Origin of the sequence: Dongia sp., assembly GCF_041906375.1 — a bacterium.
Lineage (GTDB): Bacteria > Pseudomonadota > Alphaproteobacteria > Dongiales > Dongiaceae > Dongia.
Genome location: NZ_JAYRJJ010000001.1, coordinates 630,925 through 861,610, shown reverse-complemented (window position 1 = coordinate 861,610; position 230,686 = coordinate 630,925). Strand labels below are relative to the sequence as shown.

General features: G+C 62.5%; 205 protein-coding genes, 1 tRNA gene and 1 pseudogene (2 of these 207 running past the window's edge). 96 read left to right on the top strand and 111 right to left on the bottom strand.

Annotation, left to right across the window (positions count from 1 at the left end):
* From ACE3OA_RS03910 to ACE3OA_RS03880, 7 genes are all read right to left on the bottom strand, one after another.
* Nucleotides 1-494, bottom strand: the 5' portion of a protein-coding gene (locus tag ACE3OA_RS03910; protein WP_374308100.1) for an SDR family oxidoreductase. It extends 337 nt beyond the left edge of the window; the window shows 494 of its 831 coding nt (coding positions 1-494); its start codon is at nt 492-494; the stop codon falls past the left edge of the window.
* Nucleotides 491-1,144, bottom strand: a complete 654-nt coding sequence (locus tag ACE3OA_RS03905) for a TenA family transcriptional regulator (RefSeq protein WP_374308097.1) — start codon at nt 1,142-1,144, stop codon at nt 491-493. The genes ACE3OA_RS03910 and ACE3OA_RS03905 overlap by 4 nt, the downstream gene beginning before the upstream one ends.
* The gene (locus ACE3OA_RS03900) at nt 1,134-2,705 is read right to left on the bottom strand and encodes an AMP-binding protein (protein ID WP_374308095.1); all 1,572 of its coding nucleotides are present in this window, start codon (nt 2,703-2,705) and stop codon (nt 1,134-1,136) included. Before ACE3OA_RS03900 ends, ACE3OA_RS03905 begins: the two co-directional genes overlap by 11 nt.
* Nucleotides 2,687-3,238: a thermostable hemolysin gene (locus ACE3OA_RS03895; RefSeq protein ID WP_374308093.1), complete on the bottom strand. Its 552-nt coding sequence runs from the start codon at nt 3,236-3,238 to the stop codon at nt 2,687-2,689. The genes ACE3OA_RS03900 and ACE3OA_RS03895 overlap by 19 nt, the downstream gene beginning before the upstream one ends.
* Before the next feature lie 368 nt (nt 3,239-3,606).
* Entirely contained in the window at nt 3,607-4,749 is a 1,143-nt protein-coding gene (locus ACE3OA_RS03890; RefSeq protein ID WP_374308091.1) for an NAD(P)/FAD-dependent oxidoreductase, read from the bottom strand.
* On the bottom strand, nt 4,746-5,456 hold the full coding sequence (locus ACE3OA_RS03885; RefSeq protein ID WP_374308089.1) for a methyltransferase domain-containing protein: 711 nt from the start codon (nt 5,454-5,456) through the stop codon (nt 4,746-4,748). Before ACE3OA_RS03885 ends, ACE3OA_RS03890 begins: the two co-directional genes overlap by 4 nt.
* A 5-nt stretch (nt 5,457-5,461) precedes the next feature.
* Nucleotides 5,462-6,544: a type III polyketide synthase gene (locus ACE3OA_RS03880; RefSeq protein ID WP_374309210.1), complete on the bottom strand. Its 1,083-nt coding sequence runs from the start codon at nt 6,542-6,544 to the stop codon at nt 5,462-5,464.
* 228 nt (nt 6,545-6,772) lie between these two features.
* On the opposite strand from ACE3OA_RS03880, the gene ACE3OA_RS03875 reads away from it, so the two are divergent.
* Entirely contained in the window at nt 6,773-7,060 is a 288-nt protein-coding gene (locus ACE3OA_RS03875) for a DUF1330 domain-containing protein (protein ID WP_374308087.1), read from the top strand.
* Here ACE3OA_RS03875 and ACE3OA_RS03870 read toward each other — a convergent pair.
* On the bottom strand, nt 7,033-8,220 hold the full coding sequence (locus tag ACE3OA_RS03870) for an MFS transporter (RefSeq protein WP_374308085.1): 1,188 nt from the start codon (nt 8,218-8,220) through the stop codon (nt 7,033-7,035). The two genes, ACE3OA_RS03875 and ACE3OA_RS03870, sit on opposite strands and share 28 nt — an antisense overlap.
* Before the next feature lie 116 nt (nt 8,221-8,336).
* Here ACE3OA_RS03870 and ACE3OA_RS03865 point away from each other — a divergent pair, with 116 nt between their 5' ends.
* On the top strand, nt 8,337-8,792 hold the full coding sequence (locus ACE3OA_RS03865) for an Lrp/AsnC family transcriptional regulator (RefSeq protein WP_374308082.1): 456 nt from the start codon (nt 8,337-8,339) through the stop codon (nt 8,790-8,792).
* On the opposite strand, the gene ACE3OA_RS03860 is transcribed toward ACE3OA_RS03865, so the two are convergent.
* A complete protein-coding gene (locus ACE3OA_RS03860) occupies nt 8,786-9,562 on the bottom strand; it encodes an SDR family NAD(P)-dependent oxidoreductase (RefSeq protein WP_374308080.1) in 777 nt (258 codons plus the stop codon). The genes ACE3OA_RS03865 and ACE3OA_RS03860 overlap by 7 nt on opposite strands.
* Before the next feature lie 304 nt (nt 9,563-9,866).
* Between ACE3OA_RS03860 and ACE3OA_RS03855 the strand changes: the two genes are divergently transcribed.
* The 5 genes from ACE3OA_RS03855 to ACE3OA_RS03835 all read left to right on the top strand — a co-directional run bounded on the left by ACE3OA_RS03855 (nt 9,867) and on the right by ACE3OA_RS03835 (nt 14,979).
* Nucleotides 9,867-10,949 carry a magnesium transporter CorA family protein gene (locus tag ACE3OA_RS03855; RefSeq protein WP_374308078.1) on the top strand — a complete coding sequence of 361 codons (1,083 nt, stop codon included), beginning with the start codon at nt 9,867-9,869 and terminating at the stop codon, nt 10,947-10,949.
* 147 nt (nt 10,950-11,096) lie between these two features.
* Entirely contained in the window at nt 11,097-12,461 is a 1,365-nt protein-coding gene (locus ACE3OA_RS03850; RefSeq protein ID WP_374308076.1) for an aspartate aminotransferase family protein, read from the top strand.
* A gap of 31 nt (nt 12,462-12,492) precedes the next feature.
* Nucleotides 12,493-13,875 carry a glutamine synthetase family protein gene (locus tag ACE3OA_RS03845; RefSeq protein WP_374308074.1) on the top strand — a complete coding sequence of 461 codons (1,383 nt, stop codon included), beginning with the start codon at nt 12,493-12,495 and terminating at the stop codon, nt 13,873-13,875.
* Nucleotides 13,876-14,080: 205 nt separating this feature from the next.
* Nucleotides 14,081-14,311, top strand: a complete 231-nt coding sequence (locus ACE3OA_RS03840; RefSeq protein ID WP_374308072.1) for a hypothetical protein — start codon at nt 14,081-14,083, stop codon at nt 14,309-14,311.
* An 8-nt stretch (nt 14,312-14,319) separates the two neighbouring features.
* Nucleotides 14,320-14,979, top strand: a complete 660-nt coding sequence (locus ACE3OA_RS03835; protein ID WP_374308069.1) for an O-methyltransferase — start codon at nt 14,320-14,322, stop codon at nt 14,977-14,979.
* A 1-nt stretch (nt 14,980) separates the two neighbouring features.
* On the opposite strand, the gene ACE3OA_RS03830 is transcribed toward ACE3OA_RS03835, so the two are convergent.
* Nucleotides 14,981-15,442 carry a DUF192 domain-containing protein gene (locus tag ACE3OA_RS03830; RefSeq protein WP_374308067.1) on the bottom strand — a complete coding sequence of 154 codons (462 nt, stop codon included), beginning with the start codon at nt 15,440-15,442 and terminating at the stop codon, nt 14,981-14,983.
* A gap of 138 nt (nt 15,443-15,580) precedes the next feature.
* Here ACE3OA_RS03830 and ACE3OA_RS03825 point away from each other — a divergent pair, with 138 nt between their 5' ends.
* From ACE3OA_RS03825 to ACE3OA_RS03810, 4 genes are all read left to right on the top strand, one after another.
* Nucleotides 15,581-16,207, top strand: coding sequence for a carbon monoxide dehydrogenase subunit G (locus ACE3OA_RS03825; RefSeq protein WP_374308065.1), 627 nt, complete (start codon nt 15,581-15,583; stop codon nt 16,205-16,207).
* Nucleotides 16,208-16,515: 308 nt separating this feature from the next.
* The gene (locus ACE3OA_RS03820; RefSeq protein WP_374308063.1) at nt 16,516-16,995 is read left to right on the top strand and encodes a (2Fe-2S)-binding protein; all 480 of its coding nucleotides are present in this window, start codon (nt 16,516-16,518) and stop codon (nt 16,993-16,995) included.
* A gap of 3 nt (nt 16,996-16,998) precedes the next feature.
* On the top strand, nt 16,999-19,386 hold the full coding sequence (locus tag ACE3OA_RS03815; RefSeq protein WP_374308061.1) for a xanthine dehydrogenase family protein molybdopterin-binding subunit: 2,388 nt from the start codon (nt 16,999-17,001) through the stop codon (nt 19,384-19,386).
* 12 nt (nt 19,387-19,398) lie between these two features.
* Nucleotides 19,399-20,196, top strand: coding sequence for a xanthine dehydrogenase family protein subunit M (locus tag ACE3OA_RS03810; protein WP_374308059.1), 798 nt, complete (start codon nt 19,399-19,401; stop codon nt 20,194-20,196).
* Nucleotides 20,197-20,274: 78 nt separating this feature from the next.
* Here the strand turns inward: ACE3OA_RS03810 and ACE3OA_RS03805 are convergent, their stop codons facing one another.
* The 3 genes from ACE3OA_RS03805 to ACE3OA_RS03795 form a co-directional block, all read right to left on the bottom strand.
* Nucleotides 20,275-22,359 carry a methyl-accepting chemotaxis protein gene (locus tag ACE3OA_RS03805; RefSeq protein WP_374308056.1) on the bottom strand — a complete coding sequence of 695 codons (2,085 nt, stop codon included), beginning with the start codon at nt 22,357-22,359 and terminating at the stop codon, nt 20,275-20,277.
* A 76-nt stretch (nt 22,360-22,435) separates the two neighbouring features.
* Entirely contained in the window at nt 22,436-24,100 is a 1,665-nt protein-coding gene (locus tag ACE3OA_RS03800) for a bifunctional UDP-sugar hydrolase/5'-nucleotidase (protein WP_374308054.1), read from the bottom strand.
* Nucleotides 24,101-24,129: 29 nt separating this feature from the next.
* Nucleotides 24,130-27,372: an AsmA-like C-terminal domain-containing protein gene (locus ACE3OA_RS03795; RefSeq protein ID WP_374308052.1), complete on the bottom strand. Its 3,243-nt coding sequence runs from the start codon at nt 27,370-27,372 to the stop codon at nt 24,130-24,132.
* Between the two features lie 234 nt (nt 27,373-27,606).
* Between ACE3OA_RS03795 and ACE3OA_RS03790 the strand changes: the two genes are divergently transcribed.
* The 3 genes from ACE3OA_RS03790 to ACE3OA_RS03780 are packed head-to-tail and all read left to right on the top strand — an operon-like array spanning nt 27,607 to nt 31,849.
* A complete protein-coding gene (locus ACE3OA_RS03790) occupies nt 27,607-30,573 on the top strand; it encodes a bifunctional [glutamine synthetase] adenylyltransferase/[glutamine synthetase]-adenylyl-L-tyrosine phosphorylase (protein WP_374308050.1) in 2,967 nt (988 codons plus the stop codon).
* A gap of 11 nt (nt 30,574-30,584) precedes the next feature.
* Nucleotides 30,585-31,052, top strand: a complete 468-nt coding sequence (bcp, locus tag ACE3OA_RS03785) for a thioredoxin-dependent thiol peroxidase (RefSeq protein WP_374308047.1) — start codon at nt 30,585-30,587, stop codon at nt 31,050-31,052.
* Nucleotides 31,052-31,849: a ferritin-like domain-containing protein gene (locus tag ACE3OA_RS03780; protein ID WP_374308045.1), complete on the top strand. Its 798-nt coding sequence runs from the start codon at nt 31,052-31,054 to the stop codon at nt 31,847-31,849. Before bcp ends, ACE3OA_RS03780 begins: the two co-directional genes overlap by 1 nt.
* A gap of 12 nt (nt 31,850-31,861) precedes the next feature.
* On the opposite strand, the gene dapB is transcribed toward ACE3OA_RS03780, so the two are convergent.
* A complete protein-coding gene (gene dapB, locus ACE3OA_RS03775) occupies nt 31,862-32,677 on the bottom strand; it encodes a 4-hydroxy-tetrahydrodipicolinate reductase (RefSeq protein WP_374308043.1) in 816 nt (271 codons plus the stop codon).
* Between the two features lie 179 nt (nt 32,678-32,856).
* Between dapB and ACE3OA_RS03770 the strand changes: the two genes are divergently transcribed.
* The 8 genes from ACE3OA_RS03770 to ACE3OA_RS03735 all read left to right on the top strand — a co-directional run bounded on the left by ACE3OA_RS03770 (nt 32,857) and on the right by ACE3OA_RS03735 (nt 43,196).
* Nucleotides 32,857-34,260, top strand: a complete 1,404-nt coding sequence (locus ACE3OA_RS03770; RefSeq protein WP_374308041.1) for an aspartate aminotransferase family protein — start codon at nt 32,857-32,859, stop codon at nt 34,258-34,260.
* A gap of 14 nt (nt 34,261-34,274) precedes the next feature.
* Complete coding sequence (hemA, locus tag ACE3OA_RS03765) at nt 34,275-35,498, top strand: 5-aminolevulinate synthase (protein ID WP_374308039.1); 1,224 nt, start codon at nt 34,275-34,277, stop codon at nt 35,496-35,498.
* A 200-nt stretch (nt 35,499-35,698) separates the two neighbouring features.
* Nucleotides 35,699-36,793 (top strand): ABC transporter ATP-binding protein, encoded by a 1,095-nt coding sequence (locus ACE3OA_RS03760; protein WP_374308036.1) that lies wholly within the window; start codon nt 35,699-35,701, stop codon nt 36,791-36,793.
* 165 nt (nt 36,794-36,958) lie between these two features.
* A complete protein-coding gene (locus ACE3OA_RS03755; RefSeq protein ID WP_374308034.1) occupies nt 36,959-38,008 on the top strand; it encodes an ABC transporter substrate-binding protein in 1,050 nt (349 codons plus the stop codon).
* Nucleotides 38,009-38,105: 97 nt separating this feature from the next.
* The gene (locus ACE3OA_RS03750) at nt 38,106-39,341 is read left to right on the top strand and encodes an ABC transporter permease (protein WP_374308032.1); all 1,236 of its coding nucleotides are present in this window, start codon (nt 38,106-38,108) and stop codon (nt 39,339-39,341) included.
* Between the two features lie 5 nt (nt 39,342-39,346).
* A complete protein-coding gene (locus tag ACE3OA_RS03745; RefSeq protein ID WP_374308030.1) occupies nt 39,347-40,177 on the top strand; it encodes an ABC transporter permease in 831 nt (276 codons plus the stop codon).
* A 164-nt stretch (nt 40,178-40,341) separates the two neighbouring features.
* Complete coding sequence (gene ggt / locus ACE3OA_RS03740; protein WP_374308028.1) at nt 40,342-41,958, top strand: gamma-glutamyltransferase; 1,617 nt, start codon at nt 40,342-40,344, stop codon at nt 41,956-41,958.
* A 50-nt stretch (nt 41,959-42,008) separates the two neighbouring features.
* Nucleotides 42,009-43,196 carry a class I SAM-dependent rRNA methyltransferase gene (locus ACE3OA_RS03735; protein WP_374308025.1) on the top strand — a complete coding sequence of 396 codons (1,188 nt, stop codon included), beginning with the start codon at nt 42,009-42,011 and terminating at the stop codon, nt 43,194-43,196.
* Here ACE3OA_RS03735 and ACE3OA_RS03730 read toward each other — a convergent pair.
* From ACE3OA_RS03730 to ACE3OA_RS03705, 6 genes are read right to left on the bottom strand one after another with little or no spacing between them, the layout of a single operon-like run.
* Complete coding sequence (locus ACE3OA_RS03730; protein ID WP_374308023.1) at nt 43,163-43,342, bottom strand: hypothetical protein; 180 nt, start codon at nt 43,340-43,342, stop codon at nt 43,163-43,165. The two genes, ACE3OA_RS03735 and ACE3OA_RS03730, sit on opposite strands and share 34 nt — an antisense overlap.
* 59 nt (nt 43,343-43,401) lie before the next feature.
* Nucleotides 43,402-44,811 carry a sensor histidine kinase gene (locus ACE3OA_RS03725; RefSeq protein WP_374308021.1) on the bottom strand — a complete coding sequence of 470 codons (1,410 nt, stop codon included), beginning with the start codon at nt 44,809-44,811 and terminating at the stop codon, nt 43,402-43,404.
* Nucleotides 44,808-46,241 (bottom strand): NAD(P)/FAD-dependent oxidoreductase, encoded by a 1,434-nt coding sequence (locus ACE3OA_RS03720; RefSeq protein WP_374308019.1) that lies wholly within the window; start codon nt 46,239-46,241, stop codon nt 44,808-44,810. The genes ACE3OA_RS03725 and ACE3OA_RS03720 overlap by 4 nt, the downstream gene beginning before the upstream one ends.
* A complete protein-coding gene (locus ACE3OA_RS03715; protein WP_374308017.1) occupies nt 46,234-46,962 on the bottom strand; it encodes a TVP38/TMEM64 family protein in 729 nt (242 codons plus the stop codon). Before ACE3OA_RS03715 ends, ACE3OA_RS03720 begins: the two co-directional genes overlap by 8 nt.
* A 7-nt stretch (nt 46,963-46,969) precedes the next feature.
* The gene (locus ACE3OA_RS03710) at nt 46,970-48,898 is read right to left on the bottom strand and encodes a CHASE2 domain-containing protein (protein ID WP_374308014.1); all 1,929 of its coding nucleotides are present in this window, start codon (nt 48,896-48,898) and stop codon (nt 46,970-46,972) included.
* 18 nt (nt 48,899-48,916) lie between these two features.
* On the bottom strand, nt 48,917-49,558 hold the full coding sequence (locus tag ACE3OA_RS03705; RefSeq protein WP_374308012.1) for a FecR domain-containing protein: 642 nt from the start codon (nt 49,556-49,558) through the stop codon (nt 48,917-48,919).
* A 354-nt stretch (nt 49,559-49,912) separates the two neighbouring features.
* On the opposite strand from ACE3OA_RS03705, the gene ACE3OA_RS03700 reads away from it, so the two are divergent.
* Nucleotides 49,913-50,518: a hypothetical protein gene (locus tag ACE3OA_RS03700; RefSeq protein WP_374308009.1), complete on the top strand. Its 606-nt coding sequence runs from the start codon at nt 49,913-49,915 to the stop codon at nt 50,516-50,518.
* Between the two features lie 69 nt (nt 50,519-50,587).
* Here the strand turns inward: ACE3OA_RS03700 and ACE3OA_RS03695 are convergent, their stop codons facing one another.
* Entirely contained in the window at nt 50,588-51,340 is a 753-nt protein-coding gene (locus ACE3OA_RS03695; RefSeq protein WP_374309208.1) for a hemerythrin domain-containing protein, read from the bottom strand.
* 25 nt (nt 51,341-51,365) lie between these two features.
* Nucleotides 51,366-52,127, bottom strand: coding sequence for an SDR family NAD(P)-dependent oxidoreductase (locus ACE3OA_RS03690; RefSeq protein WP_374308007.1), 762 nt, complete (start codon nt 52,125-52,127; stop codon nt 51,366-51,368).
* A 117-nt stretch (nt 52,128-52,244) separates the two neighbouring features.
* On the opposite strand from ACE3OA_RS03690, the gene ACE3OA_RS03685 reads away from it, so the two are divergent.
* Both ACE3OA_RS03685 and gmk read left to right on the top strand, forming a co-directional pair.
* Nucleotides 52,245-53,132 carry a YicC/YloC family endoribonuclease gene (locus tag ACE3OA_RS03685; RefSeq protein WP_374308005.1) on the top strand — a complete coding sequence of 296 codons (888 nt, stop codon included), beginning with the start codon at nt 52,245-52,247 and terminating at the stop codon, nt 53,130-53,132.
* Nucleotides 53,133-53,143: 11 nt separating this feature from the next.
* The gene (gene gmk, locus ACE3OA_RS03680) at nt 53,144-53,806 is read left to right on the top strand and encodes a guanylate kinase (protein ID WP_374308002.1); all 663 of its coding nucleotides are present in this window, start codon (nt 53,144-53,146) and stop codon (nt 53,804-53,806) included.
* Here the strand turns inward: gmk and rsmA are convergent.
* The 3 genes from rsmA to ACE3OA_RS03665 are packed head-to-tail and all read right to left on the bottom strand — an operon-like array spanning nt 53,781 to nt 58,200.
* Entirely contained in the window at nt 53,781-54,680 is a 900-nt protein-coding gene (gene rsmA, locus ACE3OA_RS03675) for a 16S rRNA (adenine(1518)-N(6)/adenine(1519)-N(6))-dimethyltransferase RsmA (protein ID WP_374308000.1), read from the bottom strand. The two genes, gmk and rsmA, sit on opposite strands and share 26 nt — an antisense overlap.
* On the bottom strand, nt 54,677-55,960 hold the full coding sequence (locus ACE3OA_RS03670; RefSeq protein WP_374307997.1) for a peptidylprolyl isomerase: 1,284 nt from the start codon (nt 55,958-55,960) through the stop codon (nt 54,677-54,679). The genes rsmA and ACE3OA_RS03670 overlap by 4 nt, the downstream gene beginning before the upstream one ends.
* A gap of 44 nt (nt 55,961-56,004) precedes the next feature.
* Nucleotides 56,005-58,200: an LPS-assembly protein LptD gene (locus ACE3OA_RS03665; protein ID WP_374307995.1), complete on the bottom strand. Its 2,196-nt coding sequence runs from the start codon at nt 58,198-58,200 to the stop codon at nt 56,005-56,007.
* 323 nt (nt 58,201-58,523) lie between these two features.
* Between ACE3OA_RS03665 and ACE3OA_RS03660 the strand changes: the two genes are divergently transcribed.
* The 4 genes from ACE3OA_RS03660 to ACE3OA_RS03645 all read left to right on the top strand — a co-directional run bounded on the left by ACE3OA_RS03660 (nt 58,524) and on the right by ACE3OA_RS03645 (nt 61,915).
* Nucleotides 58,524-60,023 carry a leucyl aminopeptidase gene (locus ACE3OA_RS03660; RefSeq protein ID WP_374307993.1) on the top strand — a complete coding sequence of 500 codons (1,500 nt, stop codon included), beginning with the start codon at nt 58,524-58,526 and terminating at the stop codon, nt 60,021-60,023.
* A gap of 8 nt (nt 60,024-60,031) precedes the next feature.
* Nucleotides 60,032-60,502 carry a DNA polymerase III subunit chi gene (locus ACE3OA_RS03655; protein ID WP_374307991.1) on the top strand — a complete coding sequence of 157 codons (471 nt, stop codon included), beginning with the start codon at nt 60,032-60,034 and terminating at the stop codon, nt 60,500-60,502.
* A gap of 190 nt (nt 60,503-60,692) precedes the next feature.
* Nucleotides 60,693-61,334, top strand: coding sequence for a TadE/TadG family type IV pilus assembly protein (locus ACE3OA_RS03650; RefSeq protein ID WP_374307989.1), 642 nt, complete (start codon nt 60,693-60,695; stop codon nt 61,332-61,334).
* A gap of 2 nt (nt 61,335-61,336) precedes the next feature.
* Nucleotides 61,337-61,915 carry a hypothetical protein gene (locus ACE3OA_RS03645; protein ID WP_374307986.1) on the top strand — a complete coding sequence of 193 codons (579 nt, stop codon included), beginning with the start codon at nt 61,337-61,339 and terminating at the stop codon, nt 61,913-61,915.
* A gap of 113 nt (nt 61,916-62,028) precedes the next feature.
* Here the strand turns inward: ACE3OA_RS03645 and ACE3OA_RS03640 are convergent, their stop codons facing one another.
* Together ACE3OA_RS03640 and ACE3OA_RS03635 are read right to left on the bottom strand one after the other, a co-directional pair.
* Nucleotides 62,029-63,729, bottom strand: a complete 1,701-nt coding sequence (locus ACE3OA_RS03640) for a pilus assembly protein TadG-related protein (RefSeq protein ID WP_374307984.1) — start codon at nt 63,727-63,729, stop codon at nt 62,029-62,031.
* A gap of 168 nt (nt 63,730-63,897) precedes the next feature.
* Nucleotides 63,898-64,488: a pilus assembly protein N-terminal domain-containing protein gene (locus ACE3OA_RS03635; RefSeq protein WP_374307982.1), complete on the bottom strand. Its 591-nt coding sequence runs from the start codon at nt 64,486-64,488 to the stop codon at nt 63,898-63,900.
* A 196-nt stretch (nt 64,489-64,684) separates the two neighbouring features.
* Here ACE3OA_RS03635 and ACE3OA_RS03630 point away from each other — a divergent pair, with 196 nt between their 5' ends.
* Nucleotides 64,685-65,467: a tetratricopeptide repeat protein gene (locus ACE3OA_RS03630; RefSeq protein WP_374307980.1), complete on the top strand. Its 783-nt coding sequence runs from the start codon at nt 64,685-64,687 to the stop codon at nt 65,465-65,467.
* 24 nt (nt 65,468-65,491) lie between these two features.
* On the opposite strand, the gene ACE3OA_RS03625 is transcribed toward ACE3OA_RS03630, so the two are convergent.
* From ACE3OA_RS03625 to ACE3OA_RS03585, 9 genes are all read right to left on the bottom strand, one after another.
* Complete coding sequence (locus ACE3OA_RS03625; protein WP_374307978.1) at nt 65,492-66,457, bottom strand: type II secretion system F family protein; 966 nt, start codon at nt 66,455-66,457, stop codon at nt 65,492-65,494.
* Nucleotides 66,458-66,464: 7 nt separating this feature from the next.
* Complete coding sequence (locus tag ACE3OA_RS03620; protein WP_374307976.1) at nt 66,465-67,478, bottom strand: type II secretion system F family protein; 1,014 nt, start codon at nt 67,476-67,478, stop codon at nt 66,465-66,467.
* Nucleotides 67,471-68,898, bottom strand: a complete 1,428-nt coding sequence (locus ACE3OA_RS03615; RefSeq protein ID WP_374307972.1) for a CpaF family protein — start codon at nt 68,896-68,898, stop codon at nt 67,471-67,473. The genes ACE3OA_RS03620 and ACE3OA_RS03615 overlap by 8 nt, the downstream gene beginning before the upstream one ends.
* Before the next feature lie 44 nt (nt 68,899-68,942).
* Nucleotides 68,943-70,145 (bottom strand): AAA family ATPase, encoded by a 1,203-nt coding sequence (locus tag ACE3OA_RS03610; protein ID WP_374307970.1) that lies wholly within the window; start codon nt 70,143-70,145, stop codon nt 68,943-68,945.
* Nucleotides 70,146-70,826: a CpaD family pilus assembly lipoprotein gene (locus ACE3OA_RS03605; protein WP_374307968.1), complete on the bottom strand. Its 681-nt coding sequence runs from the start codon at nt 70,824-70,826 to the stop codon at nt 70,146-70,148.
* Nucleotides 70,827-70,840: 14 nt separating this feature from the next.
* Complete coding sequence (locus tag ACE3OA_RS03600) at nt 70,841-72,232, bottom strand: type II and III secretion system protein family protein (protein ID WP_374307966.1); 1,392 nt, start codon at nt 72,230-72,232, stop codon at nt 70,841-70,843.
* Between the two features lie 114 nt (nt 72,233-72,346).
* Nucleotides 72,347-73,297, bottom strand: coding sequence for a Flp pilus assembly protein CpaB (cpaB, locus tag ACE3OA_RS03595; RefSeq protein WP_374307963.1), 951 nt, complete (start codon nt 73,295-73,297; stop codon nt 72,347-72,349).
* 259 nt (nt 73,298-73,556) lie between these two features.
* The gene (locus ACE3OA_RS03590) at nt 73,557-74,060 is read right to left on the bottom strand and encodes a prepilin peptidase (protein ID WP_374307961.1); all 504 of its coding nucleotides are present in this window, start codon (nt 74,058-74,060) and stop codon (nt 73,557-73,559) included.
* A 131-nt stretch (nt 74,061-74,191) separates the two neighbouring features.
* Nucleotides 74,192-74,389, bottom strand: coding sequence for a Flp family type IVb pilin (locus ACE3OA_RS03585; protein WP_374307959.1), 198 nt, complete (start codon nt 74,387-74,389; stop codon nt 74,192-74,194).
* A 300-nt stretch (nt 74,390-74,689) separates the two neighbouring features.
* Between ACE3OA_RS03585 and ACE3OA_RS03580 the strand changes: the two genes are divergently transcribed.
* Together ACE3OA_RS03580 and ACE3OA_RS03575 are read left to right on the top strand one after the other, a co-directional pair.
* Nucleotides 74,690-76,534: a hypothetical protein gene (locus ACE3OA_RS03580; protein ID WP_374307957.1), complete on the top strand. Its 1,845-nt coding sequence runs from the start codon at nt 74,690-74,692 to the stop codon at nt 76,532-76,534.
* A 140-nt stretch (nt 76,535-76,674) separates the two neighbouring features.
* Nucleotides 76,675-77,604, top strand: coding sequence for a diguanylate cyclase domain-containing protein (locus ACE3OA_RS03575; RefSeq protein ID WP_374307955.1), 930 nt, complete (start codon nt 76,675-76,677; stop codon nt 77,602-77,604).
* 10 nt (nt 77,605-77,614) lie between these two features.
* On the opposite strand, the gene ACE3OA_RS03570 is transcribed toward ACE3OA_RS03575, so the two are convergent.
* Nucleotides 77,615-78,556 (bottom strand): LysR substrate-binding domain-containing protein, encoded by a 942-nt coding sequence (locus ACE3OA_RS03570; RefSeq protein ID WP_374307953.1) that lies wholly within the window; start codon nt 78,554-78,556, stop codon nt 77,615-77,617.
* A gap of 101 nt (nt 78,557-78,657) precedes the next feature.
* Between ACE3OA_RS03570 and ACE3OA_RS03565 the strand changes: the two genes are divergently transcribed.
* The 3 genes from ACE3OA_RS03565 to ACE3OA_RS03555 are packed head-to-tail and all read left to right on the top strand — an operon-like array spanning nt 78,658 to nt 84,706.
* Nucleotides 78,658-80,196, top strand: coding sequence for a trimethylamine methyltransferase family protein (locus ACE3OA_RS03565; RefSeq protein ID WP_374307951.1), 1,539 nt, complete (start codon nt 78,658-78,660; stop codon nt 80,194-80,196).
* Between the two features lie 14 nt (nt 80,197-80,210).
* On the top strand, nt 80,211-82,625 hold the full coding sequence (locus ACE3OA_RS03560) for an FAD-dependent oxidoreductase (protein WP_374307949.1): 2,415 nt from the start codon (nt 80,211-80,213) through the stop codon (nt 82,623-82,625).
* Nucleotides 82,626-82,666: 41 nt separating this feature from the next.
* The gene (locus ACE3OA_RS03555; RefSeq protein WP_374307947.1) at nt 82,667-84,706 is read left to right on the top strand and encodes an FAD-dependent oxidoreductase; all 2,040 of its coding nucleotides are present in this window, start codon (nt 82,667-82,669) and stop codon (nt 84,704-84,706) included.
* Nucleotides 84,707-84,823: 117 nt separating this feature from the next.
* On the opposite strand, the gene ACE3OA_RS03550 is transcribed toward ACE3OA_RS03555, so the two are convergent.
* The 4 genes from ACE3OA_RS03550 to ACE3OA_RS03535 all read right to left on the bottom strand — a co-directional run bounded on the left by ACE3OA_RS03550 (nt 84,824) and on the right by ACE3OA_RS03535 (nt 89,592).
* Nucleotides 84,824-85,093 carry a hypothetical protein gene (locus ACE3OA_RS03550; protein ID WP_374307944.1) on the bottom strand — a complete coding sequence of 90 codons (270 nt, stop codon included), beginning with the start codon at nt 85,091-85,093 and terminating at the stop codon, nt 84,824-84,826.
* A gap of 187 nt (nt 85,094-85,280) precedes the next feature.
* A complete protein-coding gene (locus ACE3OA_RS03545) occupies nt 85,281-87,683 on the bottom strand; it encodes an FAD-dependent oxidoreductase (RefSeq protein WP_374307942.1) in 2,403 nt (800 codons plus the stop codon).
* A gap of 194 nt (nt 87,684-87,877) precedes the next feature.
* Complete coding sequence (locus tag ACE3OA_RS03540; RefSeq protein WP_374307940.1) at nt 87,878-88,942, bottom strand: alkene reductase; 1,065 nt, start codon at nt 88,940-88,942, stop codon at nt 87,878-87,880.
* A gap of 194 nt (nt 88,943-89,136) precedes the next feature.
* Nucleotides 89,137-89,592, bottom strand: a complete 456-nt coding sequence (locus tag ACE3OA_RS03535) for a hypothetical protein (RefSeq protein WP_374307938.1) — start codon at nt 89,590-89,592, stop codon at nt 89,137-89,139.
* 91 nt (nt 89,593-89,683) lie between these two features.
* Between ACE3OA_RS03535 and ACE3OA_RS03530 the strand changes: the two genes are divergently transcribed.
* From ACE3OA_RS03530 to ACE3OA_RS03485, 10 genes are all read left to right on the top strand, one after another.
* Nucleotides 89,684-90,181 (top strand): TspO/MBR family protein, encoded by a 498-nt coding sequence (locus tag ACE3OA_RS03530; protein ID WP_374307935.1) that lies wholly within the window; start codon nt 89,684-89,686, stop codon nt 90,179-90,181.
* 42 nt (nt 90,182-90,223) lie between these two features.
* On the top strand, nt 90,224-90,577 hold the full coding sequence (locus ACE3OA_RS03525; protein ID WP_374307933.1) for a DMT family protein: 354 nt from the start codon (nt 90,224-90,226) through the stop codon (nt 90,575-90,577).
* A gap of 34 nt (nt 90,578-90,611) precedes the next feature.
* Nucleotides 90,612-91,064 carry a cytidine deaminase gene (locus ACE3OA_RS03520; protein WP_374307931.1) on the top strand — a complete coding sequence of 151 codons (453 nt, stop codon included), beginning with the start codon at nt 90,612-90,614 and terminating at the stop codon, nt 91,062-91,064.
* An 86-nt stretch (nt 91,065-91,150) separates the two neighbouring features.
* On the top strand, nt 91,151-92,233 hold the full coding sequence (locus tag ACE3OA_RS03515) for a COX15/CtaA family protein (protein WP_374307929.1): 1,083 nt from the start codon (nt 91,151-91,153) through the stop codon (nt 92,231-92,233).
* Nucleotides 92,234-92,237: 4 nt separating this feature from the next.
* Entirely contained in the window at nt 92,238-93,341 is a 1,104-nt protein-coding gene (locus ACE3OA_RS03510; RefSeq protein WP_374307927.1) for a GTP-binding protein, read from the top strand.
* Nucleotides 93,342-93,530: 189 nt separating this feature from the next.
* Entirely contained in the window at nt 93,531-94,694 is a 1,164-nt protein-coding gene (locus ACE3OA_RS03505; protein WP_374307925.1) for an ABC transporter substrate-binding protein, read from the top strand.
* A 73-nt stretch (nt 94,695-94,767) separates the two neighbouring features.
* Entirely contained in the window at nt 94,768-95,793 is a 1,026-nt protein-coding gene (locus ACE3OA_RS03500) for an ABC transporter ATP-binding protein (RefSeq protein ID WP_374307922.1), read from the top strand.
* Between the two features lie 13 nt (nt 95,794-95,806).
* Nucleotides 95,807-96,739 carry an ABC transporter permease gene (locus ACE3OA_RS03495; protein ID WP_374307920.1) on the top strand — a complete coding sequence of 311 codons (933 nt, stop codon included), beginning with the start codon at nt 95,807-95,809 and terminating at the stop codon, nt 96,737-96,739.
* The gene (locus tag ACE3OA_RS03490; RefSeq protein WP_374307918.1) at nt 96,729-97,565 is read left to right on the top strand and encodes an ABC transporter permease; all 837 of its coding nucleotides are present in this window, start codon (nt 96,729-96,731) and stop codon (nt 97,563-97,565) included. Before ACE3OA_RS03495 ends, ACE3OA_RS03490 begins: the two co-directional genes overlap by 11 nt.
* A complete protein-coding gene (locus ACE3OA_RS03485; protein WP_374307915.1) occupies nt 97,540-97,779 on the top strand; it encodes a cold-shock protein in 240 nt (79 codons plus the stop codon). Before ACE3OA_RS03490 ends, ACE3OA_RS03485 begins: the two co-directional genes overlap by 26 nt.
* Nucleotides 97,780-97,992: 213 nt before the next feature.
* On the opposite strand, the gene ACE3OA_RS03480 is transcribed toward ACE3OA_RS03485, so the two are convergent.
* Nucleotides 97,993-99,687, bottom strand: coding sequence for an ABC transporter substrate-binding protein (locus ACE3OA_RS03480; protein ID WP_374307913.1), 1,695 nt, complete (start codon nt 99,685-99,687; stop codon nt 97,993-97,995).
* A 339-nt stretch (nt 99,688-100,026) separates the two neighbouring features.
* Here ACE3OA_RS03480 and ribB point away from each other — a divergent pair, with 339 nt between their 5' ends.
* The 10 genes from ribB to ACE3OA_RS03430 all read left to right on the top strand — a co-directional run bounded on the left by ribB (nt 100,027) and on the right by ACE3OA_RS03430 (nt 109,492).
* Entirely contained in the window at nt 100,027-101,106 is a 1,080-nt protein-coding gene (ribB, locus tag ACE3OA_RS03475; RefSeq protein ID WP_374307911.1) for a 3,4-dihydroxy-2-butanone-4-phosphate synthase, read from the top strand.
* Nucleotides 101,103-101,867, top strand: coding sequence for an SDR family oxidoreductase (locus ACE3OA_RS03470; RefSeq protein WP_374307908.1), 765 nt, complete (start codon nt 101,103-101,105; stop codon nt 101,865-101,867). Before ribB ends, ACE3OA_RS03470 begins: the two co-directional genes overlap by 4 nt.
* A gap of 151 nt (nt 101,868-102,018) precedes the next feature.
* Nucleotides 102,019-102,426 carry a dihydroneopterin aldolase gene (locus ACE3OA_RS03465; protein ID WP_374307906.1) on the top strand — a complete coding sequence of 136 codons (408 nt, stop codon included), beginning with the start codon at nt 102,019-102,021 and terminating at the stop codon, nt 102,424-102,426.
* Nucleotides 102,427-102,901: 475 nt separating this feature from the next.
* A complete protein-coding gene (gene uvrC / locus ACE3OA_RS03460) occupies nt 102,902-104,863 on the top strand; it encodes an excinuclease ABC subunit UvrC (protein ID WP_374307903.1) in 1,962 nt (653 codons plus the stop codon).
* 139 nt (nt 104,864-105,002) lie between these two features.
* Entirely contained in the window at nt 105,003-105,566 is a 564-nt protein-coding gene (pgsA, locus tag ACE3OA_RS03455; RefSeq protein ID WP_374307900.1) for a CDP-diacylglycerol--glycerol-3-phosphate 3-phosphatidyltransferase, read from the top strand.
* Nucleotides 105,567-106,079, top strand: a complete 513-nt coding sequence (gene mobB / locus ACE3OA_RS03450; RefSeq protein ID WP_374307898.1) for a molybdopterin-guanine dinucleotide biosynthesis protein B — start codon at nt 105,567-105,569, stop codon at nt 106,077-106,079. It abuts the gene before it with no gap.
* Nucleotide 106,080: 1 nt separating this feature from the next.
* Nucleotides 106,081-106,482 (top strand): TfoX/Sxy family protein, encoded by a 402-nt coding sequence (locus ACE3OA_RS03445; RefSeq protein WP_374307896.1) that lies wholly within the window; start codon nt 106,081-106,083, stop codon nt 106,480-106,482.
* On the top strand, nt 106,479-107,672 hold the full coding sequence (locus ACE3OA_RS03440) for an MFS transporter (RefSeq protein ID WP_374307893.1): 1,194 nt from the start codon (nt 106,479-106,481) through the stop codon (nt 107,670-107,672). Before ACE3OA_RS03445 ends, ACE3OA_RS03440 begins: the two co-directional genes overlap by 4 nt.
* Nucleotides 107,673-107,730: 58 nt before the next feature.
* Nucleotides 107,731-109,131: a class II fumarate hydratase gene (gene fumC / locus ACE3OA_RS03435; RefSeq protein ID WP_374307890.1), complete on the top strand. Its 1,401-nt coding sequence runs from the start codon at nt 107,731-107,733 to the stop codon at nt 109,129-109,131.
* Between the two features lie 127 nt (nt 109,132-109,258).
* Nucleotides 109,259-109,492, top strand: a complete 234-nt coding sequence (locus tag ACE3OA_RS03430; RefSeq protein WP_374307888.1) for a ribbon-helix-helix domain-containing protein — start codon at nt 109,259-109,261, stop codon at nt 109,490-109,492.
* Nucleotides 109,493-109,498: 6 nt separating this feature from the next.
* Here ACE3OA_RS03430 and ACE3OA_RS03425 read toward each other — a convergent pair whose 3' ends face one another.
* Complete coding sequence (locus ACE3OA_RS03425) at nt 109,499-113,731, bottom strand: AsmA family protein (RefSeq protein WP_374307886.1); 4,233 nt, start codon at nt 113,729-113,731, stop codon at nt 109,499-109,501.
* A gap of 125 nt (nt 113,732-113,856) precedes the next feature.
* On the opposite strand from ACE3OA_RS03425, the gene ACE3OA_RS03420 reads away from it, so the two are divergent.
* On the top strand, nt 113,857-114,087 hold the full coding sequence (locus ACE3OA_RS03420) for a DUF4169 family protein (RefSeq protein WP_374307884.1): 231 nt from the start codon (nt 113,857-113,859) through the stop codon (nt 114,085-114,087).
* On the opposite strand, the gene ACE3OA_RS03415 is transcribed toward ACE3OA_RS03420, so the two are convergent.
* Nucleotides 114,078-115,406, bottom strand: a complete 1,329-nt coding sequence (locus tag ACE3OA_RS03415; RefSeq protein ID WP_374307882.1) for an MgtC/SapB family protein — start codon at nt 115,404-115,406, stop codon at nt 114,078-114,080. The genes ACE3OA_RS03420 and ACE3OA_RS03415 overlap by 10 nt on opposite strands.
* Before the next feature lie 11 nt (nt 115,407-115,417).
* Nucleotides 115,418-116,137 (bottom strand): COQ9 family protein, encoded by a 720-nt coding sequence (locus ACE3OA_RS03410; protein ID WP_374307880.1) that lies wholly within the window; start codon nt 116,135-116,137, stop codon nt 115,418-115,420.
* Nucleotides 116,138-116,340: 203 nt separating this feature from the next.
* On the opposite strand from ACE3OA_RS03410, the gene ACE3OA_RS03405 reads away from it, so the two are divergent.
* The gene (locus ACE3OA_RS03405) at nt 116,341-116,661 is read left to right on the top strand and encodes a hypothetical protein (RefSeq protein ID WP_374307878.1); all 321 of its coding nucleotides are present in this window, start codon (nt 116,341-116,343) and stop codon (nt 116,659-116,661) included.
* Between the two features lie 40 nt (nt 116,662-116,701).
* Here the strand turns inward: ACE3OA_RS03405 and ACE3OA_RS03400 are convergent, their stop codons facing one another.
* On the bottom strand, nt 116,702-117,259 hold the full coding sequence (locus ACE3OA_RS03400) for a peptide deformylase (RefSeq protein WP_374307876.1): 558 nt from the start codon (nt 117,257-117,259) through the stop codon (nt 116,702-116,704).
* A 208-nt stretch (nt 117,260-117,467) separates the two neighbouring features.
* Here ACE3OA_RS03400 and rpsU point away from each other — a divergent pair, with 208 nt between their 5' ends.
* Both rpsU and ACE3OA_RS03390 read left to right on the top strand, forming a co-directional pair.
* Complete coding sequence (gene rpsU / locus ACE3OA_RS03395) at nt 117,468-117,671, top strand: 30S ribosomal protein S21 (protein WP_320499157.1); 204 nt, start codon at nt 117,468-117,470, stop codon at nt 117,669-117,671.
* A 291-nt stretch (nt 117,672-117,962) separates the two neighbouring features.
* The gene (locus ACE3OA_RS03390) at nt 117,963-118,445 is read left to right on the top strand and encodes a PAS domain-containing protein (protein ID WP_374307874.1); all 483 of its coding nucleotides are present in this window, start codon (nt 117,963-117,965) and stop codon (nt 118,443-118,445) included.
* 37 nt (nt 118,446-118,482) lie between these two features.
* Here ACE3OA_RS03390 and ACE3OA_RS03385 read toward each other — a convergent pair whose 3' ends face one another.
* The 6 genes from ACE3OA_RS03385 to ACE3OA_RS03360 all read right to left on the bottom strand — a co-directional run bounded on the left by ACE3OA_RS03385 (nt 118,483) and on the right by ACE3OA_RS03360 (nt 124,305).
* Nucleotides 118,483-119,517 carry a S66 peptidase family protein gene (locus tag ACE3OA_RS03385; RefSeq protein ID WP_374307872.1) on the bottom strand — a complete coding sequence of 345 codons (1,035 nt, stop codon included), beginning with the start codon at nt 119,515-119,517 and terminating at the stop codon, nt 118,483-118,485.
* The gene (locus ACE3OA_RS03380) at nt 119,505-119,726 is read right to left on the bottom strand and encodes a hypothetical protein (RefSeq protein ID WP_374307869.1); all 222 of its coding nucleotides are present in this window, start codon (nt 119,724-119,726) and stop codon (nt 119,505-119,507) included. Before ACE3OA_RS03380 ends, ACE3OA_RS03385 begins: the two co-directional genes overlap by 13 nt.
* A 143-nt stretch (nt 119,727-119,869) precedes the next feature.
* The gene (locus tag ACE3OA_RS03375; protein WP_374309206.1) at nt 119,870-121,225 is read right to left on the bottom strand and encodes an NAD(P)(+) transhydrogenase (Re/Si-specific) subunit beta; all 1,356 of its coding nucleotides are present in this window, start codon (nt 121,223-121,225) and stop codon (nt 119,870-119,872) included.
* Between the two features lie 55 nt (nt 121,226-121,280).
* On the bottom strand, nt 121,281-121,628 hold the full coding sequence (locus ACE3OA_RS03370; protein ID WP_374307867.1) for an NAD(P) transhydrogenase subunit alpha: 348 nt from the start codon (nt 121,626-121,628) through the stop codon (nt 121,281-121,283).
* A gap of 11 nt (nt 121,629-121,639) precedes the next feature.
* On the bottom strand, nt 121,640-122,785 hold the full coding sequence (locus ACE3OA_RS03365) for a Re/Si-specific NAD(P)(+) transhydrogenase subunit alpha (RefSeq protein ID WP_374307865.1): 1,146 nt from the start codon (nt 122,783-122,785) through the stop codon (nt 121,640-121,642).
* A gap of 161 nt (nt 122,786-122,946) precedes the next feature.
* Nucleotides 122,947-124,305: an ABC1 kinase family protein gene (locus ACE3OA_RS03360; protein WP_374307863.1), complete on the bottom strand. Its 1,359-nt coding sequence runs from the start codon at nt 124,303-124,305 to the stop codon at nt 122,947-122,949.
* A gap of 191 nt (nt 124,306-124,496) precedes the next feature.
* Between ACE3OA_RS03360 and ACE3OA_RS03355 the strand changes: the two genes are divergently transcribed.
* Nucleotides 124,497-126,473: a methyl-accepting chemotaxis protein gene (locus tag ACE3OA_RS03355; RefSeq protein WP_374307860.1), complete on the top strand. Its 1,977-nt coding sequence runs from the start codon at nt 124,497-124,499 to the stop codon at nt 126,471-126,473.
* Nucleotides 126,474-126,479: 6 nt separating this feature from the next.
* Here the strand turns inward: ACE3OA_RS03355 and ACE3OA_RS03350 are convergent, their stop codons facing one another.
* The 5 genes from ACE3OA_RS03350 to ACE3OA_RS03330 form a co-directional block, all read right to left on the bottom strand.
* Nucleotides 126,480-128,009 carry a trimethylamine methyltransferase family protein gene (locus ACE3OA_RS03350; RefSeq protein WP_374307858.1) on the bottom strand — a complete coding sequence of 510 codons (1,530 nt, stop codon included), beginning with the start codon at nt 128,007-128,009 and terminating at the stop codon, nt 126,480-126,482.
* Between the two features lie 10 nt (nt 128,010-128,019).
* Nucleotides 128,020-130,086: an FAD-dependent oxidoreductase gene (locus ACE3OA_RS03345; protein WP_374307855.1), complete on the bottom strand. Its 2,067-nt coding sequence runs from the start codon at nt 130,084-130,086 to the stop codon at nt 128,020-128,022.
* Between the two features lie 84 nt (nt 130,087-130,170).
* Nucleotides 130,171-130,998: a serine protease gene (locus ACE3OA_RS03340; RefSeq protein ID WP_374307853.1), complete on the bottom strand. Its 828-nt coding sequence runs from the start codon at nt 130,996-130,998 to the stop codon at nt 130,171-130,173.
* A gap of 3 nt (nt 130,999-131,001) precedes the next feature.
* The gene (locus ACE3OA_RS03335; protein WP_374307851.1) at nt 131,002-131,814 is read right to left on the bottom strand and encodes a serine protease; all 813 of its coding nucleotides are present in this window, start codon (nt 131,812-131,814) and stop codon (nt 131,002-131,004) included.
* 50 nt (nt 131,815-131,864) lie between these two features.
* Nucleotides 131,865-132,338, bottom strand: coding sequence for an Rrf2 family transcriptional regulator (locus ACE3OA_RS03330; protein WP_374307849.1), 474 nt, complete (start codon nt 132,336-132,338; stop codon nt 131,865-131,867).
* A gap of 207 nt (nt 132,339-132,545) precedes the next feature.
* Here ACE3OA_RS03330 and pyrF point away from each other — a divergent pair, with 207 nt between their 5' ends.
* The 7 genes from pyrF (at nt 132,546) to ACE3OA_RS03295 (ending at nt 139,119) form a co-directional block, all read left to right on the top strand.
* Entirely contained in the window at nt 132,546-133,280 is a 735-nt protein-coding gene (pyrF, locus tag ACE3OA_RS03325; protein ID WP_374307847.1) for an orotidine-5'-phosphate decarboxylase, read from the top strand.
* 28 nt (nt 133,281-133,308) lie between these two features.
* Nucleotides 133,309-134,103, top strand: a complete 795-nt coding sequence (locus ACE3OA_RS03320) for a hypothetical protein (RefSeq protein ID WP_374307845.1) — start codon at nt 133,309-133,311, stop codon at nt 134,101-134,103.
* Nucleotides 134,103-134,750 carry a phosphoribosylanthranilate isomerase gene (locus tag ACE3OA_RS03315; RefSeq protein ID WP_374307843.1) on the top strand — a complete coding sequence of 216 codons (648 nt, stop codon included), beginning with the start codon at nt 134,103-134,105 and terminating at the stop codon, nt 134,748-134,750. The genes ACE3OA_RS03320 and ACE3OA_RS03315 overlap by 1 nt, the downstream gene beginning before the upstream one ends.
* A gap of 117 nt (nt 134,751-134,867) precedes the next feature.
* On the top strand, nt 134,868-136,094 hold the full coding sequence (gene trpB, locus ACE3OA_RS03310; protein WP_374307841.1) for a tryptophan synthase subunit beta: 1,227 nt from the start codon (nt 134,868-134,870) through the stop codon (nt 136,092-136,094).
* On the top strand, nt 136,091-136,918 hold the full coding sequence (gene trpA / locus ACE3OA_RS03305; protein WP_374307839.1) for a tryptophan synthase subunit alpha: 828 nt from the start codon (nt 136,091-136,093) through the stop codon (nt 136,916-136,918). Before trpB ends, trpA begins: the two co-directional genes overlap by 4 nt.
* A 15-nt stretch (nt 136,919-136,933) precedes the next feature.
* Nucleotides 136,934-137,794 (top strand): acetyl-CoA carboxylase, carboxyltransferase subunit beta, encoded by an 861-nt coding sequence (accD, locus tag ACE3OA_RS03300; protein WP_374307837.1) that lies wholly within the window; start codon nt 136,934-136,936, stop codon nt 137,792-137,794.
* Nucleotides 137,795-137,799: 5 nt separating this feature from the next.
* A complete protein-coding gene (locus ACE3OA_RS03295) occupies nt 137,800-139,119 on the top strand; it encodes a folylpolyglutamate synthase/dihydrofolate synthase family protein (protein WP_374307835.1) in 1,320 nt (439 codons plus the stop codon).
* Here the strand turns inward: ACE3OA_RS03295 and ACE3OA_RS03290 are convergent, their stop codons facing one another.
* The 7 genes from ACE3OA_RS03290 to tsaE all read right to left on the bottom strand — a co-directional run bounded on the left by ACE3OA_RS03290 (nt 139,120) and on the right by tsaE (nt 151,827).
* Nucleotides 139,120-142,284, bottom strand: coding sequence for an adenylate/guanylate cyclase domain-containing protein (locus ACE3OA_RS03290; protein WP_374307833.1), 3,165 nt, complete (start codon nt 142,282-142,284; stop codon nt 139,120-139,122).
* Nucleotides 142,285-142,412: 128 nt separating this feature from the next.
* Complete coding sequence (gene trxA, locus ACE3OA_RS03285) at nt 142,413-142,733, bottom strand: thioredoxin TrxA (RefSeq protein ID WP_374307831.1); 321 nt, start codon at nt 142,731-142,733, stop codon at nt 142,413-142,415.
* Between the two features lie 157 nt (nt 142,734-142,890).
* The gene (gene addA, locus ACE3OA_RS03280) at nt 142,891-146,457 is read right to left on the bottom strand and encodes a double-strand break repair helicase AddA (RefSeq protein WP_374307829.1); all 3,567 of its coding nucleotides are present in this window, start codon (nt 146,455-146,457) and stop codon (nt 142,891-142,893) included.
* A complete protein-coding gene (gene addB, locus ACE3OA_RS03275) occupies nt 146,454-149,504 on the bottom strand; it encodes a double-strand break repair protein AddB (protein WP_374307826.1) in 3,051 nt (1,016 codons plus the stop codon). The genes addA and addB overlap by 4 nt, the downstream gene beginning before the upstream one ends.
* A 32-nt stretch (nt 149,505-149,536) precedes the next feature.
* On the bottom strand, nt 149,537-150,274 hold the full coding sequence (locus ACE3OA_RS03270; protein ID WP_374307824.1) for a nucleotidyltransferase family protein: 738 nt from the start codon (nt 150,272-150,274) through the stop codon (nt 149,537-149,539).
* A 13-nt stretch (nt 150,275-150,287) separates the two neighbouring features.
* A complete protein-coding gene (locus ACE3OA_RS03265; RefSeq protein WP_374307822.1) occupies nt 150,288-151,310 on the bottom strand; it encodes an aminoglycoside phosphotransferase family protein in 1,023 nt (340 codons plus the stop codon).
* Nucleotides 151,311-151,317: 7 nt separating this feature from the next.
* The gene (tsaE, locus tag ACE3OA_RS03260) at nt 151,318-151,827 is read right to left on the bottom strand and encodes a tRNA (adenosine(37)-N6)-threonylcarbamoyltransferase complex ATPase subunit type 1 TsaE (RefSeq protein ID WP_374307818.1); all 510 of its coding nucleotides are present in this window, start codon (nt 151,825-151,827) and stop codon (nt 151,318-151,320) included.
* Nucleotides 151,828-151,939: 112 nt separating this feature from the next.
* Here tsaE and ACE3OA_RS03255 point away from each other — a divergent pair, with 112 nt between their 5' ends.
* The 4 genes from ACE3OA_RS03255 to ACE3OA_RS03240 all read left to right on the top strand — a co-directional run bounded on the left by ACE3OA_RS03255 (nt 151,940) and on the right by ACE3OA_RS03240 (nt 157,939).
* Complete coding sequence (locus ACE3OA_RS03255; protein ID WP_374307816.1) at nt 151,940-152,953, top strand: NAD(P)/FAD-dependent oxidoreductase; 1,014 nt, start codon at nt 151,940-151,942, stop codon at nt 152,951-152,953.
* A gap of 155 nt (nt 152,954-153,108) precedes the next feature.
* Nucleotides 153,109-154,374, top strand: a complete 1,266-nt coding sequence (locus tag ACE3OA_RS03250; protein WP_374309204.1) for an ATP-binding protein — start codon at nt 153,109-153,111, stop codon at nt 154,372-154,374.
* Nucleotides 154,375-154,382: 8 nt separating this feature from the next.
* A complete protein-coding gene (locus ACE3OA_RS03245) occupies nt 154,383-157,385 on the top strand; it encodes a PAS domain S-box protein (protein WP_374307814.1) in 3,003 nt (1,000 codons plus the stop codon).
* Nucleotides 157,382-157,939 carry a response regulator gene (locus ACE3OA_RS03240; protein WP_374307812.1) on the top strand — a complete coding sequence of 186 codons (558 nt, stop codon included), beginning with the start codon at nt 157,382-157,384 and terminating at the stop codon, nt 157,937-157,939. The genes ACE3OA_RS03245 and ACE3OA_RS03240 overlap by 4 nt, the downstream gene beginning before the upstream one ends.
* On the opposite strand, the gene ACE3OA_RS03235 is transcribed toward ACE3OA_RS03240, so the two are convergent.
* From ACE3OA_RS03235 to ACE3OA_RS03190, 10 genes are all read right to left on the bottom strand, one after another.
* On the bottom strand, nt 157,936-160,197 hold the full coding sequence (locus tag ACE3OA_RS03235) for a PAS-domain containing protein (protein ID WP_374307810.1): 2,262 nt from the start codon (nt 160,195-160,197) through the stop codon (nt 157,936-157,938). The genes ACE3OA_RS03240 and ACE3OA_RS03235 overlap by 4 nt on opposite strands.
* 175 nt (nt 160,198-160,372) lie before the next feature.
* Nucleotides 160,373-161,668: an adenosylhomocysteinase gene (gene ahcY / locus ACE3OA_RS03230; protein ID WP_374307808.1), complete on the bottom strand. Its 1,296-nt coding sequence runs from the start codon at nt 161,666-161,668 to the stop codon at nt 160,373-160,375.
* 129 nt (nt 161,669-161,797) lie between these two features.
* Entirely contained in the window at nt 161,798-162,457 is a 660-nt protein-coding gene (locus tag ACE3OA_RS03225) for a TIGR02117 family protein (RefSeq protein WP_374307806.1), read from the bottom strand.
* 12 nt (nt 162,458-162,469) lie between these two features.
* Nucleotides 162,470-164,209 (bottom strand): phosphoenolpyruvate--protein phosphotransferase, encoded by a 1,740-nt coding sequence (ptsP, locus tag ACE3OA_RS03220; RefSeq protein WP_374307804.1) that lies wholly within the window; start codon nt 164,207-164,209, stop codon nt 162,470-162,472.
* Between the two features lie 67 nt (nt 164,210-164,276).
* Nucleotides 164,277-164,558, bottom strand: a complete 282-nt coding sequence (locus ACE3OA_RS03215; protein ID WP_374307802.1) for an HPr family phosphocarrier protein — start codon at nt 164,556-164,558, stop codon at nt 164,277-164,279.
* Nucleotides 164,559-164,571: 13 nt separating this feature from the next.
* On the bottom strand, nt 164,572-164,979 hold the full coding sequence (locus ACE3OA_RS03210) for a PTS sugar transporter subunit IIA (RefSeq protein WP_374309202.1): 408 nt from the start codon (nt 164,977-164,979) through the stop codon (nt 164,572-164,574).
* Nucleotides 164,980-165,100: 121 nt separating this feature from the next.
* The gene (gene rapZ, locus ACE3OA_RS03205; protein ID WP_374307800.1) at nt 165,101-166,039 is read right to left on the bottom strand and encodes an RNase adapter RapZ; all 939 of its coding nucleotides are present in this window, start codon (nt 166,037-166,039) and stop codon (nt 165,101-165,103) included.
* Between the two features lie 15 nt (nt 166,040-166,054).
* The gene (locus tag ACE3OA_RS03200) at nt 166,055-166,516 is read right to left on the bottom strand and encodes an HPr kinase/phosphorylase (RefSeq protein WP_374307798.1); all 462 of its coding nucleotides are present in this window, start codon (nt 166,514-166,516) and stop codon (nt 166,055-166,057) included.
* Nucleotides 166,517-166,523: 7 nt separating this feature from the next.
* A complete protein-coding gene (locus ACE3OA_RS03195) occupies nt 166,524-168,332 on the bottom strand; it encodes a stimulus-sensing domain-containing protein (RefSeq protein ID WP_374307796.1) in 1,809 nt (602 codons plus the stop codon).
* A gap of 24 nt (nt 168,333-168,356) precedes the next feature.
* Nucleotides 168,357-169,052 (bottom strand): response regulator transcription factor, encoded by a 696-nt coding sequence (locus ACE3OA_RS03190; RefSeq protein ID WP_374307794.1) that lies wholly within the window; start codon nt 169,050-169,052, stop codon nt 168,357-168,359.
* Between the two features lie 181 nt (nt 169,053-169,233).
* Between ACE3OA_RS03190 and ACE3OA_RS03185 the strand changes: the two genes are divergently transcribed.
* Nucleotides 169,234-169,695: a pyridoxamine 5'-phosphate oxidase family protein gene (locus ACE3OA_RS03185; RefSeq protein WP_374307792.1), complete on the top strand. Its 462-nt coding sequence runs from the start codon at nt 169,234-169,236 to the stop codon at nt 169,693-169,695.
* Nucleotides 169,696-169,761: 66 nt separating this feature from the next.
* On the opposite strand, the gene ACE3OA_RS03180 is transcribed toward ACE3OA_RS03185, so the two are convergent.
* On the bottom strand, nt 169,762-170,502 hold the full coding sequence (locus tag ACE3OA_RS03180) for a corrinoid protein (RefSeq protein ID WP_374307789.1): 741 nt from the start codon (nt 170,500-170,502) through the stop codon (nt 169,762-169,764).
* A gap of 338 nt (nt 170,503-170,840) precedes the next feature.
* On the opposite strand from ACE3OA_RS03180, the gene hutH reads away from it, so the two are divergent.
* On the top strand, nt 170,841-172,367 hold the full coding sequence (gene hutH / locus ACE3OA_RS03175) for a histidine ammonia-lyase (protein WP_374307787.1): 1,527 nt from the start codon (nt 170,841-170,843) through the stop codon (nt 172,365-172,367).
* Between the two features lie 4 nt (nt 172,368-172,371).
* Here hutH and ACE3OA_RS03170 read toward each other — a convergent pair whose 3' ends face one another.
* The 4 genes from ACE3OA_RS03170 to ACE3OA_RS03155 form a co-directional block, all read right to left on the bottom strand.
* Nucleotides 172,372-172,869, bottom strand: coding sequence for a PAS domain-containing protein (locus ACE3OA_RS03170; protein WP_374307785.1), 498 nt, complete (start codon nt 172,867-172,869; stop codon nt 172,372-172,374).
* Nucleotides 172,870-172,955: 86 nt separating this feature from the next.
* Nucleotides 172,956-173,564, bottom strand: a complete 609-nt coding sequence (locus ACE3OA_RS03165; protein WP_374307783.1) for a 2-hydroxychromene-2-carboxylate isomerase — start codon at nt 173,562-173,564, stop codon at nt 172,956-172,958.
* 121 nt (nt 173,565-173,685) lie between these two features.
* Entirely contained in the window at nt 173,686-174,483 is a 798-nt protein-coding gene (locus ACE3OA_RS03160; RefSeq protein ID WP_374307781.1) for a 2-keto-4-pentenoate hydratase, read from the bottom strand.
* Between the two features lie 68 nt (nt 174,484-174,551).
* Nucleotides 174,552-175,145: a hypothetical protein gene (locus tag ACE3OA_RS03155; RefSeq protein ID WP_374307779.1), complete on the bottom strand. Its 594-nt coding sequence runs from the start codon at nt 175,143-175,145 to the stop codon at nt 174,552-174,554.
* 178 nt (nt 175,146-175,323) lie between these two features.
* Between ACE3OA_RS03155 and ACE3OA_RS03150 the strand changes: the two genes are divergently transcribed.
* Entirely contained in the window at nt 175,324-175,617 is a 294-nt protein-coding gene (locus ACE3OA_RS03150) for a helix-turn-helix domain-containing protein (RefSeq protein WP_374307777.1), read from the top strand.
* On the opposite strand, the gene ACE3OA_RS03145 is transcribed toward ACE3OA_RS03150, so the two are convergent.
* The 5 genes from ACE3OA_RS03145 to ACE3OA_RS03125 form a co-directional block, all read right to left on the bottom strand.
* The gene (locus ACE3OA_RS03145; RefSeq protein ID WP_374307775.1) at nt 175,602-175,811 is read right to left on the bottom strand and encodes a hypothetical protein; all 210 of its coding nucleotides are present in this window, start codon (nt 175,809-175,811) and stop codon (nt 175,602-175,604) included. The genes ACE3OA_RS03150 and ACE3OA_RS03145 overlap by 16 nt on opposite strands.
* Complete coding sequence (locus ACE3OA_RS03140) at nt 175,796-176,746, bottom strand: hypothetical protein (protein ID WP_374307773.1); 951 nt, start codon at nt 176,744-176,746, stop codon at nt 175,796-175,798. Before ACE3OA_RS03140 ends, ACE3OA_RS03145 begins: the two co-directional genes overlap by 16 nt.
* A 106-nt stretch (nt 176,747-176,852) precedes the next feature.
* Complete coding sequence (locus ACE3OA_RS03135) at nt 176,853-177,116, bottom strand: hypothetical protein (RefSeq protein ID WP_374307770.1); 264 nt, start codon at nt 177,114-177,116, stop codon at nt 176,853-176,855.
* On the bottom strand, nt 177,097-178,530 hold the full coding sequence (locus ACE3OA_RS03130) for a hypothetical protein (protein ID WP_374307768.1): 1,434 nt from the start codon (nt 178,528-178,530) through the stop codon (nt 177,097-177,099). Before ACE3OA_RS03130 ends, ACE3OA_RS03135 begins: the two co-directional genes overlap by 20 nt.
* A gap of 210 nt (nt 178,531-178,740) precedes the next feature.
* On the bottom strand, nt 178,741-179,025 hold the full coding sequence (locus ACE3OA_RS03125) for a hypothetical protein (RefSeq protein ID WP_374307765.1): 285 nt from the start codon (nt 179,023-179,025) through the stop codon (nt 178,741-178,743).
* Nucleotides 179,026-179,146: 121 nt separating this feature from the next.
* Here ACE3OA_RS03125 and ACE3OA_RS03120 point away from each other — a divergent pair, with 121 nt between their 5' ends.
* From ACE3OA_RS03120 to msrA, 4 genes are all read left to right on the top strand, one after another.
* Nucleotides 179,147-180,019 (top strand): ImuA family protein, encoded by an 873-nt coding sequence (locus tag ACE3OA_RS03120; RefSeq protein WP_374307763.1) that lies wholly within the window; start codon nt 179,147-179,149, stop codon nt 180,017-180,019.
* Nucleotides 179,907-181,487 carry a DNA polymerase Y family protein gene (locus tag ACE3OA_RS03115; protein WP_374307761.1) on the top strand — a complete coding sequence of 527 codons (1,581 nt, stop codon included), beginning with the start codon at nt 179,907-179,909 and terminating at the stop codon, nt 181,485-181,487. Before ACE3OA_RS03120 ends, ACE3OA_RS03115 begins: the two co-directional genes overlap by 113 nt.
* The gene (locus tag ACE3OA_RS03110) at nt 181,487-184,930 is read left to right on the top strand and encodes an error-prone DNA polymerase (protein ID WP_374307758.1); all 3,444 of its coding nucleotides are present in this window, start codon (nt 181,487-181,489) and stop codon (nt 184,928-184,930) included. Before ACE3OA_RS03115 ends, ACE3OA_RS03110 begins: the two co-directional genes overlap by 1 nt.
* Nucleotides 184,931-185,034: 104 nt before the next feature.
* Nucleotides 185,035-185,694 (top strand): peptide-methionine (S)-S-oxide reductase MsrA, encoded by a 660-nt coding sequence (gene msrA / locus ACE3OA_RS03105; RefSeq protein WP_374307756.1) that lies wholly within the window; start codon nt 185,035-185,037, stop codon nt 185,692-185,694.
* Here the strand turns inward: msrA and ACE3OA_RS03100 are convergent.
* The 4 genes and pseudogenes from ACE3OA_RS03100 to otsB form a co-directional block, all read right to left on the bottom strand.
* On the bottom strand, nt 185,691-187,055 hold the full coding sequence (locus ACE3OA_RS03100) for a trehalose-6-phosphate synthase (protein ID WP_374307754.1): 1,365 nt from the start codon (nt 187,053-187,055) through the stop codon (nt 185,691-185,693). The two genes, msrA and ACE3OA_RS03100, sit on opposite strands and share 4 nt — an antisense overlap.
* On the bottom strand, nt 187,040-188,407 hold the full coding sequence (locus tag ACE3OA_RS03095; RefSeq protein WP_374309200.1) for a glycoside hydrolase family 15 protein: 1,368 nt from the start codon (nt 188,405-188,407) through the stop codon (nt 187,040-187,042). The genes ACE3OA_RS03100 and ACE3OA_RS03095 overlap by 16 nt, the downstream gene beginning before the upstream one ends.
* A gap of 42 nt (nt 188,408-188,449) precedes the next feature.
* A pseudogene (locus tag ACE3OA_RS03090) lies at nt 188,450-188,833 on the bottom strand (trehalase-like domain-containing protein); the annotation flags it as partial.
* A gap of 17 nt (nt 188,834-188,850) precedes the next feature.
* Nucleotides 188,851-189,624, bottom strand: coding sequence for a trehalose-phosphatase (otsB, locus tag ACE3OA_RS03085; protein WP_374307752.1), 774 nt, complete (start codon nt 189,622-189,624; stop codon nt 188,851-188,853).
* Between the two features lie 180 nt (nt 189,625-189,804).
* Here otsB and ACE3OA_RS03080 point away from each other — a divergent pair, with 180 nt between their 5' ends.
* Complete coding sequence (locus ACE3OA_RS03080) at nt 189,805-190,293, top strand: PAS domain-containing protein (RefSeq protein WP_374307750.1); 489 nt, start codon at nt 189,805-189,807, stop codon at nt 190,291-190,293.
* Here ACE3OA_RS03080 and gloB read toward each other — a convergent pair.
* On the bottom strand, nt 190,290-191,078 hold the full coding sequence (gene gloB, locus ACE3OA_RS03075) for a hydroxyacylglutathione hydrolase (protein WP_374307748.1): 789 nt from the start codon (nt 191,076-191,078) through the stop codon (nt 190,290-190,292). The genes ACE3OA_RS03080 and gloB overlap by 4 nt on opposite strands.
* A gap of 88 nt (nt 191,079-191,166) precedes the next feature.
* Here gloB and ACE3OA_RS03070 point away from each other — a divergent pair, with 88 nt between their 5' ends.
* The gene (locus ACE3OA_RS03070; RefSeq protein WP_374307746.1) at nt 191,167-191,919 is read left to right on the top strand and encodes a class I SAM-dependent methyltransferase; all 753 of its coding nucleotides are present in this window, start codon (nt 191,167-191,169) and stop codon (nt 191,917-191,919) included.
* A gap of 15 nt (nt 191,920-191,934) precedes the next feature.
* Here ACE3OA_RS03070 and ACE3OA_RS03065 read toward each other — a convergent pair whose 3' ends face one another.
* Entirely contained in the window at nt 191,935-192,861 is a 927-nt protein-coding gene (locus ACE3OA_RS03065) for a LysR substrate-binding domain-containing protein (protein WP_374307744.1), read from the bottom strand.
* 108 nt (nt 192,862-192,969) lie between these two features.
* Between ACE3OA_RS03065 and ACE3OA_RS03060 the strand changes: the two genes are divergently transcribed.
* The gene (locus ACE3OA_RS03060) at nt 192,970-193,161 is read left to right on the top strand and encodes a hypothetical protein (RefSeq protein WP_374307741.1); all 192 of its coding nucleotides are present in this window, start codon (nt 192,970-192,972) and stop codon (nt 193,159-193,161) included.
* Here ACE3OA_RS03060 and ACE3OA_RS03055 read toward each other — a convergent pair.
* A complete protein-coding gene (locus ACE3OA_RS03055; protein ID WP_374307739.1) occupies nt 193,151-194,056 on the bottom strand; it encodes a diacylglycerol kinase family protein in 906 nt (301 codons plus the stop codon). The two genes, ACE3OA_RS03060 and ACE3OA_RS03055, sit on opposite strands and share 11 nt — an antisense overlap.
* A gap of 306 nt (nt 194,057-194,362) precedes the next feature.
* On the opposite strand from ACE3OA_RS03055, the gene rpmH reads away from it, so the two are divergent.
* From rpmH to yihA, 5 genes are read left to right on the top strand one after another with little or no spacing between them, the layout of a single operon-like run.
* Nucleotides 194,363-194,497, top strand: a complete 135-nt coding sequence (gene rpmH, locus ACE3OA_RS03050) for a 50S ribosomal protein L34 (RefSeq protein WP_374307736.1) — start codon at nt 194,363-194,365, stop codon at nt 194,495-194,497.
* Nucleotides 194,498-194,551: 54 nt separating this feature from the next.
* Nucleotides 194,552-194,929, top strand: coding sequence for a ribonuclease P protein component (rnpA, locus tag ACE3OA_RS03045; protein WP_374307734.1), 378 nt, complete (start codon nt 194,552-194,554; stop codon nt 194,927-194,929).
* Entirely contained in the window at nt 194,926-195,234 is a 309-nt protein-coding gene (gene yidD / locus ACE3OA_RS03040; RefSeq protein WP_374307732.1) for a membrane protein insertion efficiency factor YidD, read from the top strand. Before rnpA ends, yidD begins: the two co-directional genes overlap by 4 nt.
* A 43-nt stretch (nt 195,235-195,277) precedes the next feature.
* Nucleotides 195,278-197,119, top strand: a complete 1,842-nt coding sequence (gene yidC, locus ACE3OA_RS03035) for a membrane protein insertase YidC (RefSeq protein ID WP_374307729.1) — start codon at nt 195,278-195,280, stop codon at nt 197,117-197,119.
* 7 nt (nt 197,120-197,126) lie between these two features.
* Nucleotides 197,127-197,768 (top strand): ribosome biogenesis GTP-binding protein YihA/YsxC, encoded by a 642-nt coding sequence (gene yihA / locus ACE3OA_RS03030; RefSeq protein ID WP_374307727.1) that lies wholly within the window; start codon nt 197,127-197,129, stop codon nt 197,766-197,768.
* Between the two features lie 846 nt (nt 197,769-198,614).
* On the opposite strand, the gene ACE3OA_RS03025 is transcribed toward yihA, so the two are convergent.
* Nucleotides 198,615-198,848, bottom strand: a complete 234-nt coding sequence (locus tag ACE3OA_RS03025) for a hypothetical protein (protein WP_374307725.1) — start codon at nt 198,846-198,848, stop codon at nt 198,615-198,617.
* Nucleotides 198,849-198,976: 128 nt separating this feature from the next.
* On the opposite strand from ACE3OA_RS03025, the gene ACE3OA_RS03020 reads away from it, so the two are divergent.
* Nucleotides 198,977-199,849 (top strand): hypothetical protein, encoded by an 873-nt coding sequence (locus tag ACE3OA_RS03020; protein ID WP_374307722.1) that lies wholly within the window; start codon nt 198,977-198,979, stop codon nt 199,847-199,849.
* A 484-nt stretch (nt 199,850-200,333) separates the two neighbouring features.
* A complete protein-coding gene (argB, locus tag ACE3OA_RS03015; protein WP_374307720.1) occupies nt 200,334-201,215 on the top strand; it encodes an acetylglutamate kinase in 882 nt (293 codons plus the stop codon).
* Here the strand turns inward: argB and ACE3OA_RS03010 are convergent.
* The gene (locus ACE3OA_RS03010; RefSeq protein ID WP_374307718.1) at nt 201,212-201,991 is read right to left on the bottom strand and encodes a substrate-binding periplasmic protein; all 780 of its coding nucleotides are present in this window, start codon (nt 201,989-201,991) and stop codon (nt 201,212-201,214) included. The genes argB and ACE3OA_RS03010 overlap by 4 nt on opposite strands.
* A 185-nt stretch (nt 201,992-202,176) precedes the next feature.
* Between ACE3OA_RS03010 and ACE3OA_RS03005 the strand changes: the two genes are divergently transcribed.
* Nucleotides 202,177-203,982 (top strand): potassium/proton antiporter, encoded by a 1,806-nt coding sequence (locus ACE3OA_RS03005; protein ID WP_374307716.1) that lies wholly within the window; start codon nt 202,177-202,179, stop codon nt 203,980-203,982.
* Here the strand turns inward: ACE3OA_RS03005 and ACE3OA_RS03000 are convergent.
* Complete coding sequence (locus tag ACE3OA_RS03000) at nt 203,969-204,856, bottom strand: LysR substrate-binding domain-containing protein (RefSeq protein ID WP_374307714.1); 888 nt, start codon at nt 204,854-204,856, stop codon at nt 203,969-203,971. The genes ACE3OA_RS03005 and ACE3OA_RS03000 overlap by 14 nt on opposite strands.
* 120 nt (nt 204,857-204,976) lie before the next feature.
* Here ACE3OA_RS03000 and ACE3OA_RS02995 point away from each other — a divergent pair, with 120 nt between their 5' ends.
* Nucleotides 204,977-205,171, top strand: coding sequence for a hypothetical protein (locus tag ACE3OA_RS02995; protein ID WP_374307712.1), 195 nt, complete (start codon nt 204,977-204,979; stop codon nt 205,169-205,171).
* Here ACE3OA_RS02995 and ACE3OA_RS02990 read toward each other — a convergent pair whose 3' ends face one another.
* Nucleotides 205,172-206,218 (bottom strand): P1 family peptidase, encoded by a 1,047-nt coding sequence (locus ACE3OA_RS02990; RefSeq protein ID WP_374307710.1) that lies wholly within the window; start codon nt 206,216-206,218, stop codon nt 205,172-205,174. It lies immediately after the preceding gene.
* Between the two features lie 194 nt (nt 206,219-206,412).
* Here ACE3OA_RS02990 and ACE3OA_RS02985 point away from each other — a divergent pair, with 194 nt between their 5' ends.
* Nucleotides 206,413-207,585: an LL-diaminopimelate aminotransferase gene (locus ACE3OA_RS02985; protein WP_374307708.1), complete on the top strand. Its 1,173-nt coding sequence runs from the start codon at nt 206,413-206,415 to the stop codon at nt 207,583-207,585.
* Here ACE3OA_RS02985 and ACE3OA_RS02980 read toward each other — a convergent pair.
* The 8 genes from ACE3OA_RS02980 to ACE3OA_RS02945 all read right to left on the bottom strand — a co-directional run bounded on the left by ACE3OA_RS02980 (nt 207,582) and on the right by ACE3OA_RS02945 (nt 216,501).
* The gene (locus tag ACE3OA_RS02980) at nt 207,582-208,475 is read right to left on the bottom strand and encodes a ribose-phosphate diphosphokinase (RefSeq protein ID WP_374307706.1); all 894 of its coding nucleotides are present in this window, start codon (nt 208,473-208,475) and stop codon (nt 207,582-207,584) included. The two genes, ACE3OA_RS02985 and ACE3OA_RS02980, sit on opposite strands and share 4 nt — an antisense overlap.
* Entirely contained in the window at nt 208,472-209,959 is a 1,488-nt protein-coding gene (locus ACE3OA_RS02975) for a thymidine phosphorylase family protein (RefSeq protein WP_374307704.1), read from the bottom strand. The genes ACE3OA_RS02980 and ACE3OA_RS02975 overlap by 4 nt, the downstream gene beginning before the upstream one ends.
* Before the next feature lie 97 nt (nt 209,960-210,056).
* Nucleotides 210,057-210,764 (bottom strand): glutathione S-transferase N-terminal domain-containing protein, encoded by a 708-nt coding sequence (locus ACE3OA_RS02970; RefSeq protein ID WP_374307702.1) that lies wholly within the window; start codon nt 210,762-210,764, stop codon nt 210,057-210,059.
* A gap of 150 nt (nt 210,765-210,914) precedes the next feature.
* Nucleotides 210,915-211,706, bottom strand: coding sequence for a hypothetical protein (locus tag ACE3OA_RS02965; protein ID WP_374307700.1), 792 nt, complete (start codon nt 211,704-211,706; stop codon nt 210,915-210,917).
* Between the two features lie 148 nt (nt 211,707-211,854).
* Nucleotides 211,855-211,930 (bottom strand) — tRNA-Met (locus ACE3OA_RS02960).
* Between the two features lie 133 nt (nt 211,931-212,063).
* Nucleotides 212,064-214,052 carry an RNA polymerase sigma factor RpoD gene (rpoD, locus tag ACE3OA_RS02955; protein WP_374307698.1) on the bottom strand — a complete coding sequence of 663 codons (1,989 nt, stop codon included), beginning with the start codon at nt 214,050-214,052 and terminating at the stop codon, nt 212,064-212,066.
* A 57-nt stretch (nt 214,053-214,109) separates the two neighbouring features.
* Nucleotides 214,110-216,038, bottom strand: a complete 1,929-nt coding sequence (dnaG, locus tag ACE3OA_RS02950; protein ID WP_374307696.1) for a DNA primase — start codon at nt 216,036-216,038, stop codon at nt 214,110-214,112.
* Nucleotides 216,039-216,051: 13 nt separating this feature from the next.
* Nucleotides 216,052-216,501 carry a GatB/YqeY domain-containing protein gene (locus ACE3OA_RS02945; RefSeq protein WP_374307694.1) on the bottom strand — a complete coding sequence of 150 codons (450 nt, stop codon included), beginning with the start codon at nt 216,499-216,501 and terminating at the stop codon, nt 216,052-216,054.
* Nucleotides 216,502-216,756: 255 nt separating this feature from the next.
* Between ACE3OA_RS02945 and carA the strand changes: the two genes are divergently transcribed.
* From carA to ACE3OA_RS02925, 4 genes are all read left to right on the top strand, one after another.
* A complete protein-coding gene (gene carA / locus ACE3OA_RS02940) occupies nt 216,757-217,941 on the top strand; it encodes a glutamine-hydrolyzing carbamoyl-phosphate synthase small subunit (RefSeq protein ID WP_374307692.1) in 1,185 nt (394 codons plus the stop codon).
* A gap of 6 nt (nt 217,942-217,947) precedes the next feature.
* On the top strand, nt 217,948-221,181 hold the full coding sequence (gene carB, locus ACE3OA_RS02935) for a carbamoyl-phosphate synthase large subunit (protein ID WP_374307690.1): 3,234 nt from the start codon (nt 217,948-217,950) through the stop codon (nt 221,179-221,181).
* A 173-nt stretch (nt 221,182-221,354) separates the two neighbouring features.
* A complete protein-coding gene (gene greA, locus ACE3OA_RS02930; RefSeq protein ID WP_374307688.1) occupies nt 221,355-221,828 on the top strand; it encodes a transcription elongation factor GreA in 474 nt (157 codons plus the stop codon).
* Nucleotides 221,829-221,899: 71 nt separating this feature from the next.
* On the top strand, nt 221,900-222,601 hold the full coding sequence (locus ACE3OA_RS02925; protein WP_374307686.1) for a hypothetical protein: 702 nt from the start codon (nt 221,900-221,902) through the stop codon (nt 222,599-222,601).
* A gap of 114 nt (nt 222,602-222,715) precedes the next feature.
* On the opposite strand, the gene ACE3OA_RS02920 is transcribed toward ACE3OA_RS02925, so the two are convergent.
* On the bottom strand, nt 222,716-223,075 hold the full coding sequence (locus tag ACE3OA_RS02920; RefSeq protein WP_374307684.1) for a hypothetical protein: 360 nt from the start codon (nt 223,073-223,075) through the stop codon (nt 222,716-222,718).
* 216 nt (nt 223,076-223,291) lie between these two features.
* On the opposite strand from ACE3OA_RS02920, the gene ACE3OA_RS02915 reads away from it, so the two are divergent.
* Nucleotides 223,292-224,200 carry an oxaloacetate decarboxylase gene (locus ACE3OA_RS02915; RefSeq protein WP_374307682.1) on the top strand — a complete coding sequence of 303 codons (909 nt, stop codon included), beginning with the start codon at nt 223,292-223,294 and terminating at the stop codon, nt 224,198-224,200.
* A gap of 7 nt (nt 224,201-224,207) precedes the next feature.
* On the opposite strand, the gene ACE3OA_RS02910 is transcribed toward ACE3OA_RS02915, so the two are convergent.
* The 7 genes from ACE3OA_RS02910 to ACE3OA_RS02880 all read right to left on the bottom strand — a co-directional run.
* Nucleotides 224,208-224,771 (bottom strand): PAS domain-containing protein, encoded by a 564-nt coding sequence (locus tag ACE3OA_RS02910; RefSeq protein WP_374307679.1) that lies wholly within the window; start codon nt 224,769-224,771, stop codon nt 224,208-224,210.
* Entirely contained in the window at nt 224,729-225,226 is a 498-nt protein-coding gene (locus ACE3OA_RS02905) for a DUF1499 domain-containing protein (RefSeq protein WP_374307677.1), read from the bottom strand. Before ACE3OA_RS02905 ends, ACE3OA_RS02910 begins: the two co-directional genes overlap by 43 nt.
* Nucleotides 225,227-225,302: 76 nt before the next feature.
* Nucleotides 225,303-226,628: an HlyD family type I secretion periplasmic adaptor subunit gene (locus ACE3OA_RS02900; protein WP_374307675.1), complete on the bottom strand. Its 1,326-nt coding sequence runs from the start codon at nt 226,626-226,628 to the stop codon at nt 225,303-225,305.
* On the bottom strand, nt 226,625-228,388 hold the full coding sequence (locus tag ACE3OA_RS02895; protein ID WP_374307673.1) for a type I secretion system permease/ATPase: 1,764 nt from the start codon (nt 228,386-228,388) through the stop codon (nt 226,625-226,627). The genes ACE3OA_RS02900 and ACE3OA_RS02895 overlap by 4 nt, the downstream gene beginning before the upstream one ends.
* A 3-nt stretch (nt 228,389-228,391) precedes the next feature.
* Nucleotides 228,392-229,135, bottom strand: a complete 744-nt coding sequence (locus ACE3OA_RS02890; protein WP_374307671.1) for a hypothetical protein — start codon at nt 229,133-229,135, stop codon at nt 228,392-228,394.
* Entirely contained in the window at nt 229,125-230,477 is a 1,353-nt protein-coding gene (locus ACE3OA_RS02885) for a glycosyltransferase family 4 protein (RefSeq protein ID WP_374307669.1), read from the bottom strand. The genes ACE3OA_RS02890 and ACE3OA_RS02885 overlap by 11 nt, the downstream gene beginning before the upstream one ends.
* Nucleotides 230,478-230,479: 2 nt before the next feature.
* Nucleotides 230,480-230,686, bottom strand: partial view of a class I SAM-dependent methyltransferase gene (locus tag ACE3OA_RS02880; RefSeq protein ID WP_374307667.1) — the 3' portion only. 624 nt of this gene lie beyond the right edge of the window; only the last 207 of its 831 coding nucleotides appear in the window; its start codon lies beyond the right edge, outside the window; its stop codon occupies nt 230,480-230,482.

Below are 230,686 nucleotides of genomic sequence, written 5' to 3'. Positions count from 1 at the left end.
TCCGAGAAGCCGCGCAGGGCGAATTTGCAGGCGCTGTAGACTGGAAAGCCGGCAAAGCCAATGCTGCCGAAGACGGAGCCGATATTGACGATGGATCCGCGGCCACTCTTCTGCATGCCGGCTAAGACCGCGCGCGACAGGCGGATCGGCACCCCGATGTTTGTATCGACCAGCGCATCGATATCGCTATCCGGCATGCTGGCGAAGTGGCCGAACCAGTTCACCGCCGCGTTGTTGACGAGGATATCAATCGGCCCACTGGCATCGATCACATGCCGCACCAGGGCGTCATAATCCGTATCCCGCCCGAGCGGCATGGCGACCTCGACCACCGCCGCCCCCTGGTAGCGCAGGGTGTCGGCCAAACTGGCCAGACGCACCGGATCGCGGGCAATGAGAGTCAGCTTGCACTGCAGGCCAGCAAATTGTTGCGCCAGCGCACTGCCGATGCCACCGGTGGCACCCGTGATGAGGACGTGACTGGGCCCGCTCATGCTGTCACCTCATCCACGCCACGGAATATGTCGGCATAGAGCCGATAGAACATCTTGGCGGCGTGAATGATCGCAGCGCGATCCTCCGTGTTCTCCAAGCGGTTGACCAGAGTCTCAAACGTCTTGGTGTGTTCGACGTCCAGCGACCCGTGCGAGGTTAGATAGGTGAACGCCTTGACCGGTAGGTCCAAAGACTTGCGCAGGATTTCCGCCGCATGGCTTGCCAACTGGACACTTGTCCCTTCCAGCACATGGGCCATGCCGAAAAAGACCACCGGATTGCGCCGGCTGACACCGTCATAGGCGTAGGCGACCATCAATTCGGTCGCTTGACTGGGCTGGCCATTGCGGACCGCGTCGGCGTCACCGCCGGCCGCGCGAATGTCGGCAAGGATCCATTCGTCATGCCCCGTCTCCTCGTCGATATATTCGACGATGGCATCGCGCAACCAGCTGAGCCGGTCCGGCATGCGGGCGCCGCAGGTCATGAGCAGGGGCACGGTGTGCCGCACATGATGATAGGCCTGGGTCAGGAATTCGACATAGGCTTGGCGATTGACCTTGCCCTGCAATGCATTCTGGATGAGCGGCACACCGAGCAGAGCGTTTCGTTCGCCCGCCGTCTGCACCACCAGTTCATCAAAAAACATGAACCATTTCCTCTTTGTATAAGTTGTCGAGACGATCTTGATAGCGGGTCGCGATTTCCTCCCGCCGCAGCCGGCCATTCCAAGTCAGCTGGCCATTGCGCGGCTGAAAGGGTTGATCTGCCAGAAGCCAGCGACGCACCTGCGCATAGTCCGGCAAGCGCAGATTTACGGTCTCGATCGCTGCCGAAATGCGGCGTGAGAGGTCGGACGGATCGGCGGCCAGAGCGGCTGGCCCCGGCACGATGATCGCCACATTCCACGGCCGGGCTTCACCCGACACGAATGCCTGAGCGATCACCGGCGTGGTTGTGAGTTCGGACTCAACCCAGTCAGGAGCCACGTTGCGCCCGAAGGCCGTGATGAACATGTTCTTCTTGCGGCCGAGCAGATGAAGAAATCCATCTTCATCGAAGCGACCGATGTCGCCGGTGGCGATGGCGCCGTCTGCCGATTGCGCCGGCGCCGCTTCGGTCCCGAGATAGCCCACAGCGCCGATGCCGTGCACCATGACTTCACCGTCCGCAGCCAGGCTCACCCGGCAATGCGGCAAGGGGCGCCCGACACTATCGGGCCGATCGGCCCGCACCGTGTTCAGCGTGACGACCGAGCAACATTCGGACAACCCATAGCCTTCAAATACCGGCAGCCCCAGTTCCCGCGCCCGCCCTACCGCTCCTTTGGCAAGCACGGCACCGCCCACGGCAACATGACGCAGATAGCTTGGCCGCCAGCCGGCGCGCTCCGCCATCGCCATCAATACGTTGAGAATTTGCGGTACCGTCACAATGCTGGTCGGGCGATAGCGATCCATTGCCGCGATCAATTGCTGCGGCTGCAGGCCGGACGAGCCCGAAAAGCCAAGCGTACCCAGGGGCAAGGCGCAGAACTCGGCGCCGGCAAGAAGAGGAATATCGATGCCGGCGATGTTCTCGAGCAAAGCGGCAAACGGCATGAGGCTGAGATGCTTGTCACCAACGCTGCCGTCCGACGCCTCACAGAGAGACGAAGCGACGGTATCGATCGCCACTTCCGATAGGCAAACGCCTTTCGGCCTGCCGGTCGTGCCCGAGGTAAACGTCACCTTGTGGGTGCCGATCGGCAACGTCCGGGGACCGGCATCGCCGAGGACGGCACCACAGAGCATGACACCGTTGAGCTGCACAGCGTTGCCGATTGGCTCACCCGTTCCCAACCAACCGGCCGGCAACAAGGCCTGCAGCTGAGCAGGTGCATCCGTGATCACGGCGTCGACGCCGGCCTCGAGAAAGGCGTGCTTGATCTGCTCCGCGGAGAAAAAGACCGGTACCGGCACGATCACGCATCCAGCACGGCGCAACGCCAGATCCGCTACGACCCAACCGGGCCCGTTGTCCAGAAAGAGGACGCAACGCTGAATGCCGGCCATCGCGAGCCTTCCGGCGAGCGCCTCTACCATGGACTCCAATGTGCGATAGGTCATCTCGCCGTCGGCGGTATGCAGTGCGACTGCATCCGCCCGCGTTTCCGCCCAGTGTTTCAGTGCCGCATTGGCATTGCGCAAGGTCATGACGCGGACTGCCAAGAAATATGACTGCCTTCGTCCTTAAGCGACAGCATGCGATAGCCATTCCGGATGTCGCCAGCCATCACCTGCGGGAGCGATGCGAAATAGTTGCCCCACTTCGCGAGATCATCGGGGGCAAGACGGGCCGGGTCAGCCTTGGCAAGAACCTGCGGCTTCAACCCCAGGCGGGTGAATGCTGCCCGCAAGCTTGCAACGCCGGTGAAGACGACCCAATGGTAGCCCGCGTCATGCAGATAGCGCGTGACGGTCACGATCATCGTGCGCGCATTCCCGGGCATTGCCGCGAGATTGCCGACTTCGATCACGCGCGCCCGCTCGACCGGCTTGCCGGCAAGGTCGGAGATCGCTGCCTCGACTGGCTGATCGAGATACTGTTCCATATAGAGTCGGTGTTGTGCTGCTTCACGCAGGCCGAAGGCGCACAACAATTCGCCCACATCGCTGTTGAGGGTAAACAGACGTGGCATCAGCGCATGGAGATCGGCGCCGAAAGATTGCCGGAACCTTTCCTTGATCAGCGTTTCCGTCATCTTCCTTTCAGACGGTAAGCATTCGTGTAGATGTGCATGACGCACTGCTTCTGGCCATCTGGTCAAAACAGTCATTCCTCGCCTTCCTGTCAGCGGAGCTTTGGGCGCAGCGAACGGCGACAACATTGAGAGTCGATGTCGCTCGGCTGGTGTTGGCTACACTAGCGGCGCATTCTGACCGGTGGCTTTCCTGTTAAATGCAATGCAGCAAAGATCGCGGCGAAAAGCACTGAAACTGTGCTCTTCACTATTTTGTGAAGAACGCAAAAGCTTACAAATTCATGACACGATGATGCGTGAGTAATCACCACTTGGCAGTGGCGACGGATCGTCATGATGGACTTCTGTTTATTGCGCCAAGACTCGCTCTAGCGAAGAGCTCGCGACAGGAGATGCGAGGGAACCTCGCTTGTAGCCGGCAACCGCGTCAGACTGGCAATGCCCGGCAGCAAAGGCGGCAACATTGCAGCAGCGGTCAACACCATATGCTGCCCCACGCGTGACTTGATCAAACCCGAGAGAAATTGCCCCCACCGGAATTGCCGCGCCAGATCCCGACGCATGCATCGGTGGTACAGTTCGACCGACCTATTTGAGAGATACGACTGCGTGCTCAGAAAGGCGCTGTGCAAGGCGATCGACATGCCGTCGCCCGAGAAAGAAGGCATGCAGGCCATCTGATCGCCAAGACGATAGATATCTGCGACATCAGGGCCGCTGTGAAGATAACCGAACGGCAGGCGGAAGATGGCCATTGGCCGTTCCAATTCGGGAACTGCATTGGCCAAGCGCATGCCAAGCAGCTCATTTTCAGCGCTGAATCCTCGCAGTAGTTCGCGCCAATCGTGATTTGCCAGGGCAAAGCGACGTTGCGTCACAAGCAGCGACAAATTCGCCCTGCCGGCCCCGACCAGTTGCAGCCCCGCATAGCCGCCTTTGAACATGGCAAGCTCGATATACCCGGATAACTGCTGAGACTGAGCGGCAGGCAAATTGAAGTAGCCCTTCAGGCCAATATAGTCATGACGATCAGTTGCGACAGGCCTTTCGCAGCCACGTACATCATGCTTGCCGCTCGCCAGGAACAAGGCGTCCGCTTCGATCCGGCCCATTCCGTCAACAAGCAATGACACACCAGCGCCAGCTTTTATCTCCCGCACGGCATGGCTGCGCCAAATCTCAGCGCCAAGTTGGGCGGCGCGCGCCAGCAAGGCTCCATCCAGCACTTGGCGTGGGAGACTGAGGCCCTCAAATGGCAGCGATGCTTCTGCGATACGCTTCCCCGCACCCAGCCTGACCCGACCGATCGGCAAGGCACCTAATGCTCTCAAATCGACACCAAGGTCCTGGATGTAGGATTGCGCAGCGCAGCTCAGGAATTCGCCGCAAACCTTCGGCTTGGCGGTCCGCTCACGCTCTATCAGCAGGACCTGCCGGCCGGCGGTCGCCAGCAGGCAAGCCGCGGCAGCGCCTGCGACGCCACCGCCGACAATGACGGCCTGGCGCGTCATGCAGCCGCCTTCTTCAGCCGACTGACGCCATAGCGAAAGGGCATATACCATTTGATATCCGCAGCGACACCAGCCGCGGCCAGATAGCCTTGCCAATCGTCACGGCGGAAGCTGCGAGCGATGGAAACGGGCCCATCATGGCGGACAAAGCGATGCCAACCAGCAGCCCCGGCCCAGATCCGAAAGGCATGATAGGACAGTGCATGCCGATGCAGGTCGTTAATACACCAGCCGTGGCGAGTCTGGCGTTCCATAAAGCCAATGAAAGCAACAATCTGAGCATCAGTCATGTGATGGGTCACCAGCGACGAAATGATCGCGTCGAATTGCCGCTCGGGCTCCAAGGCAAAAACATCTCCCGTGTGGAAATCAATGGCCATGCTTGCCGGCGTCACCGTTCGCGCTGCCAACGCGCTTAACGGGTTGAGGTCTATCCCCTGCAATCGGACATTCAGCCCGCGTCGATCTGCCCATCGCCAGATCGCACGCAGCATATCGCCCTGGCCGAAGCCGACGTCCAGGATGGAAAGCGGCTGCCTCCTCGGCCAGTCGATGGTCAACTGTCTCAGCCAGTCGAATGTCGGCCGCATGGCAAGAGTGAGTCGGTTGACGGTGGCAAGATCGCGCAGGCAAGCGGCAAAATCCTCCGCCGTGACGGATTCTGTGTCCATCAACTCGCTCTGCCGGCTGCGTTGAGCGAAGTTCATGGAGACTACGCTGCCATGGAGAAGCGCGCCGTTTCGGCAACCATGCCCGGCCCGAATGCCATTGCCATGCCGCGCTCCTTCGGTTGGGCCACGCGCATCATCCGTTCCAAGACAAACATGATCGTGGCCGAGGACATGTTGCCGAAATCGTCGAGGACGGCGCGTGAATGGCGAAGTGCCGATGCCGGCAAGGCGAGCCCCGTTTCAACCGCATCGAGCACACTGCGCCCACCGGCATGCACAGCCCACAGATCGACAGACTGCGTGCCCTCACCGCGCAGAATTCCTGCAGCATCCGGGCGCCCCAGCTCCTGGCGCAGGGCCTGAGAGATTCGCCCAGGGACCTTGCCGGACAAATACATATCGAAACCCTGGTCGCCGATTTCCCAGGTGATCAGGCCCTCCGTGTCCGGAATGATCGCAGCCCGAAAATCTTCCAAAGCGATGCCGCGAGGTTCTGCCGAGACCAATGCTGCCGTGCAGCCATCGCCAAATATCAGGAATGACAACATCGCTTCCAGATCCTCGGTCTCTTGAAGATGCAATGTGCAGATCTCAACATTGACGACGAGCACGCGCGCAGACGGTGTGGAGCGGACAATGTGATGCGCGGCACGGAGGGCCGGGATCGCCGCGGAACATCCCATGAAGCCGAGCATTTGCCGCTCCACGTCGACCGGCAGACGCAGTCTGGCTGCCAGTTGCAGATCCAGTCCGGGGGCACTGAAGCCGGTGCAGGACGCGACAATCAAATGCGTGATACCGGCAATCGCCTCGCGCTGCGCCAAATTCTCGATGGCCCGTTCGGCAAGCGCCAACGCCTGCGGCGCGTAGAGCGTCATACGTCGCGCGGTACTCGGAAAGTTGCCGAAGGTATAAAACCCGGTAGCATCGACGGCGCCGGCACCCATGGCTGCAATTGGCAGGGCGGAATAGCGGTGCCTTATGCCGCTGCGCCGGACGGCGCGATCGAACAGCCGGGCACGATCAGGGCTTTTGAGCATCTGCCGCGCATGCGCCAGAAAGCCATCGTGAACGTCGTGCGATGGCACGGCAACACCAATGCTGTTGATATGGGCTTTGTTCATGACCGTCACTGTCTTCTCTCATATTCGGCCCGCGCACCGATTTCGTTACGGTCATCTGACGGCATTGGACCTTGCGCCAGTAAGATGACGCCGTGCTTGCACTGGCATTGGCTGATTTTCGGGCTAGACTTAGCAAACAATCAACGCCGAACCGGTGAACTGGTTCACAGCTTCGTGATCGACCGGCAGGTAACGTTTGGCCGCCACCCCCAACCCAGAGAGGAAGCGATGGTTGCCTATTGCATTGTTTATGAACATATCGACGACCCAGCCACCTTCGAGACCTATCGGTCCCAGGTCATGCCGACGATTGACGCCTATGGCGGTAAGTTCCTGGTAAGGGGTGGGCAGTTCACGGCGCTGGAGGGCGAAATGCCCTTCGAGCGCATCGCCATGCTGGAGTTCCCCAGCCGAAAGGCGGCTGAGGACTGGTATCATTCCCCGGAATACCAGCGCATCCTGCCCTATCGGCTGAAATCGACCCGCTGTCAGTTCATCGTTGTCGATGGCATCTGAGCGGGAGCGACTTGCCGTCTGAGGAACAGAGCCACCGCCAGCGCCGCGCACCAAAGCATGGCGGTGGCTGCGAACGAGACCGCGGCAAATCCGGCATGTGTGTAGACGCTGCCGAAAACAGCACCGCCAAGGCCAACCGCCACATAGGTGATGAACGAAAACAGCCCCATCGCGGTGCTGCGGGCACTTGCCGGCGCTGAACCGATGAAACTGACCAGCACATTCATGCAGATATGATTGGCGAGGCCCCAGACGAAGGGAAAAGCCAAGGTCGACCAAAGAGTCAGGACGGCATAGGGCAAGATCAGATAGTTGATCCCGACCAGGAAAAGCGACAAGGCCATCAATCGCACCGGCCCCATGCGGTCCAGCCAGGCATTGCCGAGCACCGCGGCACCAAAGCCGACACCGTAGGAACAGGCCAGCGCACCTCCCAGCCAGGCGCCGGCATGATGCAGGTGCCGGACGTGATCGCCGACGAAGGTGTAGGTCTGGTAGAAGGCGATCATGTAGGCGAAAGTGGCCAAGAAACAAAGCTTCATACCCGGCAGCTCGAACACGCGCGCATAGGAGATCCGATCCGCCGCGATGGTGCCGCTGCCGCGTGGGACGATGCCGATCAACAGCACCATCGCCGTGCAGATGGCCGTCATCAGCGCAAAGGTGCTGCGCCAGTCGATAAGATCGGACAGGAATGCTGCCAGCGGAATGCCACCAACCATGGCCACCGACCAGCCGAGGATCACCTTGCCGATCGCGCGGGAGCGCCGGTCGGGCGACGCCAGTTCCGCGGCCAATCCATAGGTCGCAGGCAGGATGATCCCTGCTGCCAGACCCGTCACAGCCTGACCGACCACCAGCAAACGCCAATCCCAGGCGAGGCCGCAAAGCGCAAGACCGGCCCCCATCACCATGAACGCCGTGCGGATGGCGCGCGCCTTTTGCCATTGGCCGAGTTTGGGCGCCGCAAGCAAGGCCGCCAGCGCCACGCCAGCACCATAGGCGCCGGTGGCAAAACCGATCTCGCGCGGGCTCGCCTGCAGCGCCGCAGCGATGTCCGGCAACAAAGGCGAAAGCATCAACGCCTGGATGCCGACGGCGGCGATCCCCACCATCAAAATGGTCAGCGAGGCGGCTTCGGAGATGGGCTGACGACTCATGATGACTAATTTTCTCTCTACGATTCCTTCCAAACACGTACCAAGTTAGTTATAATGTGACAATCACGAAATACTATATGTCGTTTTGACGAATGGGATTAGAAAGATACCGCCTCATGGATGCTATCGACCGAAAGCTGTTAGGCCTGTTGGCCGAAGACGCTGCCGCCCCTTACCGCGATCTGGGGGCGAAGCTGGGTCTTTCCGCGCCATCGGTCTTCGAACGCGTCAAGAAATTGAAGACGCAAGGAATCATCAAGCAGACCACGGTGACCATTGACGGCGACGCGATCGGCCGACCGCTGCTGGCTTTTGTCCATGTGAACACCGATGGCTGGGGCAAGACCCCGGAACTGATGGCCTTGCAGGATGATCCGCGGGTTGAAGAGATCCACGCTGTTGCCGGGGACACCTGCATGATCCTCAAGGTACGTTGCGAGAGCACGCGTGCCTTGGAGGAGTTGTTGAAGCGCATCTATGACGTGCCCGGGATCAAGGGGACGCGTTCTTATATCGCGCTCAATACCTATCTGGAACGCAATGCACGGACCGAGTTGGTGGACAGTCAATAATAGTCGGCGCTGCGACCCTTATATTCCTGGATGGTGTTGCCGCCATCGACGACCAGCATCTGGCCGGTCACGTAGGACGACGCCTCGCTGGCCAGGAACATTGCTGCGGCAGCCACTTCTTCCGGACGTCCCGGGCGCTTCGCAGGCGAGTTGCGCCCGGCGATCACTTCAGCCTTCGATGACGAGCCGGTCTCGATCCACCCGGGCGCCACCGCATTCACCGTCACATTCCTGTCAGCCACCTCGATGGCCAGCGCCCGCGTGAGGCCCACCATCGCCGCCTTTGCGGCAGAATAGCCGGCGCTGCGCGGATTGGTGACCAGCGGGCCGGTAACCGAGGCGATGTTGACGATGCGGCCGTATTTCCGCTTGAGCATCGGCGGCAGCACGGCGCGGGTCACGTGGAAGCAGGTATTGAGGTTGATATCCATGGTTCGCAGCCATTCTTCAGCCTCTATCTGATGGAATAGGCGCGCCCGCTCCTTCCTGCCGGTCTGCACCATGCCGGCATTGTTGACCAGGATATCGATTTTGCCGAGCTTGGCATTGATCTCGGCAACCAGCCCGGCCACCGCTTCCGGATCGGTCAGGTCGGCTGTGAGGGCGATATGTCCGCCCCTGGCGCCCAGTTCCCGCAACCTTTCCTTGATGCGGCCGGTGGTCGAGGTAATCGCAACGCGCGCCCCTGCATCAGCCAGCGCACGGGCGGTCGCAAAGCCAATCCCGTCGGCACTGCCGGCACCTGTCACCAGCGCAATTCGTCCTTTCACCGCAGCCTCCCCGCCAATTGCAATGGGCGCAGTCTAATGCGACGCCTTTTCATTTGACAGGTCGGCCTGCCGGTCCTACCAAACGGCAGAAGCGGGCGGCAGAACCAGCGCCGTCCATACCGAGGAACCGTAACATGAACCGGGCACAATCCACCGCCGCAGAGCCTCCCAGTACGAGCGTGCGCGCGGCCAAGACCGTCGCTGACCCGGTCTCATCCGCAAACACAGGCCGTTCCTAAGACCCGCCTGTTTTTGCCGATGCCTTCGGGTCGAACGTTACTTTCGTTTACCCCAGGAGGCCGGCATGATCACCGCCTACGTTCACCAGGAAGGTTCTCTCAGCAAGCTCATTGTGAGCGGGCTGGAGACGCGCGCTGTCGTCGCCGATGTTCCGGCAGCCGATATTCTGCCGAGCCGCCTGCAGGAGGCCGCCGATCACGCTGCCGAAAGATTGCCCCGCGAAGCCGTCTGGGTGGATCTGCTGGAACCGACTTCCGCCGAAATTCAAGCGGTTGAGTCTGCTTTCGCCATCGAAGTACCCACACGCGAAGAGATGCAGGAAATCGAGGTCAGCAGCCGCCTCTACAGCGAGGGCGACAGTCTGGTCATGACCGTGCCAGTCCTTCACAAGGCGGCGACCGAGCACCCTGAAAGCGGTGCCGTCACCTTCATCCTGACCGCAACGGCCCTGGTAACCGTTCGTTTTGTCGATCCGCTGCCCTTCGCGATATTCGCGCGCCGCGCCTTGCGGCATCCCCACCTGGCTGCCGGACCGCAGCAGGTATTGCTGGGCCTTCTCGAAGGCATTGCCGACCGTCTTGCCGACGTTCTCGAATTGGCTGCGGCGGATATGGAGCAGGTTTCGCGCGATATCTTTGCCAAGCAGGCCGCCGGCAGCAGTTCGAAGCGCCCGCGCAAGGGGGTGGCCGGACAGAAAGGCGGCAGCCTGCAGGATGTCTTGCGCCGCATCGGCCGCAACGGGGACCTTGCCACCAAGGCACGTGACAGCTTGCTGGGCCTCAGCCGCGTCGTGCTCTTTCTGAATGCGCAAAGCAGCATGAAGAAGGATGCCAAGCAGCGCATCAAGACGCTGTCGCGCGATATTGCCTCGATCGCCGATCACGCCACCTTCCTCGCCGGCAAGATCAACTTCCTGCTCGACGCCACCTTGGGCCTCATCAATATCGAGCAGAACGCCATCATCAAGATCTTCACCGTGGCGGCGGTAGCCTTCCTGCCCCCGACCCTGATTGCCAGTATCTACGGCATGAATTTCGCCCACATGCCGGAGCTGCAGTGGGACTACGGATACCTGCTCGCCATCGGCCTGATGGTGGTGTCCGCCGTGCTGCCCTTCTGGTATTTCCGCAAGCGCGGCTGGCTCTAAGCGTTTCGCGGCACTGCAGCAGGGCTTTCGCCTCAAGGACTTACGTCCGTTTCCGGCCGCCCTCTTGCTATTCCCCCGCGGCAGTCGCTATCAATGGCGCCTTCCTGGCCCGTCGCGGCCGCAGCAGAAGGACAGAGTGCACGCATCATGGAATTATCGGAAGCCGGCTTGCCCAAGGCGCAAGTCGAGGCGATGACAAAGCGAGAAACCGACCGCTACATCCAATCCAACCCGATCTCGCAGCAGCTGGGCATTGATGCCCGCGCCAACTGGATCAAGGGCGTTCCGCATCATTGGATGCTGGATTGGTCGACCCCCTTCCCTCTCTTTGTTGCCGATGCCACGGGCGCCACACTCACCGATGTCGACGGGCATTCTTACGACGATTTTTGCCTCGGCGACACCGGCTCCATGTTCGGCCATTCGCCTGAACCGGTCGCCAAGGCGATCGCCGCACAATCGTCCCACGGCCTCACCTACATGCTTCCCACCGAGGATATCATTGCGGTCGGTAAGCTGCTTGAGCAGATGTTCGGCCTGCCCTTCTGGCAGGTGACGACGACGGCCACGGATTCAAACCGTTTCGTCATCCGCTGGTGCCGGGCCATCACCAAGCGCACCAAGGTTCTCGTGTTCCACGGCGCCTATCACGGTGCCGTCGATGATACGTTCGTGCGGCTGAAGAACGGCAAGGCAATCCACCGTCCCGGCCTCATCGGGCAGGTCTACGATCTCACAAGCCACACCAAGGTCGTCGAATTCAACGATGTGGCGGCGCTTGAGGCAGCCCTCAAGGAACGCGATGTCGCCTGCGTCATCACCGAGCCGGCACTGACGAATATCGGCATGGTGCTGCCACAGCCGGGCTTCCTCGATGCACTGCAGGATCTCTGCCGCAAGACCGAGACCCTGCTGGTGATCGACGAGACTCATACGATTTCGACCGGATACGGTGGCTATACCCGCACCCACAATCTGAAGCCGGACTTCCTCACCCTCGGCAAGCCCGTGGCGGGTGGCCTGCCCACTGCCGTCTTCGGCTGCACGGCCGAAATCGCAGAGCGTATGCGTAAGGCGGAAAAAGAAGCCGGACCGGGTTATAGCGGCATGGGCACGACGCTTTCGGCCAATGCATTGCAGTTCAAGGCCATGCGCGCCAATCTTGAACATGTCATGACCCCGGCTGCCTATCAGCACATGCTGCCGCTGTCGGAAAAGCTTGCACGCGGGATCGAAGGCGAGATCAGACAACGCAATATCCCATGGCACGTATCGAATGTAGGTGCCCGCGCTGAATTCGTCTGTGCGCCGAACCGGCCGCGCAACGGCACGGAAGCACAGGCGGCCATGCATGGCCCGGTCGAGCTTGCCGTCCATCTCTATTTGCTCAACCGCGGCCTATTGATCGCACCATTCCACAACATGACGTTGGTCAGCCCGGTCACGACGCCAGCCCAAGTCGATCGGCTGGTCACGACCATCGGCCAATGCCTGGATGAACTGGCTGCCTGAAGGGCGCCGCACATATATATCGGGGGTTAAAATGAGTTCCAAAGTTGCCAGCATCGCCGAATGCGATGCCTTCCTCGCCGCGCATCCGGAAGTGAAGTTCGTTCAGATCTTCTTCACCAATCAATCCGGCGTGCCGCGCGGCAAGAATCTGCTGCGCCACGACATCAAGCCGATCTACGAATATGCCCGCTTCCTGCCCGGCACGATGCTGGCGCTCGACATCACCGGCGAGGATGTTGAGGAATCCGGCCTGGTCTGGGCCGATGGCGATGCCGACCGCCTCGGCAAGCCGGCACCGGGCGGGATTACCCTGGCGCCCTGGCTCGGCGCTGATTTCGCACAGCTGCTGCTGTCCGTCTATGAAATTGACCACAGCCCCTGCGATGTCGATCCGCGCCATGTGCTGCAATCGGTTATCGACCGCTTCAAGGAGTTCAACCTGACACCGGTCGTCGCCTGCGAAATGGAATTCTACCTGGTCGACCGCGAAGGTCGCCCCGGCGGCGGTAAGCAACCGCCGGTCTCGGCCGTCACCGGCAACCGGCCCTGGGACATCCAGGTTTACGGCTTGCGTGAACTCGACGATTTCGAGCCCTTCTTTCGCGACGTCTACGCGATGGGCGAGCAGATCGGTTTGCCGCTCGAATCCGCCATCTCGGAATATGCGCCGGGCCAGTTGGAATTGGGCCTGCGTCACCGCGCCGATGCGCTGCAGGCCTGCGACGAGGCGGTCAAATACAAGCGCCTGGTCAAAGGTGTCGCCATTCGCCACGGCTTTGAGGCCACTTTCATGGCCAAGCCGCATAGCGATATCGCCGGGTCCGGCATGCATCTCCATGTGAGCCTCGCCAACCCGGACGGCACCAACGCCTTCGCCAGCGACGACCCGGCCGGCAGCCCGCTTCTGCGCCAGGCGATCGGCGGAATGCAGGCATTGCTCAACGAATCCATGGCCGTTTTCGCCCCGAATGCAAATTCCTATCGCCGTTTCCGGGCCAACTCTTACGCCCCGGTAGCCCCCACCTGGGGTATCAATAATAGAACAGTAAGCTTCCGCGTGCCCGCCGGCCCGGCCAAGTCTCGCCATATCGAGCACCGGATCTGCGGCGCCGACGCCAATCCCTATCTGGCGGTCGCCGCCATGCTGGCCGCCATTCATTGGGGCCTGAAGCAGAAGCTCGATCCCGGTGCGCCGATCGAGGGCAATGGCTACGCCAAGGCCCAGGAAATGGGCCTGACACTGCCCACCAATTGGCAGGCGGCGATCGACCTCTTCGCCCAATCGGCACGCATGAAGGATTATTTCGGCACCCGCTTCCACCATGTCTACCGGTCGGTCAAACAGGCCGAATATGACCGTTTCAATGCCCGTGTGACCGAGTTGGACTACGCGTGGTATTTGCGCAACGCCTGATGCGGCTGTTTTCGGACGAGCAAGCGGGTGGTCACAGGCAGGGCCACCTCGCGCGCTTGTTCGGGTCAGGCCTAGATGCTACGTTCTCGTCCCGAATCAAGGTCATAGCCGTCAGAGACTCGGAGCTGCCGCTTTTGGCGAACCGGGTAGCCCTTTGGGCCGGTAGAGGACCGTTTTTGATCGCTGCCAAACGAGCATTTTAGACATGGGCCTATTCAGTTCGAAGAAAGACAATCGGGTCACGGTGGGCGCCCGCTATCGTTCGGCAGATACCAACCTGATCACCTGGGAAGTGGCCTCGATCTTCAATGGTATCGACGGCACCCCTTACGCTCACATTTTCTGCGTCCAGGACCAATCCCGACGGAAGACGGTAGCGCAAAGCTCCCTGGAAGGCGGCGTGCAGTATATCCGCCTCCCCAACAAGGGCGCCTGAGCGCCGCGATGGGCAAGGAACCGCTGCAGGTTACCCAGCGGCTCTATGACTACATCCTTGAATTCGGCTATCGCGACGATCCGCTGCTGAAGGCATTGCGGGAAGAAACCGCCAAATTGCCGGCGGCCGTGATGCAGATCTCGCCCGAACAGGGCCAATTCATGGCCCTTCTCGCCCAATTGATGGGCGCCCGCTATGCCATCGAAATCGGCACGTTCACCGGCTATTCGAGCCTTTCCATGGCCCGCGCCCTGCCTGCGGACGGCAAGCTCATCTGCTGCGACGTGAGTGAGGAATATACCTCCATCGCGCGTCGCTATTGGGCCAAGGCCGGTATCGCGGAGAAAATCGATCTGCGCCTGGCGCCTGCCCTGGAAACGCTTGCCGCCTTGGCGCGGACGCAGGCCGGTAGTTTCGACCTCGCCTTCATCGATGCGGACAAGACCAATTACCGGAACTATTACGAGGCGGTGCTGACCTTGCTGCGGCCGGGCGGGGCCGTGCTGATCGACAATGTGTTATGGAGCGGCGATGTGGCCGACCCATCCGCCAAGGATGAAGAGACGGTCGTCCTGCGCGATCTCAACCGCTTTATTGCGTCTGACGGCCGGGTCGATTTCTGTCTGCTGCCGATCGCGGACGGACTGACCATCGCCCGCAAGCGCTAGATCAGGGTGTCGCCGGAGTCGCTTGTGGCGGCCATTCCACCTTGTCACCGGCAGAAATACCGAGCTGTCCGGCTGAGCCTCCCAAGATTTCAAAGACAGCGATCGCCGGCGCGGTCGAGCTGATCGGACTGGTATCGAAGGGCTTGGCCATCGCCGCCACATTGATGATCTGTCCCGTGGCATCGATGAACAGCATATCCAGCGGCAAAGGCGTATTCTTCATCCAAAAGGATACCGGCTTGGCGGCAGGATAGAGGAACAGCATACCTTCATTGGCGGCGAGCTTTTCACGGAACATCAGCCCTTGGGCGCGTTCCTCGGCCGTATCGGCAATCTCGGCGCTGAATTTATAGGTGCTGCCACCGGCATGAATGAGAACCGGCACCTTTTCCTGGGCAATGGCTGGGCCGCCGAGAATGACCAGACAGGCCAGAAGCGCTACTTGCAACAAGCGTGACAGCAACAAATATTCCTCGCCGGCTGATGTGCATTTGTTCAGGAACAGATTGGCCGTTCCGGCAGCTCAGCGTCAAGAACCCGCCGTTGACAAGCCGCGCCGCTGCACATCTATTTTACCGAAGACCAGGGAGGAGACCCCGTCATGGAAATATCTGGCGAATACGCCATCAAGGCGCCGCGATCAGCCGTTTGGACAGCGCTCAACGATCCCGAGGTGCTGAAAAGCGCAATTGCCGGATGCGAGGAGCTGGTTAAGGACGGCGACGGGTTTACCGCGACCGTGGTTGCCAAAGTTGGTCCCGTTAAGGCCAAATTCGGCGGCCGCATCACACTTTCCGATATCGATCCGCCGAACGGCTACACCATCACTGGCGAGGGCCAGGGCGGAGCCGCAGGCTTCGCCAAGGGTGGGGCGAAGGTGACATTGGTCGATGATGGCAGCGGCGGGACCATTCTGAAATACACGGCCGGCGCACAGATCGGCGGCAAGCTGGCCCAGATCGGCTCACGTCTGATCGAAGGCACGGCAAAGAAGATGGCCGACGACTTCTTCAACGCCTTTGCGGCGGCGGTCGTTGCGCAATCCGGTGGTGCGGTTGCGACTGAAGCCGTCGCCGGCGCCACAACGGAGACGGTGACGGCCACGGCAGCAAGCGGCCCTTCGTCCACGGCGACCGAACAGGCACAAAAGGGGCTGCACCCGGCGGTTTGGATCGCCGGCCTCGTCGCCGTCGTAGGCGGCGTGCTCTATTACTTCGTCAAGCGCTAGCGACACCCTCGGCACCTAGACAAAAGTCTTAAGCGATGTGCCGAATACCTTACGGCGCGCATGACATACATGTGACGCATCGCAACATTGTTCAATTAATAGGCAGGTTTCTCGCCGAACAAGGCTGCACGTTTGTGCGACATGCTTGCAGCCCCTGCCGCCTCGCATTCTGACCTTGACATTCAATTGATCGGGCAAGCTTAATTCTGCCATCGATCTCAACAGGCCGAACTTGATTCAGGGCAAGCACGGCTGGAATTCAAAGGCAGCTAGTGGCGGCAAGCCACGGCAACTCAGGGAGGATCGTTATGCCCACCGTTAAGATGACGGTGAACGGCAAGGCTGTTTCGGCGGATGTCGAAGCGCGGACATTGCTCGTTCATTTCCTACGCGACACCTTGGCCCTCACCGGCACCCATGTCGGCTGCGACACGGCGCAATGCGGCGCCTGCACCGTGCACGTGAATGGCAAGGCGGTTAAATCCTGCAATGTGCTGGCGGTCCAATTGGATGGCGCGCAGGTCACGACAATCGAAGGCCTCGCTACCGGCGACACGCTGCATCCGATGCAGGAAGCCTTCCGCGACAATCACGGGCTGCAATGCGGCTTCTGTACCCCCGGCATGGTGATGAGCGCCATCGACCTGGTGCAGGGCAAGCCGGCTCTCAGCGAAAGCGAAATCCGCGCCGGTCTCGAAGGCAATATCTGTCGCTGCACCGGCTACCACAACATCGTCAAGGCGGTGAAAGCCGGCGCTGACGCGATGCAATCCGGGAAAGGGAGGTAAGCCATGGCTGACTCAGCACCGGCAACCGGCATCGGCGCTTCGCCCAAGCGCAAGGAAGACTTCCGCTTCCTCACCGGCCGCGGCACCTATACCGACGACATCAACCGCCCGGGCCAGACCTACGCCTATATTTTGCGTTCGCCCCATGCCCATGCCGAGATCGTCAAGATCGACACGGCCAAGGCCAAGGGCATGCCTGGTGTGGTCGCCGTCTTCACGGGCGCCGATTATGACAAGGGCGGCGTTCCCTGCGGCTGGCAGATTCACAGCAAGGACGGCAGCCCGATGATCGAGCCGCCGCATTTCCCGCTGTGCAAGGACCGTGTTCGCCATGTCGGCGACCAAGTGGCACTGGTTATCGCTGAAAGCCTTGCCCAGGCGCGCGATGCCGCCGAAGCGATCGACGTCACCTACAAGGAACTGAAGGCCATCGTCTCCACCGCCGATGCCGACAAGCCGGGTGCCGCCCAGGTCTGGCCGGATGCCAAGAACAATACCTGCTTCGACTGGCACATTGGCGACAAGGCCGCAGTCGATGCAGCCTTTGCCAAGGCGCATCACGTCACCAAGCTCGACCTCATCAACCAGCGCCTGGCACCCAATGCCATGGAGCCGCGCGCTGCGGTCGGCGATTATGACCGGGCGACCGGCGAATACACGCTCTACACCACCAGCCAGAACCCGCATGTCATTCGCCTGTTGATGGGCGCCTTCGTGCTGCAGATTCCGGAACACAAGCTCCGCGTCGTGGCACCGGATGTTGGCGGCGGCTTCGGCTCCAAGATCTTCCATTATTCGGAGGAAGCCCTGGTGACCTGGGCCTCGGAGAAGGTGCGCCGTCCGATCAAATGGACGTCGGACCGTTCTGAAGCCTTCATTTCCGACGCCCAAGGCCGCGATCATTCGAGCCATGCCGAGCTTGCGCTCGACAAGGATGGCAAGTTCATCGGCCTGCGTGTCGCCACCAAGGCCAATATGGGCGCCTATCTTTCGACCTTCGCGCCCTGCGTGCCGACCTATCTGTCGGCGACGTTGCTGGCAGGCGTTTACACCACGCCGGCAATCTATGCCGAGGTGAAGGCCGTCTTCACCAACACCGTTGCCGTCGATGCCTATCGCGGCGCCGGCCGGCCGGAGACGACCTATCTGCTCGAGCGTCTGGTCGAAAAGGCGGCGCGGGAAACCGGCATCGACCGGGTCGAATTGCGTCGCCGCAACTTCATTCCCAAGAATGCCTTCCCCTACCAGACCCCGGTCGCCCTGCAATATGACAGCGGCGACTATGACTCGACCCTCGACATTGCGCTGAAGCTCGGCGACTGGGCTGGCTTTGAAGCACGTCGTGCCGAGGCCAAGAAGCGCGGCAAGCTGCGCGGCATCGGCATCTCAACCTATATCGAAGCCTGCGGCATCGCACCGTCGGCTGTCGTCGGTTCCTTGGGCGCCCGCGCCGGTCTCTATGAATGCGGTCAGGTCCGCGTCCATCCGACCGGTTCCGTCACCGTCTTTACCGGTACCCACAGCCACGGCCAGGGTCATGAGACGACCTTTGCCCAGCTGGTCTCGGATACGCTCGGCGTGCCGTTCGAAAGCGTCGAGGTAAGCCATGGCGATACCAATAAGATCCCCTTTGGCATGGGGACCTATGGCTCGCGCTCCTTGGCCGTCGGCGGTTCCGCGATCGTCAAGGCGATGGATAAGATCATCGCCAAGGCGAAGCGTATCGCTGCCCATCTGATGGAGGCTTCGGTTGCCGACATCGACTTCAAGAACGGCGAGTTCACGGTGAAGGGCACCGACAAGAAGGTGAGCTTCGGCCAGGTGGCGCTGACGGCCTATGTGCCACACAATTATCCGATCACCGAACTTGAACCGGGTCTCGAAGAAACGGCCTTTTACGACCCGCTCAACTTCACCTATCCCGGCGGTACGCATATCTGCGAGGTCGAAATCGACCCCGACACCGGCGTCACCCAGGTGCTGAACTTCACTGCGGTCGACGATATCGGCCGGGTCATCAACCCGATGATCGTTGAAGGCCAGGTGCATGGCGGCGTCGTCCAGGGGATCGGTCAGGCCTTGCTGGAGAATTGTGCATATGACCAGGAAACCGGCCAGCTTCTGACCGGCTCCTACATGGATTACACCATGCCGCGTGCCGACGACGTGCCCAGCATCACCGTCGCCAACCACGCCACCATGTGCACGCATAACCCGCTGGGATCGAAAGGCGTCGGCGAAGTGGGTGCCATCGGCTCGCCGCCGGCGGTCATCAATGCCGTGCTCGACGCGCTGCTACCGGTTGGCGTTACCGACATCTCGATGCCGGCGACACCGCATAAGGTGTGGCAGGCGATCCAATCGGCCGGCAAAGCCAAAGCAGCGGAATAAGGGAGAGAGTCCATGCATAATTTCGCATTCCATCGCCCCGCTTCCGTCGCCGATGCCGTTAAGGCGCTCGGCTCGGCCGGTGACGGCAAGATCATCGCCGGCGGCCAGACCTTGCTGCCGACCCTGCGTCAACGCCTGGCGGAGCCAAGCGACCTGGTCGATCTCGGCGCCATCGCCGATCTAAAAGGCATCAAGGCCGAAGGTGACGGCATCACCATCGGCGCAATGACGACCCATGCCGAAGTGGCAGCATCGTCGGTCGTGCAAAGCGCCATTCCGGCCCTTGCCCACCTTGCCAGCCATATCGGCGACCGGCAGGTGCGCCATCGCGGCACGCTCGGCGGATCGCTTGCCAATAATGACCCGGCAGCCGACTACCCGGCTGCCGTGCTCGGGCTCGGCGCCACGATCCGCACCAACAAGCGCGAGATCAAGGCCGACGACTACTTCCAGGGCATGTTCTCCACCGCCCTTGAAGACGGCGAGATCATCACGGCGGTCCACTTCCCGAAGCCGGAAAAAGCCGGCTACGAGAAGTTTGTGCAGCCAGCATCGCGCTTTGCCCTGGTCGGCGTCTTCGTTGCCAAGACCAAGGGCGGCGTCCGCGTCGCCGTGACCGGTGCGGGCCAGGAAGGTGTCTTCCGGGCCAAGGAAATCGAAGCGGCCCTCGGCGCCAATTTCAGCGCCGATGCCGCCAAGGGCGCCAAGGTCGCCGCTGGCCACCTCAACAGCGATCTCCACGGATCGGCCGAGTATCGCGCCCATCTGGTGAGCGTCATGGCCGGCCGCGCGGTGGCGGCTGCCAAATAAGGGATTACCTCCGACCGAATGGAGAAAGGGCGGGACCTCGGTCCCGCCCTTTTTCTTTGTCCTCTACTCTACGTCCGCTCAGCCGGCGCGGATCTTGGCGATGAAGGAATCGACTTCGCGACGCAAAGATTCGGACTGACGCGACAATTCGGAGGAAGCGCCCAGCACCTCGCCGGCTGCCCCGCCCACTTCATTGGCGGCCTGGTTGACGCCGCCAATATTGCGCGCGACTTCGTCGACACCCGATGCCGCCTGCTGCGCGTTGTTGGAGATTTCCTGCGTCGCCGCCGATTGCTCCTCAACTGCCGCGGCGATACCCGAGGCGATCTCGTTGATGCGGGCGATCGTCGACCGGATATGCCCCATCGCCTCGGCCGCACTCCGCGTCACCTGCTGCATGCCGCCGATCTGGACCGAGATATCCTCGGTCGCCTTGGCTGTTTGGGAGGCAAGGTTCTTGACCTCACTGGCAACGACCGCGAAGCCCTTGCCCGCTTCACCGGCACGGGCTGCCTCGATCGTGGCGTTCAGCGCCAGCAGATTGGTCTGGCTGGCAATATCGTTGATCAATTGCACAATGCCACCAATGCGCTCGGCCGCCTGAGCCAGGCTTTCGACCGTCTCGCCCGTCTTGGCCGCTTCGTCAACCGCGGTGCGGGCGACGTTTGAGCTGTCAGCCACCTGCCGGCTGATCTCAGTAATAGACGACGAAAGCTCCTCGGCCGCCGCCGCGACGGTTGTGACGTTGGCAGATGCCTGGGTGGTCGCTGCAGCGACGGTCGTCGACTGGCGCGTGGCTTCCTCCGCCGTGCCCGACAGCGAGCTCGCATTGGATTGCAGTTCGGTTGCCGCCGACGAGACACCTTCGACGACGCCTTTGATCGCGGCCTCGAAGCTGTCGGCAAGATCGAGCATGGCCTTGCGACGATCCGCAGCAGCTCGCTCCTCCGATGCCTTCTGCTCGTCGCGCAGACGGTCGACTTCGATCAGCTTCTCCTTGAAGAAATCGATGGCCCGGGCCATCACGCCCAACTCGTCCCGGCGCTTCGTCAACGGCACATCGAGGGCCGTGTTGCCGCCAGCGAGGCCTTCGACCGCGCCGGTCAGTGCCTGAATTGGCTTGGCCGCCAGATAGCGCACAAGCACAGCGATGATGATGGCGAGCGCCACGACAATGATGCCCGATACGATCAGCACCGTTCGGGTCAGCTTGTCGACCGGCGCCTGCATCTTGTCCTGCGGCAGATTCACCATCACCGACCAACGGGTGGAGGAGAGTCCGGTCGCCACCGGCATGAAAATGCGCGTCACGTCAGTCTGCAGCGACGCAGAAAAATCCACCTGATCAAACTTCTCGCCGGCTTTGATGGCCGGCAGTGCATCATTCAATGCCGCCGACGTATCCTGGATCGGTTTGCCGAGAGCTTCGGCATTGCTATAGGCCGCCCACAGACCGGCATTGGAAATGAGAGATACGGACCCAGTTTCGAAGGGCCGAATTTCCCCGAGCAAGGCGTTGAGACCTTCGAGCAGCAGGTCAATGCCGGCTACGCCGATCACCTTGCCGTCGACAATGATCGGGACGGCAGCGCTGGTGATCAGCACTTCCTTGCCATTGACGACATAAGGATAGGGTTCAAGAAACTGCTCCTGGCCGCTGTCGCGGGCCAGAAGATAATAGTCGCCCGCACCGGGCTTTTCGTAATCCGTGAGTGGCGTCAGCGCAGCACCGCGCGCAAGGTAGGGAATGAAGCGCCCGGTCGCGTCATGCCCCTCGGCATTGACGAAGTCGGCATCCTTGCCGTCGAACACATTCGGTTCGAAGGCAACCCATGTCGCCAACAGGTTCGGATTGTCGTCCAGCAACTTCTGCAGTGATGCAAGCACGCTGGCACGGCTGGCCGACTTGCCTTGAATTTGTCCGATCGTGTTTGCTGCCGTCGCTCGCGCCGAGGCGAACGCGCCCGATATCACATTTTCAACCTTGTCGGCAGCAGTGCTTGCCACTTCAGCGCCCAGGTCGTTGCTGAGCTTGCCTACCGTCGCGCCGCTGTTCGATACGGTCATCCAGGTCGACAGAGCCAGCCCGGCAACCAGAGCTGCCAAGATGGGCAACAGGATCTTAATGGCCAGCGAACCGCCAGCACGCCCTTTGCTAAACACGGTGCTTTACTCCCCTGAAACAATCTTCACTTCAGGGAATTTCTACCGAAAGCCTTAACAAGTCGTGAAAATAGACCTAGCGCTGGCGACAGATTCGACCCATGGTTGCCACCGTCAGGTTCCTGCCGGCCGTCGTCACATGGTTGCGCAGCGCCTCGAGATCGCCGCCGCCCTGGACCAAATGACGGCCCTCCCTCAAAACCTCAAAGCGATCACCCCCTCCGGCCAGGAAGTTGTTGACAACAATCCGATAAATGCTCGCGCCTTCAATAACTTCACCGTTGAGGTGCATTGTGCCCGCCAAGATTCTGTCGCCCTCGGCGCGGCGGTCGTCATAGCAATAGGTGAACCCATCGGAGATCTGCAGCATGCGTGGCTTACGGTCTTCCGGCTGCCCCAACCATTGCTGCTCCAAAAGCAACTTCAGCTGCGCGCCGGTGACATCCATCGCCACGAGATTGTTGTTGAAGGGTTGCACGGCGAACAGATCACCCAAGGTCACGGCCAGTCCCTTGCCGGGATCGCTTGGCAAATCCTGTCGGATACCGCCGGGATTGGTGAGGGCGATAACCGCGCCCAGATTCCGGGCTGCCGCCAGCTGCCCGTCGGCGATCACGTCGCCAAGCACGGATTCGCCTGCTGCATCCTGTTGCCGCGATAGGGCGGCCGGCACGGTTGTGACCACCTGGCTGCGGATCGGGGCCGTTGCCGCTTCGGCGCGACTAAGGTCGCCGACGACGGCCGCATCGGCGGGGAGGTCGCGCGTCACGGGGAGATTGCGGGCCGTTGCATCGGCAACATCGCCGCTCACAGGATCCAGGGTGAGATCGATGACGCTCAGCATCCGGCCATAGTTTCCGGCCTGAGTCACCAGCCGACCATTGAGGCGGCAGGCATAGCTCTGATGTGTATGCCCTGAAATGAAGAGATCGATGGCCGGACTGGCTTTGGCGACGATGTCGTTGAGCGCGCCCTCAAGACCAGTGCAGGCGCCGCCGTCGACGGACGTATCCGGGGTAGCGCTGGAACCTTCATGGAGCACGCCCACGATCGCCTCGACACCCTGCTTGGACAACTGATCCGCATAGCGATTGAGAGTTGTAACTTCATCCAGGAATGTCAGTCCGGCGATCCCATCCTTGGAAACGATATGCGGTGTCTCCGTGGTGACGATGCCGATGAACGCTACGTCGATGCCGCCGAATTCCTTCACCACATAGGGCGCAAAAAGTGGCTCGCCACGCGCCGTATCGATCACGTTGGCGGCCAGGTAATCGAAAGCTGCTCCTTCAAATCCCGCCCCGGCGCAAGGCGCGGATTCTTTGCAGCCGCCCTCGGCTTTGCGCAGAATCTCTTGGCGGCCGGCATCGAATTCATGGTTGCCGACGGTATTCAGATCGAGCCCGATCCGGTTCATGATTTGAATAGTCGGCTCGTCGCGCAGCAGGGCCGATAGCATTGGGCTGGCGCCGGTCAGGTCGCCAGCACTGATGAGCATATTGTTGTCGTGACCGGCGCGCTGCTCGGCAATCAGAGCCGCAAGATAGGCGGCGCCGCCGGCATCGACCATTTCCGCCTTGCCATCCTTGACGATCTGCACGCGCCCCGGCGTCGGATCCTCGGACTGTATGTTGCCATGAAAATCGTTGAACGCCAGCAGGCGTAGTTCTATTGGCGCCGGCTCTTTCATGGCGCAACCGGTGACGAAAAGAGGGAGCGCGATCGACAGGAAATATCGCATAGCCATCTCCTTCCGGCCTCAAACGCCTGCTATTTGCTCTGATGCGGTTCGGGTGGTGATTTTGATCCGGGTGCCTGCGCGCCACTGGGTGCCGGCGACGCGCCTTCATCTTCGTCCGGCAACTCGGTCCCGTCATCGGTGAAAAGGTCCCGGATGAAACCTGGGGCCAATGCCGACCATTCATTGACATCGATCTTCGGCTCATTGAGATTGCCGTTGACGGCATAAGTCGCAGAAAACAGCCCTTCCCCCTCGCCACCCTGAATGATGGCGCCGATCAGCGGGATGTTCCCCAGCACGCTGTTGATCGCGTAGGCCGGCACCAGCGTCCCCTTGACGTTCACCAGATTGCGGTCGAGATCAATCTGCCCTTGCGCCGTCATGCCGACCGATGGGCCGGCGCTCCGGAACCGCTTCAACTCGATGAGTCCGCGCGTCTTGGTGAAGCGCCCCTCGGCGCCACCAAACAGGAAACCTTCGCCCGTCACGGCATCGACCACGCCGGTGATGGTCGCGACGGTCAGGAAGCGCGCGACGAAAGGCGTGTTGATGACGCGGAAGGACGACATCGCGATCTTGCCGCGCAGGGGCCGCCAGGGCTGGTCGTCCTTGACGGTCCCGGTGATCGACAAGGTCCCGCCCTTGATCGAGTCATAGAGATCGAGCACTCGCAAGGCGCCACCACCGTCCTTGGTGCTGATATTGAGCGCGTGTTGCCCCGGCTGGCTCGGACGATAATCGAAGGTAATCGGCTGGCCGCTCGGCAGCGTCGCCTGGAAGGAGATAACATCCCACCAATAGGGGTCGTGCACCGCTTCGACCGTGGCGTTGGTCAGTTCACGCCCCTCGCTGAGGCGAAGATAAGAGAGCTGCCCTTTGACCGTAAAGGGGCGCTGTTGTTCGGGCCCGGCGCGCGCCAGTTCCTCCGGGGTCATGGCCGTTTTGTCGCCACCGAGCCAGGGTTCGGCATCGAGCGTGCCACCTGCCACCGTGACCAGCGTCCAGCCTTCCTTCAATTCGGCGTCGAAACCGGTCAGGTGCGAGGCGCCGATCTTCACATCCGGCAATGTTACCCTTGAGATTGTCCCATCGCCGGCGAATTGCAGGGCGCCGCCCGTCACCAGGTCGCCCGCCGACACCCGGAACTGCGGGATGGAAACAGGCTTGTCATTGCGCATTTCCAGCGTCAGCTCGGCACGACCCGGCACGGCCGCATCCTTGTGCCACTTGGCCGCCGGCACATCGAGAACCGCATTGGTCAGATCGAACGCTCCCTGCAAGGTGGCGCGCCCACCCGGCAGCTTGGTGTAGGTCACGTCGCATTGACAGGTGCCTTCGACCCAGGGCCGGTAATCGAAACCAAGGGATGCCAATTGGGCCGCACTCGCCTCGCCATTGACATGGAGCTTCTCGTCGAAGGCGGCGTCGTCGGCGAAGCTCTGGCTCCAGTCAAGAATGATCGGCATGTCGGCGAACACGATCGGACCGGAGATATTCATCCCCTTCTCGTCAAGATTGAGCTTGAGCACACCCTGACTCACGTCCTTGTCAAAGCGGATCTTCGCTATCTTGACGTCATTCATCTCCGCCGCGACCTTGACCTTCACCTCGGCGAAAGTCAGCTTCTTCGCGGCAGGGAAATCGAACAGGATGTTGGCTGTTGCCGTCCCGCCGGCCGTCTTCGGATCGATACCGAGCTTCTTGGCATAGCCAAGGCGCGGATGGTCAAGGAGTTCCAACGCATCCTTCATCGGCGCAGCGACATCGCCGCCCACCTTGATGAACTGGTCTTCGACATCCAGGCCGGTGATGACGAGATCGCCTTTCGTCACCTTGATATTGCCGACTTCGCCACCCGTGATCTTCGCCGTGAAGGTCTTGGCGTCGAATTCCGCCGTTGCCACGCCCTTGGTAATCGGCGGCATCGGCCGCAGATAGTGGACCGTGAGATCGCTGGTCTTGAGCACGCCCTTGACCGCCTCGACCTTGATTTTCTCTTCTCCCGGCGGCAGTCGCAGGGAGATATCGGCACCGGCCTCCTCGACCATACCGTGGGGGATGTTGGGAACGACCCAATTGCGCGTGTCGCTCGCTACCGTTTCCGGCCAATAGGGGTCAAGAAGCTCGGCCGGCAGCTTGGTAACCTTCAAGCTGGCCACGAGCAGCGGCACGCCGCCATCCTTGGCCTTGCCGCTGAATGCCCCCTGCCAGTCGGCCTTTGCCGTGATCCGCGGCCCGCCGATATCAAGGTCGAAGGATGAAATCGACATCAGGTCGCTGTCGCGATCCAATCGTCCCTCAACATTGAGAGTGGTCACCGGAATCGGTTGCTTGGTGACATTGGGGAGATCGAGTGCGCCCGCCCCGCTCGCCAGGGCGAAATTCACTTCGCCGATATCGCCCAGATGCTCGCTGGCAATCTCGATCGAGGTCTGCACCTTAGCCGTGACGGCGAGATCGGCGGTCGACAGATCGGAAAGGGCGGGCTCGATCAGGCCAAGCGAGGAGAGCTGCAGAGCCGCCACCGAGGCGTCGACGGCGAGCTTGCGCGTGTCGCGACGGTAATCGAGCTTTGCACTGAGGATGGCCGGGTCGCCGAACTGCGGGAGCGCCGCGAAGAGATCGCCGGCCAGCCCGCCCACCTCGCGCCGCGCTTCGGCGCCGAAATTGTCGGCCTGCCAGGTCAGGCCGGTCACATAGTCAATGACCTGAACGCTGCCATTCAGGATGGCGGCCGAGGTCAGGTAGCCGGTCGGCTTGCTGCGGTCCGGCGATTCCAGCATGTCGCTGGCCAGCAGCATCAAGGCCTCGAAGCTGCCATCTGTATCCTTGGTGGTCGGTTCACTGGTCACCCCGCCCGGACCGAAGGCCAAGGAACCGTCCTTGTTGCGAATGAGCGTGAGCCTGGGGCCGATGATCTCAATCTTGCTCGGCGCCACCAGCCCCTTGAACAGCGCGCGCGCACTGAACGTGATGGAGACTTCAGGCAGGTTGGCAAGTTCACGCCCCTCCAGATCGCGGACGCGCAAATTGATCGCCCGCACATCGAGCGCGCGGTCCCATCCGGCCCAGGTCAACACCGTATCGTCGATGCCGATACGGTAGGGCTGGTCGCTGCGGATGAGCGCCTGCTCGACATAGGAGGACAGAAAGCGCAGATGGATCGGCCCTTCCTGGGTCAGCCGCCAGGTGAGAAAGGCCAGGATGATCGCAGCGCCGGCAAGGGCAGCGCCAAGGACCTCCAGGGTAATAATTGTGGTCCGACGAATCACGCGCGGTCAGCTCCGATCAGCAAGCGGCTTAGCCAGAAACGAGTACCCGCGGACCCAACACCTGCCGATACCAAGGGTTTCCCTTCTCGAACTCAATATTGGACCGAACGAAGCCATTGGCCAGAACGAAACCACTGGCCAGAATAAAACCACCGGCCAAACTGAAACCATTGGCTTGACCGGAACCTTGTGCTTCAGCAGTCTCTCGGTTTCCCCGCCGCCGACAGCCAAACAATGTCACCAGCCAACATCGCCGTCATCGACCCCGCCTCACTACCGCGCCCGAGCGACCCGCGGCAGGTTGAACTTCACTTCGAGCAACTATCGGAAACCCTGCCGCCGGGCGTCATGGCCAAAATCGCTACACCATCGGCACAGGCGCTGCTCAAGGCGCTGTTCGGTAATTCTCCCTTTCTCAGCCGGTGCCTGCTCGCAGAAACCGACGCTTTTCTTGAACTTTTAACGCAGGATATCGATTCTGTCTTTAACAATGTCGTGACCGCCGTCACACCCAAGGCTTTGGAAAATCTGGACGAAGCGGGTCTTATGGCAGCCTTGCGGCGCGCGCGGCGACAGGTAGCCCTGATCGTCGCCACGGCCGATATCGGCGGTCTCTGGCCGCTGGAAAAGATCACCGCGGCGCTAAGCCGCTTCGCCGAAGCGGCGCTGCACGCGGCGATCTCGCACCTTCTGCGCCAGTTGCACGCGGGCGGCGACATTTCCTTACCTTTTCCTGACGAACCGGAGCGGGATTGCGGCCTGATTGTCCTGGGTCTGGGCAAACTCGGCGCCGGCGAACTCAACTATTCCAGCGACATCGATCTCATCCTCCTCTTCGAGCGGGACAAGGTCCGTTACCAGGGCCGCAAGACGGCGCAGGAATGCTTCGTTCGTCTGGCCCGGAATTTGGTGAGAATTCTTCAGGATGCAACGGCCGATGGCTATGTTTTCCGGATCGATCTTCGGCTGCGGCCAGATCCGGCCTCGACCCCGCTCGTCATCTCGACCCTCGCCGCCGAGACCTATTACGAAGGCATGGGGCAGAATTGGGAACGCGCCGCCATGATCAAGGCGCGGGTCGTCGCCGGCGACGAAGCGGCTGGCGAGATGTTCCTTAAGAATCTTCGCCCCTTCATCTGGCGCAAGCATCTCGATTTCGCCGCCATCCAGGACATCCATTCGATCAAACGCCAGATCTACGCCGTCAAGGGGCACCGGCAGGTGGCGGTTGCCGGTCACAACATCAAACTGGGACGCGGCGGCATCCGCGAGATCGAATTTTTCGCCCAGACACAGCAATTGATCTGGGGTGGGCGGGTCATGGACCTGCGGCAGCGGGCAACCTGCGCCGCCATTCCCGCCTTGGTTCGGCTCGGCAAGTGCAAACCCGAGGTCGCAGAAGAGCTCATCGCCGCCTATCGCTATCTGCGCATGGTCGAGCATCGCCTGCAGATGATCGAGGATCAGCAGACACAGACCCTCCCCGATTATGGCCCGGCGCTCGACCGCGTCGCCATCTTCAGCGGTCACGCCGATACCGGCGCCTTTGAAACGACCTTGCGCTATCACCTCGGCCGCGTCGAGGATCACTACGCCGAACTCTTCGAGGAAGCGCCGACCTTGGGTGCTGCCGAAGCCGGCATCGCCGGCAGCCTGGTCTTTACCGGGACGGACGATGATCCGGAAACCGTGCAAACGCTGGAACGGATGGGTTTCCCCAATGGCAGCGCCGTTTCGGCCCAGATCCGCGCCTGGCATCATGGCCGCTATCGCGCCACGCGGAGTGCCCGGGCACGCGAATTGCTGACCGAGTTGATGCCGCGCCTTCTGACCACGCTTGGGCAAACGGCTGATCCCGACACGGCCTTCCGCCGCTTTGACGACTTCCTGCGCGCGCTGCCGGCCGGCGTGCAATTTTTCGCCCTGCTCTATTCAAACCCGGCACTGCTAGACCTCATCGCCGAAGTGATGGGCATGGCGCCGCTGCTGGCCGAGCAATTGGCGCGCCGGCCGGCCTTGCTGGACGGTGTACTGGCGGCCGGCCTTTACGATGCCAATGCCGATCGCGACATGTTGGCGGCCGACCTCGACCGCCAATTGGGATTGGCGACCGACTTCCAGGATGCGCTCGACGTGCTGCGGCGCTGGACCAAGGACCAGCAGTTTCAAATCGGCGTGCGCATTTTGCGCGGAGCGCTCGACGGCGATGCCGCGGGCCCTCTGCTCTCCGATGTGACTGATTGCGCCCTATCGGCACTTTTCCCGCGGGTCAGTGCGGAATTCGAGTTGCAGCATGGCAAGCTGCCGGGTCACGGCATGGTCTTTCTGGCGCTGGGCAAGCTCGGTAGCCGCGAGATGACCATCACGTCGGATCTCGACCTCGTCTTCATCTACGACGTCCCGACGGATGTGCCGGATTGGGACACGACGCTGTCCGACGGCCCCAAGCCGCTGGCGCCGATCCAATATTACGCCCGGCTGGCCCAGCGCCTGATCAACGCGATCACCGCCCAGACCGGGGAAGGTCGCCTGTTCGAGGTCGATATGCGTTTGCGGCCGAGCGGCAATTCGGGTCCGATCGCCAGTGGCCTCAGCCCCTTTGAGAAGTATCAGCTGACCGAAGCCTGGACCTGGGAGCATATGGCGCTGACCCGCGCCCGTGTGATTGCCGGCGACAGCGGCCTCGGCGCCGATACGCTCGCCATGCTGGGCCGTGTCCTTCGCCAGAAGCGCGACCCCGAGAAGCTGCGCACGGATATTCTCGACATGCGCCGTCGAATGGCACAGCAATACCGTACCGACGATCTGTGGGATCTGAAGCATGTCCGCGGCGGTCAGGTCGATATCGATTTCATCTCGCAATATCTGATCCTCAAGCACGCAGCGGATTTCCCCGACCTCATTGCCGGCGATCCGGTCATTGCTTTGGGTCACGCCCATCTTCTGGGTCTGATCGATCCCACGACGGGCGACCGGCTCATCGCCGCCGCGCGGTTGTGGCACAGATTGCAGCAGATCATCCGCCTCATCGTCGGCGGCAAGCTGGAAGAAGAGAAGTTGGGCGCGCCAGCCAAGAAGCATCTCGCCCAAATCGCGGCGGAGCCGGATTTCAGCGCGCTCAAGGCGCTGGTCATGGAGCAGGAAGCTGTCGTCTTCGCCTGCTTCGAGACTATATTCGAGGTTGAACCGACGACCGAATGAAGGAGATCAGAATGTCACTCGAAAGCGGCAGCAAGGCGCCTGCCTTTTCCATGAAGACCGATGGCGGCGGCAAGATTTCCCTGAGCGAGCTCAAGGGCAAGAATGTCGTGCTCTATTTCTACCCCAAGGACGATACCAGCGGCTGCACCGCCGAAGCCTGCGGTTTCCGTGACAAGCTGCCGGCCTTCAAGAAGCTGGATGCTGTCGTGATCGGGGTATCGCGCGATTCCGTCGAAAGCCACGACAAGTTCAAGAAGAAATACGACATCAACTTCACCCTGGGCTCGGACGATACCGGCAAGGTGACCGAAAGTTATGGCGTCTGGGTCGAGAAGAACATGTATGGCAAGAAATATATGGGCATCGAGCGCGCCACCTTCCTCATCGACGGCAAGGGTATCATCCGCAATGTCTGGCGCAAGGTGAAGGTGCCCGGCCATGTCGAAGAGGTGGCCAAGGCCATCAAGCAGCTCGATTGATGCTGGATCTGGCCGAAGAAGCGATCCGCGTTCTTGGCACCGCGGACGCCAATGCAAAGGCAGCGGCGGCACGAAAGCTGGCGGCGGCCTGGCGCGCTGGCGAGGTTTCTTTTGGCCAGCCGGGGAATCCACCCCTGCGCCCGGCGCGCCCCGCCCGGCCGGAACTTCGCCGCCCCGGCGACATGCCCAAGCGCAAGGCCGGGGGCGCGTTGGAAAAGCGCGTCGCCCTGATGCACGCTTTGGCCCATATCGAGCTCAACGCCATCGACCTCGCCTGGGATCTCATCGCCCGCTTCGGCACCCAGGATCTGCCCCGCGCCTTCTTCGACGATTGGGTCCGCGTAGGCGACGAGGAGGCACTGCATTTTTCCATGCTGGCGGACCGCTTGAAAGAAATGGGCGCCGCCTATGGCGACCTCCCTGCGCATGACGGGCTATGGCAGGCGGCCGAGGAAACAGCCCACGATCTCCTCGCCCGGCTTGCGATCGTGCCATTGGTTCTTGAGGCGCGCGGCCTCGACGTCACACCTGCCACCGTGGCCGATCTGCGGCGGTCCGGCGACGAGGCCTCCGCTGCGGCGCTGGAAATCATCTATCGCGACGAAATCGGCCATGTGGCGGCTGGCAAGCGCTGGTTTGACCACGTCGCCCTCAAGCAGGGCCATGATCCCGCCTCGATCTGGCAGGAACTCGTCCGCAAGCATTTTCGCGGCCGCTTGAAGCCGCCATTCAACCGCGCCGCCCGGGATGCCGCCGGATTTGCCGCCGTCTTCTACGAGCCGATTGCCGAGGATTAGGAAGATCGGGGGTTAGGCCGGCATGGGTCCGAAAAGCAGGTTGTCGAGGCCCCGGATGAGCCCCTTCAGGGCCACGACCCGGCGCGCGGCCAGAAGAGTGCCGGCGACATAGGGTCCGGCCGAGGTGCCGGCATCATGGCGAATGGTCAGGCGTTCGCCGTCCTTGCCGAAAATGGTTTCCACCGCCAGCACATAGCTCGGCAGGCGCACCGCATGGACCCGGCCGCCGCCGACATCGGCACCACGCGCTTCCTGTGGGCCGATAATGTCCTTGATCGGATAGCCAGGGACGCTTTTCTGAATGGCACCCATGCGCTCGGCCAGCTCCCGCGCCGTGCCGGAGGGGACGTCGGGCTTGGTCGATTTGGCATAGTCGATGATCTCGTAGTCGGCGACCTGCTGTGCGGCAAGCAGCGAGAAGCGCGTGAGCAGGCTGGCGGTAATGGAGAAATTGCCGCTTGCAACCACGCCCAGCCCCTGTTTGTCGGCTGCCTTGGCAATCTCGTCATACTCCGCCGCACTCAGTCCCGACGTGCCCACCACGACCGGGACGCCAAGCTCCAAGGCCTTCAAGACATTGGCCTTCACCGCGGATGGGTGCGTGTAATCGACATAGACGTCGGTCGGCTCCGCCTTCAGTGCTTCCTCGACACTGCCGGAAACGAGCACGCCCATATGGCCGACGCCGGCCACGGTGCCGGCATCTTGCCCGGCGGCCTTGCGGGCCACCGCACCGGACAGCGAGAGATCGGCGGCATCATTGATTCCGGCGACCAGCGCCTTCCCCGTCCAGCCCGTGGCACCCCCAACGCAGATCCGCAGCGACATAATTAACCCCTTAAAAATAGTATGATTTTCGAAACCATGCGACGGCGTGACCCATGCTTGTCACAACGCCTGGCCTTTGACTTAGGATTGATGAGAGAGGATATTGGTACAAGCGTCAATGAACCAGCCGCCAAGCTTGGCCAAGGCTGGTCTTTTTATGTTTGGGAACCAGAAACACCATGAATGCCAGCACCATGGCCGCACGGCCGAACTCGCTTGCCGCTCGTGACGGCGCCTATCACTTCCATGGCTATACCAACGCGCTGAAGAACGAGCAGGAGGGCGGCTTCGTCGTCGTCCGTGGCGACGGCCCCTTCGTCTACACGGAGGAAGGCAAGGAATATTTCGACGGGCTTTCGGGCCTGTGGTGCTGCTCGCTTGGCTTCGGCCCGCAGCCGCGCCTGGTCGAGGCAGCCAAGAAGCAGATGGAAACCCTGCCCTTCTACCACACCTTCACCCAGAAGGTGGCAGCGCCGGTCGTCGAACTGGCCGAGAAGCTGGTGCAACTGGCCCCGGTGCCGATGTCGAAGGCCTATTTCTGCAATTCCGGCTCGGAAGCCAACGATACCGCGGTCAAGATGATCTGGTATCTCAACAACGCGCTCGGCCGGCCGCAGAAGAAGAAGATCATCGCTCGTGTGAAGGCCTATCACGGTGTCACCGTGGCGGCGGCTTCGCTCACCGGCCTTCCGGCACTCCACAATGATTTCGACCTGCCCATCGCCGGAATCCTGCGCACGGATTGCCCGCATTACTACCGCTTTGGCGAGGCAGGCGAGAGCGAGGAGGCTTTTGCCACACGCTGTGCCGACAATCTGGAACGTTTGATCCTGGCCGAAGGGCCGGAGACGATCGCTGCCTTCTTTGCCGAACCGGTGCAGGGCGCCGGCGGCGTGGTCATCCCGGCTAAAACCTATTGGGAGAAGATCACAGCCATTCTCAAGAAGTATGACGTGCTGCTGGTCGCCGACGAGGTTATCTGCGGTTTCGGCCGGACCGGCAATTGGTGGGGCACGCAGACTTTCGGCCTGCAGCCGGACATCATCACCACGGCCAAGCAGCTTTCAGCCGGGCAATTGCCCATCGCAGCGATCCTCATCAACCAGCGCGTCTTCGAGGCGCTGCGCGACAATTCCAACAAACATGGCGGCTTTGCCCATGGCCTGACCTATTCCGGCCATCCGGTCGCCTCGGCCGTCGCCCTGGAAACACTGAAGATCTATGAGGACCTGCGCATCGTCGACCATGTTCGATCGATTGCGCCGCATTTTGCGCGCGAAATGGACGCCTTTTCCGATCACCCTCTGGTCGGCGAGGTGCGCAAGGTCGGCCTGGTCGGCGCCATCGAGCTGGTCAAGGACAAGAAGACCCATGCCAGCTTCGACCCAAAACTCGCTGTCGGTCCGACGCTGGTTAAGTTCGCGCATGAGCACGGCCTCATCGTGCGGCCGGTGATAGATTCGCTCTGCTTCTGCCCGCCGATGGTTTCGACCGAGGCACAGCTCACCGACATGTTCGGGCGCTTTGGCCGTGCCCTCAAGGACACGCATGATTGGCTCAAGCGCGAAGGTCATGTTGCGTAAGGGAGAATGTTGACGTGACGACTGATTTTGCCGCGATCTTTGCTGCCCGGCTCGATGCGCTGAAAAGCGAGGGCCGCTATCGGGTGTTTGCCGATATCGAACGGATCGCTGGCCGCTTCCCCCAGGCACTCTATCGCGAGACACCGGACGGCGCCCCGACCGAGGTGACCATCTGGTGCAGCAACGACTATCTGGGTCAAGGGCAGGATCAGTCGGTCATGGCCGCCATGCAGGATGTCATTGCCCGCACCGGCGCCGGTGCGGGCGGCACCCGCAATATCTCCGGCAACAGCCATGAACTCGTCGCGCTTGAGCATGAGTTGGCGGCTTGGCATGAGAAGGAAGCAGCCCTCACCTTCACCTCCGGCTTCGTCGCCAATGAGGCCGCACTCAGCGTCCTTGCGCGGCAGCTACCGGGCTGCATCGTCTTCTCCGACGCCGCCAACCACGCCTCGATGATCGCCGGCATCCGCAACAGCCGCGCCGAATATCATGTCTTCCGCCACAATGACGTCGCGCACCTGCGCGAGTTGCTGGCGGCGGCGCCTGTCGATAGGCCGAAATTGATCGCCTTCGAGAGTGTCTATTCGATGGATGGGGATATCGCCCCCATTTCAGCGATCTGCGAAGCCGCGGCGGCGTTCGGCGCCCTCACCTATCTCGACGAAGTTCACGCCGTAGGCCTCTATGGTGCGACCGGCGCCGGCGTGGCCGCGCGCGAAGGCCTGTCGCATCGGCTCGATGTCATTCAAGGAACGCTCGGCAAGGCCTTTGGCTTGATGGGCGGCTATATCGCCGGCTCCGCGCTGCTGGTCGATTTCGTGCGCAGCTTCGCTCCCGGCTTCATCTTTACGACGGCCTTGCCGCCGGTCATCGCCGCCGGCGCCCGCGCCAGCCTGAAGCGCCTCATCGTCGCCCAGGAACTGCGCGCGCGCCATCAGGCCAATGCCGCACGCCTGAAGGAGCTACTGGCGGCTGCGGGCCTGCCGGTTCTGCCGAGCGAGAGCCATATCGTCCCCTTGATGATCGGCAATGCCGATAGCTGTCGGGATGCGGCACGGCTCCTGCTGACGCGGCACAAAATATATGTCCAACCGATCAACTTTCCGACCGTGCCGCGCGGCACCGAGCGCCTGCGCTTCACCCCGACGCCCTATCATGACGAGACCTTGATGCTGGCGCTTGTTGCGGCACTAAAGGACGTCTGGCGCGAACTATTCTTGCCGCTTGCCGCCTGAGGTTGTCTCAAGGCCATAGTTACCCACTGATATGTGACAATCAGTGTTTTACATTTGACTCGCTAAGCTCGGTTGCTTTAAACGCGAATGGCGGAAAAAAAGCCGCTACCGCAGACGTACATAGGGATGGCGTCGGCGGATAAAAAAGCAGGATGTAGTGACCTGTCAGGGTTACGCATAGGGGGCTAGGCTAAGGGACGATGGGAACGACCAACGATCCGTTTGTCACATTCACCGATGTTCAGAAAACCTATGACGGCGAGACCCTCGTCGTCAAAAATCTCAATCTGACGATTGAGCAGGGTGAATTTCTGACTCTCCTGGGGCCGTCCGGCTCCGGCAAGACGACCACCTTGATGATGCTGGCCGGGTTCGAGGTACCGACCCATGGGCGCATTACCATGGGCGGTGTCGAGATCAACAATATGGCGCCGCATAAGCGCAACATCGGCATGGTGTTCCAGAACTATGCCCTGTTTCCGCATATGACGGTCGAAGAAAACCTCGCCTTTCCGCTGCAGGTCCGCAAGGTTGCCAAGGACGAGATCGCCAAGAAGGTGCAGCGCGCGCTCGAAATGGTGCAGCTGCCGCAGATGAGTAAACGTCGGCCCGCCCAGCTTTCGGGCGGCCAGCAGCAGCGCGTCGCCCTTGCCCGTGCCCTCGTTTTCGACCCCAAGCTGGTCTTGATGGACGAGCCGCTGGGCGCACTCGACAAGCAGCTGCGCGAGCATATGCAGATCGAGATCAAGCACATCCACGAGCGCCTGGGCGTCACGGTCGTCTACGTCACGCATGATCAATCGGAAGCGTTGACCATGTCCGACCGGGTGGCCGTCTTCAATGACGGCATCATCCAGCAATTGGCCAAGCCAAGCGATCTCTACGAACGCCCGGAAAATTCCTTCGTGGCGCAGTTCATCGGCGAGAACAACCGCTTAAGCGGCAAGATCGCCTCCTTGAACGGCAAGTCCTGCGGCGTCGAGATCGCCAATTTCGGCACGGTCAACGCGATGCCGATCAGCGTTCAAAGTGTCGGCAGCCCGACAACCTTGTCCTTGCGGCCAGAGCGGATCCGCATCAACCCGGAAGCCGGCTCGTATGCCAACCTGTTCGATGCCGAGGTTCAGGAATTGATCTATCTGGGCGACCACACGCGCTGCCGCGTCTCGGTCCTCGGCAATTCCAACTTCATTATCAAGGTTGCGAACGCCGAAGGGGTTCCAAGCCTCAGTCCGGGCCAGAAGGTGCGGGTCGGCTGGAAGCCGGAGGACTGCCGCGCTCTCGACGCTTACTAACACGAATGTGTTTGGACGGCCGCCACGTGCGGCCGTCATTGTTTCAGCTACCGGGCCCGGGCTCTCACCGCTCCGGCCGGGATCCGGATAAAGTGAGCGGTAGGCTCAAGCAATGCCATGCCGAGCCATAGGTTCGGCGGGCAACAGGGAAGGGGTTCAACAATCATGAAGAAGAAGCTTCTATCAACGGGCTTCGTCGCCGCGGTCGCCGCGGCCGGCGTGCTCGCCTCCGTCGCCTACGCGGCCGACGGCCTCACCATCGTCTCCTGGGGCGGCGCCTATCAGGAAGCGCAGCGGGAAACGATCTTCAAGCCGTTCAATGCCAAGTCCGGCACTGTGGTGAAGGAAGAAGAGTATAACGGCGAAGTCGCCAAGATCCGCGCCATGGTGGAAAGCGGCACGGTGAGCTGGGACGTGATCAGTGTCGACACGCAGACGGCACTCCAGGGCTGTGACGAAGGTGTGCTTGAAACGCTCGACTATTCGAAGATCCTCGACAAGTCGAAGGTCCTTCCCGGTGCTGCCCTTGATTGCGCCATCGGCAGCGACGTCTATGCGACCATCTTTGCCTATGACACCAGCAAGCTGAAGGACGGCCCGACCAGCATTAAGGACCTCTTCGACCTCGAAAAGTTCCCGGGCAAGCGCGCGCTGCAGAAGAACCCGTTCGTGAACCTGGAATGGGCGCTGATCGCTGACGGCGTCGAGGCGGGCGAAGTCTATAACGTGCTGGGCACCCCGGAAGGCGTCGATCGCGCCTTCAAGAAGCTCGACACCATCAAGTCGCAGGTCGTCTGGTGGGAAGCCGGCGCCCAGCCGCCGCAGCTCCTGGCCGATGGCGAAGTCGTCATGACCTCGGCTTGGAACGGCCGCATCGCCAACGCGATCAAGGAAGGCAAGACCTTCAAGATCGTCTGGGACGGCGAAGCCCCCGACCTCGACATGTGGGCGATTCCGAAAGGCACGCCGAACCTCGACAAGGCCTATGAATACCTCGCTTTCGCAAGCTCCGCGGAAGTGCAGTCGGCCCTGGCGCCGCACATCCCCTATGGCCCGACCAACCTCGATGCGGTCGCCCTGGTGGATCCGGAATTGGCCAAGAGCCTGCCGACCTATCCGGACAACCTCACGGCCGCCATTCCGCTCAACCCGCAATTCTGGGGTGACAATGGCGAAGAATTGCGCGCGCGCTTCAATACCTGGCTCGCGCAGTAACACGGCTTAAGGCGCAAACTGGCGGGAAGCATGCTTCCCGCCAGTCGCTTTTCGGCCTGTCCCTCTCAAACAACGAATGACGGCGGCATCCGGCAAGATGAGTGTCAGTTTCTCCGACGATCGATCAACATTGAAATCCAAGCTGCGCCGTGCCGAGCGCATGCAGCGCCTGCGGGCGCTGGGCCTGGTCGTTCCCCTCTTCTTTTTCATCCTGATCGTCTTCGTGACGCCGATCGTCATCCTGCTGACGCGCGCCGTCGACAATCCGGAGATTGCCGAGAATCTGCCGCGCACCACCAGCGCCCTCAGCGGGTGGGATGCCAGCGACCTGCCCGGCGAGCCGGTATACGCAGCCTTTGCCGAGGACCTGCGCGAAGCCCAGAAATCCAAGGCGACCGGCCTTCTCGGCAAGCGCCTCAACTACGAATTGCCCGGCACCCGCAGTAAGATGCTGCAAGCCGGCCGCGCTGCCGAGAAAATGACCGAGGGCCCCTACAAGGAGGCTTTCCTTAAGCTGGACCCGCTGTGGGGCAAGGTCGAAACCTGGAAGGTGATAGAGCGAGCGGGCCACCGGGCGACCACCTTCTATTTGCTCAAGGCGATCGACCTGCAATGGAGCCCGACGGACGACATCGTCCAGGTCCCGTCCGATCAACGCCTGTTCGTCGACGTCTTCGTGCGTACGCTGGGAATCAGCGTCGGCGTGACCCTGGCGACGCTCATCCTCGGTTTTCCGCTGGCCTATCTGCTGGCGACCCTGCCGGCGCGGCACAGCAATTTGCTGATGATCCTGGTCCTGCTGCCCTTCTGGACCTCCCTGCTGGTGCGCACCACCGCCTGGGTGGTGGTGCTGCAGACCGAAGGACCGGTGAATGATCTGCTGCTCTGGCTGGGCATCACCAACGAACCGCTGCAGCTGATCTTCAGCCGCTTCGGCACCATCGTGGCCATGACCCATATCCAGCTGCCCTTCACCCTGCTGCCGATCTACAGTGTGATGAAGACGATCTCACCCAATTACGTGCGCGCTGCCCGGTCGCTCGGCGCTGGACCTTTCAGCGCCTTCTGGCAGATTTATTTTCCGCAGACGATGCCGGGCATCGCCGCTGGGTGTCTCCTCACTTTCATCCTGTGTCTTGGCTATTACATCACGCCGGCCCTGGTCGGCGGACCCACGGACCAGATGATCAGCTATTTCGTGGCGCTCTATACCAACCGCGAACTCAACTGGGGCCAGGCCTCGGCCCTTGGCGCCATCCTGCTCGCCGCGACCCTGATTCTTTATGCCCTCTATAACAAGCTGGTCGGCATCGACAAGATGAAGCTCGGATAACGCCCATGTTCAGACTGCCTCCCTACGCCTCTCCGATCGAACGCGCCTGGCGCGCGGCGTTCATCGTCATCTGCGGATTGGTGCTGCTGTTCCTGATCGCACCAATCCTCGTGATCATGCCGCTCTCCTTCAATTCGGAGCCTTATTTCACCTACCCGATGCCTGGCCTGTCGATGAAATGGTATGCCGATTTCTTCCAGGACCCGCGCTGGCTCAATGCCTTGAAGGCCAGCGTCTTCATCGGCCTTGCCTCGACAACCCTGTCGATGATCCTCGGCACACTGGCGGCTCTCGGCCTGTCACGTGCCAATTTCCCTTACCGGGCCCTGGTGATGGCCTTCCTGATTTCGCCGATGATCGTGCCGGTTGTCATTACCGCTGTCGGCATGTATTTCTTCTTTGCCAATCTCGGCCTCAACAACACCTATTCCGGCATTATCCTGGCGCATACGGCGCTCGCCACACCGTTTGTGGTCATCACCGTGACGGCGACCCTCACCGGCTTCGATCAATCCCTGATCCGCGCCGGCGCCAGCCTCGGCGCCTCGCCGATGACGGTGTTCCGCAAGGTGACCTTCCCGCTCATCCTGCCCGGCATGATCTCCGGCGCCCTCTTCGCCTTCGTCACCTCGTTTGACGAGGTCGTCGTGGTGCTGTTCATCGCCAGCCCGGATCAGCGCACGTTGCCCAAGCAGATGTTCAGCGGCATCCGCGAGCAGATCAGCCCGACCATCACGGCCGCCGCCACCATGCTGGTCATCGCCGCAGCCGTGATGCTGGTGACGGTCGAACTACTGCGTCGTCGCTCGGAACGCCTCCGCGGCATCAGTTCCTGATGCCACAGAGGCCGCGCGCTGGCTGGCCGGCAGAGATGCGGGTTCTGCCAAGATCGCTGGCCGCTGTCGCGTTTGTCCTCCTGGCCGGGTGCGCAGCACCCGCATCCAAGACGAGCGTTGATCCGGCGCCTGAGCCGCCCCGGCTCGTTTACGCCGAACATGCCATGGTCGCAGTTGCCCATCCGGCAGCGGCACATGTCGGCCTCGACATCCTCAGGCGTGGCGGCTCAGCGGTCGATGCAGCCATCGCCATGCAAATGGTGCTCACGCTGGTCGAGCCGGAATCATCCGGGATCGGCGGCGGGGGTTTCCTGCTGCACTACGCCGCTGCCGACCATCGAACCGAAAGCTATGACGGCCGGGAAAAGGCGCCCGCGGCCGCGTCCAGCGACATGTTCCTCGGCGCCGATGGCCAGCCCCGCGCCTATTCCGATGTGATGCCCGGCGGCTTGTCGGTGGGCGTGCCGGGCGTTCTCCGCATGCTGGAACTCGCCCATCACGAACATGGTCGCCTGCCCTGGAAGGAGCTTTTCCAGCCGGCCATCCGGCTGGCAGAGGAGGGCTTCCCCATCTCGCCGCGTCTGGCGGAGAAGATCGCCGGGGACGAGATCCTGGCGACCCAGCCCAGCACGCGGGCCTATTTCTTCGACCAAGCGGGCACACCCCTGGCGGCCGGAGAATTGCTGCGCAATCCGGCTTTGGCAAAGACATTGCGGGCCATTGCCGAAGGCGGTCCAGACGCCTTCTACAAAGGCGCCATAGCCGGTGACATCGTTCGGGCCGTCAACGAGGCACGGCCGACAAGGGGGACGATGACCGAGGCAGATCTTGCCGATTACACGGCCGAGAAGCGCCCCGTCCCCTGCCTGAACTATCGCGAGACGCGCGTCTGCAGCATGGGCCCACCTTCTTCCGGCGGTGTTGCCGTGCTGCAGATACTGGGGCTGTTGGAGCGCTTCGACCTTCCATCCCTGCCGCCGGACGGCATAGAGGCCACGCATCTCATCGCCGAGGCAAGCCGGCTGGCCTTTGCCGATCGCGAACGCTATGTCGGCGATCCCGATTTTGCACCAGTGCCGGTCGAGCGCCTGTTGGCGCCGGAATACCTGGCGAGCCGATCGGCCGAAATCAACCCCACAAAATCCATGGGCGAAGCCCGGCCGGGTCGGCCGGCGGATTCCGCTCTGCTCGGTCAACTGCCTGCTGCCGGCATGTTGCCCGAACCCCTGTCGACCAGCCACATGGCCATTGTCGACCGCGACGGCAATGCCGTCAGCTTTACCACGACCATCGAGGGCGCCTTCGGTGCCCACGTCATGGTCGACGGCTTTCTGCTCAACAATGAACTGACCGACTTTGCCTTTGCTCCCGCAAGCCGTGGCCGCCCGGCCGCCAATCGGGTCGAGGGCTCAAAGCGGCCCCGCTCTTCCATGGCGCCGACACTGGTCTTTGAGCGCGGCAGCGGGAATCTCAGAGCGGTGCTGGGATCGCCGGGCGGCGCCAACATTATCGGCTATGTGACCCAGGCCCTCATCGGCCTGATCGACTGGCGGCGCGACCCTTACGCCGCCATCGCGGCCCCGCATACCCTCAACCGGAACGGTCCCACCATTCTCGAGGAAGCGCGCGGTTTGGAGGGGTTGGCGGCCCAACTCAAGGCACGTGGGCATAAGGTCAAGGTGCAGGAATTGGACAGCGGTGCTAATGTCATCCTGCTGCGCGACGGGCAACTCATCGGCGCCAGCGATCCGCGGCGCCAGGGCATCGCCCTCGGCAACTGAGCCTGCTCTGGCACGGCTCACCTACCAGATTGAAAAGACAGGATTTTTTAATGACGAAGCGGCCCACGATCCATTTGAAATCGGGCGAAGAACGACGCGTGCTCGGTGGTCATCCCTGGGTCTATTCGAACGAATTGCAGGCCAGCCCCGAACTGAAGGCCATCAAGCCGGGCAGCACGGTCACGCTGCGCCAGGCTGACGGAAAGCCGATCGGGCTGGCCTTCTTCAATCCCAAATCGCTCATCAGCGGCCGCGTCATCACGCGCGACCATGCCGCCGTTATCGACGCCCAGTTCTGGCAGCGGCGCCTGGAACGGGCGTTGAAGCTGCGCGACCGCCTGATCGGCGTCCCCTATTACCGCCTGGCCCATGCCGAGGCGGACGGACTGCCCGGCTGCGTCATCGATCGCTACGGCGATGTCATCGTCATCGATGTTTCGAGTGCCGGTATGGATGCCGAAATCGAGCATCTGGCCGCCGCCGTCGATGCCCTGTTGAAGCCGCGTGTGATCCTGGTGCGCGGCGATGGTCCCGCGCGGGAACTCGAAGGGCTGGAACCGATCAGCAATGTCCTTAAAGGTACGCTCGACGGGCCGGTGGATATCATCGAGAACGGCGTCAAATTCCAATGCGACCCGCGCGCCGGGCAGAAGACCGGCTGGTTCTTCGACCAGCGCGACAATCGCGCCCTCATCGCGCGGCTTGCCAAGGGCGCCAAGATGCTCGACGCCTATTGCTATATGAGCGGGTTCGGCAACCAGTCGCTCACGGCCGGCGCCGAGCATGTGCTGGCACTTGACCGCAGTGCCCCGGCACTTGAGTTCGCCAAACAGGCAGCGACGCTCAATGGTGTCGCCGATCGCTTCGAGACGCGCATGGGCGATGCCTTCGACATTCTGCCGGAGATCGCGCAAAGCGACCGGCGCTTCGACATCGTCGTCGCCGACCCACCTGCCTTCGTCAAATCACGCAAGGATTTCCACCAAGGTGCGCGCGCCTACCGGAAGCTTGCGCGGCTGGCGGCCTCATGCGTCGGCAAGGACGGCATCCTGATGCTATGTTCGTGCTCGCACAACATGCCCGCCGACGAACTGATCAAGCAGGCCGCGCGCGGCATCCAGGAAGCGGGCCGCACGGCGCGGATGCTCTATCACACGGGTGCGGCGCCGGATCATCCGGTCCATCCTGGCCTGCCGGAAAGCGCTTATTTGAAGGCTTTGACCTTCGCGATCGAATAGAACAGCAAGCCCACGCAGAACGCGCTGAAGCCGAGGCCGCCCCAATAGGGCGTGCCATGGCCGGCGCGCGATGCAATGAAAAGAGCGGCGACGGCAAACAAGGCGAGAACGGCCATGAATATGCTGCGCTCGATTTCCGCTTTCACTTTGGATCCCCTTCTGATTCTGAGAGCTGTGCGAATTATCGCCGGGTAGGCCGTCGTTTTCAACGCGCTTGGTCGGTTTCCATCGGCAAAGTGAGGGCGAAAACGGCGCCTTTGGCGTCGCTGCGCAGCAGTTTGAGATCGCCGCCCTGCCCGCGCATCAATTCCCGCGCGATAGCAAGGCCCAACCCCGTGCCCCCGGCCCTTGCCGATCCCTTGAAGGGCACGAACAGGTTTTCCATCGCCTTGGGCGAAAGGCCGGGACCATCGTCCGCGACCAGAATCTCCAGCCCGTCGGCACCTTCTTCGGCGCTCACCGTTACATGCTGGGCGCCCATCTGCAGCGCGTTTTCACCAAGATTGCGCAGGATGCGATAGACCTGACCACGATCGGCGCGGATGGTGAGCGTAAGCGGGACCGTGTTCGACCAGGCCTTGCCGGCAACCAGCAGCTTGCCGAGGCCCTCGCCCACTTCATCGACCAGTTCACCCAGTTTGAACGTCTCGAACTCGGGCTTGGGCGGCCCTTCGCGTGTGAAGTTCAACGTATCGGAACAAAGATCGACAGCGCGGTCGAGCGAGCGCAGCAGAGCCGGCGCCGCCTTCCGCACCTCCGGATTGTCGCTTTCTGCCAGGCGGTCGGTGATCAGGCGCGCGGTGGCGAGGATGCCGCGCAGATCGTGATTGATTTTGCTCACAGCCGTGCCCAGGGCGGCCAATCTGGCCCGCTGCTGCAGCGACTGGCGCACCTTGTCCTGCATCTCGCCAAACTCACGCTCGGCGAGGCCGATTTCGTCGCCGCGACTGGTCGTGCCGAAATCGCCGCGCTGGGCCTCTGGGTCCTGCCGGAACATGACCATGCCCCGTGTCAGATGCCGCATCGGGCGGATGATGAGCCATTGCAAAGCGCCGAAGACCAACGCGGCGGTGATGAGCGAGATGACCACCGAGAATCCCAGGACGCGCCAGGAATAGGCGATCATGGCCTGGCGGAGCGGCCATTCATCCAACACCACGTCGACCACGACATCGGCGGCCCGCGGCGAGTAGCCCTTTACCCGCAGCACCCGGTTTCGGGTCTGCAACAGGGTATCTATGCCGTCATCGAGCAAGGGCAGGATGCCGCGCTCGCTGAGGTCGACCGTCACATCGACCAGAAGCGGCGGCGACGAGCCGCGCAGGATCAGGTTCTTGCCGTCGCTGGCCCTGAGACCGATCACACGCGCGCCCACATGCGACAGCAGCCGGACCTCAAGTTCGGGATCGATCATGTAATCCGGCGTCGCCTCGAGAGCCAGGATGGCGAGGTGAGCAGTATTGAGCTTCTCTTCCAGCCAGTCGAGGCGGAAGCGCGCTATTGACGGAGCATAGATCAGCACCTCGCTGACCAGGACGAACAAGATGGTCAGCAGCAGGACCCGGGCCGATAGGCCACGCCCGAAACTCGGCAGCTTGACGTCCGTTTCACTCATGGCAACTTCAGCAACCCACGCACCAGCGCCTTCACCCCGACACTGAACAAACGAGGCGCATAGTAATTCCCCGCCACCCGCTTGGAAATTTCCGAGAGCGTCGGATAGGGCAGCAGCAGGCCGGCAATGGCCGACAATTTCAGGCCGCGGGCGATCGCGAGGCACCAGGGCGCCAGCAATTCACCGGCCTGGGGCCCGACGATGCCGACACCTAGGATCTGCCCATTTGCCCGCAGGACGAGTTTGATGCGGCCTTCGGCGCGCCGCTCGGTTCGCGCGCGGTCGTTGGCGTCGAAATCCAGCTGCTCGATCCGCACATCCTTGAAACGCGCCCGCGCGGCACTTTCGGCCAGACCGACATAGGCCAGTTCCGGCTCGCTGAAGGTCACCCACGGAATGATGTCGGGGTTCACTTTGGCCGGCAGGCGAAAAAGGATGTTCCGCAGCACAATGCCGCCATGATAGCCGGCAACATGGGTGAAGGCCGGCCCGCCTACGCAATCGCCGATCGCAAAAACCCGCGGGTTGCTGGTGCGCAGGCGCCGGTCGACCTTGATCGCCGCGCCGGACAATTGGACACCGGCATTGTCGAGCGCCAGCCCGTCGCTGTTCGGACGACGGCCAACCGCCACCAGGACATGGCTGACCGAAATCGTTTCGGTCGCACCATCGTTGCGGGCGAGGTGAACGACGATGCCGTCAGTCCCTTTCTCTACCCGCACGACGCCGGTGCCTTCGCGGAGATCGATGCCGTCTGCGCCGAGCGCCTTGCGGACAAAATCCACCAGGTCCGGGTCATCCTTGGGCATCAGGCGCGCCATTTCGACCAAGGTCACCTTGGCGCCGAGGCGCGCCTGGGCCTGGGCAAGCTCGACACCGATCGGACCACCGCCAATCACCAGCAAATGCGCAATCGGATCGGTACAGGCAAAGATGGTTTCGTTGGTGAGATAGGGAATCTGGTCTAGGCCAGCCAGCGGCGGCACGACCGGTTTCGAACCGGTCGCAATGACGAAGCGCTTGGCAACGATACGCCTGCCGCCGGCAATGACGGAATCAGCTGCCGCGAAGACGGCTCGATCGCGGATGACGGTGACGCCCAATCCTTCGAAGCGCGCCACGGAATCGTGCGGCGCGATACCGCCGATGACGCCGGCGATATGCTTGGCAACCTCAAGCCGATCGATTGCCGGCGGCTGAAAGGTGATTCCAAATCTTCCGGCCGATTTCGCCGACGCGGCAGCATGGGCTGCGGCCAGCAATGCCTTTGAGGGGACGCAGCCATAGTTGAGGCAGTCCCCGCCCATTTCCTCAGCCTCCACCAGGACCACATTGGCGCCAAGCTGGGCCGCGCCAGCGGCGACGGTCAGTCCACCCGAACCGCCGCCGATGACGCAGATGTCGGGTGTCAGTGTGTCCATGTCACTCATTTGGTAGGTCCGATCGGCGACGCAGGCGGTTGTAGAGAATGGGCAACGCAGCGAGGGCCGCCAATCCCAACAGTGCCGCCAAGACGCCCGGCGACAAAGCGACAGATAGATCGCCGCCGCTGCGCAAGGCATCGCCAAGCCCGGCACCGAGGGCCGCGTATATGAAGGTCGCCGGAATAATGCCGATGAAGGTGGTGACGGCAAAGCAGCGCAGCGAGACTCCCAGGAAGGCCGGCACCAGATTGACGACAAAGAATGGGAAAAGCGGCACGAGGCGCAGGATCAGCATGTAACTCCAGACATCGCGTTGGAAACCTGCGGCGAGCTTTGCCAGCCACGGGCCGGCGCGCGTGCGCAATGGCTCATCAAGAGCCGAGCGCGCCGCCAGAAAGATGATGACGGCACCACAGGTCGCCGCCACGACGATGTAACATGTGGCCGCGAGCGCGCCAAACAGGAAGCCGCCGGCCAAAGTCAGTACGGCACCACCGGGCAGCGACAACGCCACCACCAAAGTGTAGAGCAGCATATAGGCAAGCACAGCCTGCAGATAGTGCATTGCCACGAAGGATTCGAGTTTGGCATGCTCCTGCTGCAACTTGCCGAGCGTGAGCAGGTCCGCCCCGCCCAGCAGGAAAAACAGTCCCACGCCGGCGCCGATGAGCGCCAGCGGCCACAGGCGCCACAGGGATGATTTCCGGGAGACTGGCACGCGTGTCATTGCCCCTTCATACCAGATCGGCACAACTGGGGGCCGACCAATATGTAATCGGCTTGTCGCGCCCGCGCACCGGCTGGTCCTGGCGTGCGGTGAGGCCGGCGATGAGGTCGCCGCGGCCGAGGGCAAGCACCGCCGCCACCATATCGTCCGAAATCACCAGAACCATGCCGGTTGCCTTGGCCGCAGCTTCGAGGCGGCTCGCTACATTGACCGTATCGCCCGCGGCGGCAAATTGCGCCTGATGGCGGCCACCGAGCTGTGCCATGGCAACCGGCCCGAAATGTAGTCCAATGCGCGCCGGATTGTCCGGCCTCCAGCGCTTGAGGCGCAAAAGCATATCGCGCGCACAAGCTAGCGCCTGCGCCGGATCGTCGTCACGCGGCTGCGGCAGGCCCCAGAGGATGAGTGCTCCATCGCCCAGGAACTGCGCGACAATGCCGCGATAGGCAGCAACGACGTCTTCCAGCTGGCTATGGAATTCCTTCAGGAAATGGGCCGTGTCGGCCGGCGAACGCGTTTCGCTGGCATGAGTGAAGCCCTGCAGGTCAACGAACAGAACCGCCGCCAATTGTTCCCGTTCATCAAAACTGGGTGTGGCCCGTTCCGCCAGCGTCTCCACCAAGCTCGGCGGCACATAGCGTGCAAGATTGCCGCGATGACGCTCCGCTTCGCTGCGCAGGCGGCGTTCGAAGACCATGCGGCCGAGCATGCCCAGCACCGCACCGGCGATGATGGCAAGGCTGGGTCCTGCCATGGCAATGAGACGATATTGGAACACAAAGAACATCTGGCAAAGAAGAAACCAGCCGGCCAGCAGAAGGAGATTCGCCAACATGCCCCAGCGCGGCCCAGGACCGACGATACCGAGATACCAGGAAAGGATCGACAGGCCGACGATAACGATGGCTTCGACGAACCGCTGCTCCGGCGTGCGGATGAGGCTTTCGCCATGCATGAGATTAACCGCCGCGGTCGCCAATACTTCGACGCCCGGCAGATCCAAGGCAAAGGGGGTGGTGAAATTGTCGCCCAGCGACGTCGCGGTGGCACCGACAAAGACCGCCCGCCCCTGCAAAAGCGGCGGTGGGATCAGACCGCCGAGCAGATCGATGGCCGAATAGGTCCTGAAGGTCCCGGTTGGGCCCAGATAATTGAGGGCAAGCCCCAGCCGGTCATCCAAGGGGATCTTCTTCTCGCCAAGAATAAGCTTGCCGCCAAGGTCGAAACCGATGGCGCCACGCTGCAGATCGTCCTGCAGCGCCGCCACCAGCAACGGAAAGGACGGGATCAGCCAGTCCCCATACCCGATCGCCGGATACTGGGCGCGTGTCTGGCCGATATCGTCGGATTGCTGATTGACGTGACCCACGGCGGCCACTCCTTCGAGTTCCGCCAGCGGTCGCAGCATGCCGTCGGCGGACAATAACCGGTTCGGCTCGGAAGCCGCTGTCTTGACCACGCTCAACGCTATCTTGCTGGCATCCTGGATGGGGGCCGTGGCCGGCGATCCGTTGTTGAGCAGCATTGCGGTTGCGAGGACGACGCGGCCATGTCGCTGCAACGAACGAGCCAAGGCAGCATCGCCGGCTCCATTGGCATCCGGCTCATGTTCCGACAGCAGGATGTCGAGCCCGATCGATTTGACGCCGGCGTCCTGCAGTCGATCGATGATCTCGGCCAGGGTTGCCCGTGGCAGCGGCCACTGGCCCAATTTCGCGAGCGACCTGTCATCGATCACCACGATCGCCGCATCATTGGGCGGCGCCATCGGACCGCGCAGCTTGAAGCGCCAATCCAGCGTCTCGCCCTGTTCAAGCGATTCAAGCCACCGGTCATTCGAGAGATGCAGCCAGCCAATCAGCAGGCCGAGGGCAAGCGCAAGAACGGGGCCAAGCCAGCCCCGTTTTGCCCTCCGTGTCTTACCCTCGGTGGCCACCGGTTTTTCCCGACGGACTTAAGGGAAGGTCACGCGCGCCAGCGCCTCTTTGCGTCGCTTTTCTCCCCAGGTCTTTATATTGAGCGGACCGCGCTCCGCCGGAACATCGACGCCTTGGCCCTGGCGCAGGATGACGGTGCCCGATCCGGCCCGGCTGGAAACGGCGACGCGCCCCTCGGCGACGAAAACGGCGCTTTTGCCCGGCACCGCTTCAACCAGATAGTCAGTACCGCGCACCGAAGCCACCGCCGTCGCCGTGCGGACCTCGAAGCGGCCCCAGGAGGTCGCCTTGTTGACGGTCATGCGGGCGATTCCGGAGACGAGATCGAGGAGTGCTGTCGATTCGCTCGCTTCGGGGGCGAAGAAGGCGATTTCGACCTCGCTTTCCGGACCAATGGTCAGGACGGAGCCATCGCTGAAAGTGACCTCCACCCGGCTCCCGGTACCGCAGCGGATGCTGTCTTCGACCCTGACCTCGTCGCCTACCGCGGTGGTGATTTCTCCGCCGTCGCGCAAGATCGTTACTGTCCCGGAAAGACGCGAGACTTGGCCGGCAGTACCGGCGGCCGCCTCGGCAGGCCGGGTCAGGCCCGGAACGAGCCAGGCGCCGATCGCCGCCAGGGGCACAGCGAGCAGAAATTCACGTTTCGAAAGCGCCATCTTCATCTCCTTACGCGGTCCGCCAGCCTCGGCGAGGCCTGGCCCTGCAGGCTAGGTAGGTTGCCGCAAAGCCTCAAGCGGGTTGATGGAAAGGATGTTGGATCGGCGACCCTGTCTGCTGTGAACCGGATCACGATCCGGGAAATTTCAGGAAATCCGCCGGGGATTTGGCCTTCCGGAACGGCCGGCAAGCCGGAAATTACGCCTGTTTGCGCCTTTTTTCGACGCCGCCGGCATAATACCGGGCCGGGCAAGGGCGAATCGGTCGCTCGACGCTTCTCAGTCAGGATTTGGGCCGCTAAACTGCGCCCTGACCGGGCCCGATTGGCGGGCTGCGATCGGGGGAGATTGACCATGAATGTACGCGGCCTGCTCGTCACTGTTCTGATGAGCGCCACACTTCTTGCAGGCTGCGCGCCCTGGGATGGCGGCGCGAGCGAGCCGATCCAACCCGTTACCCCCGTTGCGGCGCCGGTACCTCAAAGCCCTGCCATGATGAACGTGGCCCAACCCAATGAACTCATTGGGTCCTGGCAAATGGTGCAATTGCCACCGAGCTTCATCCAGCCGACGCGCCCGACCGCCCCGTTCAGCAATCCCTGGCAGTGGTACATCATCAGCCCGATGAACGAGACCGGCGTGGGCCGGATCGGCCTCGTCACCCGGGCTGATCCGCCCCAGGTCCCCGTCAACGACCAGATCCTGGCCGACGCCTGGGCAGCAGCACCGATGTACGACACCTACCGCATGGCGGGCGGCGTCATGTCCATTACGCCGGTGGCCGTGACCGGCTGGTCGGCCCAGGGGACGCAGACCTGGCGCCTTTACACCGTCACCAATCCCGGACTGATGTTGGGCATGCAGGCGATGCCGGGCGATCTGCTGATGACCCTGACCACGCCGGACAACAAGCCGCTCTATTACCGGATGCTGCGCCGCGTGCCGCGGGTACAGCCTTGATTAAATTGGGATATTTATCCCATACCTAGACAAGAATGGGCGCCCCGCGAGAGGCGCCCATTTTCGTTCTTACTCTGCCGCGCGGGCGGCCTCCAACGGAGCGCCCTGCTTGAGCTTTGAACCGGTGAAGCTCCGCGTCTCCGGCATCGGCAGGCCGCTTTTCTTGAACTCCGTCATCAGCGCTTGCTTGCGTTGAGCCAGCTTTTCGCCCAAAGCGGCAACATCCAGGCCCGCTGCGCGCGCCTGCGCGAACAAACCTTCTGCCCGCTTCTCCTCCTCGTGGACGTGATGCTTGATCTGCTCGGAGAGCACTTTCACTTTGGCGTCGAAGAACTCTTCATCGGGGGAACCGGCGAGGATCTCGGCTATGAGAACCTTGGCGCCGTCATGTTCGACATAGGCTTCGTTGAGCAAATCCTCTTCCACCGCATCCTTGCAGGCGGGGTAGAAAATCTCTTCCTCGATCATCGTGTGAACGGTGAGTTCGGTACAGATCTCCTGCGCCAAGGCTGACTTGCGGTCCGCCTTGCGGGCTTTCTCGAATGCCTCGAACAGGCCTTCGACCTTGCGATGATCTTCCTTGAGCAGCGCGATCGCATCCGATTTTGCGTGGGGCACGTCTCTCTCCATCTGGCTAAGCGCGTCATGCGCGCGGGCTGGACCGGGCAACCGCCGGCCGACGACACGCAGAGGGAATTCCGCTTTGCCAAATCTGTTCCTTAGGCCGATGCAATAGGCCGATGCAATTTCGCGCACGCTCCGGCCGATACTGAATGAGTCGGATATATCCCCGACTATCCCCCGCCCAATAAACGGAACCATGGCGCGCAACGCTGCAATCGCCCCCTCACTTGCGCGGTGCCGCAAGCAGGAGGCGATCTGTCAACGCCGGCGGCAGCGCCCCCAGCAGCCATGCGATGAACGACGTCGGCAGGGGGAAGGCGATGCGCGCCTTGTTACGCGCCAGACCATCGCGGATGATGCTCGCGGCCTTTTCGACGGGCATCAGGAACGGCATGGCAAAATCATTCACCGCCGTCATCGGAGTCACCACAAATCCCGGCATGATGACGCTGACGCCGATGCCCTGCCCAGCCAGTTCGCCGCGCAATCCTTCGCCCCAAACCTTAACCGCCGCCTTGGACCCGCAATATGCCGGTGCCCCCGGGAAACCGCGATGACCGGCCAGCGAGGCCATGATGCCGATCTGGCCATGGCCTTGGGCCGACAGCAGCTTGATTGCCGGCAGGACGGTGTTGAAGACACCGTCGACATTGACGGCAAAGATCGCCCGCACCTGTTCATCGCTTTCCGGGCCGTCATGAGTACCGCCGGAAATGCCCGCATTGGCGATGACGAGATCCAGAGCGTGCTGCTGATGCGCGCGTCCGACCCATGCCGCCATGTCCGTGTCCGAGGTGACGTTGATCGCCGTCGCCGTCACGTCGGCGCCGCTGGCGCGGCATGCCTCGGCAACGATTTCCAGCAGGCCGACGCGGCGGGCGCCCAGATGCAGATGGACGCCAGGCGCCGCATAGGCCCGCGCCAGGGCCTCGCCCAGCCCTGAACTGGCGCCCGTAATCAGGATCGACCTGAAATCCTTGCCCATGCGCCGCTCTATCCTTCCCAATATCCCAACTAGGTTCCGCCACGGGCTGAATCTGCACCCGACTTGCCAGCCGGCGCAGCTTCCAGGATGATAGCGGCGCTTTGCAAGGGGGATAGAGTGTCGATTGCCAGTATGACCGGATTCGCGCGCACCAGTGGCGCGGTCGGAGATTTTCTGTGGACCTGGGAGTTGAAGACCGTGAACGGTCGCTCTCTCGATGTGCGGTGCCGCGTCCCCCAGGGCTTTGAAGCGATGGATGGCATCGTCCGTCAGACGGCGACCGAGCATCTCAAGCGTGGCAACCTCTCTGCCAATCTGACGGTCGACGAGGTCGCCAGCCGCGGGCGACTTACGGTTAACCGCGCCGCCCTTGACCAGGTTTTGGCATTGGTCGGCGAAATGCAGGGAAAGCTCGACGCACGCGCCCCCAGCCTCGATGGCTTGCTTGGCCTCAAAGGTGTCCTCGAGGTGGAAACACCGCCGGTCGATGCAGGGATCATGAACCAGCGGCAACAAGCGATCGAAGGCGGGCTGCGTCAGGCGATGGCGGAGCTTGGCGCCATGCGCCGTGTCGAGGGCGCAAGGCTTGCCGGAATGGTGCTTGGGCATCTGGATGAGGTCGAGCGGCTGCGCGTCGCAGCCGTCGCCACGGCGGGCGCCCAGCCCATCAACATCCGCCAGCGGCTCGAAGAGCAACTGAAGCAATTGATGCCGGATGGTGTGCCAGTAGACCCCGAGCGCCTGGTCCAGGAACTGGCCATCATCGCCGGCCGCGCCGATGTGCGTGAGGAGATCGACCGCCTTGCCGCCCATGTCGAGGCGGCGCGCGATCTGATCGGCAAGGGGGGTGCCGTCGGACGCAAGCTCGATTTCCTGTGCCAGGAATTCAACCGCGAAGCCAATACCCTCTGCTCGAAGGCTGCCGATCTCGCCTTGACCAATCTGGGCATCGAGCTTAAGGCAGCGATCGAACAGCTGCGCGAGCAGATCCAGAATATCGAGTGAGAAGCACAGCCGTGTCCGATACCGCACCCAATAATTCAGGCTTCGTTGAAATTCGCCGTCGTGGCTTGATGCTGGTGCTGTCGTCACCGTCCGGTGCCGGCAAGACAACCATTTCCCGTCGCCTGCTAGAACTTGAACCGCAGATCGCCCTTTCGGTCTCGGCGACGACCCGCGCCAAGCGGCCCGGCGAAACCGCCGGCACCGACTATCATTTCGTCGATGCGACCGAATTCAACCTGATGATCAACCGCGGCGAATTCCTGGAATATGCCAAGGTATTCGACAATTACTACGGCACACCCAAGGCCCAGGTCGCCAAGGAGATTGCCCAGGGCCGCGATATCCTCTTCGACATCGACTGGCAAGGTACGCAGCAGCTGGCCCACAATGCGCGCGAAGATCTGGTCAGCGTCTTCGTGCTGCCGCCGTCAACCCGCGAACTGGAACGGCGCCTTCACACCCGGGCCCAGGACAGCGCAGAAGTTGTCGCCAAGCGCATGGGCAAGGCTTCCGACGAAATGAGCCATTGGGCCGAATATGACTATATCATCGTCAATCATGATATCGATTCGAGTGTCGAGAACGTGCGCGCCATCCTGCGTGCGGAGCGCCTGCGCCGTCAGCGCCAGATCGGCCTGACCGATTTCGTCAAAGGCCTGCGTGAGGGCCAATAGGCGGCCCCTTTTTCTTGAAAGCACGCGCCAGCGCGCAGAACTGCTCGACCGACAATTCCTCGCCGCGCGCGGTGGGCGCGATACCGGTGGCCAGCAGGACCTCTTCCGCCTGCGGCGAGACTTGACGTAGCGACTGGCGCAGCATCTTGCGGCGCTGGCCGAAGGCGGCGGCGGCCACTTTCTCCAACATTGCCGCATCTGCCGGATAGAGCGGTTCGGATCGTGGAATGAGTTGTACCACGGTCGAGGTCACCTTAGGCGGCGGCGTAAAGGCACGCGGTGGAATGTCGAAGAGCCGTTTTACGTCAGCACGCCATTGCGCGGCGATGCTGAGACGCCCGTAATCTTTGGTTCGCGGCTTGGCGACCAGCCGATCGGCCACTTCCTTCTGGAACATCAGCGTCAAGCTGGCAAAGGCTGTTCCGGCTTCCAGCCACGCCATGAGCAGGGGCGTCGCCACATTGTAAGGAAGATTGGCAACGATCCGCCGCGGCGCGCTGCCGAGCTTGGCGGCATCGACCTTGAGCGCATCGCCATCGATGATCTGAAGACGACCAGGATAGGCAGCAGATATCTCCGCCAGAACCGGCTGAAAGCGGCGATCACGCTCAATGACAATGACCTCTCGGGCACCAAGATCGAGTAAGGCGCGCGTCAACCCGCCGGGTCCTGGGCCGATTTCTATGACAGTGCCCTGGTCCAAAGGCGCCGCCGCGCGCGCAATGCGCCCGGTGAGGTTGAGGTCAAAGAGAAAATTCTGTCCGAGGGCCCGGTTGGCGCTCAGCCCATGTCGGGCAATGACCTCACGCAAAGGCGGCAAGGGCAATGTCCTGCTGGAATCACGCCTATCCCCTTCCCGGTCACTGCCGGTCATAGGCGGATATCGATCACCGCAGCGCGCCGCAGGTCCGAGAGATATCCGCGCGCCAACGTATCGAGGCGCTGACGCCCCAGGCGGTCGGCGACGCTGACCCGCGACAAGGCGGCATCATCACCGCCGCCGCGGTTGCAGACGACATAGATGCCGACGCCGCGATCTGTTCTAACGGGCGGGCTCGGCTCTCCGATCGGCTGATTGAGTGCGTAGCTCTGCACTTCGACCGGCAGATCGTTCACCAGCACGTTGCCCAGATTGCGATGCACGCCGGGCTTGGCATCGGCTGCCACCTTGTTCATGTCAGCGCAGGATTGGACTCGCGGGATCAGGGTATTTGCCTGCGAAACCGCTTTGTCGACCTCGGATTCCGCAGCGTTGATCGGCAACGCCCACAGAATCTGCTCCATTTCCACAGTGCCGGCCGCCACGTTGCGCGCATCGATCACGCGCGTGGCCTTCACCTGGAACACATAATATCCACCCGCGCCGCGCACCGGGCCGCCGATCTCGCCGGGCGGCAAGGTCTGCACGACCTGGGCTACCGGCGGGTCCAGCATGTCGAGACGCACCCAGCCCCAATCGCCGCCGCGGATGGCGGCCTGGTCCTGGGAGAATTCGGTCGCCAAGGCCGCAAAATCGGCACCCTGGGCGAGTTGTTCCTTAAGGCGTTGCGCCGATTGCTGGACGCTCGCCTCGTCGCCGCTGCCGGACGACAGGAATATCTGCGACATGCGATATTCGATCTGGCCTTGCGCCGCCTGCATCGCGGCCAACGCCTGATCGATCTCTTCATCCGTAATCTTGACCTGTGAGCGCAGGCGGCGTTGCACCAACCGAGCCCAGCTCAGCTCGGTCTTGATCTGGTCAGCCAGGATGTCGATAGAGATCCCATTCTGCTGCAATGTCTCGGCAAATTGATCGGCCGAGATACCATTGCGTTTGGCAAGCCCGTCGATGCGCTGCTGCACTTCGGTCGGCGCCACCGGAATGTTCTGACGCTTGGCTTCCTGCACCTTCAGTCTTTCGTCGATCATCGTGCGCAGGAGTGTGGGCAACAGGCGTTGCCTCGTCTCCGGCGTGTCATTCAGCTTGGCCGAGACCATCGCCAGGCGCATGCGCATGAACAAATCGAGCTCGGTGATCACGTCCTCGTTGACCACGGCAACGATCTTAAGCGCGTCCTGCGCCGAGGCTGGTGACGTTGGCAAAGAAAGCGCGCCGCAAATGCACAGGGCACCCAGCAGGAAGGCACGGAATCTGATCAATGTGGTCGTCATGAAGTCACTTGTCCCAAGCACGCGGCGACGGACGCCGCCTGCTGCTAGAAATTCGAACCGATATTGCCGAGGTTGGTGAAGCGGAACTGCAACATCGCGGTAAAGTCGCCGCTTGTATCCTCATCGTCGCTCTCTGGCGCATACGATGCCTGGAGCTGCATGCCGAAGCACTCGTCCTGATATTCGAGCAACGAGCCGACCGAGAGCAATTCCGAGTCGTGAATGTCATAGGTGCCATTCGTACCGATGGTCCAGTATTCGCCAAGCTTGGCGCGAACACCGGCACTCACCTGCTGTTCCTTGCCGCCATCCACATCATCCTCAATCTGGATGTAGTGGAGATCTACCCTGAATTCTTCCGGTCCGGCGGAAATGCCAAGATCCTGCCGGTTCATGTCGAGTTCATCGAGATCCAGGCGGAAACGGTAGGACAAGTCCAGCCAATCAGCCGGAACCAGGGCGATACGTCCGACCAGGTCGGAAAGGTCGTCGTCAATCCCGCTGCCATCGCGAACTTCATGGTCGTCGTTCCAGAAGCGCAGGCTCTGCCCTAGGAAGACGTCGGCATAACCACCTTCTGGCAGATAGCCGGTCCACTCAAAACCGTAATTGAACCGCGAACCGGAATCCACGCGGTCGAGCCCGGAGAAACGATCGGGGTCGAACACCTTGGTATCATCCCATTCGAAGGTCCGGCTGTCGTCATTGGGAATCTTGCCGACATTGCAGCAATCCGGCGCCAGCACCAGCTGGGCGATCGGTTGGAACACCTGTGTCAGATTCTCGCCCGGATGGACAAAAGGATAGCGCCACTTCAGGCTGGCTTCGGGGAAGAACCGTCCGGCGACGCCATCGAAGTCACCGTTCTTGCCGGTGACGTCATCGGAATTCCTGTCGACATCATCGACGATGTAGAGGTCGCTCTGGAACGAGACCTTCAATTCATAGATATCGCCGATCGAACTCGTATAAGGCAGGGTCCAGCTCGGGCTGACTGAAAAGCGCAGCGAATCCCGCTCTTCTTCGCGCACGATGTTGCGCGTATTGACGTTCAGACCCCAATAGGCGCCATAGTCGCCCGGCTCACCGACAAAATTGTAGTTGATCGACGGCAGCACCATCGGCGCGGTGTCGGAATCGAAATCCTTGTCGGTCGACTGGAAGCCCATCGCGCGCGCATCGAAATAGGAGCGACCGAAGAACCCTTCGGCCCAGAGCTGGTTTTCGAGCCAATCGGGCGATCCGAAGTGATATTGGCGCAGATAGGACTTATCCATCGCCACCTTGTTGTTGAACCCCCAGCGCCAGTCACGATTGATCTGAAACAGGCCATCCGCCTCCAAATGGCCGCGGAATTCGTTGTTCTTCACAACCGACCGGTCCTCGTTGCCGAAGCGGTCTTCCTGCGTTCCGGAAACCTCGAGACGGAAGGCGCCATTGCGCAGACGCTGGCGATATTCGACGTCGCCCACCGCACCGGCTGGATCCGGATCACCCCCGATCCGGACGATCGGGGTCAGCGTCAGATCCTTGTCCGGCCCCAGCGTAATGAAGTAGGGCTGGGCGTATTGGTAGCCGGCGCGCCCAGAGGATGCCGAAATGCGCGGTTCCAACAGGCCCGACATGCGTTCGACACCGGGCGCCGGATGTTGGAAATAGGGCGTCCAGAAGATCGGCACCCCCCACATTTCCATCCAGGCATTGTGGTAGGTGATCGTCTGTTCAGTCTCGTCCTGAACGACGTCGCGCGCCTTGACCTGCCAGACCGGCTGGCGGGTCGGGTCCGTCCTGCAGGGCAGGCAGGGGGTGTAGACCGCATTCTTGAGGACCAATTTGTTGCCATCAACCCGCTGCGCAGTCTGGGCGGCGAGCCGCGACTTGTCCTTGAAGAGCCCCTTGAACCCCTGAACGATACCGTCATTGAAGTCATCGCTGACGTCGGCATAGTTACCGAACAGCGTGTCGCCATTGGGCATCAGCATGGCGACATTGCCGTTGGCGGTGACGGTCTTGGTCCGCTCGTTGTAGGTCAGGGTGTCAGCCATGATGATCTTGTCGCCGCGCTGGGCTTCGACATGGCCACGGGCGACATAGACACCGAAATCCTCGTCATAGCCGACCTCGTCGGCGACCAGATGAACGGTATCGTCGGCTTTGGCGACGCCTGCAGTCCCCATGGCAACAATCAGGCCATAGAGGGCAGCGCCGAAGGCTGAACCCAACAAATCAAACCGCGCCAAAGCTACTACCCCCAAACCGCCCTGATACATATTTTTTCAACCGGCTTTGGCTAGCCGGGAAATCAGGGGCTAAAGTAGCACGCCACGACCATTCGTCCACAGATTTCAGTAGGTTGGCTGATGCCACGGATGACGCAGCGGCATTGGCGAGGCAAATCCCTTTGTGCTAAGGCTTGACGTCATATCGACAGTCGACTCGCTTGGTGCCCTACCCGCTTCGGGCGGGCAGCGTGTCGTATTCAGGCCATTCCCGGAACCAACCGCGAGCCTCATGCGCCAGCGGCGACCTGGAACAAAATTGCGAAAAAGCAGGAGAAATCAAGATGAAGGTCACCTTTGCCAAGCCGGAAGTGCCCAGTCAGGGTGCCTTTGCCGTCGGCGTCATGGAAGGTCGCAAGCTGACCCATGCGGCGGCACAAGCGGAAAAGGCCACCAAGGGCGCCGTCTCGCGCGCCCTCAATGCCAGCCGATTCAAGGGCGGCCATGATGAACAGCTGATCCTGCTCGCCCCGCAGGGGCTGGACGCGACCCGCCTCATTTTGACGGGTCTCGGCAACCCGGCCAAGCTTGACGCCGCCGCGCTCGAAGCCATCGGCGGTCGGCTGGTGGCCGCCCTCAATGGGGCCGGCGAACGCGAAGCGACGGTTGCCGTGGAAGCCCTCCCCGGCGGCAATCTGAGCGAGGCCGAAATGGCCGCCCGGATCGCGGCCGGCGCCCGACTTCGCTCCTACCGCTTCGACAAGTACCGTACCAAGGAGAAGCCGGAGCACAAACCGACCCTGAAGAAGCTCACCATCACGCTTGGCGATCCCAATGCCGCCAAAAAAGCCTTCGATCCACTCGACAAGATCGTCGATTCCGTCTTCGTCACGCGCAATCTGGTTTCCGAACCGGCCAACATCATCTACCCGGCTACTCTTGCCAAGGAAGCCAGCCAGCTGGCTGATCTGGGCGTCAAGATCGAGGTCCTGGGCGAAAAGGAGATGAAGAAACTCGGCATGGGCGCCCTGCTCGGCGTCGGCCAGGGTTCGGAACGGGAAAGCCAGCTCGTCACCATGCAGTGGAACGGTGCCGCAGATTCCAAGGCGAAGCCGATCTGCTTCGTCGGCAAGGGCGTCACCTTCGACACTGGCGGCATCTCGATCAAGCCGGCGGCCGGCATGGAAGACATGAAGTGGGATATGGGCGGTTCCGGCGTCGTCATCGGCGTGATGCGTGCTCTCGCCGCGCGCAAGGCCAAGGTGAACGCCGTCGGCGTCATTGGCCTGGTCGAGAACATGCCCTCCGGCACCGCACAGCGTCCGGGCGACATCGTGACATCAATGTCGGGCCAGACCATCGAAGTGCTCAACACGGATGCTGAAGGCCGTCTGGTCCTCGCCGATGCCCTCTGGTACGCGCAGGAAAACTTCAAGCCGCGCGCGATTGTCGATCTCGCCACCCTCACCGGTGCGATCATGGTGGCGCTCGGGACGGAACATGCCGGCCTCTTCGCCAATGACGACGAGCTTGCCGACAAGCTGGTCGCCGCCGGCAAGTCGACCGGAGAATTGCTGTGGCGGATGCCGCTGGCCCCCGCCTACGACCGGCTGATCGATTCCCCGGCAGCCGATATGAAAAATATCGGCGGCCGCTATGGCGGCTCGATCACGGCTGCGCAGTTCCTGCAGCGCTTCATCCATAAGGGCACGCCCTGGGCACATCTCGATATCGCCGGCGTGACCTGGAGCGAGAAGGACAGGCCGACGACGCCCAAGGGCGCCACGGCCTTCGGTGTCCGACTGCTCGAGCAGCTGGTGGCGCGGGAGTACGAAGACAAATAGCCCGGCCCATGGCGGAAATCCGCTTCTATCACTTGACGCGATCGCGGTTGGAGGAGGCCTTGATACGCCTCCTCCGCCGCATCATCGACCGGCAGGACCGCGCCGTTGTCATGGTCGGCTCCGCCGAGCGGGTCGAAGCACTCAATGCGCATCTGTGGACCTTTGATCCGGCGAGTTTCCTGCCCCATGGCTCGGCACGTGACGGTAATGCTGCGGATCAGCCGATCTACCTGACGGCGGCCTACGAAAATCCAAATCATGCCAAGCTGTTGTTGCTCTGTGACGGTGCTCCGGCGCCGGCAGCAGCCGATCTTGCAGCGCAGGGCTTTGACCTCGTTTGCGCACTTTTCAGTGGTCAGGACGAGGAAGCCGTTGCGGCGGCGCGCGCAAGTTGGCGCGACTACAAAGCAGCCCAGCAACAGCTGGTTTACTATCAGCAGGACGAAGAAGGCGGCTGGGTCGAAAAAGCACGCCAATAAGCGCGAAGGTACCGCCACTTTTCTTACACTATCGTGCAGGCAGCCCCATTCTTCTCGCGCCTCCCCTGGACTTCCTCTGCTGAACGCCTATCCTCTTTAAGACGTTGGAAATGCGCTTGAGATAGGCTGTTCGCCATTGGCATTTCGACTGGAGCTCGGCTCCCTCGACAGTGGGACGACTGCACGCAAAATGAGACAAATTGAATCTATTCGCCGGCTCCTGCGCGGTCGTCGTCCATTTGACGATAGCGGCGTCGCCATTGTTGAATTTGCGCTGGTGATGCCCATCCTGCTGCTGATGACTTTCGGCGCCATCGAGATCGGCCTGATGATGGCGACCCTTACGACACTCGAAGGCGGCCTCAAGGAGGCCTCGCGCTATGGCATCACCGGCCAGAGCCCCAATGACGCGACACGCATCGAAAAGATCCGGGCGATCCTCGAAGATCATACGATCGATCTGGTCGATATGTCTGAAGCAACCTTCACCGTGAAGACCTATCCGAGCTTTTCCGGTGTCGGCCAGCCGGAACCCTTTGTCGACAGCGCCCCCGGCGACCCGGACGATCCGAATCCTTGCTACAACGGCAAATATGACGATCCCAGCACCGGCTGCTTCGAGACCTTTACAGATCTCGATGGTGACGGGTCGTGGGACGAAGATATCGGCCAGGATGGTGCCGGCATGGGCGGCGAGGTCGTTTCCTACAGCGTCGAGGTTCCCTGGCACGTAATGACGCCGTTCGTCGGCCCCCTCATGGCGCCCAACGGCACGCTCCCCTTGCGCGCGACGATTGTGGTGCGCAACGAACCGAACCTTTATCAGGAGTGATCATGCCGACGCCCCGGAAGACGCATGATGTCAGCCAGCGCGGCAAATGCGACCGCGGCTCGATGGCGGTCGAAATGGCTTTGTTCCTGTTCTTCTTCTCGACATTGTTCCTGGGTACCTTCGAGGTGCCCCGCTACCTGCTGATCGGTCAGAAGATGGAACGGGCGTCGGCTTCGATGGCGGATCTTGTCGCCCAGATCGACCCGGCCCTCGGCCACGAGAAGGCTAAGATCGACGATCTGTTCGAAGCAGCAAATGGCCTGATGGAGCCCTACGATTTTGCGACCCAGGGCCGCGTCATCATCTCCTCCATCGCCAATCCGACAGGTGATAGCGAGAAGATCGTCTGGCAGATAGCCAGTCCGGGGCCATTCCCCGGCAACAGCCAGATCGGCACCGAGGGAAATGCTCCGACGCTGCCCGGCGGCCTAGTCGTGCGCGAAGGCGAAAACATCATCGCTGCAGAGATCATCTTCAACTACGAACCCTTGTTCGGGTCGATGATCTACCAGGAGCGCGCCCTCTATACCCGTTCGTTCACGCGGCCACGCTTCACCAACCTCACCGACGTGCCCGATTGAGGCATCGGCCAGGGCGATGCCCCGGCAAACACGACGCGTCGATCTGGTTCATTCCGAGTAAAGCAAAAGTGGAGGCTTGAACCTCCGCTTTTCGTGCCGCCCGTGCCTCGCCTTCACTTGGCGAGGCGCAGGACCGACAGGCTGGCCGCAATTTTCTTGAATGCCGTCTGCAGCGCAGCGGCGTCAGTGGCCTGATAATAATAGGGCGCATTGGGCTCCGTCGCGACAGATTGGAGCAATGCCTTCAGGGACGTGCTCGGCTCGTCATACTGCACGACATAGATCTTCACGCCCTTGGCCGGATCGACGCCCTTGATGTTCGCCGCCAGTTGCTTCAGGCGATTGTTGAGATTGTTGTTCTGCGTGCCGCTGATCTTCCCATGCTTGCTGGTCGTGCCTGCGCCGGTACCTGGGCCGAAGACTCCCTTATAGGCGTCACCATTTTCGCCGGTGATCTCGCCGTCCGTCAGGAAGACGATCGCCTGAGTCCGGGTAAATGGCACCGACGCCTTCGCCTCATTGAACGGTTCGCCGGACATCAGGACTTCCCAAGCCCAATAGAGGCCCTGCGGCGCATTCGTGTTGCCGTCCGGCTTTGAGCCCGACGCATAAAGCCCGTCAATCGCATTGAGAACCAATTGCTTGCTGGCGACGTCGCGCACCCCTTGCAGCGGCAAGATTCCGTGGGTAATCAGCTTGGTGCATTCATTGCTGGTGGCGTTGCCCTGATCGGGGTTGGCCTGCACCCAGTAAGACGGAGCCGGGCCGACCGAGGTTGGCGGTGTCGGGTCTGTCGCCGGATCGTTCCAATAGGCTTGGTAGCAATTTTTGCTCTTGCCGTCCCAGAAAGCACCTTCACTGCTGGACCAATTGCCGCCGACCGGTTCTCCCTCAAGCGGCGGGATCGCCTCGAAGGCCAGCCAGTCCTTGCCGCCAAACTTGCCATAACCAAGCTTCAAGTCGCCATCGTTGGCTTCATTGTTCGGCACGGCCGGCGTAGAACCCTGGGCGGCGCGATAGTCGTCGATGTATCGAGCGTAGACGCCGCCCGTCCATCCGGCCGGCGGCGGATCCAGAAAGCGGACGCTGGAGACGTTCGTCAGCCAGACATGATCCTGCGGGAGATTCGTGCGCGGATGAATGAAGGGCGGGCTGATCATCAGCTTCTGGTTCAATGCCGGATTGTAGGTAGCGGTGTTGATCGCCGCGTTGTAGCGAACATTCACCTTGGCGCTCCACGGCACCATGCCGATGTTGAGCAGCGAGTAATCGATGCCGTTGAGAACGACCGATTTGGGATTCGGATCCGCATAAAGCGTCTCAATCAAGGTCTTGGCGGCCGTTTCGGCAGCCTCGATCTTTGTACAGGGCATGCACATCGAGCTGGACATATCGATGGAGATCACGACATCAAGGCCGTTCAGGCCACGCACGGCGGTTGCAGCGGCGCCCACCGTTATGGTCTTGAAGCCAAGCACCGTCATCAAGGTCGAATCGATGGTCGCATTGGCAGTGACGCTGACGGTATTGGTATCCGAATTCTGTACGATGTGCGGCCCATCGAGAACAGCATCGAGTTCAGCCGCCGGAAAGTTGGAATTGAAGAACATGGTGATATCGGCTTCGACATTGTCGGTGCCGAGAGACTTTGCGCCGGCCAAGGCTGCGGCATCGAGCGCCTGCGAAAGGCGAGATTTGAGCATATAGCCGCGGGCAGTATCGACAGCCATGCCGGCACAACCGATGAAGATGGTCAGTGCAACGCCGACCCAAACCGCGACCGAGCCGCGTTGATCGCCGGCCAAGCGACGCAATGTCGATTTGCTTGATGCGATGCTTGATAGATCAAATGATCGACGCATCATTGCTTCCTCTCGCTTCACGCAATTCCACCTTTGCTGCGCGCCAGCGCGCAGCATCTCACTTGCCCGAACTGAACCTGATCGGTCCGCCTAGGCTGAATCTGGATCTGGCCACGGCCCTCAATAGGGCGCGATAATCGTACCCGACTGCCCGGCAATGCCGGACGCACCCTGTGCCGTGCCCCGATTGGCATCGGCAACACCTTGCGCCGTCTGCCCTGCTGCCGCGGCGGCCTCGCCATTCCCGCCGCCTCCAGCAGCCGGCGCGCCACTGCTGCCGCCCCCAACCGGAGTCACCGAGGAATAGCTGGTGCCACCCGGCCCAAGCACTTGGACGCACCGGGTCAGGCAGGTCCAACTGCGCTCACTGATGGTGCCGGCGCCGGCATTGATGATCGACACCTGGCGATTATCTTCCGGCATCACGACCACGGCCGCGTCGAACAGGACCGAGTTGTCCGCCCCAAGGATCAGCATGTTCGTCTCGCCGGGAACTTTGCCGAAGACCACGATCTGCCCAGACCCTTCCAGGGTGACATCGATCACGCTGGGATCGCCGATGACGATGCTGCTGACACCGGAGCCGAAGGACATGATCTGGGCCTTACGCCAGGTCACCTGGACGACGTCGTTGGCATTCGCGGTCGTTACCGGCGCGCCAAGCGATGCCAACGTCAAAGCGGCGAATGTGGCCAATGCGATCGCACGCATGAAAATCCCCAATCAATGTCCGGACAGGCGCTGATCAAGATTGCATCCTACTGCCAATCGTCTTAATGCTCAATTAAATTTCCTATGTAATAGTAGGATTTAGCTTGGATTTGTGCGAAACTGCTTGAGAGCGAAGAGGTCACGGAGAGAGGTCATGATGCCAACCTTGCCTATCCTTGGGGAGCGGGGCCACCGCTTGGCCAGACTTCTCGCCACAGCCGGGATACTGAGCAGCCTCGCGGCCTGCGGTGCGTTGCCGGAGGGCGCCAAAGCGACGGCGGAGAATGCCGATGGCACAAAGGCCACCTCCAAACCCTCGGAACTGGACCCGCAGATCAAGCTTGCAGCCCTTCAGGCCGAGGCACAGAACAACTACCTTGAGGCTGCGCAGCACTATCAGTCCCTGCTGACCCGCGATCCGGAAAACCTCGATCTGGCAGTCGCTCTGGTGCGCAATCTGCGCTTCGCCGGCAGTACGCCGCAAGATATCGATATCCTCAACCAGCTCATTGCGAAATACGGTCGTACAAGCCGGCTGCTGACCGAGTTGGGGAAGTCCTATGTCTCGGGCGACAAGATGAACCTCGGCATTCCCATATTGCAGGAAGCAGCAGCACTGCCGGACGCTACCTGGGACACGTTTTCGGCATTGGGCGTCGCCTTCGACTATGAAGGCGACTATCCGCACGCACGGGAGGCCTATACGCAGGCCCTGCTGCTGTCGCCGCGAAACCCTGAAATTCTCAACAACCTCGCCCTTTCACAGGCACAGTCCGGCGACCTCGACGGCGCCATTCAAACACTCGGCCAGGCGGTCGATCAGGCCAGCGCATCGCCGCAGGTATGGCAGAATCTCGCTTTGATGCTGGCGCTGCGCGGCGATAGCGCTGGAGCGGAGCGCCTCGCCCGCAAGGACCTGCCGCGGGAACTCGCTGATCAGAACACTGAATATTATCGTTACCTGGCAAGCGGCAACTGAGCGTCCGGTCTGGGCTTGTCGCCGCTATTTGAAGGTCGACGTCACTTTGATGACGATCGGCACGATGATGACGATGAACAACACCGGCAGAAAGAACATGATCATCGGCACGGTCAGTTTCGCCGGCAGTGCAGCCGCCTTCTTTTCTGCCGCCATCATGCGCTCTTCACGGTTCTCCTGCGCGATCGTCCGCAGGCCGACGGCGATCGGCGTGCCGTACTTCTCCGCCTGAACCAACGTCGTCGACAGGGACTTGAAATTGCGCATGCCCGTGCGGACGGCAAGATTTTCAAATGCCTGCCGGCGATCGCCGAGGAAGGCTAGCTCCGCCGCCGTGATCCCGATTTCTTCAGCCAGTTCGGGTGCCGATTCCGCCATTTCCTCAGTCACCTTCTGAAAGGCGGCTTCGATTGACATGCCGGCCTCGACACAGATGACCATCAGATCGAGCGTATCGGGAAAGGCGCGGCGCAAGGCAGCTTGGCGCTTTTGTATGGCATTGCGCAGCCACAGATTGGGAAAGAAGTATCCGAAGGCCGCCGCAGCGATGGCGATGGCCATGTGCAGTTCTGTGGACTTGTTGGGCAGCGCGAACGACACGTAGATATAGCCGCCGACCAACAGGATGATCGGTCCGGCGATGCGGGCGAAGATAAACCGCACCGGTGTCGATGGATGCCGCCAGCCCGCCTGCTGGAGCTTGACCCGCAGATCCTTGGCCTGGAGCAGGTTTTCCATCTTGAACAGATTGATGATGGCCCGCATCGCGCCCTCGTGGCGCGCCGGCATCAGGCGTTTGCGCTGCTGGAACTGCTCCTGCTGCTTGGCGCGCAGTTCCTCGCGCTTGGCGGCCACAGTCTTCAGTCGGTCTGCAAAGCTGTCACGCGTGATGAAGGGCAGCGCGACCGCCATTACCGAAGCAAAAGCGGCGACGAATGAAATGAGGATAATCAGAGAAGGAAGATTGACGCCCCATTCGATCTCTTGCATGGCTGCCTCAGATATCGAAATGGATCATCTGACGCATCACCAGCGAGCCGATGATCATCATGACGATGCCAATGCCGATCCAAAGATTGCCGGTCGAGGTCGTGAAAAGCAGGCTGATGATGTGCGGCTGCAGCACCGCCAATGCGCCACTGAGAATGAAGGGCAGCGAGCCGATGATCGCGGCCGATGCCTTGGCCTCACTGGACATCGCCGTCACCTTGTCACGCATGCGCTTACGTGAGCGTAGCACGTCCGACAATTTGGCCAGCGTTTCGGCAAGATTGCCGCCGGTGGTCTGCTGCGTGATGAGAACGATCGTGAAAAACCTGACTTCCGGCGTCGGTACCCGGTCCGACATGCGTTGCAGCACCTCGCCCATGGTCATGCCGAGCTTGATGCCTTCGTTCACCAGAGTGAACTCCGGGCCGATTGGCACAGGCATTTCTCGCGCCACGATGTTGAGACATTCGCCAACGGTGAGGCCGGACCGCACACCGCGCACGATGATGTCGATGGCATCGGCAAAATAAGCCGTGAACTTGTGTTTGCGGCGCTTGATGAGAAAATTCAGCACCAGCTTTGGCACACCGAAAAGGCCGATCGGCAACGCCACCAGGCAGAGGATCGGCGGTGCGCCAAACGCCCAGGTGAGAAAGGCAAAGGTCAATCCGCACGCCGCCGACAACAGCATGAAGCGTTGCGGCGACATCTTGAGACCGGCATGCACGAGCACCTCGCGCATACGCGCACCCCGGCGCTTCTGGCTCAGTTCCTCGGCTTCCTTGAGCTTGGCCGCCACCTGCTTCTTGCGCCCGGCCAATTGGCCGTCCTTGCCGCCGCTCTTGCTCTCACCAGCCAAATGCGCGCCCGTTCCGACCACTGCGGCAATGCGCTTCTTCATGCGCGCACGAGGCGCCCCCAGGACGGCAACGACGGCGACGACGATCAGGGTTACTGCGATGCCGGCAGTCAAGGCGAGCAGGATGATCTGCGGCATCATGCCAGCAATTTGGCTAGACACTGCTTTCCTCCATGACGTCCGCCAATTCGCGCTCCTTGCCGAAATAGCGTACCCGCTCATAGAAGGCGGGGCGCAACCCGGTCGAGCGGTGCCGCCCGACGATGCGCCCTTGCGCGTCCTCGCCCTGGATCTCGTAGATAAAGAGGTCCTGCAACGTCACCACGTCGCCTTCCATGCCGACGACCTCGCTGACATGGGTAATCTTGCGCGAACCGTCGCGCAGGCGCGACGCCTGCACGATGACATTGACGGCACCGGCGATCTGTTCCCGCACCGTCTTTGCCGGCAGCGTATAGCCACCCATCGCGATCATGTTCTCAATACGGGAGATGCATTCTCGCGGGTTGTTGGCGTGGATGGTACCCATCGACCCGTCATGGCCGGTATTCATGGCCTGCAACAGATCGAATGCCTCGGGTCCACGGACTTCGCCCACGATGATGCGCTCGGGGCGCATACGCAGGCAGTTGCGTACGAGATCGCGCATGGTGACCTGTCCGACACCCTCCAAATTGGGCGGTCGCGTTTCGAGGCGCACGACATGCGGCTGCTGCAGCTGCAACTCGGCGGCGTCCTCACAGGTGATCACGCGTTCGTTGCGGTCGATATAGTTCGTCAAACAGTTCAGCAACGTCGTCTTGCCGGAGCCGGTACCACCGGAAATGATAACGTTGAGGCGACAATGCCCGATGATTTCGAGCAGTCGGCCACCGGCTGGTGTGATGGTGCCAAACTTGACCAGCTTGTCGAGGGTGAGGCGATCGCGTTTGAATTTACGAATGGTCAGTGCGGGACCGTCGATGGCCAGTGGCGGTGCAATGACGTTGACGCGCGACCCGTCCTGCAGGCGCGCGTCGCAGATCGGGCTGGATTCGTCGACGCGCCGGCCGACAGCCTGGACGATGCGTTGGCAGATATTCATCAGCTGCTGGTTGTCGCGGAATTTGACGTCGGTCAGCTGGATGATGCCATTGGTCTCGATATAGACCTTGTCGTAGCCGTTCACCATGATATCGGCGATATCGTCGCGCGCCAGCAACGGCTCCAGCGGGCCCAGCCCCAGGATATCGTTGCAGATGTCGGTGATGAGCGTCTGCTGCTCTATCGCCGACAACATCAGATTGCGCATGTTGATGATTTCGCCGACGATCTCGCTGATCGCCTCGCGCACCGATTTATGGTCGAGTTTGGCGAATTCACCCAGATCGACTGTCGCCATCAGGTCGTTGAAGACACTGACCTTGACCTCGCTCAGCCGGTTGTCCATCTCGGCCGAACGCGTGACGGGCGCCATGTTGACTGCACCGGCGGCCGCGGTCGTCGTGGCAACCGGGAGTGCCGCCGGCTTTTCGGCAAGATCGGTCCGTGGCGATGACTTATCGCTCGATGCTCCGATAGGCGTATTGCGCTTGCCGAACATGCCAGCTTCCCGGCTCGAAGGTTAAATCCAGAAATACCGCGGGGTCACTTGGTTTTTGCCGGCCGCTTCAGCCAGTTCAAGAGCTTCGGCGTCGAGCTTGGGCGCACGGTACCACCCTTGCGCCCGCCAAGCTGCTGCGCCAGTTGACGCAATTGCTCGTTCAACCGGTGCGACTTGGCACCCTCCCCGACCATCTGGCCGTTGTTCGCCAGTTGCGCGAACAGCGTCGGGTCGAAGCCGACGGTCAGGCTCGGCGCGAGACCCAGCGTATCCTGGAAGTCCTTGGCCGACAATTGGTTCCTCTTGGCGACATCGGCCTTGTTCAGGATCAGGCGATTGACGGCGCTGCCGCGGTGCCCTTTCAGCCAATCGAACAGCATCTTGGCGTCGCGCAGATTGGCGAGATCGGGGTTGGCGGTGACCACGATCTCGTCCGACAGGAGCAGGACGCCGCTCAACCAGACACTCCAATGGCGGGGCAGATCAACGATCACATATTGCGCCATTGTCCGGCAGATATCGATAAGCCGCTCGATGGCCTCGACCGAGGGCTCGGCCGTGTCCTTGAGGGAACCGGTGGTCGAAAGTACTGAAAAGTGCGAACCATGCTCGGTCATGAAACGCTCGACCAGGACAGGATCGATACGCTCTGCGTCGGTCAGCGCCTCGTGGACGGCCTGCTTCGGATCCAAATTGAGTGCCAGCGCCATGGTGCCGAAATTAAAATCGAGGTCGATGCCGATGACTTCTTCCTGCGTCGCATTGGCCAAAGTCCAGCCCGTATTGACAGCAAGCGTCGAACTCCCCACCCCGCCCCTGCTGCCGATGAAGGAAATAACGCGCCCCTTCGGCCCAGCACCTGCATCCTTGACGCAGCTGGATATGGCTGCCGCAATGTCTGCCGTGGTGACCGGCCCAACCAGATATTCGCTGACGCCCTGATTGATCAATTGGCGATAGGCCTGCACATCGTTCACGGTCCCGATGACGATGACCTTGCGGCCCGGCTCGACAACTTCCGCCAGGGCTTCGAGACCTTTGCGGATATCGTCCGAGGTGCCGTTCTCCTCGACGATGATGAATTGCGGGCTCGGATTGTCGACATAGTGCTTCGCCGCCCGCGGCATGCCGCCGAAATGGACGGTCATCTTGGTCTTAGCGAATTCGCGTTCGCCGGTGAGCGCCGCCAATGCCGCCTCAGTATCTTTCGATTGCGGAAACGCCTCGATGCTAAAGCGATGAATCACTTACTGAGCTCCGGTGGTTAGTGGCACAACCGCCGGATTTTCACCTGGCCCAGCACCGATTCTCGCGCCGATGATGTATTTGCCAACCACATTGTCGGCACGGGCCGCAAGGCGACCGCTCGGTTCCGCGGCATCAACCAAGTCTCGCGGATTGACGATCATGGCCGCAATGTTGCGCTGCACGGAACAACCGTAATTGTAGGTGTTCTCGTTGACCGGAGTGAATTCGACGCGATCCTTCCAGGTGCCGCATTCGTCCGCCAGGGCGACATAGATCGGGAACTCCATGACGGCGCGGCCATACTTGGCCGTTTCCGGATCGGTCGCATAGGAAAGCTGGATCGCTTCGGTCGGGATGCCGCGTGAGGTGAGAATCTGCGTCACGTCGTTCGCGAAGGCCTGCGCCAACGGGTCCGCCGGCGATGCTGCTCCCACCTTGATCGTAATGCCGCCTGCCGCCTTGTTGACAAAATCCCGAGAGAACTCCCCGATCGCCGGCATGTCGGCAGCGTTTACCTGCCCACCTGGTCCGGGCTCGAGGATCAGGAGCGCCGTCCGCGTCTCGACTTTGACGGGATGCTGTAGGCCATACTCATAGTCCGGCATGTTCGCTTCGCAAGCAGCGAGCGCTGCACCTGCAAAGCCCAGACTTAGAATAGCAGCGACGAGACGGCATGTCATAGGACAGCCCTTTCCTAACGGATTATGTAGCCGATGGGGCCTTGCAACTGCGGAACCTGTTCCTTGGCGGCACCATGACGATTGGTATAGATGTTCTGGAGACGGCCGAGCAGATACATATCGAGATCGCCCGCCGGCGCGAATCCATCGGTAGGCAATGACAGCACGTTGGGATCCGTCGGCTGCACGAGAAATGCCCGCGCCACAATGACCAGTTCAGACTCGCGCTGCTGGAATGACGTCGAGCGGAAGAGCGTGCCGAGGATCGGGATGTTCATCAGGCCAGGGACACCGCGCAGCGCGTCGGTGATTTCATTGTTGAGCAGACCCGCCATCATGATGCTGCCGCCACTCGGCAGTTCCACGGTCGAAGTCGCGCGACGGGTAATGAAGCTGGGCAGGACGATATCGCCAATAGCGACGGAATCGGTAAAGTTGGCGGCACTGACTTCGGTCGCAATCTTCAAGCTGATGCGGCCGCGGTCCAGCACGATCGGCAGGAAGGTAAGGGAAACACCGAACGGTTTGAAGGTGACGGTGATGACACCATCATCGGTCGCTGTCGGAATGGGGACTTCACCACCGGCCAGCATTGTTGCGTACTCGCCCGAAACGGCGACCAGATTCGGTTCCGCCAACTTGTTGGCAAGGCCGTGCTGCTCGAGAATTCGCACTGTTGAGTCGATCGCGCCGGGCCCATCGATGAAAAGGGCGCCAGCGGGGGCCGCGGTGAGCGCACTTGCCGTGACCAATGGCGTCAACCCGCCGCCGATGATTGCCGAGGCACCACCCGTCACGCCGGAAACCACAAGATCGCCAACGGTGGTCGGGCTGATCAGGTTTTCAAGGCCCAGTTCCTTCAGTGCCGACTTCTGCACTTCGGCCACGGACACCTTGATGAGGACCTGCTGCTCGGCCCCCAGGCGCATCATGTTGATGACCTGCTGGTCGCTCACCACAAAGCGACGAGCTATGCTAGTTGCCTGGCGCGAATTCAGGTCTGAACTGGCTGTACCGTTCAGCACGAGCGAGTCACCAGCCCCCGATACCGTTATTCTTTCCGTCGGCATCGCGGCCAGAATGGCCGATTGCGCTGCCTCGGCATCCGGGTGGATCGAAATCTGGAAATTGTCGATCATCTTGCCGGCCGCATCGAGCAGGAACAGATTGGTCGAGCCGACAGACTTGCCGGCAATGAACAGCCGCGTCGGGGACCGGATGATGACATCGGCGATATCCGGATTGCCGACGATGATATCGCGCACAGGCTGCGACAGCGTCATCTCGCGCGTGTTGTTGACAGAGAGCTCAATGCGTTTGTCAGCAGGTGCGACGGCCGGCGCCGAGTTTTGCGCGCCGGTAAGCTGCGGCGCCGCGGGCAGGGTTTGATCTTGGGCAGTCGCCACTCCGGCACAGCCCAGCAGAATGCAAAGAGCCACCCCGGCGAGCGGAAGCCTCGCGGCCATGGACCGTAACGAACATCCCTGTTTCATTTTCGCCCGATCATCACTGCCTTGCCGTCACTGGCCAAGGCTCTCCACAGTTACGGCACCGCCGCGATTGATTCTGATTGTTTGCGCTATCGCCTTCACCGCCGGCGTCGACGGTTCCTCGGCCACCGGCATTTCGAACATGTCGCCTTCGAGACCACCGCGCATCAGGTCGTCGAGAACCTTGCTGGTGCTGCGGTCGGTTACGAAGATCGGCGCCTTGGCATCGGCCGCGGCGGCCTCGTCGTTCCTGGCCCAGCTGCGCAGAGCCAGAACCAATTGACCCATTTGCGACGCCACCAGAATTTTCTGAGCCTGCTCCGACGTCACTTCCATCGTCACGGTCTGGGCGTTAATGCCGGGGCCGCCGCCCTCGGGGCGCGCCAGGCTCTGGTTGACCGCAATGACCTTGATATCACGCATGATCGCTTCGACAGCGACTTGGCTCAGCAGGTCGCGCCCCACATCTTCAGGAACCCCTGCAGCGTCGCGCACGTTGCTGACCATGAAAACATCAACATGATCGTTGGGTAGAATCAGTCCGGCCGCTCCAGAACGCGGGGATACGTCGATGGTAACCGAGCGCATGCCCGGCGACAGGACGGCGGACGTGACGCCGGCATCGCCTTGCTTGATGATAGCGCCGGCAGCGATGGGCTCTCCGATCATGATCGCGCGACGGGCCATCATGCCGCGATAGTCCGCCAAAGGGTCCTCTCCGGCACCGCTCTTGAGGATGAAGCGAGGATCGATCGCACCCTTGGGCCATTTTTCCCAACGGAAGTCGGTGTCGACCAGGACTTCGCCCGGCGCGACGTCGCGGGCTGCGACCAGCACCTCTTCCACTCCGGCAATCGCGGCCTCCTGGGCCACCTGCACGGGTTGCTGCTGGACCGAGGCCAAAAATCGGGTCGCCAGAAAGGCCGTCAGAACAGCCGCTCCAAGCGCCACCACGATTAGAACGATCACTATCGGCCGCATTTGGCCCCTCTTTCCCGACCCGCAAACGCGTTGCGGCGCCAGAACTCTTCATGCGAGCGATTCATTTCGCCACGCATGATCCCCGTAAACCATTATTACCAATTTTTGGTTAAGAAGCCAGTCGTTTTGCCCGAAAATTTTCCCCGGTGAGTCGGGATTCAGCTCTTTGAGTCAAAATGTTGCAGCGCTTTCTGAAGATTTAACAGGAGGCTGCTACATCGCCGGATAAGGGGTGCTGCCAAAATGGTTAACGACGCTGTCAAAGACCAGCAAGGGCAATCAGTTGCTGACCCAGATGTCCGCGGCGAAACCAGAAATCGAGTCCCGCCAACGCGATAGCGACCCCATAGGGGAGGTGGCGCTTGCCATCCCGCATGCCGTAGGCAGGCCAGATGCGGGCAACCAGCAGCACGAACAAACCGAGAAATCCGCCGAAAAAAGTCGTCAGCATCAGGAAGCGCACAAGATCGAGGCCAAACCCGACCCACAAGGCCAAGGCGCCCAGCCATTTGACGTCGCCGCCACCCAGGAGATTGAAGCGAAAGGCCAAGGTACAGCCGAGCGCCGTAGCGCCCCCCGCCAGGAGGTGCAACGCGCCACCGGGCCAGAGCGGCAGCGAAAGCAGCATCCAGGGAAGTGCGACGATTGCCGTCGATATGGTGAGCCAGTTTGGCAGGCGAAACTGGACGACATCCAGCACCGCCCCGGCAATCAAAAGGCCGAGAAGAATGATTTCGCAGGTGATGATGCTGAGATCGAGCAAGTGAACCCACGGCGATTTTGGCGGCGAGGAGCCGACCAGGATGAATTGTGCTGCAGGAAGTTTAAATGAAGAGCGCGCCGGCTCCAGAGGGGCCGGCGCGCTACAACCGATCAGACTAAGCGAAGCGTGGCTTAGTTGCTGTTCTGGGTCTGGGCAGTGCTCGCGGCGCTCGACATCTTCGTGCCGATAACCGTGAACATCTTGTTGAGGCCGTTACCGGCCATCTGCGCACCAACGAAGATCGCCAGAGCGACGAAAGCCGCAATGAGACCGTATTCGATGGCGGTGGCGCCGGATTCCGACTTGAGTAGCTTGCGCAATTTAATCATGAGTTCATCTCCAACACTTTGAGTACGTTGCAACCTAGATCGCGACTTGAGCGTCGCCATAGGAAACTCTTTTCTTGGTGCCTCACGACAGTTTGCAGACCCGCGGACACTGGTGACCATCTTCCAACGCGACTCAACACTTCGCAAGTCATTCGAACACAAGGCCTTCACATCATCGTGTGAAGAGTAGGCGTGTTATCCGCGTTTTCGCCGCATTCAATCCCGGCTCCACATGTCAGCAATACTTTGTTAAGGATTAACCGTCGGAATGTGGCACCTCTCTCCTGATTTCAATTTGCCATGATCAACAGCACCAGAAGCTGGCGCCACTATACAGACGTCGCCGTCCTCGCACTGGCGACCGCCGCACTCCATTTTTCTCTGGCGCAGCAGATGGGTGTTGTCGCCACTGGTGGCCTGCAAGACACCGACGCCTATATGCGCCTCATCCGCGTGCAGGAGCTTTGGCAGAGCGGCGACTGGTACCAGCATCTGACCTCGAGCCTGGGCGCGCCCGGCAAGCTTTCATTACATTGGACGCGCCCACTCGATATTCTCATTCTGCTGCCGGCAATGCTTCTGCATTTGTTTGGCATGGGCATGGACCGGGCGATTTACTGGTCGGGCGTCATCATATCGCCCGCACTGCACTTCGCCGCCGCCATCGCCGCGGCCATGGCGGCGCGACCCCTATGGCCGCAGCATGGCGCCTGGCGCGTGGCAGCGTTGATGGTCCTGCTCAACGGCGCTGCCATTACCTATTGCCTGCCGGCACGGCCGGATCATCACAGCCTCGGTCTGCTCCTCACCATCCTGTCGGTTGGCCAGGCCATCCGCGCGGCTCTGGAATCTGCAAATGCCCGCAGTGCCTTCAAAGCGGGCGCTTGGGCCGGTATCGGCGTATGGATCAGCCCCGAAGCGCTGATCGGCGTGGCCCCTGCCCTCATCGCGTTCGGCCTGCTATGGCTCCACGCAAAGGAAGCACCCCAAGCCTGGGCGCGTCAGGGTCGCCGCTTCAGCACGGGCCTCGCCGTGATCCTGCTCCTTGCCATCACGCTGGAGCAACCGCCGGCGCAATGGCTCCATGCCGAATACGACAAGGTTTCGCTTCTGCACCTCGCTTTGGCAGCAGCGGCGGCCCTCGATTTCTGGCTGGCCGAGAAGATGCCCTGGCCGCCGATGCCGCGCTTCTTAGCGGCCGCCTTTGTCGCATCGGCTTCCGCGGCAGCACTTGCCTTTGCCTTCCCCGGTTTCTATCTCGGCCCGCTCGGCAACATCACCAATCAGGAAGCGGCCGTATTCCTGAACGACATCAAGGAAATGTCGCCGATCTGGCCGGTCGACAAGGCCAGTTCGGACCAGTTCTTCGGCATGATCGGCAATTCCCTGGCGGCTTTGCCTGTGGTTCCCTACTGTCTGTGGGCTTGGCGCCGGCAGAAGCTCTTTCCTGTCGCGGTCCTGCTCTCCCTTTCCTACCTGACGGCCTTATTGGGAGCCCTCCAACATCAGCGCCTCGCCGTCTTCCTCTGTGCCTATGGCGCAGTATTGGGCTGCGGATTGTTCGGTCTGCTGTGCAACCTTTCGGAACGCGGCATGCCGGTCACCCGCACGGTGACACGCCTCTTCGCCTGTTTCGTCGTCGTCATCGGCGGTCAGATCTGGCCGCTCATGTCAGACAGCGAAGCGCCGAAATCGCTGGCCGCGGCCGCCTGCAATCCGAAATCCGTTGCCGACTGGCTCAACGCGGCGCATCCCGGTATCATGACGCCCGAACCCATCGGCGCAGAACGAAAGACGCCGATCATCGTCACGGAATCGATCAACTATCCACCGGAGCTTGCCTATCGTACGGGCTATCGGTTTGTCGGCGGTCCCTATCATCGTGGCATCAACGACATCGCTGACATGAACGCGCTGGCCATGACGACCGACGACAACGCCGCAAAAGAGATCATCGCGCGGCGACAGGTGGACTATCTGCTGATGTGCATCATTGAGGTTCCGAAGGCGATCGGTGAATCTTCAGTGGATTCGTTGTATCATCGCCTGCTGCGGGGGAACGTGCCGGCATGGCTGCAACCCTTGCCGATGTCGGACGAGGCCAGCCGGGAATTCCGCATGTTCGCGGTCAAACGCTGGCATTGAGGTCGGGATTTTAACCTAGGAACGGCCAATTTTTACGGGTACAACAGACCCGCGGTGTCTGTTTTGGTCATTCTGGTGGTGAGATGTCGATGCATGAAGCCGAGCCGGGCGGTAAAGGCGAGTCAGGGAATGAAGGCCAAATGGCGCGCGACAAAGATCTGATCCTTGTGGTCGATGATTCTCCGACCAACCTCGCCATCATGAATGTCGTGCTGCGCGACATCTATCAGGTCATTACCGCCAACAATGGCGCGGATGCGTTGACGCTTGCAGCCAGCGAGGAGCCGGATCTCATCATCCTCGACATCATGATGCCTGGCATGGACGGCTACGAGATCTGCGATCGTTTGAAGGCTAATCCCTTCACCCGCGAGATTCCGGTCATGTTCGTCACTGCCATGGACCAGGAACGGCAGGAGGCAAAGGGTCTGGCCCTGGGGGCCGTCGACTACATTGCCAAGCCGGTCAGCCCGCCGATCGTGCTGGCGCGCGTACGCAACCAGTTGGAATTAAAGCGGCAGCGCGATTTCCTGCGCCGTCTCTCGGCCATCGACGGCCTGACCGGCATCGCTAATCGCCGCGCCTTTGAGGAGGATTTCGATCGCGAATGGCGCCGCGCCATCCGCCTGAAGACCAGTGTGGGCGTCTTCCTCACCGATATCGACAATTTCAAAGCCTACAACGACGCCTATGGCTATCTCGCCGGCGATGATTGCCTGCGCATCCTCGCTCAGGCGATGGCCAAGGCAATGCTGCGACCGGGCGATATCCTTGCGCGCTACAGCGGAGAAGAGTTCGTCGGCCTGATGCCGGACACCGATGCGAGCGGTGCCGCCATTGTCGGCGAGCGCCTGTTGAGTGCAACCCGCGCCCTCTCTTTGCCGCATGCGCATTCAGCCACGGCCTCCATCGTGACGGTCTCGATCGGCGTTGCCATTTGCCGGCCCGGCCCCAGCAGCGACCGTTCGGCCCTGTTCAAGCTGGCCGGCGATGCGCTCTATGCCGCCAAAAAAGGCGGGCGCAACCAGGTGCGCGTCTTCGAAATGCCGGACCCCGTAACAGCGATTTAGCCGAAGCTTCCTACCGCGTATCGCGCGATACCGGCCAGGACGGGGCTGGAATGGGCGGATTGCCGGCCAGCCAGTCCCGCACGATTTCCGCTTCCGGCGCCAGAATGATTCCGTGCGGCCAGACGATGTGGAAGGCAAGGCCGGTTATCCAGGGCTGATCGATCGGATGCGTGAGGAGACCTCGCGCGACCAGATGATCCGTCTGGTGCCGCCAGCCCAGCGCAATCCCCTGCCCTTCCAGCGCCGCACCCACCACCAGCGCATAGTCGTTGAGATGGAGCCCCGCCTGGTCGCGGTCGGCGGGAACGCCCGCCGCACGGAAGTAATCCGCCCAGTTGGGCCGCGGCCGGAACGGCTCGTCGAGGTGAATGAGGCGTTGTCGCTTGAGATCCGCCACGGAGGCGATCGGCCCCGCACGTTCTATATAGGCAGGGCTGCAGACCGGAATGATGGCCTCGTCGACCATCTTCACTGCATCGAGCCCCAGAAAGCGCCCGTCACCGCGCCTGATCCCGAGCGAAACACCTTCCGCATCGAGGTCGATGTCCTTGTCCGTCGTCTGCAGCCGGAGATCGATACCTGGATTATCGAGGCGGAACTGCGCGAGGCGCGGCAGCATCCACCAGGAGGCAAAGGCCGTCGAGCAGGACAGCGTCACATGCGTTCCGCTCTGGCTGCGCCGCAGCGTCTCGGTCGAGCGGCGGATATGCTCGAGCGCCAGGGTGACGTCCTGGTGATAGCGCCGCCCGTCTTCGGTGAGGCGCACCCGCTGATGCTCGCGCCGGAAAAGATCGACGGCCAAGGCCGCCTCGAGCTGCTTTACGCCGTAGCTCACCGCCGCCTGGGTCATGTTGAGCTCCTCGGCGGCCCTGGTGAAACTGGCCAGACGCCCGGCCGCCTCGAAAATCACCAAGGCATTCAAGGGGGGCAATTGGGTGCGGAGCAACTTCATAAGGTATTCTTATCAAGTTCCACATTTTTTTCCAGGATTACATCAGGCCAGCAGCAGCTAGCATAATCCGCTAGGTTTCCTCCGACCCGACAGGCCCCGATATGAGCGAGCCCGACGCCAGCCCAGCCCCCGCCGCCCGCCAGCGCAATCGCAGCCGCACGCGGCCGGCCATCGCGGCACCCACTTTTTTACGGCGCCAGATTCCGACCTACGCCTTTCTGCAGCCCGACGGGCTCGACCGGCTTCATGCCCAGGCGGAACAGATCCTGGCCGAGATCGGCGTCGAATTCCGCGGCGACGACGAGGCGCTGAGCCTGTGGCGGAAGGCCGGCGCCAAGGTTGAAGGCGTGCGCGTGCGCTTCGAGCCCGGCCATGTCACCGAGATCATCAAGAAGACGACGCCGCAGACCTTCGTCCAGCATGGCCGGGACGGACAGCACGGGGTCGAGATCGGCGGCGATGCGATCGTGTTCGCGCCGGCCTACGGCTCGCCCTTCGTCTATGACCGCGAGAAGGGCCGGCGCTATGGCTCGCTCGAGGATTTCAAGAACTTCGTCAAGATGACCTGGATGTCGCCCTGGCTGCATCATTCCGGCGGCACGATCTGTGAACCGGTCGACGTGCCGGTGAACAAGCGCCATCTCGACATGGTCTATGCCCATATCAAGCATTCGGCCAAGCCCTTCATGGGGTCGGTGACGGCGCCAGAGCGCGCCGAGGATTCGATCGAGATGTGCCGTATCCTGTTCGGGGCGGATTTCGTCGACAAGAACTGCGTCATCCTCGGCAACATCAACACGAACTCGCCGCTCATTTTCGACGGCGTCATGTCGATGGCCTTGCGCGCCTATGCGCGCGCCAACCAGGCCGCTGTCGTCGTGCCCTTCATCCTTGGCGGTGCCATGGGCCCTGTGACGACGGCAGGTGCCATCGCCCAGGCCCATGCCGAAGCCATGGTCGGTGTGGCTCTTACGCAGTTGGAGAGGCCGGGCGCGCCGGTCATCTACGGCAATTTCCTCAGTTCCATGTCGCTGCGTTCCGGGGCACCCACCTTCGGCATGCCGGAGCCGGCCATGGCCTATCTCGCCATCGGTCAGTTGGCGCAGCGCCTGGGCGTCCCCTTGCGTTGCGGCGGCTCGCTCACGGCCTCGAAGGTCGCGGATTCACAGGCCGCCCAGGAAAGCGCCGATTCACTTTGGCCAGCCTTGCTCGGCGGCGCCAATTTCATCCTCCATGCGGCCGGCTGGCTGGAAGGCGGCCTCGTCATGGGCTACGAAAAATTCGTGCTAGATTGCGATCATCTGGGCATGATGCACAAGCTGATGGCCGGCCTCACCTTCGATGACAACACGCTGGCGATGGATGCCTTCCGCGAGGTTGAGCCCGGCAAGCATTTTCTGGGCTGCGCGCACACGATGGCGAACTACACGACCGCCTTCTATGACGCCGACCTCGCCGACAACGATTCCTTCGAGCAATGGCGCGATGCTGGATCGCGGCCCGCCGATGAGCGTGCCGAGAAAAAATGGCGCGCATTGCTTGCCAGCCATACCGACCCGGCTCTCGATCCGGCAATCGACGAGGCCCTGCTCGATTTCATGAACCGCAAGAAACAATCCATGGCCGATGCCTGGTACTGATAGGAACTGATGATATGGAAACGCATGCAAAGGTCGTCATCATCGGCGGTGGCGTGGTCGGCTGCTCCATCCTCTTTCATCTTGCCAAATTCGGCTGGAAGGATGTCATTCTGCTGGAACGCAAGGAGCTGACCTCCGGTTCCTCCTGGCATGCGGCGGGGCAGATCCACACCATCTCGTCCGACCCCAACATCTCGCGCCTGCAGGGCTACACGATCAATCTCTACAAGGAGATCGAAGCGACCTCGGGCCAGTCGGTCGGCATGCATTCGACTGGCGGCTTCTATCTCGCCTCCAACCAGACCTGGTACGATTATCTCAAGCGCGAGCGCTCGAAGGCGCGCTATATGGGGCTCGACCAGGAATTCATCAGCGTGGAAGAAGCGGCCCGCCGCCATCCGCTGATCGACCCCAGCCGCTATATCGCAGCACTCTGGGATCCGCTCGATGGCGACATCGATCCCTCCGGCGTCTGCTATGCCTATGCCAAGGCGGCCAAGGTGCATGGCGGCAAATACTACACGCAGACACCCGTGATCGAGACCAACCAGCGGCCCGACGGCAGCTGGGATGTCATCACGCCCAACGGCAACATCCATGCCGAGATGATCGTCAATGCGGGTGGCCTGTGGGCGCGCGAGGTGGGTCATCTTGCCGGCATCCATCTCCCCGTGCAGCCGATGGAGCATCATTACCTCATCACCGAAGCCATTCCGGAGATCGTCGAGCGCGGCGAGGAACGCCTGCCGGCCGGCATCGATTACGAAGGCAATATGTATTTCCGCCAGGAACGGCAGGGTATGCTGCTCGGCACCTATGAACCGCGGGCGACGCCCTGGTCGGTCAAGGGGACGCCGAAGGATTTCGGCCATGAGCTACTGGAACCCAAACTCGACAATATTGCCGAACGCCTGGAGCTGGGCTTCCAGCGCATCCCCGCCTTAGGTCGCGCCGGCATCAAGAACGTCATCAACGGTCCGTTCACCTTCGGGCCCGACGGAAACCCGATGATCGGCCCGGTCCCCGGCATGCGCAACTACTGGGTTGCGGTCGGTGTCATGGCGGGTTTCTGCCAGGGGGGCGGCGTCGGCCTCTGCATGGCGGAATGGATGATCGACGGCGAGCCTTCCATCGACGTCTGGGCCATGGATGTGGCCCGCTTCGGCAATTTCGCGACGCCGGAATGGGGCACGATCAAATCGTCGGAAAATTACGAGCGCCGCTTCGTGATGACCTTTCCGAACGAGACGTTGCCGAAAGGACGGCGGCAGAAGACGACGGCGCTCTACGATCGCCTCACCGCCAAGGGTGCCGTCTGGGGCCAGGGCTTCGGCCTGGAGCATGCGCTGTGGTTTGCCGATGGCCCGGCGGATGCCCATGAGCAACCGACCTTCAACCGCTCCCGCGCTCATGCCTATGTCGCGCGCGAGGTGAAGGCCGTGCGCGAGGCCGTGGGCGCCATAGAGATCGCCAACTATGCCAAACATGAGTTCAAAGGCCCCGGCGCCCGCGCCTATCTCGACAAGGTCCTGGCCGGCCGCCTGCCCAAGCAGGGCCGCCTGGCCCTGACGCCGATGCTGACACCCAAGGGCAAGCTTTATGGTGACCTGACGGTTGCCTGCCTGGGCGACGAGCATTTCATGCTGTTCGGCTCCGGTGCCATGCAGGAGGCGCATCGCCGCTGGTTCGAGAAACATCTGCCGGCTAGCGGCGTCTCCTATCGCAACATGACCGACGATCTGCACGGCATCGGCATTTCCGGCCCCCGTTCGCGCGAACTGCTGTCGCGGCTGATGCGGGAAGATGTTTCCAACGACGCCCTGAAATTTCGCGACATTCGCCCCACTTTCGTGGCCGGCGTTCCGGCGATCCTCGCCCGCGTCTCCTTCTCCGGCGAACTCGGTTACGAAATCTATGTCGCCCCGCCCTATCAGCTACGCCTGGCGGAAGCGATCGAAGAGGCGGGCAAGGATCTGGGCTTACGCTGGTACGGTGCCCGGGCGCTGATGAGCCTGCGGCTCGAAAAGGCCTGGGGAGTGTGGACGCTCGACTTCCGCCCGGATTTCACCGCGGCCGAAAGCGGGCTCGATGCCTTCATCCATTGGGACAAGGATTTCATCGGCAAGGCTGCCGCCAGCGCCGAACGAACCGCCGGCCCGAAGAAGAAGCTCGTCACGCTGACCATCGCCACGAAGGATATGGACGTCTCCAATGACGAAGCCATTCTCGTCGGCGACAAGGCGGTTGGCTATGTCTCCTCGGGCGGCTATGCACATCATATCGGCAAATCGGTCGCCTTCGGCTACGTGCCGGCCGAACTCGCCAAGGCCGGTGCCAAGGTCGATCTCGAGATCAATGGCGAACGCTTCGCTGCGGAAATCCAAGGGGCGCCGCTTTACGATCCCAATGGCGGTCGCATGCGGTCCTGATCCCAGGAAGACAGAGCAACAAGCCACACATCGGAGTGCCCATGGCCGATCCTTTGCTGCAGCCCTACCGGCTCAAGAATCTGACGCTGAAGAACCGCATCTTCTCGACTTCGCATGAGCCGGCCTATTCCGAGGCCGGCCGGCCGGGCCTCCGCTACCAGCTCTATCACGAGGAAAAGGCCAAAGGTGGTGCTGCCATGACCATGATCGGCGGCTCCTCGGTCGTTGCCAAGGACTCACCGCAGGCCTTCGGCAATCTTTATGTTCATGACGACGCCATCATCGGCGACTTCAAGGCGCTGGCGAAACGGGTCCATGCTTATGATTGCGCGGTGATGTGCCAGATCACCCATCTCGGCCGCCGCACCTCATGGTACAAGGAAAACTGGCTGCCCATCATCTCTGCCTCGCATGAGCGCGAACCGGCTCATCGCGGATTTCCCAAGACGATGGAAGATTTCGATATCACGCGCGTGGTGAAGGCCTATGGCGCCGCCGCACGGCGCTGCCGCGAGGGCGATCTCGACGGTGTCGAAATCGAAGCCTACGGCCATCTCTTTGATTCCTTCCTCTCGCCGCGCACCAACAGCCGCGAAGACAATTACGGTGGCAGCCTGGAAAACCGCATGCGCTTCGGCATGGAGGTGCTGGCCGAGATGCGCCGCCAGACCGACCCTGACTTCATTATCGGCGTCCGCATGGCGGTCGACGAGGCAGCCGATGACGGCTTCGGTTTCCAGGAAGGTGTCGAGATCGCCAAGCGCCTGCAGGAAGCCGGCCTTATCGACTTTCTCAATGTCATCGTCGGGACCATCGACACCGACGAATCTCTCTCGCACATCATTCCTTTGATGGGAACGCCGGCCGGACCGAACTTCGCCAAGGTAAAGGCGGCGCGCCAGTTGCTGCCGGGCCTACCCATCTTTCATGCCGCCCGTGTCAACGATCTTGCCACCGCGCGGCATTGGGTCAGCGACGATGCCGTCGACATGATCGGCATGACCCGCGCCCATATGGCGGATCCGCATATCGTCGCCAAGATGATGCGCGGGGAGGAGGAACGCATCCGACCCTGCGTCGGCGCCGGGTATTGCATCGACCGCATCTACCAGGGTGGCGAGGCCCTGTGCCTGCACAATCCGGCAACGGGCCGCGAAGCGACCATGCCGCATGTGATCGAACCCAGCACCGGCCCGAAGAAGAAGATCGTCATCGTCGGCGCCGGCCCCGGCGGGCTGGAAGCCGCGCGCGTTTCCGCCTTGCGCGGCCACAAGGTCGTCGTGTTCGAGGCAACCGACCGTGTCGGCGGCCAGGTGGCGCTTGCTGCCAAAGTGGCACGACGCAAGGAACTGATCGGTATCACCGACTGGCTCTATGCCGAAGCGCAGCATGCCGGTGCCGTTTTCCGCTTCAACACCTATGCGGAAGCCGCAGACATCCTGGCGGAGCAGCCCGACATTGTCGTTATCGCCACTGGCGGCACGCCCAATACGGCGCCGTTCAAGGATGGGTCCGACCTCGCCATCTCGACCTGGGACGTGCTTTCCGGCCAGGTCGCCCTCTCCGACGACATCATTCTCTATGACGACGAAGCCGGCCACGAGGCGCTCTCGACCGCCGAGTTCTTGACCAGCAAGGGCATCAAGTTTGAATTGATCACGCCAGAACGCCTGATCGGCGCCGAAGTGGGTGGACTCAACTATCCCGCCTATTACAAGGCGCTCTACGCCACTGGCGCCAAGCTCACCATCAACCAGCGGATGACGCGGATCGCCAAGGACGGCAACCAGCTGGTGGCGACCCTGTTCAATCCCTATGACAAGTCGACAAGCGAGCGCCGCGCCCAGCAGATCATTGCCGTGCACGGCAACCTGCCGGCCGATGCTGTCTATTTCGATCTCAAGGAGCAGAGCGTCAACCGGGGCGAGATCGACATCGACGCTTTCATCGACGGCCGCCCTCAGGCCCTTAAGACGAACGCGGCGGGATCGTTCCAGCTCTTCCGCATCGGCGACGCGGTTGCCACGAGAAACATCCATGCCGCGATTTATGACGGCTTGAGATTGTGCAAGACGTTCTAAGCACCCCCTCACCCCGACCCTCTCCCCGCAAGCGGGGCGAGGGAGCTCTTAGCGAGTCTTGCTTCAAGCCCCTCGCCCCTCTGGGGAGAGGGGTTGGGGTGAAGGGGATGCTTCGCTTTACGCCGCCGGCTTTACGCCGAGCAGATTCAGAGCCTTGGTGAGATCCTTGACGCCGTCGGCAGCCTTCGAGGCATGGCACATCTTCTCGCCGGCCATCGCATCCTTCTCGGCGGCGGTGAACTTCGCGTTGCTCTTATGGGTCTTGGCGACATCATTCCACTGGCTGATGAGGGCCGTGCATTTCTGCGCGGGCGTCGATGCGGCCATCGCCGTGCCGGAAACGAGAACGGTGGCAGCCAGGGCGCCGAGAAGTGAACGGATTTTCATGATAATTCTCCCAATCTTGATGCCGATCGAGCGTTGGTCGGCCGTCTTCGGGGCGGTCTAGGCCGGCGCTCGTGAGGGGAAGATTGGGCGCCCGCCGTAACGGGCCGATGTCAAACTTCCGTGAAAAATGAAACGGCGCGTGTCGCCACGCGCCGCCGTCACTTTTCGTTACAAAACTCTTGGTGGCCTAGCTGCGCAAGCGGGCCGAGGCCGGGTCGAACGGGGCTTGCGTGAGGCGCGACGCGGCGACGCGCCTACCCATCACCTCGATCTCAAAACTGTCACCACTTACCGGCAGATAGGCCAACGCCAGCTGCTTGCCCGTCGAGTGCCCGAAATAGCCCGACGTGACCCGCGCCACAGCCTTGCCGCCCGCAAAGATCGGCTCGGCGCCCATGACGTCGATTTCCTGGCTGGCGACCTCCAGCAACGAGATCTTGCGGGTAAGCGGCTCCCTGAAGTGCTTCTCAGCCGCCTCCCGACCGATGAAATCGCCCTTGTCGAATTTGACGAAGCGGCCCCAATCGGCCTCGGCCGCGTTGTAATCGGACGTGAAGTCGCGGCCCCAGGAACCGTAGCCCTTTTCGAGGCGCATGGAATGAAGCGCACGCACGCCGAACAGCTTCAGCCCGTGTTCGGCACCGGCCGCCCGCAAGCGTTCGAAGACATGGATCAGGTTGTGGGGTGCCAGGTAGATTTCATAGCCGAGTTCGCCGGTGAAGCTCGCCCGGATCACCAGCGCCTCGGCGAGACCCACATGGATCTGCCGGGCGTGGAGAAACGGGAAAGCCGCGTGGCTGAGGTCGGCCTCGGTCAGTTGCTGCAGGACAGCGCGCGCCTTCGGCCCGGTCAGCGATAGACCGGAAAAGTCGGTCGTCACATTGCGGACAGACACCCGCTCGCCCTTCGCGTTGGCAGTCAGCCAGCGGGTGTAGTAGGTCTCCGCAGCACCGGAACCGATCATCAGGAAGGTGTCTTCACGTGTCCGCGTGACGGTGAGATCGCCGAAGATGCGGCCATTGGGTGACAACATCGGGCATAAGACGGTGCGGCCCAGCGCCGGCAGCTTGTTACTGACGATGCGATCGAGGAATTTCGCCGCGTCGGTGCCAGAAACCTCGATCTTGCCGTAGCTCGACGTTTCCCAGATCCCCACATGCTCGCGCACCGCTTTCACTTCCGCCGCCACATGCGGGAAGGCATTGGAGCGGCGATAGGTCGGTTCTTCCTTGGGCTCGGTGCCCTTAGGTGCGAACCACAGCGGGTATTCCCAACCGAAGGACGCGCCGAACAGGGCCCCCTCCCCTTTCAGCAGCGGATAGATCGGCGACGTCTTCAATGGTCGTGCCGCCGGCAATTCCTCGTTGGGAAAGGTCATGGTGAAGCGACGGCGATAATTCTCCGTCGTCTTTTCGATGGTGAAGGCGCGGTTGTTGTGCGGGCCGAAGCGCGCCACATCCATGGCGAACACGTCCATGCCCGGCTCGCCATCGATGATCCAGTTCGCGACCACCATGCCGACGCCGCCACCCTGGCTGAAGCCGGCCATGACGCCGCAAGCGGTGAAATAGTTGGTGAGGCCCGGGACCGGGCCGACCAGTGGGTTGCCGTCGGGCGCAAACACCATCGGCCCATTGATGGTGCGCTTGATGCCGCCCTTCTCGAGGCAAGGATAGCGCGTCATCGCGAATTCCAGCGCCGACCAGATGCGGTCGACATCTTCCTGCAGCAGCTCATGGCCGAAATCCTGCGGCGTGCCTTTCAAGGCCCAATGCCGGCAATCATGCTCATAGGTGCCGATGAGGAGGCCTTTCTGCTCCTGGCGCAGATAGCTCTCGCCCTCGAAATCGATCGTCATCGGGATCTCGTGGCCGAGCGCCTCGACCTCGGGGATCGCGTTGGTGACGATGTATTCATGCTCCATCGGCAGAATGGGCAGGTCGATGCCGGCGAGGCGCCCCACTTCGCGCGCCCACAGGCCGCCGGCATTCACCACGTACTCGGCTTCGATCGTCCCTTCCTTCGTAACGACCAGCCAATGGCCGTTTGGTTTCTGCTTCAACTCGATGACGGGATTGCGCAGCGAGATCGTCGCGCCCTTGTTCTTGGCTGCCTTCGCATAGGCATGGGTGACGCTGGAGGGATCGACATGGCCGTCGGCCGGATCGAACATCGCCTTGGTGAATTTCGAGGTGTCGACCAGCGGGTTAATCTTTTTCACCTCCTCCATGCTCACTTCATGAAGGCCGATGCCGAGATAATGCGCCTTGGCCAGCTCAGTCTTGAAATACTCGGCGCGCGCTTCGGTGCCGGCCAGATAGAGGCAGCCCACCCGATGCACACCGCAGGACTGGCCCGATTCCCGCTCCAGCTCCTCATAGAGCTTCACGGTATAGGCCTGCAGGTGCGACATGTTCGGGTCGCCATTGATCGTGTGCATGCCGCCGGCCGCGTGCCAGGTCGAACCGGAGGTCAACTCCGAGCGCTCCACCAGCATGACATCGGTCCAGCCGCGCTTGGTCAGGTGGTAAAGCACACTCACACCCACCACGCCGCCACCAATGACGACCACGCGCGCCTGCGATTTCATGATACGGAGATCCTTCTTGGCCAAATAGTTAGGTGGCCGCCAGAGCGCAGCCCGAATGACCGTAACTATGCCAAGGCCATCTATGGCGTGAAGCCTGGAAATCTCATAAATCGGGTGAGTTTTATGCTGCCGGAAAAGAGAAAGGCCCGCCGGTGCATCCCAGGCGGGCCTTTTCGCAACCAAACCCTGTTCGATCAGGCGTCGACTAGGTCGAGTGCCGGATAGTCCGTATAGCCCTTGGCGCCGCTGCCATAGAAAGTATTGCTGTCCCATTCGTTGAGCTTGGCGCCGGTGGCGAAGCGCTTGGGCAGGTCGGGATTGGCGATGAACAGCTTGCCGAAGGCCACCGCATCGGCATTGCCGCTGGCCAGGATCGCCTCGGCGCTTTCCCGGGTGAAGCCTTCATTGGCGATATAGGCGCCACAGAAGGCCTTCTTCAGCGACGGGCCAATGCTGTCCGGCCCCACATGTTCGCGTGCAGCGATGAAGGCGATCTTGCGCTTGCCGACCTGTTCGGCGACATAGCCGAAGGTCTGCGCCGGTGTTGAATCGCCCATGTCGTGCGAATCCCGACGCGGCGCCAGGTGCAGACCGACGCGGCCCGGGCCCCAGACCTTTACCGCGGCATCGACCGCTTCCAGCATCAGCTTCGCACGATTTTCGATCGACCCGCCGTAGCTGTCGGTCCGCTTGTTGGTGCCGTCCTGCAGGAACTGGTCCAGCAGATATCCATTGGCGCCATGCAGCTGGACGCCGTCGAAACCGGCCTTCTTGGCATTCTCCGCACCCCTGGCATAAGCCGCGATAACGCCCGGGATCTCGTCGAGTTCAAGGGCGCGCGGGGTTACATAGGGGCGCTGCGGGCGGACGAGGCTGACATGACCGGCCGGCGCAATGGCGCTGGGGGCTACCGGCAATTCGCCGTCGAGGAAGATCGGGTCGGAAATGCGGCCGACATGCCACAACTGCGAAACGATGCGACCGCCGGCGGCATGGACCGCATCGGTAATCTTGCGCCAGCCGGCAACTTGTTCGTCGGACCAGATGCCCGGCGTATCGGCATAGCCGACGCCCTGCGGTGTCACCGCTGTGGCTTCGGTGAGGATGAGACCGGCGGAGGCGCGCTGGACGTAATACTCGCGCATCAAGTCGTTGGGAATGCGCCCCTCACTGGCGCGCGACCGGGTCAATGGCGCCAGAACGACACGATTGGGCAGATGCAGTTCGCCGATGGTGATGGGTTCGAGAAGCTTGGCCATTTGGCACACCTATTCATTTGCATAGATCGATTGCTGAGCAGGTGGGAAGCGCCCCCTTTGGCCCGTCCCCCTGGCGTAAGAGTTAAGAACCGTCGTTGCGCCGCACAATGCACAGCAAGGCTGGGCTGCCCTGCTTGGTGTGCAAATCCGGAATCTACACAAGGTTAGTGGTCAATTTTTAGGCAAAGCCGACCTTACTCATAGTTCAGCGTCACGACCCGTCCGTCATTGGCGGTCACGGTGGCTGTCCCTGGACCGTTGCCCACCTGCTCCTGGAAGCGAACCGAGCCGCGGCTGTCGTCGGAACAGGCGAAATGGCCGATGGCGATGAACTCCGTCGTTCCTCGGCTTTGCAGGGTCGAGGAATAGACGCAGATCGTGCCGGGAGTGAGCGAATCATCGCTGTGCCCACGGAAACCCCGGCCGCAACTCGATTCCCCTTCGAAGCGCCGGTCCGTGGCGAATTCGAGACTGCCCGTGCAATCCGCCTCTTCCCGGTCGGGCAAGAGATCGAACAATTCCTCCCGGCTCAGTTTATGCGCCGCCTCGCCGCCCAAATCCTCGGTTGGCGCAGATTGGCCGGCGCAGGCAGCGACCAACAGCAGGCTCAAGCTCGCTACCACTCCGGCAAAGCTTCTATGACGTCGCATCGCTCATCCCGTCTCTGTTTTCTGCTGATCCTGTAACCCGGTTTCGACGTATCAACATTGATATCGCTCAATCCAACCCAATGGCACCGCCTTGCAGTCCAATCCACACCCCCCGGCGCGCGTCGTCCAAATCTGGCATCTTGTCGGTTTCCTCATCCTGAGCCTCCTGGTTTCCAGCCTGGGCGGCTGGCTGACGGCCGGCAGCATCGGCGATTGGTATCCGACCCTTGCCAAACCTGGTTTCAACCCGCCCGACTGGGTCTTCGCGCCGGTCTGGTCGACCCTTTTCCTGCTGATGGCCATCGCCGCCTGGCGCGTCTGGCGGCGGGTCGGCTGGGCGGCAGGGCGTACGAGCCAGATCCTTTATTTTGCGCAGCTCGTCGGGAACCTTGCCTGGTCGGCCCTGTTCTTCGGCCTGCAGCGGCCGGGCCTGGCCCTGGTCGATTGCGCCCTGCTCCTCATCCTCATCATCGCCACCACATGGCAGTTCCGGCGGCATGATGGCTTGGCGGCGCTGCTGATGCTTCCTTATATTGCCTGGGTCGCTTTCGCCTGCGTTCTCAATGGCGCGATTGTCGCCCTCAACTAGAGCCTGCCGCAACGGGCTCCTTCCCATCCCAAGGACCCCGCAATGCCGTCTTTCCTCTCGCCGCAACTGACGCCGATCGTCCTGCTCGGCATCTCCAATGTCTTTATGACCTTCGCCTGGTACGGCCATCTCAAATTCACCTCTAAGCCGCTCTGGATCGTGGTGCTCGCTTCCTGGGGCATCGCCTTCATCGAATATTGCTTCGCCATCCCGGCCAACCGCGTCGGCCACACCGTTTATTCGGCAGCCGAACTGAAGACGATGCAGGAGATCATCACCCTGATCGTCTTCTGCGCCTTTTCCTGGGCCTATTTGGGCGAAGCGATCCGCTGGAACCACGCCGTCGGCTTCGCGCTCATCGCCGCAGCCGGTTTCTTCGTCTTTCACAAATGGTGAGGGGCGATTGCCGGATGCGGCACCTTGCTGCATCATGGCCGGACGCCAATCGAACGGGGACCGCATTTTGCCGCCATTGTCATCGGCCGATCAGGAATTGCTGGCGGCTGCCACCGATTTCATCCGCAGCCGCTACGCTGAGAACCGGCATCATATCGGCGCGGCGGTGCGCGGTGCCTCGGGCCGGATCTATCTCGGCCTCCATCTCGATACCTATGTCGGGCGCTGCTCGGTCTGCGCGGAAGCCGTCGCTTTGGGGAGCGCCTTGTCGGCCGGGGAGACCGCGATCGACGCCATCGTTTCTGTCCGCCACCCCCGCCCCAAGGAGCTGCATGCCGAGCCCAAAGTCGTCTCGCCCTGCGGCATCTGCCGGGAAATGCTGACCGATTTCGCCCCAGGGAGCGACGTGATCATGACCCGCGACGGTGAACTTGCCCGGGTCCCGGCAGCCGATCTGCTGCCCGAAAAATACCGCCGCGCCCCCTGAAAGGCGGGGCTTCTTGCCCCTCCGCAGGGGGCTTTCCTTTTGCGGCGGCGCCACTATGCTCCGGCCCGCCCGAAAGTAGAGCCATCATGAGCCAGGTACTGACCCGAACCGCCCCCATCGAGACCGCCTCCCCCAGCCGGTCGGCCCGCCGCAGCGTCGGCCTGTGGCTGCTCGGCTGCTGCTTCATGGTGGCGGTCATGGTCCTTCTCGGCGGGATTACGCGCCTTACCGATTCCGGCCTCTCCATCATGGAGTGGAAGCCGATCATGGGCGCCCTGCCGCCTTTGACCAGCGCTGCCTGGGACCATGTCTTTGCCCTCTACCAGCAGATTTCCGAGTACAAGCACGTCAATGCCGGCATGACCCTGGAGGAATTCAAGGGCATCTTCTGGTGGGAATATCTGCACAGGCTGTGGGGGCGGTTGCTCGCCCTGGCTTTCCTGGTCCCCCTGGTCTGGTTCCTGGTTCGTGGCCGCCTGACCCGGGCGGAAGCCCCGCGTCTCATCGCCCTTTTCGCCCTGGGCGGGCTGCAGGGTTTTGCCGGCTGGTTCATGGTGGCGAGCGGCTTCCAGGACCGTGTCGACGTCAGCCAGTACCGGCTGGTCATTCACCTGATGCTGGCGCTGGCCATCTTCGCGCTGATGCTGTGGTACGCGTTCGACTATCTCGACGCAGGACCGCTCAAGGGCGAGCGCAAGGCGGCTGCCGACCTGTTGCGCCATGCGCGCTGCATGAACCTCGTCATTGCCTTCGAGATCGCCCTGGGCGGCCTTGTCGCCGGCACCGATGCCGGTTTCGTCTATAACGACTTCCCGATGATGAACGGTCATTGGCTGTCACCCGACCTGTTCCTCACCTCGCCCTGGTATCTGAACTTCACAGAAAACCTGGCGATGGTGCAGTTCCAGCATCGCCTCACCTCGGGCTTCGTCGCCATCGCCGTCATCAGCTTCCTGGTGCGCCTGCGCCGGCGCGATATCGATGGCACACTGAAGCGCCGCGCCATCGCCCTGCCTTGCGCCCTGGCGGCGCAGGCCTTCCTCGGCATGGCGACACTCATCCTGGTCGTTCCGATTCCGCTGGCTGTGCTGCATCAGCTGGGCGCGTTCGTGCTGCTCGGTTGCGGGCTCATGGCGCAGCACGGTCTCGCGCGCATCGTCCGGTCCTGACGCCATGACTGAGGCGCAGCTCACCAACCCGCCGCCAGAGCGCCTGCCGGTTTCCGTCATCACCGGCTTCCTCGGCAGCGGCAAGACGACTTTGCTGAAATACCTGCTGGCCCATCCGGACATGGGCGAAACCGCCGTCATCATCAATGAATTCGGCGAAGTCGGCCTCGACCATCTGCTGGTGGAAAAGGCCGAGGACGATACGATCCTGCTGGAATCCGGCTGCCTTTGCTGCACCATACGCGGCGATCTCATCGACGCCATGCGAAGCCTCTTCAAGCGCCGAGCCAAGGGCGAAGTGCCGCCGTTCAAACGCCTCGTCATCGAAACCACCGGCCTCGCCGATCCCGCGCCGATCCTCCACACCCTGATGCAGGACCCGGTGCTGACCGCTGTCTATCGTCTGGACGGCGTCATCGCCACGGTCGACGCGGTCAATGGCGAGATGCAGATGGACCGGCAGATGGAATCGGTAAAGCAGGCAGCGGTCGCCGACCGGGTGCTTCTCACCAAGAGCGATCTTGGCAACGCCGCGTCGCTTGCCAATCTGGAAGGCCGCCTGCGGCGCCTCAATCCGGCGGCATCGATCCAGCGCATCACGCATGGCGCAGTCTCGCCCGCTTCGCTCTTCAATGCCGGCCTCTACAATCCGGAGAGCAAGAGCCTCGACGTGCAGCGTTGGCTGCGCGAGGAGGCCTATGCGGAACGCGATGCCCACACGCATGGGTATCATCACCATGGTCACGATCATCACGCGCATGATCATGGGCACGGCCTCGACGTCAACCGGCACGACGCCCATATCCGCGCCTTCTGCATCACCCGCGACGAGCCGATCGACTGGCAGAAATTCTGTGCCTGGATCGACATGCTGACGGCGACGCAAGGGCCTGACCTTCTGCGCATAAAAGGTGTCCTTAACGTCGCCGGCGAAACGCAGCCGGTCGCCATCCATGGCGTCCAGCATCTGTTCCATCCGCCCGTCTTGCTGCCGGCTTGGCCTGGCGACGACCACCGCTCGAAACTGGTCTTCATCACGCGCGATATCGATCAGAAGGTCCTTACCGAATCCATGACTGCGTTCCTGGACGAGGCAAATTCCGCCTGAAGGATTGCCGGCGGCCGGGATCGGAAGTCGAATTGTCCAATTGCGCCATGGATTAACGGCCGGCCGCCGTTTTTAGGTTTTGCATTCACGGGAACATTGCTAGTTTTCGCCTGGATCGAGGGGAAAGGGCCGATCTGCCGTTGCGGCACGCCCAATCCCGTCTGTCGCCAACAAAGGGAGGGGTAAAAGATGTCCTTGAAATGGAAATTGGCCGGAACGAGCGTGGCAGCTGCTTTGGTGCTCGGCGCCGTCGCGGCCCAGGCCGAACCGCTGCAGAGCATTGGCGAAGGTGAAGGCGAAGTCGCCATCGTCGCTTGGCCCGGCTATATCGAACGCGGCGAAAGCGACAAGAATTACGACTGGGTCACCGGCTTCGAGAAGGAGACCGGCTGCAAGGTCACGGTGAAGACCGCCGGCAGCTCTGACGAAATGGTGTCGCTGATGAATGGCGGCGGCTTCGACCTCGTCACCGCTTCGGGCGACGCTTCTCTCCGCCTCGTGAAGGGCGGCACGGTGCAGGAGATCAATACGAGCCTGATCGCCGACTATGCCAAGGTCGATCCGCGCCTGCAGAACGCACCCTGGCACACGGTCGACGGCAAGCATTACGGCGTGCCATGGCAGTGGGGCCCGAACGTCCTTCTCTACAACGCCAATGTCTTCGAGAACGCACCGCAGAGCTGGTCGGTCGTGTTCGAGGAACAGAAGCTGCCGGACGGCAAGCCGAACAAGGGACGCGTTCAGGCCTATTACGGCACCATCTATCTCGCCGATGCGGCGCTGTATCTGATGATGAACAAGCCTGAACTGGGCATCAAGGACCCGTATGAACTCAACCAGGCGCAGTTCGACGCCGCGGTCGAATTGTTGCGCGGTCAGCGTCAGCTGGTAAACAAGTACTGGTCGGATGCCGCAGCGCAGGTCGACGACTTCACCAATGAAGGCATCGTTGCCTCGACCAGCTGGGCCTATCAGGTCAACACGCTGCGCGCCGCCGGCAAGGTGCCGGTGGGCTCGGTGGTGCCCAAGGAAGGTGCCACCGGCTGGGCCGATACGACCATGATGGCCACCAGCGCACCGCACCCGAACTGTGCCTATAAGTGGCTCAACCACTCGCTGAGCGACAATGCCCAGGCCGGAACGGGTTCCTGGTTCGGCAGCGTGCCGGCGGTGCCGGCGTCCTGCGCCGACCCGATCCTGACCGAAGGCGGCTGTGTCGCCAACGGCTCGCAGCTCTTCGCCCGTATCCACTTCTGGAAGACGCCGGTGAAGGATTGTGCCAGTCAGAATGGCGAATGCGTACCCTATAAGGATTGGGTCGCCGCCGTTCAGTCCGTGCAAAGCGGCCAGTAAACTCTGTTACTTCCCGTTGGGGCGGATCAGCAATGATCCGCCCCAATTCTATATCAGCATTACGGATTTGATCATGACGTCAGGTACTGCCGCGGTTTCCTTCAACAGCGTTTCCCGCCATTTCGGCGCGGTAAAGGCCGTCGATGCCGTGAGCTTCGACATCAAGGACGGCGAATTCTTCGCCATGCTCGGCCCCTCGGGTTCGGGCAAAACCACGTGCCTGCGTCTCATCGCCGGTTTTGAACAGCCGACGGGCGGCCATGTCATCGTTCACGGCGCCGACATGAACGGTGTCCCGCCCTATGACCGCGACGTCAACACCGTGTTCCAGGATTACGCGCTCTTCCCGCATATGAGCGTGCTCGACAACGTCGCCTATGGCTTGATGATCCGCAAGGTGCCGACAGCCGAGCGCCGACGCCAGGCCGAGGAGATGCTGGAGATGGTGGCGTTGGGCGGTTTCGGCGGCAGGAAGCCGTCGCAGCTTTCCGGCGGCCAGCGCCAGCGCGTGGCCCTGGCCCGCGCGCTCGTCAATCACCCCAAGGTGCTGCTGCTCGACGAACCGCTGGGTGCCCTCGATTTGAAGCTCCGCGAGCAGATGCAGGTGGAACTCAAGGCCATCCAGCGCCGCGTCGGCATCACTTTCGTTTACGTCACCCACGACCAGGGCGAGGCGCTCTCCATGAGCGACCGCGTGGCGGTGTTCAACCAGGGCAAGATCGAGCAATTGGCGAGCCCGAACGAACTCTATGAAAGCCCGGCCACCACCTTCGTCGCCGGCTTCGTCGGTATTTCCAATCTGCTGGAAGGTGCCGCGGCAAGGGCCGTCAGCGGCAGCGAGAATGCCTGCTCGATCCGCCCGGAGAAGATCCATCTCGATCGCCCCGGCACCGCGGTGCCGGCCGATGCGATGAAGGTTACCGGCCGCATCAGCGCCATCCTCTACCTCGGCGCCAATACGCGCTACGACGTCGCCCTGGAAAGTGGTGCCGAAATCACCGTCGCCGTGCAGAATCGCGATGCGCATCTGGAGCCGAAGGAAGGCGAGACCGTGCAATTGTGGTGGGAAGCGCGCCACCTGATGCGCTTTGCGCGCTGAAGGGGATGCAGCCATGACCGCCGCCATCCGATCCCGTTCCTTGAGCAACAGGTTCTCGACTTTCCTCTATCGCCAGCCGCGATTGGTTCTCGTATTGCTGCTGGTGCCGCCGCTGCTCTGGCTCGGCATCATCTATCTGGGCTCGCTCTTCACCCTGCTGGCGCAGAGCTTCTTCTCAATCGACGATTTCACGGCACAAGTTGTCTATGAGCCGACGCTCGCGACCTATGCCCGGTTATTCACCGCGACCAATCTCAGCATCATCTATCGCACGGTGATGATGGCGGCGGTGGTGACCGTGATCTCCGGCGTGATCGCCTTTCCGCTCGCCTATTACATCGCCCGCTTCGCCAGCGGCCGCATGAAGGCGATCTTCTATGTCGCGGTCATGCTGCCGCTCTGGTCCAACTACCTGGTGCGCGTCTATGCCTGGAAGCTGATCCTGGCCAAGGAAGGCGCCATCCATTGGACGGTCAATGCGCTGGGCCTCGGCCCGGTCCTCGACTGGATCCTGACACAGCCGGTGGTCGAGGGTTCCTCGCTATCGACCTCCTATATCGGCACCACGCTGACCTTCGTCTATATCTGGCTGCCTTTCATGGTGCTGCCGATCCAGGCAGCCCTTGAACGCGTCCCGCGCTCGCTCATCGAAGCCTCGAGCGATCTGGGCGCCCGGCCGGGCGAAACCTTCCGCAAGGTCATCTTCCCGCTGGCCATTCCCGGCATTGCCGCAGGCTCGATCTTCACCTTCTCGCTGACGCTCGGCGACTACATCATTCCGCAGCTGATCGGCTCGTCGCGGCCCTTCATCGGCCAGGCCGTCTATCAGTTCCAGGGCACGGCCGGCGACATCCCCATGGCGGCCGCTTTCGCCATGGTGCCGATCGTGATCATGGCGGTCTACCTCGCCATCGCCAAACGCCTGGGAGCCTTCGATGCCCTCTAAGACGCAAATCGCGCCCGACCGCTCCAAGGGCGAAGCCGGCCTCGGCCTCAAGGCCGCCGCCTGGTTAGGCGTGCTTTATCTCAACCTGCCGATCCTCTTCATCGTGCTCTACGGCTTCACCACCGATGATGCCAGCTACACATTCCCGCCGCCGGGCCTGACGACCGAATGGTTCGCCGTCACCTGGGCACGAGCCGATTTCTGGCAGGCGCTGTGGCTGTCGGTCGAAGTGGCCCTCGCCTCAATGGCGATCGCCATCGTGCTTGGCACCTTTGCCGCCGCCGCAATGTACCGCTTCAAATTCTTCGGCAAGGAAGCCGTGACCCTGCTGATCCTGCTGCCCATCGCCCTCCCCGGCATCGTCACCGGCATCAGCCTGCGGTCGGCTTTCGCACTGGGCGATGTGCCGTTCAGCTATTTCACCATCGTGCTCGGCCACGCCACCTTCTGCATCGTCGTCGTCTACAACAACGCGATTGCCAGGCTGCGGCGCTCCTCGCCAGCCCTGATCGAGGCGTCGATGGATCTCGGCGCCGACACGTTCCAGACCTTCCGGCATGTCATCCTGCCGAACCTTGCCACGGCACTGCTGGCCGGCGGTATGCTGGCCTTCGCCTTGTCTTTCGACGAGATCATCGTCACCACCTTCACCGCCGGCCAGCAGGAGACGCTGCCCATCTGGATGTTCGGCGAGCTCAGCCGCCCGCGCCAACGCCCGGTCACAAATGTGGCGGCGATCTTCGTCATGATCATTACCTTCGTCCCGATCCTGGCCGCCTATTACCTCACGCGTGACACAGATGACGTCGCCGGCAGCGGAAAGTAGTTCAACCACCGGGACCGTGCTCTGGTTCAAGGCGCAGAAGGGCTATGGCTTCGTGAAGCCGGACGATGGCGGTGCCGACGTCTTCATCCATGTCGCCGAACTGGCGGCCTCCGGCCTCACGGATTTGGCCGAAGGCCAGCACATCCGCTTCCGTCGCGACACCCATGGCGACGGACGGTTCTTCGCGGTGGGGATAGAGTTGGTCGGCGAATAACCCCCTCTCCCTAACCCTCCCCCACGTTGGGGAGGGAACTTGAGCCAGCTTGAACGCAAATGACGCAGCGTACTCGGCGACTCTCCCTCCCCCAACGTGGGGGAGGGTCGGGGAGAGGGGGAGCCGCCAGCAGGCGCGACCCATCCAATTATCCCCCAATGAAAAACGGCCCGGGTTTCCCCGGGCCGTTCTTTGTTCCGAATGTGTCGGGCTTTACTTGTCCCACCACATCTTTTCGCAGAAGTAATACTCGGTCGGATGCGATTCATAGCCCTTCAGCTGCTTGTCGAAGGGCTGATAGCTCTGCCGCCACAGCGGCTGGACGATCGGGCCTTCTTCCTGCATCAGGTGCTCGATCTCCTTGATCACTTCCTTGCGCGCATTGATGTCGACGATGCCTTCCGCCTTGGTCAGCAATTCGTCGAACTTGGGGTTCTTGAAGTTGCTTTCGTTCCATGGCACGCCGCTGCGATAGGCAAGACCCAGCACCATGATGCCGAGCGGACGGTGCGTCCACACGGTGAAGCCGAACGGCACCTTGGTCCAGACATCCCAGTACTGGGCCGAGGGCAGCACGGTCAGCTTCACACGGATGCCCGCTTCAGCCCATTGCTGGACCATCGCCTGGCAAGCGGTCGGTTCCCAATCGGGATCCTTCTTGGCGTGAAGTTCGACGTCGATGCCATCCGGATAACCGGCATCGGCCAGAAGCTTCTTGGCGGCATCGAGATCGCGCGGCATCGGCATGTCGACGAATTCCGGATGGACCGGCGAGACATGGTGATGCTGGGCGGCCGTGCCGAGCTCGCCATAGGCGATCTTGGAAACGGCTTCGCAATCGATGGCCAGACGCATGGCTTTGCGCACGCGGGGATCATCGAACGGCTTCTCGTCGCAATGCATGCGAGCGACGGCCGTCTGCGCCGTATTGATCTTGTGGAGTTCGATATGCGGCAGCTTCTGGATGCTGGGATAGACCTTGATATCCGCATCATAGAGACCGTCGACCTGCTTAGAGGCCAGGGCCGCGAGCTTGGTCGCCGGATCGTCGCCGAGATCGATGAACTGCACCTCGTCGAGATAGGGACCTTCGCCCCAATACTCCTTGCGCGCCTTCAGGACGGCTTTCTTGCCGACTTCGATCTCGACCGGCTCGAAAGCACCGGTACCGATCGAGCCCACGCCCCATTTGCCTTCGTCCTTCGGATGCAGGATGAGGGCCGGGTAGTGGAACAGGTTTTCCGGCATGGCGAGGGTCGAGGCCTGACCGTTCAAACGGATCGTATGGTCGTCGACCTTCTCGATCGCGTTGGCATCCCACAGCTCGGTGGTCTTCTTCGGGTTGCCGGCCTCGTCCTTTTCGCCGGTCTCGACTTCTTTCAGCATGAAGCCCTGCAGGAGACCGAGCACCGACGAACCGACATTGGGGTCGATCCAGCGCTGGATGTTCCAGATGATGTGCTCGGCATTGAGCGCATCGCCATTCGACCACTTGATGTCCTTGCGGAGCTTAAGCGTCCAGGTCTTCAAATCTTCGCTCGGCTCCCAGGCTTCCAGGAGGATCGGCACGGTAACGCCATCGCCCTGGGTACGAGTCAGATAGTCGTTGGCCTGGCGCACCACGTTCGAGTCATAGACCCAGGAGAACGTGGCCGGGTTGTCGAGCGCCGGAACGCGCGCACCGATACGAAGCACGCCGCCCTTCTTGGGCTCCTGCGCGCGCGCCGATCCGATGAGGTCGCCACCCATCACCTTGCCGGCGATGGTGTAGGCAGTGGCGGCCGACATGCCGAGCAGCGTCGCGGTACGCAGGAAGTCACGGCGCCCGATGCGCCGCTGTTCCAGCTGCTCGACCAACCCGGGGATCTCCGGATGATAGCCGTCGCCTTTGCCAGATCTAAAAGTCATGTAAAACCTCCCTAGTGGAAAAACGTCCCTGTGAGGCTCGGGCCTTTTTGGTCCGCGCCTTTCGCATCAACCGCCGGTTATTATTCGGAACGCCCACCCTGGTTCGGTCCGCTTGAGTATGTTGGCGGTATCCCGTTAATCTTAGTTTCAACCAGTCTCGACCGAAAATCATTCCATCGTCAATCGTCCATGCAAAAATCGCATCATGACCTGAGCCTGAGTCATTGACGGTTTTGCGCCGATGGCTTGGACTGTATCGGCGCGGGCGTACTTGCGGCGTCGCCCGGGACGCGCTATTGCCCGATTAACTTCTCATTTTCCGCGCCAAGGGGCCTGCCTGTGACAACAAAGCTCGATAGGATTGAAGACGCCATCGCCGATATCGCGGCCGGGCGGCCGGTCATCGTGGTCGACGACGAGGACCGGGAGAATGAAGGCGACCTCATCATGGCCGCCTCCAAGGCCACACCTGAGTATGTCGCCTTTTTCATTCGCCATACGAGCGGCATCCTGTGCACCCCGCTGACCCGGGCGGATGCGCGCCGGCTGCACCTGTCGCCCATGGTGGCGGACAATGTTGCGCCGCACGCGACCGCCTTCACCGTCTCCATCGACTATGCCAAGGACCTCACCACCGGCATCTCGGCGCAGGAACGTTGCGCCTGTATCCGGGCGCTCGCCAACCCCAATGTGGCGGCCGAGGATTTCGTGCGCCCGGGCCACATTTTCCCCCTCATCGCCCGCGAAGGCGGCGTTCTCATCCGTTCCGGCCATACCGAGGCGGCGGTCGACATGTCGCGGCTGGCCGGCCTTCCTCCGGTCGGCCTCATCGCCGAGTTGGTCAATGATGACGGTACCGTGAAACGCCTGCCGGACATCCTGACCTTCGCCAAGGAACATAAGTTGCTGGTCGTCTCGATCGACGACCTCATCGCCTATCGCCAGCAGCGCGAATCCCTCATCACCCGGACATCCGAAGGACCGGTCGAGACGGCGATCGGTCCGGCCCAGGCCGTGGTCTATTCGACCGCCTTCGATGCGGCGCACCATATTGCGGTCATCTATGGCGACATCGGCGACGGTCGCGACATCGTCATCCGCCTGCAACAGGAAGAAGCGGTGACCGACGTCTTCGACCCCGATCGCAGCAGCGTGAAACGCGCGTTGAAGCAGATCAAGGCTGCCGGGCGCGGCATTCTCATCTATCTGCGCGAAGGTGCGGTCGGTGTTACACCTTCCATCCCCAGCGCCGGTGGCAGCGAGGCTTCGCGTCTCGAGCAATGGCGCGAAGTGGGCCTTGGCGCCCAGATCCTCAAGGATCTCGGTGTGAAATCGATCCGCGTCATCGCCACCAAGGAGCGGCAATATATGGGTCTCTCCGGCTTCGGCGTCGAAATCCTCGGCACGGAGCGGCTGTGACGGTGCCGCCAATCGCCTTCGTCACCGGCGGCGCCAAGCGCCTGGGGCGCGCCATCGCCTTGAAGCTGGCAGGTGACGGCTGGGATGTCGCCATCCATTGCCATAACTCGATCGACGAGGCGCAGGCCACGGCCGCGGAGATCCGCGCCCTTGGCCGGCGCAGCTTCGTGGCGCAGGCCGATCTCGGCAAGGAGTCCGAGGTCGAAAAGTTGATCCCGCTCATCAGCAAGGAATTCGGCACCCCGACCTGTCTGGTCAACAACGCCTCCGTCTTTGAGATGGACAAGATCGAGACGGCAACGCGGGAAAGCTGGGACCGGCATATCGAGACCAATCTCAGGGCGCCCTTCGTCCTGTCGCAGGCCTTCGCACGCCACCTGCCGGAAGGGGCTGGCGGCAACATCATCAATATGCTCGACCAGCGGGTCTGGAAGCTTACGCCCTATTTCATGTCCTATACGGTCGCCAAGATGGGCTTGTGGACACTGACCCGCACGATGGCGCTGGCCCTGGCGCCGCGAATCCGGGTCAACGCCATCGGCCCCGGCCCGACTTTGCCGAGCCCCCGTCAGACGCAGGAACATTTCGCCGCACAATCCGCGGCCATGCCGCTCGGCCACGGTGCGACACCCGATGAAATTGCCGCGACGGTTCTCTATATCTTGTCGTCGTCAGCCATGACGGGGCAAATGATAGCATTGGATGGCGGCGAGCATCTGGGCTGGCAGGTGCCGAACAAGGGTTTCCAGCCCAGGGAATAGCCGCCCTGTAAGGATAGCCAGGGGGGAGCCAACCCCCTATAATCGCGTTACTCATACGGGCCCCAGGGTGCGGCCCTCCCTTTCCCCCCATCGCCCCAGAGCGCGGCGATTGGTGCGGTGATCCAGTTAGGAAATTGGAGGTCCCGGGACCATGAATCCGTTGGAAAAAGTTACACCTTTGCCGAATGCCGCCCCCGTGCGCACCATGCGCGTCTTCATCCGCGACCTGATCCTGCCCTGCAGCATCGGCATCCACCAGCATGAGCGCCTGGCGCAGCAGCGCGTCCAGATCAATGTCGAACTGACCTGTGTCGAGCATCCGGCCATCAATGACGACGTGGATAATGTGGTCTGCTACGCCACGGCCGTCATGGGCATCAAGGCGGTCGTCGCGGACGGCCATATCAACCTGGTCGAGACCCTGGCTGACCGCATCGCCGATGTCTGCCTCAGCGACCACCGGGTCCTCACCGCCAAGGTCCGGATCGACAAGCTGGACGTCTTCAAGGAGGCCTACAGCGTCGGCGTGGAAATCGAGCGGACCCGGGTCGCCCGCTGACCCCTGCCGAGGGGTCCCCTGACACGTTATTTTAACCGCGTTGGAGCCAATAAATTCCTGACCGATTCACCAAAAGTTAAGCCTTTCAGGACTCTATCGGCCGATTCCTGAGCCAAGTTGTTCACATCGGAATCGGCGAGTCCGATGGGGCCGCGGGAGTCAAGACTGAATCCCATTCATGACCGACTTGTTGCAAGTACATCCATATAATCTCATTTAAATCAATGAGTTGGAGTTTTTGCCTAATTTTTGTGCAGAAACGTGGAATGCTTGATTCTGGGACCAGTCGGAGAAAGCTTCCGGCGATATCGACAGACTTATCCACAGAAATGGTGGATATCCCTGAAGTTACCGAAGCTGCCTAGCCATGGTAGTTTTTGCCGGGCAGGAATGGGTGCCGCAGAGGGGTCGGAAGCCGGCCTGTCAGCGACCCGTTTGGGCCCTCCATAATTCCTTTTGCGACAAGCCGATGCGCATGATTGACGATCCAGAACATCCACAGTCGGACGAGACGGATCTCGACGAATTCGAGACACCAACCGATGCCGCCCAGCGCCCCAAGGGCGTGGGCCGGCTTGCCCATGGCGTCTCGGTCATCAAGGCCAAGGTCCGTACCCTGCCCAATTCCCCCGGCTGCTATCGAATGATTTCGACGGCGGGCGAGGTCCTTTACGTCGGCAAAGCCAAGGATCTGAAGAAACGGGTCACGTCCTATACCCTGCCCAATCGGCAGGCAAACCGTATCCAGCGCATGATCGCCGAAACGGCGACCATGGAATTCATGACGACCCATACCGAGGTCGAGGCGCTGTTGCTGGAAGCCAATCTGATCAAGCGCTACCGCCCGCGCTTCAACGTGCTGCTGCGCGACGACAAGAGCTTCCCCTATATCCTGATCACCGCCGACCATGAGGCGCCGCAGATCACCAAGCATCGCGGCGCCCGGAACCGGCCCGGTCAGTATTTCGGTCCCTTCGCAAGTGCGGGCGCGGTCAACCGGACCATCGTTGCCCTGCAGCGCGCCTTCCTGCTGCGGCCCTGTTCGGATTCCATCTTCGCCAGCCGCACGCGCCCGTGCCTGCAGTATCAGATCAAGCGCTGCTCGGCGCCCTGCGTCGGTCGCATTTCCAAGGAGGCCTATGCCGATCTGGTCGAGGAGGCACGCGACTTCCTCACCGGCAAGAGCGACAAGGTCAAGCAGCGCCTGGGCGCCGAGATGCAGAAGGCCTCCGATGCACTGGAATTCGAGCATGCCGCCAAGCTGCGCGACCGCCTGCAGGCCTTCGCCCTCATCCAGAGCCGGCAGGACATCTATCTCGAAGGCGTCGAGGAAGCCGATATCGTCGCCGCCTATCATGAAAGCGGCCACACCTGCATCCAGGTCTTCTTCTTCAGAAACCACGGCAATTACGGCAACCGCGCCTATTTCCCGGCCCATGACAAGACCACGGAGCCGCCGGAGATCCTGGCCGCCTTCCTCGCCCAATTCTATGAGAACAAGACGCCGCCGCGCCTGATCCTCGTCAACGAGATGCCGGCAGAAATCGAGCTGCTGACCGAAGCGCTCTCCCTGCGCGCCGGTGCCAAGGTCGAAATCCTGGAGCCCAAGCGCGGCGACAAGAGAAAGCCTGTCGAGCATGCCATGGCCAACGCCAAGGAGGCACTCGCCCGGCGCATGGCGGAAAGCGCTTCCCAGGCCAAGCTGATGACCGGCATGGCCGAGATCTTCGACCTGGAGACGCCGCCCAAGCGCATCGAAGTCTACGACAACAGCCATATCTCCGGCACCAACGCCTATGGCTGCATGATCGTGGCCGGCCCCGACGGTTTCATGAAGAACCAGTATCGCAAGTTCAGCATCAAGCCCGCCAATGAGGAGGCCGGCGAAGCGCCGATCGAACCCGGCGACGATTACGCCATGATGCGCCAGGTGCTCACCCGCCGCTTCACGCGGGCGCTGAAGGAAGATCCCGACGACACGCATGCGAGCTGGCCCGATCTCGTCCTCATCGACGGCGGCCAGGGACAGCTCAGCGTGACGCTGGAGGTCTTTGCCGAACTTGGCATCGACGATGTCGCCGTGGCGTCGATCGCCAAAGGCCCGGACCGCAATGCCGGGCGCGAACGCTTCTTCATGCCGGGGCGCGAACCCTTCAGTCTCGATCCCAAGCATCCGGTGCTCTATTACCTGCAGCGCTTGCGTGACGAGGCGCACCGCTTTGCCATCGGCACGCACCGCGCGAAACGCTCGGCCGACATTGCTAAATCGCCGCTCGACGAAGTGGCCGGCATCGGCGCCAAGCGCAAGAAGGCCCTGTTGATGCATTTCGGTTCGGCCCGGGCCGTGGCGCAGGCGGGCTTGACCGACCTTGCCTCCGTCCCCGGCATTTCGGAAACGGTGGCCAAAGTCATCTACGACCATTTCCACCCCAATTGATGGAGTATCGATGGCGGGATCACCTTTTCGCGATGCAGCGAAACGGCGCAGCCGCACCCTGTGACACGGGAAGGTGTTCCTGCTATCGTCCGGCCGGAAACCTATAGCTTTTCTCCGTCTATTCCGCCCGAAAGCCGCCATGCCGAACATTGCCAATATCCTGACCCTGTCGCGGATCGCCGCCATTCCGCTCATCACCGCCCTGCTCTTCTTCGAGCAGCCGGTATTCCGCTGGACGGCCCTGGTGCTTTACGCCATCGCCTGCATCACCGATTTCTTTGATGGCTATATCGCCCGCCGCATGGACCAGGTTTCGGCTCTGGGCCGCTTCCTGGACCCGATCGCCGACAAGCTGGTGGTGGGCGCCATTCTCATGGCGATGACGGCGACGCAGCAGATCAGCGGGTGGTCGGTGCTGCCGGCCCTTATCATCATGTGCCGCGAAATCATGGTCTCGGGCCTGCGCGAATATCTGGCGACCATCAAGATCGGCGTGCCGGTCTCGATGCTAGCGAAATGGAAGACGACGGTGCAGATGGTGGCGCTGGGCTTTCTCATCGTCGGCGCGGCGGGTCCGGACTGGCTGCCGGTGACGCTCATCGGCGACGTGCTGCTGTGGATCGCCGCGGTGCTGACCGTCATGACCGGTTACGATTACCTGCGCGTCGGCATTAAGCACATGGCAGACGGGCAGTCGATCTAGATGCGCATCCTGGGCATTGCCGGATGGAGCGGCGCCGGCAAGACAACCTTGCTCGCCAAGCTCATTCCCGAACTCACGGCGCGGGGCCTGCGCGTTTCCACCATGAAGCACGCGCATCACGTCTTTGACGTAGACACACCGGGCAAGGATTCATACGTCCACCGCGAAGCGGGTGCCACAGAAGTGATGGTATCATCCGGCAAACGCTGGGCCTTGATGCATGAGCTGCGCGATACCCCCGAGCCGGATGTGGCGGAACTCATCCGCCACATGAGTCCGGTTGATCTGCTGCTGATCGAGGGCTTCAAGCAGGAACCGCATGACAAGCTCGAAATCTATCGCAGCGCCAACGGCAAGCCGTTGCTTTCGGCCACGGATCCCACCTATGTCGCGGTCCTGAGCGACGGGCCGGTTGCCGAGACCAAGCTGCCGGTGATTGACCTCAACGATGTAACCGCCATCGCTGATTTCGTGCTGACGCATTGCCGTTTAAACCTGCCGCAGGTCGGCTGACATGTCGAAAGCCGCCGAAAACAAGCTTGTCGCCGCCTTGGGTGCCAAGCTGGCCCCGCTCGGCCCCTTCAGGGCGCGGCCTATGTTCGGTGGCTTTGGTCTTTACATCGATGGGATGATCTTCGGCCTGATGGCTTGGGACCAGGTGTTCCTCAAGGTCGATGACAAAAACCGCCCCGCCTGCGAAGCTGCCGGAAGCGAGCCGTTCCGCTATGCGACCGCCCGCGGCGAGACGACCATCGCCAGCTATTGGCGCTGCCCGGAAAAGATCCTGCGCGATGCGGGCAAACTCCAGGTGTGGGCGGCGGAAGCGCTTGCCGCCAGCAAGCGCGCCCAGAAGGCGAAGCCGGTACGCCGGAAGAGCGTCGGCAAACCGGCCCGGTCCCGCAACCCCTTCCTATGAGCCGGCCCGCCGCTTTGCGCCTGGGCCTCGCCATGTGCGCGGCACTCCTGGCCAACATGGCGGGTTTCAGCGTCTTTGCAGCTCTCCTCCCCACCCTGCAGGCGGCGTGGCACCTCAGCAATACCGAAGCCGGCATCATCGAAGGTGCCTTCCTGGTCGGCTATCTCGCCAGCGTTCCCTTCCTGGTCGCCATGACCGATCGGCGCGATGCCCGCTATATCTATCTCTTCAGCACGCTGGTGGCGGTGATCGGCAATCTGGGCACGGCCCTGCTCGGCGATGGTATCGTCAGCGGCAGCGTCACGCGTTTCCTCGCCGGCATGGGGCTTGCCGGCACCTTCATGCCCGGATTGAAGCTTCTCACCGAACGGGTGAGCGGGATCGCCGGGAACCGCGCCATCGCCTTCTACATGGCGACCTTCGGCCTGGGTGCCAGCCTTTCCACGATCCTGGCCGGCATGGTCGGGCACCGCTTCGGCTGGCAGGCGCCGTTTTACGTCGCCGCCGGATTGGGCCTGCTCGCCATCCCGCTCGTCTTCGGCAATGTCGAGAGAGTCGCCAGAAGCACGCATGGTGCGCAACCTTTGTGGCGGCGCCTGTTGCTGGCCTGGCGCAACCAGACGGCGCGCGGCTACTCGCTCGCTTATGCGCTCCACATGTGGGAACTCTACGGCTTCCGCTCCTGGCTCATCGCCTTTCTGGTGATGGCCTCGACCGGCAGCCTCGCCGCTTCGGCCGATACCAGCCTCACCAGTTGGGGCGGCCTCGTGCTCGCGCTGGGCCTGCCGGCCAGCGTCATCGGTAACGAAATCGCCCTGCGCATCGGCCGGCGGCGCTGGCTCGTCTTCATCATGCCGGCCTCGGCCCTTCTCAGCCTGATGATCGGCTGGAGCATCGCCTGGCCCTTCGCCGCCGTGCTCGGGCTCCTCGCGCTTTATACGGTCACGGTCAGCGCCGACAGTGCCACGTTGACCGCCGGCGCCGTCGAGAGCGCGCCGCCCGAAGCCAAGGGCGCCACCATGGCGCTGCATACCCTGCTGGGCTTCGCCGGCGCCTCCCTGGGACCACTTGCCGCAGGCGCCATCCTGGACCTGTTCGGCGCCGACACGCGCCTGGGCTGGATAATCGCCTTTTCGGCCATGGGAATCGTTGCCGGGTTCGGCCCGATCTTCCTCCGGCGCCCTTCCTAAGCCTCCCGAAAATCGCTAGAACGGGCCCATCACCGTTCATTTCCTTGGGAGACCAGTTATGGCGAAGAAGCCGGCAACGCGTATTGAATCCGATTCCATGGGCCAGATCGAAGTGCCGGCCGACAAGCTGTGGGGCGCCCAGACCCAGCGCAGCTTGCAGAACTTCAAGATCGGCGGCCAGCGCATGCCAGTGGGCGTCATCCGCGCCTTCGGCACGCTGAAGCAGGCAGCCGCGCTGGCGAACATGAAGCTCGGCAAGCTCGACAAGAAGCTCGGCAAGGCGATTGTCGTGGCGGCGGGCGAAGTGGCCGACGGTGCCCTCGACGATCATTTCCCCCTGGTCGTCTGGCAGACCGGCTCCGGCACGCAGACCAACATGAACGTCAACGAAGTGCTGGCCAACCGCGCCAACGAGCTGCTGGGCGGCAAGCGTGGCGACAAGAAGCCGATCCATCCCAACGATCAGGTCAATTACGGCCAGTCGTCGAATGACAGCTTCCCGACCGCGATGCATATCGCCGCTGTCCATCAGATCGCCAATGACGTCGTGCCGGCGCTCGACCATCTTGCTGACGCCTTGGAAAAAAAGGCCAAGGAATTTGCCAAGATCATCAAGATCGGCCGCACCCATCTGCAGGACGCGACGCCGGTGACGCTCGGCCAGGAATTCTCGGCCTACGCCGCACAGATCCGCTTCGGCATCGACCGCATCATGGCGACGGCGCCACGCCTCCTCTCCGTCCCGCAGGGCGGCACGGCGGTCGGCACCGGCCTCAACGCCGCCAAGGGCTTCGACAAGGCCTTCGCCGACGAGCTCGCCAAGCTGACGGGGCAGAAATACAAGACGGCCGCCAACAAGTTCGAGGGCATGGCCGCCCATGACGTCTTCGTCGAAATTTCCGGCGTCTACAACGTCATCGCCGTCTCGCTGATGAAGATCGCCAACGACATCCGCCTGCTGGGCTCCGGCCCGCGTTCGGGCCTCGCTGAGATCAACCTGCCGGAAAACGAGCCGGGCTCTTCCATCATGCCGGGCAAGGTCAACCCGACCCAGGCCGAAGCCATGACGATGGTCTGCGCCCAGATCATGGGCAACAATGTCGCCGTCACCGTCTCCGGTTCCAACGGCCATCTCGAGCTCAACGTGTTCAAGCCGGTCATCATCCACAACGTGCTGCAATCCGGCCAGCTCATCGCCGATGCGGCGGTGAGCTTCACAGACAATTGCGTGGCCGGCATCACGCCCAATCTGCCGCGCATCAAGCAGTCGCTGGAACAATCGCTCATGCTGGTGACGGCGCTCAACACCCATATCGGCTATGACAACGCCGCGAAGGTGGCAAAGAAGGCGCATAAGGAAGGCACCAGCCTCAAGGAAGCGGCCCTCGCCCTGGGACTTCTCACCGCCGAGCAATTCGACAAATGGGTCCGCCCGCAGGACATGCTCGGGCCGAAGTGAAGCCCGAGACCGGCAACTCCCCCTCACCCCGGCCCTCTCCCGCAAGGGGAGAGGGAGTTTCTAACGAGCACGCATACAAAGCCCCGCTCCCCTTGCGGGAGAGGGGTTGGGGTGAGGGGGACTTAGATTGACCTCTCCCACCGCGCTCAGGAAACGCTCCGTCAATGTCGCCGGACACAGCACGTCGGTGACGCTTGAGCACGCATTCTGGGATGCGCTGAAGGAAATCGCCATGGCGCGGAAAAGCTCCGTGGCCGCCCTCATCGCCGACATAGATCGGGCGCGCGGGGATGATCCCGGCGCGCCCAATCTTTCCAGTGCCATCCGCGTCTTCGTGCTGACAAACCGGAAGGCGGACTAACGGCCGTTATTGCGCCGGCGGCGTGGCGCCGGGCTCGGCCTCACTCGTCGCCGGCGGCAGCAACTGCTCCGGTGCCGGTTCGGCAGGAACCGCTTCCGCCGGTGCTGCTTCAGCAGGTGCTGCTTCGGCGGGTGCCGCCTCGGCTGGCGCTGCTTCGGCGGGTACCGCCTCAGCCGGTGCCGCACCCGGTTCCACTGCAGGCGCTTCCTCGGCCGGCGCAGGCGCCGCCTCGGCTGGTGCTGCTTCCGCCGGTGCTGCTTCCGCCGGCGCCGCGGCCCCAGGCTCCACCGCCGGAGCGACTTCAGCAGGGGCGGCTTCAGCAGGAGCGGCTTCAGCCGGTGCAACCTCTGCCGGCACCGCTGCGCCCGGTTCGATCACGGCACCCGGCTCGACCGCAGCCGGTGCGGCCGCATCCTTTTTCTTCTTCTTGCCCCCCAACAGATCGCCCACGCCCGGGACCTGTTCGAGGAGGCCACCGGCCGGTGCCGTTGCGGCCCCCGGTTCACCTGTGGTGCCCGTCGTTCCCGTAACACCACCAAGGCCGGGAATAGCACCGATCCCAGGCAGGTTGAGGCCGGGCACAAGGCTGCCTGCGGCACCCGCAGCGCCAGCCGCCCCGTTGCCGGAGAAGGCCGGCGTCGGGCTATTCACCGGACCGGTCAGGTTGATGCTCATGAAGGCCTGCTCCGCCTGCTGGCCGAAAAGATCGACCAGCATGTTGAGCGCCCAGGCGCCGAGATCGACCTGGCCCTTGGCCGTGCCGCGCGCTTTCGGGTTGGCGAAGGCAAAGTCCTGCGTATCGAGGACACCCTGGGCGATGTTGAAGGTGCCGGAGAGCTGGTTATCGACCCCCATATAGGAACCGATCACGCCATTGATGCTGTCGGCGATACCCTTCACCTGCTTCACCTTCTGACCCAGCACGCCGAGCAGGGCGGAACCTACCGTCTGCTCGACCTTGCCGATGATCATCATGGTGCCGCCAAGATCGCCCTTGCCGGTGAGCGAGCGCACGATCGCCGCCTGGCTTTCGCCGGCACCGGTGAGATCGAGGTTGAGCGAGAGCGGACCTTTCAGCTGATTGCCGGCAATGCCGCCGCCCAGCAATTGACCGATCTGGATCTTGTCGACGGCCACTTTGGCGGCAATCTGCGGCGTGGTGCGCGCATCGACCGATGTGCCGGAGAGGTTGAAGGCGCCGCCATAGATGTTGCCGGTCAGCGTGCTGATGTTGAGGACACCGTCCTTCACCGTCAGCTTGGCGACGATGTTGTCGATGCGCTGGTCGGGCAGGATCAATGAATCGGCCTTGAAATCCACATCGGCGTCCTGGCCCTTGAGGGCCGAGAGGTCGAGCGGTTCGTTGGACCAGGGCGCGCCGCCGCTGGAGCCGGCCGGCGCCGAGGCCTTCTTGGCCCCGCCGCTGCCCATGAAGGGCACCAGATTGACCGTGCCGCCCGAGAGGTTCGCCTTGATCATCGGCTTGGCGCCCGTAGCGTCGTAATCGGCTTCGCCGGCGAGGCTGGAATCGCCCCATTTAAAATCGAGGCCGGAGACAGAGGCCTTCTGCGTCGTGCCGCTGGCCTTGGCCTGGAGGGCCAATGGCCCGGCCTTGGTGCCGGAACTCGGCATGTCGGCCAGCGCCAGCAGTTGGGTGAATTCCGGATGGCTCGCCTGCAGGCTGAGATCGAAGGCCATCGGCTCGGCCTTGGCCTTGATATTGCCGGCGAGCTTGGCCGTGGCACCTGCGGCCTGCAGTCCGAGGTCGAGGTTGAGATCGTCGGCCCCGCCCTTCAGCGAACCCTTGGCGGCCAGTGCGCCCATCGCCTGAGCCTTCGGACCGGCAAGGCCCGCAAGCTGCAGCAGGGGCGCCGGCCGGTCGGCACGGAGATCGAGCGTGGTGTCGACCGAGGGTGTCCCGGAGATGCCGATGATCTTACCGGACAGCTTGCCCGCGCCGCCGATACCCGACAGCAACAGGTCGACGTCATAGGCCAGATCGTCGGTACCGCTCTGCGCTGTCCCTTTGAAGCTGACGGCACCCAGATTGTCGGCCGCCTTCAACTGGGTCGACTTGTCGCCCTCGCCGCCGCTCATCGCGACCAGCGGCGCCAGCTTGTCGATCTGGATGTCGAAAGTCGAATTGATGCGCGGGATACCGCCGGCGAGCAGGCCCGCAGCGCCGCCCTTGGCGGTGCCGTTGAGGCCGATGCCGGTCATCTTCATGGCGACGTCATAGGAAACGTCATCGCCGCCGCCTGAGGCCTTGCCCTTGAGATCGAGCGCACCCAGCTTGCCGGCCGGTGCGGTACCTGCCATCTGCGCCAGCTTGTTGGCGTCCTTCGCCGTCACGTCGAAATCGAGATCGAAGCGTGGATTGCCTTTCAGTTCGACAATCTGGCCTTTGATGGCGCCTTTGCCACCCATCAGATCGCCAACCGAGAGGTCTTCGATGGTGAGCACACCACCGGCCAGGCCCACTAGCGCATGCAGCTTTTTGATCTGCTGCTCATTCATCGTCAGGGCGCCGGCGCGCAGTTCAATATTGGCGTCGAGATCGCCCAGCGGCGCCAGGGCCTTCAAGGGATTGCCGCCGATATCGGCCGGCTTGTCGGTGGTGGCAGCCGGTGCCGCTTCGGCCGCCTTCTTCGGCATATAGCCGTCGAGATTCATCTGGTCGACCGAGAGGCCGACACCGAAGGCCATGCGCTGGCGCTGCTTGCCGTCCGGCAGCGCCACGGTGATGCCGCCGGCGATCTTGGTGGCGTCGAGCTTGGCGGCAAGGTCGGAGAGCGCCACCTGCGTCGGCGTGAAGGTGACACGGCTGTTGAGGGCGAAGGCGCGCAGCCGGTCGCCCGGCACGCTGTCGACGGCCCCCTTGGCGAAGGCATCAATGAGGGCGCGCAGATTGCCGGCATTGAGATCGAGTCCGCCGGCAAAGGCCGGCTGACCGTTCTGCGCCTCCAAGGTGCCGCCGAGTTTCACTTTGGCGGCACCGGGCAATTGCGCGGAAAGTTCGCTGAGGTTGAGCTTGGCATCGGCCAAGGCCGCCACCAGCTTCACCTGGTCGATGGCATTGCCCTGATAGACCACCTGATCGACGGTCACTTTGGCATTGGCGTTGATGCCTGCAGGCAGCGAGAAGCTGCCGGGGGCGGCTGGTTCGGTCGAGGCCGCCGGCGCGCTTTCGGCGGGCTGCGCCGCACCGACCGGCATCAGCTTGTCGAGATCGAGACGGCCGATGGCAAGATCGGCATCGACCGTCGTCATCTCGCCCATCTTGGCAGCGACCGAGCCCTTGGCATTCATGTCGCCGAGGCTCGCCGTGAAATTCTTGAGATCGGCGGCGCTCTTGCCGGCGACGACATCACCGTCGAGGGCGAAGGGCTGGGCCAACGGCCCTTCGGCGGCTTTGCCGCCGGAAAGCACGGCCATCAGCTTGGCAACCGAGTCACCCTTGCCGGTGAGCTTGCCGGTGACGATCGGCTGATCCGCCGTTTCGGCGGCCTTGAGGTCGGCACTGCCCGAGAAGCCGATCGTGGCGCCGGCATCTTCGATCTTCAAGGTGAGGTTGATCGGCATCGGTTGCGCCGGATCGAGACGGCCCACGGCGACGTCGAAGCCCAACGGCATGCCGATCGCCGTCACTCCACCTGTCGCCTTGAACGGCCCCTGCAGGCTATCAAGCGACAGGTCGACATTGAGATTCTCGACGCGCTGCTCGCTTGCGGTGGCGAGATCGCGATAGACCAGCGTGCCGTCGGTGATGCTGGCGCCTTCGATGGAAAGATCGAAATTGCTGCTGCCACCCTCGGCGCCCGTCGCCGGTGCCGCCGCGCTTGCATCGGCTGCTGGTGCTATTTCCCAATTGCCTTTGCCGTCCGACAGTTTTTCCAGAATGATCGTCGGCTTAACCAGTTCGATGCTCTTGATCTCCGCCTTGCCGGAGAGCAGCGGCATCAAGGCCACCTTTACCTTGACCTTGTCGATCTCGGCCATGTTGGCAGCCGACCCTTCGGCAGCGTTGCCGAACTTGATGCCCTCGACTGAGACCGATGGGATCGGCAGCAGCGAAAGCGAGATGTCGCCATCGATGACGAGATCGCGGCCGGTGGCCTCCTTGGCCTTCTCGGCGATGAGCCCCTTATAGCTGTTGAGGTCGATGAAGAACGGTGCGACCAGGGCCAAGACGATGATGACGGCAAGAATGCCGCCGCCGATCTTCAGCGCTTTCTTCATGAGGGCTCTCCCGATCATTGGCGCCCACTTGAATGCGGGCTGAGTTGTGCCCATTATCACCTTTCAAGTGAAGGTGGGGCAAGGTTCCCGTAATTTCCCCCGGATGACAGTTCCGTGAGGTCGAATTGGCCGAAATCGTCAATCTCAACCGCTTCAAGAAGGCAAAGTTGCGCGAATCGGAGGATCGTCAGGCGGCGGAGAACCGTGTCCGATTCGGCCGCAGCGGGACCGAAAAGGCTAATGACCGGCGCGAAGCGGAGCGACGGGCGCGACTGCTGGCCGGCAAGGAGCTGGCCGGCAAGGAGTTGACTGGCAAGGAGCCGACTGGTCCCGCTGAAGAAGACGATCAGAAATAAGCCTGTGCCACCGCCGCAGCGGCGGCCACGACGACCATCGCCGACATCGCACCGATGGTCCAGCGCGCGAAGATGCCACCCGCGCGGGCGGCAATGACCCCCTTCACCATCGCATTCGATGCCACCGCCAAAAGGATGGCGATTGCGGATCCTGTCAGCGCCTCGCCGCCCATATTGGCGTGCTTGGCGACCGAGAGTGTGATGGCATCGACGTCGGCAAGGCCCGCGATCAAGGACAGGACATAAAGCCCCGCATCGCCGAAGTGATCGCTCAGGAATCGCTCGAGCAGCAGAATGACCGTGAGCAGCAGCGCGAATTTGATGGCTTCGACCAGCTCAAACGGGTTGGCGACGGCGACCTCGTCCTTCAGGACCGGCGTCTTGCGGGTGTTGTACCAGATGAAGGCGACGCAAACGCCGGCGACCACCGCAGCAAGACCAAGCGGCAGCAACAGAGCCAAAGCAAGTTTCGGCGCAAGGATTGCCGCCAGGATCAGGACGCGGACCGCCATCACGACATTGGCAAGAATGGTGCCTGAGGCAAAGATGCGCCCCTGCGCCGGCGCCGTCCCGGCAAGGCGGGCGAATGAAACGGTCGTCGCCGTCGACGAAACCATGCCGCCGAAGAACCCGGTCGCCAGCACGCCGGTCGCCGCCCCGAGGGCGCGAATGGCGAAATAGCCGATGAAGGACATGGCCGAGATCAGCACCACCATCAGCCAGGTGTTGCGCGGATTGAGCACCGCATAGGGGCCATAGCCCTGGTCCGGCAGGACCGGCAGGATCACCAGCGAGATGACGAGGAAGCGCACCGTCGCCTTCAATTCCTCCGGCGTCAGCTTGCCCACCAGCGCATGGATGGTGGCCTTGAGATAAAGCAGGGCCAGCACGATGACGGCACAGGCGACCGCGAGTTCGATGGCACCGGTCGTCGCCATGACACCCAGCAGCAACGTCACCAGGGCCGCAACCAGCGTGGTCATGTCCTCGGCCAGGGTGACGGTGCCCTTGCCCGCTTCTTTGCGCCGATCGTTTGCCAGCAGGAGCGCCATCGCCAGCATGGTGGCCGGCACGAGCCAGGCGCCGACCGCGCCCTGCAAGGCACCTGCGAGACCACCCAGCAAGCCCATCAGCCCGAAGGTACGGATGCCGATCCGGTCGTGTTCGTCGCCATCCAGCTTGCGCCATTCGCGCTCGAGCCCGATGAGGAGCCCGATCGCCAGCGCCACCAGCAGCTCGGTGGCAAGGCGCAGATCGAGATGCGTGAATTCGAGATTGATCGCCGCCGCCCCGACCTGGCTTGTTGCGTCGGCTTCCATGAGCTGACGCCTCAGGCCCGGCGCCGGCGGCGCAGGCGCATGCCGAGGGGGAGCGCTTCGCCACCCGCTGGCCCCGCACCGCGCTGCAGGAAGTGCAGCGGATTGGGCAGGCGACCGAGTGCCGCGCGCATCTGGCCCTTCACCTGGGGAATCTTCATGACCTCGTCGATCCGCCGGTCGAGGAAGGCCCAGGTGGCGGCATGCCCATCGCTCTTATCGTTCAGCCAATAAAGCAGCGTCGCCGAATAGACCGCGGCCAAGATGGCGCGCTTGGTGTAGAAACTGAAATCCGTCGACTTGTCGCCGACCGCCAGCCAGATCGCATCGACAGTCCCGTAAAGTAGCTTAGGGCCGAGGGCGCCGTTCTCGGGCAACATCAGGAAGGATAGCCCGGCGCGGACCGCTTCGCGTTGCGGGCTCACCAGTTCCAGTCGCAGGCGCACAGCCCGGGTGATGCGGTCACGCATGCGACCACCGGCCGCCGCTTCCAGCGCGCATTGATCGATCATCGCTTGGTCATGGCGGCGATGGTTATAGGCCAGCACCTCGGCCATGCCGCCGGGAAAGGCGTTGAGAGCCCGCGCCAGATCGATTCCGGCATCCGCCGCGCCGGCCTTGAAGGCGGCATCGGACCAGCCGTCGAACTGGACATGCGGCATGACGGCATCGACCAGCTTGTCGCGATCGGCCTGCCAGTCATAATCGCCCTGATCTTTCGCCACTTCAGTCACCCAAACGCTCCTCGCGAAACCTCAAGCTTGAACCTGGGCCCAGTCTGCCACGCCGGGCGCCCGATCGCCACCTTTCCCGGCCCTGTGTGCGCTTGTGACCTTGTTCACAGGTGCGGCAAACCCCATCGCGCCCCCTCTCGACGGATGGGCATGGACACGACGTCCATGACCCGCAACCCGATCCTTACCAGAGGAGAACGACCATGAAGACCAGCACGCTGTTTATCCTTGCCGCCCTCGCCGGGCTCGCCACTTTCGCCAGCCCGGCCGCGGCCGAAAGCCAGCGCGGCTATACCTGCCGCTCCGGCTCGGTGACGATTACCTCGCTGACGCCCTGTTATGCGACGACCTATGGCATCACGGTGCCCGGGATCGATGGGGCGAAGGATAAAGGCAGCAAGAACGCCGATGGCCCCGGAAATGGCAATGGGGGCAAGAAAGGTGGCGGCTTCGGCGGTCCGAAGGACCTCAAGGACAAGCCCAAGGGCGGTGGCTTCGGTGGGCCGAAGGATCTCAAATCCTAAGCTGCGAAGGGAGCCGAGGCGGCAATCTCCGCTTCGGTCCTCAGTCTTCCGCTTGCCTGTCCTCAAAACGGCGCAGTTCCTCGACGAAGCCCAAGCTCGACATGTCGCGCATGCGCATCGGATAGAGAATGCCGTCGAGGTGGTCGCATTCATGCTGCACGACCCGGGCATGAAAGCCCGACGCCTCGCGTTCGATGACGCTGCCGTCCGGCGCCAGCGCCCGGTAGCGGATGTGCCGGAAGCGCGGCACCATGCCGGCAAGCCCCGGCACGGAGAGGCAGGCCTCCAGCCCGTCGATCTGCTCGTCGGAAAGGGGCTGGATTTCCGGGTTGATGAGCGCCGTGAGCGGCACGCCGGCCGGCACTTCGCCGTCCGTCCCGTCTTCCCGGGCGAGTCTCGCGCCGGGAACATGGAAGATGACCACCCGCAGCGGCACATGAACCTGGGGGGCGGCCAGCCCGGCCCCGCCTATATCTGACAGGGTATCCAGCATATCATTGATAAGTTTATGTATTTCTGGCGCCGTGGGGTCCAAAACAGGTGCTGCGACGCGTTTCAGGACCGGGTGCCCCATACGGGCGATTTTCAGGATGGCCATCGGCTCTTCTTTCCTTGCACGGAGGGAATATGGCCATAAAACAGGGGTTTAGGAAGGGGTGAGCGGCCTTTAAAATGAGTCGCCAGGGCTTCACAAGCCGCTTTCCCTGTGGTAGAGCATGCGCCGAGCCGGGCTTCCCACTGGAGTGCCCGAAAAGGTTATTTGTTTTTGATGCTACTCCAATCGGCGAAAGGAGCCGTGGTAAACCGTGCAAGTTCTCGTCCGTGACAACAATGTCGATCAGGCCCTGCGCGCGCTCAAAAAGAAGATGCAGCGCGAAGGGATTTTCCGGGAAATGAAGATGCGTCGTAACTATGAGAAGCCGTCCGAGCGCAAGGCGCGCGAGCAGGCTGAAGCAGTGCGCCGCTACCGGAAGCTGATGCGCAAGCGCATGGAGCGCGAGGGCTTCTAGTCCCGCCTTCCGGTCGCCCCTCCGGCGACCCAGATCGACGAGAGAACGCATGATATCGCCCCGCTGGCTCCGCCGGCGGGGCGATGCCTTTTGGCGCCCTCGGCTAGAGCCGCGAGCCGGGCGCCGCTCTTGACCTAAGTAGATGAATAACCAAAATGTTCTTGTTTTGTTTCACGTGAAACAGTGATCTACGACTAATTGTCTGATGCTTATAGCTTGCACCTTTGCCAGGATGACAATTGTTGGGGCAGGATCATATGCCGATACGGCTGTAGCTGGGGACAGAGGGGCATGGAGCAGGCGATCACCGATCAGCTGCCGGACTGGTTTGAACGTGCCGGGGAGAATGTGCGCCAGCTCTACACATACTGGCGGGGCAAATGCCGCGGCGGATCTTTGCCGAGCCGCGCCGACATCGACCCCACCGAAATTCCCCGCCTCCTCCCCTATCTCACCATCGTCGAAGTGGTTCCCGACAACCGGCGCTATGTCTATCGCCTGGTAGGCACCAAGGAGGTCGAGATCCGCGGCCAGGATCCCACCGGCAAATCCGTGGCCGAGGCCTATTACGGCCCGTCGATCGAAGAGGCCTATGCATCCTACGACCGCACCATCCTTGCCGCTCAGCCCCACTACGACGATTCGCCCTTCGTCGGCCCCGGCGGTCGCTACAATGACGATGAAATGCTTTTCCTGCCCTTGTCCGACGACGGGCAGAATGTGACGCGCATCCTGGTGATCTCACAATCCTCGCTGACGCCGGATTTTGCCTGAGGCCGAACTTTACCTGACCGCGCCAGCCGCGCTGCGCTTAAGCGAGCCAGCTTTCCGTTAGTTCGAGAGATTTGGCGGCGCAGTCCAATCGGGCGCGCACGCCCAGCGGCAGCACGAATTGCGGATCGGTGTGGCCGACATCCATGCTCGACATGATGGGCATATCGCGGCGGCCGAATTCCCCGCCAATAACGTCGACAAGGACGCGGTCGAGCGCCAGCTTGGCGGCATCATCATAGCGGGCGGCGCGCCCGACCATCAGGCCGGCGATGCGCTGCCAGATGCCTTGCCGGCCCCAACCGCGCAGCATCTCTGCCACCAGCTCCGGCCCCGGCGCCTCCTCGGAGGTTTCCAGGAACAGGAGGCGGTCGTTCCAGAAATCATCCTGCGGCCAGAACGCGCTCGTCTGCAGTCCCTCGAAGACATCGAGGCAACCGCCGAAGAGACGGCCTTCGACAACCCCCTCGCCCTGCAGCAGGCGCCAGCCTTCATGCGCGCGCGGTTCGTTGACCTGGCCGGCCTTCGCCTCCTGCCGCCAATCGGGATAGCCGTCGCTGTAGGCGGCATAAGGCTGGTAGCGATAGTGCGCCACCGGGCGAAACAGCATCTCCTTCACATGGGCCGCGTAATCGGGCATCGCCGCCATCTGCGCAAAGCCCGCCATCACGGAAGGGCCGTGCAGGGTGACGAGACCCAGGCGCTGGCAGAAGGTGTGCAGCGTGCTGGTATCGGAATAGCCCATCAGGATCTTCGGGTTCGCAGCGATGATGCCGGCATCGAGATAGGGGAGAATGCGATGGCTGTCATCGCCGCCGATCGCAGCGATGATCGCCTTGATGCTGGGATCGGCGAAGGCGCGGTTGATGTCGGCCGCACGCAGCTGCGGTTTCGCGGCAAGCTCCGCCGCCGCCATGCGCGCCGTCGGATATTCCACCACTTGCAAGCCCCAGCGCTGCAGCAGCCCGATGCCCAACTCGTAGATATGCGGAAATACACTCGGCCCGCCCCAGGAAGGCGAGACGATGGCAACGGAATCATCGATGTGCAGGCGTTCGGGTTTTACGATTTCCATCGCACCAATTTGTCAGGACTTGCCGCCGTGAACAAGCCCGTGCCGAGGCCATAGAGCCCGCCGGGCAGCGCGCCGTATTCGACCTCGACCAATTGCCGCCAATCTGGCGCGGTCCAGCCGCGGAAGCGGGCGATGCGGCTGCCCAGGGCTTCGACGTCGGCGCGGCAATTGATGCGCTCAAGCGCCAGCAAACCCGCTGGCTGCAACATCAGTCCCGCACCAACCGGCCGCGATTCCGGGACGCGTTCATAAATGATGGGCCCGTGGCCGGCATCAGCCAAAAAACAAGCGGCTGCGAGACCTGCCGGTCCGCAGCCGCTGATGGCAATCTCAAGCTTGCGCAAAGCGGCGATTAGTGCCCGAAGGCCTTCACCACATCCTCGCACATCTTCTTGGCATCGCCGAACAGCATCATGGTGTTCGAGCGGAAGAAGAGCTCGTTGTCGACACCGGCATAGCCCGAGGCCATGGAGCGCTTGATGAAGAGCACGGTCTTCGCTTGCTCGACATCGAGGATCGGCATGCCGAAGATCGGGCTTTTGGGGTCGGTCTTCGCCGCCGGGTTGGTGACGTCGTTGGCGCCGATGACGAAGGCGACGTCGGCCTGGGCGAAGTCGCGGTTGATGTCCTCGAGCTCAAACACCTCGTCATAGGGGACGTTGGCCTCGGCGAGCAGCACGTTCATATGCCCCGGCATGCGGCCCGCCACCGGATGGATGGCGTAGGAAACCTTGACGCCTTCCTTCTTGAGGAGATCGGCCATCTCACGCAGGGCATGCTGCGCCTGCGCCACCGCCATGCCGTAGCCCGGCACGATGATGACGCTGGCCGCGTTCTTCATGATGAAGGCCGCGTCATCGGCGCTGCCGGCCTTCACCGGCCGGTCCGCCGCCTTCGCCCCGCCCGCCGCTGCGGCACTACCGGAATCGGTACCGAAGCCGCCGAGGATGACGTTGAAGATCGAGCGGTTCATGCCCTTGCACATGATGTAGCTGAGGATGGCACCCGACGAACCCACCAGCGCGCCCGTGACGATGAGCAGCGGGTTGGAAAGAGTGAAGCCGATGCCGCAGGCTGCCCAACCGGAATAGCTGTTCAGCATCGAGACGACGACCGGCATGTCGGCGCCGCCGATGGGCAGAATGACCAGAAAGCCCAGCACCAGCGACACGACAACCAGCGCCCAGAACAAGGGCTGCGACTGGCCGAGGATCAGCGCCACGATCAGTGCGACGATGGCGATCCCCAAGGCCGCATTGAGCAAATGCTGCCCCTTGAAGACCAAAGGCGCGCCTGAGACGAGGCCCTGCAATTTGGCGAAGGCCACGATCGAGCCGGTGAAGGTGATGGCACCGATGGCGACACCGAGACCCATTTCAATGAGGCTGCCCGGATGGATGTCGCCAGGCATGCCGATATGGAATTCCGCCGGGGCATAGAAGGCAGCACCGGCCACGGCGACAGCGGCAAGACCGACGAGGCTGTGGAAGGCCGCCACCAGCTGCGGCAGCGCCGTCATCTGGATGCGCTGGGCGATGACGGCGCCGACGGCGCCACCGATCACGAGGGCGATGATGATGCCGACATAAGAGCTGGCCGCGACACTGGGCAGGGCCAGGGTCGTGCCGATGGCGATCACCATGCCGACGACGCCAAAGCGCAAACCGCCTTGCGAGGTGGCGGGACTGGAGAGCCCGCGCAGGGACATGATGAAGCAGACCGAGGCGATGAGATAAAGGAAGGCGGCGAGATTCTGGCTCACGTTATTTGCCCCCCTTGGTGTCTTTTTTCTTGAACATCGACAGCATGCGGTAGGTCACCAGGAACCCGCCGAAGATGTTGACGGCTGCCAACGCGACGGCCACCAGCCCCATGCCCTGGCTGATGCCGAAGGCGGCCGCCCCCGAGGCGATCAGCGCCCCCACGATGATCACCGAGGAGATGGCGTTGGTGACGGCCATCAAGGGTGAATGCAAGGCTGGCGTCACCCGCCACACCACGTAATAGCCGACGAAGCAGGCAAGTACGAAGACGGTGAAGAGCTGCACGAAAGGTACGTGGTCCGCCGGCGCTATGGTCGCAGCGACATCGGCCATTGTTGTCTCATCCATGGCGGATCCCCTTAAGCCTGAAAGTTGGGATGGATCACCTGGCCGCCCTTGGTGAGGGCAACGCCTTTGACGATCTCATCTTCCCAATTCACTTTGAGCTGCTTGCTCTCTTTGTCGATCAGCAGCGTCACGAAATTGAGCAGGTTCTTGGCATAGAGCGCCGTTGCGTCGGCAGCGAGGCGGCTCGGCACATTGGCATGCCCGACCAGCTTGACGCCGAACTTCTCGACCACCTGCCCCAATTCGGTGAGCGGGCAATTGCCGCCCTGCTCCACAGCGAGATCGACGATGACCGAGCCCGGCTTCATCGATTTTACCATCTCCTCGGTCACCAGCACCGGCGCCTTGCGGCCGGGAATGAGCGCCGTGGTGATGACGATGTCCTGCTTCTTGATCGTCTCGGCGATGAGGGCCGCCTGCTTGGCCTGATAGGCTTCCGACATGGGCTTGGCGTAGCCCGCCGCCGTTTCGGCCTGTTTGAACTCCTCATCCTCGACGGCAACAAAGGTGGCGCCGAGCGAGGCCACCTGTTCCTTCGAGGCCGGCCGCACATCGGTCGCGGAGACGATGGCGCCGAGGCGACGGGCGGTGGCGATGGCTTGGAGCCCCGCGACACCGGCGCCCATCACCAGCACACGGGCCGGGGCAACCGTGCCAGCCGCCGTCATCATCATCGGGAAGGCCCGGTTGTATTCGGCGGCCGCATCGATCACCGCCTTGTAGCCGGCGAGATTGGCCTGGGAGGAGAGCACGTCCATCGACTGCGCGCGCGTGATGCGCGGGACCAGTTCCATGGCCATGGCGTCGATGCCGGCGCCGGCATAGGCGGCGAGGGATTCCTTGGCGCCGTAGGGATTGAGGATGGCAATGAGCGTGGTGCCCTTGGCAAGTTTCCCCAACTCGTCATTGCCTTCGGCCGCATGCATCGGCCGCTGCACCTTGAGCACGATATCGGCACCGGCCACGGTCGCGGCCGCATCGGGTGCGATCTTGGCCCCGGCCGCCTCGAAAGCCGCGTCGAGGATGGACGCCGCGATGCCGGCCCCCGCCTCCACCACGACCTCGGCACCAAGGGCGATATATTTCTTCACCGTCTCCGGCGTGGCGGCGCAGCGCTTCTCAGCCGCGCGGCGCTCTTTCAGAATGCCGATCTTCATGCGCTCCCCAATCTGGCCTTACGGCTCTAAACCGTTGAACCGGTTGTGATTATCGACGGGAATCGAGCGCAGACAGGATTGCGCCTCACCCAACCCCCAAGCGGGGCCAAGATTGCCGGGGGAAAATCCTATGCGCAAGCGGGATTAGGCTGTCGCGGGACTTACAGTCCAACCTGCTTCAGCGCGGCCTTCTGCCGCATGGCGAGCGCCTTCACGTCGAAGTCGCGGATGAGGTCGTGGAAGAGTTGGTACCAGTTGATCTCGGCCTTCAGATGCAGGAAGACCGAGCCCAGGCCGATGGCGGCGCGGTCCATGAAGACGAACTCCTTTGGCGGCGTCACGGGACCCAAGCGGCGGAGATCGGCATGGACGTTCTCGGCTACCTCGCGGCCATAAATTCCGCTCTCCGCTTCCTGGATCTTGCGCGTGCGGTCTTCGAGCAGGGGGCCGTAGACGAATTTGGCCCAGCGGTTGAGGACATCGATCACGTCCTTGTTGAGGCCCTTGAAGCCCCAGCTTTCGTAGGCATGCACCGCCATGTCCCGGTCACCGCGTTCGAGAGCCCAATAGAGATCGATGACGCCTTTCACGAACTTCGCCTCGAAGATGCGGATGCAGCCGAAATCCATCAGGTTGACGGCGCCCTGGTCCTTGGCGCCCTTCGGCCGCACGGTGTAGTTCCCGAGATGCGGATCGCCATGGATGACGCCGTATTCGTAGAACGGCACATACCAGGCGCGGAACATGTTGTAGGCGACCTGGTTGCGCAAGGTCACCGAGGGCTTCTTCTCCAGAAAGCTCATCAGCGGCTCGCCCTCGATCCAGGTCATGGTGAGGAGGCGTTTGGTCGTGAGGTCGGCGACGGGTTGCGGGAGATGGACCTCCTTCTCCTTCGCCAGCATCAGGCGGTAGAGCGCCATCGCCTTGGCCTCGCGCGCGTAGTCCAGTTCCTCGCGCAGGCGGTCGGCGATCTCGCTGTGGATATGCTCGGTGGCGATGGCGCGGTCATAGCGCTCATAGAGGCGGAAGATCAGTTTAAGCTGCGATAGGTCCGCTTCGACCGCCGATTGCATGTCCGGGTATTGCAGCTTGCAGGCAAGCTGCGCACCCTCCAGCGAGACGGCACGGTGCACCTGGCCGAGCGAGGCCGCCGCGGCCGCCTCATGACCGAATTCCTTGAAGCGCTTCTGCCAGTCGGGACCGAGTTCGGCGGCCATGCGGCGTTTCACGAAGGGCCAGCCCATGGCCGGGGCATTTGCCTGCAGCTGGCGCAACTCCTCGACATATTCCTTAGGGAGCGCGTCAGGGATGGTGGACATTATCTGCGCCACCTTCATCAGCGGCCCCTTCAAGCCACCGAGCGCTGCCTTCAAATCGGAGGCATGCTCGCCCTTGTCGACCTTGATCCCCAGATAGCGCTGGCCGGCCACGCGCGCGGCAAGACCGCCCATGGCGCGCCCGACCTTGGCATAGCGCTTCACGCGACCGGAAAGGGTATTTGCTTCGGTATCCTTCGCCATCAGGTTCTCTACGAGATCGTCTTGGGGTTCGGATCATAGCGGCAATGCTAGGACGAAGTGTCCTCGAATAGGAGTGAAAACCAGCAAACCACTAGGGGTGTTTTAATCAAATCTCCGCTATCCTGACAGCAATGAAGCGCATCTGACGTCGCCGCCGATTGATACCGCAACGGTTCGAGGGGGGAATAACGATGACAATGGACGCCTCAGCCCGTAAGGCGGGCTTCAGCTTCAAATTCATTCACAAGATCCTGCTGGCGGCCACGGCGGTCATCGTTGCGGCCTTCGCGGCCTTCACCTATTTCATCGATATCCAGCAGAGCGCCAGCATCCGCCAGACATTGGAAAGCCGGCTCGGTGAAGTCGGGCAATTGACCGCCAACAGCATTTCAAACTGGCTGGGCGGCCGCCTGCTCCTCGTCGAGGCGACGGCACAAACGGTCGCCGGCGATGCATCGCAAGCCAATGTCGACCGGACGGTGGCCCAGAAGACTCTCAACGACAGTTTCATGTTCACCTATTTCGGCAGCGCCGAGGGTGTCATGACCATGTCGCCGCCGGATGAATTGCCCCCCGACTACGACCCGCGCAAGCGCCCCTGGTACACCGATGCCATCGCCACGAAGGCCAGCACGCTTACCGAACCCTATCAGGATGCGTCGACCGGCAAACTGATCGTTACCGTGGCGACGCCCGTCGTCGCCGGCGGCAAGGAATTGGGCGTGGTCGGCGGCGATCTCGACATCACGACACTGGCCGAGATCGTCAACACGCTGAAACTGGGCGATATCGGCTATGCCTTCCTGGTCAATGGCGAGGGCGTCGTCATCGCGCACCCCAACAAGGATTTCACCTTGAAACCGCTGGCGGAGGTCTTTCCGGGCAATCCGCCCAGCATCGGCGAAGGGATCAGCGAAGTCACCCTGGCGGAAGGCGAGCGGCTGTTCGCTTTCACGCCGATCCCCGGCTTGCCGACCGTGAAATGGTATGTCGGCCTCGCCATCGACAAGGACAAGGCCTATGCGAGCCTTTCCGCCTTCCGCCGGACCGCGATCTACACGACGGTGCTCGCCGTCGTCGTGATCCTGGTGCTGCTCGGCCTGCTCATCCGGCAACTGGTCTCGAAGCCGGTGGTCGGCATGACCGATGCCATGAAGCGGCTGGCGGATGGCGATAAGTCCATCGTTGTACCGGGTGAAGGTCGGCGCGACGAGATCGGCGCCATGTCGGCCGCGGTCACCGTCTTCAAGAACAACGCCATCGAGATGGAACGGCTGGCCGCCGAACAGGAGCGCGCCAAGGCGCGTGCCGCCGAGGAACAGCGCGCGGCGCTCCACAGCATGGCCGATCTGTTCGAGACCAGCGTCGGCAGCATCGTCGGGTCGGTCGCTCATGCGGCGAGCGAAATGCAGAACGCCGCGCGCGGCCTGTCGGCCACGGCCGCGGAAACCAACACGCGCGCGGTAGCCGTTTCGGCCGCCGCCGCCGAGACGACCAGCAGCGTGCAGAGCGTCGCCGCGGCGGCGGAAGAGCTGGCGGCGTCGATCACCGAGATCGGACGGCAGGTTTCGCATTCCACCAAGATCGCCGGCGATGCCGTGAGCGGTGTCGACCGCACCAATGCGACGGTCAAAAGCCTTGCCCAAGCGGCACAGCGCATTGGCGAGGTGGTGAGCCTCATCCAGAGCATCGCCTCGCAAACCAACCTCCTGGCGCTCAACGCCACGATCGAGGCGGCGCGCGCCGGCGAATCCGGCAAAGGCTTCACCGTGGTGGCGTCAGAGGTGAAAGCATTGGCCAACCAGACCGAAGGGGCCACTGGCGAAATCAGCAACCAGATCTCCGCCATTCAGAACGTGTCGAGCGACGCCGTGAAGGCCATGGACGGCATCAGCGGCATCATCCAGACGATCAACGAGATCGCCAGCGCCATCGCTGCGGCGGTGGAGCAGCAGGGTGCGGCCACGCAGGAAATCGCGGGCGCCGTACAACAGGCCGCCGACGGCACCAATGAGGTCTCGACCAATGTCGCCGCCGTGACACAGGCTTCGGGCATGGTGGGCGAAGCCGCCGGGCAGCTGCTCAATTCGGCCAGCGAGCTATCGACCCTGGCCGGTCAGTTGCGGCAGGAGGTGCAGACCTTCCTCGGCAAGGTACGGACGACCTAAGCGCCGTCAAGCGCTCTTGCGGTGAATCTCTTCCTTGCGCCGGGCGACGAAGGCTTCCAGTTCCTCGCGGATGGCGGGGTCGAGCGGCGGTTCCTCATAGGTCCGCAGCAGGTCCTTCCAGATCGCGTTGGCGCGCTCGGTGCCGGTTTTGGCGCCGGCCTCCGACCAGGTCTCGAAATTGCGCCAGTCGGACAGCATCGGTTCGTAGAAGGCGCGATCGAACCGGGCCAGCGTGTGTTGGGCACCGAAGAAGTGGCCGCCCGGGCCCACCTCCTCCATCGCGCTGAAAGCGAGATTATCTTCATCGATCTTCAGGGGGTCGAGGAAGGAGCGCATCAGCTGCAGCATCTCGGCATCGAGGATCAGTTTTTCGAACGAGGCAGTGAGCCCCCCTTCCAGCCAGCCGGCGGCGTGCTCGATGAGGTTGACCCCGCCCATGATCGTGCTCCACAGCGACATGCCGCTTTCATAGGCCGCCTGCACGTCGACGCAGTTCGATGCCGTGACATTTGAGGAGCGGAATGGGATGTTGTAGCGGCGCGCCAGCTGGCCCGATGCCAGCTGCGCCTTGGCGTATTCCGGTGTGCCGAAGGCAGGGGCGCCCGTGCGCATGTCGACATTGGAGGTGAAGCCGCCATACATGACGGGGGCGCCCGGCGCCACGATCTGCGACAGGGCAATCAGCGCCAACGCTTCGGCATTCTGCTGGGCAAGTGCCCCGGCGATGGTGACGGGGCTCATGGCACCCGACAGCGTGAAGGGCGTCATCGCCACCGGCTGGCCGGCCCGTGCCATGGCGCAAAGCCCCTCGCCCATCGGGATATCGAGGCGCAAGGGCGAGTTGGAGTTGACGATGGTGAGGGTGGCCGGATTGGCGCGCAACTGGTCCCGCGTCTGTCCGAGGGCGATCGCCAGCATGTCGATCGCATCCTCGACCCGGTACCCGCCCAGCGCCCAGCATTGCCAGTTCTTGTCCGTATAGCGGATGGCGGCAAGATAGAAATCGAGATGGCGCGAATCCGCCGGCAGATCGGTCGGCTCGCAGGGGCAGCCGCCCTCCTGGTGGATGACATTGAGGCTCTGCACGACCTTGATGTAGTCGCACATGTCCTGGTAGTTGCCGGCGCGCCGGCCCCGATCGATATCATGCGCAAAGGCGGGACCGCCGGTCGCGGCAAAGATCATGCTGCCATCGCCGACCGTCAGGTTCTTGGCCGGATCGCGCGCCTGCAATGTAAAACGCGACGGCACGGTCCTGATCTTTTCCTCGACCATAGCCGGATCGAAGCGAACGCGCTGGTTGCTCTCGTCCACCGTGGCGCCCGCGGCCTTCAGGAGCGCGCGGCTTTCATCATGCATGACCTCCATCCCGATCTCCGAGAGAAGCCGCAGGGAGGCATGATGGATCGATTCCAGTTCGTCAGAACTCAGGAGGGCGATCGGTGGATAGCGATTGGTCACATTGGCAAAGGGCATCTGCCGCGGGCCGCCGCCGACCACCCGGCGCTCGCGGCGCCTCGCCGTTTCCCGCGTCATGGCATTCCCCCTATTTCACGAAAACGAGTTCGCGCTTGAACGGGAACTGATCTGGATCGATCACCTCGCCGAACTCGCGCGCCGCCTTGTGGCCAGCATAGACAGCATGCACGATGGCGCCCGGCACATCGGCATCACCGATATTCTTCAAGGTGAGGATGCCGGCTTGCGCCCGCGCCGGCTCATCCACCTTGAGGTCGAGGAAGAGCGCGTCATTCGACTGGCGCGATGTGACGCTGACCAGCGTCGCTGCTTCGATCCGCTTCTCAGCGCCGCTGTAATTGCAGGCGAAGACGGCATGATCGCCCTTCCAGTCGCTGAGGCGATGGGTGAGGACGAGCTTGATGCCGAGCTTGATCAGCTTGACCTGCACCTTGAACTGCTCGTCGGTATAGAGCGACCAGCTCGCCACATCGAGGCCGGGCGTCACATAGGTGACATTGCACCCGGCAAGACGCAGTTTTTCGGCGATGACGGCGGCCATGTAATATTGATCGTCGTCATAAACGATGACGTCGCCCGAGACCTCTTTGCCGGCCATGATGTCGTCGGGTGTCAGCACATTGGCGCTGTCCATGCCGGGAACAGCGGTCCAGTTATTGTGCCCCACCCCATCGCGCCGCCAGGTGGCGCCGGTCGCCAGGATGATATGCTTGTAGCCGGCCTCGAGCAGTGCTGCCTTGTCCATGCGGCTTTCGCGGAAGATCTCGATATTGGAGAGCTTGGCGATCTGGCCCAGGCGGTAGTCGCGCACGCGCACCCAGTTGGACAGCGTCGGCAGCTTTGGCTCGTGATTGAGACGCCCGCCAAGCTCGCGCGATGCATCTGCGAGCGCCACGTCATAACCGCGCTTGGCAAGGCTCATGGCACATTCGAGACCGGCGGGCCCCGCGCCGACGATCAGCACGGGATCCTCGGCATGGCCCCGTTTCGGGTTCATGATCTCCGGATGCCAGCCACGGCGATATTCCTCGCCCATGGTCGGATTCTGCGTGCAGCGGATGGGGACGCCGGTGTTGTTCTGGGCGCGGCAGATGTTGCAGCCGATGCATTCGCGAATGTCTTCCTCGCGCCCTTCGTTGATCTTCAGCGGGATGAAGGGATCGGCGATTGAGGGCCTGGCCGCACCGATGAAATCGAGAATGCCGCGCTTCACCTGATCGACCATCGTATCGGGCGAGGTGAAGCGACCGACCCCCACCACCGGCTTGGTGGTAAGCTTCTTGACGAAGCCGGTGAATTTTTCCTGATGCGCCTCGGGGCCGAAGCGCGATGACAGGGAATCATTGTCAACATAGGAGACGTTGACGTCCCAGAGATCGGGAAGCTCGGCCAGCAGCCGGATGACGGCCTCGCCCTCCTCCGCCGCCTGTACGCCTTCAGGGCCCATCAGTTCGTCGACGGCGAGGCGGACAGCGACGGCACAGGTATCGCCGACCGCATCCTTGGTCTCCTCGATCATCTCGCGCAGCAGGCGGGCGCGGTTCTCGATCGGTCCGCCATATTCGTCGCTGCGCTGGTTCCAGCGCTTTGTGATGAACTGGAACGGCAGATAGCCGTGGCCGGCATAGACATAGACGATATCGAAACCAGCACGCTGCGCGCGCTTGGCGGCCTGGACCTGCCATTTCCGCAGGTTGCGGATGTCTTCCTTGTCCATCGCGCGGGTCTGCATCGGGAAGACCGCGTGCTGGGTGGAACCCGAGGGCGAGAGCGGCGTCTCGCGGCTCCAGCGATTGGGGCTGTGATTGCCGCCATGCCACAGTTCGACGCCGGCGAGCGCCCCATGGCGCTTGATTTTCTCGACGGTCAGCGACTGGGTCTTGACGTCATTCTCGTCCCAAAGCGCGCAGAGGCGATAGGGAGCGTCTTCCGACGACCAGTGCATCGAGCAATATTCAGTGTTGACCACACCCCAAAGGCCTTCCGATTTCAGTTCGCGCAGGCGCGAGACGGAATGCGGCAGGTCGTAACCCATGCCGGTGCAATGCGGCACCTGGTAGAAGCGGTTGCGTGCCGTCACCGGCCCGATCTTCACCGGCTCGAAGAGGATGTCGTAGCGAGGATTGCGCGGCACCGATAGTCTCCCTGGCAGCTAGCTGATCCAAGCTGTATACAGGTTGACCGAGACTGTCAATCTAGGCTTAGGGCGCTGTTCCGATTAAGGAAAGGAGCCTTCACCTGTCGGAGGCGGCAGTTCCAGGAAGCTGACCAAACCGGCGCCGAGATAGGGCGCCACACGGCTGGAATTCACCGCGTAGGAAAGTCCCAGCGTCTTGCGCATGCCGAAGCCGGTGAAGACGCCGACCAATTGCGGTTTGCCGGCGCCGTCCAGCAGGATCATCGGCCCACCGCTGTCGCCGATGCGAATGATGCAGGTCGTGATCAGCATGCCAGTTTCGTAGATCGGCGTCATATCCTTTGGGTTGACGATGCCGCATTTGGCATGCTGCTTCAGCACCTTCATCGCGCCATAGCCATAGCCGGCGGTGAACAGCCGGTCGCCGCGGTTGATCCGCGCCATGATCTCAGCAGCACTCAGTTGCGCAATCGGGATCGGAGCAACGCCGGTGACGGCCGGGGCGACGCCGACCAAGGCCCAATCCGCTGCGACCTGTTCGGGCCGCTCAAGATGTCCTTCCTGGATGGCGCCCCCTTGCGCGCGCAGACTGATACCCGTGACCGCCGGCAGGTCCGGCTTCGCCCCGAAATTGGGCAGGAACTGCAGCTTCGTAGGCGGCGTGGCGCCCGCATGCTGGTGCAGGCAATGCGAGGCGGTGAGGATGACGGCCGGCGACACCAGGATGGCGGTACAGGGCTGGGCGCCGGCTATTTCGAGCTTGCCGATCGCGGCCGTCCAGGGCGTTTCGACCGGCTTGGCGATTTGCGGCGGGGGCACGGACACGCGCTCGGCACAGCCGGCGAGTCCCAAAGCCAGCAGGCCTGAAAGAACCAGCCAGCGACACAATGCGGGAAAGCCCGGACGCATCGCTCAGGGGGCCGAGTTGGCGGTGGTTTCTTCGCTGATCTTGTCGGCGAAATAGACCGATGCGGGACCGAAGCTGGAGAAATCCTTGCCGCCATGGGCGCCCCAGAAATTCGTCACGACGCCGATCACATGATGTTCGCCACTGGGATCGGTGAGGAGGATCGGCCCGCCGCTGTCGCCGGGAATGACGTCGCAGCTGTTGACGATGACGTCATGGCCGGTATCAAGGATTTCCTCGGCATCGCGGATGAGATCGCAATCGTCGCGCATCTGCAGGCGCTTGCCGGAAAAGGCGCCATAGACGCCATAGCCGGCATGCGACAGGGTGGCCCCCTTGCCCATGCGCTTGTAAATGCCGTCGACGTCGATCTTCTCGATCTTGAGTGGCGTCACGAAATCGACCGCCGGCGAAATGCGCAAGGCCGCCCAATCATCCTTCGGCGCGCCGCGCAGCTTGCCGCTGGAATCAGGCGTGATCGGCCAGCCCATGGCAATGACCGCGGTGACCTTGACCGGCTTCAAGCGCTCGCGCCCCACATCGAGGGCCGGGGTGAAGGTGAAGTCCGTGATCTTGGCCTCGTTGCCCCGCCCATAAAGGCAGTGTGATGCCGTCAGGATGACGTCCGGCTTGATCAGCGTTGCCGAGCAGGAGCCGTCCTCGGCATCCAGCCGCCCGATCGCCGCCGACCAGGGCAGCGGACCGCTCGGCCGGTCGACGGTGCGGATGGGCGTTGCGCAGGCAGCGAGAAGCATCGCCAGCAGCACGCAAAAGAGAGATCTCGCCACTGGCTTGTCATTGCGATGAAGGCTCGGCATGGGCTCCTCAGATATGCTCTGGCATCTTGATGGTTCTGGCATCTTGGCCATCACGAACGGATTGCCGGCCGCCGGCGGGCGTCATCTTCGATCGAGATGGACAGCAGGCCGGCGAGGTTGCGGCGTTCCTTCATCATGTCGGCCAGCGTATAGCGATCGAGCACCGCCATGAAAGCCTCCAGCGCCTCGGCAAGAACGCTGGTGAGGCCACAGACGGGGGCAATCGGGCAGGTGTTGTGCTCGATGTCGAAGCACTCGACGATGGTCAGATTGCCTTCCATCTGCCGGACCGTCGCACCGATGTTGATATCGGCCGGGCGCCGGTTGAGGCGCATGCCGCCGCCGCGGCCGCGCACCGTGTCGATGATGCCGAGGCGGCCGAGCTTGTGAACAACCTTGGTCAGATGACTTTCCGAAATGCCGTAGGAGGCGGCAATTTCTTCGATCGTGGCGAGGTCGCCCTCGCGAACGCCAAGATAGATCAGGGTGCGTAGCGCATAGTCCGAGAATTGTGTCAGTTGCATTCGAGCATCCCGAATTTACCTGATAGGTTATCGTCCCCTTAAGAATGCAGCTTATCGCCTTGCAGCGGCGGTTAAAAGGCCGCAGTCGGGGCCTGAGTCGAACCTAAAATACTGAAAATCAGGGGGAATTGGCGGCGGTGGGTGACGTTCTAACTATTATAGGCTAAAAGCCTGCCATTAAATCGGATCGGCGCAAGGAGAAATCGCGTGGGCAGCAAAGGACAGGTTCTGGCGGCACTCGATACCGTTTCAGTCAACGAGGCGGTCGATTGGGCGCACAAACTGGACGGAGCCGTCGCCGGACTGAAGCTCGGGCTGGAATTCTATTTGGCCAATGGTCAGCTGGGCTATCGGCGCATCTCCGCCACCGGCATGCCCATCTTCCTCGATCTCAAGCTGCATGACATTCCGAACACCGTGGCCGGCGCCTTACGCGCGATCGTTCCGCTGCAGCCTTCTATCCTGACCGTCCATGCCGGCGGCGGCCTCGCCATGATGAAGGCGGCGCGGGAGTCGGCCGCCGAGAATGCCGACAAGCTGAACCTCAAACGCCCGCGCATCGTTGGTGTCACCGTGCTGACCTCGCTCGACGACAAGGACCTGGCCGCGGTTGGTCAGTCGGCGCCGGTAAGCGACCAGGTGAAGCGCCTCGCCGAGCTGGCGCGGAGCGCTGGGCTCGATGGCGTGGTCTGCTCGCCGCATGAAATCGAGACCCTGCGCCGCGATCTCGGGGAGGAGTTTCTGCTGGTGGTGCCTGGTGTCCGTCCCGCCTGGGCGGAAAGCGGCGACCAGAAGCGGGTGCGCGCACCCGGCGATGCCGCCCTGGCCGGCGCCGATTACCTGGTGATCGGCCGGCCGATCACCCAAGCGCCCGATCAGCGCGACGCCGCCAGCCGCATCGCGCTCGAAATCGGCGCCGCCTTGGGGCAAAAAGCCGGTTGACCTTCATCTGGACAGACTGACCGACACCATGATTGCCACTCGTCAGCCCGATCTGCAGCCACTCGCTCTGGCCATTGCCGCTTACCGCCGCAGCTGGGCCGAGCGCGATGACCTGTTGCGCCTGGGCGTCGTGCCCTTCATCCCGCTCTATTTCCTGTTCCGCGTTCTGGAGGGGGTCCAGAACCGTATGTTTATCGAAATGCAGATGGGCGCAAACGCCGACCCGAACCTGATGTTCGAAGCGATTCTGCAAATGACGACGATCGGTCTCGGCCTCATCGTCGTCATCGGCTTTTTCAGCGTGAATTGGATACGGCAGATGACGCTAGGGCGAGCCGCAGCACCCGGCCTCGGCCTCAATATCGGCCAGCGCCATTTTCTCTTCGCCTTGGTCATGCTGGCGCTGGTGATTGCTGCCTTCGGGGCGTCGCTGGTCGTCAGCGTGGTGTTTTCACTGCTTGGCCTCACGCAGCTTGCCTTGCTGATTTCCATGCTGGTGATGGTGATCGGCTACCTGACGCTGCTCACCCGATTGTCACCGAGTTGGATCGGCATCGCCCTCGACGCGCCGATGCCGCTCAAGACAGCCTGGCGGCGCACTGCGGGACAGGGTGGCCGCCTGGTTGGGGCGCTGATGCTGACGGCGCTGCCCGCTTTCGCGGCGCAGTCGATGCTTGTTGCGCTGTTTCAGGGCCTTGGCCTGCTGGAAGCAGCGCCGCTCGCCTTCAGCGTGCTTTCCTCCTTCATTTCGCTCGCTTATATGGCAGTGCAGCTCAATCTGTTCGTACTAGCCTATCCGCGTTTCGTCTCGGAGATCGTGTGATGCCCGTCGACGTGAAAATCTGCGGCCTGAAGACGCCGGCCGCGGTGCAGGCCGCCGTCGATGGCGGCGCGGCCATGCTTGGGTTCAATTTCTATGCGAGGAGTTCGCGCTGTGTGACGCCGGCGCTTGCCGCGGCACTCGGTCAATTGGTTCCCGCGCATATCGTCAAGGTCGGATTGGTCGTCGATGCGGATGATGCCGAGATCGCCGAGATCCTTGCCGAAGCCAAGCTCGACATGCTGCAACTCCATGGCAGCGAAACCGTGGCGCGGACCGCCGAGGTCAGACGCCGTTTCGGCCTGCCCGTCATGAAGGCAATCAGCGTGTCCGATGCGGCCGACATTGCCGCGGCCCGGACGTATGAATCCGTAGCCGACATGCTGCTATTCGATGCCAAGCCGCCCAAAGCCATGAAGGACGCCCTGCCGGGCGGCAATGCCCTGTCCTTCGACTGGTCGCTGCTCAAAGGGCAGAGCTTCTCGAAGCCCTGGTTGCTGGCCGGCGGGCTCAATGCCGGGAACGTCGCGGAGGCGGTGCGCGAGACCGGGGCCAAGGCAGTTGACCTTTCCTCCGGGGTGGAGGATCGCCCTGGCGAGAAAAATATTAGCAAAATCAAAGAGTTCCTGGAGCTTGCCCTGGCCCTCTGAACGGATGGCTGGCGGCGTTAGGGCTTTGACCTTTGGCGTCCGCTATGGTTGATTGCGCCCGTCGAGCGAATCCCTTGGTTTTGATCTGATTTTCCTGCCTTTCGGAGCGCAAATCCCGTGACCACAGCCGCTGCCACCCCACCCAATTCCTATCGCACCGGGCCCGACGAACATGGCCGGTTCGGCATTTTCGGTGGCCGTTTCGTCGCGGAAACGCTGATGCCCCTCATCCTGGAGGTGGAGGCCGCCTATAACGCCGCCAAGGCCGATCCGAAATTCGCCGAGGAAATGGAATATTACCGCGCCCATTACATCGGCCGGCCGAGCCCGCTTTATTTCGCCGAGCGCCTCTCACGCGAGTTGGGCGGTGCCAAGATCTATATGAAGCGGGACGAACTCAACCACACGGGCTCGCACAAGATCAACAATTGCATGGGCCAGATCCTTTTGGCCAAGCGCATGGGCAAGACGCGCATCATCGCCGAAACAGGCGCCGGCCAGCATGGGGTGGCGACCGCCACCGTCTGCGCGCTCTTCAACCTGCCCTGCACGGTCTATATGGGCGCCACCGACATCGCCCGCCAGCAGCCCAATGTGTTCCGCATGAAGCTGCTGGGTGCCGAGGTCATTCCGGTCCATAGCGGCACGGCGACCCTGAAGGATGCGATGAACGAGGCCTTGCGCGACTGGGTCGCCAATGTCGAGAACACCTTCTACATCATCGGCACGGCGGCGGGCCCACACCCCTACCCCTCGATGGTGCGCGATTTCCAATCGGTGATCGGCGTCGAAACCAAGGAGCAGATGCTGGCCGCCGAAGGGCGCCTGCCCAACACGCTGGTCGCCTGCATCGGCGGCGGATCGAACGCTATCGGCCTGTTCCATCCCTTCCTCGACGACCGCGAGGTCGAGATCATCGGTGTCGAGGCGGGCGGCGACGGGGTCGAGACCGGACGCCATGCGGCCTCGCTCACTGGTGGCCGCCCTGGCGTGCTGCACGGCAACCGCACCTATCTGCTGCAGGACGATGACGGCCAGATCATCGACGCCCATTCCATTTCGGCCGGTCTCGACTATCCCGGCATCGGGCCGGAGCATTCATGGCTCCATGAAATGAAGCGCGTGCAATATGTCTCGGCCACCGACCAGGAAGCGCTCGACGCCTTCCAATTGCTGGCCAAGGTCGAAGGCATCATTCCGGCGCTGGAGCCAGCCCATGCGCTGGCCTATGTGCGCAAGCTGGCGCCGACCCGGCCCAAGGACCATATCATCGTCATGAATTTGTGCGGTCGCGGCGACAAGGACATCTTCGCCGTCGCCGAACGCCTGGGAACCAAACTATGAGCACGCGTATCGAACGCCGCTTCGCCGAGTTGAAGGCGGCCAAGCGGGGTGGCCTGGTCGTTTTCGTGACCGCCGGCGACCCCACCTATGAGGTCTCGCGCGAGATCGTCCTTGCTCTGCCCAATGCCGGGGCCGACGTGATCGAGCTTGGCATGCCTTTCACCGACCCGATGGCTGACGGCCCGGCCATCCAGGCTTCGTCGCTGCGGGCGCTGAAGAACGGTCAGAACATGAAGAAAACGCTGAGCCTGGTGCGCGAGTTCCGCGCCAAGGATCAGGCGACGCCGATAGTGCTGATGGGCTATTACAACCCGATCTATTCCTACGGCGTCGACAAGTTCCTGGTGGATGCCAATGCCGCCGGGGTTGATGGACTGATCGTGGTCGATCTGCCGCCGGAGGAAGACGAGGAATTGTGCCTGCCGGCCATGAAGTCGGGCATCAACTTCATCCGCCTCGCCACGCCGACCACTGACGACAAGCGCTTGCCGACCGTGCTCAACAACACGTCCGGCTTCGTCTATTATGTCTCGATCATGGGCATCACCGGAACGCGCGCGGCATCCGATGTCGACATCACGGCGGCGGTTGGACGGCTGAAGCGCCATACCGACCTGCCCATCGCCGTGGGTTTCGGCATCTCGACGCCGGAACGCGCCGCGGCCGTCGCCAAGGTCGCGGATGCGGCCGTGGTCGGTTCTGCTGTTGTCAACAAGATCGCCGCGGCACTGGATGCCGATGGCCGTCCCGGACCGCATGCCGCGCAAGCGGCGCTTGATCTCGTGAAGAGCTTGGCCGCCGGCGTCCGCGCCGCGCGCGCTTGATCGGAGAAGAACAGCATGAGCTGGCTCACCAATTTCGTGCGGCCGAAGATCCGCAAGCTGGTCCAGAAGACCGACGTCCCTGAAAATCTGTGGGATAAATGCCCCGCCTGCGGCCAGATGATCTTCCACCGCGAGCTCGACGCCAACCAGCGTGTCTGCACCCATTGTGGCCACCACATGCGCATCAATGTGAAGGCGCGCCTGGAACTTATGTTCGACGAGGGCAAATACGAGCGCATCGACCTGCCCAAGGTCGCTCTCGATCCGCTGAAGTTCAAGGACCGCAAACGCTACATCGACCGTCTCAAGGAAGCACAGGCGAAGGCCGACGAGCAGGACGCCATCGTCGTCGCCTATGGCGCGATGGCCGGCGCCGACGTGGTGATCGCCGCCTTCAATTTCGACTTCATGGGCGGCTCCATGGGCATGGCGGTCGGTGAAGGCCTGGTGGCTGCGGCCGAACTCGCCGTCTCGCGCAAGGCTGGGCTCGTCGCTATTCCCGCCTCCGGCGGCGCGCGCATGCAGGAAGGTATCCTTTCCTTGATGCAGATGCCGCGTTCGGTCATTGCGGTGGATCAGGTCAAGGAAGCGGGGCTTCCGTTCATCGTCCTGCTGACCGACCCCACCACCGGCGGCGTTTCTGCCTCCTTCGCCATGCTGGGTGACATCCAGATCGCCGAACCCGGCGCCCAGATCGGCTTTGCCGGCGCCCGCGTCATCGAGGAAACCATCCGCGAGAAACTGCCCGAGGGCTTCCAGCGTGCCGAATACCTGCTGGAGCATGGCATCATCGACCTGGTCATCGCGCGCAAGGATCTGCGCGAGCAGATCGGGCGTGTGATCTCGCTGCTGACCAAGAGACCTGCCGCGGCGTGATCTCCATGGACCACGGCCGATCCAGCGACATCGTTCTCGAGCGTCTTAACAGACTCCATCCCAAGATTATCGATTTGGAGCTCAGTCGCGTGCAGCGCTTGCTGGCTGCGGTGGGACATCCGGAGCGTCACCTGCCTCCCGTCGTGCATGTGGCCGGCACCAACGGCAAGGGCTCGGTCATCGCCTATCTGCGTGCGATCCTCGAAGCCGCCGGCTATCGTGTCCACACCTATACCTCGCCGCATCTGGTGCGCTTTCACGAACGCATCCGCCTTGGCGGTAAGCTGATCGACGAGCATGCCCTCATAGCGCTCCTTGAGGAATGCGAAGCCGCCAATGGCGGGGTCCCCATCACCTTCTTTGAAATCACCACGGTCGCGGCCTTCCTCGCCTTCACGCGGGAACCCGCCGATATCGTGCTGCTGGAAACGGGCCTCGGCGGCGAATTCGACGCGACGAACGTGATCGACAAACCGCTGGCATCCGTTCTAATGCCGATTTCCTTCGATCACACCCAGTTCCTTGGCGACACCTTGATCAAGATCGCCAAGGCCAAGGCCGGGATCATCAAGAAGGGCCGGCCGGCTATCGTCTCGCCGCAGCCGGACGAAGCCATGGCGGTGTTCGAGGCAAAAGCCGCTGAACTCCAAGCGCCCATGTACCGCTTCGGCCACGAATGGCATTGCGACGGCGATCTCAAAACGGCACTCCGCTTCACCGACAGCCGCGGCCCCCGCATCTATCCGGTGCCAGGCCTCGCCGGCCGTCATCAGTTCCGCAATGCCGGCTGCGCCATCGCGACGACGGCGGTGCTGAACGGCTTCACCATTACCGACGCGCATATCGCACAAGGCCTGCGTAACGTGACCTGGCCCGCGCGCATGCAGCACCTCACCAAGGGACCGCTGGTCGAACGCCTGCCCAATGAAAAATGGGAATTGTGGCTGGATGGCGGGCACAACGCCGAGGCCGGCGAAGTCATCGCCGCCATGTTGGCGGACTGGCGCGCCCAGGACGGCAAGCCCGCCCATCTCATCTTCGGCATGCTGAACACCAAGGACCCGGTCGCTTTCCTCAGTCAATTGGCACCGCATGTCGAAGATATGGCGGCGGTAGCCATTCCAGGTGACCATGCCAGCCTTTCGGTCGAAGAATGCGTCACCGCCGGCGCCAGCGTCGGATTGCTGAGCCAGGGCTATCACTCGGTAGAAGCCGCCTTGCGCGCGATCGTCGATGCCCATGACAGCGGCATGGCGGAATCGCGCCGCATCCTCATCTGCGGCTCACTCTATCTTGCCGGCACGGTCCTCGCCGAAAACGACTGATCAATCTGGAAACTCGAGGCGAAAATCGACCAGCCTTGCCTGTGCCGCAAGCGCCGCCAATTGCTGGCTGGCGCCGAGGTCGCCCGGTTCCCGCTGCAGTCGCGCCAGCAGGCGCGCCCGCTCGATGATCATCTCGACATAGGGTAGCGGTTCGGCAGCGGTGAATTGAGCGAGGTCGCCGGCATAACGTTCGACACGCTCCCATTCGCCCGCCACAATTGCCCAATCGATCGCAAACGCGCGGAAAAAGATGTGATTGTGCGCCATGCTGGTCTGCCGCAGCAGATCTTCGCCCCGCTCTACCGCCAGGCGCGCAGCGGCACCCGGCCCCAGAATATTGGCATGGATCGCCTCGATAAGCGCTCCGGCAAAGCCCAAACCCGTCTCTTCGGCGAGCCTCAGCGCGCGCACGGATAATGCCTCGGCGGCGGCAGACTCGCCTGCCATCCTGCGCGACATCGCCAGCACGATGGCGGTGATCGATTCATAACGCTTGGCGCCGATTTCGCCGGCCAATCTGAAGGCCGCCTCGGCCGGTCCCGCCGCGTCGGTCCAGCGCCGGGCGCTCATCAGGGTGAAAGCCATGGATTCAAGACCGAACATGCCGCCAAAACGATCGCCGATCCGCAGAGCCGCTGCGCGCGCCTGTTCGATTTCGCGCAAGCCCTCGTCGAACCGGCAATAGAAGACCTGGCAGTTGCCGTACATGGCGCGATTGGTCGGAACGATGCGCATGAGGCCAGCCGCCTCCGCGATATCGATGCAGGCGCGGAAATGCTCTGCGGCGCCGGCGTAGCGACCCTGCATGTAAAAGGCGTCGCCGATGCCGCTTTCCGCCCGCGCCAGCCATTCCGCGGTGCCGGATCGTTGCGCAGCAGCCAAGGCACGGCTGTGACAGGCCAGGCATTCCTCGCCATCGCCACGCGCGAAATGGAGGTTGCCTCGCAGGTAATGGATCTCGGCGAGGAAATCGGGGTCATCTGCCGCAAGTGGTTCCGCCTGCGCAAGGCTGTGGAGGGCATTTTTGATATCGCCAAGCTGCCGGTCGCAGGCGGCAAGGCCGACAAGTGCGCGGCATTGGTCGAGCGGGGCCGGATTCGCATCGAGCGCAATGGCGAAGGCCTTCCGAGCGGCCTGTGCCTCGCCGATGTCAAGATGCCGGCGGCCAGCCACGAGGCCCAGGCGGCAGCGATCCCGGTCGCCCTGGGCAATCTCCAGGCCGCGCGCAGCCAGTCGCGCAGCCCGGTCGAGATGATAGAGCCTGCCTTCGGCATCGGCGGCCCGCGCATAAGCAGCCGCTGCTTCCGTAGCCTCGGCCCGGTCAAGATGTTCGGCATGAAGGATCAGATCGCGGTCGGCATAGAGTGCGGCTGCCTTGCGGTGGAGCGTGCGCCGGCGTTCGCGCGTAAGCGCCGAATAGATACCGTCATGAATGAGGGCGTGGGTGAAGAGATAGCCGCCGGGAACGGGGCGCAACAATTGCCGCCGCAGCATAGACGCAGGGTCGAAGCCAGGGCGGTCAAGGAGATTGGCAAGATCCGCGCCACTGAACTGCTGACCGAGTATCGAGGCTGCCTGCAGTGCCAGCCTCTCAGCCTCCGGCAATTGGTCAAGTCGCGCCAGGACGACGTTCTGCAGCGAGTCCGGCAGGTCTCCGACTTCGCCGCTGAGGCGATTGCGCAGCAACTGCTCGAGGAAAAGCGGATTGCCCTCCGCGCGCGCCACGCAATGCCGGGTGAATTGGTCGAGATCGGTGGCGATGTGCCGCGACATTTCCAGAGCTTCCATTTCCGACATCGGCGCCAGATCGATCGAGATGACATGGCCGTGGCGCAAGCTGGCACGCCACGTCGCGTCGATCGGGTCTGGATCGGTGCGGCTGGTCATCAGCAGCGTAGCGCGAATCGTTGCCGCCTTGTCCGCGAGGGCCGCGAGCGTGGAAAGGAAATCGGCATCCGCCCAATGGATGTCCTCAATGGCGATCAGGATCGGCCGATGTGCGGCCGCCTCCGCGAGAAGACCGGCCATCGCCTCGGCCCGGACCGCCTGCCGGGCGGCATAACCCATCGCCTCGAGCCGGCGCTGCTGGTCAGCGTCCAGCGGCCGGTCGATCAGGGACGCGACGACGGTATAGTGCAACGGATCGAGATGTTCGATGCCGCCGGTGGCCTCGGCAAGGGCGCGCGCCAGTTGCCGGTGCGGATCGCGCTCGGCACCCAGACCGAAATCAAGGATGCGCAGGATGATAATGTGAAAGCTGCGGCGGCGCGCGTGGCGCATCGCCTCCTCTGCAAGATGCGACTTGCCGATCCCCGGGACACCGCGAACAAGCAATGCGACGCCTGTCCCATCAGACCGGCTGGCGGTGAGCAGAGCATCGATCTGGGCGATCTCGGCACGGCGGCCGATCAATGGCCGGCTGCCGCGCCCATTTTCGCCCAAGGATGCGCCGACGCGATAGACCGTGACCGGTGCCGACAATCCCTTGATCGGCTGCGCACCACACGATTCCAAATGAAAGTTCTTGGCAAGGTGCTGGGCGATTTCCGACGAAACGAGGGTTTCGCCTGGACCGGCCATCTCCATCAAACGCGCTGCCAAATTGACCGCCTGCCCCACGACCGTGTAGCTGCTATGGGCGACACTGCCAAGACCGCTGGCGAGGACCTCGCCGACGGCGACACCGATATGCACGTCCATGGGCCGGCCGACGCTTTGGGAGAGTTCTGGCATCGCGGCATGGATCGCCTGTGCGGCACTGACCGCGCGTTGCGGGTCGTCGCCATGGGCAATAGGCGCGCCGAACAGCGCCATTACATTGTCGCCCATATGCTTGTCGATGCGCCCGCCGAATTGCAGGATGATTTCGTCGGCGATGGCAAAGAAACGCGCCAGCATGGCGTGAGTCTCTTCCGGATCGGCCTTCTGCACCAGCGCCGTATAGCCGACGAGGTCGACGAACAGCACGCTGACGGGCCTCCGCTCGGCGGCCGCTTCGCCGGCCTCTGCTTTCCCGCCGACGGCGCGACCGCAGCCACCGCAGAAAACGTCGGCCGGTTCATTCACGAATCCGCAGCTAGGGCAGGCGCGCGGCAAGGCAACGCCGCAGGCGGTGCAGAATTGACGCCCGGCCTTGTTCTCGGCAGCACAGCTGGCACAGATCATGATCCTGTCCGCATCGCTGGAAGACAGCAGCTTGCGCCGTTGCCCGCCACGCGGCAAGCGGACAAAGAAAAACCCCGCCGCGGGCAGTGCCGCGGCGGGGTTTTGTCGATTGGCTAAAGGGGCGCCGGTCAGATGACCGAATTCACCCATTCCAGCAGCTTGCGCTTCGGCTCGGCGCCGACTTTGGTCGCTGCCACCTGGCCGTCCTTGAACAGCATCAGGGTCGGCACGCCGCGGATGCCATATTTCTTCGGCGTCTGAGCGTTGCGGTCGATGTCGACCTTCACGACCTTCAGCTTGCCGTTCAGTTCCTGCGCGATCTCCTCAAGTGCCGGTGCAATCGATTTGCACGGGCCACACCATTCCGCCCAGAAGTCGACCAGCACAGGCTGCGTGGACTTCAGGACATCGGCGTCGAAGCTCGCGTCGCTAACGTGGGTCGTGCTCATCCCGTCTTCCCTTTCAATGGAGCCGCCGCGCCTGCGGTCGCTCCAGTTTTACACATGAACGTCGCCTATTTGCGGATGGCGTCGTATGCGGATGAATCTATGGAGGGGGATCGGCACCGTCAAGGTGAGCAGGCGCTGCGACAGGCGGGCTTGCTTCCTATGCATAACTCGCCAGGAGCGATTCGGGGATCGCCATCAGGCGCGGCTCGGCGCTCCAAAGCAGGTAGCAAGAGATTGTATGATTTGGATAAATTTTCATCGCCGCAGCGCGGTAAAGGGCTAGCTGCCGGAGGTATTGCGGCGAGACATGTTCCGGCTGCATGGCTGGCGGCCGATTGCTCTTGAAATCGACGATGTGGCACGTCGTCGCCGTGACCACCAGCCGGTCGATCTGCCCGCTGACGATCTGGCTGCGCCCGTCCCGCCCCATGATTTCCGCCACGATCGGCACCTCGGCACGCGATCCCGGCGCAAAAAGAAGGGCGAATCGCGGGTCCTCCAACACGTCCATGACCTCGGCCACCAGCCCGTCGAGCATCGGCCCGTCCGCATTGAGGCCGCTGGCGCGATTGACATTGGCCAGCCATCGCCGTGCCGCTTCGCGCCGCGTGGCGACCGCCATCTCCGGCAGAAGCTGGAAGAGCTTGTGGATGACAAGGCCGCGCTGGAAACGGAAGCCCTGGTCCCGGCCGAGCGGCGAGATCAGCGTCGCATTGTCCGGCGTGGTTGTCGTCTCGCTACTGGGTCGCGACGGGATGAGCGGTCGCGGCGGATCCGGCTCCGCCTCCGCCTCCGCCGGGTGCAGCGCCCAATCCCGAAACGGGATATCAAGATCAAGGCGAAGACCGGCCTTCGCCGATTTGGTTTCCGCGGCGTCGCTCTGCGGCGTCGTCAGCTGCAGCCAATCGCCTTCCCAACCATCTTCGTCCTGCCATTCCCTGGCACCGCATCTCCTGACCGGCGCCCCATCCGCGAGCAGGTCGATGAGTGCGTCCGAAACGTGGTCATGCCAGCTGTTCTGCGACTGGTTACGCTCGCCGCGCCAACCGCAGACATAGAGGCGGTCCTCGGCCCTGGTCAACGCCACATAGAGCAGTCGATTCTCTTCCTCCTCAGCACGCGCGCCGAGACCTGCCCGGGCCTTGGCGGTAACGGGGACATCCAGGCTGCTGCGCGCCACCCAGACCGGCAAATCCGTTTCCGATTCCAGCCAGAAGAGACCCGGGCGGGGTGGCCGCTGCCGGCGTTGTTCTGCGAGGAACACGATCGGTGCCTGCAATCCCTTCGAGCCATGCACGGTCATGATGCGCACCTGGCCACCACCATCGTCGCTGAGCTCGCGCTTCACTTCCGCCTCAGATATCTCGAGCCAATGGCGGAAGCCCTGCAGCGAGGGCGGGTTGTTGGCCTCAAAAGCCAAGGCAAGGTTGAGCAGTTCGTCCAGCGCCTCGCTTACCTGCAGGCCGAGGCGCGCATGCAGCCGCTTGCGGCCGCCGCCGGCCGAAAGCAGCTCGGCGATGAGCTCGTAGGGGGTCAATCGCTGGGCGCGCTCCTGATAGGCGGTGAGGAGTTGCACCGCCGCGGCGCAGGATTCGCTTCTATCCGCCGCGCGGCGAAGCTCGTCCCACAAGCTGTCCTTCCCGCGCGCCACACAGAGGTCGAACAATGCGGTTTCATCAAGGCCCACGAGCGGGCTCTTCAGCAACGCCGCGAGATTGAGATCGTCTTCCGGCAGCAGCAGGAAATCGAGGAAGGCCAGAACGTCCCGCACGGCAAGTTCGGAGAGGAGTTTCAGGCGGTCGATGCCGGAAACCTCGATCGCCTGTGCCTTCAAAGCCTTCACCAGCGCCGGCACGAAGGCATTGCGCGAACGCACCAGGACCAGGAAATCGCCGGGTCGCACCGGACGCCCACGCGCCGGCAGAATGTCGCCGGCGGAAATCATGGCGGCGATGCGGGCAGCCATCGTCCCGGCAAGGCGCGTGATCGGATCGGTCCGGTTGGCGACGACCTCGGGCGGCGACCAGGCGAGCGGCAGATCGGGCAGCAGGGGAATGGAGAGTGGCCAGATCTCGACGAGGCCAGCAGCCCCGCCACGCGCCGCCAGATGATGGATCGCTTCGGCCCCCGGCTCGATGACGCCCTGCTTCGCATCACTGGCAAAGACCCGGTCGACCAAGGACAACACGGCCGGGCTGGAGCGGAAAGAGACGTTCAGTTCGACATTCTCGAACGGCGTGCGGGAATCGCCACGGCTTGTCGATTGATCGAGCTGGCTGGCGAAGTGATCGCGCGCATCGAGAAAGGCCCACGGTTCGGCGCCCTGGAAACTGAAGATCGATTGCTTGAAATCGCCAACAGCAAAAATCGACCTCGGTTTTTCGCCTTCCTTCGGGTCGGCGCGACGCCGTTCGGTGCCCTTCCCCCCGATCAGTTCGGCCGTGATCGACTTCAGGATCTCCCATTGCACGGGGCTCGTATCCTGACCCTCGTCGATCAGCACGTGGTCGATGCCGCCGTCGAGCTTGTAGAGCACCCAGGGTGCGATACCGGGGCGCGCCAGCAGGTCGCGCGTGGCGAGAATGAGATCGTCGAAATCAAGCGCCGCGGTGCGCGCCTTGAGATTCCCGAAGCGCGCCATGAGATCGAGGCCGAGGATCATCAGGGCGGTGGAATCCGCCAGGATTTCGATGGCATTGAGGCGTTCGATGACAGCGAGCAGGCGCTGCGTTTCGGCACGGAGGATGTCATCGACATTCGGCAATGCGGAGAGGGCTCCCTTGGTTGCCAGTTTTTCGCGGATATCACCGTCTTTCTTGAAGAAGATATCCAGATAGTCCGTAAATCCATCGATCCGCTTCTCGGGTGACGCTGAGAGCCAATTGGCCAGGCGCCCTGCACGTTCCACATCGGTCTTGGCACCGGCTTCGAGCGCTGCGATAGCGCTGCGCAAACCGGCGCCGTCAAATGCCGATTCTTCTACTGCCAAAGCCAGAACGGTTTCCCGGGTGGCTGTCGCATCGATGCGCAGCAATCGCGCCAGCGCCTGGCGATAGCCGGTAATGCCGCCCATGCGCTGCTGCAAGGCCAGAAGCTTCGCCCGCGCGCCCAACAAGTCGCCAAGGACACGGTCGCTGGTGAATTCGCCGGCGCGATCTGCCAGATGCGCGAGCGCGGCGCTGAGTTCCACATTGTGGCCCGTCCGCGCGGCATTCAGCATGTCTTCGCGCGCCTCGAACAGCAGCGCCTGAGTGTCGCGTTCTTCGATCAGGCGGAAATGCGGTGCGATGCCCGCTTCCAGTGGAAAGCGCCGCAGCAGGGACTGACAGAAGGCATGGATCGTCTCGATCCGCATGCCACCCGGCGCGTCCAGCACCTTGGCAAAGAGGCCGCGTGCTTTCGACTTGTGGGTGGCAAGCGCCACGTCGCCGAGCAATTCCTTGAGCTGTTTGTGCAAATCCGCTTCCGGGATCGAGGCCCATTCAGCCAGGGTGGTGGCGACACGGTTCGACATTTCCGCCGCGCCCGCCTTGGTGAAGGTGAGGCACAGGATGCGTTCGGGCCGCGCACCGTCGAGAAGCAGGCGCAGCACGCGGTCGCGCAGAACCTTGGTCTTGCCGGACCCGGCCGAGGCGGAGACCCAGACGGAAAGTGCCGGGTCGGCGGCGCGGCGCTGATAGTTCGTCGCGAGTTCGGTCGGTGTGAGGGAAGGAACGAGCTTCATGACTCGCCCTCGCTCGACCATTCGGCATAGCGGGCAAGATGCGCGTAATCATTATAGGTCAGCGCGAAACCTTCACGCGGCTCGGCGACATAAGCGGACGTGTCGTCGCTGAAATGCGCGACGAGCGCCTTCAGCCCCTGAAAGGCGTCGACCGCCAGTGTCATCGGATCGACCGGCGCCTTGCTGCCCGGTTCCTTGATCGGCACCACGGCCGATCCACCCCGCCCACCCTTGAGATGCCAGAATTCCATTGCCGCCACCGGCGCCGTCGGCACGCGGTCGAAGCCACCCTGGCTGGCGATGGCGGCTTCCAACGGCAATTGCGGCGAGAAGCCGAGGGCCACGTCCTGGGCGCTGGGTGGCTTGCCGGTCTTGTAGTCGATGATGGTGAGGCGCCCATCGCGCTGGATATCGAGCCGGTCGGCCTTGGCTGTCAGTGTAAAGGGCGGTGTCACGCTGTCGATCGTCAGTCGGCCGCTACTTTCTGTGACGATTGACGCAATGCCTTGTTCGCGGGCGCGCATCTCCGCCACGAACCAGGCCGCCATCTGCCGAAAGCGTGGCCACCAGAAGGCCCAGACGGCCGGTCGCGCCATGTGCTGGGCGAACTCCGCCTCACCCACCTGTAGCAGCCGCGCCTCGGCATCAGCCGGCAAAGGCAGCGATGTCTCTTTGAGGAAGCGGTCGAGAATGCCGTGGAAGAGATTGCCGAGATCGGCCGCACCGGCATCCTGGTCGAGCGGATCGAGCGGTTTCAGACGCAGGATGCGCCGCGCATAGAGCACGTACGGATCACGCATCCATTTTTCGATATCGGTCACAGGCAGTTCGGTCGGGCGATATTTGGCCCCGGGCCGTGGTTCCGGCCGGCCGATGGATAAGAATTCGCGCGGCCTGTCGATGCGCGCCTGCCAGCCGCGATACTGGCTGGGCCCCTCGATCGGCTCAACCAATCCCAACGCACGCAGGAAAGCATCGAGGCGCAACAGCCAGCGCGACGGCACACTGGGTTTGCCGCCGACACGTTGTGCCCGCGTCATCACCACCTGCGGCGCGCCGAGTGCCTGCTGGAAGTCATGGGCGGCAAGGCCGATCTTGCGCTCGAGCGCCGGCAGGCCGAATTCCCGCCGCATGGGCCGGCTAAGCCATGGATCGACGGCCACATCACCCGGCCAGATGCCTTCATTGAGGCCGCCGAGGATCATCAGATCGACCTGCTGCAAGCGTGCTTCGAGCGGCCCCCAGATGAAGAGGCGCGGATGCAGGCCGAAGCGTGGCCGCACATCGACATTGTTCATCAATTCGCCGAGCAGGGCCGCATACGTTCCGGCATCGACCGGTTCCATGCCGGCCGACGCCTGCAGCATTTCGGCGACAAAGCCGGCCAGGGCTTCGCCCGCCTCGCCTTGCCACAGGAAATGGCCGCCCTCGCCCTCGGGGCGCGCGGCAAGCGCCTCAGCGAGCTTCACATGCGCGCTCAGTCGGTCGGCGAGAGGCATCGGCGCCGACCAATCGCCGACGGCGCCAATGATACCCTTGAGCCGCTCAAGCAATGCGCGCAGCGCCATACGATCCGGCCCCTCGAAGAGGTCGGCGGCGGCAAAGGCAGCCTCAAGCCCGCCGAGCCCCGGTCCAGGCCTCGGCCCGCGCAGGATCTTGCGTTCCAGCAGGCGGATCTGGCGCTGGAACTCCGCATGCGGCATGCTGGCGGCCGCCAGCGGATGTTTGGCCAAGGCCAGCAGCGGGACAGGGGCCAGATCTTCAGCGAGCGCTTCGGCCACCAGATGGAAGAACAGGCCAGTGCCCGTCATCGGCAAAGGCGTGCCGGCGGAATCGTCGATGACGATGCCCCAGCGCCGCAACTCCGCCGCCACGCGCCGCGCCAAGCCACGATCGGGAGTCACCAAGGCGGCGCGAAAAGGCGCCGGCTGCGCCACGGCTTCGCGCAGCATCAGGGCAATGACGCCGGCCTCTTCCTGTTCGGTGCGACAGTCGATGCGCTGTACATCGCGCCAGGCAAGGTCTGCCGCGGGCCGCAATTTTGCGGCGACGGCCGGCCATTCAGTCGTGGCATCAGCAGGCAACAATGACGCACTGACAATCCGACTGCGGATGGCGGGTGCCGGGCGCCGCGGTCCGTCCGGCAGTTCATGCGGCCAGGTCCAGACGGAGGTCGGCGCCGTTTCCAACCGTGCCAGCAGTTGCGCCAGACCGAATTGCGGATGCGCCGGATCAACGGAAATCTGCTGCCATTGTGCCGCATCGGCGTTGCTGTCGAGACCGGGCAGGACGACGAGCCCTTGCGGCAAGCCCGCAATCGTCGCGATGAGGTCGGCGCTGGCTGGAATCGAACCGGTCGAACCGGCGGCGATGATCGGATGCTGCGGTGGTTGTTCACGCCACAGCCGAGTCTGCCGCTCGAGCAGCAAATTGCGCCGCCTCGCGGCATCGACGGCACCTTCCGCTGCCAGGATTTCCGGCCAGTTCTGCTGCAGGATATCAAGGAAGCGCAGGGTGAGTTGCCAGTGCTCCGCCAGCTCTTCCGGCGCCAGCCCGCGGATGTCGGCAAAGTCGAGCCGTTCGGTCTCGACCTGGTCGAGCAGGCGCGCCAGTTCCGCTGCCAGACGCGCCGCCTGATCGAAAGACATGTCGCCGCTAGGCAAAGTCGCCGCCGCTGCCCCCTGCACCAGACGCGCCAGCAACAGATGCCGCCGCATGGACGGCATCGCCGGCGGCAGAGGTTCGGCCAGATCCTCGCCCAAGGTGAGATCGAGGGCCAACCCCTGCAAACCGAGTTCGCTGTCGTCGAGATCGCCGAGCGGCATCAGCCGTGGCAGCATCAGGGCCCGCCCGCCGCTGGCCCCCATGCGCAGGAATGCTTCCTGCACGGCACGGCAGGCGCGGCGATTCGGCAGCAGGACGGTGATGGCGCTGAGTCGCAAGGGATCGTCCGCCGTCTCGCGCATCAGGCCAAAAGCCATCGCATCGACAAAGCTCACGCCCGTCGGAATGCAGCAGACATGCGACTCGCGGTCGAACAGCCCCATCGCCCTCACCTGTTTCGGCGAGGCAGCTTGGCTTAGAATTTGATGCCGTGGAAGCTCAAATGCCGCTCGACATCCTTGAGATGCTGCGGGGTCGAGACATGATACCACTCGCCGTCATGGCGGAGGCCAAACAGGCGGTCCTCCTCGATGGCGCGGTCCCACACGACATTGGTCGAGAAGGCGCCTTGCGGCGGATCGCGGAACAGGCGCGGATGGCAGATCTGGATGCCGGCATAGAGGAATGGCGCCACCTGCCATCCCAGGCGCCGGCGCACCCGCCCCTCCTGATCCAGGATGAAATCGCCCTTGCCGTCATAGCCGACCGCCGAGACGGTCGATTGCAGCAGCAGCAGCGCATCCATACGCGCATCGTCCCAGTTCTGCGCCAGGCGCAGCAGCGCATCAGTCTTGCCGTTGAGCCAGATGATTTTGGCATTGATGGCGAAGAAGGGCTCGTCGCCCAGCAACGGCAGCGCCTTTACGATGCCGCCGCCCGTCTCCAAAATCTCGTCTTCTTCCGAATAGACGATCTCGATATCGCGCCGGTCCTTGAGATGGGCGCGAATCCTGTCGCCCAGATGATGCAGGTTGATCACCGCGCGCTTCACGCCGACCGCCACCAGGCGATTGAGCACGACATCCAGCATCGGCACGCCCAGAACCGGCACCAATGCCTTCGGGACGGTATCGGTGAAGGGGCGCAACCTGGTGCCGAAGCCGGCGGCCATCACCATGGCGGTCTGCGGCACTTTGACGGAAGAGTTGGGCAAGATCTCGAATCCTTCAGGCGGTGGCGATTGCTGCGCGCGCGGGCGGCGGCAGATGGCGGGCATACCAGGCAGCGACCGGCGCCATCACCGGATGCTGGATGTCGTGGGCGACGAGTTCCCAGACGCGCGGCATGAAACGCTGGTACCAGGGCTTGCCGTCACGCTTCAGGAGGCGCGCGAAGGTCCCGGCAATGCGCGTGTTACGCTGCGCGCCGATGATCGCATAGGCCGCCATATAGGCGTCGCGATCGATCGCCGGATTGGCGGCAAGATAGCGCTCGATCATCCGCGTCATCAGGTTCCAAGGCACGTTGCGGCGGACATCCTCCAGGAGCGAAACCAGATCGAAAGTCACCGGTGCCAGCACCGCGTCCTGGAAATCGAGCAGCCCACAAGCGGCGATTCCGCTGCGCCCTTTCACGACCAGCAGGTTATCGACATGAAAATCGAAGAGCGCGATGTTCTTTGGAGCCGCCTCGCGCTTCGGCAACACCTGCTGCCAGGCGGCGACGAATTCCGCCCGCACGTCGCCCGGCGCCGGCGTGCCGAAATGCGCCGGCCAATACCAGTCGAGCAGCAGTTGCACTTCACGCAATGCCCGCGCATCGTCGAAGACCGGAAGGTCTGCAAGCTCTGCTGCTGGCATGGCACGATGCAGGGCGATCAACGTGTCGGTCGCCAGCGCATAGAGCGCTTCCGGATCGCCACCGGCATCAAGTTCCCGCGTGTAGGTCTGATCGCCGAGATCCTCCAGCAGCAGGAAGCCAGCTTCGGCATCTTCGGCAAAGATTTCCGGGGCGCTGAAGCCGAGGGCTTTCAGCAGGCGGCCGATGCGTACGAAGGGGCGCACATTTTCCATCGGCGGCGGCGCGTCCATCAGCACGGCTGTCTTCCCACCCAGGGTAAGCCGGTCATAATGGCGAAACGAGGCGTCGCCGGCCAGCAGGCGCAGATCCGCTTCACCCCAGCCGGCCTCGGCCAGGAGGCGGTCGCGGCGCAACAGGCGCGCTTCGGCCGTCATGGTTGCTGCATTCATATCCCTGTCACTCCCCCAACAAAGCCGATCTGAAGCCGGCGAGCCGCCCGGCCCAATCCCCGTTCCCCGCGATTGTCAGCCACCGCGAATCACCGCTGCCAAGCGGCGACAGAGTCACGTCGAGCCGCCGGCGTGGCAAGAGCGAGCCCAATCGCTCCGGCCATTCGATCAGCGATATCCCCTCGGCGAAGGCCTCTTCGATTCCCACCTCATAGGCCTCTTCCGCCGTTTTGAGGCGATAGAGGTCGAAATGCCAGATCTCGACCGCTTGGCCGTCGATGTCGGCCGGATAGGTCTGCACCAGGGTAAAGGTCGGACTCGGCACGGCCTCCTGCGCGGGGACCAAGGCGGCAATAAAACCACACGCAAGCGTGGTCTTGCCGGCACCGAGGTCGCCCCAAAGGGCGAGAATGTCGCCAGGCCTTGCAAGCGATGCCAATACCCCACCCGCCCGCGCGGTCATATCCGCATCGGCAAGCTCTATTTCCAGCAGTTTTTCAGGCGCAACTGGCTTCATGGCGTCGGTTTGTAGCCGCCCGGCGACCTTGCCGCAACGGCCTTCGTACCGGCAGATTTGCCCATTTATTACAATATGCTAAAGGATGTCCCGTAATTCTCGGGAGGTTGCCATGAGTGCAGTTCAACAGACCGATGTGGTCATCATCGGGGCGGGGCCGGTCGGCCTCTTTGCCGTGTTTGAATGCGGCATGCTGAAAATGCGCTGCCATGTGATCGATGCCCTGGAAAGCACAGGTGGCCAATGCGTCGCCATGTATCCGGAAAAGCCGATCTATGACATCCCGGGCTATCCGTCGATCGATGCCGCAGCCTTGATCCAGAAGCTGGAGGAACAGGCGGCCCCCTTCCATCCCACCTATCATCTGGACCAGCAGGTCGAGAAGGTGACACAAACCGGCGATCGCTGGCTGGTCGAAACCAATACCGGCACGAAGATCGACACCAAGGCGGTCATTATCGCCGCCGGCTGCGGCGCCTTCGGCCCCAACCGCCCCCCGCTCGACCATCTGGCAGAGTATGAGGGCAAAAGTGTCTTCTATCTGGTCAAGCGGCGTGAGGACTTCCGCGGCAAACGCATCGTCATTGCCGGCGGCGGCGATTCAGCACTCGACTGGACCATCTCGCTCGCCGACATTGCCGAGAAGATCTATGTGATCCATCGCCGCCCGAAATTCCGCGGCGCCCCTGAATCGGTTGCCCGCATGGAAGCCCTGGCCAAAACCGACAAGGTCGAGCTGGTGGTGCCGTATCAGCTGCACAGCCTGGAAGGGGCTTCCGGCCGTCTCAGTGCGGTCAATGTAGCGACGATGGAAGGCGAGATTCGACGGCTTGAGGCCGATACATTGCTGCCCTTCTTCGGCCTGGCCATGAATCTGGGGCCGATCGCCAGTTGGGGCCTCAACCTCGAGCGCAATCACATCACCGTCAATCCGCAGAATTGCGCCACCAGTGCGCCGGGAATTTTCGCTATCGGCGACATCGCAACCTACCCCGGCAAGCTCAAACTGATTCTCTGCGGCTTTGCCGAAGCTGCGATGGCAGCCCATGCCGCCCACCCCCTGCTGCACCCGAATGAGGCCCTTCATTTCGAGTATTCTACATCGAAAGGCGTACCGGGTTCCTGACCGGCTAATAGGCCATTATTCTTAAGCTTTTTGCCGCAGCGCGTCTTTATTTTGCCTTAACACTCTTTTGCCAAGGTGATTTTGAAGACGGGCACTGGACAGGCGGTTCGGCGCCCAAAACGCATGGGCATAACGGGTTTCCAATCTTGACCACGGTGGCTCCAGTCAAGGCCGATCCGGCAGCGACAATGGGTGACGAAGTCGGCATTGCGCCGGCTTGCGCCGATTGCTGGCAGATTCTGATCGTTGATGACGACCCGGATGTGCATCTCACCACCGAATTTGCCCTCGGCAATGAAATCGTCCTCAATCGCTCCTTGAACTTTCTCCACGCATACTCCGCGGCGGAAGCCGAGGAGGTACTCACCAAGTTCAACGACATTGCCGTGATCCTGCTCGACGTGGTCATGGAATCTGATGACGCTGGTTTGCGCCTGGTCCGCACCATCCGCGAGAAGCTGGACCTGTCGGCACCGCGCATCATCCTGCGCACCGGGCATCCCGGCTATGCCCCGGAACACGACATCATTCGCGATTACGATATCGACGACTATCGCACCAAATCGGAACTGTCCCGCGTGCGGCTCTTCACGTCGGTAGCGACCGCCTTGCGCGCTTTCGATCGGCTGCGCCAGCTGATCGAGGCCAATCACCGGCTGGAGCGGATAACGCGCGACCTTGAAGTTCTCAATATCGATTATCTGGAACAGCGCGAAGCGGCGCTGAGCGCCGCCCAGGCCAAGTCGCGCTTTCTCGCCAGCGTCAGTCACGAATTGCGCACGCCGCTCAACGCCATCGTCGGTTTCAGCGAACTGTCGCTGCGGGCCCTCAATGAGGGACGCCCAGTGCCGCCGGCCTATATTGAGGACGTCCTGGAAGCCGGCAGGCGCCTCACCGTGCTGGTCGACGATATCCTCGATTTCAGCCAACTCGATTCCCGCAAGCGCCAATTGCTGGCGGAACCGGTCAACATCCAGGAACTGATCGATTACCAGCAGGAACTGTATCTTGGCGAAGCGACCCGGTTGGGACTCAAGCTTGTGGTCAAGAGCGGCGATCGGGACCACGTCTGCGTCCTGGACCGCAGTTCGCTCAGCAAAGTTCTCGGCCACGTCATCTCCAATGGGCTGCGCTACTCGCCGCGCGGCGAAACGGTCTCCGTCGATTGGAGCTATGGCGATCACACACTCAGCATCTCCGTGCACGATCACGGGCCTGGAATCCCGAAGTCAATCAAGGAGAATCTCGATGAACCGTTCTCCATCGGCCAGGAGGTTTTGACCAAGGATGCGAGCGGATTGGGTCTCGGGCTGACCATCTGCCGGCATCTCATGGCCATGATGGGCGGCCGCATTTCGATCAAGGACCGCGAGGGTGGCGGCACCCGCGTCATCCTGTTGCTGCCGGACCTGGCGAATTAGGTGCGCTGGTGAGCTTGGCATTCGGCCGGCCAGACGAACGCGCAACGGTTTCCACCGACACAATCGCCTTCCTGGCAGATCTGGCGCGCCTGCCGGAAGTTCAACAAGGCGACCTAGACGCCGTCGCCCTCATCATATGCGAACGTGCGCTCCGACTGGTCGAGGCCCGCTATGTCAGCGTCTGGATGCTCAATCCGGAACGCACTCATCTGCGCAGCATCGTGCGCCTCGACAGTGCCACCGGGAAAAGGTGTCCTGACACCGAACTGCCCATCGACAACATCAGGGACGAACTGGCAGCCCTGCAACTGGCCACCCATATTGTCAGCGACAATGCGATGGATGACCACCGCCTCACGGGGGTCCACGATGGATATCTGCGACAATTCGGCATCACGTCGCTGCTGGAGCATGTCATCCGAGTCTCCGGCACCGATGTGGGCTTGCTGAGCTTCGAGCGCACCGGCGCGGCATCGCCCTGGCAACCGGCCGACCTTGCTCTGGCTCGCGGTCTTTGCAGCTATCTCGCCCTCACCGCCGTCAATCGACAGAAATTGGCGCTGGAAAGGAAATCGGCGCAAACCGCTGCCTTGCAGTCGGCCATCCTGGAAAATGTCGCCTACGCGGTCATCGCCACTGATCTCAACGGTACCATTACCTTCTTCAATCGAGCGGCAGAGCAGATGCTCGGCTATCGCTCCGCAGAAATCGTCAACAGGACCACACCCGCCATCTTTCACGATCCGATCGAAGTTCAGGTCCGGGCCGCTCGCCTATCCGTCGACCTGCACCAGGCGCATCAACCAGGCTTCAGTGTCTTCACGGCCAAGACCCTCGCGGGTGAGTCCAACGAAGAGGAGTGGACCTATATCCACCGCGATGGCCGTCGATTTACCGTCCTGCTGTCGATAACGGCAATCCGCGATCAATCGGGCAATATCAGCGGATTTCTCGGCATTGCGTCCGATGTGACTGAAAGGAACCGCGTATCGTCGCGCCTGCGGCAGTCCGAAGAGATGCTGTCCCGCGTGTTGCTGCAATCGCCGGACGCCATTCTTATCACCGCCCTGTCCGATGGTAGGATCCTGGAACTCAACCCTGGCTTCATACAGATCACCGGTTATACCCGCGCCGAGGCCATGGGCCGCACGACGATCGATCTGGATGTGTGGGCCGATATCAATGAACGCAACGCCATGCTGAAGCAAGTCCGCGAGAATGGCGAAGTAAAGTCGATGCCGGTGCAGATAAAGAGGCGCGGCGCGAACATTCGACAATGCGTCCTTTGGGGGCGCACCTTCGAGTATAACGGAGTCGATGCGCTCCTCACCTCGGTACACGACGTGACCGATATCAAGGAAGCCGAACAGAGCGCCAAGAATTCTCAGCGTATGCTGCGCTCCGTGCTCGACGCCATTCCCAGCCGAGTCTATTGGAAAGATCGTCACTCGACCTATGTCGGATGCAATGCACAATTCGCTCAGGCGGCGGGCCTCCGCGACACCGCCGCTGTCCTAGGTAAGACCGACCTCGATCCGGATTGGTACCGGGGGCCGCAGGATCGCCTCAATGATGAGATGGACCGGCGCGTCATGGCGACGAAGCAGGCTGAAGTCAGCGTCCGCCAGTCCTATCTCGGTGCGAATGGCGTGCAAAGCTGGATCGACGTCAGCAAAGTACCGCTCCTCGATGATGCCGACAATGTCACCGGCATTCTCGGCGTACAGCACGACATCACGGATCAATTGCTCAGCGAAGAACAACTCCGCGCGAGCGAGGAGAAGCTTCGTTCGTTGTTCGCGTTGAGTCCGCTCGGTATCAATCTACAAAGTATGGACGGTCGGGACATCGAGGCAAACGATGCCTTTCTGGCAATCGTCGGCTATGACCGCGACGAGATCACCAAGAAAACCTGCTACGACCTGATATCGGCGGAATTCCTGGGTGATGAGCCTGCCCGCTTGCAGAGATTGAAGGAAACCGGCCTGATCCCCGCCTATGAGAAGGCCTACTACCGCAAGGATGGATCGCTGGTGCCGGTCTCGACGGTAACGGTGCTCGTATCAGGGCCGGATGGGCAGGAGTTCAAATGGACCATCGTCGAGGACATCACGATCCGGCGGCAAGCGGAGGCGGCACAACGTCGCCTCAATGACGACCTAGAACGCCTGGTGGCCGAGCGGACGGCGGAACTGCAGACCGCCATGGAAGGCCTGATGCGCGCCGAGAAGCTCGCGTCGCTCGGCAGCTTGGTAGCCGGTGTCGCGCACGAAATCAGCACGCCGGTCGGCAATGCCAGCCTCGCCACATCCACCCTTGTCGGCGCCATCCAGGAATTCGAGCCGCAAGTGAATGGCAAACTCAGCCGGACGGCGCTCGACGGATTTGTGCGGCAGGTCAAGCTAGGTGTCGATATTGCGAACCGCAATATCGAGCGTGTCGCCAACCTCATCCAAAGCTTCAAACAGGTGGCGGTCGACCAGACCAGTTCCCAGCGCCGGCAATTCCAGCTGACCGAGGTGGTCGACGAGATCCTCACGACCATGCATCCCAGCCTGAAGCGCGCCGCGGTGCATCCCGAAGTTTCAGTCGCGCCGGATCTGGTGCTCGATTCCTATCCCGGACCGCTCGGGCAGGTTCTGACCAATCTCATCAACAATGCCCTCGTACACGCCTTCTCCAAGGATGCCGCCGACAAGACCTCATCGCGCCGGATTTCGATCAAGGCCAGGGCCATCGACGGACAGGCTCTGCAACTTGACGTGGCTGACAATGGCGCGGGCATGGCGGCCACCGTTCTCGGGCGCATATTCGATCCGTTCTTCACCTCGAAGCTCGGCCAAGGCGGCAGCGGGCTCGGCCTCCACATCGTTCACAATATCGTCACAGATGTGCTGGCGGGATCCATTGCCGTCGAGAGCGAACTGGGCCGCGGCACCACGTTCTCTATCGTGATCCCGCGCGTCACGCCAATCGCCACAATCGCACCGGATCAGGGAAAGCGCGCATGACCTTGCCGCCGCAAGCCCCCATCGCGGACGGCGATGCAACGGCACAATGGGCAATCCTGCGGCTGATGCCGCAGACCGATGACGATCTGTTCGCGTTCGACGAACAGGAAGAATCCGATATCAGCCAGAAATCCGTGCGGCCCTGGTCCATCATGATCGTCGACGACGATTCTGAGGTGCACCGGGCCATCGAACTGGCCCTGATGATGGTCAGAATTCATGACCGGCCGCTGCGGTTGACCCATTGCAGCTCGGCGGCGGACGCCCGGCGTACACTTGAGAGCAGCGCGAATCCGGTCGACCTGATGCTGCTGGACGTCGTCATGGAGACCGTGGATGCGGGCTTGACGCTGCTCGACGAAATGCGGACGCGGCCCCATACGCAGACGCTACCCGTCCTGCTCCACACGGGACAGCCGGGCCAGGCGCCGGAAGAGATGATAAGAGCGCGCTACGATATCAGCGGCTATCTGACCAAGACGACGGTGACCCGCCAGAGTCTCATTGCAGCACTCGAGACCATTCTCGGCGGTGCTACGCTGGGTGAGCGCTAGGCGCCGTTCAGCGGCAGCGCGCAAACGATGCGGCGCCCCTGCGGGCCGGTCTCGGTCACCAGCCGTCCGCCATGCATTTCGATGAGCGTCCGGGCCAGGGCTACACCCAGGCCCCGCGTCGAGCTGCGAGCCTGCGAGGAATCAGAATCCGGACCGACATCGACGCCGAAATCATCCTGCGCACCCTGCACGGCGACACTGATATCCAGCGTTTCCTCGCCCCGCGCGGCCTTCACGATGATGGTGCGCCCGCCAGGTGCAGCGCCGATCGCGGCACTGAGCAGATTGCCCAGCGCCTGTTTGAGGCGCTGCGGATCGGCGCTGATCACGCCGGCATCATTATCCGCGTCGATCACCAGTTCGATGTTGCGTGAACGCGCCCGCTGCTGGAACAGCCGTGCAATGGATTCGGTAAGCTGCCTGACATCGACCTTGGTTGGTTCGAGGTGGATATAACCTGCTTCGATCGCCGCTACGTCGATCACGTCGCCGATCATCAGGATGAGGTTCTGCGCCGAATCCAGAATGGCCGAGGCGTATTCGAGTTGCCGCTCGTTCATTTCGCCGAAGTACTGCCGCGCCAGCAGTTCCGCATAGCCGATGATGGCGTTGAGCGGCGTGCGGAATTCGTAAGAGACGTTGGCAATGAATTCCGACTTCAGGCGGTCAGCCGCCACCAGCGCCTCGTTGCGTTCGGTGAGCGCGCGCTCCATGTTGATGCTGTCGGTGACGTCGGTATATTTGAAAAGCCGACCGCCATCGGCCAGGGGAATGGCGGCGATATCGATGATCTTGCCGTCGATGCGTTCAAGGCGCCAGTTCTTCACCTCACGCTCGCCGATATTGGAGACGATGCGCCGCCGCAGCTCTTCCCAGTTCGGCTTGCTTTCGAAGAACGGCTTCACCGCCTCGACGATCTGGCGGACATGCGGCTCACCTTCAAGATCTTCCGGCTTCAGATTCCACAATCGCTCAAACGCCGGATTGTAGAGCTTCAGCCGGGCATCACCACCGAACACGGCAATACCTTCGAAGAGATGGTCGATGGTCTCCTTCTGCACCTCGATCAGCGTATTATAGTTCCGCTCGAGCGCCAGCTTGTCGGTCACGTCCTCAAAGGTGAGGATGACGCCGCCGAAGGGATGAGGCGATGCCAGCATGCGGTAGGTAGCACCGCTCGGCACATGCATCAGATCCTCGAACGGCGCGATCACCGACATGACTTGCCGGCTCCACTCCTGCTTGAAGGAGCGGAAATCCGCCTGTTCGGGTATCTGCCGCCGCTCGCGCAGCATGTCGAGCACCTGGTCGACGCTGGGTTCGAGGCGCAGGAAGCCGGCATCGAGATTGAACATCTCCCGGAACGCCGTGTTGAAGAATTTGACCCTCTTGTCGGGGCCGAAAATGACGATGCCGGTCCCCAATGCCTGCAGCACATCATCATGCGCGGCGATGTGGCGAGCCAGTTCCGCATGGCTTTCTTCAAGCTGCGTCTGGTCGAGCGCAAAGCCGATGACGGTGCCGTCAGGCAGCGGCACTTCGGTGAGATCGTAGAGGCGCCGCTGGCCCTTGACGACCAGCTGCTGGCTTTCCGACTGAGCCAACCCCACGCGCTGCGCGCGCTTGGCCAGCGCTTTGGCCGCGGCATTGATCTCGCGGCCTTCGCCGATGATACGTTCGACAGGCAGGTCGTGAATATGCGCAAAGGCCGGATTGCACCAGGCGATGGCGAGGTCGGTGCCGCGCCGCCACACGGGATAGGGCAATTGCTCGAGCAGCTGCGCCAGCGAGGCGGCCGTCTTCAACGCATGGCCCGAGGCTTGCTCGAGCGGGTCGACGATGTCCGAGATGTCGCTGAGCCACAGATGGCATAGATCGCCGCTGTGCGCGCCGACCCAGTACAGCCGCATGCCGGCACCCGGACTCGCCACGAACGTGAAACCGCGCGCCTCCTTCTCCAGCGACATGATGGCATTGAGCAGTTCCGCCTGATCGGCTGGCTTCATCCCAGCCACGAGGTCGGCGCGGGTGCAATCGCCCTCCGGCAGACGCAGCCATTGCCGCGCCAGCCCATCGACAGTGGCGCGACCGCCCTTTTCCCATGCGATATGCGCCAATGGTGCCGTTGCCCATTGCGCTTCGGCCGCAGCGATCATCCGGTCGCGGGCGGCAATCTCGGCCCTGGCCTCAGCAAGCTGGGTTTCGAGGTGGCGTCTGGCACTGGCAAAGCGCCAAGCCTGGGCAGCGGCCGCAGCCAAGCCGGCTCCCAACAATCCCACGCCCATCCAGAGAAGCAGCGAGTCGCCCATGGGGCAGCACTGTACGGGTGAGCGATTCAGGTGACAAGTCGCCCATCGGCCGGCAGGGCGGAAATGAAAAGGGCGCCCAGCCGAACCGACGGGGCGCCCTATGCCATTCTAGATTATCGCAGCATCAGTAACGGTAATGTTCCGGCTTGAACGGACCGGCCTGGGCAACACCCAGATAGGCAGCCTGCTTGTCGCTGAGCTTGGTGAGCTTGGCGCCGACCTTCTCGAGATGCAGGAAGGCCACTTTCTCATCGAGATGCTTGGGCAGCACATAGACTTCGTTCTTGTAGGACTTATGGTTGGTCCACAGCTCGATCTGCGCCAGCACCTGGTTGGTGAAGGAGGCGGACATGACGAAGCTGGGATGGCCGGTGGCGCAGCCCAGATTGACCAGGCGGCCTTCGGCCAGCACCAGGATGCGGCGTCCGGTCGGGAATTCGACCTCGTCCACTTGCGGCTTCACATTGTGCCATTTGAAGTTGCGCAGGCCCGCGATCTGAATTTCGCTGTCGAAGTGGCCGATATTGCAGACGATCGCCCGGTCCTTCATTTCTCGCATATGATCGACGGTGATGACGTCGACGCAGCCGGTGGCGGTGACGAAGATATCGCCACGGGTGGCGGCATCTTCCATCGTCGTGACCTCATAGCCTTCCATGGCGGCCTGCAGGGCACAGATCGGGTCGGCTTCGGTCACCAGCACGCGGCAGCCGGCATGGCGCAGGCTCTCGGCCGAACCCTTGCCCACGTCGCCGAAACCGGCAACGACCGCGACCTTGCCGGCCATCATGACGTCGGTGGCGCGACGGATGGCGTCGACCAGGCTCTCGCGGCAGCCATATTTGTTGTCGAACTTCGACTTGGTGACGCTGTCGTTGACGTTGATCGCCGGAACCTTGAGCGAGCCGTCCTTCTGCATCTGATAGAGGCGATGGACACCGGTCGTGGTCTCTTCGGAGATGCCTTTGATCTCCTTCAGCATGTCCGGATACTTGTCATGCATGATCTGGGTGAGATCGCCGCCGTCGTCGAGGATCATGTTGGGCTTCCAGCCGCCCGGACCCGTGATGGTCGCCTCGATGCACCACCAGAATTCCTCTTCCGACATGCCCTTCCAGGCGAAGACGGGAATGCCCTTGTCGGCGATGGCGGCAGCGGCATGGTCCTGCGTCGAGAAGATGTTGCAGGACGACCAGCGCACTTCGGCGCCCAAGGCCACCAGCGTTTCGATCAGCACGGCCGTCTGAATGGTCATGTGCAGGCAGCCAGCGATACGGGCGCCTTTGAGCGGCTGCTTCTTGCCGAACTCGGCGCGCAGCGACATGAGGCCCGGCATCTCCGTCTCGGCGATGGCGATCTCCTTATGGCCCCATTCGGCGAGGCTGATATCTTTCACTTTGTAGTCTTGGGCGGCGGCCATGTGAGCGTCTCCATCAGATAAAGATTTATTTATATGCCGCCGTATAGCAGCCCGCAAAGCGCCCGGCAAGCCTTGCTTTTATAGCGTCGATAAACCTACCAAATCATTGAGATAGCTGGGGAATAAGACCTATTCCTGCTCGATCAGTCCCATTACCTGGAAAGAAAATGGCGACCAGAGCGCCATTCGCTGTCCAGACGCCTGCAGCGCCTCGGCCGTCCAGACATTGCAGGTCCGGAACAGGGAGTAATGGCCGACAGCGCTATAGAAGGCATCATCAGGCCCGTAGCCAGGAAGGTCCTCGCGGTGCGGTCGCCCGGCCAGGCTGGCATCAATGAAGGCAAACAGCGCGGCGCTCCCGGCAACATCTGTCCGCACCTCCCGGCAATTTTCCCTTCCCGCGGGATCGCCGCTATAGCTCACATGGAGCACGCTGCTGTCGCGCCAGGTGAGCGCGCTGAGGACCGGGCCCGGTCGGATGTCGCCCCATTCCCTGGTGCTGGCATAAAAGCCCCGCGCACCCCAACCCAGCGCGACATGGCTCGCGGTCGTGATGTCTCCGGCGAAGTCCTGCGGCGGGAAATAGCTGAACCAGTCACGCCCGCCACCCGCCGCCGGCAGGACGAGATCGACATGAACGCCGTTGTCGCAGGCATAGAAGCTGTAGTCGCGCGGGCCAATGACGGCCCGTGCATGGCCGGGAACCAGACCCAGCAGGATGGCGGCCAGGACGTACGACAAGCCGCCACCGATGATGGCAATAGACGTCCATTTGAGAAGGCGGCGCATCGCCGGGTCGCGTCAGACCGCCAGGGCGTTGAAATCGTCGAGCAGCATGGCGATGCGGCCGCTGTCCCACTGATCCATGATCAGCCGGGCGCAGCGCGTCGCTGCCACATAGTCAATGTTGCGGATGCGCTGCTTGACGCGCGGCAGGTTGACCGGCGCCATGGACAGATCCTGGATGCCGAGGCCCAGCAGCAGCGGCGCGAATTTCGGATCGCCGGCGATTTCGCCGCAGACGCTGATGGGAATACGCGCGCGCAAGGCCGCTTCGGTGGCAAACTGGATCAGGCGCAGAACCGCCGGATGCAGCGGATTGTAAAGATGCGCCACCTGCTCCTCGCCGCGATCGATGGCCAACGTGTACTGGGTGAGGTCGTTCGACCCGACGGCGAAGAAATCCGAGACCTGCGCCAGCGCATCGGCGGCAAGTGCCGCTCCCGGCACTTCGATCATGACGCCCATCGGCGGTGGTGTCTCCGCCATCTTGACGCCGCGGCGCTTCAGGCGTTTGGCCACCTGCAGCAGGATCTCGCGCACCTGCTTCACTTCGCCGAGTGACGAGATCATCGGCAACAGAATACGGACCGGGCCGAAGGCGCTGGCGCGCAGAATCGCGGCCAACTGTGTTTCGAGGAGGCCTCGCTCCTGCAAGCCCAGGCGAATGGCGCGCAGGCCCAGGGCCGGATTGGCCGCATCGCCCAGACGTTCCCGCAACGAGGGCGCCAGCTTGTCACCGCCGACATCGAGCGTGCGGATGGTGACGGGCTTTCCGTCCATGCCCTCGACAATGGCGCGATAAGCTTCGACCTGCTCGTCTTCTGTGGGAAGATCAGCGCGGTTCATATAGAGGAATTCGGAGCGCAACAGGCCGACGCCTTCGGCCCCCGCGGCCAGCGCCATGTCCAGTTCGCGCGGCAATTCGAGATTGACCAGCATGCCGATGCGCTGGCCGTCGCGAGTGACGGCCGGCAATTTCTTGAGGCGCGAAAGAATGCGCTCGGTCTTCTCCAACTCCAACTGGCGGCGATGGAACTCTTCCAGGCGCGATGGCGTCGGGTTGATGAAGATGCGGCCGCCGGCGCCATCGATGATGATGGTGTCGCCGGTCACAACCGCCGTGGAAAGCCCAGCTAGGCCCAGCACTGCCGGCAATGCCAGCGAGCGTGCCATGATCGCGGTATGGCTTTCCGCACCGCCCAGTTCGGTGGCAAAACCATGAATGCGCTTCGGATCGAGCAGCGCCGTATCGGCCGGCGTCAACTCCTCGGCGATGACGATGGCGCCTTCGGGCAGGTGCTTGAAGGCTTCGAAGGGCGTCTTGGTAAGGTTGCGCAACAGCCGGTCACCGACTTCGCGCACATCCTTGGCCCGGGCGGAAAGATAGGGGTCGTTGAGATGCTCGAAATCATGCGCGACCGAATTGATTTCGGCCTGCACGGCAGCCTCGGCGTTCTGTTGCGTCTCGGTGATGCGCTTTTCGACCCCGCGCACGATGCGCGAGCCGGACAGCATCTGCATATGCGCGTCGAGCAGGAACTCGAGTTCTTCGGCCGCTGCGCCGTGAAGTTCGGCACTCTTCTTCTTCAGCTTGCGCAGCTGGCGTTCGGACTTGGCCAAGGCCTCGCGGAAGCGTTCCAGCTCAGCTTCGACCGCATTCTCGGCGACTTCGTAATCGGGCACATTGACGACACCGATCTCGACGACATGGGCCTCGCCGATAGCGATGCCGGCGGAAACGCCAAGGCCTTCAAGCATGACCTCGCGACCCGCTGCGGTCTTGTCCCTGGCGGCTTTTTGACTGCGGCGCGGCGGTCGCTGCGCCTCACTCTTCATCGAACTTGCGCTTGATCAGGTCGAGCAGGGCATCGATCGCTTCCCTGGCATCATTGCCGTTGGCGCGAATCTCGAGCTCCGTGCCGATGCTGGCGGCCAGCATCATCAGCCCCATGATAGAACCGCCGCTTACATCCATTTCGCCCTTGGTGACGCGGATGTCAGCGTTGTAGGCGCCGGCCGTCTTGACGAACTTCGCAGCCGCGCGGGCGTGCAGCCCCTTCTGGTTGGAGATCTGGGCGCGAGCGGTGAGTGTGTCGGTGGCAGACATCGGCACCTCCCCTTCAGCATTCGCTGGCTTTGAGCAGCTGCGAAGCGACGTTGATATATTTGCGCCCCGCTTCCTGCGCCGCCGTGACGGCACCGGTCAGTGGCAAGGTGCCGCGCACGCTGGCAAGCTTGATCAGCATCGGCAGGTTGACCCCTGCCACAACTTCGACATTGGCCTTGTCGAGAGTCGAGATGGCGAGATTGGACGGCGTGCCGCCGAACATGTCGGTCAGCAGCACCACGCCCTTGCCTTGATCACATTTTGCGACCGCCTCGAGGATCTCGCGACGGCGCTGCTCCATATCGTCTTCCGGCCCGATGCAGATAGCGACGGCAGCGGCCTGCTTGCCGACGACATGCTCCAAGGCAGCGAGAAATTCGGCGGCAAGATTGCCATGCGTCACCAGGACGATGCCGATCAGTTGAGTTTGAACCACGCATACCCCCAAATTAGATCGACCGCATCGGCCTGCCGCGGGCCATTTGCCCATGGGCGACCGTCGCGGCCCTCCGTATCGACGCCTTCAATGCGGACTGCGCCCGTCATCCTGCGGCGCGTCCAACATCGCGGTGTCGCAGCGTGACCGATCGGCCACGCTCTCTAAGCCAGTCCGCCAGCTTGCCCGCCACGAAGACAGAGCGATGCCGGCCGCCGGTGCAACCGATGGCGATGGTCAGATAGCTCTTTCCTTCGCCCTCATACCCCGGCAAGAGGGGCCACAATAGGGAAGTCAGGGCCGCAAAGAAACCGGGGAAAGCTGGGTCTGCCTCAATGGCGCGGCCAACCGCCGCATCTTGCCCTGACAATGGCCTAAGTGCCGGATCATAATAGGGATTTTCCAGAAAGCGGACATCAAACACCAGGTCCGCCTCGCGCGGCAACCCCTGCTTATAGGAGAAGGACAGGATGGTGAGGGCCAGATCCGGCTGCGCCGCGAGGCCAAAATGGCCCGCCAGCATACCCTTGAGATCGCCGATGGCCGTGTCGCTGGTATCCAGCACCAAGTCGGCCTCAGTGCGCACCGGGCGCATCAATTGCCGCTCGCGCAGGATGCCGTCGCCGACGGGCCGGTCCTGGGCCAGCGGATGCCGCCGCCGCGTCTCGGTATAGCGTCGCCGCAGGACCTCATCCTCGCAATCGAGGAAGACGAGCGTTACGCGGAAACGCTTGTCCGATTTCAGCTGCCGCACCAGGTCGATGAAGCCGTCACCCGAGAATCCGCTGGTGCGGGAATCGATGCCGAGCGCGATCGGCTTGCTCATCGCCGGCAGGCTTGCCTGGCCGAGCCCCGCGACCAGGTGCGGGATCAGATCCAGCGGCATGTTATCGACCGCTTCGTAGCCGATATCCTCAAGGCATTTGAGCGCAGTCAAACGGCCGGCGCCCGCGAGGCCCGTCACCAGAATGATATGGCGCCGCAGCGAACGGGGATCGACATCGCCGCCTTCCAGCACCGGCACAACTGAATCAGCTTGCGACATTGGCGTTCCGCAGGATCATTCACGACCTAGAATATGACCAGGACCACAACGCACTGCAAGGCGCAGCTTGGCCGTGGCCGACAATGAAAAGGGATCAAGCTTCAGCAGCGGCGCTTTCAAGCCAAGATATTCCGCGCTCTGCGCTGCCGGCAACCGGTCGATCTGGGCGCGATCCTTCATGTCGACGACCCAAGCGAGCAACTGAGGCACATCGACATGCGGCACCTGCGCCAGGCCAAGGCCGCGGGCTTCGATATAGCCCTTGAGCCTTTCCGGCATGACTTCCGGTACGCCGATCAGCAGACGCTCGCCGTCGCGATGCAACTCCACCTGTTCGTCGCTGATCAATTTCGCACCCTCGTCGATGAGACGCAGCGCCAGATCCGAACGGCCGCTGCCGGACGGGCCACGCAGCAGGACGCCCTTGCCATCGATTGAAACCGCCACACCGTCGATGCGAAGCGATGCTGTCGTCAACGCGGCCTCACGCGGCCGGCAAGGTTACGGTGAAACGGGCGCCGACGATCCGACCAGCCGCATCCTTGCGATTGTCGGCCTTGAGCGTGCCGCCATAGGCTTCGACGATCTGCTTGGAAATCGAGAGCCCAAGGCCCGAATGCGTCCCGAATTTTTCGCCCTTGGGTCGCTCGGAATAGAAGCGTTCGAAAATGGCACCGAGCTTGTCAGGCGGAATGCCGGGACCTTCGTCTTCGACCGTGAGAACCACTTGGCGACCGACCCGACGCGCCGCCAGCAGGATGCCCCCCTTTGGCGGGCTGAAAGATATGGCATTGGCAACGAGGTTGCGCACGACCTGGCCGAGGCGTCCCTCGGTTCCCAGCACCGCCAGCGCATCGCCGTCGGGCAGTTGCGTGCGGATGATCGGTGCCGATTCCCGTCCCGTCGCGGTGTGGATGTCCGCGACCGCCAGCACGAGGTCGCGCAGATTGACCGGCTGCGCCTCGACGCGCGACATCTCAGCATCGATGCGCGAGGCATCGGAGATATCGGTGATGAGGCGGTCCAGGCGCTGCACGTCATCGAGGATGATGCTCATCAGCTTCTTCTGCTGCAACGGATCTTCGACGCGCGCCACCGTCTCGACGGCACTGCGCAGGGAGGTCAGCGGATTCTTGATCTCATGCGCCACGTCCGCCGCGAAGCCTTCGATCGCATCCATACGTCGCCAGACGGCCTCGGTCATGTCGCGCAAGGCACCGGAAAGATCGCCGATCTCGTCGCCACGCGCGGAGAGGTCGGGAATGGATTTCTGGCGCCCCTTGTCGCGGCGCACGCGGTCCGCCGCGTCGGCGAGGCGATGGATCGGCAAGGCGATGGTGCTGGCAAGATAAAGCGAGAGCAACACGGTGACGCCGAGCGCGATACCGGAAACGCCGAGAATGGTGAGGCGTGTGTCGCGCAAGGTCGCTTCGATATCATCGCCGGGCTTGGTCAGCAGCAAGGCACCCAACACCTGCCGATAGCGCTGCACGGGTACGGCGGCCGACAGAATCATCTTACCCTTGCCGGCATCACGCACGAAGGTCGCCGCCTCGCCACCCATCGCCTTGACCACTTCCTCATAGTCAGTGGCGTTCTGCACCGCCGCTTCCTGATAAGGCTTCAGGATACGGCTGTTGGGCAGGCGGTCGAAGACCCAATCATAGGCACCGGCGACCCATTTCCACACCAGGCTCTCATTGGGATCGAGCGGCGGCAGCGGCGTGATGGTGACGATGCCGCCGGGGCCGGAGAGCAGGAAGCTGTCGGCAATGAGGATTCCGTCGGGCGTAAAAAGCCGCGCCCGCGTCTTGGAGACATCGACCAGACGGCGGATGGTTTGACGCGAGGTTTCAGGTACGAGCTTTTCGTCACCCAGCGCCCCGGTCGCAACACCGCTCGCCGCCAAGGCACCGGAAAAGAGCGAGCCTTCGGTCTTCAACAATTCCAGTTCGGATTGCAGCAGGCTGTCGCGATAGGTCGGCAGATAGAGCAGGCCCAGCACCGGCACCAGCAATGCCATAATGTTGAGCACGAGGATGCGGCGGGTCAGCGGCGATTGCGATAATGACCGGCGCGATGCCGGCAGGCGCTTCTGTTTAGGCTTCGCCTCGCGCGCGCGCGTTTCCGGTACCGGCCGAGCCCGCGCCGGCTTTATCTCCGGCTCGCTACGCTGTTCTGCCGGCGCCGCCGGTTGCCGCGCCCAGAACTTCTTCTTGGCCGGCGCTGGCCGCGTCGAAGAAAGCGGCAGGCGCCAACGCTCGATCTCGTCGCTGCGCGAAGCCTCGCTCATCGTGAGGAACGCGCTGCCGGCATATCAATTCTCTTTGTAGCGATAGCCGACGCCATAGAGTGTCTCGATATGGTTGAACTCGCCGATCACCGCCTTGAACTTCTTGCGCAGCCGCTTGATGTGGCTGTCGATCGTGCGGTCATCGACATAGATGTTTTCGCCGTAAGCCGAATCCATCAGCTGGTCGCGGCTTTTCACATGGCCGGGGCGCTGCGCCAGCGCCTTCAACAGCAGGAACTCGGTGACGGTGAGCTCGATCGGCTGGCCGTCCCAGGTGCACAGATGCCGGGTCGGGTCCATCATCAGCGGCCCACGCAGCATGGCCGCTTCGCCAGTCTGCGCCGTCGTATTGCGGCTTTCCTCGCGGCGCAGGATGCTGCGGATGCGCTCGATCAGCAGGCGCTGCGAGAATGGCTTCTTGATGTAGTCGTCGGCGCCCATGCGCAGACCCATCAGCTCATCGACCTCATCATCCTTCGAGGTGAGGAAGATGACCGGCAGGGACGAGGTCTTGCGCAGCTTCTCGAGCAGTTCCATGCCGTCCATGCGCGGCATCTTGATATCCAGCACGGCAAGGTCGACCGGCTGCGCGGAAAGCCCGCGCAGGGCCTCGGCGCCATCGCTATAGGTGCGGACGGCAAAGCCCTCCGCCTCCAGGGTGATGGTCACGGAGGTGAGAATGTTGCGGTCGTCGTCAACCAGCGCAATTGTCTGCGGCACGGGATACCCTCCTTGGCGTGCGAACCAGTATAGAATTCAGCGGACCTTGCCAAGATTGCCGCCAATGATGACAGAAATGGGGCGCAATCGGCACAATTGCTAGGCCAAGTGATTGGCAGGCAAAGATTCTACCAGAAAACCGCCAACACCCGGCGGGATTCCCAGAGTGAGAGCTGCGGGCATGAACGAACCTATTGATCCAAAAAGAGAAATCATCAGATTGATGCAGTTGCCCAAGGCTGCCTTCGGTACCCTGGCCAGCCGAGAGAGCGGCAATTACCCGTCCGTCAGCCTCGTGGTGCCGGCGCTGGACGATACGGGCATGCCCCTGCTGCTGCTCTCGGACCTCTCCGACCATGTGCGCAATCTCGGCAACAGTCCTCGCGCCTCGCTGCTTTTTGACGGCACCGGCGGCATTGAGGAACCCCTCACCGGCCCCCGGGTCACCCTGCTCGGCGAGGTTTCGGTCACGGCCGATGCGCAGCACCGGACGCAATATCTGGCCGCCCGGCCGGAAACGGCTTTCTACGCCGATTTCAAGGATTTCCGCTTCTATCGCTTCAGCGCCGTCGAGGCCCTCTTGGTCGCAGGCTTCGGGCGCATTCATCGTCTTTCGGCGGCGGAGTTGTGGCCACAGGCGTAGTGCCATACGAAAAACCCCGCGACCTTGCGGTCGCGGGGTCTTCGCACTTCCGGTCCTGCGACCGATTTACTTCTTGGCGAGAGCCGAACCCTGGCGTTTGGCCATGAAGGCCTTGGCGGTTTCGACGGCCACGGCCGCGTCGCGGCAATAAGCGTCGGCGCCCACCGAATTGGCGAAAGCTTCGTTGAGCGGCGCGCCGCCGACGAGGACGACGTAGTCGTTGCGGATGCCCTTTTCGATCATCGCATCAACCACGACCTTCATATAGGGCATGGTGGTGGTGAGCAGCGCCGACATGCCGAGAATATCCGGCTGATGCTCTTCGATCGCTTCGAGGTACTTCTCGACCGGGTTGTTGATGCCGAGGTCGATCACTTCGAAGCCGGCGCCTTCCATCATCATGGAGACGAGGTTCTTGCCGATGTCGTGGATGTCGCCCTTCACCGTGCCGATGACCATCTTGCCGACCTTGGGCGCGCCGGTTTCGGCGAGCAGCGGGCGCAGGATAAACATGCCGGCCTTCATGGCGTTGGCGGCCAGCAGCACTTCGGGCACGAACAGGATGCCGTCGCGGAAGTCGACACCGACGATGCGCATGCCTTCGACCAGCGCCTTCGTGAGGATGTCGTAGGGCGTCCAGCCGCGATCGAGGAAGATGCGCACGGCCGCTTCGATCTCTTCCTTGAGACCGTCATAGAGGTCGTCATGTACCTGCTGGACGAGTTCCTCGTCATTCAGCGTGTTTAGGTCGAGCTCACCGTCATTGGCCATGGTCACACCTTCGCCTTTGGCATGTTGTTCATTCAAGGTCGGTGCGATCCTGGACCGCCCACCCTAATCTCTCGTTAAGAACCGGCGACAAACTGCCCGCTCGTTCGAAATTTCGCAACAGGCGTAACGGCTTTCCCGGTCTGGAGGCCGTGCCGCCGCGACACGCATTGTCCGGGGAACGACAGGCTTTTCGCGCATCTGCGTCAGCAGCGTCGGATCGATAGCCTGCGGTCATCCATGCAGTAGAAGAATTCATGCACCGGCTTCGTCGCCCCATCGCTTCGCTCCACGAGCCATGCCGGTAGCCCCTTCTGGGAGTTGCGAGTCGCCGCGCCAACTTGTATATACAAGCCTAGACAAGCAGGAGACCGACCATGACCGAGACCTTCACCCTGACCCCCGGGACGCTCACCCTCCCCGAACTGCGCCGGGTCTGGCGTAATGGCCTCAGCCTGGCCATCGACGCCAAGGCGTTTCCGGACATTGATGCCTCGGCGGCGACCGTCCAGGCGATCCTTGACCAGCACAAGACGGCCTACGGGATCAATACCGGCTTCGGGTCGCTCGCCCATACCCGCATCCCGGACGACCAGGTGACGGAACTGCAGCGCCGTCTGGTGCTGTCCCATGCCGCCGGCATCGGCCCGCTGCTCGGCGACGACATCGTCCGCCTCATCATGATTCTCAAGATCAATGGCCTGGCGCGTGGCTTCTCCGGCATCAGGCGCGAGGTCATTCAGGCCTTGGTCAGCCTGCTCAATGCCGAGATCTATCCGCTCATTCCCTCGAAAGGCTCGGTCGGCGCCTCCGGCGATTTGGCACCGCTCGCACATCTTTCTCAGGCGCTGCTCGGCGTCGGCGCCGTGCGGCACCGCGGCGAGACCATCGGCGCTGTCGAAGGACTGCATCGCGCCGGCCTGAAGCCACTCACCCTGGCGGCCAAGGAGGGACTCGCCCTTCTCAACGGCACGCAGGTCTCGACCGCCCTTGCCGTCGCCGGTCTTTTTGCCGCCGAGGACAATTTCCTCGCTGGCCTTGGTGCCGGCGCCATGACGACGGATGCAACGCTTGGCAGCGACACGCCGTTCGATCCGCGCATCCACGCCATTCGCGGCCAGTTGGGCCAGATCGAGGTGGCGGCGGCACTCAAGAAGCTGATGGACGGCAGCCCCTTGCGCGCGAGCCACGTCGATTGCGACCGCGTGCAGGACCCCTATTCGCTGCGCTGCCAGCCGCAGGTGATGGGAGCAGCCCTCGACATGCTGCGCCATGCCGCCAGCATCATCGGCCGCGAAGTGAATGCGGTCAGCGACAATCCACTGGTCTTTGCCAAGGAGGGCGACGTGCTCTCAGGCGGCAATTTCCACGCCGAGCCCATCGCCATGGCGGCCGATTGCATCGCCATCGCCGTGGCGGAAATCGGCGCCTTGTCCGAACGTCGCATCGCCATGCTGACCGATGCGCGCATGAGCAACCTTCCAGCCTTCCTGGTACCGGAGCCCGGCCTCAATTCCGGCTTCATGATCGCCCATGTCACCGCAGCGGCCCTCGCCTCGGAAAACAAATGCCTTGCCCATCCGGCCAGCGTCGATTCACTGCCGACCTCGGCCAATCAGGAAGACCATGTCTCCATGGCGACCCATGGCGCGCGGCGCCTGCTCGACATGACTGACAACACCGCCGGTATCGTCGCCATCGAGATTCTCTGTGCCGCGCAGGGCATCGATCTCCGGCGGCCGGTCGAAACCAGCCAGCCCCTCCGCCGCGTCATGGAGACGTTGCGCGCTAAGGTGGCGTTCTGGGACATCGACCGCGAGATGGCGCCCGACATCGCCGCCGCCAAGGAACTGGTCAGCAGCGCGCTCTTCCGCGAAATCACCCCGCTCCGCGCCGTGCTCTAGGGCGTCAGCGCGCCGGCTTCACCGGCAGAACATGATCCATCTCAGTGAGGCTCAGCGTCAGGTGTTCATAGGCGATGGTGTGGTCGACACGGATGCCGTCATTGGACAGCGGAAAGACGGCGACCCGGTAGGGTATCTCGACGTCCGCGGTGCGGAAGCGGCAGGTGCCGCCGATCGGCTTCTTCTCGCGCACGATCTCGCGGTAGATTTCCTGCCAATCGGTATCGCTCTCTGAATCGAAGGCGAGCTCGTCGAGATAGCGGCCGGTATAGTCGAAGCCGGCACTGCGCGCACAGGCCGTGCCGACAATGCTGTATTTCACCCGCAGCGGATCATGCTCGATCCGCGCCATGATGATCTGCGGCAGCAGTTCCTTGATATCGGCCGGATCGATATCGGCGCGCGACGGCATGGCGCGGCTGCCCCGCTTTTCCAGCCAATAGGCCTCCAGTCTCAGCAGCGGCTGCGAACCGAGATCGGCGATGTGCGCGGCGCGAATCATTCCGACGTTCCGATTTGTCCTGGATCTTGATTTCCGAACGGTACTATTGTCGGCATGATGGGTGAGCGCAACCGGGATGCGCGCACTCAGGCGGCATCCCGGCCCAGATGGTGCTGCAGCAGCACCAGCCGGTCGTTGCCCCAGAAGACCTCGCCATCGACGACGAAAGTGGGAACGCCAAAGGCGCCGGCTTCGACCGCGGCCTCGATGGTGCGCCGATGCAGCGCCTCGGTTTCCTTGTCGTCGATGAGAGATACTAGTCGCGCGCCATCGAGGCCGGCCTCGTCGGCAAGCCGGGCAAGATCATGATCGGTCAGCATCTGCGCGCCGCCGCCGAAGGCCGCATCGAACAGCCGCCGCGAATAGGCCGCGACATCGCCCACCCTTGCCGCCGCCACCGCCGCCATGTTGACGCGGCGCCAATCGATCACCTTCCAGGCCGGCTCACGGTACGGGATGCCGTAGAAGGCCGCCCAGCGCGCGGCATCTTCCGATCGGTATTCCGGCAGATACTGAACCGAGACAGCTTCCTGCTTGAACGGCGTCAGTCCGCGCGCGCGCATCAGGTCTTCCGAGAGCAGCGGCCGCCAACGGATGGCGACATGCCCGATCGCCTCAAGATGCGCCACCTGGCTTTGCGCCAGATAGCAATAGCGGCTGCCGATCGCATAGTAGAAGTCGACGATGCGCGCCATGAGCCTTCAAGCCTCCGGAAAGATGACGGTCGGTTGACACCGACAATCTTTCGCTTCTACGACCCGGACGTCAAGAAGCTCCCCCGGAACCTAATATGAGGGTGCCTAATATGAGGGAGGCTTATTTGAGATTGACGCAAACCCGCCCGAGCCCCGGGAACTCCGCGACGATGGCATCACCCGGCGCAATCCCAAGCGGCGTGATGCAGGTGCCGGTGGTAATCACCTCACCGGCCTTCAAGCCCGGCCCGCGCTTGGCGCGCTCATTGGCAAGCCAAGTGAGGGCGAGGCTGGGATCGCCCAGCGCATTGGCGCCCTTGCCTTCCGCGGCGATGGCGCCGTTCTTGAAGACGCGTACCGGCTGGTTGGGCAGATCCAGCGCCGCCCAATCCTCGACCTTCCCTCCCAACACGAACCAGGAAGCAAAGGCATCGTCCGCCGCGATCTGTGCGGGCCCAATGCTGTCGAAGGGCTCGAACCGAGCGTCCGGAATCTCGATCGCCAGAAATAGATCCGCGACCGCCGCGCGCACCTCATCGACGTCATAGACGGCGGCGCGCTGCGGCAGATCGCGTCCCATGCGAAAGGCGAATTCGGCTTCGACGACCAGCATCTGCAAGGGCGCGGCCGGCAGGCCGGCGCCATCCTGCAGAACAAAATCCGCAAAGAGTCGCCCGGCAAGCGGTTCCGTGACACCGATATGCTTCTGTCCGGCGGCACTGGTGGCGGCGATCTTCCAGCCGAAGACCGGCTGGCTTGCAAGCGCCGCCATCGCCTCCTGCACGGCATAGCCCTCATCAAGGCTCGATGGCTTGCAATCCGCCGGCAGCGCCGACAAACGCTCCTGCGCCAGCCTTTTCCGCCACAGGATATCCGCAGCCTTGTCGATGGAAGCCTGGTTGATCGATATCCGGGTCATGTCGTTTGGCTCATCAATTGGATCGGGACAAATTGGGCAGATGGTGACGCTTGCTTCTCATTCTGAGGTTAGATCGTCTTGAGCAGCAAAGCAGCTTCTAAACGCATCAGCCCGATTTTGCCCCGCCTCCAATGACCCGGCATATCCGGATTGCCACGTGCCCCGTTCGGATTGTTGCCGACATCGTAGAGCGCCTTCAGCTCTTTCGTCAGCCCCTCGACCGATATCTCGCCCGCAAGCTGGTCAATGACATGTCCGATCTCATGGCCATAGACGCCGGGGACGTCCGCTGGGTTCAGCTTGTTGGAGAGAATTACTTCTTTTGTGAGGCCGGTGTGTCGGTCATAAGGTACCGTACCGACATTCCGTCCAAGCCCTTCGCTGCCCGGCGCAACAATCTGAGTGTCTCGGCCCGTTCCTGCCTTTGCGATGGCGTTAAATTCCGCTGCCGGGAGGGCTTCGTCCGCTCCGCCAACCACGCTTCTGCCCACAATTCGTCCGCCGACTTCGAGCGGGTTTCCGTCGATGTCGCGGGTGAGGTTTCCGGCTGCGTCGTGTCGTCCTTGGGCATCTGGATAGTCCACTGAAAATGGCCGCTCCGTAGCGAGGCCATTGTACAGTTTTGCGCGGCGGGAAGCCAGGATTTCAGGGACTTCAGCCACTGTCGTGCCAGCGGTTGAGCTGCCTTGTCAGCTTGATGAAAAGCCGCTTCAGACCGGGATACTTTGCTGCGATGTCGTTGCCTCTATACGATGAAAAGCCCCGGCTGACGCGGTGATGCAAACTTGCAAAGCACCGCCGCTGACGGTCTAATAACTCGTTTGATATCGGGAGATGATCGTGACACCTGAACAGCTCAAAATGGCACGGCAAGAGATGGGGCTGACACAGCAACAGATGGCATTTATCCTCAAGTCTGATGTCAGCGATGTTCAAGGATGGGAGTCGGGTGCATGCCAAGTTCCCGGGCCAGTTCATGTGGCGATTTTTCTGCTTGAGCATTGCTGCGATATCAACCCGCAAGCTGACGGGTCGGTTTCGTACAGCAATCGCTACCTGAAGATTGCCGAACGCCTTGGCTATAAAGTGCCACCCGGTCACGATGGCCCGCTCCCGCCTCAAGGAGCAGCATAGTAGCCCACACCTTCCTCGTATAGCAGGCGTTCGGCGCCAACTAGGTCTGCCTCGGTGATGATGCCATCTGCTATCAGTCGCTCGATCCCGTCCGGATGCAGTGACTTTTCTGCGGGCCATGTGAAAAGTTTGCCGTTTTTCATTCGAATAGCGCGTAAGGTTTTCATGGCACTTTGATTCAATTGCTCGGCCAATTCCTTTTGCGTTGGGTTGTAAAAAACTCGACTGTTTCATCGGCCGCCCTTGCCAGTTCACGCGGTACGCGGCCCGACGCTGCCCACGGCATTCCTATTCCACCATGCGGCATGGCTTTAGCCGACATGGCGCCCCCACCCACCATCGTTAATGCGAGGTTCTGCGTTTCTTCGTCCGATATCGGATAGCCCTTTGACGCCACACCGGGCGTGACGAAGGCACGGGCCAGATCGTAAAGCAGTTGCGGCGCCTTCCATTGCGATATGTCCCAGGTCGGCACCCCGTCAGCGCCCCTCGGATCCGGTAGAATGTTAGCGCGGGGCGTGTCCGGGGACATGCCGAAGAGGAGCTCAACTTCCGCTTCGACCGGGGTCATTGGACGCATGGCCGTGGCGGCACTGGTGGCCACTCCTTCATCGACACTCAGAGCTGCAGCGCGCTTGAGACTTTCGACATCGACCTTCTTCAAGTCGATCGGAACGCCGGCCTTGGTGAAGGCTGCTTCGGTGCGGGCGAGGAGATCGCTATCATTCGCGGTGAGAGATTCACCGTTCTGAAGCTTTCCGATCGCCGAGATCAGCTGCGGCAACCGGTTCGCAGCCTCGGCACTTTGCTGGGCAAGGGTGTCCTCTGCGGCAACGCTTTCGGCCGCAGGCGTTATCGGCGCCTGCTTCGCATAACTCCGCGCCACCGCCTCGTCGATTTCCGGGTCGTTGTCATTGGCGACCATCGCTGCCGCGTCGCCTTGGGCGGCAGCCTTCTCCGTCGCCAGCTTGCGGCGCAGGGCCTGCACGTCGGGGCTTTCACGCGTGCCTTCATTGGCGGCGTAGAAGAACCCGTCGTCATAGCCGCGATAGATGCCGGCAATGCCGAGGGGGATCTCGCTGCCATCGGGCGCGCGGGTGGCCTGCTGCAGTTTCGGCTGGCTCGCCATCGGCAACGGGTCGCCGTTATGGGCCGATCCGGGATCGACGCCCGCCCGCGCGTAATGGAGGTTTGGTGTTTTTTAAAAGTATGTCGCGGACCTTTTCTCTCTTGCGTCACTCCACTTTCTTATCCGGATCCAAATCGGGAAATTGCCGGACGATATGCATTACTATTTCATAGCCGAGGGACTGCATGGCATTGGCTATTTGCCGGCGTATGAATTTGCGCTCGGTTTCGTCTTCGATCTGATACGTGATGCTCGTGAGTTCATTGAATGAGGGGTTCAGTCTCTGCAAAGCATCCATGAGAACCATTGCGGTATCACGCTTCATCACCCCCCCTTGCTGGATATTCCATTTAGAAATCGGAATATCCATGATCTTTTAAGCAATCTCGCACACACCTGCGCCACCGTGCGCTCATATCAGATCCTTCACCAGGCAACTGATGCGGATTGTTTTCGTAAATGTCCGTACAAAGGTTGCGGCAGAATTCATATGCTTCATCGCGATCAGGTTGCGCATCTTCGTTGGGCTTACCACGAAGCAAATTAAACAGCCACTGCCTAATAGCTGGGGTAATTTCTAGACTGACAGGCGTTGTTTCGTCCAATACAGTTGAAGCTTCGGCTGGGATCGGCTCCGTCGTTTCAAGTTTTTCGCTGACGGATGTTTCGCTAGCTCCAAATTTTGAAACAATCTCTTTCGAAAGCATCGCTTCCTCTTTGGTCGGCAGTTCTCCTTTTCTTAATTTGGCGATCAAAGATGAGTAAGTTTGGTAATTTTCGACGATCAAGTGTTTGAGCGAGGAATCCGATGCGCTAGCTTGCGTCGCTTCCGAACTTGGATTGAATGCTTTTGGGGCAGCGAGAAGATGAGTATTTGAAATCTGCTCCATCGAGTTGGGCGGGCGCACAGTAGTTTCCATACTCGGCATTTCCCGTATTGTTTCTACCTTCTCGCGATCGATATCGGCCGACTTCGGTTGGACGGCCGGCTTCTGATATAAACTTGACACCTCATCCGCTTCGGGACCTTGAGTATTGGATGTCATAGCCGCCAGGAATCCGCCAACCAATGCCGTAAAGGTAGCCGCGCCCAAGGCGACCGTGCCAACAGCAGCTTGTTCCAGCAAGGCGCCGACAGCTACCGCGCCCGTACGTAGGCCAGTAAGTGATGCACCCCCTGCAGGAATAGCGAGTGTCGCACCGGCGATAGCCGGCGAAGTTGGTTCGATCGCGCCTGCATTGAGGCTGTCGACAGATTTCGAAGGGTTGGCGGCGCGCTCGGTAGCTTGTTTGAGGCGCGTCACATCGACCTTCTTCAAGTCAATCGGAACGCCAGCCTTGGCGAAGGCTGCTTCGGTGCGGGCGAGGAGATCGCTATCATCCGCGGTGAGAGATTCACCGTTCTGAAGCTTTCCGATCGCCGCGATCAGTTGCGGCAACCGGTTCGCAGCCTCGGCACTTTGCTGGGCAAGGGTGTCCTCTGCGGCAACGCTTTCGGCCGCAGGCGTTATCGGCGCCTGCTTCGCATAACTCCGCGCCACCGCCTCGTCGATTTCCGGGGCGTTGTCATTGGCGACCATCGCTGCCGCGTCGCCTTGGGCGGCAGCCTTCTCCGTCGCCAGCTTGCGGCGCAGGGCCTGCACGTCGGGGCTTTCACGCGTGCCTTCATTGGCGGCGTAGAAGAACCCGTCGTCATAGCCGCGATAGATGCCGGGGATGCCGAGGGGAATCTCGCTGCCATCGGGTGCGCGGGTGGCCTGCTGCAGTTTCGGCTGGCTCGCCATCGGCAGCGGGTCGCCGTTATGGGCCGATTTGGGATCGACGCCCACCCGGGCGTAATGGAGATTGAGCGCATGCGCATCCGGGCGGTCGTCGCGCGCTTCATGCGGGCGGCCGAAAGGGTATTTGAGCGGTACTTTGGTGATGTCGACCAGTTGTTCGACCGGCTTGGGCGCTGCCCCGAGATAGACGTCGATCGCATCCTGGCCCTGGGCCTAGTTTGCGGCAACGCGCGTGTCGGTTTTGTAGAGCCGGCCGTCCACCTCGAAATGCTGTGCGTCCGGTTTCCGGCCCGTTTCCTGGAAAGCCTTCTGTGTCGTCCAGGCGGCCGGACGAGCTTCGGTCCAACCTTCCGGGTTAATGCCCTGGGCATGGAGGGCAGTCGCCAGTTTTAGCTTTTCAGCGTTTTCCGGTACGACTTCAGCGCCTTCAAGCGGTTGTGTTTCCTCGCTCTTCTTCGCCAGAATTGCGGCACTCTTACTGGGAATCGGTCTAAGCATGCTGGCACCTCCCACAGATTGATAACGTAAATTACATCACGCAAAATACCTGCGTCAACCAAAATGTTCGTTTTATGTTCTCATGCCTTGACTCTCCTCCAAATGAGAACAAAAACAAAACATGACCCAAGCCCGCGCCACGCCCCAACTGCCCTCCGCCCCCGCGCCCCAGCCGATGGGCCTGGCGGCCCTGCGCCGTCAGATCGCCCTTCTGGAGAAGCTGCCGCAGGCCGGGATGGGTGATCCCGCGCGCCCACGCGCGCTCAGCTGGGGCCTTGGCGCCATCGATCTCCACCTCCCCGGGGGCGGCTTGGCGCTCGGCGCCTTGCATGAATTTGCCGGCGAGGGAGTGGATCTTGAGGAAGCGAGCCTGGCCGCCGCGGCCCTCGCGCGGCTGATCGGCCGGCGGCTGCGGCATGATTTGAACAGCAGCGTCCTTTGGGTCGGCCGGCAGCGCGATCTTTATGCCCGCGCGCTGCCGCAGGCCGGGCTCGACCCCGACCGGCTGCTGCATCTTGAGGTGCGGCGCAATGCCGATGCGCTCTGGGCGCTGGAGGAGGCCTTGCGCTGCCGCAGCCTCAGCGCCGTGGTGGGTGAAGTGGCAGCACTCGATCTCACCCAGAGCCGGCGATTGCAATTGGCGGCGGAGAAAAGCGGCGTGCCGGCGCTCATCATCCGCCGCGGCGGCAGGGCTGCCGAATTGCGCGCCTTGGCCCACCAGCCGAGCGCGGCCCTTACCCGCTGGCGCATCGGCCCGGCGCCTTCTGTCGGTGTTGCCGCCCCGCCGCATCCCATCCTGCCCGGACCGCCTTGCTGGCGCGTCGAATTATGGCGCTGCCGCGGTGGGCGACCCGCAACCTGGCTTATCGAGGAGCATGAAGATGGATGGCGAGAAGCGGCGTTTCCTCAGCCTGTTCCTGCCCCATTGGCCGACCGATTGCTGGCACCGCCAGAACACCCGGCGGATATCCGGCAAAAACGCGCCAGCGGCTGAAGCCCCGCTGCTGCTGGTCCGAAGCAGCGGCAATCTGCGCCTGGTCCATGCCGCCGATGATGTGGCGCTGGCGCGCGGGCTCTTTCCGGGCCAGCGCCTCGCTGACGCCCTGGCCTGCGTGCCGGAAGCGCGCGTCGAACCCGCCGATCCCGGCGGCGATCTGGCGCGGCTGCATCAATTGGCGCAATGGGCGACACGCTTCACGCCCCATGCCGCACCCGATGCACCGGACGGGCTCATGCTCGACATCACCGGCTGCGCGCATCTCTGGGGCGGCGAGGACAGGCTGATGGCGGACGCCTTGATGCGCCTTGCGCGCCAAGGCTTCGCCGCGCGCGGAGCCATCGCCGGCACGATCGGCGCCGCCTGGGCCAGTTCGCGTTTCGGGGGCCCAATATCTGACAATGAGCGATCCATTATTCCATCCGGCAGCATTTCGACAGCGCTCCATACCCTGCCCGTGCGCGCCCTGCGCCTTGATGAAGCCACGGCCGCGGGGCTCGATCGTCTGGGCCTGCGGCGCATCGGCGATCTCTATCCACTGCCGCGTGCCGATCTTGCCAAGCGCTTCGGCGCGAGCCTGCTCGGCCGTCTCGACCAGGCTTTGGGCTATGTGGCGGAAAGCCTTTCGCCGCTGTCACCGGCACCCGATCACCGCGTCAGCCTCGTCTTCGCCGAGCCGATCTCGGCGCCGGAATCCCTGGCGCGCGCCAGCGAATTGCTGCTCGGCAAGCTGCTCAGCGAGTTGGAGACGCAGGAACTGGGGGCGCGGCGCCTCGGCCTCGTCGCCCATCGCCTCGATGACGAAGCGCCCGGCCTCATCATCGGGACAGCGCGCCCCAGCCGCGACCAGAAACATCTGCAGCGCCTCATCGCCGAGAAACTGGAATCGCTCGACCCCGGCCCCGGCATCGAGCGCATGAGCCTGAGCGCATTGGTGGCTGAGAAGATGACGGCGACCCAGGCCGATTTCGACCGGCGCAGCCATCAGGTGGCGGCAGCCGATCTTGCCCCCCTTGTCGACCGCCTTACCAATCGGTTGGGGCCCGGCAGCGTCACCGTTCCGCGCCCCGTCGCCAGCCACCTGCCCGAACGCGCAATCGCTTTCGTACCGCCGTTGCAGAAGCAGAAGTCCAATGAGCGGCCAGGTGATTGGTCGACCGACCTGCCGCCGCGTCCCATCCGCCTGTTCTCGCCGCCGGAACCGATCGAAGCCCTGGCGCCTGTGCCCGACGACCCACCCCTCTCCTTCCGCTGGCGCCATGTCCAGCACCGCGTCGCCAAGGCGGAAGGGCCCGAGCGCATCCGTCCCGAATGGTGGCAAGCGATGGATGACGGCAAGGAGACCCGCGACTATTACCGCGTCGAGATCGAGGACGGGCGGCGCTTCTGGCTCTATCGCAGCGGCCTTTACGCCCAGGACACGGCGCGCCCGCCGCGCTGGTTCCTGCATGGGATCTTCGCCTGATGCGTGGCAGCAAGGTCATCCCCCTCCCCATCGCACCGCGCGAACCTCGCGCGGCGGTGACGGAGGGCGGCTATGTCGAGCTTTCCGCCATGACCAATTACTGCTTCCTTGAGGCGGCCTCCCATGCCGGAGAACTGGCGGTGACGGCAGCGGCGCTGGGCATGCGAGCACTCGGCATCGCCGACCGCAACTCGCTCTCCGGCATCGTGCGCGCTCATGTCGCCTGCAAGGAAGCCGGCATCCGCCTCATCGTGGGCTGCCGCTTGAGCTTTCGCGATGCGCCGGACATCCTCGCCTATCCGGTCGACCGCGCGGCCTATGGACGTCTCTGTGAACTCCTCACCCTCGGGCGCCGGCGCGCGCCCAAGGGCCACTGCCATCTCGACTATGCTGATTTCGTGGCCGTGAAGGCGGGATTCCTGGCCATCGTCGTGCCGCCTCTTACCCCTCACCCCAACCCCTCTCCCCAAAGGGGCGAGGGGCGTGAAATACACTCGATCAAAACTCCCTCGCCCCGCGAAAGCGGGGAGAGGGTCGGGGTGAGGGGTGGAAAAGACAGATCCACTCTCCCCAGCTTCCTTCACCGCTTCCGTGACGATTTCGGCGCGGCCGGCTATCTCGCCCTTGCGCATCTCTATCGCGGTGACGATGCGCGGCGCTTGCGGGCATTGCAGAGGTTGGCCGATGAGGCAGGTCTTCCCACCATCACCATCAACGAGGTGCGGCATCATCTGCCCGCCCGCAAGACCTTGTTCGATGTGCTCACCTGCGTCCGCCATGGCTGCACCATCGACAATGCCGGCTACCGCCTGGAGAAGAATGCCGAGCGGCATCTGAAGGACGCCGCTGAAATGCGCCGCCTGTTCCGCGGCCTTGAGGATGCGGTGACGCGCAGCGAGGAGATCGCCGCGTGCTGCACCTTCTCGCTCGATGAACTCAAATACGAATATCCGGATGAAGTGGTGACGCCGGGCGAAACACCGCTCGAAAGCCTCAAGCGTTTCACCTGGGAGGGAGCGGAATGGCGGTATGGCAAGAACATCTCGCCCCATATCCGGCACCAGCTCGAACACGAATTCACCCTCATCGAGGAAATGGACTATGCGCGCTATTTCCTCACCGTGCGCGATATCGTGCGGGAAGCGCGCCGCCTCGGCATCCTGCACCAAGGGCGCGGGTCGGCGGCCAATTCCATCGTCTGCTATTGCCTCGACATCACCGCCATCGACCCGATCAAGCACGACCTTCTCTTCGAGCGCTTCATCAGCACGGCGCGCAACGAGCCGCCCGATATCGACGTCGATTTCGAGCATGAGCGGCGCGAGGAGATCATCCAGTACATCTACGAAAAATACGGCCGCCACCGCGCCGGCCTCACCGCCACCATCATCTGTTATCGCTCGCGCGGCGCCTTGCGCGATGTGGGGCGCGTCATGGGCTTGTCCGAGGACGTCATCAGCCGCCTGTCCAAAACCATCTGGGGCTGGTCGATGCGGGCGATCTCCGACCAGCAGATTCGCGATGCCGGCCTGGACCCAGACGACCGGCGTCTGCGCCTGACGCTCGACCTCGCCCAGGAACTGACCGGCATGCCGCGCCATCTCTCGCAGCATGTCGGCGGCTTCGTCATTTCCAAGGGGCCGCTCTCCAGTCTCGTTCCCATCGAGAATGCGGCGATGGAGAACCGCACCGTCATCCAATGGGACAAGGACGATCTCGATGCGTTGAAGCTGTTGAAAGTGGATGTGCTGGCACTCGGCATGCTGACTTGCGTCAGGAAGGCGTTCGACCTCATCGCCCACATCGAGGGTCGCCCGTTGGAACTGGCCAACATCCCGCAGGACGATGCCGCCACCTATGACATGCTGTGCGCGGCGGATACGATCGGCGTCTTCCAGGTCGAAAGCCGCGCCCAGATGACCATGCTGCCGCGCCTCAAGCCCCGCAATCTCTACGATCTCGTCATCGAAGTAGCGATCGTGCGGCCGGGGCCGATCCAGGGCGACATGGTGCACCCATACTTACGCCGGCGCGAGGGCAAGGAGCCATCCGATTCCCCCAGCGAGGAACTGCGCGCCATCCTCGACAAGACCAAGGGCGTGCCCCTGTTCCAGGAACAGGTGATGAAGATCGCCATCGTCGCCGCCGACTTTACGCCCGGCGAGGCCGACCAGCTGCGCCGTGCCATGGCGACCTTCAAGAAGACCGGCACCATCGAAACCTTCCGCGACAAGTTCATCGGCGGCATGCTGAAGAAGAATTACAGCCTCGATTTCGCCGAACGCTGCTTCCGCCAGATCGAAGGCTTCGGCAATTACGGCTTTCCGGAAAGCCATGCGGCGAGCTTTGCCCTGCTGGTTTCGGTCTCCGCCTGGCTGAAATGCCATTACCCCTCGATCTTCGCCGCAGCTCTCCTCAACAGCCAGCCGATGGGCTTCTACGCGCCGGCCCAGATCATCCACGATGCCGATGAGCATGGCGTTGTCATCCTGCCGGCCGACGTCAATTTGAGCGGTTGGGATTACGACGTGGAACGCGTGAAGGCGCGCCCGCCCTTGCGCAACCGCCGCGACCGGCTGGCTGTGGCCGAAGTCAATCGCCATGACAAGCATCTCGGCCTGCGCATAGGCCTGCGCCAGATCGACGGACTGCGCGAGGTGGAGATCCAGCGTCTCGTTGCCTTGCGCGGCGAGGGTTATGCCAGCATCGACGATCTGTGGCGCCGTGCCGGCCTCACCCCGGCGATACTTACCCGCCTCGCCGAAGCCGATTGCTTCCGCTCGCTGGGCCTCGACCGCCGCCAGGCCTTGTGGGCGGTGAAGGCGCTGGGCGAGGCGCCGCTGCCGCTTCTGGCCCGGCTTGAGGCAGCGCCGGAGGCACCCGCACCCCTGCCGGAGATGCCCCTTTCCCAGCATGTGATCGAGGATTACCGCACCCAGCATCTCTCGCTGAAGCAACACCCGCTTTCCTTCCTGCGTGAGATCTTGCGCCGGCGCGGCATCATTCCCTGCCATCAGTTGCCCCATCTCAAGAACGGCCAGCGCGTCTTCGTGGCCGGCCTGGTGCTGGTGCGCCAGCAACCGGGGACCGCCAGCGGCGTCATCTTCATGACGCTGGAGGATGAGCATGGCATCGCCAATCTGGTCGTCTGGCCGCGTGTCTTTGCGCAATACCGGCCGATCGTCATGGGAGCAGGCCTGGTCGGCTGCACGGGCCGCGTCCAGACCGAGGGCAAGGCGCCGCATCAGGTGATCCATGTGGTGGCCGACCGCCTCATTGACATGACCGACCTGCTGCACGGCCTCAAGGAAGCAGATGCACCGGCCGGGAATCCGCCGATCACCCCACCCACGGCGCGGGCCGATGAAGTCAAGCGCCCCGGTCGCGATCCGCGCGCGCAGCAGAAGCCCGCCCTCATCACCCGCAGCCGCGACTTCCACTAAGCCCCTTCATGCCTTGCGGGCATGGACACGATATCCTGTAACGGCCTTGGCAGCGGGACCGTATCGGCCCATATAGGACCCACGCCAGGAACGGAGATCCACCGATGTTCAGTTTCGCCCGCAAGCCTATCGCCCTGCCCGATGCCGACAATGCGCTGCCCGGCCGCAGCACGACGATGCCGCTCCCGAACCCGCATCTCATCACCGGCCACAAGCTGACCGGCCCCTACCCCGCCGGACTCGAAGTCGCCGATTTCGCCCTGGGCTGCTTCTGGGGTGCGGAACGCAAATTCTGGCAGCTGCCTGGCGTCTATGTGACCGCCGTCGGCTATCAGGGCGGCGTCACCTCCAATGCTTCCTATGAGGAAGTCTACAGCGGCATGACCGGCCATACCGAGGCCGTCCGCGTGGTCTATGACCCGGCCAAGATTTCCTACGAAATGCTGCTGAAGACATTCTGGGAAAGCCACAATCCCACCCAGGGCATGCGCCAGGGGAATGATGTCGGCACACAGTATCGCAGCGCCATCTTTACCCATTCGACCGCGCAGCAGGATACGGCCATCGCCAGCCGCGATGCCTATCAGGCCGCCTTGGTGCAAGCCGGCAGGCGCGATCCCATCACCACCGAGATCGCCGCGGCACCGCCTTTCTATTTCGCCGAGGATTACCACCAGCAATATCTGGCCAAGAATCCCGGCGGCTATTGCGGCCTCGGCGGCACCGGCGTTTCCTGCCCCATCGGCACGGGCATCGAGGCCTAAGCCGCGAGTGCTGCCAGGAAGTTGCGGCAATAGCTCTCCGCCGTCGTCGTGAAGACTCTTGCACGCAGGCGCTCCATCCGGTCCTGCCGTTCTTCCAGCGGCATGACCAGCGCCTGGTGCATCGCCTCGGTGATCTCCGCAGGATCATATGGATTGACGATGAGCGCTTCGGAAAGCTCCTCGGCGGCACCGGCGAAGCGCGACAGGATGAGGACGCCCGGATCGTTGTAATCCTGCGCGGCGATAAATTCCTTGGCCACCAGATTCATGCCGTCGCGCAAGGGCGTCACCAGCCCCACCCGTGCCGCACGATAGAAGCCCGCGAGCATGGCCCGGCTGACCGGCCGAGTCATGTAGCGCAACGGCACCCAATCGAATTCGGCAAAGCGCCCGTTGATGTTGCCGGCCTTGCGGTCGAGTTCGCGGCGCAGTGCCTGGTATTCCGACACATCCTCCCGGCTCTTCGCCGCCACCTGCAGGTAACTCACCTTCTGTCGATGCTCTGGATATTCATGCAGCAGCTTGCCGAAGGCGGTGAAGCGGTTGGGCAGGCCCTTGGAATAGTCGAGCCGGTCGACGCCGATGACGAGATCGCGCCCGACAAGGCTGGAGAGCAGCCGCCGCGTTTCCGCCGAACGTTCCGCCTTCGTCGCCATGGCGGCAAAGGCACGCGCATCGATCCCGATCGGATTGGCAATGGCCCGCGACGTGCCGTCAGCTGTCACCAGCAGACCGTCGCCATCCGGTTCCATGCCCAGCACCTGTTTGACCGCATCCAGGAAATCGCGCCGATGCTCCTCGGTCTGCAGCCCCACCACGTCATAGGCCAGGAACGCCCGCAGCAAAGCCTCGCCCTGCGGCAGGGCCGCAAACAGGCTCGCTGGCACGAAGGGAATATGCAGGAAGAAACCCAGCCTGTTGCGCACTCCCAAACGGCGCAATTCGGCGCCGAGCGGGATCAAATGATAGTCATGAATCCAGACGATATCGTCGGGCCGCAATTCCATCGCCAGCGCCGCCGCGAAGGTCCGATTGACCGAAAAATAACCCTCCAGATCCTCGCGCTTGAAATCGATGAGGCCGAGGCGGAAATGCAGCAAAGGCCACAAGGTCGAATTGGCATAGCCGACATAAAATCGGTCGTAGTCATCCTGGCTGAGGTCGATCGTGGCATAGGTGACCCCGCCCGATTCCACCTTGCGCACCGGATTGTGGGCATTACCCGAGATCGCGCCGCTCCAGCCGAACCACAATCCGCCATCCTTCAACGCATCGGCGATACCCACGGCAAGGCCGCCGGCACGCACGCCGCGCTCATTGGGCAGAGGTACACGGTTAGAAACGATTACGACGCGCGCCATAATCCCTCCTCCCAACTCCGGCTGAGGCGCATGGCGGAGAGAATCGTGCCGACCATCGAAAATGTCTGCGGGAAATTCCCCCATAGGATCCCATTCTTGCCGTCAAGATCTTCCGACAGCAGGCCCAGATGATTGCGTCGCGCCAATATACGGCGGAACATTTCCTCCGCCTGCGTCCGCCGGCCCACGGCCACCAGCGCATCGATGAACCACAGGCTGCAGACCAAGAAGGCTGTTTCCGGCCTTCCGAAATCATCTGGCGCGTCATAGCGCATAATGAGACCGTCATGCATCAGCCGCTCCTCAACCACCTCCATCGTGCGCAGGAAGCGCGGGTCATCGTAGCGCAGCAGGCCGATCTCCGGCAGCGTCAGCACGGCGGCATCGCAGACATCGCTGTCGAATGCGCCCGCCAGCCAGCCATCGGTGGCCGATGTCGCCCGCTCAAGAATCTTGCTGCGCAGATCGCTGGCCAGTTTCAGCCAGCGATCGCGGTCTTCTATCTCGCCGACGCGACCGGCGATAAGTCCGAGACGATGCAAGGCGGCCCAGCACATTGCCGCGGAATGAGTATGGATGCTGGTACGTTCGCGATACTCCCACAACCCCGCGTCCGGCGCCAAGGCAGAGGCGGCCGCCAGATCGCCGATCGGACGCAATTGCCGATAAAGATCGAGGTCGCCGATCTTGGGCAAGCGCTCGTCATAAAACATCTGCGCCGCTGTAAGAATGATCGAACCATAGCCGTCGTGCTGGCGCTGGATCACCGCCGCATTGCCCACACGCACTGGCCCCATGCCCAGGAAGCCAGCCAGGGCAGGTGCTTCGCGTTCCGTCAAATCGGTTCCAGGCACAATCGGGTAGAGTGGCACTTCCGGCGAAATTCCGGCACTCAGCACCGCATTGAGGATATACCTCACATGGCATTCCATCGTGCGCGTTGCGCCAAGTCGATTGAGCGCCGTCACCGTGAAATAGGAATCACGCAGCCAGCAATAGCGGTAATCCCAATTGCGGCCCGAATGCGGCGCCTCGGGCACCGAAGTCGTCAGGGCGGCCACGATGGCGCCCGTATCCTCGAAGGTACAGAGCTTAAGCGTAATTGCCGCCCGGATGACGGCTTCCTGATAGTCGAAAGGTACCGCCAAATCGCGCACCCAATCGCGCCAATAGCTTGCCGTCTGCTCGAGGAATTCGTTGACCAACTGCGCCGGGGCTTCGGGAATTGATTCATCGGTGCCGATGATGAGATTGATCGGTCGGTCGAGCAGGAATTCCACCTCGTCCGCCAAATAGCTGACCGGCATGTCTGTGGTGACGCGCAGCGTGCTCTCACCTGCAACGAATCGCAAATGGTTGCTGCCTACGATTTTGCGTGGCCGGGCTTCGCCATATTCGAAGGTCGGCCGGATGCGGACCTTGATGCAACAGCGCCCGCTCAGGGGCTCAATGCGACGGATCAGCATCGGTGGACAAAAGAATCGACTGAAACGGATGAAGCGCGGCGCGAAATCCGTGATGCGCGCGGAGCCGCCGTTGGCGTCCGTGAAAAGCGTCTCCAGGATCGGTGTGTTGCGCTGATACGCTTGCCCTCTGACCTCGCCGCCATTGATCAGGACATCGGCGAATCCGCCAACCGGATCGGTACCGTTCAGCAGCGCATTGAACAACGGATCGCCATCAAAGCGTGGAAAGCAGAACCACTGATGCCGCGCGGCACGATCGATCAGGCTGGCGACTGTTCCATTGCCGATTACACCCAGATCAAGTTGCGCCATTCAATGCCCCGCCCTGCTCAATGCCCCGTCCTGCCGTCTACTTTGCTTTCATGATGTTTCGCCAGATCGCCCAACCAGGACCGCACGCGCGCGGGTTCACCAGCAAAGGCGTCGGCCACACGCAGCCCCAGGCCGCCGAGGCTGTCCGCAGCGGCAATCGCATCTTCATCGGTCACATCGTCGCCGATGAACAAGGGCACCCGCCCCGAGAACGGCGGCTGGGCCATCAGTCGTCGCAACGCTTCGCCCTTGTTGATCGAACGATGTCGCAATTCACGCGCCAGCAAGGCTGGCAGAATCTCGAACGTCGGATCGCTCTCGACCAATTGCTCCAGCAGTGCAATCACCGGCACGCCCAGTTTCGGATTGGCGCGGTAATGCAATGCCAGGCCATGCGACTTTTCTTCAACCAGAACGCCCGGCCAATTCTCGGCCTGCTGATGAATCATCTGCCTCCAATGCGCTGGAACTACCGTATCGATATTAGCTTCGGCGACCTCGCCGTTCGGTAGACGCAGAACTGCACCATGTTCTCCACCGGCAGCGACGAGCAAAGGATGCAGCAAACGATCAATCGCGCGCATCGATCGCCCCGACAGAATGGCCAACGCCCCGTCGAGGCCGGTGCGTAGCGTCGCCAACGTATCGACAAGATGTTTCGGCACCAGAACGGATTCCGGCGATGCGGCGATGTCGAGCAAGGTGCCATCAAGATCGAGAAACAGCGCCCATGCGCCCAGATCGACTTTTTCCGGTTGCGGCGGCAATTTTTGATTTGTTTGCAACATCATAAAAGTATGAATGCCACGGGGATGCCCATGGGTTTGCCTCTTTGTCGAGTTGGATGATTCAACATAGGGATAAACTAACGGAAATCGCAAGAGTTCCCTGAACATATGGATGCTTGGGATTCTTTGGAAAGTTCTTTACTCTGCGTCGCACGAAGCAGGTGTCAGGACGTTGAATCGCAGATGTCTTTAACTGGCCGAGCGGCGGATGACAGCAGGGTCGCGGATCAGATTGACGCGACCGCCTACCACAACGACATCATCGCCTTTCATGATTTCTGGCTTGGCAAATGTCGCGGCCGAGCTATGCCAGCGCGTGCTGATTTCGATCCTGCCGAAATGGTCGCGTTCCTCCCGGGCATTGCCCTGATCGACGTGGTCGACGATCCACGGCGCTTCGTCTATCGGTTGCTGGGCACGCGCGAGGTGGCGATGCGCGGCAACGATGCCACGGGCAAGGGCGTTGCCGAGGGCTATTTCGCCAGTTCGGCGGAAGCGGCGCTGGCCTCCTATGACGATGTCGTGGGTCGGCGCGCGCCGCGCTTCGAGCAACGCCGCTTCATCACGCCGGACAATCGCATCGGCCATGAACAGACGGTCATCCTGCCGCTTTCGGATGACGGGCGGGCGGTCAACAAGATGATCGCCTACACCCACCACTATCTCGCCTAGAAGCGATCCTTCGCCGCGCGGATGGCGCCCAGCACGTCGGCATCCTTCATACCGGGACCGCCGAAACGACGGCGCAGAGCCGGCTGGTCCGCGCGCAGGAAGGGATTGCAGGCCTTCTCGATCTTCAACGTCGAGGGAATGGTGAAACGGCCCGCGGCGCGCGCCGCCGCCACCTTTTCCGTCTGTGCCGCCAGCGCTTCGTTCTCCGGCTCCGCGGTCAGGGCGAAGCGCGCATTCGATTGCGTGTATTCATGGGCGCAGTAGACCCGCGTCTCATCGGGAAGTGCGCGCAACTTCAGCAGCGATGACCACATCTGCGCCGGCGTTCCCTCAAAGAGGCGGCCGCAGCCCAGCGCGAACAAGGTGTCGCCGCAAAAAAGGGCGTGGTCCTCGGCAAACCAATAGGCGATATGGCCGCGCGTGTGGCCGGGCACGAAAAAAATCTGGGCATGGCGGCTGCCGAAATCAGCCCCGCTCGCCTCATCGACCGTCACGTCAATGCCGGGGATGCGGTCGCGGTCATAGGCGGGCCCGATGATCCTGCAGCCGGTCTTGGCCTTGAGTGCGAGATTGCCGCCGACATGGTCGCCATGGTGATGGGTGTTGAGGATATGGGTCAGCGTCCAGTTCTTCGCCTTGCAGGCGGCAAGGACAGGCTCTGCCTCGGCGGGATCGACCACGGCCGTGGCATTGCTGGCCGGGTCATGAATGAGAAAGCCGTAATTGTCGGACAGCATCGGAAAGACGACGATCTCCAACGGCTGCCTGGCTTGGTTTTCGGACATCGAATGCTCCCAATCACTTAAGTGCTGACGATAGCAGCGGATATGCCATAATCAAAGCCGGCCCGATGACCTCTCATGAGTTAGCACCTTGTTTCAAGACGTGGTCGATGTCCGCGATTTTTACCAGACGCCGCTCGGCAAGGTGACGCGTCAGCTGCTGCGCGCGCGCATCCGCGGCATGTGGCCGGACGTGCGCGGCCAATCGGTGCTGGGTCTCGGCTTTGCGACACCCTATCTGCAGCCCTTCCGCGCCGAGGCCGAACGGGTGCTGGCCATGATGCCGGCGGGCCAAGGCGTCGTGCATTGGCCGCACGACGAACCCAATCTCACCGCCCTTGCCGACGAGACGGAATTGCCGCTGCAGGATTATTCGGTCGACCGGATCCTGATGGTGCATGGGCTCGAAGGCTCCGACCATCCGGGCGACATGTTGCGCGAAGCTTGGCGCGTGCTGGCCGGCGGCGGTCGCCTGCTGGTGGTGGTGCCCAACCGCCGCAGCCTCTGGGCACAGCTTGAACGGACACCTTTCGGTTTCGGCCAGCCCTACTCCGCCGGGCAGCTTTCGCGCCTTTTGCGCAAGCATTCCTTCACGCCGCTCCGAACTGAACGCAGCCTCTTCTTCCTCCCCTTCCGCAACCGCTCCTGGCTGCGCGCGGCTGGTGGCTGGGAAGCCTTCGCGCGCCACGCTTTGCCGGGCCTTGCTGGTGCGGTGATCATCGAAGCGACCAAACAGGTCTACGGCGCCATGCCCGTCAAGCGCGCCCGCCGCCGCATGCCGGCGATGATGCCGGTGCCGGCGGCGGCCACGCGCAATCTCACGCGCGACGGCATGCCGGACTGATAAGCCGCTCCGGCATCAGGATGCCGCAAGCACGCTATCAATGGTCGCGTTGGCTGCCTTCACCGCGCCCACCGAAACGAGGCTGTGCGCCAGCGTTTCCAGCAGGGCCTCGCGCAGTTTTTCGGTCGCCGGTGGCGGTGTTTCTTCGCCGACATGGAGATAGAGGTCGATCGGCGGTGCCATGGGCGGCAGGCCGCATGTGCCATCGAGCAGCTTGAGGCGCGCCGGCAATCCCTCTGCCGTCCGCGGCGTCACACCAAGGCCCGCCTCGACCGCGGCATAGAGACCGGCAAGGCTCGGGCTGTTGAAGGCGATGCGCCAGGGCATGCCGGCCGCGTCCAGCGCCTCGATCGCCCGTGTCCGGAACGTGCAAGGGTGCTTGAAGGCGATGAGCGGCACCGGCTCGCCGGGCTTCAGCGCAAAATCCGCGGTACCGATCCAGCGCAACGGCACCTCGGCCACCTTCTTGCGGCGTGGTGTCGGATAATCGCCCCAGCCCAGCGAGAGGTCGAGTTCGCCCTTGGCGACCGCCTCGGCCAGATTGACGCCGCGGTCGACCTGCACGTCCACCTTGATCTGCGGATGCGCACGGGAAAACCGCCCGAGCAGGATGGGCAGCCAGCTTTCGGCAAAATCCTGAACAAGCCCCAGCCGCACCCAGCCTTCGACCGCGACACCGCGCGCCGCCGACACGGCCTCGTCATTCAGCTCCAGCAGGCGCCTGGCATAAGACAGCATGATCTCGCCGGCGGAGGTGAGGCCAAGGCCCCGCCCCTCCTTGCGCAACAGCGCCTCGCCGACCTGCTCCTCCAGCTTCTTGAGCTGCAGGCTGATCGCCGATTGCGACCGGCCGAGCCGGTCGGCGGCCTTGGCAAAACTGCCCAGCTCCGTCCCGGTCACGAAACTGCGCAGCACATCCATATCGAGATTGGTCAGTTTCATCGTGCAGTTTTCCAAAAGTGTTTCTTTGGAACTACCAATTTTTCAAAACGATCATGGGGAATTACATGGAAATGGTCAACCCGAAACACCCCAGAATAGGAGCCACACATGACCGATTTCACCCTTCCCGAGATCACGCCCCGCCAGCAGACCGTGGGTCTGGGGGCCTCCATTGCCGCCGCCTTGATTGTCGCCGCCATTGTGCTGACCGCCCTCAAGGTGAGCGGCGAATTGCCGAGCGATCGCCCGTCGCTGATCCCGCTTGACCAGCCGGCGGCCTGGTCCGGCTTTACCGCCTGACGCCGACCGGCATGACCAGGTGGACCGGGACCGGGGCGATGTCGATGGTAACCGGCAGATGGCCCAGCACATCGCCGTCGCCCTGGACCGGGTCGTTTTCGGGCCCGCTGATGGTGACATGGCGGCCCTCAATGATGCTGTAGCCGGCCGCTTTCGGCAGCAATCCCAGGCCGAGCGCCAGGGCATAGCGCAGCATATGAAAGGCGCCTCGGCGCTCGAACAGGCAGACCTGGAAGCTGGGCGCGGTCAGCCGGGCTCTCGGCGCCACCAGATGCCGCCCCCCGTAAAAGCGCCCCTTGGCGACGATGATCGAGGCGGCAGCGATCGGCGCTGCCCCATCAATGGTCACGCGGTAGGTCGGAAAACCGAAGCGGAACAACTGCTTGAACGCGCCCCAGACATAGGCGCCCTTGCCGATCCGCCGTTTGAGGGCGGTGTCGAGATTGGCAACCACATGCGCATCGACCCCGACCCCGGCCATCAAGGTGAAGGCGCGGCCATTGGCGCGGCCGATATGGATCGCCTGCGATTGCCGCGCATCGATGGCGGCGGCGATGGTATCGGGATGGACGGTCAGCCCGATTTCCGCCGCCAGCACATTGGCTGTCCCCATCGGGATGATGGCCAGCGGCAGCGCGCCTTTGGCTGAAATGAGACCGTTGATCGCCTCGCCGATAGTGCCGTCGCCGCCGGCCACGGCCAGCAGGTCCGGGCGGGCATCGGGCGGCAGATCGGCGATATCGCGGGCGAATCGCTCGGCATCGCCCCGGGCGCCGGTCGGTTTCAGGTCCATGGCCCAGCCCCGCGCCGCCAGCCGGTCGCAGACATCCTCCAGCACCAGGCGCCGCCGGCGCCCCGCAATAGGATTAAAGATGATGGCGACGCGGGGAATCACGGCTGGCCGGCTGGTTCGGGTGGCGAGGAAAGCAGCCGGAACCTAGAGCAAGTGGCGTCGCCATGCCATTCTCCTGATTAATCGAACCGGTCGATCAATATTTGCCCTACAATCGACCTGATCGATTAAAAGAAGGTCGAAAAATAGGCGAGAAAATCCGCTCTCCCCGGTATACGGCGGCCAAACAATGCCCTATAAGCAGCGCCTTGCGGCCGCTCGGGCGGCCCCAGTTACATTGACTCTGGTCGAGGCTTTCTTTATATAGCCGCGCCAAACCGCAACTGATTGAATTCTTGGAGATTTACCGTGAAACGTACCTTTCAGCCCAGCAAGCTGGTCCGCGCGCGTCGTCATGGCTTCCGCTCGCGCATGGCGACTGTGGGCGGCCGCAAGGTCATCGCGTCGCGTCGCGCCAAGGGCCGCAAGCGTCTCAGCGCCTAACCGGCGCTGACGACTCTTGTTTCCAGCCGCGATCAAAAGCTCAAGCCCCGCACGATGACCCGCATCGGCCGCCTGAAACGGCGCGCCGAATTCCTGGCCGCCGCGAGTGCAAACCGCAAATGGGTGGCGCCAGGCCTGGTCCTGCAAGCGCGCCAGGACGAGACGACCATCACCTCCTATGAGCTTCGCCTTGGCTTCACCGCCAGCCGCAAGGTTGGCAATGCGGTGTTGCGCAACCGTGCGCGCCGGCGCCTGAAGGCGGTGGCCGCCGAAGTGCTGCGCGAAACGCAGACTACGGCCTTGCACACGGACCTCGTCCTCATCGCCCGGCCGGCCACGGTCGACCGCGACTACAAGGCGCTCAAGGAAGATTTCCGCCGCGGGCTCAAGAAACTGGGCGTCGCCGCCGGCTCCCCGGGGGCTGCATCGTGAGCGGCCTCTCGGCACATGAATTGACGCGCAAGCTCGGCATCCTGCCGATCCGCTTCTATCAGCTGACACTCTCCGGCTTCGTCGGCTTCCATTGCCGCTACCAGCCGACCTGTTCGGCCTTTGGCATCGAAGCGATCGAGCGGCACGGCCTCCTCAAGGGCCTCGCCCTCACCCTCCGGCGCCTCGCGCGCTGCCACCCCTGGGGCGGCAGCGGCTACGATCCGGTGCCACACGGCAGACACGACCACGACCATCACGACCATACCGACCAGTGCAGCCACGCGGCTGCGCCTTCACGCCACTAAACCTCTCGCCCACTAAACCTCTTTCTGGGATCCGATCGTCATCATGATGCCGCAGACCGACAAGAAGAACATGATCATCGCCATCGCCATCTCGGCGGCGATCATCTTCGGCTGGCAGTTCTTCTATGAAATGCCGCGCCTGGAGAAGCAGCGCGCCGCCCAGCAGGCCGCGATGATCGAGCAGGCGGCGAGCGGCAACGCGGTAGCGACGCAAGCCCCGACGACGACGCCCGTGACCGGTGCCCCTGCAACGACAAGCGCCCCCGGCGATGCCTCGGTGAGCCAGCAGCTGCCGCGCGCCGACGCCCTGGCGCAGAGCCCGCGCCTCGCCATCGACTCCCCCAAGCTCACTGGGTCGATCGCCTTGAAGGGCGGCCGCGTCGATGACCTCGTCCTCAAGAACTATCGCGAGACCATCGCCCCCGACAGCCCCAACGTGGTGCTGCTGACGCCGGCCAATTCGCTGCACGGCTATATCGCCGAAACCGGCTGGTGGGCACCGGCCGGAACGGCCGTGCCGAACGCCACGACCGTCTGGAGCGCCGATGCAGGCGCCAAGCTGACGCCGCAATCGCCGGTGACGCTCACCTGGGACAATGGCGCCGGGCTGGTCTTCACCCGCAAGATCTCGATCGACGACGGCTATATGTTCAAGGTCGAGGATTCGGTCGCCAACAATGGCGCCGCTGCCGTTTCGCTCTCGCCCTATTCCCGCGTCGCGCGCTTTGGCCTGCCGCCCTCGCCCAGCCAGACCTATGTGCTGCATGAAGGCCCGATGGGCGTCTTCGACGGGACGCTCAACGAAGAAAAATACGGCGCCGTCAAAAGCCATGCCGAAGATGCCGAAGCCAATGAACCCAAATCGATGGACCATGCCAGCACCGGCGGCTGGGTCGGCATCTCGGACAAGTATTGGCTGGTGGCGCAGGTGGCACCGGCAGACGCCAAGATCACGGCGCATTACCTCTATGATCCGAAGTTCGACTCCTATCAGGCCGATTACGTCGCCGACCAGCAGGCGGTGGCACCGGGCGCCGGCGCCAGCTTCACCCACCAGGTCTTCGCCGGCGCCAAGGAAGTGACGCTGCTCGAGACCTATCGCGACAATCTGGGTATCCCGCTGTTCGAGCGCGCCGTCGATTTCGGCTGGTTCTTCTTCCTCACCAAGCCGCTCCACGCCTTCCTCGACTGGATCGTGCGCTATATCGGCAATATGGGCCTCGCCATCCTGCTGCTGACCGTCTGCGTCAAGGCGGTGATGTTCCCGCTCGCCAACAAATCCTACGCCTCGATGAGCAAGATGAAGGCGCTGCAGCCCAAGATGGCCGAGCTCAAGGAACAGTTCGGCGAAGACAAGGCGCGCTTCCAGCAGGAAATGATGGCGCTCTACAAGAAGGAAAAGGTCAATCCGGCCGCCGGCTGCCTGCCCATCGTCGTGCAGATCCCGGTCTTCTACGCGCTCTACAAGGTGCTCTATGTCACCATCGACATGCGCCAGGCGCCGTTCTTCGGCTGGATCCACGATCTCTCCATGCCCGACCCCACGACCTTCCTCAATCTCTTCGGCCTCATCCCGTGGGACCCGCATCTTTACTTCAACATGCCGATCCTGGGCGCCATCCTGCATCTGCTCTCGATCGGCGTCTGGCCGCTGATCATGGGCTTCACCATGTGGGCCCAGATGCGCCTCAACCCGACGCCGCCGGACCCCGTGCAGGCCAAGATGTTCGCGGTGATGCCGTTCATCTTCACCTTCATGCTGGGCTCGATGCCGGCTGGTCTCGTGATCTATTGGGCGTGGAACAACACGCTCTCCATCGCCCAGCAGAAGTACATCATGTACAGCCAGGCGAAAAAATCGGCCAAGCAGCCGAAGAAGGCCTGAGATCAAGGTGAGCGGCGAAAGAAAAGCAGGCGAGCGCAGCCACGGGGATAAATTGTTCCAGCGCGAATGCGTCTTCGTGGCGGGTGCCATGAAGCTGGAGCAATTGCCGCCGATGGGGCCGATCGAGGTGGCCTTCGCCGGCCGCTCGAATGTCGGCAAGTCGAGCCTCCTCAACGCCCTCACCGGCCGCAAGGCGCTGGCCCGCGTCTCGCAGACGCCGGGCCGCACCCAGCAGCTCAACTTCTTCGATCTCAACAGCGAGCTGGTGCTGGTCGACATGCCGGGCCACGGCTATGCCAAGGTCGGCCGCGCCAAGGTCGCCGAATGGTCGGAACTGATCGAGGGCTATGTGCGCGGCCGCGCCAATTTGCGCCGCGTGCTGCTGCTCATCGACAGCCGCCACGGCTTCAAGGAAAGCGACGAGGCCTTGATGGACCTCCTCGACCGCTTCGCCCTCTCCTACCAGGCGGTGATGACCAAGGCCGACACGCTGAAGCCTGCGGCCCTCGAAGCCAACCGCAAGAAATTCCTGGAAGCGATCCGCCGCCGCCCGGCGGCACACCCCGAGATCCTGGTGACCAGCTCCGAGACCGGCTACGGCATCACCGAACTTCGCGACACCCTGGCGGAGTTGGCGGCGCAGGGGTAAGTGGCGGGCGTTCGCCTGCACGCCCCCTTCAAGTCGCGGACAATCACAACTCGCTCCCCACACCCTCATTGTCATGGCCCACTATCACGGACCCTGACGAATTGGTTTGCAGTTTGCATCAACACCCGAGCCAGAATCGGTTAGTAAGGAGCCGGTTGACCTCATAGCTCCAATCGCCAGGTGATTGATGACCAAGTGTCTTGCCCTATTTCTCTTGGCCATTTCCTTGACCGGCTGCGTCAGCAAGTACCGGGTGGACAGCTACGAAGCGCCGTCCGGCCACCTCATAACAATTGGTGTCTGACCCTAATTCTCTATGTGATGACGACCCGACGGCCTTTCTGAAACAGCATATCCAAGAACTTTGTGGGATTTCCCAACGCCACGCCGGCCTTAGCAAGGCTTATGAGGTGAGACGTATCGAGAATAAGATTGTTGAGCATGCTCGCCTCGAAATTGCTGATGATCAGGTTTATTCTGAAATATTCTCTTTAGTGCAAAGAGCTGTGCGCATCGAAACGAATGTCAGAATTGCTTCGACAGGCCTCTTCGACACGATGTGTTCTTTTAGGAACCTCAAAACATCGGCCTGGATCGAAATCTCGTGCCCGCTCTTCTCCATCTCAACCCACCTGCGGTATAGATTGGGGTGATCTTCAAGGAACCAGCTCAGTAGGATTCCTGCTTGCTCTTGGGTTGCCTGGTCACCCTCGCCGATATCCAAGATCCTAGTTTTCATGTGCACACCTCATATTCTTGATAGATCGTGGGGCCAACTCGTCCCGCACAACAATATAAGACTAACGCTCTCTTCCCGCTTCATCCTGCATGCGCATACGCTCTGAGTTAGATATTCTTCTCTGCCGCGAGCTGAGCCATAATCACCTTTCGCATCGCGACGACGATGCTGGAAGTAAACAATGGATTGGTCCAAGTCGCTTCGTCAGAAACGAACATGTGGACCGGCGTCATCATTTCGACGATCCCCCCGTCCAGACTCTCCAGTTCCTTCCATTGCTCCAAGAGTTCCGGATTCGACTGGCCGGGACGCTTGCGCTGGATGAGGGCTGCGCGCCCCACCCCGTTGCTCAACAACCCGGATTGGGTTCAAATGCGGAACGGATTCTCCTTCCGAACGGATGAGTCTAGGGGCTCACGTCAGTTGATATATTGTTGGCCTTTCCCAATCGAGTTGAGAGTAGCGCCTAATGAACGCCGAAACCGCTGTGCGAGAGTGGCAAGACTCAATCTGGTTTTTAGCGGCGCGGCGATCAGTCTGGCCGATGCTGCAATCTCTGCCACTTCTTTCAGGCTTGGTGGTTTTAGCAGCGGGATTGGTGACGTGCGGCGCCGTAGAAACAATGGCGGACGACACGTCGATCTTCCCGAAGATCAATTATTCTGCGAATCGTCAACTCTGTGATGCGGTGCTCAAGGCCGCAATCGATTCGTTCAAAGAAGACGGAAATCTCTGCTCGATACCAATTTTTACGACCGGTGATGGTGTGTCGTCATTGAAATGGCAGCCGGAAGATATCGACGGCAATGAGAACTTGCTTGAGCAGAATCTTCCGTTTCTTGGATGGGATACTCGGCTGAGCACTGGTGTTGTCGGTCGAGCGGACGAGATGCCGATTGGGGAAATCAAGAAGGAGTTTTGGAACCGCTTTGGAAGCGAAATGAAGCTCGCACTGAAATCCAATGGCGGGTCATTCGAATCAGTAGTTGTTGATGTCGATAATGACGGCGTCGTGGAAAAAGTCTACCGAGTGTCCGTGCTGAAACCGTTCAGTAGCGCCGATCCTGAGCGCGGATGGACAATCTCTTCGTGCGCCGCGAGCAATGCCGAAGGTCAACCGTACTACGGGATCTTCTTTGACCCCGAAGTAGCCGCCAGAATGGGAACTTTGGCGAGATTTGACGCGGCAGATACCGTTAATCTGATGCGATTTGGCAACAAGACGTTTCGCGTCCTGATGGGCCCAAGGCTCATCTCAATCAGCAAGATATCCCAGCTGAAATCGGGCAAAGAGGCCTATTTTGATCAGCAGTGCGTGATCGATACACCTCCATCTGAATAAACAGAACGAATTGGGGTCAGAGTCCGATTTCCTATTGGGTAGCGGATTGGCCCTCATGCATCCTCACGCCGGCAACTTCTGCAGATAGATATTTCAATTTATCGGGGAACTTCATGGCGTCAAGGCGCGAGACGGCGCGCCGACTTGGATTTGCCCGTGGCTTCTGCAGTCCGGCGGGGGGAGTGGATGCCCGGGCCGGGCCCGCGCTCGACGAATTCGGGCGAGAGGGATCAGCTGAGACGAGATCATGGCTGGCGGAGGCCGACCATCTACGACTATGCCTGAGGTATCCCGGTTGGCGGATGGAAACTCGTGGGTGGTCGGCCTTCGCCGACCATGACGGAGTTAAGGTGGACCGGAATGGGCAGCCTCCTCGCCATTCCCGCGATTTTCCCTTGATTTTGCAGCCCCCCGACCGCACTTTGCGCGCCGGATTACCCGTTCCACCCCACCCCCTCCACCCTTCCGCAGCGATGGTCGCAAGATGAGCATTACGGACACCAAATACTGGTTGAAGACGGCGCGGACCCTGACCGACGCCCTGCCCTATATGCAGAAATATGCCGGCAAGCGCTTTGTCATCAAATATGGCGGCCATGCCATGGTGGACAAGGAACTCTCCGACATCTTCGCCCGCGACATCACGCTGCTGCGCCAGGTCGGCATCCTGCCGGTGGTGGTGCATGGCGGTGGCCCGCAGATCGGCGAGATGCTGAAGCGGCTCAATATCCAGTCGCGCTTCGTCGACGGCCTCCGGGTCACCGACGCCGCGGCCATGGAAGTGGTCGAGATGGTGCTTGCGGGCTCGATCAACAAGTCGATCGTGGCCGCCATCAATGCCGCCGGCGGCAAGGCCGTGGGCATTTCCGGCAAGGATGACAATCTGCTCCATGCCAAGAAGACCGAAATGACCAAGGACGGCGAGCGGGTCGATCTCGGCCTCGTCGGCGAGCCGGACAAGGTCAATCCCAGCATCATCCGTTCGCTGGAACAGGCCGGCGTCATCCCGGTCATTGCGCCGGTCGGCTTCGGCCCGGACGGGCAGACCTACAACATCAATGCCGATACGGCCGCCGGCGCCATCGCCGCCGCCATCGGTGCCTCACGCCTCCTCATGCTGACCGATGTGCCGGGTGTGCTCGACAAGTCGGGCCAGCTGATGCAGCAGCTCACCGCCGGCGAAGTGCGGGCGCTTGCCGCCGACGGCACGATTTCGGGCGGCATGATCCCCAAGCTCGAAACCTGCCTCAGCGCGGTCGAGAGCGGCGTCGAAGCCGCCGTCATTCTCGACGGGCGCGTGCCGCATTCCATGCTGCTGGAAATCTTCACGCCCCAGGGCATCGGCACGCTGGTGACGCGCGGCTAATAATAGTCTTTCGGTTCCAATCCATATTCTCGGAGGATGGGGGCGTAGGCCCCCTCCGACCGCATCACGTCGAGCACGCGGTCGAATTCCGGCAATAGAGCGGCTTGCGGCGATTGCTTGCCGAGGCACAGCACATATTCGAACCTGTCGACGGTGAGCGGCAGCATGACGAGCTTCTTTTCCAGCCCGAATTCGCGCAGGTAATAGGCGCCGGCGGTCATGGTGACCAGCGCCAGATCACCGCGCCCTTGCGCAAGACCGCGCAACGACGCCTGGAAATCGGTGGCATAGATGACGTCGAAATCCGCCAAATTCTGTTTGGCCCAACCATTGCCGAAATAGCTGACGATGGAAAAGGGCTTCAAGGCGGCGAGGTTCGTCGCTGCCGCGATCTCCTGGCGCCGCGCATGGTCCGACCGAATGAGGGGATGCAGCTGTGCCCGCAGGACCGGGATGCGCCCGCAATTGGCATATTCCGCCCGCGCCTTGGTGGCGACGGTGATGAAGCCATCCGCCTCGCCGCGCTTCACCATCTGCTGGGCGCGCTCCCAAGGGTAAAGCGCTGCATCCACCGTCAGGCCAAGCCGGTGTTCGAAAACTTCGCGCGCAACATCGATCAGAATGCCGCGCGCCACGCCGCCATCTTCAAAGGAGAGCGGTATGAGATCCGCCGCGAAGACCAGGTGCAGCGGCTCTTTCGCCCGGGCCGGCGGCATGGAAAAGAGGCCAACCGCCGCGCCGAAAAGGACCAACAGGATCGGTGCTCGCTGCAACATCGGCCGGTGACGCCTCGTCTGGCTTGGATGCTCAATCCTAGCAAAGCCGGGGAAATTCGCGAGCGGCAATAGCTTCCCCCTTTGCGGTGCAATAAGCGAACTGACTATATTGACTGACATATAGGATCGGATCGCCGGCAGGGGCCACAATCCCTGGCCGGCCGTGACTAAGGAGCGCGCGCGGCTTGACCTTTATCAATCAGCTCATCTTTCTGGGCGCCCTGCTGGCGCTGATCAGCATCCTGCTCGGTCAGATTTCCTCGCGCTTGGGGGCACCGCTGCTGCTGGTCTTCCTGGTGCTGGGCATGCTGGCCGGCGAGGACGGCGTGCTGGGCCTCCATTTCGAAAGCTATGAGACCACCTTTGCCGTGGGCTCGATCGCCCTTGCCATCATCCTTTTCGAAGGCGGCCTGCGCACCCCGCGCGACGTGGTGCGGCTGGTTTTCTGGCCCTCCTTATCCCTTGCAACCGTGGGGGTGTTGCTGACGGCGCTCTGCATGGCCGGCATGGCGGTGCTGGTGATGGGGATGCAGCCGCTGGAAGGCATCCTGATGGGCGCCATCCTCGCCTCGACCGATGCCGCGGCCGTCTTCATGCTGCTCCACGGCCAGGGTGTTGCGGTCAATGCCCGCGTCGGCGGCACGCTGGAGCTTGAATCCGGCATGAATGACCCGATGGCTGTCTTCCTCACTTTGATGGCGGTCCATGTGCTGCAGGCGGGGGCACAGGTTTCCGGCTGGTATGTGCTGGGCAGTTTCGGGCTCGAACTGGTGGGCGGCGGGCTCATCGGTGCGGCGGGCGGTTTCGCCCTTCGCTGGCTGCTGCAGCGCCTCACTTTGAGCGCCGGCCTCTATCCCGTGCTGGCCACCGCCGGCGCGCTGCTCATCTTCGGCGGCACCAATGCGCTCCATGCCAGCGGCTTCCTCGCGGTCTATGTCGCCGGCGTCATGCTGGCGCAGGCGCCCTACCGGGCCCAGCAGGTGATCACGCGCTTCCTCGACGGCCTCGCCTGGCTGGCGCAGATCGCCATGTTCCTGATGCTGGGCCTGCTGGTCACACCGTCCGACCTCTTGAAGGATCTGGCGGCAGCCCTGGTGCTGGCGCTGGGCCTCATCCTCGTCGCCCGGCCGGGCGCGGTGATGCTGTGCCTGCTCCCTTTCCGCTTCAACTGGCGCGAACGCGGCTTCGTGGCCTGGGTGGGGCTGCGCGGCGCGGTGCCGATCTTCCTCGCCTCGATCCCGATCCTTGCCGGCGTTCCCGATGCGCAGATCTATTTCAACGTCGCCTTCGTCGCCGTCCTCACCTCGCTGATGGTGCAGGGCTGGACCGTCGGCCGGGCCGCGCGCTTCCTCGGCCTCGAAGTACCGGCGGCGGCGCATCACGGCCAGGAACTCGACATCAGCCTCGGCCATGGCGCCAGCCGGGAACTCGCCGGCTACCGCGTGCAGGATGGGGCGCGCGTGCTCAAGCATGATTATGGCGCGATCGACCTGCCCGACCGGGCCGACATCATCAGCGTCATCCGCGATTCGAGCCCGATCGCCCTCTTTCGCGAAACCCGGCCGCTCTCAGGCGACTACGTCATCGCCCTCGCCCCGCCGGCCGAGATCGCGGGCCTCCATCAATATTTCGCCTATCATGAGCCGGACGCGCCGGCAGCCCCCGCTGGCTTCGGCGAATTCGTCTTCGAGGCCGATACGCCGGCGAGCGACCTCGCCCTCATCTATGGCCTGCCCATCGGTCCGGTGGCCAAGGATCTCAGCCTCGGCGCCTTTCTGCATGAGCGCCTGGGCGAACAGGTGGTGGCGGGCGACCGCTTGAAACTCGGCGAGATCGAGCTGGTGGTGCGTAAGGCCAGGGACGGGCGCATCGTCCGCGTCGGCCTGGAACTCGAGGACACGCGCGTGCATCTCCCCGTGACGCGCACCTTGCGCAAGCTCAAGCACCCGATGAAGACCTGGCGCGCCTTCCGGCGGCTCAGCGGGCTTTAGCCACTTCCGCCAGCAGCCAGTCGCGGAAGGCGCGGATCTTGGGCTGGTTGCGCCGCTCCTGCGGATAGACCAGCCAGTAATCGGTCTCCTCGCGCGCGACGATCGGCAGCACCTGAACAAGGCGCCCGGCCGCCACCTCGGCGCGGAAGAAGGCTGGCGTCAGGAGCGCCAGGCCCTGGCCCGTCATCGCGGCACTGCCCAGCACCTGCTGCGTCGGCGCCATGAGGTTGGGGCCGGAGCTGCGCTGCGGATCCTTGATGCCGGCCGCGGCGAACCAGACCCGCCAGGCATCGTCGGTCCAATCGAGGAGCGGCAGGCGCAGGAGATCCGCCGGCCCCTCGATGCGGCCCGCCTGCGCCAGGAAGCCGGGGCTGGCATAGACGGTAAACTCCAATGGCATCAGCTTGTGCGCGACAACGCCCGGCCATTGGCCGTGGCCGCTGCGAATGCCGACGTCGAAATTCTCCTGCGCGAAATTGACCCAGCGCGCATTCATGTCCAGCCTTACGGCGATGGTCGGTTGCGCGATCTGGAATGTGCCGAGGCGCGGCACCAGCCAGTTGGTGCAGAAGGTACTGACCGCCGTCACGGACAGCACACCTTCATCGCTGTTCTTCAAGGCGTCGAAGGCGAGGATGAGGCGCTGGAACGCTTCCCCGACCGCCGGCGCCAGGCGCTTGCCGGCCTCGGAGAGCACGACCTTGCGCGCCTGGCGCAAGAAGAGCGGCGCGCCGACACGGTCCTCCAATTGCTTCACCTGATAGCTGATGGCTGCCTGGGTGAGGCCAAGCTCCGCCGCTGCCTGGGTGAAGCTGCCAAGGCGCGCGGCTGCCTCAAAAGCGCGGATCGCGGTCAGCGGGGGCAGTTTCGACATCACTAATCCATAAAATCAGCTTATGCATTACCCCAGAGGATTAGTTGGTTTTCAGTTGCTGTCCAGCGCAAATTGCCAATCAGACAAATAAATCATCCTAGGTCTTGAGTGGAGATGAAGATGTTGCAGCTGACAGTCTTCCAGCGCGGGTTTCTCGCTTTCACGGCGGAATTGCGCGGCCGCTGGCGCGGGCGGCACCGGGAAAGGCAGGTCAGGCTCGAACATCTTTCGCGGCATCTGCTGCGCGATCTCGGCCTCTCGCCCCGCGACGCGCTGGACTTGACGGCCGCGGAACGGAGCCGCTTCCTGAGGTGATCAGCGCCGCAGCCGGTCGAGCGGCAGCGCTGCGACCGTGACCTGACGCTGGCGGGCGACATCGAAGCCGGTCATCGTCACCGCCATGAAGAGCGAATTGAGGATCGCCTCCTCCGTCGCCTCGATTGCGGCAAGGAACAGTGGCGAGATCTGGTCGTTGGGAATTTCCGTGACGGCCGCAAGCTTCTGCCGCCGCTCGGGCGTGCGCCGGATTTCGGGCGCCGTCGAGAAGGCCAGAGCATAGTCGCCCGATCCGTTGCTGAGCGCCGCCCCGGTGCGCGCAAGGCCGCCGAAGCAGCGCGCCGCAAGGCGCCTGAGATTGCGGTCGGAGAGCGGCGCGTCGGTTGCCAGCACGATCATGATCGAGCCGTCGGTTTCCGCGGCATCGCCCGCCCATGCGCGCCCGTCGATGCGCAATGTCCCGCCATAGTTCGACTGCACCAGCACGCCGAGATGATAGTGGCCGCCAGCCGCATCCACACGGCGCGATGAGGTGCCGATGCCGCCCTTGTAGCCGAACGCCACCGTGCCGGTGCCGGCGCCGACGCAACCTTCGGCCACGGCACCGCCTTGCGCCGCCGCGATGGCCGCCATCATCTGTTCGGAGGTGGGAAAGGCCGCGCGGATGTCGTTGAGCCTGCCGTCATTGGTTTCGCCCACCACGGCATTCACCGAACCCACGCGCTCATTCCCCTTCTGCGCCAGGGTCCAGCGATTGATTGCCTCGATCGCCCGCCCCACGCCCAGCGTGTTGGTAAGGAGGATCGGCGTTTCGACCTCGCCCAGTTCCAGCACCTGCGTCGCCCCGGCGAGCTTGCCATAGCCGTTGAGGATGGCGAGGCCCGCCGGCACCTTGTCCGCATAGAGATTGCCACCATGGGGCAGGATCGCCGTGGCGCCGGTGCGCGTGCGCTCGCCTTCGATCAAGGTGACATGCCCAATGCGGACACCCGGAACATCGGTGATCGCATTGAGCGGTCCGGTCGGCAATTGGCCCGGGGCGATACCGAGATCACGGGCGCGTTGGCGTGAACTTGTCTCGATCATGGGATCAGCACCACAAGGTTGAAAGAGCTCGCTCGGCATTAGCGCGCCCACGGTGAGACATCAAGCCATGTCTGCACGTTTGTAAAGCAACGCATCCGCCGATCGTCGCGATTGACAGGGGAAAGCATGCCAGTCAGCCTGCGCGCCCCGTCCCCCCAAAACGCGCCAACCCAAGAACAGGACCCGACCGACCGATGGATGCCGAGTTCCACCGCACCAAGCGCCTGCCGCCTTATGTGTTTGCCGAAGTGAACAAGCTGAAGGCCGCAGCCCGCGCCGCCGGTCGTGACATCATCGATTTCGGCATGGGCAATCCCGATCAGCCGCCGCCCAAACATGTGAGCGACAAACTGGCCGAGACATTGCAGGACCCGCGCGCCCACCGCTATTCGAACTCGCGTGGTATTCCTGGCCTGCGCAAGGCGCTCGCCGCCTATTACGCGCGGCGCTTCAATGTCGAGATCGATCCCGAGCGCGAGGCGATCGTCACGCTGGGCTCTAAAGAGGGACTCGCCAACCTCGCCCAGGCGATCACCAGCCCCGGCGACGTCATTCTGGCGCCGAACCCCTCCTATCCGATCCATGCCTTCGGCTTCATCATCGCGGGTGCCGCCATCCGCTCGATCCCGTTCCATCCGGGACCGGATTTTCTTGTGGCGATGGACCGCGCTGTGCGCCATTCGGTCCCGAAGCCTCTGGCCGTCATCGTCAACTATCCCAGCAACCCGACGGCCGAGGTAGCCGATCTCGATTTCTATCGGGAGGTCGTGGCCTTCTGCCGCAAGCATGAAATCTTCATCATCTCCGACATCGCCTATGCTGAGGTCTATTTCGACGGCGTCCCGCCGCCCTCGATCTTGGAAGTTCCGGGCGCCAAGGAGATCGCGGTCGAGTTCAGCTCCCTTTCCAAGACCTATTCCATGCCCGGCTGGCGCATCGGCTTCTGCGCCGGCAACCAGCGGCTCATCGGAGCGCTGACACGGGTCAAATCCTATCTCGATTACGGTGCCTTCACGCCGATCCAGGTGGCGGCCACCGCTGCCCTCAACGGCCCGCAGGATTGCGTCGATGAAATGCGTGCACGCTACAAGAGCCGCCGCGACGTCCTGATCGACGGTTTGAACGCTGCAGGCTGGCCGGTCCCGGCACCCCCCGCCTCGATGTTCGCCTGGGCGCCGATCCCGGAACGCTACCGCGCCTTGGGTTCGCTCGAATTTTCCAAGCTGCTCATCGAGAAGGCCGGCGTCGCCGTCGCCCCCGGCATCGGCTTTGGTGAATATGGCGACGACCATGTGCGCCTCGCTCTGGTCGAGAACGAGCATCGCACGCGCCAGGCGATCCGCGCCATCAAGGCGGCCTTGCGCTAGGTGCTGCCGATCAACCCGCGCAGCGCGGCGGCGATCGCCGGGACCATCGACACGGCAGCGGTGGGTCCGGGCACGGTATCCGTCGAGCGCACGCGTGCGATCCCGCCGGCCAGCAAGGCCTGAAGGTCCGCCTGCCCCGCCAGGCAATGTGTGGCGAGCACCTCGATCCGCCGGGCGCCTGCCGCCCGAGCCAAGGCCGCGCAACGGAGCAGTGTGGCGCCGCTGGAAATCAGATCGTCGACCAGGATGACTGGACGCCCCGCGGCCATTTCGACGTTCGCGATGGAGAGGTCGACATCCCTGTCGCCCAGCCGCCGCTTCGCGCCGACCAGCACCTGCAGGCCGAGCGGCGCTGCCACCTCTTCGACCCAGGGGCGCGATTCGGTGTCGGGACCGACCAGAAGGGTGTCCGGCGTCGCATCCGATGCCAGCGTCGCCGATAGCGTGCCCGCCGCCGGAACAATCCGGGTCGCGATGCCCGGCATGATCTGCTGCAGCGATGCCGTGCGGTGGAGATGCGGGTCTACCGTCACCAGCGCATCGAAATGGTCCGCGATGAACTTGCCGATCACCTTCTGACTCACTGCCTCGCCGGGATGAAAGGCCATGTCCTGGCGCATATAGGCGAGGTAAGGCGCCACCAGAATAAGCCGCCCGGCGCCATTCTCGCGCATCGCTGCGGCCGCCAGCATGAGTTCGACCAGTTTCTCGTTGGGCCGGTCGAGCGAACAATAGAGAATCGCAACCGGCAGGGATCTTTCAACGCGCACCAGGCTTTCGCCATCAGGGAAATGCCGGCAATGCACGAGACTGAAGGCAACGCCCAGCGCCTGCGCCAGGGAGCGCGCCTCCTTCGCCGATGCTTCAAAACTGTGGACCGTCACCGTCACGGCGCGATCCTGTAGCCGGGATCGCCCGCGGCCAGTTCCCGCGCAAAACCCAGCCCGGTTTCGGATTGTGCATGGATGCGATAGAGCGGTTCGCCGCGGCGCACCTGCTCGCCCACCTTGCGCAGCAGATCGATGCCCGCCCCCTTATCCATCGGCGCACCGGCGAGCCTGGCGATACGCGCCATCAGATGGCAATCGATGGCAGCGACGGCGCCGTCTGCGGAAGCCAGGACCTCGTGCTTGAACGGCCCGGCATTGAAGACGATCGCCTGCCGGCCTTGCGCTTCGATAAGCCGCTCCATCGCCGCCAGCGCCTTGCCCGATGCCAGCAGGTCCAGCGCTCGCGCATAGCCGCGGCCGCCTTCCACCGCAGGATCGAAATCCAGGACCCGACCGGCCAGCATCAACGCACGCTCGCGCAGGTCGCCAGGCGCATCGGCATCGTTGCGCAGGACCGCCATCACATCGCGCGCTTCCAGCACCGGGCCGATGCCGCGGCCGATCGGCTGCGACCCGTCCGTGATGACTACGTCGATCATCAAGCCGATCTTGCCGGCAACATATTCGAACAGCTTGCGCAGGCGCACCGCCTCGCTTTGCGAGCGCACCTTGGCCGTCGGCCCCACCGGTATGTCGATCACCAGGTGAGTCGAGCCGGCCGCGATCTTCTTCGACAGGATGGACGCCACCATCTGTTCGAACGTGTCGATGCGCAGCGGCCGCTCGACCGAAATCAGCACGTCGTCGGCCGGCGACAGGTTGACCCGTCCGCCCCAGGCAAGGACGGCATTCTCGCTGGCAACGATGCTGCGCAGGCGCTCGACCGACAGATCGACATTGGCCAGCACTTCCATTGTGTCGGCGGTTCCCGATGGCGAGGTGATGGCACGGGACGACGTTTTCGGCATGATCAGCCCATGCGCCGCCACGATGGGCACGATGATCATCGAGGTGCGATTGCCGGGAATACCGCCGATGCAATGCTTGTCGACGACGAGCGGCGAATGCCAGTGCAGCCGGTTGCCGACATCCGCCATCGCCTTGGTAAGCGATAGTGTTTCCTGGGTCGTCATGAAGCCAGCACAGGCCACCAGGAAGGCGCCGATTTCCATTGGCGAGTAGCGATAGGTGGCGATATCGGAAATGATGGCCGAAATCTCGCTGTCGCTCAGCACGTCGCCACCGATCTTGCGGCGGACCGCTTCCAGGCTGACCGGCGGCTTGGCCTGGGCGATGGAGACAAGGCTGCCTTCGGGCTGACCGAGCCGCCGGAATGCCTGCTCGCCAAGCCCGATTTCGCCTTGCCCCACAATGCCAGGATCGTCGGTAATGGCCAGGGTCGCCAGAATGGCACTCCGATCCGCCGTCACCTCGATCTTGCGCAATGCCTTGAACTGCTCAACGCCATAGCCGTTGCCGCTGCGCAGCAGAAAGGCGGTGTTTTCCGGATAGGTATCGATCGCGATCTTGCGAATCCTGAACATCGTCCCTCAGTCTCGGGTCATTCCAACGGCCGATTGATTTCAACATACCGCCAGGTTTATGGCCATGCCCGCTTTGCCGCAGGACCTCGCTGCCGCATTAGGCGGGTCGACTGGGAATGGTGAGACCGCGCTGAACCGCCGGCCGCGCCAAGCCGCGCTCCAGCCAGGCCGGAACGTTCTTCAGCTTGTCATAGCCCACCAATTCGCCCGCGCCATAGAAGCCGATCAGGTTGCGCACCCAACCGAGATGCGCGATGTCGGCGATGCTGTACGCCTCGCCCATCAGCCAGCTGCGCCCCTTGAGCCGGTCTTCGATCACACCCAGCAGGCGCTTCGATTCGTCGACATAGCGCTGCAGCGGCCGCTTGTCCTCGATCTCCTTGCCGGCGAATTTATGGAAGAAGCCGACCTGCCCGAAAATCGGCCCAATCGCCGCCATCTGGAAATAGACCCATTGGATGGTCTCCATCCGCAGGATGGGATCGGTCGAGAGCAGCTTCCCGGTCTTCTCGGCGAGATATTGCAGAATGGCCCCGGATTCGAAGAGCCCCAGCGGCCTGCCGCCGGGCCCGTTGGGATCGATGATCGCCGGGATCTTGCCATTGGGATTGAGCGACAGGAACTCCGGCAGCCAGCTCTCATTCTTAGTGATATCGACCAGATGCGCCTCATAAGGGAGCCCAGTCTCCTCGAGCATGATCGAGACTTTCACTCCATTGGGTGTGGGCAGCGAATAGAGCTGCAGGCGGTCGGGATGCTGCGCCGGCCAGCGCTTGGTGATGGGAAAGGAAGAGAGATCGGCCATGTCGACTCCGGAAGCTGATGGAATGCTGGAGCGACATGCGGCCACAACGCGGCGTGACGAGCAACCTGTTTGCTTGCAGGGCACCTTTGCCGGGAGGACAAATCCCCAAGCGATAGGGGCTATTCGGGCGCCCTTTGCGACAATCTGGCGTCAGATCTTCGGATATTTGCCGAAGAAGATACCGAGCCGCTGCAGCCGGCGTTTTACCGCGTGTTCCTTGTCGACATAGTAAGTCAGCATGATCGATCGGCGCTCGCCATCCGCCTCGGTCGTCTGGGGGGCGCTGTGCCAGCTTTCCTTGCGGCGGACTGCGAAGGCGTAGCCGGTGGCGGGCAGGAATTGCATCGCCAGCGGCTCATCGGTCCCGTCCTTGACCCTGGTGGTATGAAAGATGGTGCCGAGATGCGCCTGGCGGTTGTCGCTTGGCATATAGAACTGCACCGTGATCGCCTTGCTGAGCGCATCGGAATGGATGCCGATACGATACCCGGGGAGATCGCGCACCAGGATGGGAATTGGATAGAGCGGTATGCTCTCCGCCGGTTGCTGAAAGCGATCCTCGAGCGCGTCGCGGAATTTGCGCTTGAAGGCAAGTTCCAGTTCCTTCGACATCAAGCTCTTCGAGAGTTGACGCCAGATCTGGCGCTGCAGACGCGGCAGACGCCAGAGCAGTTCGGGATAGAGATACATCCGCATCCGCGTGCTGCCGCCATCGGGCGTCATCGCATCGCGGTGGAAAAGAGGATGGTATTGGCTAGCGGCTGGCAAATTGGCGAGCATGTCGCGGTAGAAGCCGTCAGGAAAAATATTTTCGAGGCGTATATGATCGAAAGGCTCCTTGCGCACAGGCGCACGGTCCACGACCTGGACGAGATCGACATCATTCGACGACCGGACAATCGCCGAAATGTCTTTGGTCGATTCAACAAACTGCTGCGCCATGGAACGGGTCTCTGGTTTCACGATCGTCAACGGACCGCAAAGGAAGCCTATCGAAAATACAACTTTTCGGCAAACACGGAGAATCCACCCCCGACGAGCGGTGCACCCGAATTTGGCGATTTCCAGTCTTATGGAGCTGAAAAAGAGGTGGTGGGCCCGGAGGGACTCGAACCCCCGACAACACCGTTATGAGCGGCGCGTTCTAACCGCTGAACTACGGGCCCCCGATGAGTGGGGCATCGACACTGTGCCCACCCACTTGGCGTCATCCCCGGACTTGAGCCGGGGATCCACTCTCTCCCCCAAACCGAATGCCCGGGTCAAGCCCGGGCATGACGGCAATGGGAGGGAAGAGACTTAAGTATCCAGGAAGCTCCGAAGCTTCCGCGAACGACTGGGATGCTTCAGCTTACGAAGCGCCTTCGCCTCGATCTGGCGGATACGTTCGCGCGTCACCGAGAATTGCTGGCCGACTTCTTCCAGCGTGTGATCGGTGTTCATGCCGATGCCGAAGCGCATCCTGAGGACACGTTCCTCGCGCGCGGTCAGGGTCGCCAGCACGCGGGTCGTGGTTTCGCGCAAATTCGCCTGGATGGCGGCGTCGAGCGGCAGCACGGCGTTCTTGTCTTCGATGAAATCGCCAAGATGGCTGTCTTCCTCGTCGCCGATCGGCGTTTCGAGGCTGATCGGTTCCTTGGCGATCTTCAGGACCTTGCGCACCTTCTCCAGCGGCATCAGCAGCTTTTCCGCCAATTCCTCCGGCGTCGGTTCGCGGCCGATTTCGTGCAGCATCTGGCGGCTGGTGCGGACCAACTTGTTGATCGTCTCGATCATGTGCACCGGGATGCGGATGGTGCGGGCCTGGTCGGCGATCGAACGGGTGATCGCCTGACGGATCCACCAGGTGGCGTAGGTCGAGAATTTGTAGCCGCGGCGGTATTCGAACTTATCGACCGCCTTCATCAGGCCGATATTGCCTTCCTGGATGAGATCGAGGAATTGCAGGCCGCGATTGGTGTATTTCTTGGCAATCGAGATGACGAGGCGGAGGTTGGCTTCCACCATCTCCTTCTTGGCGCGGCTGGCTTCGCGCTCGCCCTTCTGCACCGTGTTGACGATGCGACGGAAATCGCCGATCGGCAGATTGACCAGGGTTGCGATCTCGGAGATGCCGCCGCGGATGTTCTTGGCGTCGTCCTTATGGTCGGTCGCGAACTTCTTCCAGCCCTTGCCGGCGAGCTTGCCGACCTTGGCGATCCATTTCGGATCGAGCTCGGAGCCATAGTACTTCTGCAGGAACTCCTCGCGCTTCACGCCGGCCTTCATGGTCTGGCGCATGAGTTGGCCCTCGAGGCCCATCAGACGGCGGTTGAGGCCGTACATCTGGTCGACCAGCGCTTCGATACGGTTGTTGTTCAGGCGCACCGAGCGCATCAGGTCGACCATCTCGAGCTTCTGCTTCTCGTAGGCCTTTTCCGAACGCGGGTTGAGGTCTTCGCCGGCGAGAATGGTCTCGAGGCGCTTCAGCTGCACCTTCTCGAGCTTCTTCTGCAGTGCTGCGATCTTGTCGAAGGTCTCGAGGACCTGCGGCATCAGGGTGAGTTCCATCGAAGCCAGCGACACCGCGGCCTCTTCACCCTCTTCGCCTTCAGCGGCAGCCGGCTTCGCCTCGCCTTCGGCTTCGGCTTCAGCTTCGGCCTCCGGCTCTTCGCCTTCGAGTGCCGCCTCGTTCTGGCGCAGCATTTCCTCTTCCGAGAGCGGCGCCCCACCCATGCTGGCATCGAGATCGATGATGTCGCGCAGCAGCAGTTCGCCGGCCTTCAGCTTGTCGCGCCATTCGACGATGCAGCGATGAGTGGTCGGGCTTTCGCCGATACCACCGATCATCATGTCGCGACCGGCTTCGATGCGCTTGGCGATGGCGATTTCGCCTTCGCGCGAGAGCAGTTCGACCGAGCCCATTTCGCGCAAGTACATGCGCACCGGATCATCGGTGCGGCCGACATCGCTGTCGTTCAGATTGCCGGCCGGCTTGCCTTCTTCCTCGCCATCGGCTTCCGCCTCGGCCTTGGGTTCGTCTTCCGATTCCTCGCTGTCGTCATTCTCGACCACATTGATGCCCATCTCGTTCAAGAGGGCCAGCGTGTCTTCGATCTGTTCGGAGGACATCTGCTCGGGCGGCAGGACCGCGTTGAGCTCGTCATAGGTGACGTAGCCGCGCTCCTTGGCCTTGGCGAGCATCTTGCGGACGGCGGCATTCATGCCGTCCATCAGCGGACCTTCGGCAGTCTCTTCCTTGGGCTTGTTTGCATCGGCCTGGGGTTTCGCGGTCGGTTTGGTTGCCATCTAATCTCACCTGAGCCCTTTTGAGCGTCTAATCGGTCATCTCGGCTGAATAGCCGTTCAATTCTTGAATAAGTGTTCAGTGTCGGCGAGGTCCAGATCGCGCCGCCGGCTCTCGGCTTCCAGCTTCTGCTGCTGCGCCGCCTGGAAGCGGTCGAGGTTCTCCTGAGACATGTCTTCCTCCAGGGCCCGTGCCGCCGCTTCCAGCTCAACCGCGATCTCGGTTTCGCGCAAAATGGCCATAACGTGCAAAAGCCCCGCCTCGGCCTGGGGAACCCCGGCTGAAGGAAGGGCAAATCTGATCGTTCCCGTGTGCCGAACCAGAGCTTCAATCGCTGCGGAGAAACCTAGTTCCATCAAATGGTTCCTGAGGTCGCTGGCGTCAAGGTCCGGATACTGGGAGGCGAGGTCTAACAAGGCCCCCTTCAGCTTGTCAAGCTGACGGTCCGGAATCGGCACCAGCGCCGCCGCTTCTCCGTGCCGGTGCAGCAGATCGGGATGGTTAATAAGGACGGCCAACATCACTTCATATGGCAGCCGCTTGACGCCCGAGGTCCCGCGCCTTGCGGCCTCACCCCCGCCATCGAGATGCTGGAAGGGCGTTCCCGGCTGGCGAACATTGGCAAAGCGGCCAAAGCGTTGCGGCCTGAATCCACCGGTTGCGGCCGTTTTCTGACCACCGCCCTGGACGGGGGCGGCGAACATCTGGTCGAGGCGCCCCAACATTTCCCGGCGGTAATCTTCCTGCACCCCTTTATCGGCGATGCGGTTGATGGCGGCTAAAAGGTCGCGGCGGAAGCCGCTGCGGCGTTCCGGGGTATCCAGGGTGCGGCCTGCCAGAATCTCGGACCAGAGCACGTCGACCAGCGGTTGGGCCTTTTCCAGGACCTGGCGCATCGCCCCCGCCCCACCACCGGCACCGCCGCCGTTGGCGGGACCGCGGATGAGGTCGTCAGGATCCTGGCCCTGGGGCAGCCAGGCAAAACGCAGGGAAAGGCCCGGTTTCAGCAGCGGCAACACCCGCTCCACCCCGCGCGCCGCGGCCTTCTGACCGGCCGCATCGCCGTCAAAGCAGAGGATCGGCTCCTGGGCAAAGCGCCAGAGGAGCTGGATATGGTCCTCGGTGAGGGCCGTGCCAAGCGGCGCCACGGCGTGAGGAAAGCCGCCTTCAGCCAGGGCGATCACGTCCATATAGCCTTCGACAACGATGATCTCGTTCTTGTCGCGGGCCGGCTTCTGGGCGTGGTTGAGGTTGTAGAGGGTGCGCCCCTTGTGAAAGAGCGGCGTTTCCGGGGAGTTTAGATATTTGGGTTTTTCATCGCCCAGCGCCCGGCCGCCGAAGGCGATGACGCGGCCCTTGGCGTCCATGATCGGAAACATGACGCGGCCGCGGAAGCGGTCATAGACCCGGCCCGTCTCCTCATTCTTCACCAGCATGCCGGATTCGAGGGAAACGCTTTCCGGGATGTTTTCCTTGGCGAGCTTCTGCTTCAGGGCCTCGAAGCCATCTGGCGCGAAACCCAGTCGGAAGCGCTTGATCGTTTCCGGGGTCAACCCGCGGCGGCGGAAATAATCGAGTCCGGCGCGGCCGGCGCTGCCGCCCAACTGGGATTCGAAGAATTTGGCGGAAAGCTCCATGACACCGGCCAATGTGTCCTGGCGCTCGGCACGTTCGCGGGCTTCTGGATTATCGCGCGGAATCTCTAGACCGGCTTCCCCGGCCAGTTTCTCGACCGCATCACGGAACTGCATCCCCTCCGTCTCCATGACGAAGGTGATGACGTCGCCATGGGCACCGCAGCCGAAGCAATGGTAATGCGGCTCATCGGGCCCCTCATAGACATGAAAGGACGGGCTTTTTTCGTTGTGGAAGGGGCACAGGCCGGTTGCCTGCAGGCCGCGCCGGTTGAGCCGCACGCGCCGTCCCACGACATCGAAGATCGAGACGCGGCGGCGCAGCTCTTCCAGGAATTGCGGCAGCAGCGCCATGTATAGGGAGCCCTTAGCCGAGCTTCGCCTTCACCAGGGCGCCCACCTTGCCGAAATCCAACTGGCCGGCGAAACGCTCCTTGAGGAGGCCCATCACCTTGCCCATGTCCTTGATCGAGCTGGCGCCCGTCTCGGCGACGATGGCGGCGATGGCCGCTTCGGTTTCCGCCTGCGAGAGCTGCTTGGGGAGATAGCGGTTGATGACGTCGATCTCGCCCTGTTCCTTGGCGGCGAGCTCCGGGCGGTTGCCCTTGGTGTACATCTCGATGCTTTCCTGGCGCTGGCGGATCATCTTCTGCAGCATGTCGATGATCTCGGCGTCGGAAATGCCGTTCATATTGCCGGGACGGGCGGCGATGTCCTTGTCCTTGATGGCGGCGGTGATCAGGCGGAGGCCCGAAAGCGCCTCATCCTTGGCCTTCATGGCCGTTTTGACATCATCATTGATCCGCTGCCGCAGCATGGCCGCCATCCGTTCATTCTGAAGATTGTGGAAAGGTCGGACCATATAGGATTCGCCCCCACGAGTCCATGCGGCTGATAGCCGCCAAACTATTGAAAATACTCGTTATTCTTTTCCAACGACTGCTTGACGACGGGGCTCACTCAGCTTAGAAACTCCCAACTTGCGGCCGGCGCCCGGCGCTCCTTGACGCTCAAAGCGGCTGCCCAGGTTGGCCCGCCCCCATTTTCACGACCCAAGAGCAAAGGCCCGCGCATGACCGCCGCGACCAAATCTGCCCACGCGCCCGCTTCCGACGAACAGCCGATCGCCACGGCCGTGATCGTCCTAGCCGACGGGACCGTGCTGAAGGGCCGAGGCTTGGGCGTGGAAGGTCAGGCCGTGGGCGAGATCTGCTTCAACACCTCGATGACCGGCTATCAGGAGATCATGACCGATCCCTCCTATGCCGGGCAGATCATCACCTTCACCTTCCCCCATATCGGCAATGTCGGCGCCAACCCGGAAGATGTGGAAACGCGCGCCGTGGCGGCGCGGGGCGCCATCCTCAACCTCGACATCACCGAGCCGTCGAGCTGGCGTGCGACCCAGGGCTTCGATGCCTGGCTGAAGGCCAACAATCTCTTCGCCATCGCCGGGATCGACACCCGCGCCCTCACCCACCGCATCCGCGATGCCGGGGCACCCAATGGTGTCATCGCCTACCGCAAGGACGGTCAGTTCGACATCCCGGCGCTGATCAGCCACGCGAAGGCTTGGCCCGGCCTCGACGGCATGGATCTCGCCAAGGATGTCACCTGCCGGCAGACCTATCATTGGGAAGGCGGCCTCTGGGCGCTCAATGGCGGCTATCAGAAGGCGGCGCCCGCGAAGTTCAAGGTCGTCGCCATCGATTACGGCGCCAAGGATAACATCCTGCGCTGCCTCGCCGATGCCGGCTGCGACGTCACCGTCGTGCCCGCGACCGCCAGCACCGACGATGTGCTGCGCCACAAGCCCGATGGTATTTTCCTTTCCAACGGCCCGGGCGATCCGGCCGCGACCGGCCAATATGCCGTGCCGGTGATCAAGGACCTCCTTGCCAAGGATCTGCCGATCTTCGGCATCTGCCTTGGCCACCAGATGCTGGCCCTGGCCTTGGGCGGCAAGACCCACAAGATGCATCGCGGCCATCGCGGCGCCAATCATCCGGTCAAGGATCTGCATACCGGCAAGGTCGAGATCACCAGCCAGAATCATGGCTTCGAAGTGGTGGCCGAAAGCCTCCCCGCCGATGTCGAGATCACGCACCGTTCGCTCTTCGACAATTGCGTCGAGGGTCTCGCACTGAAATCGAAGCCGGTCTTCTCGGTACAATATCACCCGGAGGCCTCGCCGGGGCCGCAGGACAGCCATTACCTCTTCCACCGCTTCGTCGAGAACATGGCGAAGAAGAAGTGAGTCATCATGCCCAAACGCACTGATATCAAATCGATCCTCATCATCGGCGCGGGGCCGATTGTTATTGGGCAGGCTTGCGAGTTCGATTATTCGGGGGCTCAGGCTTGCAAGGCGCTCCGGGCTGAGGGGTACCGGGTCATTCTGGTGAACTCGAACCCTGCCACGATCATGACCGATCCGGATCTCGCCGACGCCACTTATGTCGAGCCGATTACGCCGGAAGTGGTGGCGAAGATCATCGAGAAGGAACGCCCCGACGCGGTGCTGCCGACCATGGGCGGGCAGACGGCGCTCAATACGGCGATGGCGCTGCACAAATCCGGCAAGCTGGTCGAACTCGGCGTCGAATTGATCGGCGCCAATGCGCATGCGATCGACATGGCCGAAGACCGTTTCCTGTTTCGCGAGGCGATGGATCGCATCGGGCTTGAGAGCCCGCGCGGCCGTCAGGTCGAGAGCATGGAAGAGGCGCTGGAGGCGCTGGAATATGTCGGCTTGCCGGCCATCATCCGGCCGAGCTTTACACTGGGCGGCACCGGCGGCGGCATCGCCCAGTCGCGCGAGGAATTCATCCGCATCATCGAAGGCGGCCTCAAGGCGTCGCCGGTCGGCCAGGTGCTGGTCGAGGAATCGGTGCTGGGCTGGAAGGAATATGAGATGGAAGTCGTCCGCGACAAGGCGGACAATTGCATCATCATCTGCTCGATCGAGAATATCGACCCGATGGGCGTGCACACCGGTGATTCCGTCACCGTGGCGCCGGCCCTCACGCTGACCGACAAAGAATACCAGATCATGCGCAACGCCTCGATCGCGGTGCTGCGCGAGATCGGCGTCGATACCGGCGGATCGAACGTGCAGTTCGCCGTGAGCCCGACCACGGGCCGACTGGTCGTCATCGAAATGAACCCGCGCGTCTCGCGCTCGTCGGCACTCGCCTCGAAGGCTACCGGTTTCCCGATTGCCAAGATCGCCGCGAAGCTTGCCGTCGGCTACACGCTGGACGAATTGCAGAACGACATCACCAAGGTGACGCCGGCCTCCTTCGAGCCGACCATCGATTACGTGGTCACCAAGATGCCGCGCTTCACCTTCGAGAAATTTGCCGGCGCCGAGGCGACCCTCTCCACGTCGATGAAATCGGTGGGCGAGGCGATGGCGATCGGCCGGTCCTTTGCGGAATCGCTGCAGAAAGCGCTGCGCTCGATGGAGACGGGCCTCAACGGGCTCAATGAAGTGGCGCTCGATGGCGACGATAAGCCGACCATCATGGCGCAGTTGGCCAAGCAGACGCCGGACCGACTGCTGCTCATCGCCCAGGCCCTGCGCCATGGCCTCACCGTCGAGGAAATCCACGAGGCGTCGAAATTCGATCCCTGGTTCATTCGCCAGATCGAGATGCTGGTGAAGACCGAGGCGCAAGTGAAGGCCAACGGCCTGCCCAGGACCAAGCCCGGCCTGATGCGCTTGAAGAAGCTTGGCTTCTCCGATGCGCGCCTGGCGCAGCTGGTCGGCCAGAAGCCGGCCGAGGTGACGGCGTTGCGCCTGAAGCTCGATCTGCACCCGGTCTATAAGTGCATCGACACCTGCGCCGCCGAATTCGCGTCGAACACGCCCTATATGTATTCCTGCTATGAAGGCGATGGCGTCGAGCCGGCCGAGACGGAAGCCAAGCCCAGCGAACGCAACAAGGTCATCATCCTGGGCGGCGGTCCCAACCGCATCGGGCAGGGAATCGAGTTCGACTATTGCTGCGTCCATGCGGCTTACGCCCTCAAAGATGCTGGCGTCGAGACCATCATGGTCAATTGCAACCCGGAGACGGTCTCGACCGATTACGACACCTCGGACCGGCTCTATTTCGAGCCGCTGACTGCCGAGGACGTGATCGAGATCGCCCGCGTCGAGCAAAGCAAGGGCAAGCTGCTGGGCTGCATCGTGCAGTTTGGCGGCCAGACGCCGCTGAAGCTCGCCGCCGCCCTCGAGGCCGCGAATATTCCGATCCTCGGCACCTCGCCCGACGCGATCGATCTCGCGGAAGATCGCGAGCGCTTCCAGCAATTGCTGCACAAGTTGAAATTGCGCCAGCCGAAGAACGGCATCGCCCGTTCGACCGAAGAGGCCGAGAAGATCGCCGGCGAGATCGGCTATCCGGTCGTCATTCGCCCGTCTTATGTGCTGGGCGGCCGCGCCATGGAGATCGTGCATGAGATCGGCCAGCTGCGCCGCTATATGCGCACCGCCGTGCAGGTTTCCGGCGACAATCCGGTGCTGATCGATTCCTATCTCGAAGACGCGATCGAGGTCGATGTCGACGCGCTGGCCGACGGCACCGACGTCTATGTCGCCGGCATCATGGAACATATCGAAGAGGCCGGTATCCATTCCGGCGATTCCGCCTGTGCCCTGCCCCCGCATACTCTGCCGCTGCAGGTGATCGCGGAACTGCGCCGCCAGTCGGAAAGCCTTGCCAAGGGGCTCAGTGTCGTCGGCCTGATGAATGTGCAGTTCGCCATCAAGGGCGCCGACATCTATGTGCTGGAAGTCAATCCGCGCGCCAGCCGCACAGTGCCTTTCGTCGCCAAGGCGACGGGCCTGCCCATCGCCAAAATCGCGGCGCGGGTCATGGCGGGTGAAAAGTTGAAGGCTTTCGACCTCAACCCGAGCCTGCGCCATCATGTCGCCGTAAAGGAAGCCGTCTTCCCCTTCGCCCGCTTCCCCGGCGTCGACATCATCTTAGGCCCGGAGATGCGCTCGACCGGTGAGGTCATGGGGCTCGATTCCAACTTCGCCCGTGCCTTCCTGAAGGCGCAGCTGGGCGCCGGTCTCAATTTGCCCAAGAGCGGCACCGTCTTCATCTCGGTCAAAGACAAGGACAAGCCCAGCATCGTGGCCGCCACCAAGCGCCTGCTGGATATGGGCTTCGACATCTGTGCGACACCGGGCACGGCGGCCTATCTCAGGAACCAGAACCTCAATGTGCGGGCCATCAACAAGGTCCACCAGGGTTCGCCCCATATCGTCGAGGCGATGCAGCGCGGCGAAATCAAGCTGGTCTTCAACACGGTGGCCGGCAACAAGGCCGTGGGCGACAGTTTCAGCTTGCGCCGGGCGGCCCTGATGGGACAGATTCCCTATTACACGACCCTTTCGGGGGCTGTGGCCGCGGTCGACGCCGTGGGCGCCCTGGCTGCCGGGGAGCTTGCAGTCGCGCCGCTGCAATCGTACTTTAAGAGCTGAACCGGAGAAACGGCCGCTAAAGATTAACGGCCGACCAGGGTAGGCCCTAGCTGTTTTCTAGGGACCTGGTTCCACTGGACATGTCAGGCTCACCGGGTAGCGACGAGGTGCCGATTTTCGGAACCGGGCCGCGCCCGAGGGGTTCTTTTGCTTTTTTTGCTGTGGAATTGCCCATGTCGAAGATTCCGATGACCGAGGAGGGCTTTGCCCGCCTTGAGGAAGAGTTGAAGCAGTTGAAGTCGGTCGAGCGGCCGGCGGTGATCCGTGCCATCGCGGAAGCGCGCGAGCATGGCGATCTGTCGGAAAATGCCGAGTATCATGCCGCGCGCGAACGCCAATCCTTCATCGAGGGCCGCGTCATGGAACTCGAGGACAAGATTTCGCGCGCCGAGATCATCGATGTCTCGAAGCTGACCGGCAAGGCCGTCAAGTTCGGCGCCACGGTGACCCTCATCGACGAGGATACCGAGGAGAAGGCCGTCTACCAGATCGTCGGCGAAGACGAGGCGGACATCAAGTCGCGCCGCCTGTCCATCACGGCGCCGCTGGCGCGGGCCCTCATCAACAAGACGGTCGGTGAATCGGTCGAAGTGACCACGCCGGGCGGCTCGAAATCCTATGAAATCGCCAAGGTGCAGTTCAAATAAGTGCGCCGACACATTTGCCCATCAACGGCCGCCGCGGACAGATGCTTCGCGCGGCCGTTTTTCTTTGCGGGATGTTGCTGGCTAACGCCGCACGAGCGGAGAATGCCAGCTATGTGCTGGCCCTGAGCTGGCAGGCGGATTTCTGCGCCAGCGATGCCGGCAGCAGCAAAGCAGAATGCCAGGCGGCCGACGACAATGATCGCCTGGTCCTGCATGGCCTGTGGCCCAATGCCGATCGCAATGGCGACAGGCGTTTGGACGAAGCGGATGATTACTGCCTGGCACGCGACCGGGCACGCATGATGGCGGCCGACAGAGCCGATTGGGGACAGCTGCCCGCGGTGGAACTCGGCACCGACCTTCAGGATCGCCTTGCCGATGTCATGCCAGGCGTTCAATCGCGGCTCGAGCGCCATCAATGGATCAAGCACGGGACCTGCAGCGGCCTGGGCGCCGAGCGCTATTTCGAGGCGGCGGTATCACTGGCGGAGGATGCCACCCGATCCGGTCTTGCGGCCTTCATCGCAAAGGGATCCGGCAAGGTCCTGGCACGGCGCGATGTGCTGCAGGCCTTCGCTGCCGAATACGGGACTGGCAGCGATCGCGCCCTGCAGCTCATCTGCCGGCGCGAGAATGGCGCCGCCTATCTCAGCGAGATCCGGTTGAGGGTTAAAGCGGGGCGGATCGAGGCACCGCTCGCCCAGCAATCGTTGGACACCGCCAGACCGGCCAAGGGCAACTGCCCGTCACGTTTCGGGATCGAGCAGGACTGAACTGCTCTCCCCCTCTCCCTGTGCAGACGTCTTAGACCATATTCTCAAGCAAAAACCCCGCCACCTTGCGGTAGCGGGGTTCCAGGCCGATCGACCTTGTGGCCGACCAGATCCTTACATCGCCGGGTTGGCGAGTTCGGCGTCATAGAGCGAGAGCAACGCCTTCACTTCGTCGGAATCGCAGCCCTTGTTCCACACCAGCTCGCGGGTGTCGGTCTTGGCGGCTTCGATCAGCGTCAGGCGCTCACCGGCCGGGATCTCGTAATTGATCTTCTTGTCGATATAGGTGGAAACCTTGCTCCAGGTAGCCGGATCCAGCGTCATTTCACGGCAGGCTTCGGCGGCGCGGATCGCCTGATGATACTGGCTGTAGATTGCCGTCTGGTCCTGAGCGGCGGCAAGGCCGGCAACACCCAGAACACTCCCCGCCACCAGGGCTGCCGCCGACAGGCGGATCGCGAAACGCTTTGACATGGTTGATATCCCTCTTTTGAGCCCATGGAATGCAAAACCGGCCCTAGTCTCGTGCGGCCAGCAGCAGAATTCAACAGGAATTTGCCAAAATACCCGTGTAGTAACGTCTTGGACGCGGCCGAGGTTCCCGACGAACGCCAAAAAGCCCGGCCTCGCACTGCGACTCGGCAGTTGAGGCTATGATAGAGGCAGCAGCACCAGCCGAGGGTATCTTATATGCGCCGCACCACCCGATTCCGCCAGTTGATCGACCAGCCGGAAATCCTGGTGATGCCGGGTGCCCATGACGCCCTGTCAGTGCGCCTCATCGAAATGGCCGGGTTCGAGGCTTTCACGGCCGGCGGCTACGCCGCCACCGCCAGCCTGCTGGGCGCCCCGGACATCGGGCAGCTGGGCATGGCGGAAATGGCCGATCACTATGCGCGGCTATGCGACACGACGGCGCTGCCGGTCCTCGCTGATGCCGATACGGGCTATGGCACGGCGATCAATGTCGCCCGCACAGTGCGGGCCTATGAGCGCGTCGGCGTCGCCGCCCTGTTCATCGAGGACCAGGTGGCGCCCAAGCGCTGCGGCCATATGGACGGCAAGCGCGTGGTGCCCGTCACTGAAATGGTGGCGAAGGTGAAAGCCGCCACTGACGCACGGGTCGACCAGGACCTCGTCATCATGGCACGGACCGATGCGCGCGCGATCGAGGGGCTGGAGGCCGCGATCGAACGCGCGCAGATCTACCGCGAGGCTGGCGCCGATCTCATCTTCGTCGAGGCGCCCCTGACCGCCGACGAGATGGCCCGCATCTGCAGCGAGATCCCCGCGCCTTGCATGGCCAACAATGTCGAGGGCGGCAAGACGCCGGTGCTGCCGGCAGCGCAGTTGGAAGACATCGGCTATGCCTGCGTGGCCTTTCCCGTGGCAGCCACCTATACCATCGCCTATGCCTTGCGGCGGCTCTACACCGGCTTGCGCGAGAGCGGCGACACCAGCGCCATGCAGAACGAGATGCTGAACTTCGCGGCCTTCCATGACATCGTCCGCCTGCCCGCCCTGCGCGACATGGAACGCGGCTGCGACGGCTTCGCCCGCGACCTCATGGAGAAGATTGCCGAACGCGCGATCGACTGATTGTGAGCTATGGCCGGCGGGCAACAGGCTCCAGGTCTGGAATGCTCAGGCGGTCGAAATTGTCGTAGGCCTCGATGGCGATGAAGGACCCGGCCGGATCGGCGCCTCGGGCCAGCGGCAGGATGGCGAATTCGTAAGAGGTGATTCGATCGTCGGCAAAATGCAGATCGTTGACGCCGATCACACCGATGCGTTCGTCATGCACATAGCGATAGCAATCGGCCCAGCTGATGCTGTCGCGGGCGCTGTAGACCAGCTCGTCGAGATATTTTCCGCTGAAATCCTGCCGGCTGAAATCGGCGACACCGGTGCCGACCAGGCGAAAGAGGACGCGGAATGGCTCCGTCTCGATATCGCCCAGCAGCAGGAAAGGCAGGATGTCGCGCAAGGCGGCGGGGTCGATTTCATGGCGCTGCAGGGGAATGCCGTCGCGGCTGGTCTGGCGCCAATAACTGAAGAGGGTCCGCGTCGACAGCATGCCCGCCTGGGCCAGGTCCTCAAAGCGCGCCGTACCTGCCGGCAGCGCGCTCATGGCGTCGCGCGCACCGAAACGCCGATCTTGGCCAGCCAATCCTCGACCCGCGTGCGGTTCACGCCAAGATCGCCATAGCCATAATTCGAGTGGCTGTAGATCGCCAGCGTGGCATGACTGTCATCGACCACCATGATCGCGACATTGACCGTATCGGGGAAACGGAACAGGCGCGAGCGCTGCACGAAGACGAAGCGCTGGCTGTCGGCATCCTGCATCATCAGTTCCGTGCGCGGCTCCGCCAGCAAGGTCGCCGTGACCTTCGCCGCCAGTTCCTGCGCAGATTGCGGCACGACCTCGGTGATGAAGTCGGTCCTGGCCGAACAGAGACCCGGCGGACATGCCAGCGCATCATTGGGCGTTGTCGCGCGCTCAAGTGTCGCAAAGTCCACCAGAGCCGTGTCGGCGCCGCAACTCGCCACCAGCAGGCTAAGGCAGAACAGCAGGCCCCGGAGAGAGTGCCCTTTGCGGGATTGCAGGATATGAGCGGTCATGCAGCTTCCATCACCTCGTGATGGACGACTTCATACCGTTGGCAGCATCGCTGCGCCAGTAGGTACTGAATCCTTGCTATTCCTCGCGGAAAGCGCGGTTCCAGGTATCGGTGAGCGGCGAGGTGAAGTAATCGATGGCGCGGCGCGGGCCGGTGGCGATCAGCACCTCGGCCGGCATGCCCGGATAGGGGGTTACATTCATGCCGGGCGGCAAAGAACTCAGATCCAGTTTTACACGCGCAATATAATAGGCCACGCCCGAGCGTTCCTCGACCACGCGGTCGGCGGAAACGGTGACGACTTCGCCGTCGATGGCTGGCACGCGGCGCTGCTTATAGGCCAGCAACCGCACTTCGGCCGGCAGGCCGGCATGAACAGAGTCGATATCCTCGGTCTTCACCTTAGCCTCGACCACCAGTTGGTCGTCCTGCGGCACGATGTCGAGCACCGGTTTGCCGGGGACGATGACGGCGCCGGGGCCGAAGACCTGCGAATTGACGATGCGACCGCCCTGCGGCGCGCGGAGATCGAGGCGGCTCAGAATGTCCTTGAGGCCGGCGAGGCGGCCCTCATAGTCACTGCCTTCCATCAACACCTGCTGCAGTTCGGCATTGACCTCGGTGGCGCGGGTCGACCGCAGATTTTCGATCTCGATGCGCATGCCGGCGATGGTTTCGGCGCTGCGGGCGATGTTCGACTTCAATTCGCCGATGCGACCGCCCAGTTCCGCCGACGCACTTTCCAGGCCACGCAGGCGCGGGATTTCAGTGAGGCCCTTCTTATAGAGCTCGCGAATGCTGACCAACTGTTTCTCGTTGATAGCCAGCATTTCCTGCGTGGCGCCGATCTGGCTCTTCAGGCCGGCAATTTCGTTCTCCGTCTCGCCGATCTTTTTCTGGCGCATGCCGACGCCTTCCTCATAGGCCGACATGCGCGCATCGAGTAGTGCCTTCTGCGAGGCCATCAGCACCTTGACCGCCGGTTCGGCAGAGGCTGCCAGGAGTTCGGCCGGATAGGTGATGTCGCGGGCCCCTTCCTGCTCCGCCGTCAGGCGTGCGATGCGGGCAAGGCGCGAATAATGCTCCATATGCAGCTGGCTGATCTGCGCCTGGACCTGGGTCGCGTCAAGGCGCAGCAGCACGTCGCCCGCCTTCACCAGATCGCCGTCGCGCACCAGCAATTCCTTGACGATGCCGCCTTCGAGGTGCTGCACCGATTTCTTATTGCTGTCGACCACCACCGTGCCGTCGGCAATCGCCGCACGGTCCAACGAGGCAAGCAGTCCCCAGAGCAGGAAACCGCCAAAGCCAATGAAGACGACCGCGAGGCCGAACATCACATAGCGGCGCAAAGAAGGTTCCGGATAGGTGAGGCCCGGATGGCCTAGATCGATCACGCTCATGATTTCACCAACCTGGCTATGCCGCCTGTTCCGTTGCCCGGCTGCGCGAGGGCGCCCTCGGCCTTGCCGGACGCCGTCACCGAGCGCAGCACGTCTGCGCGCGGTCCGAATTGCGCCATGCCGCCGTCGCGTAGCACCAGCAGCTTGTCGCAGATGCCCACGATCGAGGGCCGGTGCGTGATGAGCACGATCGTGGTGCCATCGGCCTTGGCCGCTGCCAGCGCATTCATCAGCGCCTGTTCACCGGTCTGGTCGAGATTGGCATTGGGCTCGTCGAGCACGATGAAGGCCGGATCGCCGAACAGGGCGCGGGCCAGGCCAATACGCTGCCGCTGGCCGCCGCTCAAGGAGAAGCCCTGCTCGCCGATTTCGGTATCGTAGCCATGCGGCAAGGTGCCGATGGTCTCGTGGACGTCCGCGCGCCTGGCGGCAGCGACGACCCGTGACGGATCCGATTCACCCATATGCGCGATATTCTCGCGCACAGTCCCCTCGAGCAGCGATACCGATTGCGGCAAATAGCCGACGGCGGCACCGAAAGAGGCCCGCTCCCAATTGACGACATTCTGCCCGTCGAGATAGACGGCGCCCTGCGTCGGCTTCCACACGCCGACCAGCAGACGTGCCAGGGTCGATTTGCCGGCAGCCGAGGGTCCGATGACACCCAGCACTTCGCCGGGTTCCAGCGAGAAGGTGATGTTGCGCAACACCGCGCGGTCCGATCCCGGGGGGATGAAGCCGAGGCGATCGACCACCAGCCGCCCTTCCGCATGGCTGAGCGCCATGCCTGCGGGGCGATGATCGACCCGGCCGATGAGGTCCTTGAGGCGCGTATAGGCGCCGCGCGCGAAGATCCATTGCCGCCAACCTTCGATCAGATGGTCGAATGGCAGCAGCATACGCCCCATGATGATGGAAGCAGCGACCATCGTGCCTGGCGACGCCATGCGTTCGATGACCAGAATGGCGCCCGACGACATCATCACGATCTGCAGCATGTAGCGCAACGTCTTGGAGAGCGCCGACATGGCGCGCGAGCGCCGGTTGCCCTCGTCGAGGCCCTGCAGGACCTTGTATTGCGCATGCTCCCAGCGCCGGGCGATGGCCGGCAGCATGCCCATCGCCTGGATCACTTCGGCATTGCGCAAGGCGGCGGCAGTCTGGGCGGTGCTCTTGACCGAGGCTTCATTGGCTTCGGCCAGCGGCCGGCGTGCCACCATTTCCATCAACAGGCTGAGTGTCACCAGCATGCCGGCCGCCGCAATCGCGATGACGCCGTAGACCCAATGCAGCATGAAGAGCACAGCCAGGAACAGCGGCACGAACATCGCCTCGAACGGCACGCTGATGGCCGAACTGGTCAGGAATTGCCGCAGATCGTTGAGATCACGCAGCGCCTGGCCCGGATGATTGTTGCGACCGTCGAGGTTGTCGGCAACGGCGGCTTCCAGGGTCGCCGAATTCAGACGCCGCGCCAAACGGTCACCGAGAATGTGATAGACCCGGCTGCGGATATATTCGAGGGCCCCCAGCAGAACGAGTCCGCCGGCAGCGACGATGATCAGCGCCGCGAGGGTGTCGAGGCTGCGGCTGCCCAGCACGCGGTCATAGACCTGTACCATGAACAGCGGCACGATCAGCTGGCAAACGCAGATAAAGAGCGTCAGGAATCCCACAAAGGCGAGGCCACCGCGCAAGGCGCGTATGGCCATCTCGAAGGGATTGTTGTGCAAACCGGCCTTGGCCTTGCTAACAGCCATTTCCTAGAGACTCCGCATGATCTGCTGCCCGATGAAGGCCAAGGCAACAGCCGTCGACACGCCGGCCCAGACCCAGAGCAGCAGCGGTTTACGGTGATGCGATTTGTGTTCGACGGCGGCCAAGCGCCGGTCATAGCCCTGCAGCAACGTGTCGATCCGCAGCTGAAAGACTTCCATCGCGGCAAGGCGGTGATCGATCTCTGGGAGCGCCTCGTCGAGCTTCTCCAGGGACTGCGCCACGCGTTCATTAAGGCTCTGGTCGAGGCCACCGCGTTCCTTGGCAACCGACACCAATTGCTTGATCTGGCCCTGCAGGCGCTGGTCACGGGCGCGGATCTCCCCCAGCACCACGGCACTGACGGCACCCGCCGGGGCCGGGCCGGCCGATTGCCGCTTCAGTTCAATGCCGGCCGCACCATCGCCGGTGATGGCCAGCACCGTGATCGGTGACGCGCGGTCGATCTCGCCGATGGCGGGAATGTTGGCCACGAACGCATAGCGACCATCACCGATGCCATTGGCAACCAGATCCGGACGGGGAAGATTCGCCTCCTGACGCACGATCAACTGGTCACCTTGGCGGATTTCGATATGCAGCCGCTCCGATGGGTCGGTCGTGTTCCAGGCCCAGCCGAAGACCCGGTCCGGCTCGATCGCGTCGATATAACCCTGGATGTGCGCCGCACCATTGGCGGGCGCAGCGGCGCCAAGATCGAGTTTAGACACGGCATCCGCATTAGCTGACATGTGTCGTCATTCCTTCCAACTTGGCGGACCTGGCACCTTCCGCCTTGACCTTTGTCCGCGTGGCGCGCCCGGCATTCGACCGTTCGCCCGCCAACAGATTGCGATAGAGCGCCAGATGATCTGCCGCGCAGGCTTCCAGTGTCCGACGCTGCGGGATCCCTTCTACCAGACGTTCCCACAATCTCGGCTCGGTCAGCGCCCGCTCCATCGTGTCAGCCAGTGCCGCTGCATCGGCCGGGCGGAAGGTCAGGCCATCAACTTCGTGTCGCACCGATTCGGCCATCCCACCCATGTCGCTGGCAATGACCGGCCGTCGTTGCGCAAAGGCCTCATCAATGACGAGAGGGGCATTTTCCCACCAGATCGATGGCGTCACGACCCAGTCGACGTCGCGCATGAGGCCCGCCATCTCCGTGGCCTGATAAGCGCCGTGCCAATGCACGAAGCCCTCGACCTTGGCAAGCGCCGCCGCGAGATCTGCCTTGAAGGCATCGCTCTGGAACGGCGCACCGCCATGAATTTCCACTCGGAACGAACCGGGGCGACGCTGATTGAGAATCCGCGCCGCGTCGAGAAGGACCAGGATGCCTTTGTTAGGGTTAAGATTCCCGAAATAGGCAAAATGATTCCGCCCTTCTCCGTCCCTCAGCTGACGATGCGGAGAAATTTCCGGATCGGGCCGCGCATTGCGCAGGACCTCAATGCGATCGGCTGCCAATCCCCAATTGATGAAACGCCGGCGCAGGAAGTAGCTCGGCGACAGGAAGCGGTCCACCACGGAGAAATGCGTCTTGATGTGCCGCTCGCGCAGGACGAAATGCTCCGGTTCCAGCTGCGGAAAGCAGCGATGGCAGGCATCGGGCGATGCCTGCTGGCAGGGCCGGCGCTCGGTTGTCGTCACCATCTGCCCGTCATGCGCACAGATCGCATAGTAGTCGTGCAGGGAAAGAACGATCTTCGCCTTGGGCAAGACGCGGCGCACCAGGAACAGAATTTCAACGCCCATCAAAAGGATATGGTGGAAATGGACGATATCCGGCTTCACCGTGTTGAGGAGATCGGTCAGTTCCGGCACGATGCCGTGGAGGTCGATCTGCGACAGGTAGAAATTGTCGAAATGACCCGTCCACATCAGCATTTCATCGGCATTGGGACCGATGCCCTGGAATACCGTCCCGGGCCGCTGCCGCCGATGGTTCTCATCGACACAGCCGATGAAGAGGCCATTGACCTCGTTGCTTTCCTTCAAGGCCCGGTGCAGATCGAGGGCGAATATCTCCGTTCCGCCCGGATGCAGAGCCGGATGGTTGTGACAGAGATGCAGCACCTTGAGCTTCTTCATCCTTACCTCGGCTTGGCGTGCTGAAAGACGCAGATGTCCTGGAAGTTCTCGGCGACACGCCCGCTCCAATGGCCGAAGGCGATGGGGCGCTGCAACTGCAGGCCTTGTGTCCGCGCAGTCGCCAGCAGCCAGTCGGAGTCGAAGGCTACCGCCGCCATCGGATGCGCACGGTCAGCGATATAGTCGGGGCCGTCGCCTTCCAGAATGAA

Bases quoted from the DNA above. Each gene is read 5' to 3' on its own strand.
- hutH (WP_374307787.1), top strand. From the start codon at position 170,841: ATGACCGAGACCTTCACCCTGACCCCCGGGACGCTCACCCTCCCCGAA.
- dapB (WP_374308043.1), bottom strand. From the start codon at position 32,677: ATGTCGCTGCGGATCTGCGTTGGGGGTGCCACGGGCTGGACGGGGAAG.
- ACE3OA_RS03570 (WP_374307953.1), bottom strand. From the start codon at position 78,556: ATGAAGTTGCTCCGCACCCAATTGCCCCCCTTGAATGCCTTGGTGATT.
- ACE3OA_RS03825 (WP_374308065.1), top strand. From the start codon at position 15,581: ATGGAAATATCTGGCGAATACGCCATCAAGGCGCCGCGATCAGCCGTT.
- ACE3OA_RS03585 (WP_374307959.1), bottom strand. From the start codon at position 74,389: ATGATTAAATTGCGCAAGCTACTCAAGTCGGAATCCGGCGCCACCGCC.
- ACE3OA_RS03415 (WP_374307882.1), bottom strand. From the start codon at position 115,406: ATGGAAGCCGACGCAACAAGCCAGGTCGGGGCGGCGGCGATCAATCTC.
- ACE3OA_RS03735 (WP_374308025.1), top strand. From the start codon at position 42,009: ATGACGAAGCGGCCCACGATCCATTTGAAATCGGGCGAAGAACGACGC.
- ACE3OA_RS03490 (WP_374307918.1), top strand. From the start codon at position 96,729: ATGCCCTCTAAGACGCAAATCGCGCCCGACCGCTCCAAGGGCGAAGCC.
- ACE3OA_RS03390 (WP_374307874.1), top strand. From the start codon at position 117,963: ATGGAGCAGGCGATCACCGATCAGCTGCCGGACTGGTTTGAACGTGCC.
- ACE3OA_RS03020 (WP_374307722.1), top strand. From the start codon at position 198,977: ATGAACGCCGAAACCGCTGTGCGAGAGTGGCAAGACTCAATCTGGTTT.
- trpA (WP_374307839.1), top strand. From the start codon at position 136,091: ATGAGCACGCGTATCGAACGCCGCTTCGCCGAGTTGAAGGCGGCCAAG.
- ACE3OA_RS03360 (WP_374307863.1), bottom strand. From the start codon at position 124,305: ATGGCGAAGGATACCGAAGCAAATACCCTTTCCGGTCGCGTGAAGCGC.
- ACE3OA_RS03855 (WP_374308078.1), top strand. From the start codon at position 9,867: ATGATCACCGCCTACGTTCACCAGGAAGGTTCTCTCAGCAAGCTCATT.
- argB (WP_374307720.1), top strand. From the start codon at position 200,334: ATGAGCATTACGGACACCAAATACTGGTTGAAGACGGCGCGGACCCTG.
- ACE3OA_RS03290 (WP_374307833.1), bottom strand. From the start codon at position 142,284: ATGATCTGTGCCAGCTGTGCTGCCGAGAACAAGGCCGGGCGTCAATTC.
- ACE3OA_RS03655 (WP_374307991.1), top strand. From the start codon at position 60,032: ATGGCGGAAATCCGCTTCTATCACTTGACGCGATCGCGGTTGGAGGAG.
- ACE3OA_RS03690 (WP_374308007.1), bottom strand. From the start codon at position 52,127: ATGGGCAAGGATTTCAGGTCGATCCTGATTACGGGCGCCAGTTCAGGG.
- ACE3OA_RS02995 (WP_374307712.1), top strand. From the start codon at position 204,977: ATGTTGCAGCTGACAGTCTTCCAGCGCGGGTTTCTCGCTTTCACGGCG.
- ACE3OA_RS03725 (WP_374308021.1), bottom strand. From the start codon at position 44,811: ATGAGTGAAACGGACGTCAAGCTGCCGAGTTTCGGGCGTGGCCTATCG.
- ACE3OA_RS02965 (WP_374307700.1), bottom strand. From the start codon at position 211,706: ATGGCGCAGCAGTTTGTTGAATCGACCAAAGACATTTCGGCGATTGTC.
- ACE3OA_RS03705 (WP_374308012.1), bottom strand. From the start codon at position 49,558: ATGGCGCTTTCGAAACGTGAATTTCTGCTCGCTGTGCCCCTGGCGGCG.
- ACE3OA_RS03625 (WP_374307978.1), bottom strand. From the start codon at position 66,457: ATGCAAGAGATCGAATGGGGCGTCAATCTTCCTTCTCTGATTATCCTC.
- pgsA (WP_374307900.1), top strand. From the start codon at position 105,003: ATGCCGAACATTGCCAATATCCTGACCCTGTCGCGGATCGCCGCCATT.
- ACE3OA_RS02900 (WP_374307675.1), bottom strand. From the start codon at position 226,628: ATGAGCGTGATCGATCTAGGCCATCCGGGCCTCACCTATCCGGAACCT.
- ACE3OA_RS03515 (WP_374307929.1), top strand. From the start codon at position 91,151: ATGAGCCAGGTACTGACCCGAACCGCCCCCATCGAGACCGCCTCCCCC.
- ACE3OA_RS03880 (WP_374309210.1), bottom strand. From the start codon at position 6,544: ATGAACAAAGCCCATATCAACAGCATTGGTGTTGCCGTGCCATCGCAC.
- ACE3OA_RS03500 (WP_374307922.1), top strand. From the start codon at position 94,768: ATGACGTCAGGTACTGCCGCGGTTTCCTTCAACAGCGTTTCCCGCCAT.
- ACE3OA_RS03790 (WP_374308050.1), top strand. From the start codon at position 27,607: ATGTCACCAGCCAACATCGCCGTCATCGACCCCGCCTCACTACCGCGC.
- cpaB (WP_374307963.1), bottom strand. From the start codon at position 73,297: ATGCGGCCGATAGTGATCGTTCTAATCGTGGTGGCGCTTGGAGCGGCT.
- ACE3OA_RS03480 (WP_374307913.1), bottom strand. From the start codon at position 99,687: ATGACTTTTAGATCTGGCAAAGGCGACGGCTATCATCCGGAGATCCCC.
- ACE3OA_RS02895 (WP_374307673.1), bottom strand. From the start codon at position 228,388: ATGGCTGTTAGCAAGGCCAAGGCCGGTTTGCACAACAATCCCTTCGAG.
- tsaE (WP_374307818.1), bottom strand. From the start codon at position 151,827: ATGAAGCCAGTTGCGCCTGAAAAACTGCTGGAAATAGAGCTTGCCGAT.
- ACE3OA_RS03000 (WP_374307714.1), bottom strand. From the start codon at position 204,856: ATGTCGAAACTGCCCCCGCTGACCGCGATCCGCGCTTTTGAGGCAGCC.
- ggt (WP_374308028.1), top strand. From the start codon at position 40,342: ATGGTCGCAGTTGCCCATCCGGCAGCGGCACATGTCGGCCTCGACATC.
- ACE3OA_RS03445 (WP_374307896.1), top strand. From the start codon at position 106,081: ATGTCGAAAGCCGCCGAAAACAAGCTTGTCGCCGCCTTGGGTGCCAAG.
- ACE3OA_RS02920 (WP_374307684.1), bottom strand. From the start codon at position 223,075: ATGTCAAAGCGTTTCGCGATCCGCCTGTCGGCGGCAGCCCTGGTGGCG.
- addA (WP_374307829.1), bottom strand. From the start codon at position 146,457: ATGAAGCTCGTTCCTTCCCTCACACCGACCGAACTCGCGACGAACTAT.
- ACE3OA_RS03060 (WP_374307741.1), top strand. From the start codon at position 192,970: ATGACCGATTTCACCCTTCCCGAGATCACGCCCCGCCAGCAGACCGTG.
- rpoD (WP_374307698.1), bottom strand. From the start codon at position 214,052: ATGGCAACCAAACCGACCGCGAAACCCCAGGCCGATGCAAACAAGCCC.
- uvrC (WP_374307903.1), top strand. From the start codon at position 102,902: ATGATTGACGATCCAGAACATCCACAGTCGGACGAGACGGATCTCGAC.
- otsB (WP_374307752.1), bottom strand. From the start codon at position 189,624: ATGATGTTGCAAACAAATCAAAAATTGCCGCCGCAACCGGAAAAAGTC.
- ACE3OA_RS03065 (WP_374307744.1), bottom strand. From the start codon at position 192,861: ATGAAACTGACCAATCTCGATATGGATGTGCTGCGCAGTTTCGTGACC.
- msrA (WP_374307756.1), top strand. From the start codon at position 185,035: ATGTTCAGTTTCGCCCGCAAGCCTATCGCCCTGCCCGATGCCGACAAT.
- ACE3OA_RS03845 (WP_374308074.1), top strand. From the start codon at position 12,493: ATGAGTTCCAAAGTTGCCAGCATCGCCGAATGCGATGCCTTCCTCGCC.
- ACE3OA_RS03185 (WP_374307792.1), top strand. From the start codon at position 169,234: ATGAACGAACCTATTGATCCAAAAAGAGAAATCATCAGATTGATGCAG.
- ACE3OA_RS03340 (WP_374307853.1), bottom strand. From the start codon at position 130,998: ATGCGTCCGGGCTTTCCCGCATTGTGTCGCTGGCTGGTTCTTTCAGGC.
- ACE3OA_RS03670 (WP_374307997.1), bottom strand. From the start codon at position 55,960: ATGACGACCACATTGATCAGATTCCGTGCCTTCCTGCTGGGTGCCCTG.
- ACE3OA_RS03120 (WP_374307763.1), top strand. From the start codon at position 179,147: ATGACCCAAGCCCGCGCCACGCCCCAACTGCCCTCCGCCCCCGCGCCC.
- ACE3OA_RS02915 (WP_374307682.1), top strand. From the start codon at position 223,292: ATGCGCCGCACCACCCGATTCCGCCAGTTGATCGACCAGCCGGAAATC.
- ACE3OA_RS03440 (WP_374307893.1), top strand. From the start codon at position 106,479: ATGAGCCGGCCCGCCGCTTTGCGCCTGGGCCTCGCCATGTGCGCGGCA.
- ACE3OA_RS03165 (WP_374307783.1), bottom strand. From the start codon at position 173,564: ATGGCGCGCATCGTCGACTTCTACTATGCGATCGGCAGCCGCTATTGC.
- ACE3OA_RS03425 (WP_374307886.1), bottom strand. From the start codon at position 113,731: ATGAAGAAAGCGCTGAAGATCGGCGGCGGCATTCTTGCCGTCATCATC.
- ACE3OA_RS03650 (WP_374307989.1), top strand. From the start codon at position 60,693: ATGAGACAAATTGAATCTATTCGCCGGCTCCTGCGCGGTCGTCGTCCA.
- ACE3OA_RS03520 (WP_374307931.1), top strand. From the start codon at position 90,612: ATGGCCGGACGCCAATCGAACGGGGACCGCATTTTGCCGCCATTGTCA.
- ACE3OA_RS03850 (WP_374308076.1), top strand. From the start codon at position 11,097: ATGGAATTATCGGAAGCCGGCTTGCCCAAGGCGCAAGTCGAGGCGATG.
- carA (WP_374307692.1), top strand. From the start codon at position 216,757: ATGACCGCCGCGACCAAATCTGCCCACGCGCCCGCTTCCGACGAACAG.
- ACE3OA_RS03815 (WP_374308061.1), top strand. From the start codon at position 16,999: ATGGCTGACTCAGCACCGGCAACCGGCATCGGCGCTTCGCCCAAGCGC.
- rsmA (WP_374308000.1), bottom strand. From the start codon at position 54,680: ATGACCGGCAGTGACCGGGAAGGGGATAGGCGTGATTCCAGCAGGACA.
- ACE3OA_RS03550 (WP_374307944.1), bottom strand. From the start codon at position 85,093: ATGAAAATCCGTTCACTTCTCGGCGCCCTGGCTGCCACCGTTCTCGTT.
- ACE3OA_RS03720 (WP_374308019.1), bottom strand. From the start codon at position 46,241: ATGAGTGACATGGACACACTGACACCCGACATCTGCGTCATCGGCGGC.
- ACE3OA_RS03160 (WP_374307781.1), bottom strand. From the start codon at position 174,483: ATGACCCGGATATCGATCAACCAGGCTTCCATCGACAAGGCTGCGGAT.
- ACE3OA_RS03510 (WP_374307927.1), top strand. From the start codon at position 92,238: ATGACTGAGGCGCAGCTCACCAACCCGCCGCCAGAGCGCCTGCCGGTT.
- ACE3OA_RS03835 (WP_374308069.1), top strand. From the start codon at position 14,320: ATGGGCAAGGAACCGCTGCAGGTTACCCAGCGGCTCTATGACTACATC.
- ACE3OA_RS03375 (WP_374309206.1), bottom strand. From the start codon at position 121,225: ATGTCCCTGCGCGGGCTCTCCAGTCCCGCCACCTCGCAAGGCGGTTTG.
- ACE3OA_RS03330 (WP_374307849.1), bottom strand. From the start codon at position 132,338: ATGCAACTGACACAATTCTCGGACTATGCGCTACGCACCCTGATCTAT.
- ACE3OA_RS02970 (WP_374307702.1), bottom strand. From the start codon at position 210,764: ATGGCCGATCTCTCTTCCTTTCCCATCACCAAGCGCTGGCCGGCGCAG.
- ACE3OA_RS03905 (WP_374308097.1), bottom strand. From the start codon at position 1,144: ATGTTTTTTGATGAACTGGTGGTGCAGACGGCGGGCGAACGAAACGCT.
- ACE3OA_RS03195 (WP_374307796.1), bottom strand. From the start codon at position 168,332: ATGAGCGAGGCTTCGCGCAGCGACGAGATCGAGCGTTGGCGCCTGCCG.
- ACE3OA_RS03170 (WP_374307785.1), bottom strand. From the start codon at position 172,869: ATGATTCGCGCCGCGCACATCGCCGATCTCGGTTCGCAGCCGCTGCTG.
- ACE3OA_RS03615 (WP_374307972.1), bottom strand. From the start codon at position 68,898: ATGTTCGGCAAGCGCAATACGCCTATCGGAGCATCGAGCGATAAGTCA.
- ACE3OA_RS03110 (WP_374307758.1), top strand. From the start codon at position 181,487: ATGCGTGGCAGCAAGGTCATCCCCCTCCCCATCGCACCGCGCGAACCT.
- ACE3OA_RS03380 (WP_374307869.1), bottom strand. From the start codon at position 119,726: ATGTTGCAGCCAGCGGGTTTGCTGGCGCTTGAGCGCATCAATTGCCGC.
- ACE3OA_RS03130 (WP_374307768.1), bottom strand. From the start codon at position 178,530: ATGGCGAGCCAGCCGAAACTGCAGCAGGCCACCCGCGCACCCGATGGC.
- ACE3OA_RS03545 (WP_374307942.1), bottom strand. From the start codon at position 87,683: ATGAAATCGCAGGCGCGCGTGGTCGTCATTGGTGGCGGCGTGGTGGGT.
- ACE3OA_RS03810 (WP_374308059.1), top strand. From the start codon at position 19,399: ATGCATAATTTCGCATTCCATCGCCCCGCTTCCGTCGCCGATGCCGTT.
- ACE3OA_RS03295 (WP_374307835.1), top strand. From the start codon at position 137,800: ATGGACCACGGCCGATCCAGCGACATCGTTCTCGAGCGTCTTAACAGA.
- ACE3OA_RS03350 (WP_374307858.1), bottom strand. From the start codon at position 128,009: ATGACGCGGGAAACGGCGAGGCGCCGCGAGCGCCGGGTGGTCGGCGGC.
- ACE3OA_RS03560 (WP_374307949.1), top strand. From the start codon at position 80,211: ATGGAAACGCATGCAAAGGTCGTCATCATCGGCGGTGGCGTGGTCGGC.
- ACE3OA_RS03820 (WP_374308063.1), top strand. From the start codon at position 16,516: ATGCCCACCGTTAAGATGACGGTGAACGGCAAGGCTGTTTCGGCGGAT.
- ACE3OA_RS03800 (WP_374308054.1), bottom strand. From the start codon at position 24,100: ATGCGATATTTCCTGTCGATCGCGCTCCCTCTTTTCGTCACCGGTTGC.
- ACE3OA_RS02885 (WP_374307669.1), bottom strand. From the start codon at position 230,477: ATGAAGAAGCTCAAGGTGCTGCATCTCTGTCACAACCATCCGGCTCTG.
- ACE3OA_RS03840 (WP_374308072.1), top strand. From the start codon at position 14,081: ATGGGCCTATTCAGTTCGAAGAAAGACAATCGGGTCACGGTGGGCGCC.
- ACE3OA_RS03335 (WP_374307851.1), bottom strand. From the start codon at position 131,814: ATGCCGAGCCTTCATCGCAATGACAAGCCAGTGGCGAGATCTCTCTTT.
- rapZ (WP_374307800.1), bottom strand. From the start codon at position 166,039: ATGTCGCAAGCTGATTCAGTTGTGCCGGTGCTGGAAGGCGGCGATGTC.
- ACE3OA_RS02905 (WP_374307677.1), bottom strand. From the start codon at position 225,226: ATGACCGCTCATATCCTGCAATCCCGCAAAGGGCACTCTCTCCGGGGC.
- ACE3OA_RS02985 (WP_374307708.1), top strand. From the start codon at position 206,413: ATGGATGCCGAGTTCCACCGCACCAAGCGCCTGCCGCCTTATGTGTTT.
- ACE3OA_RS03875 (WP_374308087.1), top strand. From the start codon at position 6,773: ATGGTTGCCTATTGCATTGTTTATGAACATATCGACGACCCAGCCACC.
- ACE3OA_RS03240 (WP_374307812.1), top strand. From the start codon at position 157,382: ATGACCTTGCCGCCGCAAGCCCCCATCGCGGACGGCGATGCAACGGCA.
- ACE3OA_RS03080 (WP_374307750.1), top strand. From the start codon at position 189,805: ATGTCTTTAACTGGCCGAGCGGCGGATGACAGCAGGGTCGCGGATCAG.
- ptsP (WP_374307804.1), bottom strand. From the start codon at position 164,209: ATGCTTGAAGGCCTTGGCGTTTCCGCCGGCATCGCTATCGGCGAGGCC.
- ACE3OA_RS03315 (WP_374307843.1), top strand. From the start codon at position 134,103: ATGCCCGTCGACGTGAAAATCTGCGGCCTGAAGACGCCGGCCGCGGTG.
- ACE3OA_RS03535 (WP_374307938.1), bottom strand. From the start codon at position 89,592: ATGCGACGTCATAGAAGCTTTGCCGGAGTGGTAGCGAGCTTGAGCCTG.
- gloB (WP_374307748.1), bottom strand. From the start codon at position 191,078: ATGTCCGAAAACCAAGCCAGGCAGCCGTTGGAGATCGTCGTCTTTCCG.
- ACE3OA_RS03575 (WP_374307955.1), top strand. From the start codon at position 76,675: ATGGCGCGCGACAAAGATCTGATCCTTGTGGTCGATGATTCTCCGACC.
- ACE3OA_RS03695 (WP_374309208.1), bottom strand. From the start codon at position 51,340: ATGGTTCCGTTTATTGGGCGGGGGATAGTCGGGGATATATCCGACTCA.
- ACE3OA_RS03370 (WP_374307867.1), bottom strand. From the start codon at position 121,628: ATGGATGAGACAACAATGGCCGATGTCGCTGCGACCATAGCGCCGGCG.
- ACE3OA_RS03465 (WP_374307906.1), top strand. From the start codon at position 102,019: ATGAATCCGTTGGAAAAAGTTACACCTTTGCCGAATGCCGCCCCCGTG.
- ACE3OA_RS03540 (WP_374307940.1), bottom strand. From the start codon at position 88,942: ATGGCCAAGCTTCTCGAACCCATCACCATCGGCGAACTGCATCTGCCC.
- ACE3OA_RS03555 (WP_374307947.1), top strand. From the start codon at position 82,667: ATGGCCGATCCTTTGCTGCAGCCCTACCGGCTCAAGAATCTGACGCTG.
- ACE3OA_RS03715 (WP_374308017.1), bottom strand. From the start codon at position 46,962: ATGACACGCGTGCCAGTCTCCCGGAAATCATCCCTGTGGCGCCTGTGG.
- yidC (WP_374307729.1), top strand. From the start codon at position 195,278: ATGATGCCGCAGACCGACAAGAAGAACATGATCATCGCCATCGCCATC.
- ACE3OA_RS03780 (WP_374308045.1), top strand. From the start codon at position 31,052: ATGCTGGATCTGGCCGAAGAAGCGATCCGCGTTCTTGGCACCGCGGAC.
- ACE3OA_RS03645 (WP_374307986.1), top strand. From the start codon at position 61,337: ATGCCGACGCCCCGGAAGACGCATGATGTCAGCCAGCGCGGCAAATGC.
- ahcY (WP_374307808.1), bottom strand. From the start codon at position 161,668: ATGGCCGCCGCCCAAGACTACAAAGTGAAAGATATCAGCCTCGCCGAA.
- ACE3OA_RS03525 (WP_374307933.1), top strand. From the start codon at position 90,224: ATGCCGTCTTTCCTCTCGCCGCAACTGACGCCGATCGTCCTGCTCGGC.
- carB (WP_374307690.1), top strand. From the start codon at position 217,948: ATGCCCAAACGCACTGATATCAAATCGATCCTCATCATCGGCGCGGGG.
- ACE3OA_RS02925 (WP_374307686.1), top strand. From the start codon at position 221,900: ATGTTGCTGGCTAACGCCGCACGAGCGGAGAATGCCAGCTATGTGCTG.
- ACE3OA_RS02945 (WP_374307694.1), bottom strand. From the start codon at position 216,501: ATGCTGCGGCAGCGGATCAATGATGATGTCAAAACGGCCATGAAGGCC.
- dnaG (WP_374307696.1), bottom strand. From the start codon at position 216,038: ATGGCGCTGCTGCCGCAATTCCTGGAAGAGCTGCGCCGCCGCGTCTCG.
- ACE3OA_RS03115 (WP_374307761.1), top strand. From the start codon at position 179,907: ATGGATGGCGAGAAGCGGCGTTTCCTCAGCCTGTTCCTGCCCCATTGG.
- ACE3OA_RS03580 (WP_374307957.1), top strand. From the start codon at position 74,690: ATGATCAACAGCACCAGAAGCTGGCGCCACTATACAGACGTCGCCGTC.
- ACE3OA_RS03885 (WP_374308089.1), bottom strand. From the start codon at position 5,456: ATGAACTTCGCTCAACGCAGCCGGCAGAGCGAGTTGATGGACACAGAA.
- ACE3OA_RS03770 (WP_374308041.1), top strand. From the start codon at position 32,857: ATGAATGCCAGCACCATGGCCGCACGGCCGAACTCGCTTGCCGCTCGT.
- ACE3OA_RS03215 (WP_374307802.1), bottom strand. From the start codon at position 164,558: ATGTCTGCCACCGACACACTCACCGCTCGCGCCCAGATCTCCAACCAG.
- ACE3OA_RS03755 (WP_374308034.1), top strand. From the start codon at position 36,959: ATGAAGAAGAAGCTTCTATCAACGGGCTTCGTCGCCGCGGTCGCCGCG.
- mobB (WP_374307898.1), top strand. From the start codon at position 105,567: ATGCGCATCCTGGGCATTGCCGGATGGAGCGGCGCCGGCAAGACAACC.
- ACE3OA_RS03140 (WP_374307773.1), bottom strand. From the start codon at position 176,746: ATGGCGAGCCAGCCGAAACTGCAGCAGGCCACCCGCGCGCCCGATGGC.
- ACE3OA_RS03010 (WP_374307718.1), bottom strand. From the start codon at position 201,991: ATGTTGCAGCGAGCACCGATCCTGTTGGTCCTTTTCGGCGCGGCGGTT.
- bcp (WP_374308047.1), top strand. From the start codon at position 30,585: ATGTCACTCGAAAGCGGCAGCAAGGCGCCTGCCTTTTCCATGAAGACC.
- ACE3OA_RS03365 (WP_374307865.1), bottom strand. From the start codon at position 122,785: ATGAAGATCGGCATTCTGAAAGAGCGCCGCGCGGCTGAGAAGCGCTGC.
- ACE3OA_RS03225 (WP_374307806.1), bottom strand. From the start codon at position 162,457: ATGCGCCGCCTTCTCAAATGGACGTCTATTGCCATCATCGGTGGCGGC.
- trxA (WP_374307831.1), bottom strand. From the start codon at position 142,733: ATGAGCACGACCCACGTTAGCGACGCGAGCTTCGACGCCGATGTCCTG.
- ACE3OA_RS03870 (WP_374308085.1), bottom strand. From the start codon at position 8,220: ATGAGTCGTCAGCCCATCTCCGAAGCCGCCTCGCTGACCATTTTGATG.
- ACE3OA_RS03660 (WP_374307993.1), top strand. From the start codon at position 58,524: ATGAAGGTCACCTTTGCCAAGCCGGAAGTGCCCAGTCAGGGTGCCTTT.
- ACE3OA_RS03760 (WP_374308036.1), top strand. From the start codon at position 35,699: ATGGGAACGACCAACGATCCGTTTGTCACATTCACCGATGTTCAGAAA.
- ACE3OA_RS02975 (WP_374307704.1), bottom strand. From the start codon at position 209,959: ATGTTCAGGATTCGCAAGATCGCGATCGATACCTATCCGGAAAACACC.
- ACE3OA_RS03385 (WP_374307872.1), bottom strand. From the start codon at position 119,517: ATGGAAATCGTAAAACCCGAACGCCTGCACATCGATGATTCCGTTGCC.
- ACE3OA_RS03565 (WP_374307951.1), top strand. From the start codon at position 78,658: ATGAGCGAGCCCGACGCCAGCCCAGCCCCCGCCGCCCGCCAGCGCAAT.
- ACE3OA_RS03505 (WP_374307925.1), top strand. From the start codon at position 93,531: ATGTCCTTGAAATGGAAATTGGCCGGAACGAGCGTGGCAGCTGCTTTG.
- ACE3OA_RS03255 (WP_374307816.1), top strand. From the start codon at position 151,940: ATGAGTGCAGTTCAACAGACCGATGTGGTCATCATCGGGGCGGGGCCG.
- ACE3OA_RS03265 (WP_374307822.1), bottom strand. From the start codon at position 151,310: ATGAATGCAGCAACCATGACGGCCGAAGCGCGCCTGTTGCGCCGCGAC.
- ACE3OA_RS03890 (WP_374308091.1), bottom strand. From the start codon at position 4,749: ATGACGCGCCAGGCCGTCATTGTCGGCGGTGGCGTCGCAGGCGCTGCC.
- ACE3OA_RS03125 (WP_374307765.1), bottom strand. From the start codon at position 179,025: ATGCTTAGACCGATTCCCAGTAAGAGTGCCGCAATTCTGGCGAAGAAG.
- ACE3OA_RS02890 (WP_374307671.1), bottom strand. From the start codon at position 229,135: ATGTCAGCTAATGCGGATGCCGTGTCTAAACTCGATCTTGGCGCCGCT.
- addB (WP_374307826.1), bottom strand. From the start codon at position 149,504: ATGGGGCTGTTCGACCGCGAGTCGCATGTCTGCTGCATTCCGACGGGC.
- ACE3OA_RS03700 (WP_374308009.1), top strand. From the start codon at position 49,913: ATGAATGTACGCGGCCTGCTCGTCACTGTTCTGATGAGCGCCACACTT.
- ACE3OA_RS03320 (WP_374307845.1), top strand. From the start codon at position 133,309: ATGATTGCCACTCGTCAGCCCGATCTGCAGCCACTCGCTCTGGCCATT.
- ACE3OA_RS03895 (WP_374308093.1), bottom strand. From the start codon at position 3,238: ATGACGGAAACGCTGATCAAGGAAAGGTTCCGGCAATCTTTCGGCGCC.
- ACE3OA_RS03635 (WP_374307982.1), bottom strand. From the start codon at position 64,488: ATGCGTGCGATCGCATTGGCCACATTCGCCGCTTTGACGTTGGCATCG.
- ACE3OA_RS03485 (WP_374307915.1), top strand. From the start codon at position 97,540: ATGACGTCGCCGGCAGCGGAAAGTAGTTCAACCACCGGGACCGTGCTC.
- ACE3OA_RS03100 (WP_374307754.1), bottom strand. From the start codon at position 187,055: ATGGCGCGCGTCGTAATCGTTTCTAACCGTGTACCTCTGCCCAATGAG.
- ACE3OA_RS03405 (WP_374307878.1), top strand. From the start codon at position 116,341: ATGAAGACCAGCACGCTGTTTATCCTTGCCGCCCTCGCCGGGCTCGCC.
- ACE3OA_RS03355 (WP_374307860.1), top strand. From the start codon at position 124,497: ATGACAATGGACGCCTCAGCCCGTAAGGCGGGCTTCAGCTTCAAATTC.
- fumC (WP_374307890.1), top strand. From the start codon at position 107,731: ATGGCGAAGAAGCCGGCAACGCGTATTGAATCCGATTCCATGGGCCAG.
- ACE3OA_RS03745 (WP_374308030.1), top strand. From the start codon at position 39,347: ATGTTCAGACTGCCTCCCTACGCCTCTCCGATCGAACGCGCCTGGCGC.
- ACE3OA_RS02990 (WP_374307710.1), bottom strand. From the start codon at position 206,218: ATGATCGAGACAAGTTCACGCCAACGCGCCCGTGATCTCGGTATCGCC.
- ACE3OA_RS03865 (WP_374308082.1), top strand. From the start codon at position 8,337: ATGGATGCTATCGACCGAAAGCTGTTAGGCCTGTTGGCCGAAGACGCT.
- accD (WP_374307837.1), top strand. From the start codon at position 136,934: ATGAGCTGGCTCACCAATTTCGTGCGGCCGAAGATCCGCAAGCTGGTC.
- ACE3OA_RS03135 (WP_374307770.1), bottom strand. From the start codon at position 177,116: ATGGATATTCCGATTTCTAAATGGAATATCCAGCAAGGGGGGGTGATG.
- ACE3OA_RS03400 (WP_374307876.1), bottom strand. From the start codon at position 117,259: ATGGCCATCCTGAAAATCGCCCGTATGGGGCACCCGGTCCTGAAACGC.
- ACE3OA_RS03495 (WP_374307920.1), top strand. From the start codon at position 95,807: ATGACCGCCGCCATCCGATCCCGTTCCTTGAGCAACAGGTTCTCGACT.
- ACE3OA_RS03605 (WP_374307968.1), bottom strand. From the start codon at position 70,826: ATGACATGCCGTCTCGTCGCTGCTATTCTAAGTCTGGGCTTTGCAGGT.
- rnpA (WP_374307734.1), top strand. From the start codon at position 194,552: ATGACCCGCATCGGCCGCCTGAAACGGCGCGCCGAATTCCTGGCCGCC.
- greA (WP_374307688.1), top strand. From the start codon at position 221,355: ATGTCGAAGATTCCGATGACCGAGGAGGGCTTTGCCCGCCTTGAGGAA.
- ACE3OA_RS03750 (WP_374308032.1), top strand. From the start codon at position 38,106: ATGAGTGTCAGTTTCTCCGACGATCGATCAACATTGAAATCCAAGCTG.